General features: G+C 69.4%; 215 protein-coding genes, 1 tRNA gene and 1 riboswitch (2 of these 217 cut by a window edge). Of the genes, 88 read left to right on the top strand and 128 right to left on the bottom strand.

The window, feature by feature from the left end; all coding sequences use genetic code 11:
* A protein-coding gene (locus tag AB0B61_RS03845) for a cellulase family glycosylhydrolase (RefSeq protein ID WP_358427476.1) crosses the window boundary here: on the bottom strand, positions 1–1096 show its 5' portion. 467 nt of this gene lie to the left of the window's left edge; the window shows 1096 of its 1563 coding nt (coding positions 1–1096); it begins with the start codon at positions 1094–1096; its stop codon lies beyond the left edge, outside the window.
* A gap of 219 nt (positions 1097–1315) precedes the next feature.
* Here AB0B61_RS03845 and AB0B61_RS03840 point away from each other — a divergent pair, with 219 nt between their 5' ends.
* A complete protein-coding gene (locus tag AB0B61_RS03840; protein ID WP_358427473.1) occupies positions 1316–1789 on the top strand; it encodes an FAD-dependent monooxygenase in 474 nt (157 codons plus the stop codon).
* Between the two features lie 155 nt (positions 1790–1944).
* Here AB0B61_RS03840 and AB0B61_RS03835 read toward each other — a convergent pair whose 3' ends face one another.
* The 4 genes from AB0B61_RS03835 to AB0B61_RS03820 form a co-directional block, all read right to left on the bottom strand.
* Positions 1945–2154, bottom strand: coding sequence for an acyl-CoA thioester hydrolase/BAAT C-terminal domain-containing protein (locus AB0B61_RS03835; protein ID WP_358427470.1), 210 nt, complete (start codon positions 2152–2154; stop codon positions 1945–1947).
* Between the two features lie 233 nt (positions 2155–2387).
* The gene (gene dprA / locus AB0B61_RS03830; protein WP_358427467.1) at positions 2388–3995 is read right to left on the bottom strand and encodes a DNA-processing protein DprA; all 1608 of its coding nucleotides are present in this window, start codon (positions 3993–3995) and stop codon (positions 2388–2390) included.
* A gap of 142 nt (positions 3996–4137) precedes the next feature.
* On the bottom strand, positions 4138–5673 hold the full coding sequence (locus tag AB0B61_RS03825) for a YifB family Mg chelatase-like AAA ATPase (protein WP_358427464.1): 1536 nt from the start codon (positions 5671–5673) through the stop codon (positions 4138–4140).
* A gap of 1 nt (position 5674) precedes the next feature.
* Entirely contained in the window at positions 5675–6028 is a 354-nt protein-coding gene (locus AB0B61_RS03820; protein WP_358427461.1) for a YraN family protein, read from the bottom strand.
* Positions 6029–6753: 725 nt separating this feature from the next.
* Here AB0B61_RS03820 and AB0B61_RS03815 point away from each other — a divergent pair.
* Entirely contained in the window at positions 6754–7407 is a 654-nt protein-coding gene (locus tag AB0B61_RS03815) for a maleylpyruvate isomerase N-terminal domain-containing protein (protein ID WP_358427690.1), read from the top strand.
* Positions 7408–8240: 833 nt separating this feature from the next.
* Here the strand turns inward: AB0B61_RS03815 and AB0B61_RS03810 are convergent.
* The 14 genes from AB0B61_RS03810 to AB0B61_RS03745 all read right to left on the bottom strand — a co-directional run bounded on the left by AB0B61_RS03810 (position 8241) and on the right by AB0B61_RS03745 (position 19638).
* Positions 8241–8564, bottom strand: coding sequence for a DUF2469 domain-containing protein (locus AB0B61_RS03810; protein WP_026215037.1), 324 nt, complete (start codon positions 8562–8564; stop codon positions 8241–8243).
* A 39-nt stretch (positions 8565–8603) separates the two neighbouring features.
* Positions 8604–9272, bottom strand: a complete 669-nt coding sequence (locus AB0B61_RS03805; protein ID WP_358427458.1) for a ribonuclease HII — start codon at positions 9270–9272, stop codon at positions 8604–8606.
* Between the two features lie 53 nt (positions 9273–9325).
* On the bottom strand, positions 9326–9916 hold the full coding sequence (gene lepB, locus AB0B61_RS03800; RefSeq protein ID WP_358427455.1) for a signal peptidase I: 591 nt from the start codon (positions 9914–9916) through the stop codon (positions 9326–9328).
* Positions 9916–10776, bottom strand: a complete 861-nt coding sequence (lepB, locus tag AB0B61_RS03795; protein ID WP_358427452.1) for a signal peptidase I — start codon at positions 10774–10776, stop codon at positions 9916–9918. Before lepB (AB0B61_RS03795) ends, lepB (AB0B61_RS03800) begins: the two co-directional genes overlap by 1 nt.
* Before the next feature lie 141 nt (positions 10777–10917).
* Positions 10918–11280, bottom strand: coding sequence for a 50S ribosomal protein L19 (gene rplS, locus AB0B61_RS03790; protein WP_214641562.1), 363 nt, complete (start codon positions 11278–11280; stop codon positions 10918–10920).
* A gap of 137 nt (positions 11281–11417) precedes the next feature.
* Positions 11418–12269 carry a tRNA (guanosine(37)-N1)-methyltransferase TrmD gene (gene trmD, locus AB0B61_RS03785; protein ID WP_358427449.1) on the bottom strand — a complete coding sequence of 284 codons (852 nt, stop codon included), beginning with the start codon at positions 12267–12269 and terminating at the stop codon, positions 11418–11420.
* A complete protein-coding gene (gene rimM, locus AB0B61_RS03780) occupies positions 12269–12769 on the bottom strand; it encodes a ribosome maturation factor RimM (protein ID WP_358427446.1) in 501 nt (166 codons plus the stop codon). The genes trmD and rimM overlap by 1 nt, the downstream gene beginning before the upstream one ends.
* A 101-nt stretch (positions 12770–12870) precedes the next feature.
* Positions 12871–13116 carry an RNA-binding protein gene (locus tag AB0B61_RS03775; protein ID WP_020546537.1) on the bottom strand — a complete coding sequence of 82 codons (246 nt, stop codon included), beginning with the start codon at positions 13114–13116 and terminating at the stop codon, positions 12871–12873.
* A 1-nt stretch (position 13117) separates the two neighbouring features.
* Complete coding sequence (rpsP, locus tag AB0B61_RS03770; RefSeq protein WP_358427443.1) at positions 13118–13588, bottom strand: 30S ribosomal protein S16; 471 nt, start codon at positions 13586–13588, stop codon at positions 13118–13120.
* Between the two features lie 220 nt (positions 13589–13808).
* Positions 13809–15359: a signal recognition particle protein gene (gene ffh / locus AB0B61_RS03765; protein WP_358427440.1), complete on the bottom strand. Its 1551-nt coding sequence runs from the start codon at positions 15357–15359 to the stop codon at positions 13809–13811.
* A gap of 149 nt (positions 15360–15508) precedes the next feature.
* On the bottom strand, positions 15509–16099 hold the full coding sequence (locus AB0B61_RS03760; protein WP_214641567.1) for an ATP/GTP-binding protein: 591 nt from the start codon (positions 16097–16099) through the stop codon (positions 15509–15511).
* A complete protein-coding gene (locus tag AB0B61_RS03755) occupies positions 16080–16427 on the bottom strand; it encodes a DUF742 domain-containing protein (protein ID WP_214641717.1) in 348 nt (115 codons plus the stop codon). Before AB0B61_RS03755 ends, AB0B61_RS03760 begins: the two co-directional genes overlap by 20 nt.
* Before the next feature lie 65 nt (positions 16428–16492).
* Positions 16493–16915: a roadblock/LC7 domain-containing protein gene (locus AB0B61_RS03750; RefSeq protein ID WP_214641568.1), complete on the bottom strand. Its 423-nt coding sequence runs from the start codon at positions 16913–16915 to the stop codon at positions 16493–16495.
* On the bottom strand, positions 16912–19638 hold the full coding sequence (locus AB0B61_RS03745; RefSeq protein WP_358427438.1) for a nitrate- and nitrite sensing domain-containing protein: 2727 nt from the start codon (positions 19636–19638) through the stop codon (positions 16912–16914). The genes AB0B61_RS03750 and AB0B61_RS03745 overlap by 4 nt, the downstream gene beginning before the upstream one ends.
* Positions 19639–20239: 601 nt before the next feature.
* On the opposite strand from AB0B61_RS03745, the gene AB0B61_RS03740 reads away from it, so the two are divergent.
* Genes AB0B61_RS03740 through AB0B61_RS03720 form a run of 5 tightly spaced genes read left to right on the top strand, consistent with a single transcriptional unit; the run spans position 20240 to position 25012 of the window.
* Positions 20240–21187, top strand: a complete 948-nt coding sequence (locus tag AB0B61_RS03740) for an ABC transporter substrate-binding protein (protein ID WP_358427435.1) — start codon at positions 20240–20242, stop codon at positions 21185–21187.
* Positions 21184–21993 (top strand): ABC transporter permease subunit, encoded by an 810-nt coding sequence (locus tag AB0B61_RS03735; RefSeq protein ID WP_358427432.1) that lies wholly within the window; start codon positions 21184–21186, stop codon positions 21991–21993. Before AB0B61_RS03740 ends, AB0B61_RS03735 begins: the two co-directional genes overlap by 4 nt.
* On the top strand, positions 21990–22766 hold the full coding sequence (locus AB0B61_RS03730; protein WP_358427428.1) for an ABC transporter permease: 777 nt from the start codon (positions 21990–21992) through the stop codon (positions 22764–22766). Before AB0B61_RS03735 ends, AB0B61_RS03730 begins: the two co-directional genes overlap by 4 nt.
* 9 nt (positions 22767–22775) lie before the next feature.
* Positions 22776–24233: a dihydroorotase family protein gene (locus AB0B61_RS03725; RefSeq protein WP_358427425.1), complete on the top strand. Its 1458-nt coding sequence runs from the start codon at positions 22776–22778 to the stop codon at positions 24231–24233.
* Positions 24234–24244: 11 nt separating this feature from the next.
* On the top strand, positions 24245–25012 hold the full coding sequence (locus AB0B61_RS03720) for an ABC transporter ATP-binding protein (RefSeq protein ID WP_358427422.1): 768 nt from the start codon (positions 24245–24247) through the stop codon (positions 25010–25012).
* A 95-nt stretch (positions 25013–25107) separates the two neighbouring features.
* Here AB0B61_RS03720 and AB0B61_RS03715 read toward each other — a convergent pair whose 3' ends face one another.
* The 6 genes from AB0B61_RS03715 to AB0B61_RS03690 all read right to left on the bottom strand — a co-directional run bounded on the left by AB0B61_RS03715 (position 25108) and on the right by AB0B61_RS03690 (position 32672).
* Positions 25108–25686, bottom strand: coding sequence for an ATP/GTP-binding protein (locus AB0B61_RS03715; protein WP_225290495.1), 579 nt, complete (start codon positions 25684–25686; stop codon positions 25108–25110).
* On the bottom strand, positions 25667–26068 hold the full coding sequence (locus tag AB0B61_RS03710) for a DUF742 domain-containing protein (RefSeq protein WP_225290601.1): 402 nt from the start codon (positions 26066–26068) through the stop codon (positions 25667–25669). The genes AB0B61_RS03715 and AB0B61_RS03710 overlap by 20 nt, the downstream gene beginning before the upstream one ends.
* 26 nt (positions 26069–26094) lie before the next feature.
* Positions 26095–26508 (bottom strand): roadblock/LC7 domain-containing protein, encoded by a 414-nt coding sequence (locus tag AB0B61_RS03705; protein WP_214641718.1) that lies wholly within the window; start codon positions 26506–26508, stop codon positions 26095–26097.
* A 5-nt stretch (positions 26509–26513) separates the two neighbouring features.
* Complete coding sequence (locus tag AB0B61_RS03700) at positions 26514–29798, bottom strand: nitrate- and nitrite sensing domain-containing protein (RefSeq protein ID WP_358427419.1); 3285 nt, start codon at positions 29796–29798, stop codon at positions 26514–26516.
* A 173-nt stretch (positions 29799–29971) separates the two neighbouring features.
* Complete coding sequence (locus tag AB0B61_RS03695; protein ID WP_358427416.1) at positions 29972–31369, bottom strand: aminobutyraldehyde dehydrogenase; 1398 nt, start codon at positions 31367–31369, stop codon at positions 29972–29974.
* A 19-nt stretch (positions 31370–31388) separates the two neighbouring features.
* Entirely contained in the window at positions 31389–32672 is a 1284-nt protein-coding gene (locus AB0B61_RS03690) for a glycosyltransferase (protein ID WP_358427413.1), read from the bottom strand.
* 119 nt (positions 32673–32791) lie between these two features.
* On the opposite strand from AB0B61_RS03690, the gene AB0B61_RS03685 reads away from it, so the two are divergent.
* Positions 32792–33397 carry a helix-turn-helix domain-containing protein gene (locus AB0B61_RS03685; protein ID WP_358427410.1) on the top strand — a complete coding sequence of 202 codons (606 nt, stop codon included), beginning with the start codon at positions 32792–32794 and terminating at the stop codon, positions 33395–33397.
* Here AB0B61_RS03685 and AB0B61_RS03680 read toward each other — a convergent pair.
* From AB0B61_RS03680 to AB0B61_RS03665, 4 genes are read right to left on the bottom strand one after another with little or no spacing between them, the layout of a single operon-like run.
* On the bottom strand, positions 33391–34452 hold the full coding sequence (locus AB0B61_RS03680; protein ID WP_358427407.1) for an ABC transporter ATP-binding protein: 1062 nt from the start codon (positions 34450–34452) through the stop codon (positions 33391–33393). The genes AB0B61_RS03685 and AB0B61_RS03680 overlap by 7 nt on opposite strands.
* Positions 34439–35299, bottom strand: a complete 861-nt coding sequence (locus AB0B61_RS03675) for an ABC transporter permease (protein WP_358427404.1) — start codon at positions 35297–35299, stop codon at positions 34439–34441. The genes AB0B61_RS03680 and AB0B61_RS03675 overlap by 14 nt, the downstream gene beginning before the upstream one ends.
* Positions 35292–36131 carry an ABC transporter permease gene (locus tag AB0B61_RS03670; RefSeq protein WP_358427401.1) on the bottom strand — a complete coding sequence of 280 codons (840 nt, stop codon included), beginning with the start codon at positions 36129–36131 and terminating at the stop codon, positions 35292–35294. The genes AB0B61_RS03675 and AB0B61_RS03670 overlap by 8 nt, the downstream gene beginning before the upstream one ends.
* Positions 36132–36182: 51 nt before the next feature.
* Positions 36183–37301: a spermidine/putrescine ABC transporter substrate-binding protein gene (locus tag AB0B61_RS03665; RefSeq protein WP_358427398.1), complete on the bottom strand. Its 1119-nt coding sequence runs from the start codon at positions 37299–37301 to the stop codon at positions 36183–36185.
* A 256-nt stretch (positions 37302–37557) separates the two neighbouring features.
* Here AB0B61_RS03665 and AB0B61_RS03660 point away from each other — a divergent pair, with 256 nt between their 5' ends.
* Together AB0B61_RS03660 and AB0B61_RS03655 are read left to right on the top strand one after the other, a co-directional pair.
* Complete coding sequence (locus AB0B61_RS03660; protein WP_358427395.1) at positions 37558–38601, top strand: hypothetical protein; 1044 nt, start codon at positions 37558–37560, stop codon at positions 38599–38601.
* Positions 38602–38641: 40 nt separating this feature from the next.
* Complete coding sequence (locus tag AB0B61_RS03655; RefSeq protein WP_358427392.1) at positions 38642–39634, top strand: SIS domain-containing protein; 993 nt, start codon at positions 38642–38644, stop codon at positions 39632–39634.
* 46 nt (positions 39635–39680) lie between these two features.
* On the opposite strand, the gene AB0B61_RS03650 is transcribed toward AB0B61_RS03655, so the two are convergent.
* The 4 genes from AB0B61_RS03650 to AB0B61_RS03635 all read right to left on the bottom strand — a co-directional run bounded on the left by AB0B61_RS03650 (position 39681) and on the right by AB0B61_RS03635 (position 43524).
* Positions 39681–40259, bottom strand: coding sequence for an ATP/GTP-binding protein (locus AB0B61_RS03650; RefSeq protein WP_358427388.1), 579 nt, complete (start codon positions 40257–40259; stop codon positions 39681–39683).
* The gene (locus tag AB0B61_RS03645) at positions 40240–40554 is read right to left on the bottom strand and encodes a DUF742 domain-containing protein (protein WP_358427687.1); all 315 of its coding nucleotides are present in this window, start codon (positions 40552–40554) and stop codon (positions 40240–40242) included. Before AB0B61_RS03645 ends, AB0B61_RS03650 begins: the two co-directional genes overlap by 20 nt.
* Positions 40555–40621: 67 nt before the next feature.
* Entirely contained in the window at positions 40622–41044 is a 423-nt protein-coding gene (locus tag AB0B61_RS03640; RefSeq protein ID WP_225290600.1) for a roadblock/LC7 domain-containing protein, read from the bottom strand.
* A 2-nt stretch (positions 41045–41046) separates the two neighbouring features.
* Complete coding sequence (locus AB0B61_RS03635; RefSeq protein WP_358427385.1) at positions 41047–43524, bottom strand: nitrate- and nitrite sensing domain-containing protein; 2478 nt, start codon at positions 43522–43524, stop codon at positions 41047–41049.
* Positions 43525–43870: 346 nt separating this feature from the next.
* Between AB0B61_RS03635 and AB0B61_RS03630 the strand changes: the two genes are divergently transcribed.
* The 5 genes from AB0B61_RS03630 to betA are packed head-to-tail and all read left to right on the top strand — an operon-like array spanning position 43871 to position 50433.
* Positions 43871–44932: a glycine betaine/L-proline ABC transporter ATP-binding protein gene (locus tag AB0B61_RS03630; protein ID WP_358427382.1), complete on the top strand. Its 1062-nt coding sequence runs from the start codon at positions 43871–43873 to the stop codon at positions 44930–44932.
* Complete coding sequence (locus tag AB0B61_RS03625; protein ID WP_358427379.1) at positions 44929–46842, top strand: ABC transporter permease subunit; 1914 nt, start codon at positions 44929–44931, stop codon at positions 46840–46842. The genes AB0B61_RS03630 and AB0B61_RS03625 overlap by 4 nt, the downstream gene beginning before the upstream one ends.
* On the top strand, positions 46839–47807 hold the full coding sequence (locus tag AB0B61_RS03620) for an ABC transporter substrate-binding protein (protein WP_358427376.1): 969 nt from the start codon (positions 46839–46841) through the stop codon (positions 47805–47807). The genes AB0B61_RS03625 and AB0B61_RS03620 overlap by 4 nt, the downstream gene beginning before the upstream one ends.
* 56 nt (positions 47808–47863) lie before the next feature.
* On the top strand, positions 47864–48808 hold the full coding sequence (locus AB0B61_RS03615; RefSeq protein ID WP_358427373.1) for an ABC transporter substrate-binding protein: 945 nt from the start codon (positions 47864–47866) through the stop codon (positions 48806–48808).
* Positions 48805–50433 (top strand): choline dehydrogenase, encoded by a 1629-nt coding sequence (gene betA / locus AB0B61_RS03610; RefSeq protein WP_358427370.1) that lies wholly within the window; start codon positions 48805–48807, stop codon positions 50431–50433. The genes AB0B61_RS03615 and betA overlap by 4 nt, the downstream gene beginning before the upstream one ends.
* A 9-nt stretch (positions 50434–50442) precedes the next feature.
* Here the strand turns inward: betA and AB0B61_RS03605 are convergent, their stop codons facing one another.
* Together AB0B61_RS03605 and AB0B61_RS03600 are read right to left on the bottom strand one after the other, a co-directional pair.
* The gene (locus AB0B61_RS03605; protein WP_358427367.1) at positions 50443–51258 is read right to left on the bottom strand and encodes an ABC transporter permease; all 816 of its coding nucleotides are present in this window, start codon (positions 51256–51258) and stop codon (positions 50443–50445) included.
* 26 nt (positions 51259–51284) lie between these two features.
* Positions 51285–52208, bottom strand: a complete 924-nt coding sequence (locus tag AB0B61_RS03600; protein WP_358427364.1) for an ATP-binding cassette domain-containing protein — start codon at positions 52206–52208, stop codon at positions 51285–51287.
* Between the two features lie 79 nt (positions 52209–52287).
* Here AB0B61_RS03600 and AB0B61_RS03595 point away from each other — a divergent pair, with 79 nt between their 5' ends.
* Positions 52288–53103 carry a TetR/AcrR family transcriptional regulator gene (locus AB0B61_RS03595; protein ID WP_358427361.1) on the top strand — a complete coding sequence of 272 codons (816 nt, stop codon included), beginning with the start codon at positions 52288–52290 and terminating at the stop codon, positions 53101–53103.
* Between the two features lie 22 nt (positions 53104–53125).
* On the opposite strand, the gene AB0B61_RS03590 is transcribed toward AB0B61_RS03595, so the two are convergent.
* From AB0B61_RS03590 to AB0B61_RS03555, 8 genes are all read right to left on the bottom strand, one after another.
* Complete coding sequence (locus AB0B61_RS03590) at positions 53126–53902, bottom strand: hypothetical protein (protein ID WP_358427358.1); 777 nt, start codon at positions 53900–53902, stop codon at positions 53126–53128.
* Positions 53903–53910: 8 nt separating this feature from the next.
* Complete coding sequence (locus tag AB0B61_RS03585; RefSeq protein ID WP_358427355.1) at positions 53911–54489, bottom strand: ATP/GTP-binding protein; 579 nt, start codon at positions 54487–54489, stop codon at positions 53911–53913.
* Positions 54470–54832, bottom strand: coding sequence for a DUF742 domain-containing protein (locus AB0B61_RS03580; protein WP_357646482.1), 363 nt, complete (start codon positions 54830–54832; stop codon positions 54470–54472). Before AB0B61_RS03580 ends, AB0B61_RS03585 begins: the two co-directional genes overlap by 20 nt.
* Positions 54833–54858: 26 nt before the next feature.
* Entirely contained in the window at positions 54859–55281 is a 423-nt protein-coding gene (locus AB0B61_RS03575) for a roadblock/LC7 domain-containing protein (protein ID WP_214641598.1), read from the bottom strand.
* 25 nt (positions 55282–55306) lie between these two features.
* On the bottom strand, positions 55307–58129 hold the full coding sequence (locus AB0B61_RS03570; RefSeq protein ID WP_358427351.1) for a nitrate- and nitrite sensing domain-containing protein: 2823 nt from the start codon (positions 58127–58129) through the stop codon (positions 55307–55309).
* Between the two features lie 221 nt (positions 58130–58350).
* The gene (locus AB0B61_RS03565) at positions 58351–60576 is read right to left on the bottom strand and encodes a [protein-PII] uridylyltransferase (RefSeq protein WP_358427348.1); all 2226 of its coding nucleotides are present in this window, start codon (positions 60574–60576) and stop codon (positions 58351–58353) included.
* Entirely contained in the window at positions 60573–60911 is a 339-nt protein-coding gene (locus AB0B61_RS03560) for a P-II family nitrogen regulator (RefSeq protein ID WP_184756141.1), read from the bottom strand. The genes AB0B61_RS03565 and AB0B61_RS03560 overlap by 4 nt, the downstream gene beginning before the upstream one ends.
* Positions 60908–62218, bottom strand: coding sequence for an ammonium transporter (locus AB0B61_RS03555; protein ID WP_225290467.1), 1311 nt, complete (start codon positions 62216–62218; stop codon positions 60908–60910). Before AB0B61_RS03555 ends, AB0B61_RS03560 begins: the two co-directional genes overlap by 4 nt.
* 189 nt (positions 62219–62407) lie before the next feature.
* Between AB0B61_RS03555 and AB0B61_RS03550 the strand changes: the two genes are divergently transcribed.
* On the top strand, positions 62408–63322 hold the full coding sequence (locus tag AB0B61_RS03550; RefSeq protein ID WP_358427344.1) for an iron-siderophore ABC transporter substrate-binding protein: 915 nt from the start codon (positions 62408–62410) through the stop codon (positions 63320–63322).
* Here AB0B61_RS03550 and AB0B61_RS03545 read toward each other — a convergent pair whose 3' ends face one another.
* A complete protein-coding gene (locus AB0B61_RS03545) occupies positions 63323–64120 on the bottom strand; it encodes an alpha/beta hydrolase (RefSeq protein WP_358427341.1) in 798 nt (265 codons plus the stop codon).
* Positions 64121–64233: 113 nt separating this feature from the next.
* On the opposite strand from AB0B61_RS03545, the gene AB0B61_RS03540 reads away from it, so the two are divergent.
* A complete protein-coding gene (locus AB0B61_RS03540; protein WP_358427338.1) occupies positions 64234–64803 on the top strand; it encodes a helix-turn-helix domain-containing protein in 570 nt (189 codons plus the stop codon).
* Between the two features lie 186 nt (positions 64804–64989).
* On the opposite strand, the gene AB0B61_RS03535 is transcribed toward AB0B61_RS03540, so the two are convergent.
* From AB0B61_RS03535 to AB0B61_RS03520, 4 genes are all read right to left on the bottom strand, one after another.
* Entirely contained in the window at positions 64990–65931 is a 942-nt protein-coding gene (locus tag AB0B61_RS03535; protein WP_358427335.1) for a sigma-70 family RNA polymerase sigma factor, read from the bottom strand.
* 105 nt (positions 65932–66036) lie between these two features.
* A complete protein-coding gene (gene hutI, locus AB0B61_RS03530) occupies positions 66037–67200 on the bottom strand; it encodes an imidazolonepropionase (RefSeq protein WP_358427332.1) in 1164 nt (387 codons plus the stop codon).
* A complete protein-coding gene (locus AB0B61_RS03525) occupies positions 67197–68588 on the bottom strand; it encodes a formimidoylglutamate deiminase (RefSeq protein WP_358427329.1) in 1392 nt (463 codons plus the stop codon). The genes hutI and AB0B61_RS03525 overlap by 4 nt, the downstream gene beginning before the upstream one ends.
* 26 nt (positions 68589–68614) lie before the next feature.
* Positions 68615–69301 carry an SDR family oxidoreductase gene (locus AB0B61_RS03520; protein WP_358427326.1) on the bottom strand — a complete coding sequence of 229 codons (687 nt, stop codon included), beginning with the start codon at positions 69299–69301 and terminating at the stop codon, positions 68615–68617.
* A gap of 53 nt (positions 69302–69354) precedes the next feature.
* On the opposite strand from AB0B61_RS03520, the gene AB0B61_RS03515 reads away from it, so the two are divergent.
* From AB0B61_RS03515 to AB0B61_RS03505, 3 genes are read left to right on the top strand one after another with little or no spacing between them, the layout of a single operon-like run.
* Positions 69355–69888, top strand: a complete 534-nt coding sequence (locus tag AB0B61_RS03515) for a PadR family transcriptional regulator (protein WP_358427323.1) — start codon at positions 69355–69357, stop codon at positions 69886–69888.
* A 10-nt stretch (positions 69889–69898) separates the two neighbouring features.
* Positions 69899–70852 (top strand): ATP-binding cassette domain-containing protein, encoded by a 954-nt coding sequence (locus AB0B61_RS03510; RefSeq protein WP_358427320.1) that lies wholly within the window; start codon positions 69899–69901, stop codon positions 70850–70852.
* Positions 70849–71595 carry an ABC transporter permease gene (locus tag AB0B61_RS03505; RefSeq protein ID WP_358427317.1) on the top strand — a complete coding sequence of 249 codons (747 nt, stop codon included), beginning with the start codon at positions 70849–70851 and terminating at the stop codon, positions 71593–71595. The genes AB0B61_RS03510 and AB0B61_RS03505 overlap by 4 nt, the downstream gene beginning before the upstream one ends.
* 19 nt (positions 71596–71614) lie before the next feature.
* Here AB0B61_RS03505 and AB0B61_RS03500 read toward each other — a convergent pair whose 3' ends face one another.
* Both AB0B61_RS03500 and AB0B61_RS03495 read right to left on the bottom strand, forming a co-directional pair.
* Positions 71615–72439, bottom strand: a complete 825-nt coding sequence (locus AB0B61_RS03500; RefSeq protein ID WP_358427314.1) for a MurR/RpiR family transcriptional regulator — start codon at positions 72437–72439, stop codon at positions 71615–71617.
* A gap of 100 nt (positions 72440–72539) precedes the next feature.
* Positions 72540–74255 (bottom strand): ABC transporter ATP-binding protein, encoded by a 1716-nt coding sequence (locus AB0B61_RS03495; RefSeq protein ID WP_358427311.1) that lies wholly within the window; start codon positions 74253–74255, stop codon positions 72540–72542.
* 220 nt (positions 74256–74475) lie between these two features.
* Here AB0B61_RS03495 and AB0B61_RS03490 point away from each other — a divergent pair, with 220 nt between their 5' ends.
* The 3 genes from AB0B61_RS03490 to AB0B61_RS03480 all read left to right on the top strand — a co-directional run bounded on the left by AB0B61_RS03490 (position 74476) and on the right by AB0B61_RS03480 (position 78678).
* Positions 74476–75852 (top strand): DUF4331 domain-containing protein, encoded by a 1377-nt coding sequence (locus AB0B61_RS03490; protein WP_358427308.1) that lies wholly within the window; start codon positions 74476–74478, stop codon positions 75850–75852.
* A 163-nt stretch (positions 75853–76015) separates the two neighbouring features.
* On the top strand, positions 76016–77221 hold the full coding sequence (locus AB0B61_RS03485; protein ID WP_358427305.1) for a tetratricopeptide repeat protein: 1206 nt from the start codon (positions 76016–76018) through the stop codon (positions 77219–77221).
* Positions 77218–78678 (top strand): sulfite exporter TauE/SafE family protein, encoded by a 1461-nt coding sequence (locus tag AB0B61_RS03480; RefSeq protein ID WP_358427302.1) that lies wholly within the window; start codon positions 77218–77220, stop codon positions 78676–78678. Before AB0B61_RS03485 ends, AB0B61_RS03480 begins: the two co-directional genes overlap by 4 nt.
* Before the next feature lie 89 nt (positions 78679–78767).
* Here the strand turns inward: AB0B61_RS03480 and AB0B61_RS03475 are convergent, their stop codons facing one another.
* A complete protein-coding gene (locus AB0B61_RS03475; protein WP_358427299.1) occupies positions 78768–79328 on the bottom strand; it encodes a GNAT family N-acetyltransferase in 561 nt (186 codons plus the stop codon).
* Positions 79306–80718: a helix-turn-helix transcriptional regulator gene (locus tag AB0B61_RS03470; protein ID WP_358427296.1), complete on the bottom strand. Its 1413-nt coding sequence runs from the start codon at positions 80716–80718 to the stop codon at positions 79306–79308. The genes AB0B61_RS03475 and AB0B61_RS03470 overlap by 23 nt, the downstream gene beginning before the upstream one ends.
* 173 nt (positions 80719–80891) lie before the next feature.
* On the opposite strand from AB0B61_RS03470, the gene AB0B61_RS03465 reads away from it, so the two are divergent.
* The 9 genes from AB0B61_RS03465 (at position 80892) to AB0B61_RS03425 (ending at position 90199) form a co-directional block, all read left to right on the top strand.
* Positions 80892–81245: a hypothetical protein gene (locus AB0B61_RS03465; protein WP_358427293.1), complete on the top strand. Its 354-nt coding sequence runs from the start codon at positions 80892–80894 to the stop codon at positions 81243–81245.
* A 521-nt stretch (positions 81246–81766) separates the two neighbouring features.
* Entirely contained in the window at positions 81767–82081 is a 315-nt protein-coding gene (locus tag AB0B61_RS03460) for a hypothetical protein (RefSeq protein WP_358427290.1), read from the top strand.
* 71 nt (positions 82082–82152) lie between these two features.
* Positions 82153–83391 (top strand): methyltransferase, FxLD system, encoded by a 1239-nt coding sequence (gene fxlM / locus AB0B61_RS03455; RefSeq protein ID WP_358427287.1) that lies wholly within the window; start codon positions 82153–82155, stop codon positions 83389–83391.
* Positions 83392–83421: 30 nt separating this feature from the next.
* Positions 83422–83556 (top strand): FxLD family lanthipeptide, encoded by a 135-nt coding sequence (fxlA, locus tag AB0B61_RS03450; protein WP_358427284.1) that lies wholly within the window; start codon positions 83422–83424, stop codon positions 83554–83556.
* A gap of 69 nt (positions 83557–83625) precedes the next feature.
* The gene (locus AB0B61_RS03445; RefSeq protein WP_358427281.1) at positions 83626–86526 is read left to right on the top strand and encodes a lantibiotic dehydratase; all 2901 of its coding nucleotides are present in this window, start codon (positions 83626–83628) and stop codon (positions 86524–86526) included.
* Positions 86421–87671 carry a lanthionine synthetase C family protein gene (locus AB0B61_RS03440; RefSeq protein WP_358427684.1) on the top strand — a complete coding sequence of 417 codons (1251 nt, stop codon included), beginning with the start codon at positions 86421–86423 and terminating at the stop codon, positions 87669–87671. The genes AB0B61_RS03445 and AB0B61_RS03440 overlap by 106 nt, the downstream gene beginning before the upstream one ends.
* Positions 87672–87727: 56 nt before the next feature.
* A complete protein-coding gene (locus AB0B61_RS03435; protein ID WP_358427278.1) occupies positions 87728–88720 on the top strand; it encodes a thiopeptide-type bacteriocin biosynthesis protein in 993 nt (330 codons plus the stop codon).
* 263 nt (positions 88721–88983) lie between these two features.
* The gene (locus AB0B61_RS03430; protein WP_358427275.1) at positions 88984–89880 is read left to right on the top strand and encodes a hypothetical protein; all 897 of its coding nucleotides are present in this window, start codon (positions 88984–88986) and stop codon (positions 89878–89880) included.
* Positions 89881–90049: 169 nt separating this feature from the next.
* Complete coding sequence (locus tag AB0B61_RS03425; protein ID WP_358427272.1) at positions 90050–90199, top strand: hypothetical protein; 150 nt, start codon at positions 90050–90052, stop codon at positions 90197–90199.
* Here the strand turns inward: AB0B61_RS03425 and AB0B61_RS03420 are convergent.
* Positions 90196–90936, bottom strand: a complete 741-nt coding sequence (locus AB0B61_RS03420; RefSeq protein ID WP_358427269.1) for a TetR/AcrR family transcriptional regulator — start codon at positions 90934–90936, stop codon at positions 90196–90198. The genes AB0B61_RS03425 and AB0B61_RS03420 overlap by 4 nt on opposite strands.
* 120 nt (positions 90937–91056) lie before the next feature.
* On the opposite strand from AB0B61_RS03420, the gene AB0B61_RS03415 reads away from it, so the two are divergent.
* Positions 91057–92259, top strand: coding sequence for an FAD-dependent monooxygenase (locus tag AB0B61_RS03415; protein ID WP_358427266.1), 1203 nt, complete (start codon positions 91057–91059; stop codon positions 92257–92259).
* On the opposite strand, the gene AB0B61_RS03410 is transcribed toward AB0B61_RS03415, so the two are convergent.
* Positions 92256–93011 carry a hypothetical protein gene (locus AB0B61_RS03410; protein WP_358427263.1) on the bottom strand — a complete coding sequence of 252 codons (756 nt, stop codon included), beginning with the start codon at positions 93009–93011 and terminating at the stop codon, positions 92256–92258. The genes AB0B61_RS03415 and AB0B61_RS03410 overlap by 4 nt on opposite strands.
* A 64-nt stretch (positions 93012–93075) precedes the next feature.
* On the bottom strand, positions 93076–93780 hold the full coding sequence (locus AB0B61_RS03405; protein ID WP_357943110.1) for an FCD domain-containing protein: 705 nt from the start codon (positions 93778–93780) through the stop codon (positions 93076–93078).
* Between the two features lie 108 nt (positions 93781–93888).
* Here AB0B61_RS03405 and AB0B61_RS03400 point away from each other — a divergent pair, with 108 nt between their 5' ends.
* The 9 genes from AB0B61_RS03400 (at position 93889) to AB0B61_RS03360 (ending at position 102831) form a co-directional block, all read left to right on the top strand.
* Positions 93889–95265, top strand: coding sequence for a glutamine synthetase family protein (locus tag AB0B61_RS03400; protein ID WP_358427260.1), 1377 nt, complete (start codon positions 93889–93891; stop codon positions 95263–95265).
* Positions 95266–95270: 5 nt separating this feature from the next.
* Entirely contained in the window at positions 95271–96614 is a 1344-nt protein-coding gene (locus AB0B61_RS03395; RefSeq protein ID WP_358427257.1) for an aldehyde dehydrogenase family protein, read from the top strand.
* A gap of 5 nt (positions 96615–96619) precedes the next feature.
* A complete protein-coding gene (locus AB0B61_RS03390; RefSeq protein ID WP_358427254.1) occupies positions 96620–97384 on the top strand; it encodes a 3-oxoacyl-ACP reductase in 765 nt (254 codons plus the stop codon).
* 53 nt (positions 97385–97437) lie between these two features.
* Positions 97438–98127: a gamma-glutamyl-gamma-aminobutyrate hydrolase family protein gene (locus tag AB0B61_RS03385; RefSeq protein WP_358427251.1), complete on the top strand. Its 690-nt coding sequence runs from the start codon at positions 97438–97440 to the stop codon at positions 98125–98127.
* A gap of 93 nt (positions 98128–98220) precedes the next feature.
* Positions 98221–98318: riboswitch (glycine riboswitch) on the top strand.
* Positions 98319–98448: 130 nt separating this feature from the next.
* Positions 98449–99534: a glycine cleavage system aminomethyltransferase GcvT gene (gene gcvT, locus AB0B61_RS03380; protein WP_358427248.1), complete on the top strand. Its 1086-nt coding sequence runs from the start codon at positions 98449–98451 to the stop codon at positions 99532–99534.
* Positions 99531–99920: a glycine cleavage system protein GcvH gene (gene gcvH / locus AB0B61_RS03375; protein WP_358427245.1), complete on the top strand. Its 390-nt coding sequence runs from the start codon at positions 99531–99533 to the stop codon at positions 99918–99920. Before gcvT ends, gcvH begins: the two co-directional genes overlap by 4 nt.
* Before the next feature lie 52 nt (positions 99921–99972).
* Positions 99973–101349, top strand: a complete 1377-nt coding sequence (locus tag AB0B61_RS03370) for an L-serine ammonia-lyase (protein ID WP_358427242.1) — start codon at positions 99973–99975, stop codon at positions 101347–101349.
* Between the two features lie 68 nt (positions 101350–101417).
* Entirely contained in the window at positions 101418–102284 is an 867-nt protein-coding gene (locus AB0B61_RS03365) for an SDR family NAD(P)-dependent oxidoreductase (RefSeq protein ID WP_358427239.1), read from the top strand.
* Positions 102285–102294: 10 nt separating this feature from the next.
* Positions 102295–102831, top strand: coding sequence for a MerR family transcriptional regulator (locus AB0B61_RS03360; RefSeq protein ID WP_358427236.1), 537 nt, complete (start codon positions 102295–102297; stop codon positions 102829–102831).
* A 73-nt stretch (positions 102832–102904) separates the two neighbouring features.
* Here AB0B61_RS03360 and AB0B61_RS03355 read toward each other — a convergent pair whose 3' ends face one another.
* Positions 102905–103405: a hypothetical protein gene (locus AB0B61_RS03355; protein WP_358427233.1), complete on the bottom strand. Its 501-nt coding sequence runs from the start codon at positions 103403–103405 to the stop codon at positions 102905–102907.
* Between the two features lie 34 nt (positions 103406–103439).
* Positions 103440–104039: a DUF6286 domain-containing protein gene (locus tag AB0B61_RS03350; protein ID WP_358427230.1), complete on the bottom strand. Its 600-nt coding sequence runs from the start codon at positions 104037–104039 to the stop codon at positions 103440–103442.
* Between the two features lie 134 nt (positions 104040–104173).
* Between AB0B61_RS03350 and AB0B61_RS03345 the strand changes: the two genes are divergently transcribed.
* Complete coding sequence (locus tag AB0B61_RS03345; protein ID WP_358427227.1) at positions 104174–105367, top strand: amino acid deaminase/aldolase; 1194 nt, start codon at positions 104174–104176, stop codon at positions 105365–105367.
* Positions 105368–105493: 126 nt separating this feature from the next.
* Here the strand turns inward: AB0B61_RS03345 and AB0B61_RS03340 are convergent, their stop codons facing one another.
* Positions 105494–105826 carry a DUF3618 domain-containing protein gene (locus tag AB0B61_RS03340; RefSeq protein WP_358427224.1) on the bottom strand — a complete coding sequence of 111 codons (333 nt, stop codon included), beginning with the start codon at positions 105824–105826 and terminating at the stop codon, positions 105494–105496.
* Positions 105827–105969: 143 nt separating this feature from the next.
* On the opposite strand from AB0B61_RS03340, the gene bcp reads away from it, so the two are divergent.
* A complete protein-coding gene (bcp, locus tag AB0B61_RS03335; protein WP_358427221.1) occupies positions 105970–106443 on the top strand; it encodes a thioredoxin-dependent thiol peroxidase in 474 nt (157 codons plus the stop codon).
* Between the two features lie 85 nt (positions 106444–106528).
* Positions 106529–106611 (top strand) — tRNA-Leu (locus AB0B61_RS03330).
* Between the two features lie 15 nt (positions 106612–106626).
* Here the strand turns inward: AB0B61_RS03330 and AB0B61_RS03325 are convergent.
* The gene (locus tag AB0B61_RS03325; RefSeq protein WP_358427217.1) at positions 106627–110442 is read right to left on the bottom strand and encodes a S8 family serine peptidase; all 3816 of its coding nucleotides are present in this window, start codon (positions 110440–110442) and stop codon (positions 106627–106629) included.
* Between the two features lie 154 nt (positions 110443–110596).
* Here AB0B61_RS03325 and AB0B61_RS03320 point away from each other — a divergent pair, with 154 nt between their 5' ends.
* On the top strand, positions 110597–111619 hold the full coding sequence (locus AB0B61_RS03320) for a helix-turn-helix domain-containing protein (RefSeq protein WP_358427215.1): 1023 nt from the start codon (positions 110597–110599) through the stop codon (positions 111617–111619).
* Here the strand turns inward: AB0B61_RS03320 and AB0B61_RS03315 are convergent.
* Positions 111616–112173, bottom strand: coding sequence for a hypothetical protein (locus AB0B61_RS03315; RefSeq protein ID WP_358427212.1), 558 nt, complete (start codon positions 112171–112173; stop codon positions 111616–111618). The genes AB0B61_RS03320 and AB0B61_RS03315 overlap by 4 nt on opposite strands.
* Before the next feature lie 146 nt (positions 112174–112319).
* Here AB0B61_RS03315 and AB0B61_RS03310 point away from each other — a divergent pair, with 146 nt between their 5' ends.
* The 4 genes from AB0B61_RS03310 (at position 112320) to AB0B61_RS03295 (ending at position 117539) form a co-directional block, all read left to right on the top strand.
* On the top strand, positions 112320–113501 hold the full coding sequence (locus AB0B61_RS03310; RefSeq protein ID WP_358427209.1) for a sensor histidine kinase: 1182 nt from the start codon (positions 112320–112322) through the stop codon (positions 113499–113501).
* Positions 113501–114151, top strand: a complete 651-nt coding sequence (locus AB0B61_RS03305) for a response regulator transcription factor (RefSeq protein WP_358427206.1) — start codon at positions 113501–113503, stop codon at positions 114149–114151. The genes AB0B61_RS03310 and AB0B61_RS03305 overlap by 1 nt, the downstream gene beginning before the upstream one ends.
* Positions 114152–114256: 105 nt before the next feature.
* Positions 114257–115009, top strand: a complete 753-nt coding sequence (locus AB0B61_RS03300) for an ABC transporter ATP-binding protein (RefSeq protein ID WP_358427203.1) — start codon at positions 114257–114259, stop codon at positions 115007–115009.
* Between the two features lies 1 nt (position 115010).
* Positions 115011–117539: an FtsX-like permease family protein gene (locus AB0B61_RS03295; RefSeq protein ID WP_358427200.1), complete on the top strand. Its 2529-nt coding sequence runs from the start codon at positions 115011–115013 to the stop codon at positions 117537–117539.
* A 141-nt stretch (positions 117540–117680) separates the two neighbouring features.
* On the opposite strand, the gene AB0B61_RS03290 is transcribed toward AB0B61_RS03295, so the two are convergent.
* The 5 genes from AB0B61_RS03290 to rph all read right to left on the bottom strand — a co-directional run bounded on the left by AB0B61_RS03290 (position 117681) and on the right by rph (position 123355).
* Entirely contained in the window at positions 117681–117950 is a 270-nt protein-coding gene (locus AB0B61_RS03290) for a hypothetical protein (RefSeq protein WP_358427197.1), read from the bottom strand.
* Complete coding sequence (locus AB0B61_RS03285; protein WP_358427194.1) at positions 117947–118474, bottom strand: toxin glutamine deamidase domain-containing protein; 528 nt, start codon at positions 118472–118474, stop codon at positions 117947–117949. Before AB0B61_RS03285 ends, AB0B61_RS03290 begins: the two co-directional genes overlap by 4 nt.
* Positions 118475–120177: 1703 nt before the next feature.
* Positions 120178–121941: a molybdopterin-dependent oxidoreductase gene (locus AB0B61_RS03280; protein ID WP_358427191.1), complete on the bottom strand. Its 1764-nt coding sequence runs from the start codon at positions 121939–121941 to the stop codon at positions 120178–120180.
* 107 nt (positions 121942–122048) lie between these two features.
* Positions 122049–122639, bottom strand: a complete 591-nt coding sequence (gene rdgB, locus AB0B61_RS03275) for an RdgB/HAM1 family non-canonical purine NTP pyrophosphatase (RefSeq protein ID WP_358427188.1) — start codon at positions 122637–122639, stop codon at positions 122049–122051.
* Positions 122636–123355 carry a ribonuclease PH gene (gene rph, locus AB0B61_RS03270; protein ID WP_225290424.1) on the bottom strand — a complete coding sequence of 240 codons (720 nt, stop codon included), beginning with the start codon at positions 123353–123355 and terminating at the stop codon, positions 122636–122638. The genes rdgB and rph overlap by 4 nt, the downstream gene beginning before the upstream one ends.
* Before the next feature lie 53 nt (positions 123356–123408).
* Here rph and AB0B61_RS03265 point away from each other — a divergent pair, with 53 nt between their 5' ends.
* Positions 123409–124662: an MFS transporter gene (locus AB0B61_RS03265; RefSeq protein WP_358427185.1), complete on the top strand. Its 1254-nt coding sequence runs from the start codon at positions 123409–123411 to the stop codon at positions 124660–124662.
* 11 nt (positions 124663–124673) lie between these two features.
* Here the strand turns inward: AB0B61_RS03265 and AB0B61_RS03260 are convergent, their stop codons facing one another.
* Genes AB0B61_RS03260 through AB0B61_RS03250 form a run of 3 tightly spaced genes read right to left on the bottom strand, consistent with a single transcriptional unit; the run spans position 124674 to position 127099 of the window.
* Complete coding sequence (locus AB0B61_RS03260; protein ID WP_358427182.1) at positions 124674–125426, bottom strand: MBL fold metallo-hydrolase; 753 nt, start codon at positions 125424–125426, stop codon at positions 124674–124676.
* Entirely contained in the window at positions 125423–126247 is an 825-nt protein-coding gene (gene murI, locus AB0B61_RS03255) for a glutamate racemase (RefSeq protein WP_358427179.1), read from the bottom strand. The genes AB0B61_RS03260 and murI overlap by 4 nt, the downstream gene beginning before the upstream one ends.
* A 60-nt stretch (positions 126248–126307) precedes the next feature.
* Positions 126308–127099, bottom strand: coding sequence for a thioesterase family protein (locus AB0B61_RS03250; RefSeq protein ID WP_358427176.1), 792 nt, complete (start codon positions 127097–127099; stop codon positions 126308–126310).
* 120 nt (positions 127100–127219) lie between these two features.
* On the opposite strand from AB0B61_RS03250, the gene AB0B61_RS03245 reads away from it, so the two are divergent.
* Together AB0B61_RS03245 and AB0B61_RS03240 are read left to right on the top strand one after the other, a co-directional pair.
* Complete coding sequence (locus tag AB0B61_RS03245) at positions 127220–127543, top strand: hypothetical protein (protein WP_357646589.1); 324 nt, start codon at positions 127220–127222, stop codon at positions 127541–127543.
* Between the two features lie 167 nt (positions 127544–127710).
* Positions 127711–129522, top strand: coding sequence for a DUF3352 domain-containing protein (locus AB0B61_RS03240; RefSeq protein WP_358427173.1), 1812 nt, complete (start codon positions 127711–127713; stop codon positions 129520–129522).
* An 82-nt stretch (positions 129523–129604) separates the two neighbouring features.
* Here AB0B61_RS03240 and AB0B61_RS03235 read toward each other — a convergent pair whose 3' ends face one another.
* The 5 genes from AB0B61_RS03235 to clpS all read right to left on the bottom strand — a co-directional run bounded on the left by AB0B61_RS03235 (position 129605) and on the right by clpS (position 132221).
* Entirely contained in the window at positions 129605–130552 is a 948-nt protein-coding gene (locus AB0B61_RS03235; RefSeq protein WP_358427170.1) for a cysteine synthase, read from the bottom strand.
* 1 nt (position 130553) lies between these two features.
* The gene (locus AB0B61_RS03230; RefSeq protein ID WP_225290416.1) at positions 130554–130826 is read right to left on the bottom strand and encodes a MoaD/ThiS family protein; all 273 of its coding nucleotides are present in this window, start codon (positions 130824–130826) and stop codon (positions 130554–130556) included.
* Between the two features lie 140 nt (positions 130827–130966).
* Positions 130967–131368 (bottom strand): M67 family metallopeptidase, encoded by a 402-nt coding sequence (locus tag AB0B61_RS03225; RefSeq protein WP_358427167.1) that lies wholly within the window; start codon positions 131366–131368, stop codon positions 130967–130969.
* Positions 131369–131377: 9 nt separating this feature from the next.
* Positions 131378–131908: a DUF2017 domain-containing protein gene (locus AB0B61_RS03220; RefSeq protein ID WP_358427164.1), complete on the bottom strand. Its 531-nt coding sequence runs from the start codon at positions 131906–131908 to the stop codon at positions 131378–131380.
* 10 nt (positions 131909–131918) lie between these two features.
* Positions 131919–132221: an ATP-dependent Clp protease adapter ClpS gene (clpS, locus tag AB0B61_RS03215; protein WP_219526749.1), complete on the bottom strand. Its 303-nt coding sequence runs from the start codon at positions 132219–132221 to the stop codon at positions 131919–131921.
* A 31-nt stretch (positions 132222–132252) separates the two neighbouring features.
* Between clpS and AB0B61_RS03210 the strand changes: the two genes are divergently transcribed.
* The 3 genes from AB0B61_RS03210 to AB0B61_RS03200 all read left to right on the top strand — a co-directional run bounded on the left by AB0B61_RS03210 (position 132253) and on the right by AB0B61_RS03200 (position 135012).
* The gene (locus AB0B61_RS03210) at positions 132253–133542 is read left to right on the top strand and encodes a nicotinate phosphoribosyltransferase (protein WP_358427159.1); all 1290 of its coding nucleotides are present in this window, start codon (positions 132253–132255) and stop codon (positions 133540–133542) included.
* A 15-nt stretch (positions 133543–133557) separates the two neighbouring features.
* Positions 133558–134127: a nicotinamidase gene (locus tag AB0B61_RS03205; RefSeq protein ID WP_358427155.1), complete on the top strand. Its 570-nt coding sequence runs from the start codon at positions 133558–133560 to the stop codon at positions 134125–134127.
* A 261-nt stretch (positions 134128–134388) separates the two neighbouring features.
* Positions 134389–135012: a hypothetical protein gene (locus AB0B61_RS03200; RefSeq protein ID WP_358427152.1), complete on the top strand. Its 624-nt coding sequence runs from the start codon at positions 134389–134391 to the stop codon at positions 135010–135012.
* 266 nt (positions 135013–135278) lie between these two features.
* Here AB0B61_RS03200 and AB0B61_RS03195 read toward each other — a convergent pair whose 3' ends face one another.
* From AB0B61_RS03195 to AB0B61_RS03170, 6 genes are all read right to left on the bottom strand, one after another.
* On the bottom strand, positions 135279–137027 hold the full coding sequence (locus AB0B61_RS03195) for a DEAD/DEAH box helicase (protein ID WP_358427149.1): 1749 nt from the start codon (positions 137025–137027) through the stop codon (positions 135279–135281).
* Positions 137028–137160: 133 nt separating this feature from the next.
* Entirely contained in the window at positions 137161–138162 is a 1002-nt protein-coding gene (locus tag AB0B61_RS03190) for a hypothetical protein (RefSeq protein ID WP_358427146.1), read from the bottom strand.
* A 433-nt stretch (positions 138163–138595) separates the two neighbouring features.
* The gene (locus AB0B61_RS03185; protein ID WP_358427143.1) at positions 138596–140227 is read right to left on the bottom strand and encodes an MFS transporter; all 1632 of its coding nucleotides are present in this window, start codon (positions 140225–140227) and stop codon (positions 138596–138598) included.
* A gap of 76 nt (positions 140228–140303) precedes the next feature.
* Positions 140304–141368, bottom strand: coding sequence for a zinc metalloprotease (locus AB0B61_RS03180; protein ID WP_358427140.1), 1065 nt, complete (start codon positions 141366–141368; stop codon positions 140304–140306).
* A 77-nt stretch (positions 141369–141445) separates the two neighbouring features.
* The gene (locus AB0B61_RS03175; RefSeq protein ID WP_225290405.1) at positions 141446–141697 is read right to left on the bottom strand and encodes a DUF3039 domain-containing protein; all 252 of its coding nucleotides are present in this window, start codon (positions 141695–141697) and stop codon (positions 141446–141448) included.
* A gap of 119 nt (positions 141698–141816) precedes the next feature.
* A complete protein-coding gene (locus AB0B61_RS03170; RefSeq protein ID WP_358427137.1) occupies positions 141817–143427 on the bottom strand; it encodes an MFS transporter in 1611 nt (536 codons plus the stop codon).
* 153 nt (positions 143428–143580) lie between these two features.
* On the opposite strand from AB0B61_RS03170, the gene AB0B61_RS03165 reads away from it, so the two are divergent.
* Positions 143581–144192 carry a TetR family transcriptional regulator gene (locus AB0B61_RS03165; protein ID WP_358427135.1) on the top strand — a complete coding sequence of 204 codons (612 nt, stop codon included), beginning with the start codon at positions 143581–143583 and terminating at the stop codon, positions 144190–144192.
* Here AB0B61_RS03165 and AB0B61_RS03160 read toward each other — a convergent pair whose 3' ends face one another.
* A complete protein-coding gene (locus AB0B61_RS03160) occupies positions 144193–144771 on the bottom strand; it encodes a YqgE/AlgH family protein (RefSeq protein ID WP_225290402.1) in 579 nt (192 codons plus the stop codon). It abuts the gene before it with no gap.
* 121 nt (positions 144772–144892) lie between these two features.
* Between AB0B61_RS03160 and AB0B61_RS03155 the strand changes: the two genes are divergently transcribed.
* Entirely contained in the window at positions 144893–145468 is a 576-nt protein-coding gene (locus tag AB0B61_RS03155; protein ID WP_358427132.1) for a hypothetical protein, read from the top strand.
* A gap of 30 nt (positions 145469–145498) precedes the next feature.
* Here AB0B61_RS03155 and AB0B61_RS03150 read toward each other — a convergent pair whose 3' ends face one another.
* On the bottom strand, positions 145499–146110 hold the full coding sequence (locus tag AB0B61_RS03150; protein WP_358427129.1) for a TetR/AcrR family transcriptional regulator: 612 nt from the start codon (positions 146108–146110) through the stop codon (positions 145499–145501).
* A gap of 67 nt (positions 146111–146177) precedes the next feature.
* Between AB0B61_RS03150 and AB0B61_RS03145 the strand changes: the two genes are divergently transcribed.
* The gene (locus tag AB0B61_RS03145; protein ID WP_358427126.1) at positions 146178–147557 is read left to right on the top strand and encodes an MFS transporter; all 1380 of its coding nucleotides are present in this window, start codon (positions 146178–146180) and stop codon (positions 147555–147557) included.
* A gap of 340 nt (positions 147558–147897) precedes the next feature.
* Here AB0B61_RS03145 and AB0B61_RS03140 read toward each other — a convergent pair whose 3' ends face one another.
* Genes AB0B61_RS03140 through AB0B61_RS03125 form a run of 4 tightly spaced genes read right to left on the bottom strand, consistent with a single transcriptional unit; the run spans position 147898 to position 151476 of the window.
* On the bottom strand, positions 147898–149307 hold the full coding sequence (locus AB0B61_RS03140) for an NAD-dependent malic enzyme (RefSeq protein ID WP_358427123.1): 1410 nt from the start codon (positions 149305–149307) through the stop codon (positions 147898–147900).
* 56 nt (positions 149308–149363) lie between these two features.
* Positions 149364–149993, bottom strand: a complete 630-nt coding sequence (locus tag AB0B61_RS03135) for a cytidylate kinase-like family protein (RefSeq protein WP_358427120.1) — start codon at positions 149991–149993, stop codon at positions 149364–149366.
* Between the two features lie 9 nt (positions 149994–150002).
* Complete coding sequence (locus AB0B61_RS03130) at positions 150003–150941, bottom strand: tetratricopeptide repeat protein (protein ID WP_358427117.1); 939 nt, start codon at positions 150939–150941, stop codon at positions 150003–150005.
* Entirely contained in the window at positions 150925–151476 is a 552-nt protein-coding gene (locus AB0B61_RS03125; protein ID WP_358427114.1) for a MarR family transcriptional regulator, read from the bottom strand. Before AB0B61_RS03125 ends, AB0B61_RS03130 begins: the two co-directional genes overlap by 17 nt.
* 232 nt (positions 151477–151708) lie before the next feature.
* On the opposite strand from AB0B61_RS03125, the gene AB0B61_RS03120 reads away from it, so the two are divergent.
* The 3 genes from AB0B61_RS03120 to AB0B61_RS03110 all read left to right on the top strand — a co-directional run bounded on the left by AB0B61_RS03120 (position 151709) and on the right by AB0B61_RS03110 (position 154073).
* Positions 151709–153070, top strand: coding sequence for a hypothetical protein (locus AB0B61_RS03120; RefSeq protein ID WP_358427111.1), 1362 nt, complete (start codon positions 151709–151711; stop codon positions 153068–153070).
* 27 nt (positions 153071–153097) lie between these two features.
* Complete coding sequence (locus AB0B61_RS03115) at positions 153098–153769, top strand: DUF4230 domain-containing protein (RefSeq protein ID WP_358427108.1); 672 nt, start codon at positions 153098–153100, stop codon at positions 153767–153769.
* Positions 153770–153920: 151 nt separating this feature from the next.
* On the top strand, positions 153921–154073 hold the full coding sequence (locus tag AB0B61_RS03110; protein ID WP_358427105.1) for a hypothetical protein: 153 nt from the start codon (positions 153921–153923) through the stop codon (positions 154071–154073).
* Positions 154074–154220: 147 nt separating this feature from the next.
* Here AB0B61_RS03110 and AB0B61_RS03105 read toward each other — a convergent pair whose 3' ends face one another.
* Positions 154221–155405 carry an acetyl-CoA C-acetyltransferase gene (locus AB0B61_RS03105; RefSeq protein ID WP_358427102.1) on the bottom strand — a complete coding sequence of 395 codons (1185 nt, stop codon included), beginning with the start codon at positions 155403–155405 and terminating at the stop codon, positions 154221–154223.
* 84 nt (positions 155406–155489) lie between these two features.
* Here AB0B61_RS03105 and mce point away from each other — a divergent pair, with 84 nt between their 5' ends.
* From mce to AB0B61_RS03090, 3 genes are all read left to right on the top strand, one after another.
* Entirely contained in the window at positions 155490–155939 is a 450-nt protein-coding gene (gene mce / locus AB0B61_RS03100) for a methylmalonyl-CoA epimerase (RefSeq protein ID WP_358427099.1), read from the top strand.
* 166 nt (positions 155940–156105) lie between these two features.
* Positions 156106–157398 (top strand): DivIVA domain-containing protein, encoded by a 1293-nt coding sequence (locus AB0B61_RS03095; protein WP_358427096.1) that lies wholly within the window; start codon positions 156106–156108, stop codon positions 157396–157398.
* Between the two features lie 131 nt (positions 157399–157529).
* A complete protein-coding gene (locus AB0B61_RS03090) occupies positions 157530–158615 on the top strand; it encodes an AI-2E family transporter (protein WP_358427093.1) in 1086 nt (361 codons plus the stop codon).
* 65 nt (positions 158616–158680) lie between these two features.
* Here the strand turns inward: AB0B61_RS03090 and AB0B61_RS03085 are convergent, their stop codons facing one another.
* The 6 genes from AB0B61_RS03085 to AB0B61_RS03060 all read right to left on the bottom strand — a co-directional run bounded on the left by AB0B61_RS03085 (position 158681) and on the right by AB0B61_RS03060 (position 171405).
* On the bottom strand, positions 158681–159472 hold the full coding sequence (locus AB0B61_RS03085) for an alpha/beta fold hydrolase (RefSeq protein ID WP_358427090.1): 792 nt from the start codon (positions 159470–159472) through the stop codon (positions 158681–158683).
* Between the two features lie 213 nt (positions 159473–159685).
* Positions 159686–160447 carry an SDR family NAD(P)-dependent oxidoreductase gene (locus AB0B61_RS03080; RefSeq protein WP_358427087.1) on the bottom strand — a complete coding sequence of 254 codons (762 nt, stop codon included), beginning with the start codon at positions 160445–160447 and terminating at the stop codon, positions 159686–159688.
* Between the two features lie 113 nt (positions 160448–160560).
* Entirely contained in the window at positions 160561–166698 is a 6138-nt protein-coding gene (locus tag AB0B61_RS03075) for an RHS repeat-associated core domain-containing protein (protein WP_358427084.1), read from the bottom strand.
* Positions 166699–166837: 139 nt separating this feature from the next.
* Positions 166838–169945 (bottom strand): LamG-like jellyroll fold domain-containing protein, encoded by a 3108-nt coding sequence (locus AB0B61_RS03070; protein WP_358427081.1) that lies wholly within the window; start codon positions 169943–169945, stop codon positions 166838–166840.
* A 369-nt stretch (positions 169946–170314) separates the two neighbouring features.
* Positions 170315–171019, bottom strand: coding sequence for an alpha/beta fold hydrolase (locus AB0B61_RS03065; protein WP_358427078.1), 705 nt, complete (start codon positions 171017–171019; stop codon positions 170315–170317).
* A 95-nt stretch (positions 171020–171114) separates the two neighbouring features.
* Positions 171115–171405, bottom strand: a complete 291-nt coding sequence (locus AB0B61_RS03060; RefSeq protein WP_358427075.1) for an ATP/GTP-binding protein — start codon at positions 171403–171405, stop codon at positions 171115–171117.
* 116 nt (positions 171406–171521) lie between these two features.
* Between AB0B61_RS03060 and nucS the strand changes: the two genes are divergently transcribed.
* From nucS to AB0B61_RS03035, 5 genes are all read left to right on the top strand, one after another.
* Positions 171522–172184 carry an endonuclease NucS gene (gene nucS, locus AB0B61_RS03055; RefSeq protein ID WP_358427072.1) on the top strand — a complete coding sequence of 221 codons (663 nt, stop codon included), beginning with the start codon at positions 171522–171524 and terminating at the stop codon, positions 172182–172184.
* Positions 172185–172258: 74 nt separating this feature from the next.
* The gene (locus AB0B61_RS03050; RefSeq protein ID WP_358427069.1) at positions 172259–173563 is read left to right on the top strand and encodes a carotenoid oxygenase family protein; all 1305 of its coding nucleotides are present in this window, start codon (positions 172259–172261) and stop codon (positions 173561–173563) included.
* Between the two features lie 3 nt (positions 173564–173566).
* Positions 173567–174127, top strand: coding sequence for a GNAT family N-acetyltransferase (locus AB0B61_RS03045; protein WP_358427066.1), 561 nt, complete (start codon positions 173567–173569; stop codon positions 174125–174127).
* A gap of 37 nt (positions 174128–174164) precedes the next feature.
* Positions 174165–175637, top strand: coding sequence for an aldehyde dehydrogenase family protein (locus AB0B61_RS03040; RefSeq protein WP_358427063.1), 1473 nt, complete (start codon positions 174165–174167; stop codon positions 175635–175637).
* Between the two features lie 63 nt (positions 175638–175700).
* Positions 175701–176324, top strand: a complete 624-nt coding sequence (locus AB0B61_RS03035) for a TetR/AcrR family transcriptional regulator (protein WP_358427060.1) — start codon at positions 175701–175703, stop codon at positions 176322–176324.
* A gap of 202 nt (positions 176325–176526) precedes the next feature.
* Here AB0B61_RS03035 and AB0B61_RS03030 read toward each other — a convergent pair whose 3' ends face one another.
* The 4 genes from AB0B61_RS03030 to AB0B61_RS03015 all read right to left on the bottom strand — a co-directional run bounded on the left by AB0B61_RS03030 (position 176527) and on the right by AB0B61_RS03015 (position 180137).
* Positions 176527–176844, bottom strand: a complete 318-nt coding sequence (locus tag AB0B61_RS03030) for an STAS domain-containing protein (RefSeq protein ID WP_357646657.1) — start codon at positions 176842–176844, stop codon at positions 176527–176529.
* 90 nt (positions 176845–176934) lie between these two features.
* Positions 176935–178104: a histidine kinase gene (locus AB0B61_RS03025; protein ID WP_358427057.1), complete on the bottom strand. Its 1170-nt coding sequence runs from the start codon at positions 178102–178104 to the stop codon at positions 176935–176937.
* 30 nt (positions 178105–178134) lie between these two features.
* Positions 178135–179244, bottom strand: a complete 1110-nt coding sequence (locus tag AB0B61_RS03020) for an ABC transporter permease (RefSeq protein ID WP_358427054.1) — start codon at positions 179242–179244, stop codon at positions 178135–178137.
* On the bottom strand, positions 179241–180137 hold the full coding sequence (locus tag AB0B61_RS03015; protein ID WP_358427051.1) for an ATP-binding cassette domain-containing protein: 897 nt from the start codon (positions 180135–180137) through the stop codon (positions 179241–179243). Before AB0B61_RS03015 ends, AB0B61_RS03020 begins: the two co-directional genes overlap by 4 nt.
* Before the next feature lie 127 nt (positions 180138–180264).
* Between AB0B61_RS03015 and AB0B61_RS03010 the strand changes: the two genes are divergently transcribed.
* Positions 180265–180855: a cob(I)yrinic acid a,c-diamide adenosyltransferase gene (locus tag AB0B61_RS03010; RefSeq protein WP_358427048.1), complete on the top strand. Its 591-nt coding sequence runs from the start codon at positions 180265–180267 to the stop codon at positions 180853–180855.
* A 15-nt stretch (positions 180856–180870) separates the two neighbouring features.
* On the opposite strand, the gene AB0B61_RS03005 is transcribed toward AB0B61_RS03010, so the two are convergent.
* From AB0B61_RS03005 to rpmE, 19 genes are all read right to left on the bottom strand, one after another.
* Positions 180871–181251, bottom strand: coding sequence for a DUF2550 domain-containing protein (locus AB0B61_RS03005; RefSeq protein WP_358427046.1), 381 nt, complete (start codon positions 181249–181251; stop codon positions 180871–180873).
* A 33-nt stretch (positions 181252–181284) separates the two neighbouring features.
* Entirely contained in the window at positions 181285–181686 is a 402-nt protein-coding gene (locus tag AB0B61_RS03000; protein WP_225290371.1) for a F0F1 ATP synthase subunit epsilon, read from the bottom strand.
* 61 nt (positions 181687–181747) lie between these two features.
* Positions 181748–183193 (bottom strand): F0F1 ATP synthase subunit beta, encoded by a 1446-nt coding sequence (gene atpD, locus AB0B61_RS02995; protein ID WP_358427044.1) that lies wholly within the window; start codon positions 183191–183193, stop codon positions 181748–181750.
* Between the two features lies 1 nt (position 183194).
* The gene (locus tag AB0B61_RS02990; protein WP_358427041.1) at positions 183195–184097 is read right to left on the bottom strand and encodes a F0F1 ATP synthase subunit gamma; all 903 of its coding nucleotides are present in this window, start codon (positions 184095–184097) and stop codon (positions 183195–183197) included.
* A 3-nt stretch (positions 184098–184100) separates the two neighbouring features.
* Complete coding sequence (atpA, locus tag AB0B61_RS02985) at positions 184101–185750, bottom strand: F0F1 ATP synthase subunit alpha (RefSeq protein WP_358427038.1); 1650 nt, start codon at positions 185748–185750, stop codon at positions 184101–184103.
* Between the two features lie 24 nt (positions 185751–185774).
* Complete coding sequence (locus tag AB0B61_RS02980) at positions 185775–186596, bottom strand: F0F1 ATP synthase subunit delta (RefSeq protein WP_357942668.1); 822 nt, start codon at positions 186594–186596, stop codon at positions 185775–185777.
* Complete coding sequence (locus tag AB0B61_RS02975) at positions 186593–187144, bottom strand: F0F1 ATP synthase subunit B (protein WP_358427035.1); 552 nt, start codon at positions 187142–187144, stop codon at positions 186593–186595. Before AB0B61_RS02975 ends, AB0B61_RS02980 begins: the two co-directional genes overlap by 4 nt.
* 34 nt (positions 187145–187178) lie before the next feature.
* A complete protein-coding gene (gene atpE / locus AB0B61_RS02970) occupies positions 187179–187409 on the bottom strand; it encodes an ATP synthase F0 subunit C (protein ID WP_344876161.1) in 231 nt (76 codons plus the stop codon).
* 73 nt (positions 187410–187482) lie between these two features.
* A complete protein-coding gene (gene atpB, locus AB0B61_RS02965; protein ID WP_358427031.1) occupies positions 187483–188274 on the bottom strand; it encodes a F0F1 ATP synthase subunit A in 792 nt (263 codons plus the stop codon).
* A 67-nt stretch (positions 188275–188341) separates the two neighbouring features.
* Positions 188342–188557, bottom strand: coding sequence for an AtpZ/AtpI family protein (locus AB0B61_RS02960; RefSeq protein ID WP_358427028.1), 216 nt, complete (start codon positions 188555–188557; stop codon positions 188342–188344).
* Positions 188558–188622: 65 nt separating this feature from the next.
* Positions 188623–189045 (bottom strand): hypothetical protein, encoded by a 423-nt coding sequence (locus AB0B61_RS02955; RefSeq protein ID WP_358427025.1) that lies wholly within the window; start codon positions 189043–189045, stop codon positions 188623–188625.
* Positions 189046–189176: 131 nt separating this feature from the next.
* Entirely contained in the window at positions 189177–190475 is a 1299-nt protein-coding gene (locus AB0B61_RS02950) for an MraY family glycosyltransferase (RefSeq protein WP_358427022.1), read from the bottom strand.
* A gap of 70 nt (positions 190476–190545) precedes the next feature.
* Positions 190546–191811: a serine hydroxymethyltransferase gene (gene glyA / locus AB0B61_RS02945; RefSeq protein WP_358427019.1), complete on the bottom strand. Its 1266-nt coding sequence runs from the start codon at positions 191809–191811 to the stop codon at positions 190546–190548.
* Positions 191812–192293: 482 nt separating this feature from the next.
* Positions 192294–192671, bottom strand: a complete 378-nt coding sequence (locus AB0B61_RS02940; RefSeq protein WP_225290361.1) for a hypothetical protein — start codon at positions 192669–192671, stop codon at positions 192294–192296.
* A complete protein-coding gene (locus tag AB0B61_RS02935) occupies positions 192671–194671 on the bottom strand; it encodes a hypothetical protein (RefSeq protein WP_358427016.1) in 2001 nt (666 codons plus the stop codon). Before AB0B61_RS02935 ends, AB0B61_RS02940 begins: the two co-directional genes overlap by 1 nt.
* Before the next feature lie 264 nt (positions 194672–194935).
* Positions 194936–195583 (bottom strand): L-threonylcarbamoyladenylate synthase, encoded by a 648-nt coding sequence (locus AB0B61_RS02930; protein WP_225290359.1) that lies wholly within the window; start codon positions 195581–195583, stop codon positions 194936–194938.
* Between the two features lie 116 nt (positions 195584–195699).
* Positions 195700–196554: a peptide chain release factor N(5)-glutamine methyltransferase gene (prmC, locus tag AB0B61_RS02925; protein ID WP_225290358.1), complete on the bottom strand. Its 855-nt coding sequence runs from the start codon at positions 196552–196554 to the stop codon at positions 195700–195702.
* Positions 196551–197603, bottom strand: coding sequence for a peptide chain release factor 1 (prfA, locus tag AB0B61_RS02920; protein ID WP_358427013.1), 1053 nt, complete (start codon positions 197601–197603; stop codon positions 196551–196553). The genes prmC and prfA overlap by 4 nt, the downstream gene beginning before the upstream one ends.
* An 89-nt stretch (positions 197604–197692) precedes the next feature.
* A complete protein-coding gene (gene rpmE / locus AB0B61_RS02915; RefSeq protein ID WP_358427010.1) occupies positions 197693–197911 on the bottom strand; it encodes a 50S ribosomal protein L31 in 219 nt (72 codons plus the stop codon).
* 277 nt (positions 197912–198188) lie between these two features.
* On the opposite strand from rpmE, the gene AB0B61_RS02910 reads away from it, so the two are divergent.
* Positions 198189–199163 (top strand): hypothetical protein, encoded by a 975-nt coding sequence (locus AB0B61_RS02910; RefSeq protein WP_358427007.1) that lies wholly within the window; start codon positions 198189–198191, stop codon positions 199161–199163.
* A 176-nt stretch (positions 199164–199339) separates the two neighbouring features.
* On the opposite strand, the gene AB0B61_RS02905 is transcribed toward AB0B61_RS02910, so the two are convergent.
* The 5 genes from AB0B61_RS02905 to thrC all read right to left on the bottom strand — a co-directional run bounded on the left by AB0B61_RS02905 (position 199340) and on the right by thrC (position 206483).
* Positions 199340–199975 (bottom strand): response regulator transcription factor, encoded by a 636-nt coding sequence (locus AB0B61_RS02905; protein WP_358427004.1) that lies wholly within the window; start codon positions 199973–199975, stop codon positions 199340–199342.
* A gap of 9 nt (positions 199976–199984) precedes the next feature.
* Entirely contained in the window at positions 199985–201196 is a 1212-nt protein-coding gene (locus tag AB0B61_RS02900; RefSeq protein WP_358427001.1) for a sensor histidine kinase, read from the bottom strand.
* A gap of 586 nt (positions 201197–201782) precedes the next feature.
* On the bottom strand, positions 201783–203891 hold the full coding sequence (rho, locus tag AB0B61_RS02895) for a transcription termination factor Rho (protein ID WP_358426998.1): 2109 nt from the start codon (positions 203889–203891) through the stop codon (positions 201783–201785).
* Between the two features lie 456 nt (positions 203892–204347).
* Positions 204348–205316, bottom strand: coding sequence for a homoserine kinase (locus AB0B61_RS02890; protein WP_358426994.1), 969 nt, complete (start codon positions 205314–205316; stop codon positions 204348–204350).
* Between the two features lie 108 nt (positions 205317–205424).
* On the bottom strand, positions 205425–206483 hold the full coding sequence (gene thrC, locus AB0B61_RS02885) for a threonine synthase (RefSeq protein WP_358426991.1): 1059 nt from the start codon (positions 206481–206483) through the stop codon (positions 205425–205427).
* Positions 206484–206641: 158 nt separating this feature from the next.
* Between thrC and AB0B61_RS02880 the strand changes: the two genes are divergently transcribed.
* Positions 206642–208171, top strand: coding sequence for a glycosyltransferase (locus AB0B61_RS02880; protein ID WP_358426988.1), 1530 nt, complete (start codon positions 206642–206644; stop codon positions 208169–208171).
* A gap of 58 nt (positions 208172–208229) precedes the next feature.
* Here AB0B61_RS02880 and AB0B61_RS02875 read toward each other — a convergent pair whose 3' ends face one another.
* Entirely contained in the window at positions 208230–209849 is a 1620-nt protein-coding gene (locus AB0B61_RS02875) for a glycosyltransferase (RefSeq protein WP_358426985.1), read from the bottom strand.
* 26 nt (positions 209850–209875) lie between these two features.
* Positions 209876–210985, bottom strand: coding sequence for a glycosyltransferase family 2 protein (locus AB0B61_RS02870; protein WP_358426982.1), 1110 nt, complete (start codon positions 210983–210985; stop codon positions 209876–209878).
* Between the two features lie 237 nt (positions 210986–211222).
* Between AB0B61_RS02870 and AB0B61_RS02865 the strand changes: the two genes are divergently transcribed.
* The 4 genes from AB0B61_RS02865 to AB0B61_RS02850 are packed head-to-tail and all read left to right on the top strand — an operon-like array spanning position 211223 to position 216754.
* A complete protein-coding gene (locus tag AB0B61_RS02865; protein ID WP_357942626.1) occupies positions 211223–211660 on the top strand; it encodes a hypothetical protein in 438 nt (145 codons plus the stop codon).
* Positions 211657–213153 (top strand): glycosyltransferase family 2 protein, encoded by a 1497-nt coding sequence (locus AB0B61_RS02860; protein ID WP_358426979.1) that lies wholly within the window; start codon positions 211657–211659, stop codon positions 213151–213153. The genes AB0B61_RS02865 and AB0B61_RS02860 overlap by 4 nt, the downstream gene beginning before the upstream one ends.
* On the top strand, positions 213150–215081 hold the full coding sequence (locus AB0B61_RS02855) for a glycosyltransferase (RefSeq protein WP_358426976.1): 1932 nt from the start codon (positions 213150–213152) through the stop codon (positions 215079–215081). Before AB0B61_RS02860 ends, AB0B61_RS02855 begins: the two co-directional genes overlap by 4 nt.
* Positions 215078–216754 carry a glycosyltransferase gene (locus tag AB0B61_RS02850; protein ID WP_358426973.1) on the top strand — a complete coding sequence of 559 codons (1677 nt, stop codon included), beginning with the start codon at positions 215078–215080 and terminating at the stop codon, positions 216752–216754. The genes AB0B61_RS02855 and AB0B61_RS02850 overlap by 4 nt, the downstream gene beginning before the upstream one ends.
* Positions 216755–217333: 579 nt before the next feature.
* Here AB0B61_RS02850 and AB0B61_RS02845 read toward each other — a convergent pair.
* On the bottom strand, positions 217334–217729 hold the full coding sequence (locus AB0B61_RS02845) for a hypothetical protein (protein WP_358426970.1): 396 nt from the start codon (positions 217727–217729) through the stop codon (positions 217334–217336).
* 35 nt (positions 217730–217764) lie between these two features.
* Positions 217765–218079: a hypothetical protein gene (locus AB0B61_RS02840; RefSeq protein ID WP_358426967.1), complete on the bottom strand. Its 315-nt coding sequence runs from the start codon at positions 218077–218079 to the stop codon at positions 217765–217767.
* A 384-nt stretch (positions 218080–218463) separates the two neighbouring features.
* Here AB0B61_RS02840 and AB0B61_RS02835 point away from each other — a divergent pair, with 384 nt between their 5' ends.
* From AB0B61_RS02835 to AB0B61_RS02820, 4 genes are all read left to right on the top strand, one after another.
* On the top strand, positions 218464–218850 hold the full coding sequence (locus AB0B61_RS02835) for a hypothetical protein (RefSeq protein WP_358426964.1): 387 nt from the start codon (positions 218464–218466) through the stop codon (positions 218848–218850).
* Positions 218814–219377, top strand: a complete 564-nt coding sequence (locus AB0B61_RS02830) for a hypothetical protein (RefSeq protein WP_358426960.1) — start codon at positions 218814–218816, stop codon at positions 219375–219377. The genes AB0B61_RS02835 and AB0B61_RS02830 overlap by 37 nt, the downstream gene beginning before the upstream one ends.
* Before the next feature lie 258 nt (positions 219378–219635).
* Positions 219636–219851 carry a hypothetical protein gene (locus tag AB0B61_RS02825; RefSeq protein WP_358426957.1) on the top strand — a complete coding sequence of 72 codons (216 nt, stop codon included), beginning with the start codon at positions 219636–219638 and terminating at the stop codon, positions 219849–219851.
* 515 nt (positions 219852–220366) lie between these two features.
* Complete coding sequence (locus tag AB0B61_RS02820; RefSeq protein ID WP_358426954.1) at positions 220367–220987, top strand: hypothetical protein; 621 nt, start codon at positions 220367–220369, stop codon at positions 220985–220987.
* Positions 220988–221037: 50 nt separating this feature from the next.
* On the opposite strand, the gene AB0B61_RS02815 is transcribed toward AB0B61_RS02820, so the two are convergent.
* On the bottom strand, positions 221038–221472 hold the full coding sequence (locus tag AB0B61_RS02815; RefSeq protein WP_358426952.1) for a nitroreductase family deazaflavin-dependent oxidoreductase: 435 nt from the start codon (positions 221470–221472) through the stop codon (positions 221038–221040).
* An 80-nt stretch (positions 221473–221552) separates the two neighbouring features.
* On the opposite strand from AB0B61_RS02815, the gene AB0B61_RS02810 reads away from it, so the two are divergent.
* Positions 221553–224921, top strand: a complete 3369-nt coding sequence (locus tag AB0B61_RS02810; protein WP_358426949.1) for a WD40 repeat domain-containing serine/threonine protein kinase — start codon at positions 221553–221555, stop codon at positions 224919–224921.
* Between the two features lie 141 nt (positions 224922–225062).
* The gene (locus tag AB0B61_RS02805) at positions 225063–225659 is read left to right on the top strand and encodes a hypothetical protein (RefSeq protein WP_358426946.1); all 597 of its coding nucleotides are present in this window, start codon (positions 225063–225065) and stop codon (positions 225657–225659) included.
* On the opposite strand, the gene AB0B61_RS02800 is transcribed toward AB0B61_RS02805, so the two are convergent.
* Both AB0B61_RS02800 and AB0B61_RS02795 read right to left on the bottom strand, forming a co-directional pair.
* Entirely contained in the window at positions 225649–226170 is a 522-nt protein-coding gene (locus tag AB0B61_RS02800; RefSeq protein ID WP_358426943.1) for a hypothetical protein, read from the bottom strand. The two genes, AB0B61_RS02805 and AB0B61_RS02800, sit on opposite strands and share 11 nt — an antisense overlap.
* A 100-nt stretch (positions 226171–226270) precedes the next feature.
* Positions 226271–227221, bottom strand: coding sequence for an NADP-dependent oxidoreductase (locus tag AB0B61_RS02795; RefSeq protein ID WP_358426940.1), 951 nt, complete (start codon positions 227219–227221; stop codon positions 226271–226273).
* Positions 227222–227269: 48 nt separating this feature from the next.
* On the opposite strand from AB0B61_RS02795, the gene AB0B61_RS02790 reads away from it, so the two are divergent.
* From AB0B61_RS02790 to AB0B61_RS02780, 3 genes are all read left to right on the top strand, one after another.
* Entirely contained in the window at positions 227270–227893 is a 624-nt protein-coding gene (locus AB0B61_RS02790; protein ID WP_358426937.1) for a helix-turn-helix domain-containing protein, read from the top strand.
* A gap of 93 nt (positions 227894–227986) precedes the next feature.
* Positions 227987–228346 carry a nuclear transport factor 2 family protein gene (locus AB0B61_RS02785; RefSeq protein ID WP_358426934.1) on the top strand — a complete coding sequence of 120 codons (360 nt, stop codon included), beginning with the start codon at positions 227987–227989 and terminating at the stop codon, positions 228344–228346.
* A gap of 173 nt (positions 228347–228519) precedes the next feature.
* A complete protein-coding gene (locus AB0B61_RS02780) occupies positions 228520–228915 on the top strand; it encodes a hypothetical protein (RefSeq protein WP_358426931.1) in 396 nt (131 codons plus the stop codon).
* Here the strand turns inward: AB0B61_RS02780 and AB0B61_RS02775 are convergent.
* Positions 228912–229805 (bottom strand): hypothetical protein, encoded by an 894-nt coding sequence (locus AB0B61_RS02775; protein ID WP_358426928.1) that lies wholly within the window; start codon positions 229803–229805, stop codon positions 228912–228914. The genes AB0B61_RS02780 and AB0B61_RS02775 overlap by 4 nt on opposite strands.
* A 524-nt stretch (positions 229806–230329) precedes the next feature.
* Between AB0B61_RS02775 and AB0B61_RS02770 the strand changes: the two genes are divergently transcribed.
* Positions 230330–230686: the 5' portion of an MFS transporter gene (locus tag AB0B61_RS02770; protein WP_358427681.1), read on the top strand. It continues 219 nt past the right edge of the window; the window shows 357 of its 576 coding nt (coding positions 1–357); the start codon lies at positions 230330–230332; the stop codon falls past the right edge of the window.

Genomic DNA, 230686 nt, shown 5'->3' with positions numbered 1-230686 from the left:
CGTTCACCCCGGTGCCCGTGTACTTCAGGAGCTCCTGCAGCCAGATCTTGTCCACGTTCGCGGCCAGGGTGGTGCCGAACTCACCGATCATGATCGGCGCGATGTTCTGCTTGTACAGGTAGCCCCAGTACTTGTCCCAGATGGCCGGCAGGTTGGCGGGGTAGTCGGGGGCGTCGAACCAGGTCTGGTGGTAGACCGAGGTCGCATAGTCGTGGGGTGAGTAGACCAGGCGGTTGGCCACGTTGAGCCGTACCGGATACTGGCCCGCCTTCGACAGGTTCCCGCCCCACCAGCCGCAGTCCTCGTCGTTGCTGGGATCGCCGTCCCACACGTTGGACAGGCCGCCGCTCGGGCAGCTCACGCCCTCCACGAAGATCAGCCAGTTGGGGTTGACCGACAGGACCGCGTTGCCGGCCCGCTCGGCGGCCAGCCGCCAGTCGCGGGCTTGGTCGCCACAGCCCCAGCAGGAGCCGGTCGCGTTGGGGTTGGTGCCCTCGGCGTGCGGCTCGTTGTGCAGGTCGGCGCCGATGACGGTGGGGTTGTTCGCGTAGTGCTGGGCCAGCGCCTTCCAGTCGTTGATCCAGGTGCTCTCCGGCGTGGCGGAGACGTACCAGAGCGCGGACTGGCCCGCGGCGGTCGGGCGGTGGCGGTCGAGGATGATCCGCATGCCCTTGCCACCCGCGTACGCGATGATCTTGTCCAGGATCTGCAGCGGCGACAGGCCGATCAGGTCGGGGTTGACGTAGTCGTTGATACCGGTGGCCGTGGCGCCGGACTTGAGCGCGTCGTTGGAGTACGGCACGCGGATCGTGTTGTAGCCCAGCGAGGCCATCTTGTCGATGTGGCCCTTCCAGGGAGTGCTCGACCACAGGCCGTGGAAGGTCCGGTTGTCGGTCTCCATGCCGAACCAGTTGAGGCCGGTCAGGCGCACGGTCGCGCCCGCGCTGTCAACGATCTTGTTGCCGCTGGTGTGCAGGTAGCCGGTGCCCGTGCCGGCGACTGCGCCTGCTGGGGCGGCGGTGGTCACCGCGACAGCGACTGCCGCTCCGGCCACCAGCGTGGCCAGGGCTGCCGTCATCGCCTTGGACAAGTGCATGGGGGTGCCTTTCGGAGAGGGAGAACGCGGCGTCATGCTCGGCCGCCGTCTTCACGCTCGTCAACGCACCGTGGGTTCTATGGCTGTGACCAGGCAGAATGCTTGAAAGTTTCACTGGGCAGACTGGCGCTCGTGAGCGCGGAACAATCGGCGTATGCCCCGCGGCCACCCTGATCGTGCCGATCCCGGCGTACGAGCGGCGGCACCCTGGACACTTATGTGGCGCCCACCAAACCGCAGGACTGGTTAGCCGCCATTGACTTCACCGATGCCGCCGCGGCCGGCGCGCGGATCGCGCAGGAGTTCGACGGCTGGGCGCCTGAGCTCACCGCGCTGATCACCGACAGTGACACCGCGCCGGTCCTGCGCCCCTTCCACGCCCCGCCGATCGGGCACCGGTGGGATCGGCTGCCGGGAGTGACACTGCTCGGCGACGCCGCGCACCTCTCGGCCCCGAACGGCGAAGGCGCCAACCTGGCCATGTACGACGGCACCGAACTCGGCCAAGCCATCGCCGCGCACCCCGACGACATCGAGGCCGCCCTCGCCAAGTATGAGCAGACCATGTTCACCCGCAGCACCGAAATCGCCACCGAAGGAGCCGAGGTCTACGAGATGCTCTCCGGCGGCAACACAGCCCACAGCATGATCAACGTGCTCGTCGAAGACGAGCAGACCCCCATAAGTCGCTAGGTCGTGTGGGCAGTACAGCCGCTATCAGCGGAGCCTCTCGGCGGTCGGCAACCGCAACAGGTCCAGCGAGCGCGGCCAAGCCAGCGCCCCGAACGCCGCGTCCGCTTCCAGTGAGCCGCCGTAGACGATCGCCAGGCCAAGCAGCGGCTCCCCCGCTAACGAGACCCAGTGACCTGCGCCCGGCCGATCCGCATTTGGGTCAGCAGACCGGCCCGGCCGGCCACGCCTCGGGCTCCCGGGCGAACCCGCTTGGCCGACCAGACCTGGTCGGCCTCCCCGGCAACCAGCAGCACCGGCCCGTTGATCCGCTCCACCCGAATCGCCGCCGCCGCAACAGCATCGGAACGGAGGCTGCGTTCGTACATAAGGCGAAGCGGCACGAGCCGCCGTGAGTGGCGTGGTCACACGGGGCATAAGACAACGGGTGTCCGTCCATGGGCCAGATCGGTAGGCGTTTCGCCCCTTCGCCCCTTCGCCCCTTCGCCCCTTCGCCCCTTCGCCCCTTCGCCCCTTCGCCCCTTCGCCCCTTCGCCGGGCAGTATCGCTTACGGTCACGGGCGGCTCGTTGGCACACGGGTGTGGGCTGCCTACGGGAAGTTCACGGATCGTCGGGTGAAGGTGGGAGATCGTCGTCATCGGTGAGGTCTGAGGGGTACTGCCTAGGGGGTGCTGTTTCGTCGGCTTTCACGTACGTTCTTGATGGCGTTTTGCGGGTACGCCAGCCCTTGGCCACTCGTTCTATGTAACCCGCGGCGGCCAGGCCGCCCAGTGCGCTCAGGGCCGCGTCCAGAGAGACTCCGGCCGCTACGGCGATGGATGCAGGACCTGCGGCGCCGCGTGTGGGGATGGCGTCGAGGACCCGGCTGGTTGTCTCGCTCAGCGTGTCTCGTGGGACGACCGGGCCACGAGGCTGAGGGGCGAGGTCGTCGCCTATCGCACCGACCAGTTCGATCACTTCCTCGGGCGAAGTGACGCAGACGGCCTTGCGTTCGCGGAGTAGGCGGTGGCAGCCGGCCGACATGGTGGAGGTGATCGGGCCTGGCACGGCCGCCAAGTGGCGTTGCAGTGACAAAGCGTGACCGGCTGTGTTGAGCGCGCCGCTGCGGAGCGCCGCCTCCACTACGACGGTGCCTCGTGACAAGGCGGCGATCAAGCGGTTTCTGATGAGGAAGCGTGCACGGGTGGGGTGTACGCCGGGAGGGCACTCACTGACCACTACGCCCTGGTCGCGGGCGGCGGCGAACAGTTCGTGATGTCCGGTCGGGTAGCTGACATCGACGCCGCAGGCCAGGACGACGACCGTCGGAGAGTCGGCGGCCAGGCTGCCGCGATGGGCCGCGCCGTCGATCCCAAACGCACCGCCCGAGACCACGGTCCAGCCGGAGTCACTGAATCCGACGGCGAACTGAGCCGCGACGTGCACACCGTACGCCGTGGCGGCCCGTGCGCCGACGACGGCGATCGATCGCAGGCAGGAGAAGCGCAGGTCGGCCGAGCCATGGAGCCACAGGCCGAGAGGGCGGCGCGGTCCGAGTTGGTCCAGCTGAGTAGGCCATTCTGGACTGCCGGGGATGATGAATCTGGCGCCGCTTCGTTCGCCATTGGCGAGGTCGGCTGCGGGATCGGCGGATTCCAGCCGGGCGCGCCAGGCGCGTAGTCGCTGGGTGAGCTCCGCTGTGCGGCGCTCTGTGAGGGCCGTGCCGAATTGCTGGCCGGGGGCTGTGACGTGCTGCTCGGTGGAGTCAGTGATTTGTTCCTGGGTCAGGGTCGTTTCGCACCGCTCCCTGGGGTTTGTGGTCTGCCTATGGGCGGGATTGGCTCCGTGCTGCCAGCTTGGGTCATTGAGCTGGCGTTGTTGCCGGCTTGGGTCATTGAGCTGGCGTTGTTGCTGGCCTGGGTCATTGAGCTGGTGTTGGGTGAGGTCTGCTGCGGTGTGCTGCCACGTTGGGTCCGCGATGTGTTGCCGGGCGGGGTCCGCAAATTGGTGCTGAGTGGGGGCCGGGATGCGTTGTCGGGCGAGGTCCGCCGATTGGTGATAGTGGGCGTCCGGGATGTGTTGGCGGGTGGGGGCCGCCAGTTGGAGTTGGGTGGGGTCCGGGATGTGGTGGTCTTGGGTTTCCTGGGCGATGAAATCGGGTGGGAGGGTCTCCGTGCGTACAGCGTCGATCGCTGCCTCGGCGCCGCAGCAGGCGACGAGACGACCCATCGTCGGGTCTCCAGCGTCGGCTACACGCATGAGGGCGGCTCTCGCCTCCACTTCTGCTCTCGTCATCGACGCTCCTGAGGGGTGGGAATGTGGGCTTCAGGTACGCGGGGCCTCGGTGACGGCTGCGCGGCGGGTCGAAAGGTCATGTGTTCACGCCCAGCCAGAGGGCGAGGGCTGTCGATGTTTCCGCTTCTTCGGGGCGGGGTTTGCCTGCCAAGTCCGTAAGCGTCCACGCGACTCGTAGAACGCGATCGAGGCCGCGGGCGCTGAGGGTGCCCGAGTCGAGGGCGGTCGTCATGCACTTCATGGCGGCGTCTGACGGACGGTAGTCGGCGTGGAGGGCGGCGGACGGGATTTCGGCGTTCGTGCGCCAGGCGGTGCCGGCCAAGCGTTTGGCAGCTCGTTGGCGGGCTGCCAGCACGCGCTCGGCCACGGTCTTGCTCGGTTCGACGAACTGGCGGTCGGCCATGAGCTCGCGTCTGGACGTACGGGCGACTGTGACCTTCATGTCCACGCGGTCGAGAAGTGGGCCGGACAGTCTGGCCAGGTAACGGCGTCTCATCGTGGGTGAGCACTGGCAGCTTTCTCCCTGGTCCTGGGGTTGGGCGCAGGGGCAGGGGTTGGCGGCGAGAACGAGCATGAAGCGGGCCGGGAAGGTGACGGAGCCCGCAGATCTGCACACCGTCACGCGACCGGCCTCCAGGGGCTGGCGGAGGGAGTCGAGGATATGGCGGGGAAATTCGGGGGCTTCATCCATGAACAAGACTCCCCGGTGGGCGAGGGAGACCGCGCCGGGGCGTATGACGGTGCTGCCGCCGCCGATGATGGCCGCCGCCGTAGCGGTGTGGTGGGGGCTGACGAACGGCGGTCTGCTCAGCATCGGGCTGCTGGCCGGCAATACGCCTGCCACCGAGTGGATGGCCGTCACCTCGAGCGCATGGTCCAGCTCCAGGTCGGGGAGGAGTGTGGGCAGGCGTTCGGCTAGCAGGGTCTTGCCCGTGCCGGGCGGGCCGAGCATCCAGAGGTTGTGGCCTCCTGCCGCGCATATCTCAAGTGCTCGGCGAGCGACCGGCTGGCCGGCCACGTCGGACAGGTCGACGGCGGGCCGGATGGTCGGCCGCGGCGGCTCTGGGACGTCTTGGATGTGCCACTCGGGCGGGTCGTCTCCCCTTCGTAGCCACTCCACCAGCTGGCGCAGGTCGGTGAACGGCGCCACCTTGACGTCAGGCACCAACGCCGCCTCCGCCGAGTTGGCGGCGGGGACGACCACTGTGACGTCTCCGTGCTCGGCCGCGCCCAGAACCGACGGGAGAACGCCACGCACGGGTCTCAGGCGTCCGTCGAGGCCGAGCTCGCCGAGGAAGAACGGCTCCGCGACCCGGTCGGCGGGGACCACTCCGGCAGCGCCCAGTATCGCGACGGCTATAGCGAGATCGAACTGGCTGCCACGCTTGGGGAGGCTTGCGGGGAAGAGGCTTACTGTGATGCGGGCGTCTGGCCAGGGGAAATGGCTGTTGACCATCGCCGATCTGACTCGCTCTCTGGCCTCGCTGAGTGCCGTGTCCGGCAGGCCGATGAGATGGATCCCCGCCAGGCCGTTGCCCACGTCGGCTTCCACTTCCACGCTGCGGCCTTTGACACCTACCAGGGCCACGCTGCGGGTCCTCGCGACTGCCATCTCAGATCGCCCCCCGTACGTGATGCAGGGAGTAGTCGCCGGCGAAACGCTCCAGGGCGATCACGTCGATTCTGACCGTGTCGAAGGCTCGGGGCTGGGTCGTGAGCCATTTGGCGGCCAGCATGCGGAGCTTGGCCAGTTTGGCCGGTCGTACTGACTCCAAGGCCGTGCCGTGTGATCGGCTGGATCTGGTCTTGACCTCTACCACGACCAGGTTGCGGCCGTCCTCGGCGATGACGTCGATCTCACCGTGGCGGCAGCGCCAGTTGCGTTCGATGATGGTCATTCCCTCGGCTTCCAGGTAGTTGACGGCGAGTTGCTCACCGTGTTTGCCGAGGTCGTTCCTCGCGGCCATGTGGCACCTCCGGGCCCTGACTTTCGCGTATCGGGGATGGGCGGTTCGGGCCGAGCGAGGTTCTGTGGACAGAGTGGGGCGTGGGTCCCGGGGGTTGTGGATAACTCGGGGATGGGCTCGGGCATCCGACATCGCGCTCCGGGCGGGTTGCGCTGCCGCTCCGGGCGGGTTGCGCTGCCGCTGCGGGCCCCGCCGGGTGATCGGCCCGCCCTGAGTGAGCCGACCAGGCGATCCATCCGTTCTGAGTGAATCGGCCCAGGCAGCTCACCCGCCCTGAGTGACCTGTGGCAGAGGTAGGTGGCCTGTGCAGGATGCGGGTGACCGGCCTGTGGCAGGTACAGGTGGCCCGTGGCGGGGCTTGTGGCAGGTGTGGTCGACCGACCTATGGCAGGTGCGGGCAGACCTGCGGCGGGCGCGGGTTCAGGTGCCCGTGGCGGGTGCCGGTGCCCGTGCCCGTGGCAGTGCGGGGTGCGGATGACGCGTGACGGATGGGGATGCCGTGGCCGGTGCGGGTTGCATGGTCGGTGCGAGTGGCGAGTGCGGGTGGCGAGGCGAGTACGCGTAGCGGGTGCCGGTGGCGAGGCGGGTGGTGGTGTGAGTGGCGAGGCGGGTGAGCTTGGCTAGTAAGCGCGAGAGCTCGCCGAGATACGCGACCAACCGTCCGAGTATGTGAAGCAGGCAGAATACGCTTGTCCGCCGATTCAGGTTGGCATTACCGTGCCGCAGTGGATCTCTTCTCACGCTCTTGGACGGCGTTGCGCACGGCGGTCGCCGAAATCTCGGATGAGGACTTCGAGCGGCCGTCCGGCTGTGTGGGCTGGCTCGTTCGAGATCTGGTGTGCCACCTGGTCATCGACGCCCAGGACGTACTGATCACGCTGGTCACGCCCGCCGAGACCGAACCGACCGTGGACGCGGTCACCTACTGGAATCTCGTCGAGCCTCCGACCGGCGAGGATCCGCTCGATGCGCTGATCCCCCGGCTGGCCGCCGCGTACGGGGAGCCGCGGTGGCTCAAGTTCCACCTCGACGACGTCGGTTCCGCCGCTGGCCGGGCTGCCGAACTCGCCGATCCCGCCGTCCGGGTCAGCACTCGCGACGAGGTGCTGACCGTCGGCGACTATCTGTCCGCGTACGTGCTCGAATGGAGCTTGCACCACCTCGACCTGATCGCGCATCTGCCGTCGGCTCCCGAGCCGCCTACCGAGACCCTCATGGCGGCACGTGTGTCGCTGGAGAAGATCGGTGGGGCCTCGTTTCCCGCCTCGTTCTCTGACAAGGACGCGCTGCTGATCGGCACCGGACGTCGTACGCCGACCGATGGGGAGAAGGCTGCGCTGGGTGATTTCGCTGCGAAGCTCCCGCTTATCCTCGGCTGAGGGGTTTCACCGTGGGCTACAGCCCATGGGGGTCTTCGGGCATGGAGGTCTACGGGTTGCGAGGGGCCTACTGGCCCTCGGAATACCGGGCCCTCGGGATAGCGGGCCATGGAGAGGGATGCGGGGGGATGGCTCGGTATGCGGCTGTGGCTTGGCCCATGAAGGGCTGGCGCCGCAACTGGTGGCCCCATGGGGATCCCGCGAGCGGCTATGAGGCAGGGACGCGGGCGGGGTGCCATATGGTGCGATGCCCAGAAGCCGGCTGCGGATTGGCCATGGCGGGTGACTGCGGATTGGCCATGGCGGCCAGGCGGTTGGTCACGGGCGAGGAACCAGGGTGGCCAACCCCCGAGACGATGAGTGGCCTAGCGGGCAGGCGGCCCGACGGGCGGCCGTGTGGCTGCCGTGCTCGACGACTGGCTGCGGGTATGTCCCGGCAGGCGGCTGTGGATTGGCCCGGTGAATGAGCCATGCCAGGCAGGCGGTTGAGTCACAGGCGAGCGCGCCAGAAACTGGGGGACCGACCCCGGAGTGAGTGAGCGGCCCAGCGGGCGGATGGCCCAGCAGGCGGATGGCCCAGCAGGCGGGCGGCCCAACGGGTGGGCGCCCCAGCGGGCGGATGGCCCAGCGGGTGGGCGGCCGAGCAGGCGGATGGCCATGCTGGCCCATGGACGGCCCTTCGGGGCGGGCCTGGAGGGCCCTCAGGGCGGACAGGGCGTCGGCCATGAGCGTCGTCCCCAGCAGGCGCTGCCCTCCCACCGGACAGCCGCCCCCAGCAAACCCCGCCCCGACAAACAGCCGAGCCACCCCGAACGAACACCCTCAAAAAGCGCCTACCCCGAGAACCCCTCCTTCGGCATCTCCAGGTCGGCCTTGGCCAGTTCTTCGACGTTGACGTCCTTGAACGTGACCACCCGCACATTCTTCACAAACCGCGCCGGCCGGTACATATCCCAAACCCAAGCATCCTGCATCTTCACATCGAAGAACACGTCCCCGTTCTCCGCGGTCCGGACGTCGAGGTCTACCGAGTTGGTCAGGTAGAAGCGCCGCTCCGTCTCCACGACATACGTAAACAGCCCGACGACATCGCGGTATTCGCGGTAAAGCTGCAGCTCCATCTCGGTTTCGTACTTTTCGAGATCCTCTGCGCTCATCGCGGTCCTCCTGTCGTACCGGTCTTCCGGTTCGCCTGGTCAGGCAACCCCGGCCCCCATTTCATTTTCCCCCATCTCCCTGGCCACCGTGACGAAGGAGTAACGGTGGTGGGAGCACGGCCCGTTCGTCTCCAGCGCCAGCCGATGCCCTGGAGTGACGTACCCCTTGTGCTCGGCGAAGCCGTAGCCCGGGAACTCGGCGTCCAGTTCGACCATCATGCGGTCCCTGGTCACCTTGGCCACGATCGAGGCCGCCGCCACGCAAGCGGCCACCTGGTCCCCCTTCCACACCGCCAGCGAAGGCGCCGGCAGGCCCGGGACGGGGAAGCCGTCCGTGAGGATGTACCCCGGGTCACAGGTCAACCGCGCGACGGCCCGGCGCATTCCGGCAACGTTGCTCTTGTGCAGCCCCCGCGCGTCGATCTCCGCCGGGGGTATGACGACGATCCCGACGTGGGCCGAGTCCATGATCAGGTCATAGAGCCGTTCTCGTACAGCCGGGACCAGCAGTTTCGAGTCGTTGAGACCGTCGATAGGCCTGCGCAGGATGGCCGCGGCGACCACCAGCGGACCGGCGCAGGCCCCCCGGCCTGCTTCGTCGACCCCGGCGATCGGGGTCAGGCCACGGCGGGCCAGTGCCCGCTCATAGGCATAGAGTCCGGAATCACGCCGGACAACGCTGGGCCGAGGGCGGAACGCAACTGTCATGACAAGAGGCAGCGTACGCCCCAATCGCCGCAAACCGCGACCGGGAGCCGCCTCTATTTGACCTTGGCGAAGGTGTCAGGGTGCATGAAGATGCTGCCTCGCGACAGCGGCCAGTAGCGCATGACGGCCTTGCCGATCACCGCGTCCTCCGAGATGAACCCGCCCCCGGGCTCCTCGACGTGGCTGCGCGAGTCGGCGGAGGCGCTTCGGTGGTCGCCCATCAGCCACAACTTGCCCTGCGGCACGGTGTACTTGAACGTGTCGCCCGACGGGAAGTCACCCGGATAGAGGTAGGACGCCTCGTCCAGCGGCGTGCCGTTGACCGTCACCCGCTTCTTGGCGTCGCAGCAGGCCACCTTGTCGCCGCCGATGCCGATGACCCGCTTGATGGTGTCCTCGCCGTTCCAGCCCTTGAACACGATGATGTCGCCGCGTTCGGGCTTGCCCGAGAGCTTGTTGACGAACACCCGGTCGTTGATCAGCAGGGTGTTCTCCATCGACTCCGACGGGATGTAGAACGATCCGACGACGTACGCCTGCAACAGCAGCGCGATGCCGACGCCGAGGACCAGCAGCAGGATCGTCTCGCGGAAGCCGCCCTTTTTCTTCTTGTCATCCCCCGCCGCCTTCTTGGTGAAGGACATCAGGGCCTCCTGCTTCGCCGGCGCCGACGGATCAGCACCAGGGGTAGGGCTCCCGCGAACCCGGCGACCAGCGGGACGGAGCCGCCCAGCGCCTGCAACGCCGGCTGCGCGAACGTGTCGGGGATGGGCAGCGTGGTCGCCCTGTTGAACGGCCAAACGATGACGAACGCCCGCCCGACCACCTGGCCCACGGGAATCGAGCCGCCGCCCGGGTCACCCTGGTGCGAGCGCGAGTCGAGCGACACCGAGCGATGGTCGCCCATCACCCACAGCCGCCCCTCAGGCACCTTGATGTCGAAGAACTTGTCGGAGGGCACATTGCCCGGATAGAGATAGCTGCCCTCGTCGATCGCCACGCCGTTGACCGTGATGCGCCCCTTGGGATCGCAGCACTTGACGTGGTCGCCGCCGACGCCGATGACCCGCTTGATGTAGTCCTTCTCGCCGGGCACCACGCCGAACGCGGTGCCGACCCAGCGGAAGAACGCCGCCACCGGGTTGGACGGCTCCTCCATTTCGAACTCGCCGTCCCAGGAGTCGACGCCCGAGAACACCACCACGTCCCCGCGCTCGATGTCACGCGTGTGGTAGACCATCTTGTTCACCAGGACCCGGTCGTTCTTCAGGAGAGTGTTCTCCATCGACTCCGACGGGATGTAGAAGGCCTGGATCACGAACGTCTTGATGATCAAGGCCAACACCAGCGCCACGACGACCAGGACGGGGAGTTCTTTCCAGAACGATCCCTTTTTGTCCTTCTTGCCGCCCTTTGCTGGCTTCTCTGTTTCTTCGGCGACCACGTCCACCTCGTCCTTGACAGGGCGGCGCGACGCGCCGTGCTCCTGGCTCTCGCTAGTCATCGCTGACGAGCCTAGATGATGCGTCGGCTCGACAAGTCTCGACCGACGTTACACCCGCGCCCGAGTCGCTCCACATAAAGGAAATGCCCCTGCAAAGCCGAATGGCCCGCGCAGGACGCGGGCCATTCGGAAAGGTCTGTGTCACTTGGCGGGCACGGCCTCGCGCTTCTCGCGGATGCGGGCGGCCTTGCCGCGCAGGTCGCGCATGTAGTAAAGCTTGGCGCGACGCACGTCACCACGGGTCACGAGCACGATCTTCTCGATGATCGGGCTGTGCACGGGGAAGGTCCGCTCGACGCCGACGCTGTAGCTGACCTTGCGGACCGTGAAGGTCTCGCGGGCGCCGCTGCCCTGCCTGCGCAGCACGAAGCCCTTGAAGACCTGGACGCGGGAGCGGTTTCCTTCGACGACGCGGACGTGAACCTCGAGCGTGTCACCGGGGCGGAAGTCCGGCACGTCGCCGCGCAGGGTCGCCTTCTCGAGCTCCTGGATCTTCGTGTGCATGAGAGCTGTCCTCAAGTCCTCGCGAGCACGCGGAGGTCCACCCGGCCTGAGCTCGCGGCGGACGCGCCTGCTGATTCGATGAACCCGGGACTGTCCCCCGGGCATGGCAGACCAACCACATGATGGTCGGTAGCGATTCAGTTTGCCATATCTTCCGGCTGGACGCGAAACGAGAGCTCCTCCAGCAGCCGCCGGTCGTGCTTGTCGAGCGTCTCGGGGTCGAGCGCCGCCGCCAGCTCGGGCCGATTGGCGACGGTACGGCGTAGCGCCTCGTCACGCCGCCACCGCGCGACCTTCCCGTGATGCCCGGACAGGAGTACGGGCGGCACCTCGTGCCCCCGCCAGACCGGCGGCTTGGTGAAGACGGGGCCTTCGACGAGGTTGCGCATGGCCCCCGGCGCGAAGGAGTCGTCGACGGCCGAGTGGGCGTTGCCGAGCACGCCGGGCAGCAGCCTGCCGATGGCCTCCACCATCACCAGCGTCGCGACCTCGCCGCCGGCCAGCACGTAGTCGCCGATGCTGATCTCGTCGACGCGCAGGCGCGTGCCGTACTCGGCCATGACGCGCGAGTCGATGCCCTCGTAGCGCCCGCACGCGAACAGCAGCCAGGACTCGGCCGCGAGCTCCTGGGCGAGTTCCTGGGTGAACGGCCGCCCACTCGGCGTGGGAACGATCAGACGCGGCGGTCCCCCCTCAGCGGCTGCCGTCGCCTCAGTGACCACCGTCGGCGAACCGCCCTCACCGACCACGGTCGGCGAGCCGCCCTCGATCACCGCGTCGATGGCCTCGCCCCACACCTCGGGCTTCATGACCATGCCGGGCCCGCCGCCATAGGGCGTGTCGTCCACGGTCTTGTGCACGTCGTGCGCCCAGTCGCGGAGCTGGTGCACCCGTACGTCGAGGGTGCCGCGCTCGCGGGCCTTGCCGATGAGGGAGACGTCGAGCGGCGCGAAGTATTCGGGGAAGATCGAGACGATGTCGAGCCGCATCACAGCAGCCCTTCGGGCGGGTCCACGACGAGCCGGCCGCCTTCGACATCGACCTCGGGCACCAGCGCCCTGACGAACGGGATGAGCGCGTCGTCCTGGCCGCTCCGCCGTACGACCAGGAGGTCCTGACCGTGATGGAGCACGTCGGTGACCTCGCCGACGGCCTCGTCCGAGACGGTCACGACCGTGAGCCCGATGAGCTGGTGATCGTGGAACTCGTCGGGGTCGTCGGAGGGCGTCACCTCGTCGGAGTCGATGACCAGCATCGTGCCGCGGAGTTCTTCGGCCGTGTCGCGTTGGGTCACCCCGGCGAAGGTGATCAGCAGCGCGCCCTTGTGCCAGCGGCGGCTCTCGATGACCAGCGGCCCCCTGTCGGCGGGATCGGTGGCGATGGCCGCGCCGACGGCGAAGCGGAGCTCGGGATCGTCGGTGCGCACCTCCACGGTCACGTCGCCGCGTACTCCGTGCGGGCGGCCTATCCGGCCGACGACCAACTGCACGTGAACTCCCACCTTTTCCAACGCAAACGCTTCCAACGCAAACGCTTCTAACGCAAGCGCCCCCATCGGCAAGTAACCGATGAGGGCGCAGGAACCTGACGCTAACGGACGGCTTCGTCCAGGTCGAGCAGATCGACCCGGACGTACTTCCCGTCGGCCAGGGCATTCACGACAGTGCGCAGCGCCTTGGCGGTGCGCCCACCGCGACCGATGACCTTGCCCAGGTCCTCGGGGTGCACCCGGACCTCCAGGACGCGCCCGCTGCGAATGCGGCGTGCGCGGACCCGGACATCGTCGGGATGTTCGACGATGCCCTTAACGAGGTGCTCGAGAGCCTCCTCGAGCACTTCAGGCCTCGCCCTCGGTCTTGGTCTCGGCGGGAGCGGCGGCAGGGGCCTCGACGGGGGCGGCCTCGGCCGTCTCGTCCTTCTTGCGAGCCTTCTTCGGCGTGGTGGCGGACGTGCCGGTGTCGCCACCGGACAGCGTCTCCTTGGCCGCGGCCTCGTAGAGGGCGTGACGGTCGGGCGCCGCCTCGGCGACCTTCATCGGCGCAGGGGCGGCCTCGCCCTTGAACTTCTGCCAGTCACCGGTCAGCTTGAGCAGCTTGAGCACCGGCTCGGTCGGCTGCGCGCCGACACCGAGCCAGTAGGCCGCGCGCTCGGCGTTGACCTCGATGCGCGAAGGGTCTTCCTTCGGGTGGTACAGGCCGATCTCTTCGATCGCCCGGCCGTCACGCTTGGTGCGGCTGTCGGCGACGACGATGCGGTACTGAGGGCTACGGATCATGCCGAGCCGCTTGAGCTTGATCTTGACTGCCACTGGTGTGGTCTCTCCTGCATTCGAGCGTGGGTGAACGGCATCACATCGAGTGGGGCACGATGGGAGTCCGCTCCAGGGACAGGCATGACCGGCGGGAGATGAGAGGGCACCCACCTGGCCACGGTGTTCCAACATGTCATTGTGCCAGACGCACAGGACTGCGCACGACCCGCAGGCGCGGGTCGCCGCACTCGTAAACCCGGAATATCCGGAAAAGTTGCTACTTCTGGCCCGGGAGATTGAACTTGCTGGGGTCGAAGCCCGGCGGCAGCTCCATGCCCGGGGGCAGCTTGCCGCCCAGGTTGCCCAGCAGACCGCCCTTGGCCGGCTGCTGCGGCTCGGCGGGAGCCGAGTCGCCCTTGCCCAGCGCGGCCTTGCGCGGGTCGCCGCTCACGCGCCGCCCCTTCTTGGTCTTCTTCTGAGCCTTGGCCGCCTTGCCCCGGCCGCCCGGCATGCCGGGGATGCCCATGCCCCCCGCCATCTTCTTCATCATCTTCTGGGCGTCGAAGAACCGCGTCACCAGGTTGTTGACGGCGCTCACCGTCACACCGGAGCCGGCGGCGATGCGGGCGCGGCGGGAGCCGTTGATGATCTTCGGGTCCTGGCGCTCGCCCGGCGTCATCGAGCGGATGATGGCCGCGATGCGGTCGAGATCGCGGTCGTCGATGGAGTTGAGCTGGTCGCGCATCTGCCCCATGCCGGGCATCATGCCGAGCAGGTTCTTGATCGGGCCCATCTTCTGGACCATCATCATCTGCTCGAGGAAGTCCTCGAGCGTGAAGTTCTCGCCCGAGGTGAGCTTGCCCGCCATCTTGGCGGCCTGCTCCTCGTCGAAGGTCTTCTGGGCCTGCTCGATCAGGGTGAGGATGTCACCCATGTCGAGGATGCGGGAGGCCATCCGGTCGGGGTGGAAGGCGTCGAAGTCCTCGAGCTTCTCACCGGTCGACGCGAACATGATCGGCCGGCCGGTGATGTGCCTGACCGACAGCGCGGCACCGCCGCGCGCGTCGCCGTCGAGCTTGGTGAGCACCACCCCGTCGAAGCCGACGCCCTCCATGAACGCCTGGGCCGTGGTCACGGCGTCCTGGCCGATCATGGCGTCGACCACGAACAGGACCTCGTCGGGCGAGACCGCGTCGCGGATGTCGGCGGCCTGCCGCATCATCTCCTGGTCGATGCCCAGACGGCCGGCGGTGTCGATGATGACGATGTCGTGCTGCGCGCGCTTGGCCTCGTCGATCGACTCGCGGGCGACCCTGATCGGATCGCCGACGCCGCTGCCGGGCTCGGGCGCGTAGACGGCCACCTGCGCGCGCTCGCCCACGACCTGGAGCTGCTGCACGGCGTTGGGGCGCTGGAGGTCCGCGGCGACGAGCATGGGCGCGTGGCCCTGCTCGCGCAGCCACTTGGCGAGCTTGCCCGCCAGGGTGGTCTTACCGGCGCCCTGAAGGCCCGCGAGCATGATGACGGTCGGCGGGGTCTTGGCGTAGCGGAGCCGGCGCGTCTCGCCGCCGAGGATCTCGATCAGCTCGTCGTTGACGATCTTGACGACCTGCTGCGCCGGGTTGAGCGCCTGGGAGACCTCGATGCCGCGGGCGCGCTCCTTGACCTGGGCGACGAACGCCTTGACCACCGGCAGCGCGACATCGGCCTCGAGCAGCGCGATGCGGATCTCGCGGGTGGTGGCGTCGATGTCGGCCTCAGACAGCCGACCCTTGGAGCGGAGGGAGGAGAAGACCGATGTCAGCCGGTCGGAAAGCGTCTCGAACACGTGGTAGGCCAGTCCTCGAAGCGAATGTTGGTCTAATGGTTCAGCCTATCCGCTCCGGCAGCCCTTCCAGCCTGGCTCGGCCATCCGGTCTGTCAGCATGCCCCAGACGGCGACATCCCGGACGGCGGCCTGCCAGGCGGCAGGCGAGGTCAGCTACCGCTCCAGCCCGGCACCGCCATCCGGACCGTCAGCGCGTGTTCGACCAGGTTGATGAGCGCGCTCTTGACCGAGTCCTTCGAGCGGGCGTCCAGCCGCACCAGCGGGATGTGCGGCGCCAGTGTGAGAGCGTCGCGCACCTCCGCGTCACTGTGCGGGTATGACCCATCCCACCCGTTCACGCCCACGACGAACGGCAACTGCGCCTCTTCGAAGTAGTCGATCGCCGGGAAGCTGTCGGCCAGCCGCCGCGTGTCCACCAGCACCACCGCGCCGATCGCACCGCGCACCAGGTCGTCCCACATGAACCAGAACCGGTGCTGTCCAGGCGTGCCGAACAGGTAAAGGATCAGGTCACGGTCGAGCGAGACCCGGCCGAAGTCCATCGCCACGGTCGTGGTGGACTTCAGCGGCGTCATACCGAGGTCGTCGATGCCCGCCGAAGCGTCCGTCATGACGGCCTCGGTCGTCAGCGGCATGATCTCCGACACCGCGCCGACGAACGTCGTCTTGCCCACCCCGAACCCTCCGGCCACCACGATCTTCGTCGAGGTGAGGCCGGGGCTAGAGCCTGCGAAGTCCACTGAGCACCCTTTCGAGCAGGTTTACGTCTGGCCGTCCGGACTCCAGCGCTGGCTGGTGTACGCGTACCAGACCTTCGGCCGCCATGTCGGCGATCAGCACGCGCACCACGCCGAGCGGGATCCGCAACAGGGCCGATACCTCGGCCACCGACCGGACCTGCCGGCAGAGCTGGCTGATCGCCTGATACTCCGGCGTGATGTGGGAGAACTCCCGGTGCTCGGCCGTCGCGGACGAGACCAGGGCCTCCATCGCCAGCTTGACCCGAGGCGCGGTCCGTCCTCCCGTCACGGCGTAAGGACGGACCGGCGACGCGGGATCTGAGCTCAGCTGCGGCTGGGGTTGCGGATGGGGATCCCAGCCACCGCTGTTCCACCTTGGGTCCGTCACCTACATCACCTGGTCTGGCTAGCGCGCAGCTCGGCGCGCACCGCCGGAGTAAGTACCTGACCGGCACGATCGACCATAAGCGTCATTTGATACGCGACCAGGCCCATGTCGCAGTCGGGCGCCGCCAGCACGGCCAGGCAGGAGCCGTCGCTGATCGACATGATCAGCATCAGCCCGCGTTGCATCTCGACGATGGTCTGGTTGACCGCGCCACCCTCGAAGACCCTGGCCGCTCCCTGCGTCAGGCTCACCAGGCCGGACGCGATCGCGGCCAGTTGATCAGCCCGGTCCACGGGGAAGCCCGACGATGCCGCCAGCGGCAGACCGTCGGACGAGACAACGACCGCGTGGGCGACACCTGGAACGGTACTGACGAAGTCGGTTATCAACCAGTCGACTCCGCGTGCCGCGTGGCTCAGGTCGTTCATACGCCCTCCTCCCTGCTATCAACGGGCCTCGAGCCGGCGGGGTACGCCTTGCCCTCGCTGATGTCGTCACGTGCCGCGCGGAAGCCCTGCTGGAAGCTGGACAGGCGGCTGCGTACGCGATCGGGCGAGACAGAGGGCATCGGGGCGACGCCCTTCGGCGCCGAGGCGGTGTCGGCGGAACCCGGCACGAGGTTGGCCTTGGGCACCCGTTTGGGCAGCCCGGCGGCCGTCGCGCCGTCACGTACCGGCTCGACCACGGCCGCCGCGGCGTTCCACCCGGCATCCGCCTTGGAAGAACCCCAGCTCGCGCCGCCTTCACTGCCGTGCTCGAACCAGGCCGACTCCACCGAAGCGAAGATCGGCAGGTACTCGTCACCCGACGAGGGCGGGTTGACCACCGGGATGGGGCCGGTGGCCGCCGACTCCGTCTCCGGGAAGTCGTACCTCGGCCTGGGTGGCAGGCTCTGCTCCACCGGCCGGTTACCGAAGCTCCAGTCCTGTGGCGGCTGGAACGGCGGCTGGTCGCTGGTGGGCCGCTTGGGCAGGCCGTTGTCGCCTGACCAGCCGCCCCCACCGCCACCGCCCTGGCCTCGCGACGGCACCCAGACATCGGCGGTGTCGTAACCACCGCTGCTGGCGCGCGGGTCGGAGGGCCAGCCGTTGACGTCGGACGGCCACTGAGGCATGGACGGCCAGGCGCCCGCGCCCGCACCGGCGGGCTCCGGGTTGGACGGGTAGGACGGGTGTCCCGGGCCCATCTGGTAGCCGCCGCCCTGCCACTGCGGAGGCGCGGGGGGCGCGGCCGTGGGAGCGGGAGCCGCGTAGGTCTCCTCGCGCACGGGCATGCCGCCCTGCGTCCCGGCGTAGGCCGGGGACTGGCTGCCGAGCAGGCTCTCGGGCACCAGCACCATGGCGGTCAGACCGCCGGAGCCGTGCGGGCGCAGCTGTACGCGGATGCCGTGCCGGTGCGCCAGCCGGGCGACCACGAACAGGCCCATGCGGCGCGAGACCGAGACGTCCACGATGGGCGCGTCGGTGAGGCGCTCGTTGGCCTGGGCCAGTTCGTCCTGGGTCATGCCGATGCCGGAGTCGGTGATCGACAGCATCACGCCGCCGCCGTCGATGCGGCTGCCGGAGACCGTCACGCGGGTCTCGCGGGGCGAGAACGACAGCGCGTTCTCCACCAGCTCGGCCAGCAGGTGAATGACGTCGTTGACGGCCTGACCGGCCACGGACACGCCGTCGGGCACCTGCAGGACGACCCGCTCGTAGTTCTCGACCTCCGACAACGAGGCACGGGCCACGTCGACCAGCTTGACCGGCTGGCTCCACCGGCGCGGCGGATCCTGACCCGCCAGGACCAGCAGGTTCTCACTGTTACGGCGCATACGGGTGGCCAGGTGGTCCAGCTTGAACAGGTTCGCCAACCGGCTCTCGTCCTGCTCGCCCTGCTCCAGCCCGTCGATCAGGGTGATCTGCCGCTCGACCAGCGTCTGGCTGCGACGCGACAGGTTGACGAACATCGCGTTGACGTTGCTACGGAGTCGGGACTCCTCACCGGCCAGCCGGACGGCTTCCCGGTGTACCTCGTCGAACGCCCGCGCGACTTCACCGATCTCGTCCTGGGACATGACGCCGATCGGCTCGACCTCCATCGGGCCGCTCGCCTCGGACTCGCGCAGCTGCTGAACCGTCTCCGGCAGGCGGCGGCTGGCGATGAACAGCGCCTCCCTGCGCAGCCGGCGCAGCGGGCCGCTGAGCGAGCGCGCCATGAACGAGGTGATCACCAGTACCAGGATCAACAGGATGGCGATCGCGATCGCGATGATCATCGCGCCCTGCTGCTCCTGGCCCTGCAGGGTGCGGCTGCGCAGCAGGATCGAGTCGGAGACCTGCTGTTCGACCTTGCGCATGCCGTCGATGGCCTTGCCCACGGCCTTGAGCCAGTCCTCGCCGTCGCGCTGGAGGCCGACCTCCGGGTCGACCAGCTGCGCCCCCGAGTCCTGCAGGAACAGGGCGCGGGCCTGGATCAGCTCGGACTTGTCGACGGCCGAGCCACTGACGACGTCGTCGTACGCCTGGCGGATGTTCAGCGGCACCTGGGCCCTGAACGTCGCCAGCTCGCTGTTGCGCTGGGCGCGAGCGGCGATGAAGGAGTCGAGCTCGTCCTTGCTGAATCGCCTGGCGGCCAGCGCGGCCACCAGGAGCGCGCGCTGGGTGGAGAGGAACTGCTTGGCCCTGGACAGAGCGGCGAAGCCGGAGACGCTGTCGGCGAGCTCCTTGTCAGCGGCACCCAGGTCGATGTTGTCGTTGAGCCCGATGAAGTCGGAGATGCTCCGGTCATACAGCTCGATGACGGAGCCGACGTTCAGTTGCGAGTCCACCGCGGTCTTGCGTGACTGGTCGAGCTCGATCAGACGGTTCTTGATGCGGATGGCCTGCGCGCGCTGGGGGCTGTCAGAAGCGGCGAGCACGTCGACCGGGCCACGTACGCTGTCGCGAAGCTTGTTGACCGTGCTGTATTGGGCGTCGACGTCGGCCTTGCCGCTGCTCCTGCGCCCGAGGGCGACGAAGCTGGCGGTGAGGTCACGTTCGAGCTCGACCTCGTGGGCGAGCGCGGTCAGCTGGCTCGCCAAAACGGCGACCTCGTTGACCTTCTCGTACTCGGTGGCGCTGCTGATCGAGGTGGCTACGCGGAAGCCGCCGAGGACCAGGGCCGCCAAGGTGGGAATGACAACCAGAACGAGCAGCTTCGAGCGCACGCGCCAGTTGCGCAGCGCGAGGCCGCCCGTCTTCTTCGCACGCCCGGCCCGTGCTTTGGGCTTTGACTTGGCGTGAAGCGCCGCAGGAGCGGGCGCTTCAGCAGTTAAGCCGGGATCCCCACCTGCTGGGGGGAATGCGTTCCTCACTGGCCTCCGCAACCTCTCCTCTGATGGTCTGGTGCAAGAGGATCACGTCATGCATTGTGTTTGCCGTGTGACGCCGACGCACCCATGGGGCGAGAGCTTATTTGAGCACAACAACAGGAGATCGGCCAATACCGCAAAGGTCGCAGTCAACCCATCTCTTCGCATAACAGGCCAAACCCGGACAAAAGCCACATCCTCCTGGTGGATGCCGGGCTGTCACCTCCTTGATTCGGACATTCATCCCAAACTTACATTGTGATCATCATTTCCGTATATATATTGGTAATTTCCAGAATCGGGGGACCATGCGCAAGAGTTAGCTGCGCTAGGGTGCGACCGTCGTCGATCACCCCCCGTTCGAAGGAGACGCGACATGAGGTTCGGTGCACTAGGGCGCACCGCCCTGATTGGACTTGTGGCCACCCTTGTCATTACGGGGTGTTCCAGCTCAGATAGCAAGACCGGAGGCGCCTCGAATGCCAACGGTCTTGAGAAGACAGACCTCCTGATCGGCGAGTACCCCGGGGCGGACGCCGCCCCGCTGTTCATCGCGATCGAGAAGGGCTTCTTCAAGGAGCAGGGCCTCAATGTCAAGACGGAGGCCATCCAGGCTCCGCAGGCCGTACTGCCCAAGCTCGCCAACGGCAGCATGGACGTGGTGCTGGGCAGCTACGCCACCATCTTGTCCATCCAGTCCCAGGGGCTGGAGAAGTTCAAGTACATCGCGGACTCCTACCAGGGAGCCGCCGGCGCCTTCGGCGTGATGGTGTCGAAGAACTCGCCCATCAAGAGCGTCGGTGACCTCAAGGGCAAGAAGATCGGCGTCAACGCGCTCGTCGGCCTGGGTGTTCTCACCATGAACCCCCACCTCAAGATCGCCGGGCTCGACCCCGCCAAGGACGTCAAGTACGTCGTCGTGCCGAGCACCGACTGGCTCAAGTCCCTGAAGAACGGCAGCGTCGACGCCGTTTGGATGACCGACCCGTACGTCAGCCAGGCCAAGAACCAAGACGGCGCGACGATGCTGCTCGACACGATGTCCGGCCCCACGGACAGCCTGCCGATCACGGGCTGGGCGGCCACGGAGAAGTGGATCGGCAAGAACCCCAAGACGCTGGCCGCCTTCCAGCGGGCGATGGCGAAGGCGCAGAACGTCGCCGCCACCGACCGCAGTGCCGTGACGAAGATCCTGCCGACCTTCACCCAGATCCCGGCCGCGACCGCTGCCACGATCAACCTGGGCAACTACCCGACCTCACTGAACGCCCAGCGCATTCAGCGGGTGGCTGACCTGATGGCCGAGTACGGCTTCATCAAGACCAAGATCGACGTCTCCTCGATGATCGTTACTTCGCAGGGATGACCGCTGCCACAACACTGACGCGGGGCGGGCGTTCCACGCTCGCCCGCGCCAGGGTCGGAAAGCTCATCCGCCACGCCATCGGCGTGGCGGTTTTTCTGCTTGTCTGGGAACTCGCCAGCAGGACCGGCCTGGTCGAGTGGCTGCCTCCGGCCTCGACCTGCCTGGCCAGGGTGATCGGCCTGGCGTTCGATCCCGAGTATCTCGCCGACCTGAGCTCCACGTTGCTCGCCGCCGTCATCGGCCTGCCGCTGGCCATCCTGCTGGCCGTTCCCGTAGGGCTGCTGCTTGGGACCGTTCCCGTCGTGGAGGAGATGACCCGCGCGATCGTCGAGTTCCTGCGCCCCATCCCCTCGGTGGCACTGATCCCGCTGGCGCTGTTCCTGTTCCAGCCCGACATCAACACCAAGGTCGCGCTCATCGTCTACGCCGCGTCCTGGCCGATCCTGATCAACACGCTCTACGGCGTGCGTGACGTCGACCCGCTGGCCGCGGAGACGCTGCGCTCGTTCAGCTTCGGCCCAGCGGCCGTCGTCTGGCGGGTGTCGCTGCCGAGCGCCGCGCCGTTCATCTTCACCGGCATCCGGCTGGCCGCCTCGATCACGCTCATCCTGGCCATCAGCGTGGAGTACGTCGTCGGCGGCGCCGGCGGGATCGGCGCCTTCCTCATCCAGGCGAGCACCGCCCTGGACGATTCGGCGATGGTCGACGTGATCGCCGTGCTGGTGTGGTCGGGCGCCATCGGACTGATCGTCAACACCCTGCTGCTGCGTGCCGAGCGGCGGCTGTTCAAGTGGCGGAACGCATGATCAAAACCCTGGTCAAACGGCTCTGGCTGGTGCCGGTGGCCCTCGTCGCGTGGGAGCTGATCACCAGGGCGGTGGACGACCCCTTCATGCCCCGCCCCACGGTCATCGTGGCGCGCATGTACGAGATGTGGTTCTCCGGGCCCCTCATCCTCACCGACGAGGCGGTGGACAACTTCGTCCCCAGCATCATCAGACTGGTCGGCTCGTGGGGCGTGGCCGTGGCCCTCGGGATAGCACTCGGTGTCGCGATCGGCAGGACCGCCTGGCTGTCCGACTACATCGACCCGCTGGTGGAGTTCGCCCGGGCCGTGCCACCACCTGTGATGTTCCCCGTGTTCCTGGTGCTTTTCACCATGGGCACGCAGGTACAGGTCGCGACCATCGTCTTCGGCGTCATCTGGCCGATCCTGCTGAATTCAATCGATGGCGCGCGTAACGTGGATCGTCTCCAGATTGAGACCGCAACCGTCTTCGGCGTCCCGGCGAGCCTGCGCCTGGTCCGGATCATCCTGCCCGCCGCCTCACCGAAGATCTTCGCTGGTCTGCGGCTGAGCGTCTCGCTGGCGCTGATCCTCATGATCGTCTCCGAGCTCAAAGGCGCCACCGACGGCATCGGTTACCTGCTGGCCAGCGCGAGCGACCGCTCCGACATGCCGGCCCTCTGGGGAGGAGTGGTCGTGCTCGGAGTGCTCGGTTACGTACTCAACACCCTGTTCCTCATGGTCGAGCGCCGGATGCTCACGTGGCACCGTGGCGCTCGCCGTACCGCGTAGGAGGCGGATGTGACTGACCTGTTGCTGAAGAACGTGCGTATCGTTACGCACGACCGGGACGAACCGGTCGTCGCGGACATCGCCGTGACCGGCGGGCGCATCGAGCAGGTGGGGGCCGGCCTGTCCGCCGAGGGCGTCGAGGAGGTCCTCGACGGCGACGGGAAGCTGGCCTTCCCGGGCGTCGTGGACGCCCACCAGCATTGGGGCATCTACAACCCGCTGCCCGAGGACACCGCCTCGGAGAGCATGGCCAGCGCCCAGGGCGGCGTCACCACGGCGCTCAGCTACATGCGGACCGGCCAGTACTACCTCAACAGGGGCGGTTCCTACGCGGAGTTCTTCCCCGAGGTGCGCAGCCAGGCGGAGGGACAGGCCTACATCGACTACGGCTTCCACCTCGCGCCCATGTCGAGCACGCACATCGGCGAGCTGCCCGACCTGGTGGAGAAGTTCGGGGTCTCGTCGTTCAAGATCTTCATGTTCTACGGCGGGCACGGGCTGCACGGGCGCTCGGCCGACCAGAGCAAGTTCCTGATGCTGCCCGAGGGCGAGCGCTACGACTACGGGCACTTCGAATTCGTGATGCGTGGCGTGCAGGAGGCCCGCGAACGCTTCCCGCACCTGGCCGACGAGATCTCACTGTCGCTACATTGTGAGACCGCCGAGATCATGACCGCCTACACCAAGCTGGTGGAGGAGGCCGGCGACCTCAGCGGCCTGGCCGCCTACAGCGCCTCCCGGCCGCCGCACTCCGAGGGGCTGGCGGTCTTCATCGCCTCCTATCTCGCCCACGAGACCGGCCTGGCCAACATCAACCTGCTCCACCTGTCCTCGCGCAAGGCGCTCGACGCGGCCGTGCGGATGGCCAAGACCTTCCCGCACATCGACTTCCGCCGTGAGGTCACGATCGGGCATCTTCTCGCCGACATCGAGACCGCCAACGGGATCGGCGCGAAGGTGAACCCGCCCATCAGGCCGCGCGAGGACGTCGAGGCGCTGTGGGAGTACGTGCTCGACGGCACCGTCGACTGGGTGGTCAGCGACCACGCCTGCTGCCGGGAGGAGCTCAAGTTCGGCGCTCCGGCCGACGACGTGTTCCTGGCCAAGGCCGGGTTCGGCGGCGCCGAATACCTGCTGCCCGGCCTGATCACCGAGGGCCGCCGCCGCGGCCTGTCCTACGGGCGCATCGCCGCCCTCACCTCCTGGAACCCCGCGCGCCGGTACGGCCTGCGGAGCAAGGGCACCATCGCGCCCGGCTTCGACGCCGACTTCTGCCTGGTCGACACCGGCAGCACGTGGACCGTCCGGGCCGCCGAGTCGGAGTCGACGCAGGAGTACACCCCGTTCGAGGGCTTCGAGCTGAGCGCCAAGGTCACCGACACGTTCGTCAGGGGCAACCACGTCCTCGACGCGGGCAAGATCGTGGGTCGTCCAGTAGGCCAGTACATCTCCCGGCCGCTGGGCTGAAAGGAAACCCCTTGCTTGAGATAGACAACCTCACGCATGTCTACGGCGAGGGCCCGGCGCGGCACCACGCCATCGACGGCCTGAACCTGAGCGTCGCCGAGGGCGAGCTGCTGTGCATCGTCGGCCCCTCCGGGTGCGGCAAGTCGACGCTCCTGCGCTCCATCGCGGGCCTGATCAAGCCCACGGGCGGGGCCATCAAGGTCCAGGGCGAGCTGGTCCGCCAGACGCCCGCCAACCTGGCCGTCGTCTTCCAGGACTACAGCCGGTCGCTGTTCCCGTGGATGTCGGTGGCGGACAACGTCGCGCTGCCGCTGCGTCGCAAGGACATGACCAAGCAGCAGCGCCGCGAGGCCGCGCACGAGGCGCTGGAGTCGGTGGGGCTGGCGGAGGCCGGTCGCAAGTACCCGTTCCAGTTGTCGGGCGGCATGCAGCAGCGGGTGTCCATCGCCCGCGCGCTGGCCTACCGGCCGGCGCTGATGCTCATGGACGAGCCCTTCGGCTCGGTCGACGCGCAGACGCGTGAGGACCTCGAGGACCTCGTGCTGAAGGTACGCGGGCACCACCAGATGACGATCGTGCTCATCACGCACGACATCGACGAGAGCGTGTACGTGGGCGACCGCGTCGTCGTGCTGTCCAAGGCGCCCGCGCACGTCGTGGGCGACCTGAAGGTGGAGCTGCCCAGTCCCCGCGACCAGATCACCTCTCGCGAGCACCCGGACTTCGTCCATCTGCGCGCCGAGGTGGGGCGCCTGGTACGCGGCGTGGCCTCTGTCTGAGCACCCCCCATAACCGCGCGTCCCCATAACTGAAGGACAGGCCGAACCACCAGTGCCGCCGGGCGTCTCGCCCGGCGGCACTGGTGCAGAGGAAGTCAGGCCGGAGTGTGGGAGTGGCGGGTCAGGGCGTGTTCGACCAGCGTGATCAGCGTGCCCTTCACCGAGTCCCTGACTCGGGCGTCCAGGCGGACGATCGGGATGTGCGGGTTGAGTGACAGCGCCTCCCGGATCTCCTCCTGCTGGTGCTGGAAGTTCCCGTCCCAGCCGTTGATGCCGATGACGAAGGGGAGTTTGGCCTCTTCGAAGTAGTCGATGGCCGGGAAGCTGTCGGCCAGCCGCCGCGTGTCCACCAGCACCACCGCGCCGATCGCACCGCGCACCAGGTCGTCCCACATGAACCAGAACCGGTGCTGTCCGGGCGTGCCGAACAGGTAAAGGATCAGGTCACGGTCGAGCGAGACCCGGCCGAAGTCCATCGCCACGGTCGTGGTCGTCTTGTTGGGCGTGAGAGAGACGTCGTCGACACCCGCCGACGCGTCCGTCATCACCGCCTCCGTGGTGAGCGGCAGAATCTCCGAGACCGCACCCACGAACGTCGTCTTGCCCACGCCGAAGCCACCGGCCACGACGATCTTCGTCGAGGTGAGGCCGGGGCTAGAGCCTGCGAAGTCCACTGAGCACCCTTTCGAGCAAGTTGAGGTCCGGCTTTCCCGCGTCCAGCGCAGGCTGGTGCACGCGGATCAGGCCCTCCGACGCCATGTCGGCGATCAGCACCCGGACCACCCCAAGAGGCTGCCTTAAAAGGGCGGAGATCTCGGCAACCGACCTGACGTTCCGGGTTAGCTGAATGATCGCCTGATACTCCGGACTTAATAGTGAAATGTCTTTATATTCCGAGGTCACGGAGGACACCAAGGCCTCCATGGCGAACTTCATCCGTGGGGCCGTGCGGCCCCCTGTCACGGCATAGGGCCGGACAAGGGAGCTCGGCTTCTGCGGACGCGGAGCCGACGGATGCGGCGGAGTGCTATCACCAGCCCAACCCTGACCTGACATCATGATCTTCTCCTGTCGCCGTCCGACTAACGCGGGCGGGACGCCTGCAGCTCGGCGCGCACGGCCGGTGTGAGCACCTGGCCGGCCCGCTCCACGAGCAGCGTCATCTGGTACGCGACCAGGCCCATGTCACAATCGGGCGCGGCGAGCACAGCGAGGCAGGAGCCATCGCTGATGGACATGATCATCAGGAGTCCGCGCTGCATCTCGATGACGGTCTGGGTGACCATACCGCCTTCGAACACACGAGCCGCGCCCTGCGTCAGGCTGATCACACCCGAGGCGACCGCGGCCAGCTGGTCGGCCCGATCCTTGGGAAAACCCTCGGAGAAAGCCAGCGGCAAGCCGTCGGACGACACCACCACGGTGTGCGCGACTCCAGGCACGTTATTGACGAAATCAGTGATCAGCCAGCTGATGCCACGCGCTCCCTGGCTCAGTTCTCTCATTGCTCCTCCTCATTGTCTTCTCCGCGGGTGAACGCGCGGCCTTGCCGTACCCCCTGCTGGAAGCTGGACAACCGGCTCCGCAAGCGATCGGGAGAGATCTGCGGTGCCGGTGACGTCGCCTGTGGCTCCGCCAGGCTGGCCGTACCGGGAACCAGGTTGGCCTTCGGCACGCGTCGCGGCAGGCCGGAGGCCGTCGTGCCGCCCATGGCCGGCTCGGCGGCGGCCTGCGCGGCCTGCCAGCCGGTGTCGGCGGGCGAGGACCACGTCGAGCCCGCGCCGGACTGACCCGGCACGCGTTGCGGCAGCGACGGCTTGTCCGGCGTCCCGGCGGGCGCGGCGACCGGCGGGGGCGCGGCCGCGGGAGGCACGGGGAGCTGAGCGTAAGGCTGGGCGTAGGGCTGCCCGGCGGGCTGCTGCGGGAGCGGGCCGACCGGCGGCACGGCCGGTATCCCCCCGATCTGCGTCTCCTCCTGCGCGGAGATCTCGGAGTGGTGCTCCAGATCCGGCTTGAGCGGCTCGGGCTCCGGCTCCGGTCTGCGGAACCAGTCGGAGCCGACCGAGGAGAAGATCGGCAGGAAGTCGTCGCTCTGCTCCAGCGGCGAGTTGTTGCGCACCGCCGGCAGCGGGCCGGTCAGGTCCTTGGAGGAGTACTCGCCGGGACCGAACGGGTTGAACGCGCCGCGGCCGTTGTGCGTGAACGGCTCGACGGGCGGGATGGGCGAGTCGGCGAACGACGGCCAGCGCTGCTCGTCGAACCCGTACGCCGGCCGCGGCTCGGCGTCGTAGGACGGCTTGGGCAGCTCGACGAACGGCGACCTGGGCGGCGGCTCCTCGGCCGAGCCGAAGGACGGCCAGCGCGTCTCCTCCGCGGGCGAGGGCGGGGGTGGCTCCGTGGCGAAGGACGGCCAACGCTGCTCGTCCTGCGCGGGGGGCGGCGGCTCGGTGGCGAAGGAGGGCCAGCGCTGCTCGTCCTGCCGCGGCGCCTCCTCGGCGAAGGACGGCCAGCGCTGCTCGCCCGGGGAGGCGGCCGCGGGCGGCTCCTCCGCGAACGACGGCCAGCGCTGCTCGTCGGGCTGCTGGTGGCGCGGCGGCTGCTCCTCGCCGAACGGCGGCCAGTTGCCGCCACCGCCCGGCACGGGCAGCGTGCCCGGCCACTGCGTGTCGACCGGCGCGTCGTCGCGAATGTCAGGAGTGTCGACCGTGGCCTGCGGCGCGGCGTAGACGCCCGAGCCGTTCGTCGAGGACGGCTCCAGCTGGCTCGGGTCGAAGGTGGTGAAGGCTTCGTACTGGCCGCGCTGCTGGGGCACCGAGCCGGCGCCGCCGAGGAGCATGTCGGGCAGCATGACGAGCGCGGCCAGGCCGCCCGCGTCCCGCATCCCGAGCTGGACCCTGATGCCGTGGCGCAGTGCCAGGCGGCCGACCACGAACAGGCCCATGCGGCGCGAGACGGCCACGTCCACCACCGGCGGGTTGGCCAGCCGCCAGTTGGCCTCGGCCAGCTCGTCGGCCGACATGCCGATGCCCAGGTCGGTGATCGTCACCTGGATGCCGCCCTCGATGGGCGAGCTGGTGACCTGGACCTTGCTCTCGCGCGGGGAGAAGGAGATGGCGTTCTCGATCAGCTCGGCGAGCAGGTGCACGGCGTCGGTGACGGCCGGGCCGGCCACCTCGATGCCGGACGGGATCTGGATCTGGACCCGTTCGTAGTTCTCGACCTCGGACAGCGAGGCGCGGGCGATGTCGACCAGCGGCACCGGCTCGCTCCACTTGCGGGCGGCCTCCTGGCCGGCGAGGACCAGGAGGTTCTCGCTGTTGCGGCGCATGCGGGTGGCGAGGTGGTCCAGCCGGAACAGGTTCGCCAGCCGGTTCTCGTCCTCCTCACCCTGCTCCAGGCCCTCGATGAGCTGCAGCTGCCGCTCGACGAGCGTCTGGCTGCGCCGGGAGAGGTTGACGAACATCGAGTTGACGTTGGCGCGCAGCTTGGCCTCGTCGCCGGCCAGCCGGATCGCCTCGCGGTGGACCTCGTCGAAGGCCCGGGCCACTTCCCCGATCTCGTCACGGGTGTTGACGCCGACGGAGGGCACGTCGGGCACCTCGGCGCTGTCCCCGGACTCGCGCAGCAGGCGGACGGTCTCGGGCAGCCGGGTGGTGGCCACCTGGAGCGCCTCGGCACGCAGCCGGCGCAGCGGGCGGACCAGCGAACCGGCCACCCGGGTGGTGATCACCAGGACGAGGAGCAGCAGGACCAGGATGGTCGCACCGGAGATGATGGCGTTGCGCTGCTCGGTGTCGCTCAGGTCCCGGGTGGTGGCCACGATCCTGGTGGTCAGGCCGTCCTCGACCTTGCGCATGGCGTTGGCGGACAGCGAGGTGCTCTCGTACCAGAGCTGGAGGTCACGGCGAGTCGTGATGTCCAGGTCCCTGATGGTCTTGAACTCGCGCAGCTGGGCCAGGGCCCGCTGGCGCATCGCGTCCGCGCGGTCGATCTGCGGGCCGCGCACGCCCTTCTTGTACGCCTGGAGGTCCTGCGGTTTGGCTTCCTGCTCGAAGGCGGTCAGCTCCAGCTGCTGGCTGTTCCAGGAGCCGAGGAAGTCGGACAGGTCGTCATAGTCCAGCCGCCGCTCGATCAGCGCCACGACGAGGATGCCCTGCTGGCGCAGCACCTGTTCGCGGGTCTCGTCGAGGGCGGTCAGCGCGGCCACGTCGCCCTGGAGGGCGTCGTCGCTGATGCCGTCGCCCAGGTCGCCCTGGAGCCTCTCGAGGACCTCGATCAGGGAGGAATAGGTGCGGATGGCGGCCCGGGGCGGCACGCTCGCCTCACCCGCGATCGACCTGCGCAGGCCGTCGAGGCCGGTCAGCCACCGGCGGATCTCGTCGACCTCCCCGATCACGCGGGTGGTGTGGGTGGCGTCGATGGACGTGGTGGCGGCGAGCACACGCTGCTTGGCCGCGTCGGACGCCTCGCGCTGGGTCTTGAGCTGGCTCAGGCGAATGGGACGCCGGCGGTCGGCCATGTACCAGGCGGTGAGCGTGCGTTCCTTGGCGAGCTCGTGCGACAGCGCCGAGGCGCGCTGGACCAGCTCGGCGACCTGGGTCAGCCGGCGGTACTCGGCGCTGGTGCCGATGGCGTTCGCGAGCTGGACGCCGGCGAGGAGCACACCCACGATCGTGGGGATGAGGATCAGCGCCACCAGCCTGGAGCGCACGCGCCAGTTCGCCAGCCGGAACCGTCCGCCTGTGTACTCCCCGGACCTGGTGTGCCTGGGGTTATCCGTCCTCACTGACTCTCGCAACCTCTCGCCGTTACGTGCTCGAAAATCTGACACGCTTGGGGCGCATGGGATTTCTGCGGGCTGGGTAATTGGAACACAACCCGTACCAGACGGCCAACCGTACATATCCCATCAAATACGACCAAACGTGCCCACAAGGTCGCATTTCGCCGCGCGCGTTTTCAGGCGGGCCGAAAGGAGTCTCGCTCCACCGGCGCCGCGTGCTTGACCATCAGGTGACGGGTCACCGAATACTCCTGCACCGCCTCCTGGCTCATGTCCTTGCCGAACCCACTGCCCTTGACCCCGCCGTGCGGAGCCTCGCTGGCTATCGGAAGGTGGTCATTGATCCAGGTCACACCCACATCGAGGCGGTGTGAGACCCGCATCGCCCTGGCGACGTCCCGTGACCACACGGACGAGGCCAGACCGTAGCGCGTGTCGTTGGCCAGCGTGACCGCCTCGTCCTCGGTGTCGAACGGCAGGACCACGAGGACGGGACCGAATAGCTCTCCCTGGACGATATCGCTGTTCTGTGACACTTCGTTAACAAGTGTCGGAAGGTAATAGAAGCCGGGTCCGTCGACCGGGGCGCCACCGTGCACGACGCGCCCGCCGGAGCCGGAGACGAAGCCGTGCACCCGGTCGCGGTGGGCCGCCGAGATCAGCGGGCCGACGTCGGTGGCGGGGTCCCACGGGTCTCCCACGGTGATGCCGGCGAGGGTCTGCCTGATGGCCTCCACCGCGTCGTCGTACACCGGCCGGGCCACGTAGACGCGGGTGGCGGCGGTGCAGTCCTGACCGGTGTTGTAGGTGGCGCCCATGGCCACGCCGCGGGCCGTCTCTTCCAGGTCGGCGTCCTCGAAGACCAGCGCGGGCGCCTTGCCGCCGAGCTCCAGGTGCACCCGCTTGAGCGTCTTGGCGGCTCCGCTCATGACGGCCCGGCCGGTCTCCGTCGAGCCGGTGACGCTGACCATGTCCACGCCCGGATCGGTGACCAGCGCCTCCCCCACCTCGGCGTCGCCGGTGACCACCCGCACCAGGCCGGCCGGCGCGCCCGCCTGGACGAACAGCTCGGCCAGGCGCAGCGTGGTGCGGGGCGTCTGCGGGGCGGGCTTGATGACCACCGCGTTGCCCGCGGCGACGGCCGGGCCGAGCTTCCACACGGCCATCACGAACGGGAAGTTCCACGGCGCGATCGAGCCCACCACGCCGACCGGGCGGCGCAGCATGACCGAGGTGTAGCCGCGGCTGAACACCCCGGCGCCCGAGCCGTCGAGCGAGCGCGCGGCCCCGGCGAAGAAGCGCAGGTTGTCGGCCGCGAACGGCAGCTCGCCGTCCCTGAAGACCGCCGCGGGCTTGCCCGTCTCCTCGACCTCCAGCCGGGTCAGCTCCTCGGCGTCGGCCTCGACCAGGTCGGCCAGCCGCAGCAGCACCCGGGCCCGCTCGGCCGGGGTGGCCTGCGACCACTCCTCGAAGGCGGCGCGCGCCGCCCCCACGGCCCGCGTCACGTCTTCGACGGGGGTGTCGGGGATCTTGTCGAAGACGAGTCCCGTCGCGGGGTTGATCAGCTCACGCATCGGACCGCTGCCCCCAAGCTCACGCATCGGACCGCTGTCCCAGCTCCTCGATGAGGTCAGCGGCCTTGCGCAGCCCGTCGAGACCGCGGATCCGCTCACCCTCGGCGGCCAGCCGGGCGCGCAGCTGCTCGTCGCCGAGCAGGCGGTCGAGGGCGCCCGTCAGCTCCTCGTCGGTGAAGGCGTAGGTCGACAGCCGCACGCCGTAGCCGAGCTCGTCCACGCGCTGGGCGTTGTCGTACTGGTCCCAGAACAGCGGCAGCAGGATCATCGGCTTGCCGAAGTGCAGCGCCTCGGTGGTGGTGTTGTTGCCGCCGTGCGTGATGACCAGGTCGCAGAGCGGGATGATCTTCGTCTGCGGCAGGAACTCGGCGCCCCACATGTTGTCGGCCAGCTTGATCTCCTCGTGCAGCGGGCCCTTGGAGACGATGAACTGGTGCGGGGTGGTGGCCAGCACGTCGACCACCCGCTGCATCAGCTCCACGTCGGAGGAGCCGAGCGAGCCGAGCGAGAAGTAGACCAGCGCGCCGCCGGTGCGCGCGAAGGGCAGCTGGAAGTCCTCGTCGGTCTCGCGCACCGAGGAGTCGAGGCGGTGCCAGGTGGGGCCGAGCGGGCGGGCGTCGGTGTAGTCGAGGATCTCCGGGAACACGTAGAGGTTCAGGTCGCCCTCGTGGATGAAGTCGAGGTCGGGCAGCGGCTCGGTGCCCTGCTCGACGCACCACTCGTTGAAGGCGCCCCAGATCTCGCGGTGCGTACGGTCGTACTCGGCGCGGAAGGCGTCCCACTCCCCGCGGTGATCGGCGGGCAGACCCGAGAACACCGGGGCGACGTCCTCGCCGCGCACCTCCAGCGGGTTGCACGACACGATGCGGACGAACTTCTTGCCGGCCGTGAGCAGCGCGGGGAAGGTGATGACGTTGTCCTCGACGATGACGTCCGGCTGGACCCGCTCGATGATCGCCTTGAGCTGCGGCTCGCAGTACTTGGCGCCGTCGATGAGCGAGTCCCAGATGGGCTTGGTCACCGTTTCGAGCTGCTCCAGCGTGCTCTTGCGGTATTCCGGGGCGGTCTCGCGGATGAAGTCCTTCCAGAACTGTCCCGCGTCCTGCTCCTCGTCGCCCTCGGCGGGCGGCGCCAGGTCGACGAGGTCCTCCTCGAAGCCGAGCGCTTCGAGCTTGCCCTTCCACGAGGCCTCGGCGGCGAAGACGACGCGGTGACCGCGGCGACGGAGAATGTCGCCGATGCCGATGCTGTTGTTCGTGGGCCCGTAGGCGCTTTCCGGCATGAACAGGATGGTGAGGGACATCACGCGCTCCGAGGTGGCATCAATTTGAAGGGGAATTCAAATACTCATCTAGCGGGCCGGTCAACTTCAAGGCACTATGGTCACGGCTTCCTGAACGGCAGACGAACAAGGCGGTGAGTGTGACCCAGCGAAAGAGCCGTAGCGACCGGCGCATCGACCTGATCGAGGCGGCCCGGCGGGCCATCATCCGTCACGGCATCGACCGCGTCCAGCTCTCCCATGTGGCCGAGGAGGCGGGGCTTACCTCGGGCGCCGTGCTGTATCACTATCCCGACCTCAGCGAGCTGCTGGTCGAGGCGCAGCACGCCGGGATGGAGCGGTTCTACGAGCAGCGGATGCGTCAGCTCTCGGCGCTCACCGACCCGGCGGAGAAGCTGGTCATGACGATCAGGTCGGGGCTGCCGACCGGTCCGCTCGACCCCGACGTCCGGCTGCTCAACGAGCTGGGCGGGGCGGCGGGGCGCAGCCGGGTCTACGGCGTGCTGCTCACCTCGCTCTATGACCGGCAGGTGTCGATGTACCAGTCGATCCTGGACACGGGGGCCGCGCTGGGCGTCTTCACGCTGAGCTCCGACTCGCTGACGATCTCGCGCAACCTGGTGGCCCTGGAGGACGCCTACGGTTACCGGATCACCGCCCGGCACCCGGTGATAGGTCCGCAGGAGGCGGCCGAGCTGATCCTCTCCTACGCTCGCACGGCGACGGGCCACGGCCTGGCTCATTGAGCCGTTCCCTGGCCCGCCGGGATGATGACGGCTTCGTCGTGCCGCCAGTGCAGCTTGACCTTGGCGCCCTGGCGCACGGCGCTGGCTCCCTGCACGGCCACCAGGACCGGCTTGACGCGGCCGGGCAGCTCGACCGAGATGTGGGAGACGCCGCCGTAGAAGCTGACGTCGAGCACGGTGCCCACGAGGCCGTGCGCGGCGGTCTCGTCGCGCAGCTCGATCTTCTCGGGGCGGACGCCCAGGAGCGCCTTGGCGCCCGTTTCCAGCTCCTCCAGCGGGGTGCCGGGCAGCAGGCCGAAGTCGTCGGTCCTGAGGGCCTCGGCGTCGCCGGCCGTACCCTCGAACAGGTTGTTGGCGCCGACGAAGTCGGCGACGAAGGGGGTGCGGGGCCGCTCGTAGAGCTCGACGGGCTGGTCCACCTGGCGCACGCCGCCGCGCTCGAAGACCGCGATGCGGTCGGCGAGTGACATGGCCTCCTCCTGGTCGTGGGTGACGACCACGAAGGTGATGCCGACCTCGTGCTGCAGCCGCTTGAGCTCCAGCTGCATGTCGGCGCGGACCTTCTTGTCCAGCGCGGAGAGCGGCTCGTCGAGCAGGAGCAGGCGCGGGCGCTTGACGATGGAGCGGGCGAGCGCGACGCGCTGGCGCTGGCCGCCGGACAGCTGGGCGGGCTTGCGGCCGCCGAGGTCCGTCAGCCCGACGGTCTCCAGCACCTCGCCGACGCGCTGCTTGATCTCCTGACGCGGCAGCTTCTCGCACTCCAGGCCGTAGGCCACGTTCTTGGCCACGGTCATGTGCGGGAACAGCGCGTACGACTGGAACATCAGGCTGATCGGCCGCCGGTTCGGCTGCTTGCCGAGCAGGTCCTCGCCGTCCAGCGTCACCGTGCCGCCGTCGGGCGTCTCGAACCCGGCCAGGATGCGCAGCAGCGTGGTCTTGCCGCAGCCGGAGGGGCCCAGCAGGGCGAAGAACTCACCCTGGCGGATCTCCAAGGAGACCCCGTCGAGCGCGGTGACGTCACCGAACCGCCGGGTGATCCCGTCAATCTTCAGCACGTGACACACTCCTCATGGTCGAGTCCGCCTCACCTTGCATCCTGAGGTCCGCACGTGGTCCTCCAGGTGTCCGGTTCGGCTCCCTCTCCCCGATCTTGGTCATCCGCTGGCCCACGATCACCGCGGTGAAGCTCACCAGGAGCAGGATCGCGGCCAGCGCGTTGATCTTCGGGGTCACCCCGAAACGGATCATCGAATAGATGACGATCGGCAGCGTCTGCTCGTTGTTGCCGATCGTGAAGAAGGCGATGACGAACTCGTCCAGCGACAGCGTGAAGGCCAGCAGCGCGCCCGCGATGATGCCGGGCGTGAGCTGCGGCAGCGTCACCTTCATGAACGTGACGACCGGGCCCGCCCCGAGGTCGCGCGAGGCCTCCTCCAGCGAGGTGTCGGTGTTCGACAGCCTGGTACGCACCACCGCGGCGACGAACGCCATCGAGAAGACGCCGTGCGCGAGGATCACCGAGTAGAGCCCCAGCGTGAGCTGGATCATCCCGTAGAAGACCAGCAGCCCGATGGCCAGCACCAGGTCCGGGAGCACGGCGGGCATCAGGGCGAGCGCGTCGAGCGTCTTCGACCGGGTGTACCTGGCCAGGCCGACGGCCAGCAGCGTGCCGAGCACGGTCGCGACGACGGTCGAGCCCGCGGCCACGATGAGCGTGTTGACCACGCCGTCCCTGATGCGCTCGTCCTGGGCCAGCTCGCCGTACCACTTGAGGCTGAAGCCCTCATAGGTGTAGGCCGACCGGCCGGAGTTGAACGACATCACGACGAGCACGACGATCGGCGCGTACAGGAAGACGTACGTCGCCCAGAACGGGACGTGCAGCCACTTCGCCCTACGCACGACGGGCCACCCACGACTGCGCGATCAGCAGCACCACCAGGACCGCCACGAGGGCCAGCGTCAGCGCGGAGCCGAAGGGCCAGTCGCGCGCCGACAGGAACTCGGTGCGGATCAGGTTGCCCACCATGACCGACTTGCCGCCGCCGAGCATCTCGGGGATGACGAAGTTGCCGAAGCTGGGCACGAACACGAACAGGCACCCGGTCAGCACGCCCGGCACCGTCAGCGGCAGCGTCACCTTGCGGAACGTGCTGAACGCCGAAGCGCCCAGGTTCGCCGACGCCTCGCGCAACTGCGGGTCGAGCCGCTCGATCGCCGCGTAGAGCGGCAGCACCATCAGCGGCAGGTAGGAGTAGAGCAGCCCGAGGATGATGGCGCCCTGGTTGTAGAGCAGCTCGTACGGCCCCAGGCCGAGCGCCTTCAGCCCCGAGTTCAGCAGGCCGGGACCGTTGAGCAGGATGATCCAGGCGTAGACGCGGATGATGAAGTTCGTCCAGAACGGCAGCACGACGGCGACCAGCGCGATCGTCTTCCACTTGCGTGGCAGCTGCGCGATCAAGTAGGCCGTCGGGTAGCCGAGCAGCAGCGCGAGCAGCGTCGTGAGCCCCGCGATCTTCAGGGAGGTGCCCAGCACGCTGAGGTAGAGCGGGTCGATCAGGCGGCTGAAGTTCTCGCCGGTGACCTCGTAGACGACACCGCCGAACCGGCCGCGCTGGAAGAGCGTGTAGCTCAGCACCAGCACCAGCGGCACCAGCAGGAGCACGACCAGGTACGTCAGGCCGGGTGACAGGAAAACGAACGCGCCCAGCCGGCGTCCTCTGGAAGGGGACACCGGCCGGGATTCAGCTTCAGACTTCATTCGGCTTCTGACTTCATCCTGCGACTACGACTGCGCCCTGATCTCGGTCGCCAGGCGGGTGTACTTCACCGACGCCTGGCCCAGGTCGATGAGCGACTCACCGTTCAGCAGCTCGGCCGGCTTGATGTCCAGCAGCGAGCCCTTGGCGATCTCCACCTTGTCCATGGCGGCCTTGTTGGGCACCTTGTAGTTGATGTTGACGGCGGCCCAGCTGTGGATCTCGGGGTCGAGGATGTAGTTGATCAGGGCGTGCGCCGCCTCCTTGTTCTTGGAGGACTTCATGATCACCATGGTGTCCACCCAGAGGTCGCTGCCCTCCTTCGGCACCACGAACTTGATGTTCTGCTTCTCGCTCGTGGTCGGGCACCAGCCGTCCCACGCCTCGACCATGACCGCCTCGCCGGAGGTGAGCTTGTCGCCGAAGGTCGTGTCGTCGTAGCCGAGCAGGTGCGGCTTGGCCGCGACGAGGAGCTCCTTCGCCTTGGCGATCTCGGCGTCCTTGTCGGTGTTGACCGAGTAGCCGAGCGCCTTGAGGGCGGGCAGGGCCAGCCAGCGCTCGGTGGTCATCATGGTGACCTTCTTGTCGGCCCACGCCGGGGGCTGCAGGAGGTCCTTCCAGCTCGTCGGCGGCGTCTTCACCAGGTCGCTGCGGTAGCAGATGCCGGTCGTACCCCAGGTGTAGGGCACCGAGTACTTGTTGCCCTTGTCGTAGGACAGCTGGGTCGCCTCGGGGTAGAGGTTCGACAGGTTCGGGATCAGCTCGGGGTGGATCGGCTCCAGCAGGCCCTGCTCGTTGAGCGCCTGGGCGTACTGTCCCGACACGAACGCCACGTCGATGCCGCTGTCACCACCGGTGGTCAGCTTGGTCATCGCGGTCTCGTTGGTGTCGTGGATCGCGATCTTCAGCGGGAACTTGAGCTTGTCCTTGACCTTCTGCGGCAGCTCCTTGGGCGTGTATCCGTCCCACACCGTCACGTTGACCGACTGCTTCGACAGGTCGGCGTTCGGGTTGAGCTGGTCGGCTGTCGCCGCCGGCGCCGCGCCTGCGTTGGTCGACTCACCGCCGCACGCCGCGGCGGCGAGCGCGAGGCCGGCCACCGCTATGGCGGCCGGAAGACGACGGGTGAACCGGGTTCGGAACACGGCCGCTACTCCTTCAAGGTTCCGGTGGATGAGGGGTCGCGCGACCAACCGGGCACGGCAGACCAGACGAGGAGTGTTGCAGCAGAAATCAACATGAGCAAGACTTTTGCGGACACTGTTACCTGGATGTTTGGTATTCCTGTTGAACATGAATTCAATTTGGAGGCGGTTGCTCTCTCTCGGTGAGAAGCCCCTCACATCACGAGATCGCGGCGTCTCCGCGGCGCTCGTGACGGCGCTGGGGGAAGGGGATGACGTGCCGCCGCCGTTCGCGGTCCGCCGCTTCTCCGCGCTGCCCAGCCTCTCGTACGAGGCTGGGGATCTCGACACTGGGGTGCCGGTCGAGCGGGATTTCGGCGCGCATGTCGACCAGACGAATTATTCGGTGGTCGTGGCCGATCGGGTGGTCGTCAAGTGGCTGACGCCGCCGGCGGCGCTGCCGCATCCCGCTCCCGAGCTGCTCGCCCACCTGGCCGGGGCCGGGTTCCGTGACACGGCTCCGCCGTACGCCGCTGTGACCCGGCTGGACGAGGCGGGCGAGACGCTGCTCGCGCTGGTCACGGGCTACCTGCCGGAGGCCAGGGACGGCTGGGAGTGGTGCGCCGACGAGGCCGCTTCCGGCCGCACCGCATTCGCGGAAGCCCTCGGCCGCCTGGCCGCCGACCTCCACCTGGCGCTCTCCACTTTCCCACCCCCCTCCATCGTCGCCACTCCCCCAACCGTTACACCGATTTTCGGACCGGCGGAAAGAGCCGAGCAGGCGCTGGCCGAGGCCCTCGCCCTGACGGACGGCGCGGACGGCGCGTGGCTGGCCGGCCGGGCCGACGTCCTCAGAGCCGAGCTGGCCCCGCTGACCAGGCCGATCAGCACGCCGCTGATCCGCATCCACGGCGATCTGCACGTCGGCCAGATCCTGCGGTGGCGCGACGGTTACGCCGTGATCGACTTCGACGGCAACCCCACCGTCGCGCAGGCCGCGCCGTACCAGCCGGCGGCCAGGGACCTCGCCCAGCTCGCCACCAGCCTGGAGCACGTCGCCCAGGTGGCGATCAAGCGCCGCGGCACCCCGCCGCGCCAGGCGCTCGACTGGGCCGGCGCGGCCCGCGAGCTCCTGCTGGCCGCCTACCGGAACCGGCTGGCCGAGTGCGGGCGGCCGAACCTCCTGGACGAGTCGCTGCTGCGCCCGTTCGAGATCGAGCAGGAGTGCCGGGAGCTGGTCTACGCCGCCCGCCACCTGCCCCGCTGGCGCTACGCCCCGATGGGCGTCCTGCGCGCCCGCTATCCCGAGAAGACCCCGTGAACCCCGAGCCGTGCCAGGCAGACACTTCTGAGGAGACCCCGTGAATTCCGAGCTCTACCTGGCCGATCTGGAGGCCAAGCCCGCGGCCCTCGCCACCCTCGCGGACACCCTGGCGGCGGGCGATCCGTTCGAGGGACTGCCGGACGGTGTCCGGCGGGTGCTGTTCCTCGGCATGGGCAGCTCCCGCTACGCCGCCGGCGTGGCCGCGCTCCGCCTGCGCGCGGCGGGCATCGACGCCTACGCCGACTACGCCTCGGCCGCCGCGTCGTACCCCGCCGGCCCGGAGACGCTCGTGGTGCCCATCTCGGCGACGGGTACCAGCCGCGAGACGCTCGACGCGGTGGCCCGCTACGCGGACGGCCCGTCGTTCGTGGCGGCGCTCACCAACCATCCCGGCTCGGCTCTCGCGCAGGCGGCCGACCTGGTCGTCCCCATGCACGCGGGCGAGGAGCGGGGCGGGGTGTCCTGCCGTACGTTCCAGCACACGCTCGCCCTGCTGCTCGCGCTGGAAGCCCGCCTCACGGGCGACGGGCGCGACCTGGCCGGCCTCGTACGACGCAGCGCCGAAGCGTCGGCCGACCTCCTCGACCGCAGGCAGGAGTGGCTGCCCCTGACGCTGGAGCTGCTGGACGGCCCGGACGGCGTCTACACCATCGCGCCCGTGGAGCGCCTGTCGTCGGCGGAGCAGTCGGCGCTGATGTTCCGCGAGGGTCCGCGCCGGCCGGCCGACGCCTGCGAGACGGGCGACTGGGCCCACGTGGACGTCTACCTCACCAAGACCCTCGACTACCGCGCGCTGCTCTTCCGCGGCTCCGGCTACGAGGACCAGGCCATGGACTGGGTGCGGCAGCGTGGCTCGACGGTCGTCACGGTCGGCGGGGATCTCGTCGGCGGCGATCTTCTCGGCGGGGATCTCAAGGACGCCACGGCCGCCATCCGCTACGCGCACGACGGCGACGCGGACGTGGCGCTGCTGACGGAGACGCTGGTGGCGGAGCTGGTGGCCGCCGACTGGTGGTCGGCCGTGTCGTGAAGGGTCAGGGGCGTCCTGAAAGACGGTCAGCGTCCCTAAAAGGCCGTCAGCGGGTGCCGTAGGCGGCGCGGGCGTTCAGCGCGTGCTCGACCAGCGTGATGAGCGAGTCCTTGACCGCCTCGCGGGCCCGCGCGTCGGTGCGCATGATCGGGATGTGCGGCGAGAGCGTGAGTGCCTCCCTGACCTCGCTCTCCACGTGCGCGAACTGCCCGTCCCACCCGTTGAGCCCGACGACGAACGGCAACCCGGCTTCCTCGAAGTAGTCGATCGCGGGGAAGCTGTCGGCCAGCCGCCGGGAGTCCACCAGGACCACGGCCCCGATCGCCCCCCGCACGAGGTCGTCCCACATGAACCAGAACCGGTGCTGTCCCGGCGTACCGAACAGGTAGAGGATCAGATCACGGTCGAGCGACACACGCCCGAAGTCCATCGCCACGGTGGTGGTCGTCTTGCCCGGCGTGTGCGCGAGGTCGTCGATGCCCGCCGAGGCGTCCGTCATCACCGCCTCCGTCGTCAACGGCATGATCTCCGACACCGCGCCGACGAAGGTGGTCTTGCCCACGCCGAACCCACCCGCGACGACGATCTTCGTCGAGGTGAGCCCGCTAGAGCCTGCGAAGTCCACTGAGCACCCTTTCGAGCAGGCCCGCGTCAGGGATGCCCGCCTCGAGCTGCGGCTGGTAGACGCGTACCAGCCCTTCCGACTCCATGTCGGCGATCAGCACCCGCGCCACCCCGAGGGGGATCCGCAGCATGGCCGACACCTCGGCCACCGAGCGGACCTGCCGGCACAGCTCGCTGATCGCCCGGTATTCCCGGGTGTAGGCCATACCGAGCCGCATCGAGGTCGATGAGGAGACCAATGCCTCCATGGCCAGGCCACCGCGTGGGGCGGTCCGGCCGCCCGTGACGGCGTACATCCGGACCAACGAGCTGCGCTCGGGCTCCGGTCCGCGGTCGTCCCACGCTGCCAACAGTCCGCTCCCATCACCAGGTTCGCGCGGCCGAGAGTTCCGCGCGGACGGCGGGCGTGAGCACTTGCCCCGCGCGCTCGACCAGAATCGTCATCTGGTAGGCCACCAGGCCCATGTCGCAATCGGGTGCGGCCAGCACCGCCAGGCACGAACCGTCACTGATGGCCATGGCCAGGAGCAGCCCGCGGTCCATTTCGATGAGGGTCTGGGTGACTCCGCCGCCTTCGAAGACGCGCGCGGCGCCCTGGGTGAGGCTGATCAGCCCCGCCGCGATGGCCGCGAGCTGGTCGGCGCGGTCCTGGGGGAATCCCCGCGAGATGGCCACCGGCAGCCCGTCGGCGGAGACCACCACCGTGTGCGCGACGCCGGGCACCTGCTCCACGAACCCGCTGACCAGCCAGTTCAGGTCCCTGGCCGCCTGGCTCAGGTTCTTCATCATCATTCCTCCTCTAATTCTTCGCGGCCCTTGCGCACGCCCTGCTGGTAGCTGGCGAGCCTGCTGCGCAACCGGTCGGGCGAGACCGGCGGCGCCTGCGCGGGCGTCGGCGGGGGCGCGGCGGAGCCGGGCACGAGGTTGGCCTTCGGCGTCCGCTTGGGCAGTCCGGATGTGGTCGTCCCGCTCTGCGCGGGTTCGCCGATCGCTCCCGCCGCCTGCCATCCGGTGTCGGCCGGGGAGGTCCAGGCGGGGTCGCGCTGGTCCGGCGTCGGCGTCGCCTTGGTGAACCAGCTCGACTCGAAGGTGTCGTAGAACTCGTTGTCGGCCTGTACCGGTGGGAAGGCCAGACCGGGCATCGGCACCTCCACCGAGTGCGTGTGCTGTGAGCTGAACCACGACGCCGAATCGAGCGGCTGGTCGAACGCGGGGTCGTACGACGGGTGGCCGAGGCCGGGCATCGGCGGTGTGGCCTGCATCGGCACCTGGATGAACGGCGGCTCCGGCGGCTCCACCGGCCCGGGGACCGAGGTGAGCAGCATCTCGGGGATCAGCACCATGGCGGTCAGGCCGCCGGTGTCCTGGGGGCGCAGCTGCACCCTGATGCTGTGCCGCAGCGCGAGCCGGCCGACCACGAACAGGCCCATCCGCCGCGAGACCGAGACGTCGACCACCGGCGGGTTGGCCAGCCGCCAGTTGGCCTGGGCCAGCTCCTCCGGTCCCATGCCGATGCCGTGGTCGGTGACCGAGACCATCAGCCCGCCGCCGTCGATGTGGCTGCTGGAGATGATGACCTTGGTGTCGCGCGGGGAGAACGAGACCGCGTTCTCCACCAGCTCGGCGAGCAGATGCACAACGTCGCTGACCGCCTGGCCGGCGATGGCGGCCGCCGACTGCACCTGGACGCTGACCCGGTCGTAGCTCTCGACCTCGCCGAGCGAGGCGCGTACGACGTCCATCAGCTCGACGGCCTCGCTCCACTTGCGTGCCGCCTCCTGACCGGCCAGGACCAGCAGGTTCTCGCTGTTGCGGCGCATGCGGGTGGCCAGGTGGTCGAGCAGGAACAGGTCGCCGAGCCGGGTGTCGTCGCGCTCGCCGCGCTCCAGCCGCTCGATCAGCGTGAGCTGCCGCTCGACCAGGGTCTGGCTGCGCCGCGACAGGTTGACGAACATCGCGTTGACGTTCGAGCGCAGCCGCGCTTCGTCGCCGGCCAGCCGTACGGCCTCGCGGTGCACCTCGTCGAAGGCCCGCGCGACCTCGCCCACCTCGTCCTTGGAGAAGATGCCGATCGGCGGCACCTCGGCGTTGAGCGCGCCGTCGCGCGACTCGCGCAGATGCTGGACGAACTCCGGCAGCCGCCGCCCGGCGATCTCCAGCGCCTCGCCGCGTAGCCGGCGCAGCGGGCGGACCAGCGATCTGGCCACCCCCGTGGTGATCAGCAGGACGGCGATGAGCAGCGCGAGCACGGCGCACGCGATGACGAGGGCGCGCTGCCGCTCGTCGGCGCTCAGCGCCTCGCTGCGGGTCACGATGCCGGCCGCCTGGCGCTGCTCGACCTTGCGGAAGGAGTCGACGACGACGTTGCCCGCGTCGTACCACTCCTTGGCGTCGTCTCCAGGACTGGCCTGGTCGAGCCCGCGCAGCGGCAGCCCGGCCGTGGCCCGGATCAGCACCAGCTCGCGCAGGAACAGCATGCGGTCGGCGGGCCTGCCGTTGACGGTCTCGTCGAAGAAGCGGCGCTCCTCGGCGGTGGCCTCGTCGCCGAAGCTCTTGCGCTCGTTGCGCTCGCGCGACAGCTCGCCGAGGAAACGCTTGAGCTGTTCCTGGTCAAGGCTCCCCTCGACCAGGCCGGTGGTGACCAGCGCCTGCTGGAGCGAGACGCTCTCCTTGGCCTGGGCCAGCGAGTCGAGCATGCGGGTCTGCCGGAACAGCTCGTCGTCCTGGCTGCCCTTGATCAGCTCGTTGTGCACCGACAGCAGCTCATTGATCACCGTGGTGTAGAGCTCGACGCAGGCACCGGGCAGCAGCTCGGCTTCGAGCGCCTGCTCGCGCAGGCCGGCCAGGTCGTTCAGGCGGCTCAGCATGTTCTCGATCTGGTCGGCGGTACGCCCGGTGACGTCGCCCACCAGCTGCTCGGCGCTGGCCCGTACCTCCGTGGTGGACTGGTCCACCTGGTCCATCTGGTTGCGCACGGCGGCCAGCCCCGTCACGGGCCGGCCCCTGGCGATGAACCACGAGGTCCTGGCGCGCTCGCCGGCGACCAGGTGGGTGAGCGCGCCGACCTGCTGGGACAGCTGCGCCAGCCGGTTGGTACGGGTGTAGTCACCGGCGGCGCCTATCGAGGCGAACACCTGGAAGCCGCCGAGCAGGACGGCGGCGGCGGTCGGGATGACGATGAGGGCGACCAGCCGCGCCCGGACGCGCCAGTTGCGCAGACGCCAGTTCGCCTCGTCCGCCTGCCGTTCACCCAACTGAGTACTCACCGAACGCAACCTCTCGCCCGAATCGGCGTATATGAAGGGCGCCTGAGGCCCCTGGGAAAATCAGCAAGTGCCGGTAATTGGAACACATACCTACCAGCTCGGCCAAGCGAACATAAGGCCACAAAAGTTGAGTTGTGTGGCACATGGGGCGAGAACCTGGAGCCCCATTTATGCCGACCATTGGCCGAGAAATATTCCAATAACTGAACAAGTGTCCGCTTGTGGGCGTTTGTACCGTTCCAGGGCTGTAACACCGGAGAAGCACAGATGTCTCCTAAAGGTCACGGCGTTGAGATTTGCGTTATCCAAGACATAGGTTGAGGCCCGTCAAAGCGAGGAGGCGAGTGTGGCGGTTTCTCCCGACAGTGCGGCCATCGAAGTCGACGGGCTGTGGAAGATCTTCGGCCCAAAGGCGGAAAGGGTCCTGGAGTGCGATGACAGGTATCTCGAACCCGCCGCGCTGAGAGAGAAGACCGGTTGCACAGCCGCAGTCAGAGATGTCAGTTTCGAGGTACGGCCCGGCGAGGTGTTCGTCGTCATGGGCCTTTCCGGAAGTGGTAAATCCACCCTGGTCCGCTGCCTCACCAGGCTCATCGAGCCGAGTGCGGGCGAGGTCAGGATCGACGGCGAGGACATCGGCCGCGCCACCCCCGCCCGCTTACGCGAGATCCGCCGCCACCGGGTCAGCATGGTGTTCCAGCACTTCGGTCTGCTCCCCCACCGGCGGGTGATCGACAACGTCGCCTACGGCCTGGAGGTCCAGGGCATCGCCAAGGCCGCCCGGCACGCGCGGGCCGGGGAGATCCTCTCCCTGGTCGGCCTCGACGGGCACGCCGACGCCTACCCCGACCAGCTGTCCGGCGGCATGCAGCAGCGGGTCGGCCTGGCCCGCGCGCTCGCCGTCGACCCTCGGGTGATGCTCTTCGACGAGCCGTTCAGCGCGCTCGACCCGCTGATCCGCCGCGACATGCAGGCCGAGGTGATCCGCCTGCACCGCGAGGTCGGCAAGACGATGGTGTTCATCACCCACGACCTGTCCGAGGCGCTCAAGCTGGGCGAACGCATCGCGATCATGCGGGCCGGGTCGATCGTGCAGTTAGGCACGCCGGAGGAGCTGGTGGGCGCGCCGGCCGACGACTACGTGGCCGACTTCGTCCGCGACATCCCCAGGAGCCACGTGCTCACGCTGCGCTGGATCTGCCGCCCGCCCGAGCCCGGTGAGCCCCTCGACGGGCCGGTCCTGCCCGCGCGCACGGTCATCAAGGACGCGATCGGCGCCATGTCGTCCTCCTCCCGGCCCATCCGGGTCGTCGACGGTGACGAACTGGCCGGAGTCGTGGACCGGGTGGACATGCTCACCTTCCTCGCGGGGCAGGACGCGGCGAGCGCCGTACAGGCGAGCGCATGAGCACCACGGCCGTCACGGCTCCCTCCAGGCTGCGTGTGCCCAGGTGGGCGGTGCCGGCGGGGATCGCGGTGCTGTTCGCCGTCGCCTATCTCCTCTTCCGCGGCACGGGAACGCTCCCGCATGACAAGTCGGCGCCGCAGTTCCTGGCGCTCACCGACCTGCGCGAGTGGATCGACGACCACCGCAACTCCAACCCGCTGTTCCTGTACTTCCTGAACTACATCCGGATCTTCGTCGGCTCGGTCTACACGGCCTTCCAGACCGGGCTGTACGCGCTCGGCTGGCCCGGACTCATCGGCGTGATGGGCGCGCTGGCCTGGCTGGCGGGCGGGTGGCGGATCGCGCTGCTGGCGGTCGCCGGGGTCGGCTCGTTCGGCGTGCTCGGGCTCTGGCAGTCGAGCGTCGACACGCTGGCCCTGGTCGCCGCCTCGGTGCTGCTGTCGCTGGCGATCGGGATCCCGCTGGGCGTCTGGGCGGGGCTCTCGCCACGGGTACGCAGGGCGATCACGCCGGCCCTCGACGTCATGCAGATCATGCCGACATTCGCCTATTTGGCGCCGCTGGTGCTGTTCTTCCACATCGGCGCGCCCGCCGGCGCCATCGCGACGATGATCTACTCGATCCCGCCGGCCATCCGCATCACCGCGCTGGCCATCGAGCAGGTCTCCCCCACCGCCGTCGAGGCGTCGTCGTCGCTGGGCGCCACGGGCCGCCAGACCCTGTTCAAGGTCTACCTGCCGCTGGCCAGGTCGACGATGGCGCTGGCGGTCAACCAGACCATCATGATGGCGCTGTCGATGGTCGTCATCGCGAACCTCATCTCGGCGCCTGGCCTGGGCGGCGACATCATCCGGGGCCTGTCGCGCGCCCAGGTCGGCATCATGCTCCCGGCCGGGATCGCGATCGTCGTCATGGCGGTGGTGCTGGACCGGATGCTGGTCGCGCTCGCCAGAAAAGACCCACACCGCCGAATCGGCCGAGTCCAGCTGATCATTGCCGCCGCGCTGGCCGCCGCAGGGCTGGCCCTGACGCCGCTGCTGCCCGCCGAGTGGCCCGAGGGCTGGACGGTCAACTTCGTCGTCCAGGTCAACGATGCGGTGCACTGGGCCGAGACCAGCTGGTACGGCGTCACGACGTTCGTCAAGGACGTCACCACCGATCTCCTGCTCAACCCGCTGGAAGGCCTGCTCACCTCGGCGCCGTGGTGGCTGATCGCCGCCGCCGCACTGCTCCTGGCCTGGTGGGTGAGCGGGGTACGACCGGCGCTCACGGCGCTCGGCTGCCTGCTGGCGATCGCGCTGCTCGGCATCTGGGAGCACGCCATGCAGACGCTCACCACCGTCGCGGTCGCGGTGCTCGTCACCCTGGTCATCGGCCTGCTGCTGGGCGTGGCGGCCGCGCGGTCATCCCGGTACTCGGCCGTACAGCGCCCGATACTCGACGCCGCGCAGACCATGCCGGCCTTCGTCTACCTGCTGCCCGCGCTCGCCCTGTTCGAGACGACCAGGTTCACCGCGATCTTCGCCTCGGTGATCTACGCGGTGCCCCCGGTCGTCCGCCTGGTCGAGGACGGCATCAGGGCGGTGCCCGCGACCGTGGTGGAGGCGGCCACGGCCGCCGGGTCCACCTCGGGCCAGCTCCTGTGGAAGGTGCAGCTGCCGATGGCCCGCCGGGCGATCCTGCTGGCCGCCAACCAGGGCATCGTGATGACGCTGGCCATGGTCGTCGTGGGCGGCCTGGTCGGGGCCGGCGCCCTCGGCTACGACGTGGTCGTGGGCTTCTCCCAGCGGACCGACTTCGGGATGGGGTTCGTCGCCGGCATCGCGACGGTCCTGCTCGGGGTCATGCTCGACCGCATCACGCAGGGTGCCGACAGGCGCCCTTCCCCCCAAAGAAGGAAAAGCACATGAAGATTCGCCTGCTCGCAGGCCTTCTCGCGCTCGGGCTCGCGGCAGCGGGATGCGGCGGCGCCAAGGTCGAAGAACCTTCCAGCTCCGCCGCGCCCCAGGCCAAGGGCAGCGCCTCGAGCGCCGGAACCGTCAAGATAGCGATCAATCCGTGGGTGGGCTACGAGGCCAGCGCCAACGTGGTGGCGTACCTGCTGAAGAACGAGCTCCACTACGACGTCCAGCTCCCGGAGATCAAGGAGCAGCTCGCCTGGGAGGGCTTCGAGACCGGCGACGTGGACGTCATCATCGAGAACTGGGGTCACCCGGATCTGGCGAAGAAGTTCATCGAGGAGAAGAAAGTCGCCATGTCGGCCGGTTCGACCGGCAACAAGGGCGTCATCGGCTGGTATGTGCCCAAGTGGATGGCCGACAAGTATCCGGACATCACCGACTACAAGAACCTGAACAAGTACGCCGGCCTGTTCAAGACGTCGGAGTCCGGCGGCAAGGGCCAGCTCCTCGACGGCGACCCCAGCTACGTCACCAACGACGAGGCCCTGGTCAAGAACCTCAAACTGGACTTCAAGGTGGTCACAGGCGGCAGCGAGGCGGCCCTGCTCAAGTCGGCGACCCAGGCGCAGGAGCAGAAGAAGGCGCTGCTGTTCTACTTCTGGACGCCGCACTGGCTCTTCGACAAGGTCGACCTCGTCCGCGTCAACCTGCCCGCCTACACCCAGGGCTGCGACAGCGACGCCAAGAAGGTCGCCTGCGACTACGCGGAGCTGGACCTGGACAAGATCGTGAGCAAGAAGTTCGCCGACACGGGCGGCAAGGCCTACGACCTGGTCAAGAACTTCAGCTGGACCAACGAGGACCAGAACGCCGTCGCCAACGACATGACCAACGCGGGCATGACCGGCGAGCAGGCCGCCAAGAAGTGGGTCGAGGCCAACACCGCCAAGTGGCAGGCGTGGATCCCCAAGTAACCGTTTGAACCCCTCTTGACCGCGGCCCCCGGCGGGCCGCGGTCGTGGAGCCTCTCATGCCTCACACGCGTACCAAGACGATCGCCGGGCCGCTGATGGCGGCCCTGTTGCTGACGGCCTGTTCCAGCGGGGCGCCGTCGCCCGCCGCCGCGGCCAAGGGCACGGTGCACATCGACGTGCACGGCTGGGTGGGTTACGAGGCCCAGGCCGCCGTACTGGCCTACCTGCTCGAACACGAGCTGGGATACAAGGTCCAGAAGCGCAAGATGAAAGAGGAGGACTCCTGGAAGGGCTTCGAGACCGGCCAGGTCGACGTGATCGTCGAGAATTGGGGGCACAGCGATCTTAAGAAGGAGTACATCGAGGACAAGAAGGTCGCGCTCTCCGCTGGTCTCACCGGAAACAAAGGCGTGATCGGATGGTACGTCCCCGAGTGGATGGTCAAGAAATATCCGGACATCACCAACTGGCGAAGCTTGAACAAGTATTCGAGCCTATTTCGGACCGCTAAATCTGGAAATTCCGGTCAGGTACTCGACGGCGACCAGTCGTTCGTCACCAATGACGAGGCGCTCGTGAAGAACCTCGGCCTCGATTACCGGGTCGTCTACTCCGGCAGCGAGGACGCTCTGATCAAGGCGGCACAGGTGGCGACCAAGAACCGTACGCCGGTGCTGATGTATTTCTACGAACCCCAGTGGCTGTTCACCAAGGTCAAACTCGTCAAGATCAACCTGCCTGCCTACTCCATAGGCTGCGACGCCGCCGCCACCAAGGTCGCCTGCGACTATCCGCCGTATCTGCTCGACAAGATCGTGAGCAAGAAGTTCGCCGAGACCGGCGGCCCGGCGTACGAGCTGGTCCGCAACTTCACCTGGAGCAACGACAACCAGAACGCGGTCGCCAGTGACATGATCAACGGCAAGATGACCGCCGACGAGGCGGCCAAGAAGTGGGTCGACGAGAACAAGATCGTGTGGAAGGACTGGATCCCCCGTTGAGGTTCGACTACGTCATCGTGGGCGGCGGGTCGGCGGGGTGCGCCCTGGCCAACCGGCTCAGCGCCGATCCCTCCGTGTCGGTGCTGGTGCTGGAGGCGGGCCGGCCCGACTACTCCTGGGACGTGTTCATCCACATGCCGGCGGCGCTGATGTTCCCCATCGGCAGCCGGTTCTACGACTGGAAGTACGAGTCGGAGCCCGAGCCGCACATGAACGACCGGCGCGTCTACCACGCGCGCGGCAAGGTGCTCGGCGGCTCCAGCAGCATCAACGGCATGATCTTCCAGCGCGGCAACCCGCTGGACTACGAGCGCTGGGCCGCCGATCCGGGCATGCAGAGCTGGGACTACGCGCGCTGCCTGCCGTACTTCAAGCGGATGGAGCACTGCCTGGCCGACCCCGGCTCGGCGTTCCGCGGCGACGACGGGCCGCTGATGCTGGAGCGCGGTCCCGCGAAGGGGCCGCTCTTCGATGCGTTCTTCGAGGCCGTCCAGCAGGCCGGGCACCCGCTCACCGACGACGTGAACGGCTTCCGGCAGGAGGGCTTCGCCGCCTTCGACCGCAATGTCTTCCGGGGCCGCCGGTTGAGCGCCGCCCGCGCGTACCTGCATCCCGTACGGCATCGCCGCAACCTCACGGTCAGGACCCGGGCCTTGGTGGAGAAGGTGGTCTTCGAGGGCACCCGGGCGGTCGGCGTGATCTGCGACGGCCGGCGCATCCCGGCGGGCGAGGTCATCCTGTGCGGCGGCGCCATCAACTCCCCGCAGTTGCTGCAGCTGTCGGGCGTCGGCCCGAAGGCGCTGCTCGAACCGCTGGGCATCGACGTGGTCCACGATCTGCCGGGCGTGGGCGAGAACCTACAGGACCACCTGGAGGTGTACGTCCAGCACGCCTGCGCCGAGCCGGTGTCGCAGCAGCCGTCGCTGGCCCTGTGGCGCCGCCCCTTCATCGGCGCGAACTGGCTCTTCCTGCGCGGCGGCCCCGGAGCCACCAACCATTTCGAGGCCGGCGGCTTCATCCGCTCCAACGACCAGGTCCGCTACCCGAACCTGATGTTCCACTTCCTGCCGATCGCGATCCGCTACGACGGCTCGGCCCCGGCGGGTGGCCACGGCTACCAGGTGCACATCGGGCCGATGTACTCCGACGCCCGCGGCTCGGTGCGGATCAGGTCGGCCGATCCCCGGCGGAAGCCCGCGCTGCGCTTCAACTACCTGTCCACGGAGCAGGACCGGCGCGAGTGGGTGGAGGCCGTCAGGCATGCCCGCGCCATCCTGTCCCAGCCCGCCTGGTCCGGTCTGGACGCCGGCGAGCTCTCGCCGGGGCCCACCGTACAGACCGACGAGGAGATCCTGGACTGGGTGGCCAGGGACGGCGAGACCGCGCTGCACCCGTCGTGCACCTGCAAGATGGGCACCGGCGAGCTGGCCGTCGTGGACCCCGAGACCATGCGCGTGCACGGCCTGGACGGGCTGCGGGTGGTGGACGCCTCGGCCATGCCCTACGTCACGAACGGCAACATCTACGCGCCGGTGATGATGCTGGCCGAGAAGGCGGCCGACCTCGTGCTCGGCAACACGCCCCTGCCACCCGAACCCGTCGAGTTCTACCGCCACACTCCATGATTCCTTGGCCTACCGGTCCAGGCGCTGGTAGAGGCGGACCGACAGGACGAAGAAGACGGCGGTGATCGCCAGCGGCCAGACGATCGCCATCGTCACCGCGTGCTGGGCGACCCACGAGTCGCCGCCCCAGCCGGGATTGCCGAACAGCTCCCTGGCCGCCGCGACGGTCGACGACAGAGGGTTCCACTCGGAGACGGCGCCCAGCCAGCCCGGCATGGTGGCCGGGGCGACGAAGGCGTTCGAGAGAAACCCGATCGGAAACTCCAGCGTCTGGATGACCGTCACCGCCCCCGGGTCCTTGGCCACCAAACCCAGGTACATCCCCACCCACAGCAGGGCGAAGCGCAGCAGCAGGAGCAGCCCCACGGCCCCGAGCGCCCCGCCCGGGCTCGCCGGGCGCCAGCCCACCGCGAAGCCGCAGGCCAGCAAGCCCGCCAGGACCAGCACCGAGTTGAACAGGTCGGCGACGGCCCGGCCGATGAGGACGGCCGAGGGGGCCATCGGCATGGACCGGAACCGGTCGGTCACGCCACGGGAGAGGTCGGTGGTGATCGCGACCATGGTGGCACCGAGTCCGAACAGCATCGTCATGCCGTACATGCCGGGCATGAGGAAGGCGAAGTAGTCGGCTCCCTCCGGCACGTCCACCGCACCGCCGAACAGGTAGCCGAACGCGAGGGTGATCACCACGGGGAACGCGATCCCGAACACGATTGTCATGGGCTGGGCGATCCAGTGGACCAGGTCACGCCGCGCGACCGACCACCCGTCGGCCAGCGCCCAGCGCAGCCGGGTGAGCGGCGGGTCCATTGCCAGTTCAGTCATGTGGGAACTCCTGACGTCGAAGGGTTTCAGGCGGCCGTGAGGCTCAGGAAGACCTCGTCGAGTGTCGGCCTGCGCAGCGCGACGTCCTCGGCCTCGATGCCCGCGGCCGAGAACGCCGTCAGGACCGCCGTGAGCGCCTGAACCCGCTCGCTCACCGGGGCGCTCACATGACGGGTGTCCTCGTCGATCTCGGCGGGCCCGGCGGCCACCCGGCCGACGATGCCGGCGGCCTCGGCCAGCCGGGCCGCGTCCCTGACGACCACGTCGAGCCGGTCGCCGCCGAGCTTGGACTTGAGCTCACCCGGCGTGCCCTCGGCCACGACCCTTCCGGTGTCGATGACCGAGACGCGGTCCGCGAGCCGGTCGGCCTCCTCCAGGTATTGGGTGGTGAGCAGCACCGTGGTGCCGGTGGCGACGAGGGCGCGCACCGCCTTCCACACCTCGCCGCGGCTGCGCGGGTCGAGCCCCGTGGTGGGCTCGTCGAGGAAGAGCACAGGCGGGGAGAGGATCATGCCGGCCGCCAGGTCGAGCCGGCGTCGCATGCCGCCTGAATACTCCTTGACGGGGCCCGGATGCTCCAGGCCGAACGCGTCCAGCAGCTCGGTGGCCCGCCTTCTGGCCGCGCTTGCGTCCAGGTGGTAGAGGCGGCCGAACAGCTCCAGGTTCTGCCTGCCGGTCAGCACCTCGTCCACCGCCGCGTGCTGACCGACGAGGCCGATGCTCCGCCGGACGAGACGAGGGCGAGCCACCACGTCGAAACCGGCCACCTCCGCACGGCCGCCGTCCAGGCGCAGGAGCGTGGTGAGGATCCTGACGGCCGTGGTCTTGCCCGCGCCATTAGGGCCGAGCAGCCCGCAGACCGTGCCCTCGGCCACCTCCAGGTCGAAGCCGTCAAGGGCCGTCTTCTTGCCGTACGCCTTGCGCAGGCCCTGTGCGAACACCGCCGCCATAACGCCTCCTTGAATTCCGTACGCCGTACCGTACACCATACGATTCAGGCCTTGCAACCGTACGGTGTACCGTACGAAGGTGACCATCGAGTACTCCGGCAAGGGCGACCCGGCACGCAGCCTGGCCCTGCTCTGGCGCACCAGCGAGCGGACCAGCCGCAAGGGCAAGCCCGACCTGAGCGTCGACCGGATCGTCCGCGCCGCCATCGAGGTGGCCGACGCCGAGGGCCTCCAGGCACTGTCGATGCGCCGCGTCGCCGAGCGGCTGGGCGTCGGCACGATGTCGCTGTACACGTACGTGCCGGGCAAGCCGGAACTGCTCGACGTCATGCTCGACACCGTGTACGGCGAGACGGGTTACGGCGAGACGGGTTACGGCGAGACGGGTTACGGCGAGACGGCCAAGCCGGCGGAATCGCCCGGCGACTGGCGGGCCAGGCTGACGCTCATCGCCAAGGAGAACTGGGCACTCTACCAGCGCCACCCCTGGCTCCTGCAGGTGGCGACCAACCGCCCGGTGCTGGGACCGAACACCACGGCCAAGTACGACTACGAGCTGCGGGCCGTCGACGGCATCGGACTAACGGACGTGGAGATGGACTCGGTGATCACTTTGGTGACCGGGTTCGTCCACGGCACGGCCAGGGGGGCGGTGGAGGCCGCGCAGGCGGAGAGCCAGACCGGGCTGACGGACGAGCAGTGGTGGGCGGCGCACGCCCCGTTCCTCAGCCGGATCTCCGACGCCTCGCGCTGGCCCACGGCCTCGCGCGTCGGACAGGCCGCGGCGGAGACCCTGGGCGGCGCCTACAGCGCGGAGCACGCCTTCGAGTTCGGCCTCGAACGCGTCCTGGACGGCATCGACGCCCTGATCACCCGACGAGCCGCATCGGCCTAGTCGGCCCCGCTACGGACCTCTACTAGTGGTCGGCCGCTTCCTTGACGGCGGGTGTGGCGCGGCGCTCAGGCAGGCCCACGGTGGCGAGCGCGTTGCCGAGTTGCCGCTCCGTAGGCGGAACGGTCCAGGTCAGGCCGGGGCCGCCGTTGGCGATCGCGCTCGTCAGCACGCTGCGGAGCACCACCTCGTCGGGTGCCCCCGGCTGCCGGGCCCGCGACTCGTCGTACTGGTCACGGATTCGGGCCAGGTCGAGCAGCAGCGTGATGCCAGGCCGCCCGTCATCACCCGGTGCGTCCATGCCATCCCCACCCGGCACGGCGACTCCCAGCACGCCCAGGGCGCCCCCACCCGGTACGGCGGCCTCAGAGCGGACGATCGCGCGTACCCTTGCGGTGAAGCCCTCGCCATCCGTCCAGCCTGGGCGCAGGTGCAGCACCCCCGGCTCCTCGGTGGCCAGGAAGCCGGCCAGCAGCGCGCCGACCGTGGTCTGGGGGTCGTGCATGGCCTCCTGCCCCCGGGCGGCGAACCGGTCGGCGAGCAGGTCGAGCGAGATGAGCCGCGGCGGCTCGAACACCGTCAGGACGCCGCACTCCCCGCCGATGTCCATCGCGTTCCCCGCGTCGGCGTAGGCCCTCAGACCTTCCAGCAGCGCGGTCGCGGCCTCTTCGTCCAGCCGCGCCTCCCACCCCGCCCTGTGCCCAGCCGCAACCGAGCCGGATGAGCCAGGTATGTAGACACGACGGGCCCACCAGACGGCCACGCCGAGCACCACGGCAGCGGCGGCGAGCGCGATCCACATGATGGCCGCTAGGAGACGGGCGCCGCACGCAGGCGAACGACGTGCTCCACGAGCGAGATCAGCGTCCCCTTCACCGACTCGCGGTGCCGCGCGTCCGTACGTACGATCGGCACGTTCGACGACAGCGCCAGCGCCTCGCGCACCTCGTCCTCCGAGTGCGGGAACTGGCCCTCCCAGCCGTTGACGCCCACCACGAACGGCAGCTTGGCCTCTTCGAAGTAGTCGATCGCCGGGAAGCTGTCGGCCAGGCGCCGCGTGTCGAGCAGCACCACGGCGCCGATCGCGCCACGCACGAGGTCGTCCCACATGAACCAGAACCGGTGCTGTCCGGGCGTACCGAACAGGTAGAGGATCAGGTCACGGTCGAGCGACACGCGACCGAAGTCCATGGCCACGGTCGTCGTCTGCTTGTTCGGCGTCATGCCGAGGTCGTCGATGCCCGCGGACGCGTCGGTCATCACCGCTTCCGTGGTGAGCGGCAGGATCTCGGACACCGCCCCCACGAACGTCGTCTTGCCGACGCCGAACCCGCCCGCGACGACGATCTTCGTCGACGTGAGGCCGGGGCTAGAGCCTGCGAAGTCCACTGAGCACCCTTTCGAGCATATTGAGGTCTGGCTGTCCATCGCTGAGACGTGGCTGGTGCAGGCGGACAAGTCCTTCGTCGGACATGTCCGCCACGAGCACCCGAGCCACGCCCAGCGGGACGCGGAGCAGGGCCGAGATCTCGGCGACCGACCGGAACGTACGACAGAGCTGCATGATGGCCTCCTGCTCAGGAGTGAGCATGGACATCTCGTCATCCGGTATGGACATCGACGAGATCAGCGTCTCCATCGCCAGGTGGTAACGCGGCTCCGAGCGGCCGCCGGTCACCGCGTACGGACGGAACAGGGGCTCATCGTCCCCGGTTCCGTCAATGCCGTACACGGCCCTCCCCCATCAGTTCCATTGCATCACCGCGTCCTGGCCGCCTGAAGCTCCGCGCGCAGGGCCGGCGTCAGCGCCTGGCCCGCCCTGTCGACGAGCAGCGTCATCTGGTACGCCACCAGTCCCATGTCGCAGTCGATCCCCGCCAACACGGTGAGGACGGAGCCGTCGCTGATCGCCATCACGACGAGCAGCCCGCGCTGCATCTCGACGACGGTCTGCGACACGGAGCCGCCCTCGAACACCCGGGACGCGCCCACGGTCAGGCTCAGCAGGCCCGCGGACACCGCGGCGAGCTGGTCGGCGCGGTCCGGCGGGAAGCCCTCGGAGCTGGCCAGGCAGAGGCCGTCGGCCGAGACGACGACGGCATGCGCGACTCCGGGCGTGTTCCGCACGAAGTCGGTGATCAGCCAGTCGAACCTATGGGCCTCATGGCTAAGGGTGGTCACTCGCCCTCCCCGGCAGGACGCTCAATCACTGTTGTTCCTCCTGTCCACGTACTTCCGCACGACCCCGGCGTACTCCCTGCTGGAAGCTCGCCAACCTGCTGCGCGACCGCTCGGCGGAGACCGGTGGCATCGGAGCCTGCCGCTGCGACTGCTGCGGTTGGCCTGCCGTACCAGGAACCAGGTTCGCCTTGGGAGTGCGCTTGGGCAGCCCCGAGGACGTGGTGCCCCCAAGGCTGGGATCGCTCGCGGCGGCCGCCGCCTGCCAACCGGCGTCAGCGGGGTTTCGCCACGAATCCTCCACAGAGAGTATGGCTTGTGTGGGGGTCGACTCATCCCGGCTCGGTGAATCCGGTGCCCGCTCTTCTGGCGGCCGGCGGAACCAGGCGGATTCCACGGCGGCGAAGATAGGCAGGAACTCCTCCTGACCGGGCTCCATGGGCGAGACGTCCACCGATGGCGGGGCGTCCCGCCTGCGCGGCTCACCGGTGCTGTAGGGCGTCTGGAACGCGCCATCAGAGCCGGGGCCGGGGTAGGAGGGGAAGGAACCGGTGCGTTCCTGGCTGGGGTACGACGGGGGCTGGGCCGGGTACTGCGGCCCGGACGCCGGCGGCTGCACCGGATACGCCCGGCCGGGCGACCGCGACCCCTGGTCCGGCGTGGGATACGACGGCGGCTGGCTCGGGTTGGGGTACGACGGCGACTGACTCGGGTACGACGGGTAGCCGCCCGAGTCGAAGGACGGCCGGTGCGCCCCGCCATCCGTGTCAGCGGTGAAGGGGGGACGCGATGCCCCGGAGCCGGTGTCGAAGGAGTCGAAGCTGGCGAACGACCGGAAGGTGCCGTTGGGCGCGGGCACTCCGTTGGACGGCGTGGCCGGCGGCGCACCATTCGCGGGCATGCCGTTCGCGGGGGTGGCGGCGCCGAACGCGGGCCGCTGGGGCAGCGATGGCCGGGAGCCGTCGGGGATCAGCGACGGCGGCAGCAGCACCATGGCGATCAGCCCGGTGCCCTCGCCCTTGCGCAGCTGGACCCGGATGCCGTGGCGCAACGCCAGCCGGCCGACCACGAACAGGCCCATCCGCCGCGACACCGACACGTCCACGACCGGCGGCTCGGCCAGGCGCCGGTTGGCCTCGGCGAGCTCGTCCTCGGTCATGCTGATGCCGACGTCGTTCACCGACAGCAGCGCGCCGCCGCCTTCGATGAGGCTGCTCGACACCACGACGTTGGAGTTGTTCGGGGAGAACTGGATGGCGTTCTCGACCAGCTCGGCCACCAGGTGGACGAGGTCGTTGGCCGCGCTGCCGAGCACCGAGGTGGCTCGGTGCACCTTGACCTGCACGCGCTCGTAGCCCTCGACCTCCGACAGCGCCGCGCGGACCACGTCGACCAGCTTGGCCGGCTGGCTGCGCCGGCGGGTGGCCTCGTGCCCGGCCAGGACCAGGAGGTTCTCCGAGTTGCGCCGCATGCGGGTGGCCAGGTGGTCGAGCTTGAACAGGTCGGCCAGGCGGGCGCCGTCCTGCTCGCCCTTCTCCAGGCCGTCGATCAGTGAGATCTGCCGCTCGACCAGCGTCTGGGTGCGGCGCGAGAGGTTGACGAACATCGAGCTGATGTTGCTGCGGAGGTCGGCCTCCTCGCCCGCCAGCCGTACGGCCTGGCGGTGCACCTGGTCGAAGGCCCTGGCCACGTCGCCGATCTCGTCGTCGCCCTCGATCTCGATCGGGCGGACGTCGGCGGGGGCGTCACCGGTGACGCGGAGCTTGCGCACCACGTCCGGCAGCCGGAACCCGGCGATCTCCAGGGCCTCGGTGCGCAGGCGGCGCAGCGGCGCGACCATCGAGCGGGCGATCGCGACGGTGAACAGCAGGACGAGCAGCAGCAGCGCCACGATGAGCACACCGGCGATGATCGCGTTACGGGTCTCGGAGTCGCGTAGCTCCTGGCTGCGCAGCGCCACCTTCTGGCTCAGGTCGCCCTCGACGGAGTGCAGGATGTCGATGGCGGTGGCGTTGTCGTCGAACCACTGGTCCGGCGCCGGCTTCTTGCGGTCGGTCTGGGCGAGCAGGTCGTCCCTGATCCTGACGCCCGGCGCCTTGCCGGCGGCGAGCGTGATGGCGCGGGCCTTGGTCAGCTCGGTGTTGTAGTACTCGGGCGCCGTCAGCGCCTTCGACAGCGCGAGGCCGACGACCGGGCCGGCCTCCTGGCCGACGGAGGCGATCTCCGCGCGCTGCCTGGCGTTGGAGGCGATGAACCGCTCGACCTCCTTGGCGTCCACGCTCGCGGAGTTGTAGTAGCCCTTGAGCAGCTGGACACGCTGCTTGGACACCTCCTCCTTCGCGCGCGCCAGCGCGCTCAGCGCGCGGAACTGGCCGATGATCTGCGAGTCGTCGCTGAGCAGGCTCAGCTCGTCGTGCAACTTGAGCAGCGTGTCGAGCAGCGAGTCGTAGCGGGTGGTGTCCTTCTGGCCCTCGCTGCGGGTCCTGTTCAGGACGTTGAAGTCGTAGCGGGCCCGCTTGACCGCGTTGAGCACACGGTCGCCGTAGGACTCGTCCATGACGGCCATGTCGGCCTGCACGGTCTTGACCAGCGCGTCGACCTTCGCCTTGCGCTCTTTGTACGGCTCGGTGAGCTTCTTGCGCACCTTGCTGGAGGCGGCCAGCCAACCGCCGGTGTCACGCTCCAGCCCGAGCGCCTGTACCAGGTCGCGGATGTGACCGGCCTGCTCCGCGGCGAGCGCCGTGCGGTCGTAGTCGCCGATGCTCTGGACCGAGCCCACCACACGCGCTCCCCCGAGCACGACTCCCGCCATGGTGGGAACGAGGACCAGCGCGGTGAGACGCCATCTCACGCGCCAGTTACGCAGCCCCAGCCGGGGCAGCAACCGCTTTCCGCGGGCCTGCCTGGCGGTTTGGCCGCCTTCGGAGTTCCCCGTAGTCACTGGTTCCGCTACCCCTCAATCATCCCGTTCCGTCGGCGGGACCAGCCCGTCCACTAGGTAAAGCACCCGACTTTCCCGGCAAAACGGTCACGTCGCTGCAAAACATACCCGCAACTCATGTGTGCTGTTGGTTATCGAAGTGCCGCAAGCACCTGATCGCGGACTTGGGTCCGCTGGGCGCCGTCGCTGAGGGGCTTTCCGGCACGATCGACCACGTAGAAGACGTCCACCGCCTCCGCGCCGAGAGTCTCCACGCGAGCGGCCCTCACGTCAAGACCACATTCGCCGAAAGCCCGTCCAATGCGCCACAGGAGTCCCGGTCTGTCATGGGCTCTGACTTCGACCACGGTAGCCGTCGCGGAGGCATCGTCCACCAAGGTGACACGGGGTGGAGCGACAGGAACGCGAGGGGGTCTCATAGACCTCGTACGGCGGGCAAGACGCTGCTCGATGTCAAGACGCCCAGCAAGGACGAGACGGAGATCGGCCTCCAGCGTGGCGGGGTCCGGCGGCGAGCCGTATTCGGGGATGACGGAGAACTCGATCACCGCGGTGGAGCCGGCGGCGGCGGACGAGGCGGAGCGGACTATCAAGCGATGCGCGGCCAGCACGCCGGCGGCGCTCCACAGGAGACCGGCCCGGTCGGGGGCGACGACCGTGACGGCTCCCCCATGGACGCGGATGGCGGCGCCGCCGTGCCGGGCCAGCGCGGCCTGCTCGGCCGACAGGCTGGGCGCCTTGGGCGGCGGCGAGCCGGACAGCACGGAGCGGACGCGGCGTACGAGGTCGGCGACGAGCCCGGCCTTCCACGCGTTCCAGGCGGCCGGGCCGGTGGCGTGCCCGTCGGAGACGGCCAGCGCGGCGAGCAGGTCCAGCACCTCGCGCGAGCCGACCGTGCCGGCGACCTTCTCGATCGTGACGGGGTCGTCGAGGTCCCTGCGGGTGGCGGTCTCAGGCAGCAGCAGATGGTGGCGTACGACGGTGGCCAGCGTCTCGACGTCGGCGGGGGGCAGGCCGATGCGCGTCCCGATGTCGCGGACCACGACCTCGCCGGTCACCGAGTGGTCACCGGGCCAGCCCTTGCCGATGTCGTGCAGCAGCGCCGAGATCAGCAGCAGGTCAGGACGGGAGACCTCGCGGGTGTGGCTGGCGGCGTTGGCGGCGGCCTCGATCAGGTGCCGGTCGACGGTGAAACGGTGGATCGGGTGGCGCTGCGGACGGTGTCGTACGCGCTCCCAGTCAGGAAGCAGCCTGACCAAAATGCCCGCTTGGTCAAGTTCCTCCCAGACCGGAACCGCGGCACGGCCCGCGCCCAGGATGGACACCAGCGCGTCACGGGCCTCCTCGGGCCACGGCACGGGCATCGGGGGCGACTGAGCGGCCAGAACGGACATGGTGGCGGGGGCGAGCGGCAGCCCCGAGTCGGCCGCCGCGGCGGCGGCACGCAGCACCAGGACCGGGTCCTTGCGCGGGTCGACGCCACGGGCGAGCACCACTTCACCGCCGTGCTCGACCACGCCGTCAGCCAGCGGTCGGCGTCCGCGTGGAGCCGGTCCCGACACCAGTCTGTCAACCGTGCGCCAGGTGGCGTCGAAGGCGTGGGAGATCGTCCGGCCCGCCTCGGCGAGCCGGCGCATCAGCGCCTCGGCGTCGAGCAGCCCGAGCAGCCCCGCGACGGCTTCCTGCTCCTGGAGCACGAGCCTGTCGGCGCTCCGCGCGGTGACGATGTGCAGGGCGTGGCGTACGTCGAGGATGAACTCATAGGCCTCACGCGCCCGGGGACCGGGCGCGGAGGCGACCCAGGCCGCTGCCACGGCCTGCATGGCTTGGACGTCGCGAAGGCCGCCGCGGCCGTCCTTGAGGTCGGGTTCGAGAAGGAAGGCCAGCTCGCCGCTGACCTGGGCGCGCCGGTCCGCCGCCTCGCGCAGCTCGCCGAGCCGGCGGCGGGAGTCGGCGCGCCATTCGGCGAGCACGGACTCCCTGGCCTTCTTCGTCAGCTCGGGATCGCCCGCTATGTGCCTGGCCTGGATGAGGCCCAGCACGGCTTTGAGATCGTCGCGGGCGACCGCCACGGCCTCGTCCACGGTTCGCACCGAGTGGTCGAGGCCGACGGCGGAGTCCCAGATCGGATACCAGACGCGCTCGGCGATCCGCGCCACGTCGTCCCTGCCGTTGTGCAGGAGGACGAGGTCGAGGTCGCTGCCGGGGGCCAGTTCGCCGCGCCCCAGGCTCCCTACGGCGACCAGTGCGACGTGCTCGCCGTCACTGGCCGTACGGAAGAGGTCTTTGAGCCAGCGGTCAGTGTCCGCGGCCCGCTCCTTGCGGGCCGCGGCGTAGGTACGAGCCTCACCCCTCACAGGGCCTCTGGACCCCGTTCTCCGGTGCGGACCCGGATCACCGTGTCGACCGGGACGGACCAGACCTTGCCGTCACCGATCTTGCCTGTCTGGGCCGCCTTGACGATGACGTCGATCACGTCCTCGGCGTCCTCCTCCTCGGTCAGCACCTCCAGGCGCACCTTGGGGACCAGGTCCACCTGGTATTCGGCGCCGCGGTAGACCTCGGTGTGGCCGCGCTGGCGGCCGTAGCCGCTCGCCTCGCTGACCGTCATGCCCTTGACACCGAACTGTTCGAGGGCGGCCTTCACGTCGTCCAGCTTGAACGGCTTGATGACGGCGGTGATGAGCCTCATGCTTCCACCTTCTTGGTTACCGGGGCCAGAGGGCCGTTCGGGGAGCTCACGCCCGAGGCGTGGACCGTGCCGAGGTCGTATCCCGTCTCGGCGTGGGTGGTGACGTCGATGCCGGTGACCTCGTCCTCGACCGGGATGCGGAAGCCCATCGTCTTGTCGATGATCTTACCGATGACCCAGGTCACGATGAAGGAGTAACCGCCGATCGCGATCGGGCCGAGCACCTGGAGGCCGAGCTGGGTGAAGCCGCCGCCGTAGAAGAGGCCCTTGTTCTGCTGGTCCAGGAAGGGGTACACGGCCAGGAAGCCGAGCGAGACGGCGCCGATCACGCCGCCCACCAGGTGCACGCCGACCACGTCGAGCGAGTCGTCGAAGTTGAAGCGGTACTTCAGGCCGACCGCGTAGGCGCACACCGCGCCGGCGATCAGGCCGAGCAGCATCGCGGCCCAGGGGTCGATGAACCCACAGGCGGGGGTGATGGCGACCAGACCGGCGACCGCGCCGGAGGCGACGCCGAGGCTGGTGGCGTGGCCGTCGCGCAGCTTCTCCACCACGATCCAGGCGCCGGCCGCGACGGCGGTGGCGATCTGGGTGTTCATGAACGCCAGGCCGGCCGTACCGTCGACCGCCAGCTCGGAGCCCGCGTTGAAACCGAACCAGCCGAACCACAGGAGGCCCACACCGAGCAGCACCAGTGTCAGGTTGTGCGGCCGCATCGGCTCCTTGCGCCACCCCTTCCGCTTGCCCAGCACCAGGGCCAGCGCCAGCGCCGCGGCACCGGCGTTGATGTGGACGACCGTGCCGCCGGCGAAGTCCTCGATGCCCAGGGCGTTCAGCCAGCCGGTGCCCCACACCCAGTGGGCCACGGGGAAGTAGACGATGCTCGCCCAGATGAAGCTGAACAGCACCCAGGCGCCGAACTTGGCCCGGTCGGCGATGGCGCCGCTGATCAGTGCGACGGTGATGATGGCGAACGTCAGCTGGAAGGCCGAGAAGACCAGGCTGGGCATGCCGGTGCCGTCGGGCTTGGTGGCCGTCTCGACCAGGCTCTGCAGCCCGAGGGCGTCGAGCCCACCGACGAAGTTGTTCAGCCACGACATGCTGTTGTCGGTGAACGCCAGCGAGTGCCCGTAGAGCACCCAGGCGATGGTGACGGTGATGATGCTGACGAACGACATCATCATCATGTTCAGGACACTCTTGGCCCTGGTCATGCCCCCGTAGAAAAACGCGAGCCCTGGTGTCATGAGCAGCACCAGCGCGGTGGCCGCTAGCATCCAGGCCGTCGTGCCGCTGTCGATCTTCACGACGCGACCCTCCTTACATGTGACGTGTGGCCACAGCGTGTTCGCCCGGCGTTTCGTGGCTCGACCGGGTGTGTTTCACATTCGTGAATCTCGTCCCACTGGTGTTTCGTCCATGTTTCGGACGGCGCGTTCCGAATATTCGGGCATAGACTTAGGCTTGCCTAACCTAATCGATCAAGGGATCCCCCAATGCGTCTGGCGTTCCTGCTGCCCCTTCTCGCGCTCGCCGCCTGCGGCACCTCCACCACTGCCCAGCAGGCGGGGCCGACCAGGACGGTCACCCACGCCATGGGCCAGACGAAGGTGCCGATGCAGCCGAAGCGGGTCGTGGTCCTAGACACCGACAAACTCGACACGATGGTCTCGCTGGGCCTGGCCCCCGTGGGCGCGGCCCAGGCCACCGAGAGCCAGGCGTGGCCGAAGTACCTCGGCTCGGCGCTGTCGGCGACCAAGGCGGTCGGCACCCTCCAGCAGCCGAACATCGAGGCCATCATGGCGCTCAAGCCGGACCTCATCCTCGGCACCAAGTTCCGGCAGGCGGCCTTCTACGACAAGCTCAGCAAGATCGCCCCGACCGTGTTCACGGAGAAGGTCGGCGTCACCTGGAAGCAGAACTTCCTGCTCGACGCCGAGGCCCTGGGCAAGAAGGAGCAGGCGACCGGGCTGCTGTCGGCCTACGAGACGCGGGCCAAGCAGGTCGGCGCCAAGTACGCGAAGCTGAAGGTGAGCATCGTCCGCTTCATGCCGACGGAGATCCGGATGTACGGCCCCGAGTCGTTCAGCGGCATCGTCGTCGGCGACGCCGGCATCCCCCGCCCGGAGACGCAGATGCTGGCCACGCAGCAGGACAAGCGCTTCGGCAAGCTGAGCCAGGAGAACATCGCCCAGGCCGACGCCGACGCCGTCTTCTACACCGCCTACGGCCAGGCGGCGGCCAAGAGCCAGGCGTCGGTGACCGGCGGCCCGCTCTGGAAGAACCTCGGGGCGGTCAAGTCGGGCAACGCCCACAACGTGGACGACGAGGTCTGGATGCTCGGCATCGGCGTCACGGCCGCCGGCGGGATCCTCGACGACCTGGACAAGTATCTGGCCCCGCTCGCCTGATCAGCCCCAGAACCGGCGCAGGTGCGGCACCAGCTCGCCGGCCCGCTCGTCGGGGAAGAACAGCCGCCCGCCCTCGATCTCGACGATCTCCTTGACGCCCGGGATCGTGTCGCGCAGCCAGCGGGCCCAGCTCACGTCGAAGAAGACGTCGCCGTTCCCCCACACCACCAGCGTCGGCACCGCCAGCACGGTGAGCAGCGGCTCGATCGCCACCATGTCCTTGGCGTCGATCGAGGTCAGCAGCCGCTCGAAGGCACGCGGGCCGTCGGGCTTGTCGAGGATCGGCCGCAGGTAGTGGTCGACCAGGTCCGCCGGATCGTCGATCCGCTCGTAGCCGTCGCCGAACGCCGTCTGGGCCAGCAGCTCCGGCTGGTCCAGCAGGGCGGCGGTCAAGGGCGCGAGCTCGCCCCGGGCGGCCAGATCGACCGTGGGCTGGAACGACTCCGGCGGCGTGTTGGTGTGGACGTCGCAGTTGGTGAGCGTGAGTGAGCGCAGCCGCTCCGGGTGCCGTACGGCGAAGACCTGCGCCACCGCGCCGCCCGTGTCGTTGGCGACCAGGTCGACCTGGTCCAGCCCGAGCTCGGCGCAGAGCTCCTCCACCGCCTCGGCCATCGCGGGGATGGACAGGTCGTCTCGCGGGGCGCTGCCGCCGTGCAGGGGCAGGTCGATCGCCACGCACCGGCGCTCGTCGCGCAGCTCGGCGATGACGTTGCGCCACAGGTACGAGCTGGTGGCGACCCCGTGCACGAACAGGGCGACCGGTCCGTGGCCGACGTCCACGTAGCTGATGTCGTTCATGGTCTTGTACTCCTACGCCTCGATTGCAAACCGACTGTCGGTATACGAAATTACAGACCGACTGTCGGTTTGTCTATGGCCGGGCAGCGGAGGTCCGCTCCTACAGTGGTTCCATGAACCTCAAGGCGGAACGCGGCGCGGCCACCCGCGACCAGCTCCTCGCGATCGCCACGCGGCTGTTCGCCGAGCACGGCTACGAGGGCACCTCGATCGAGGCGGTCCTCCAGGAGTCGGGCCTGAGCAGAGGCGCCCTCTACCACCACTACGCGGGCAAGGACGCGCTGTTCGAGGCGGTGCTGGAGGCGACGGAGGCGGGGATCGGCGTCAAGATCGTCGAGGCGGTCGCGGGCATCACCGACTCCGCCGAGGCGCTCCGGGCCGGCGTTCTGACCTGGATCAGGCTCGCGGGCGATCCGGTGATCCAGCGCATCGTGCTGATCGACGCGCCGTCGGTGCTGGGGTGGGAGCGGTGGCGGGCGATGGAGGCGCGCTACTCCTTCGGCATGCTGAAGGCCGCGCTACGCGCCACGGACGCCATCCCCGACGGTTTCCTGGACCTGCACGCCCACATGCTGCTGGCCGCGATCAACGAGAGCGCCCTGCTGGTCGCCAGAGGCGGCGAGCGCGAAACGGCGGAGGCGGCCCTAGAGGAGTTCCTCCGGCGCATCCTGCGCAGCCCCTGAGGAGAGCTCGGGCGACCAAGGGCTCGATCCACGAGCCGGGGTCAGGGGTTTGGTCCACGGACGGGGCCGAGAATGCGCACGTCACGGCGCCCAGCCCGCTCCACCGGAGGAGCGTGCCCCTGGACAGACGGCAACCGAGCACGGTGGGTGGGGCCCACCGTGCTCTGCCGTAAAAGAAGATGGTTGTCAGGCCGCCGCAGTGGCCATCTTCCGCAAGCGAGCAAGGGCGTCGCGCTCGATGCGGCGGGCGCGGTCGCGACCGATGCCGTAGCGCTCGCCCACCTCGGTCAGGGTGTGCTCGCGACCGTCCACCAGCCCGTAGCGCCAGCGCAGCATGTCGCGGGTGTCACCTTCGAGGTCGGTGAGCCACTGGTCGAGCCGCTCGCGCTCCAAGATGTCGATCGCCTGCTGCTCCGGGTCGGCCCAGGTCTCATCGGCGATCATGTCGCCCAGCTCGGTCTCGTCCTCGTCGCCCACGCCGAGCTGCAGCGACACCGGGTCGGACGCCCAGCGGCGCAGCTCCCGGACCCGCTCGATCGGCAGCTCCAGGATCCCGGCGAGGTCGTCGTCGGTCGGCTCCACGTCGAACTCGGCCAGCATGTCCCGGCGCACCCGCATCAGCCTGGTCATCTGCTCACCCGCGTGGGTGGGCAGCCGCACCGGCCGTGCCTGCTCGTGGATGGCCCGGCCCACGGACTGCCTGATCCACCACGTGGCGTACGTCGAGAACTTGTAGCCCCGCTTGTAGTCGAACTTCTCCACCGCGCGGACCAGCCCCAGGTTCCCCTCCTGGACCAGGTCGATCAGCGGCATCCCGCGCCCCGAGTATTTGCGGGCCACCGCCACCACCAGGCGAAGGTTCGCCTGGATGAATTCGTCTTTCGCCCGCCGGCCGGAGATCGCGACGCGCTCCAGCTCCTCATCGGCCGCGTCACCGATGCGCGGCTCCGCACCCCCGCTGTCGAGCAGCTGCTCGGCGAACAGGCCCGCCTCGATGCGCTTGGCGAGCTCCACCTCTTCCTCCGCCGTGAGCAGCGGGACCCGCCCGATCTCCGCCAGGTAGGTCCCCAGCAGATCGCGATCAGCGACGTGCTGCTCCTGCGTGCGACTCCCCGTAGGCCTTGCCATCCCCAGGCACCTCGTTCCGCAGCTACGTTCTTATCCGGCCAACGTCCGGCCAGATGCAAAGATTCCCTAAAGGGCTACGACCAGGGGACGGTTCTGGATGTCCTCCTAAAGGAGGAGACCACCGAGAAACACCTGGTGAACGAGGGGAACACCCGGCCGATAGGCGAGATGGACGTAGGAAGGAGCGTCGAGCACGACGAGGTCCGCGCGGGCTCCCGGTAGCAACCAGCCTACGTCCGTACGCCGTAGCGCGCGGGCCCCGCCACGGGTCGCGGCCCTGATCGCCTCCAGCGGCGTCATCTCCATCTCCCGTACGGCCAGCGCCACGCAGAACGCCATCGACGAGGTGTAGGAGGAGCCGGGATTGCAGTCGGTGGCCAGCGCGACGACCGCCCCCGCGTCGAGCAGCCTCCTGGCGTCGGGGTACGGCGACCGGGTGGAGAACTCGGCGCCGGGCAGCAGCGTCGCCACGGTGCCAGGGGCGTCCTTCGGCGCGCAGGCGGCCAGCGCGTCGACGTCGGCGGCCGTCAGGTGGGTGCAGTGGTCGGCCGAGGCGGCGCCCAGCTCGCAGGCGATCCGCACGCCAGGCCCCTCGCCGAGCTGGTTGGCGTGCACCCTGGCCTGCAGCCCCGCCTTGATCCCGGCCTCCAGCACCGCTCTGGTCTGGTCGCCGTCGAAGGCGCCGCGCTCGCAGAAGGCGTCCACCCACTTGGCGTACGGCGCGCACGCCCGCAGCATCTCGCCGGTGACCAGCCGCACGTAGTCGTCGGCCGCGATGCCCGAGGGCACCACGTGCGCCCCGAGGTAGGTGGTCTCGTCGGTCAGCCCGGTGGCGATCTCCAGCGAGCGCCGTTCGTCCTCGACGGTCAGCCCGTAACCGCTCTTGATCTCCACGGTAGTGGTGCCCTGCGCCCGCATCTCGCCGACCAGGGCGGCGGCCCTCGTCGCCAGCTCCGCGTCGGAGGCCGCGCGCGTGGCGGCGACCGTGGTCCTGATGCCGCCACCGGTGTAGGGCACGCCGGACATGCGCGCCTGGAACTCGTGCGTCCGGTCACCGGCGAACACCAGGTGCGCGTGGCTGTCCACGAACCCCGGGATGACGGCCCGGCCGCCGGCGTCCACCCGCTCGTCGGCCTCCGGCGCCCGCTCCGCCGGGCCCACCCAAGTGACCAGGCCGTCCTCGGCGACCAGCGCCGCGTCCTCGATCTCCTCCCGCTCCGGATCCCCGGTGTAGAGCAGCTTGATCCCGTCGAACAGCACAGAGGTCATCGAACCCATCCCATCGCCTCGGTCAGCATGGCGCCCACGTCGCCCAGCGTGTGCCGCCCGTCCGACACGACGCGCCGGCCACCTGAGATCACCGAGTGCACGTCGGCCGCCGTCGCCGCGAACACCACCGCCTCCAGCCCGCCGGCGCCCGCCGTACGGACCGAGTCGAGACGTACGGAGACCAGATCCGCCCAGGCGCCCGGCACCAGCAGCCCGGCGTCGGGGAAGCCCAGCGAGGTGTGGCCCACGGCCGTGGCGGCGGTCAGGAGCTCCTCGGCGCGCCAGTGGCCGCGCTCGCCGGTGGCCAGCCGTTCGTCCAGCTCGACCGCCCGGGCCTCCTCGAACAGGTCGATGATCGCATGGCTGTCGGAGCCGAGCGTGATGGGCGCGCCGCGGTCGAACAGCGTCCTGGCGGGCCCGATGCCGTCGGCCAGGTCGCGTTCGGTGGTGGGGCACATGCAGATGTGCGTGCCGGACTGGGCGAGCAGCTCGATGTCGACGTCGCTCAGGTGGGTGGCGTGGACGGCGGTGGAGCGCGGCCCGAGCACGCCCCGCTCGTGCAGCACCTGCACCGGGCTGGCCGCGTACATCTCCACGCACGCGGCGTTCTCGGCCCGCTGCTCGGAGACGTGCGCGTGCAGCGGCGCCGCGTGGTGGCGGGAGAACTCGGCGACCACCGGCATCTGCTCCGCCGGCACGGCCCGCACCGAGTGAACGGCCGCGCCGATCTCCACGTCGGGCTGCCCCTTGTAGGCGGCGGCCAGCTCGTCGGCCCGGCTCGCCCACCCGTCGGCGTCCCCGTCCCCGAAGCGCGCCTGCGCCCCCACCAGGCTCGTGCCGCCACCGGCCGCCGCGCCCGTGCCGATGCCGCCCGTCAGGTAGCAGGTGTCGAGCAGCGCGATGCGCAGGCCCGCCTCCCGGGCGGCCTGGATGAGCGCGTGGCCCATCGCGTTCGCGTCGTCGTACGGACGGCCGCCCGGCGCGTGGTGCAGATAGTGGAACTCCCCCACGCAGGTGACCCCCGCCAGCGCCATCTCCGCGTAGGCGGCCCTGGCCAGCGCGAGGTAGCGGTCCGGGTCGAGCGCCGCGGCCACCTCGTACATCCGCTCACGCCACGTCCAGAAGTCGCCCGCGCCCGCCTGCGTGATGCCGCGCAGCGCCCGGTGGAAGGCGTGGGAGTGGGCGTTGGCCAGACCGGGCACCGTCAGGCCCGCCAGGCCCTCGGCGCCGTCAGGGTCGCCCCGCGTCACGTCGGCGATTCGGGTCCCGTCGACCCTGATGAGCACGTTTTCGTGGACGCCGTCGGGCAGCCAGGCGTGCTCGCACCAGTAGGTCACCGACACAGGTCCTCCAGAACGTTCGCGAGAGCGACCACCCCCGCCCCGCATGAGGACACTGTAGTGAATGAATCCATTCAGTTGACCGGGCCCGCGCTGGGCCGCAGCGTGAGCTCGGTCAGGTGCGCGTCGGGCCCGGCGTTGACGGCAGCCAGCACCGCGCGGGCCACGGACTCGGGCTTGAGGTATTTGTCGGGCTGGTAGTCGCCGCCCTCCTGCTCACGGACACCGCGCTGCATGTCGGTGTCCACCCGGCCCGGGAAAATGGTGGTCACCCTGAGCTCGGCCTCCTCCTGGCGCAGCGCGTCGGCGAAGGCCCGCAGCGCGAACTTGCTCGCCGCGTAGGCGCCCCAGCCGGGGTTCGCCCGGAGCCCGGCGCCGGAGTTGACGCAGACCACGTGACCGCCGGCCCCTCTGAGCGCGGGCAGCAGCAGCCGGGTCAGCTCGGCGACGGCGATCACGTTGAGCTCCATCGTCCTGCGCCACACGTCGGTCGTGAGTTCCGCGACCTTCCCTAGCAGGCCGACCCCGGCGCTGTGCACGAGCAGGTCGAGCCGCTCGACGCCCGCCACGTCGGCCTCGGTGACCTCGGTCAGCTCGACCGGCCACGCCCTGGCGTCGGGCAGTTCGGCCACCAGGGCGGCCAGCGCGTCGCGGTCGCGGCCGCCGAGGATGACGTGGTGCGTGGGCCCCAGCGCCCTGGCAATCGCTTCGCCGACACCACGGGAGGCGCCGGTGACCAGCGCGATCGGTCGTTCAGTCATGCGGCTCAGTTTATGACCTTGACATGGGTTCAAATTTGACTACAAACTTGAATATGTCTTCTTCGACCCGTGTGCTCATCCTCGGTTGCCTCCTCGACAAGCCGCTCAACGGATATCAGGTCCGCCGGCATCTGGAGGTGATGGGCGCGGAGCACTGGGCCAACGTGGCGTTCGGCTCGATCTATCACGGGCTGAGCAAGATGGCCGACGAGGGCCTGCTTGAGGTGGTCGAGAGCGGCAAGGGCGGCAAGACGGTCTACGAGATCACCGAGGCGGGCCGCATGGAGTTCCACCGCCAGCTGCTCGAGACCTGGTACGACGTCCGGCCGATCATCGATCCCTTCCAGGTGGCGCTCACGTTCATGGACCGCCTGCCCAAGCAGGAGATCCTCGACGCGCTCGACGGCAGGATCCGGCAGCTCAGGATGTCGATCGAGACGATGGAGAGCATCTACGGCGTCAAGCAGCGCTACGGCGCGCCCCGGCATGTCGACGAGAACTTTCGCCTGACCGTCGCCATGCTCACCGCGCACCTCGACTGGGCGGAGAAGGCGGTCACCAGAGTCGAGAACGACGAACTACCGTAAGGAGCCGCACATGATCATTGACGCGCACGGCTTACGCAAGACATTCACCACGAGGAGCAGAAAGGGCACCCAGACCGTGGAAGCGGTCCGTGGTGTCGACCTCGAAGTGGGCAAGGGCGAGATCTTCGGCGTCCTCGGCCCGAACGGCGCCGGCAAGACGACCACGATCAGAATGCTCGCCACGCTGATCACACCCGACTCCGGCACGGCCACCGTCGCCGGGCATGACCTACTCAAGGCGCCCGGCGCCGTCCGGCGCAACCTGGGCTACGTCAGCCAGGCCGGTGGGGTGGAAGAGGCCACCACGCCACGGGCGCAGATCGTCATGGCCGCGAAGATCCACAGCGTGCCCGACCCGGCCGGCGCCACAGCCGACGTACTCGCCAGGTTCGACCTGACGGAGATCGCCGACCGGCCCGGCCGTACACTCTCCGGCGGCCAGAAACGGCGCGTGGCCATCGCGCTCGGGCTGGTGCACAGCCCGCCGCTGCTCTTCCTCGACGAGCCCACCACCGGGCTCGACCCCCAGAACCGGGCCAACCTCTGGGACCGCATCAGGCAGCTGCGCGAGCTCGGCACCAGCGTGCTGCTCAGCACCCACTACCTCGACGAGGCCGACGCGCTGTGCGACCGGCTGGTGATCGTCGACCACGGCCTGGTGGTGGCCGAGGGCACACCGGGCGAGCTCAAGCGCGAGGTCGCCGACGACGTCGTCACGCTCAGGCTGGACGAGCCGGAGCGGGCCGCCGAGACGCTCAAGCCGTACGCCCGCGAGACGCGCGTCGACGACGACGTGCTGCGCGTGTACGTCGACGACGGCGAGCACACCCTGCCCACACTGCTGCGGGCGCTGCAGGAGCAGCGCCTCGCCCTGTCCTCGATCGCGCTCGACCGCGCCACCCTCGACGACGTCTTCCTGGCCAAGACCGGCCGATCCCTGCGCGACACCGGAGCCGCCGCATGATCCGTCACACCCTGCTTTTCCTGGTGTACGAGCTGCGCAACACGTTCAGGAACCCGATCTGGCCGCTGTTCGGCATCGTCCAGCCGGTGGTGTACCTGCTGCTGTTCGGCCCGCTGGTGGCGGGTGCCGCCGGACAGCCCATCTCCGCGCAGCTCACGAGCTTCGCGCCGGGCATGCTGGTGATCACCGCGCTGTTCGGGGCGATCGGCGTCGGCTACGGCATGATCTACGAGCTGCGCAGCGGCGTCCTGGAGCGCATCGCGGTCAGCCCCGCCTGGCGCCCGTCGATCGTGCTCGGCCGCACGCTCCGCGACGGGGTGGTGCTGATGCTCCAGTCGGTCGTGGTGATCGTGATCGCGCTGGTCATGGGCATGCGCGCCAGCCTGCCCGGACTCGCCGTCATGGTGGTGCTCATCGCGGTGACCGGCCTGTTCTCCTCCGGCATCGCGTACGGCCTGGCGCTGTCGCTGCGCGACGAGAACGGCATGGCGCAGATCATGCAGTTCTTCGCCCTGCCCGTCATGCTGCTGTCGGGGGCGCTGCTGCCGATGACGCTGGCGCCGGAGTGGATGCGGAAGGTGGCCGTGTTCAATCCGATGTACCACCCGGTGGTGGCGGGCCGGGCGCTGTTCGCCGGGAATCTGACCGACGTGTCGATCCCGATCGCGTTCGCGGTCATGCTGGTGCTGGCCGCGCTGACCGTGACCTGGTCGGTGCGCTCACTACGCCGGATCGCCGGTTAGCTTGTGGGACTGGAACCGATCAGGGGGTATCGCCGGTCACGAACGTGCCGGTCTCGTCGGTCATCCGCTCGTACTCCTCCAGCCGGGCCTGAGTACGCAGCGGCGCGGCGTCGGCCATGGCCTCGACCAGGGCCATGGCCAGCGTGAGCGGCGCCGCGTGGGAGTCGAACACCAGCCGGTCCCCCACCGGCGCGTCGAGCACCACCTCGGCGGGGAAGTCGGCCTTGTCGCAGATGACGGCGATCCGCAGCCCCAGCTTCTCGGCGTACTCCAGGGCGTGCATCACCTCGGCCGGATAGCGCGGCAGCACCACGGCGAGCAGCCATTCGGCGCCCGCCCGCCGCGCGGCGTGCAGCCCATCGATCAGCTCGGAGCCGCCGTGGGTCAGCAGCCGCACTTCCGGATGGATCCGCCGCGCGTAGTAGGCGAAGGTGGTGGCCAGCCCGCAGGAGACCCGCAGCCCCAGCACCGGGAGCGGCTCGGTGGCGGCCAGCGACTCTCCCAGTTCCTTCAGGGGCAGGCCCGCCAGCCGCTCCCTGACGGCGGCCAGGTTGCGGATCTCGCTGTCGATGGCGCCCTGGAGCAGGCTCTCCTCCGGCGGCCCGCCCAGCACCAGCGGGCGCAGCGCCTGCCGCAGCTCCGGATAGCCGGCGAAGCCGAGCACCATGGCGAACCTGGTCACGGACGGCTGGCTCACCCCTGACCGCTCGGCCAGCTCGACGCTGGACAGGAAGATCGCCTCGTCGAGGTGCTCGGACAGGTAGTGGGCGATCCGCCGCTGCACCGGAGACAGCCGCCGCCCGTCGAGAAGCCCGCCAAGACCACTGTGGTATCCACCTGTCACAGCAGCTCCAACACCATCTGTCCGACTTCTCATCCCCCCGCGCGGTGCGGCTTATACGACCTCCTGAATGAACACATTCACCTATGTCACTCGCAGAGTGCTAGCTCACCAGGAACTGGGTCGCGGCCAGTTCGCGGTAGAGGTCGTCCTGGCCCACCAGCTCGTCGTGGGTGCCGACCGCGCGTACCCCGCCCGCCTCCATGACCACGATGCGGTCCGCGTTGGTCACCGTGGACAGGCGGTGCGCGATGACGAGGACGGTCGTCTCGGCGGCCACCTCGGCGATGACCTCGCGCAGCCGGAGCTCGTTGACCGCGTCGAGCTGCGAGGTGGCCTCGTCGAGCAGGAGCAGCCTGGGCTTGCGCAGCAGCGCCCTGGCGATGGCCACCCGCTGCCGCTCGCCGCCCGACAGCAGCACGCCCCGATGTCCGACCGCCGTCTCAAGCCCCTCGGGCAGCCTGGCCACCAGGTCGTCCAGGCGGGTGCGGACGATCGCGCGCCGCAGCTCCTCCTCGGTGGCGTCCTGGGCGGCGAAGAGCAGGTTCTCCTTGAGCGTGCCCGCCAGCACGGGAGCGTCCTGCTCGACATAGCCGAGAGTGGCCCGCAGCTCGGCGAGCGGCCAGTCGCGGATGTCCCGGCCGTCGACCGTGATCAAACCGTCCTGGTGCTCGTAGAAGCGCTCCAGCAGGGCGAACACCGTCGACTTGCCCGCGCCCGACGGCCCGACGAGCGCGGTCAGCCCGCCGGGCGGCACGTCGAAGCTGACCCCGTCGTGCACGATCGGCCGGTCGTCCCCGTAGCGGAACACCACGTCCTCGAACCGCACCCCCGCAGGCCGCGCCCCGAGGAGGGCCGCCGGAACCGTGGTGCCGACCGGCTCGGCGGGCAGGTCCTCGATCTCCTTGATCCGCTTCATCGCCGCCAGGCCCTGCTGCAGCTGCACCATGCCCTCGACGATCTGCCCGATGGGCGCGACCAGATAGAACAGGTAGAGCAGGAACGCGATCAGCGACGAGACCTCCAGCACACCCGAGGCGACCCGCGCCCCGCCGACGGCCAGCACGCACAGGAAGGCGATCTGCACCGTCATCCAGGTCGCCACCCCGGCCAGCGAGGTCCACCCGGCCACCTGCAGTCCCCGGTCGCGAGCGCGCGTGGCGGCGCCGCCGACGACCGCGATCTCGCGATCCTCCGCGCCGCTGGCCTTGACCGTCCGGTACGCCTGCAGCGCCCGGTCGAGCACGGCGCCCATCTCGCCGACGGCCTCCTGGGCCTGCTTCTGCGCCCGCTGGATCCTGGGCATCACCAGCCCGGTCAGCCCGCCGATCACCACCACCACGAGCAGCGTGACCAGCAGCAGCACGCCGTCCATGGTCGCCATCAGGATGATCGCGCCGGCCAGCATGAACACCGCGCCGATCGAGTTCACGACCCCGTTGGTCAGTACGGCCCGCAACAGCGTCGTGTCACCGGTCACCCGCGACAACAGATCGCCGGGCTTGAGCCGGTCCACGTCGGCGACCTTCAGCCGGAACATCCGGTCGATGAGCCGGCGCCGCGCGCCCAGCACGATGCCCTCGCCGGTGCGCTCCATCAGGTACGTGCCCAGAGCCGACACCACCGCCCCGACCAGCACCGCCACGGTCAGCCCGACCAACGGCCCGGCCATCGACTGATCCTGGCCGAAGGCGTCCACCACGTACTTGGCCAGCAACGGCATCGCCAGGCCGGCCGCCGAGCCGACCAGGCCGAGTAACCCCCCGAGGACCAAGATCTTCCTGTGTGGGCGCATGTAGGCGAGCAGCTCTCTGATCACCGTGTCTCCTCTCGCGATATATCCCGACATCCCCAACGAACGGCGGGGCGCAATCCGCACCCGTCAACCTAAATTGACGACCTAAGTATGTCAACTTTCATTGACGTCTCATTCTCGAGGAGGAGAAGACACATCCGTTCGCGGAGTTGCGACGAATACGCCGTCGAGGAACCCGGCCGGAACCTCTCGATCACGATCAGCACTCTCGAAAGGACCGAACATGGAGCTCCGGATCAACCGGCGCGCTCTAGTCGGACTGGGCGTCGCGGCGGCGTTGACCGCCTCCTCGTTCGCCCTGCTCCGTACCGACTCCGGCGACGCTTCCTCGCACCGCGAGGCACCGATGATCGCGGGGGACCCGCGCAACGACAACACCGACGTGTACGCGTTCGTCAGCCCCGACAAGGCCGACACGGTGACCCTGCTGGCCAACTGGATCCCGTTCCAGGAGCCGCAGGGCGGCCCGAACTTCTACACGTTCGACACCAAGTCGCGTTACAACATCAAGATCGACAACGATGGCGACGCCAAGCCCGACATCGTCTACCAGTGGACCTTCCGCGATGAGGACCGGCGCGGCAACGCCACGTTCCTGTACAACAACGGGCCCGTCACCTCGCTCCACGACGAGAACCTGCTCTTCCGCCAGCACTACACGCTCAGGCGGATCACCGAGGGCGGCAGCAGGACGCTCATCTCGGACGGCATCGTCGCGCCGAGCAACGTCGGCCCCGCCTCGATGCCCGACTACGGCACGCTGCGCGCCCAGTCACTGAAGAGCCTCCCGAACGGCGGCAAGGCCTACGCCGGCCAGTCCGACGAGGCGTTCTTCCTGGACCTGCGCGTCTTCGACCTGCTCTACGGCGGCAACCTGTCCGAGGTCGGCCAGGACACCACCAAGGGCTACAACGTGAGCACCCTGGCCGTCCAGGTGCCCGCCCACGACCTGGCGCTCCGGGGCGACGCCCGGCGCAACCCGGTGGTCGGCATCTGGTCCACCACGGACAAGTGGCGCCCGAACGGCTACGTCCAGGTCTCGCGCCTGGGCAACCCGCTGGTCAACGAGGTCGTGATGCCGGCCGGTCTGAAGGACGCGTTCAACTCGCTGCCCCCGGTCAAGGACGCCGGCATCCCGGAGGTGGTCAAGCGCGTCACCGACCCCGAGGTGGCCAGGCTGCTGGAGGGCATCTACGGCATCAAGGCGCCGGCGACCCCGCGCGGCGACCTGGTCGAGATCTTCCTGACCGGCATCGCCAAGGGCAACGGGCCGATCAAGGCCGACCTGAACTCGCAGACCCTCAACAAGGACGCCGGCAAGCTGCGTCCCTCCGAGATGCTGCGGCTCAACATGGCGGTCCCGCCGTCCAAGGACCCCAACCGGCTCGGCGTACTGGCCGGTGACCTGGCGGGCTTCCCGAACGGCCGCCGCCTGTCCGACGACGTCGTGGACATCTCGCTGCAGGCCGTGGCGGGCGCCGCGCTGTCCGGCAAGCTCGTCCCCGGCCTGACGGACAAGGTCGACAAGAACGACAAGCCCATCCTGGACTCGTTCCCGTACATCCCGCTGCCCAGCAACGTGGCTGTGAACCAGCGATGAGCCCCGACCGGCCGGCCTCCTCTCCGGGCCGGCCGGTCCCCTCCGCGGCGGGCCCGTCTCCCAAACTCCCGCCGCGAACCCGGCCGGCCGGCCTTGTCCCCCGTCAGGGCCGGCCGGCCCTCGACCCGTCCGCGCCGACCCCTTCCGATCTCCGGAGCCTTGGATGCGATCCCTCGCCCTTGCCGGTGGCCTCGTCGTGGCCGGCGCGCTGGCCCTCACGGCCTACGCCGTCTACGCCCCGCCGGCGACCTCTACTGGAACCACGCAGGCCGCGACCTTCACGGAGACGCTGCAGGCCCGCCTGAAGCGCCTGCCCGGCGACTACCGCGGCTGGGCCCAGCTCGGCCTGGAGTACGTCGACCAGGCCAGGGTCACCGGCGACCCGTCGTACTACACCAAGGCCCAAGGCGCCCTGGCCACCGCCGCCCGGCTGAATCCCGCCGACGACGCGGTCCTGACCGGCCAGGCGGCGCTCGCCGCCGGCCGCCACGAGTTCTCCGAAGCGGTACGGCTGGCGCGGCGGGCCATCGGCGCCAACCCCTACAGCGCGGCGGCGCACGGGGTGCTGGCCGACGCGAAGACGCAGCTCGGCGACCTGAGCGGAGCCTCGAAGGCCGTGGACGCGATGATGGGGCTGCGTCCCGGCGTGGCGTCGTTCGCCCGCGCCTCCTACGCGGCCGAGCTGCGGGGCGACCGGACGGGGGCGCGCAAGTTCCTGGAGTACGCCCAGAACGACGCCTACGCCCCGGCGGACGTCGCCTACACCCGCTACTACCTGGGCGAGCTGGCCCTGCACTCGGGCGACCTGGCCGCAGCCGGCGACTGGTACGCCAAGGCGCTCCAGGCCTACCCCGGCTACACCCCCGCGCTCGCCGGACAGGCCAGGGTCGCGGCGCTCGGCGGAAGGACGACCGAGGCTCTCGACCTCTACCAGCGGGTGGTCGAGCGGCTGCCGCTGTCCCAGTACCTGATCGAGCAGGGCGAGACCCGGATCAAGGCGGGGCTGAAACCGGACTGGACGCTGCTGGAGGCCCAGCGGAAGCTGCTGCGGGCCGCCGGGGTGCGGGACGACCTCACCTGGGCCGAGTTCGAGGCCGATCACGGCGACCCGGCGCTGGCCGTACGGCATGCCAGGACGGAGTACGCGCGCAATCCCAACCTGGTCGCCGCCGACGCGCTCGGCTGGGCCCTGTTCAAGGCGGGCAAGCCGGGCGAGGCCCTCCCGTACGCGAAGAAGGCCACCTCGACCGGCTGGCGCAACCCGCTGCTCGGCTACCACCGCGCCCGGATCGAACGCGCGCTCGGCAAGCCCGCGCGCGTGCCCCCGGGCTTCGATCCGTCCCTGCCCGCACTGGCGAGGTTCTCATGAGGGTGCTCCGGCTCGGCCTGCTGTCCGTCGTCGCGGGCCTGGTGTTGTCGACGTGCGCCTCGGTGCTGTTCGTGGCCGCGGCGCGGGCGGAGACGGTGGCCCGGCATCCGCTCGGGAACTTCACCGTCAACCACTACAACGGGCTGCGCCTGCGGCCCGACCGGGTGGAGAACGAGGCGGTCGTGGACGCGGCGGAGCTGCCGACGCTCCAGGCGAAACCGGGCGTGGACGGCTCGTACGCGGCCAGGACCTGCGCCACGCTGGCCGCCGCCCAGCGGCTCACCGTCCGGGGTACGGCGGTGCCGTGGCGGGTGTCGCGTTCGGCGTTCGCCTACGCGCCGGGGCAGGGCGGCCTGCAGACCAGCCGCCTGACCTGCGGGCTGGTCGCCGAGACCCGGGTGTCGGGCGCGGTGTCCTTCACCGACGCGTTCGAGCAGGACCGGATCGGCTGGCGCGAGATCACCGCCGTCGGTGACGGGGTACGGCTGACCCGGTCGTCCGTGCCGTCGGCCAGCGTGAGCGACGAGCTGCGCAAGTACCCGCAGGACCTGCTGACCGACCCGCTCGACCAGCGCACGGCCGCCATCACCGTCGGCGGCGCCGCCTCCGCCCTGTCCGGCGGCTCCCCCGGCTCCGGCGGCACGCCTTCTGGACTCGGCACGATCAGCGTCGGTGGACCGATCGGGGACGCGCTGGCGGCGCTGGACCGGACGTTCACCGGCCTGATCGGCGCCGACTCGCTCACCGTGCCGCTCGGGCTGCTGGCCGTGGCGCTGGCGATGCTCCTCGGAGCCGGGCACGCGCTGATCCCCGGACACGGCAAGACGATCATGGCCGCGTACCTGGCCGGACGGCGCGGACGACCGCGTGACGCCCTGGTCGTGGGGGCCACGGTGACGGCCACGCACACGGTCGGGGTGCTGGTGGTGGGCCTGCTGCTGAGCGCGTTCACGGCGCTGGCCGGGGAGGCGGTGCTGGGGTGGCTGGGGGTGGCCAGCGGCGTGCTGATCGCCTTCATCGGCCTGCGCCTGCTCCTGTCCACCCGCCGCACCACCGGTCACGGCCACGGACATGGACATGGCCACGGCCACGGTCACGGGCATGAGCACGACCATGAGCATGGGCACGCGGGCTCGACGCGGGCCGGGCTGCTGGGGATGGGAGTGGCGGGCGGGCTGGTGCCGAGCCCATCGGCGCTCATCGTGCTGCTGGGGGCGATCGCGCTGGGTCGTACCTGGTTCGGGGTGGCCCTGGTCACCGCGTACGGCCTCGGCATGGCCGCGACACTCACCGTGACGGGCCTTCTGCTGGTCAAGCTCGTCGACCGCCTCGAACGGCGCGCCTCACGGGGACGGGGCCTCGCCGCCCGGCTGTCCACCCTGGCGCCGCTGGGCACGGCCGGCATGGTGATGCTGCTGGGCGCGGGCCTGGCCCTCCGCTCGGCCATCGCCCTCTAGGTCCTGGCCGACCTCCGGACCAAGATCCTCGACGGCACCTATCCGGCGGGCGAACGGGAACCTCGTTCCTCAGCCGCGCGGCGGTCGTCTCACTCCAAGCGCAAATTTCTTATCATGACCGCAAACACCGGTGCTCCCGGCAACGGGTTCCGTTTCTCGCCTACCTTGTACCATCCCCATTTGCGGTACGCAGCTACGGCAGGCGTAGCGGCTGGCAGCACGGTCAAAGTGGCCCGTTCTTCCGGTCTGCTGGTCAGCAGCATGTCATGGATGGTTTCGGCCACATGCTGGCGTCGCCACGGAGCGCGTACCAGCAGCTCGACCAACGCCCAGGTACGGCCGGGGTGTTCGGCGGTGATCTTCTCGGGGAGCGGAGCCACCAGGTTGCGCCACCACAGCGTTGTCGGCTGTAGCGTCACACCGAAACCAAAAGCAACGAGGTGGCTGTGCTCTCTTGCCGTGATGAGCCGGTATCCCTCTTGCTGACGCTGCACTTCAAAGCGTTCCCGGAATAGCTGGGCGTGCTCCGGGCCCCACGCATACGGCGGCCCAGCGTAGACCTCGCTGTACAGCTCGGTGAGTTCGTCTAGTTGCTGGGCGGCCGGTTCGCTGCTGAGCGACTGGTAATTAATGGCGGGCAACGAGTTCACACTCCCTCGCCGGGGCGGCCCGCCGCAGGTAATCCCGCAACTGCTCGTGGAACGTGGCGACCTCGGAGCAATCGGGGTAGCGGCCCACCAGCGCGCCATCCAAGCGGATGAACCAATCCACCACCAGTGTCGAGCGTGCTTGCTGGGCCATCTGCAAGGAGGTGTGAGCTACGATCGCGGCCTCCACCGGCTCACGCTGAGCCAACCGAACCTTCGCCAGCCGGACTTCATCGAAGATGCGACTGCGCGTGTATCCCTCATCCCGGCTGGCGCGCGCACTCAGGGTGTGGCTTTCGGCCCGCGTCGCGTACTGCTGCCAACGTGTCGGCTGCGTGCTTCGCAGCGCCAGCTCGGTGAAAGCGTTGGCCGCCAGACAATCCACCTCTGCCTGATTCATGTAATGGACCCAGTCCGGGCGGGCGTCACCTTGCGCTTCTTGCCAGATTTCAACACAGGCATCGGCGCTGCGCGCGGCGTTCCCGGCTTCTCGTTCTCCCAGTTGGGCATAAGCGCGGGCTTCCAACCCCAGCAGTTCGGCGCGCACCAGATCATTCGCACCGTGCGGCAGGCTGCATAGCGCGGTGCGTGTCAAGCTCAAACTGTCGCTAAATTTACCCAGCGCGGTAGACAGTTGCGTCATATCGCCGATGATCTTTGCGCCCAGTGCCGGCGCAGCCGCTTCACGGCAGGCGTGCAGTGCCAGCAAGTAATAGCGCTGGGCCATGCCATGCAGCCCTTGATCGTAGGCCATCCATCCGGCCAACTGTGCCAGCTCGGCAGCCACATGGAACAGCCGCCGTGTAACCTCAGGGGAGTTGTGCTCGTTCAGGCTTTCAGTGACAGCGTTCAACTGCCCGACAACGGCCTTCCGGCGCAAACCACCGGCGCCGGAGGCATCCCATCGCCGAAACAGCACTACCGCCTGTTCCAGCTCTGCTAGCGTCTCCGGGCGCGCCTCACTGCTGACAGGCATGACCGGCAAGCCGGCTACCCACTGGCGTATAGGTTGCAGCAGAGCGGAGCCGGCCAGTACCGCCAGTTGCGCGACCACCTGTCGCCGAGACGCGATGTCGTAGCCTGTAAAACTCTCCATGATCTCTACGGTGTGCTGATTTGTGAGTGAGAAATCCAGCGGCACCGACGAGTGCAAGATGTAGTCGCCTGACTTGCCCGGCAGCGTAACGATGTCGGCCAGCAGTTCCTCCAGCTCAGCCGCTGTGACCTTGAGCAGGGCGGCGATCTTGGGATGCAACCATGGCTGCGGTTCCGTCTCGGCCCGCTCCCAGCGACTGGCAGTGGAACGTTCGACACCCAGCGCGTCGGCCAACGCCTCCTGCGTCAGCCCAATGGCCTTGCGCCTCTGGATGAACCGAACCCGCTTCAGTGCCACGCGCTGAGCTCCCTCCGCCACCACCAAGCGTAAAGCGCCAGCCATTCAAGTGCCCTGCTCATCGGGCATGGTGCTTCATTTCTGCCACATCTGATGCCGCGAAACCGCTCTGGAGCTACCTCGGGCGGCTTGGTTTGCTGCTTAAGCGCGGGATGAACGGAAGGAGACGGGCCATGAGCAACGGCGGCGGTAACACAACCCCACGGCACCGCGTCGAGGACTTCCAGCACCGCGCCGGCGAGGTGCTGAGCGACGAGAATGCCCACCTCCTGGCCGCGCAGTTGCAGGAGTCGTGGGACGGCCGCTGGCAGGTGATGTGGGAGCCGTGGGGCCGCAAGTTCAGGGCGTTCCCGGCCTACGACATGGACGTCAACGCTCCAGTCGACGGCAGAAGCCTCCGCGAACTGTGGCGCAACGTCCTCAACGTCGATCCGGAACTGCTGGTGGTGGTGGCCGAGGCCATCCCGGCGCACCCGTCCACGGTCGTCCACATTCCCCCCGGCTTCTTTCAGGAGATGGCCGGGTGAGCAAGCGAGACGTGGCCCAGCACGCTGCCCACCGAAAGGTCCGGCAGCAACTCCCCACGTCCCGGCGCGACCGGCCGGAGGGGCGAACCCCTCCACGGTCGTGCACTCCGGCGCGGGCCGACCATCCGAACTCTCCATTCCCTCGGACCCGCGTCGACTCGTCTCGCGGCCCACGTACGGGGACAAGCCCGGCCGTGGGCCGCGAGATCCACCTCTCGGTCGTCCTCTTCCCCACTGCGCGAGCCTGGCCGCTTCGCCGTAGTTGGGCGACCGGGCCGGGGAAGGCGGACACCTGGATGTGCACTCGTCCGTCTTCCCCTGGCGGCCAGGGGGCGTACAACGCCCCGGCTCCCCACACGAAGGTCATGTCATGGACGCCGGTATCGCACTCGCCTTCCTCATCCACAACATCTGGCAGGAGGGCCGGCGATCACCGATCGCCAGCGACGACGCTGACAACCCTCCTGTTACTGCTCTCCCCACGGCATCAGGCAGTCAGACCCGCGTGGAGAGAGCAGACGATGACCAGAGCCCGACAACCGCAGCACGAGCAAAATGAACCCGCGTTCAAGTGGGAGCCGTACAGGCCGGTCGGCAGCCAGCTACGCGTCTCACACACCTCGTGCTGCGGCCGGTGGGAGTGGGCGTCCGAGGGCGGCCAGTTCTTCGTGCTGCGCCGCACCGGCGACCACTACGAGGAGACCGGCCGCGGCCTCTACCGCCAGGCCCTCGACATCTACATCGCTCTCGCCGAAGCGCACCACGCCGAGCACCTGCGCCGCAGGGAGACGCCGGAGCCCGACACCTTCCTGAAGGGACGGGGACGGCGTGGCTGAGCCCGGAGGATCCCGCCAGCAGCCACGATCGACCAGTTGCCCAGCACCACCGAGAAGAGGGGATCCAACCTGTGACCACCGACAATGACGTCCAGGACGTCACAGCGCTACGCACCGCCATGATCGAGAAGATCGCCCTTCGCCACCAGGCGCTGGGCTTGGTGCTGCCGGCTGAGGTCGAGCGGGCGCTGCGGACGGTGCCTCGTAATCTGTTCACGGGCGACGTCGATCTGCAAGCCGCCTACGAGGACACCGCGGTCGTCACCAAGCGCAACGAGCGCGGCGCCTCCATGAGCTCGGTGTCGGCGCCCTGGCTGCAGGCGGTGATGTTGGGCCAGGCAAAGCTCAAGCCCGGCGACCGGGTTCTGGAAGTGGGATCCGGCGGCTACAACGCGGCCTTGATCCGAGAGGTCGTCGGGCCGACGGGTTCGGTGACCACGATCGACATCGACCCTGAGGTCACCGACCGCGCCCAGCGGTTCCTGGCGGGTGCCGGGTACGGCGACGTGGAGGTGATCTGCGCGGACGCCGAGTTCGAGATCGAACCGGGCCGCACGTTCGACGCGATCATCGTCACGGTCGGCTCGTGGGACGTTCCCCCGGCCTGGCCCTCGCAGCTCGCCAAGGGCGGCAGACTGGTCGTCCCGCTGCGCACCTGGGGCTTGACCAGGTCCTGGGTCCTGGAACATCAGGACGGCGCCCTGGTGAGCCGTGATCGTCAGGTGTGCGGCTTCGTCGCGATGCAGGGCGCGGGAGCCCACAAGGGCACCGCGACTCCGCTGCTCGACGCTGACAGAGATCACACGGTCGGGCTGTGGCGGGACGAGAAAGACACCATTGACGCGGCGGCGCTATCTGGAGTGCTGAACCTGCCGCGCGCGGAGGTGTGGACCGGCATCACGGTGGGTGCCGGGATCCGGTACAGCGACCAGGACCTATGGCTCGCCACGACCCTGCCCGGCTTCAGCTTGATCACCGCGTCACAGAAAGCGATCGACCATGGCATTGTGGCGCTGCCATGGCAGTACGGCACACCGGCGCTCGTGGACGGCCCCAACCTGGCCTACCGCCCCAAGCCCCGCCCCATCGACGGCGACGTCTTTGAATTCGGCGCCTTCGCGCACGGCCCGCAAGGCGAGCAGTCCGCGCGGCGGTTGGCCGACCAGATCGCCGCGTGGAACCTGGCCGGTCGGCCGGAACCCCGCCTGTCGGTCCACCCGGCAGGCACACCGAACGGCCAACTACCAGACGGGCACGTCCTGGACAAGGAACACGCCCGTCTCGTGATCTCCTGGCCGACGGCCAGGTAGCCCCACCCTCCGATCGAAAGGATCCGGTACATGGAGCCGCACGAGTTCACCCTTGACGTCCGCTTCTTGAAGGCCACACCCGCGTTCATCGGACTCGACTCCGACGACTGCACCAGCGACGGCTGCGGCGAGACCCCCGGCAGCGCCGGCATCGCCAACTGCTAACCCCTCCCGGGTGTTCCCGGCCACTCCGCATGGCCGGGAACACCCCCTCGAGAACGGAGGAACGGCCAGATGCATCGCTTCCGAGCCGTGGACGCCGCCGTCGTTCGCGTCGCTGCCTACCCGAAAGACTTGGTTCTGCCACCATGGCCCGACCTCACCAGGAACGATGCTCGCGACGCTGCCAGCTGGATCTGCGAGGTCTGGCCGACGCCAGGGGTAGGCGACGCCGTCACGATCGCCAGCCCTGATCTGGCGCGCGTCCTCACCGGAATATGTGATCACCCGAGCGCCTTCCGGCCGCGTCAGGTCCATCGCGCGGCCGAGGCACTGATGCGCTATCTCCTGCGGTGGACGACCCGGGCCACACCGTTCGGCCTGTTCGCCGGAATCGCCCCCGCCACCATGGCTTCCACTGCCTCGGTCGCGTTCGGTGACCGGCATACCGCCGTACTGCGGCCGGATTCCCTGTGGCTCGCCGAGACGATCAGCGCGCTGGAAGACGATCCGGCTTTGCTGCGAGTGCTGCCGGTCCAGGCGAACAACCTAGGGTTCGCGCGCGGCGCGGACTGGGTTCTGCCCTACCCGCCCAGCGCTGATGGGACGGTGTCGGAGGTTTCCGTGCGCTACACCACGGCGGTCCGCAGCGCTCTGAAGGAGGCGGCCACGCCGGTCGTCTTCGGTGATCTGCTGGCGAAGCTGGCCGCTGAGTCTCCGCAGACAGCGGTCACGGTCATCGAGGGCATGCTCACCGAATTGGTGCGGTTGCGGATCCTGCTCACCAGCGTGCGACCGCCGATGACCGTCACCGACCCCCTCGCCCACATCACCGCCCAATTGCAGGGCCCGGCCGCCACTTCTGCTGCCCTCGATCCGGGCTCCCGGCTGGCGGTCGGTCTGCGGCTGGACTGCTCGATCAGCCTGCCTCCCCGCTTGATCGAGGAGGTCGAGACGGCCGCCGCGATCCTGGTTCGGCTGGCCCCCAGACAGCCCGCGTGGCAGGCGTACCACACCGCGTTCGTCGACCGTTATGGTCCGGGGGCTCAAGTGGGGATCCGGGAACTTCTGGACCCTGATCGCGGGCTCGGCTACCCCGCCGGGTTCCGCGGCTCACTCGCCACCCACGACCCCACACCGACCCGCCGAGACGCCACGCTTGCGGTCCTTGCCCACAAGGCCGCCCTGAGCGGGTACGCCGAGCTGGTCCTCACCGATGACATGGTGGCCGAACTGGAGACGGGCGACGGGGCAGGGCCAGCCCCGCACACCGAGGTGCGGGTCGCCGTCAGCGCCCCGACTCCCGCCGCGTTGGACACCGGGGACTTCACCCTCACTGTGGTGTGCGCGTCGCGGCACGCCGGCACTTCGGTGGGCCGGTTCCTGCATCTTCTGCCCGCCGCGGACCGGGAGCGGATCGCCGGCGCCTACCGTCGCCTCCCGACCAGCACGGCCGGCGCGATGGCCATGCAGTTGTCGGTCCCTCCGCTGCGTGCCCGCACGGACGGCCTGGCCCGCACCCCGGACGTGCTGCCAGTGCTGTCGCTGGGAGAACATCGCCGCCCGAGCGGCTCAGCGGTCGATCTCGACGACCTGGCGGTCACCGCCGACGCCCGCCGCCTGATCCTGGTGTCGCTCACGCGCGGGTGCGCCGTGGAGCCGTTGATGTTGAACGCGACCAACCTGCATCACAGCGCCCACCCATTGGCCCGGTTCCTGTGCGAAGTCAGCACCGCGACCTCGACACCCTGCACCACCTTCAGATGGGGTCGCGTCGCCGACCGGTTCGCCTTCCTTCCTCGCGTCCGGTACGGCCGGACGATCCTCAGCCCGGCTCGGTGGACCCTCATCGCCTCGGACCTGCCCGCAGCGGCCGCCACCACCGGGGAATGGGCCAAGCGGTTCCAGGAGCACCGGCAAGCACGCCACATCCCGGACGTGGTGCGGTTCGGCGACGATGACGTCCTGATCCGGGTGGACCTGACCGAGGGCGCGCACCTGGCGCTGCTGCGCCGCCACCTGGACCGCACCGGCAAAGCGCGGCTGATCGAGGACGTGACCGACGACGCCTGGCTCGGCGGGCGCCCCCACGAGATCGTCGTTCCCCTCGCCTCCACCACCCCGCCCCGCCCCTTGACACGACCGTTGCGGCGTGAGCGGACCCATCATGGTCCCGGCCACCTGCCCGGAGACTCACCGTGGCTGTACGCGAACCTGTTCGGCCACCCCGAACGACAATCTGAACTCCTCACGATCCGTCTGCCGGACCTGCTCATCGACTGGGAGCACGGGCCCTGCGATGACTGGTGGTTCATCCGCTACAACACTCCAATACCGCACGTGCGGATCCGGCTGCCCCTGCATGATGGCGACCGGTATGGACCCGCCACCCGGTCGTTCGGACAGTGGGCACGCGCCGTGCACCGTGCCGGATTGCTGCGCGATCTCTGCCTGGACACCTACCGGCCGGAAATCGGCCGGTTCGGCACCGGCCCCGCCATGGCCGCCGCCGAAGCCGTGTTCGCCGCCGACTCCGCGATCGTGGTCGCGCAGCTACGCACCACGGCTAATCCACAGGCTGCGACTGCGGCAAGCCTGATAGACCTCGCGACGGGCTTCCTGGGCACCGGCGGCATGCCATGGCTCGTGGAACACATCGCCCACGGCGGGCCCAAGGCGCTCGATCGGACGGTTACGGAGCAGGCCCAGCGTCCAGCCAACCTTCCGCCCGACTTGATCGAACGGAGGCGTACGGCGCTGGCCACCTACAGGGCACTTCTCGAACCAGGCGACCTGGACATCATTCTGAGCGACCTGCTGCACCTGCACCACGCCCGCATGATCGGGATCGACGCCGAGTCGGAACGGATCTGTCTGCGGTTGGCCCGGACCCTGTCCCAGGGCCTGATCGCGCGAGGAGAAGGGAGCGGCACATCGACGTCCACCAGCGGGCCCGCTACCATGCCGACGCCATAGCCCGCCAGCTCCAGACACCTGATGCGGCCAGGCGGCCAGTCCAGTCACTCAGCGGCGGAGCCGTCGGGATCGCGCTCTTGCACATCGAGCGGGCCGTCACGGGCAGCGCCGGGTGGCGGGAGGCGCACGACTGGCTGACCTTGGCGACTCGGGACGATCTCACCATCGGTGCGGGGGCCTGCCTCTACCTCGGGGCGCCCGCGCTCGCCTTCGCCCTCCATCCCGCCCCTCACATCGGGTACCGGCCCTCGCAGGCGATCCTGGACGAGGGCGTCGCGGCCCTCACCCGCGACCGGCTCGCCGCCGCCTCCCAGCGCATGGAGCGCGGTGAGCGACCCGCGCTGACCGAGTTCGACCTGATCAGCGGTCTCACCGGTCTCGGCGCACACCTGTGGAGACATGACCCCAGCGGCGACCTGGTCAAGAACGTGCTGGCCTATCTCATCCGGCTCACCGAACCGATAGACGGTCTGCCGGGCTGGTGGACGCTGTCCTCAGCCAAGCGCACCGCGGCCGCCCCGCCCGGCGGGCACAGCAACCACGGGATGGCCCACGGCATCGCCGGACCATTGGCGCTACTGGCGCTCACCGCCAGAGCCGGCCTGATCCTGCCAGGCCAGATGGAGGCCATCGGCCGAATCTGCGCCTGGCTGGACGACTGGCAGCACGACCACCTCGGCGCCCCCTGGTGGCCCGAAGCCATCACCCTCGCCGAACTCCAGCAGGGCCGGACCACCCAACCCGGACCACTGCGCCCCTCCTGGTGCTACGGCACCCCCGGCCTGGCACGCGCCCAGCAACTGGCAGCCCTCGCCACCGACGACACCGCCCGCCAGACCACCACAGAACGCGCCCTGATCGGCTGCCTCAACAACCCGCGCCAACTACGGCGGATCATCGACCAGAGCCTGTGCCACGGCACAGCAGGGCTGTTCATGACCGTGGCTGCCTTCGCGGCCGACTCGATCGCCCCACACCGCCTACCGATCTCCTGCGTCACCGACCTGCTGCTGGACGGCCCCACCGCTCCCAGCGCAGCACCGGGGCTTCTCACCGGACGCACCGGCTACGGGCTCGCCCTCCACACCCTTGCCGACGATGCGCCGCCCACCACCACCTGGGACGCCTGCCTTCTGCTCCGCTGACCAAACCGGGGGGACACACCTCCGCCCACACGACGCCTCCGCACCCTGGAGAACACATGTCTGCTCAACACCCGCCCCCCACACGCCCACCCGTACCACCGAGCAAGGTGGCCGATGCCGTGCTCGCGGTGCTGTCCGGCGCCCCTGCCGAGGTGGCCGCAGCCGCTATCAGCGCCCGCACCGAGACTCTCGCCGACGCAGTCGATGCCTACCAGGCCGCCGGATACCAGGCGTTGGAAGCCCGCACGGCTGATCACGGCTGGTACAGCATCCGCGTCCAGTTCGCCGAGTGGGAGAGCGCCGAGCAGGCCGCCGTGACCCACCTCAGCCCGCGCCTGGATCGCCTGTGCGAGCGCAAGCTGATCAGCGAGTGGTGGTTCATCCGCAAGCATCCATGCTGGCGGCTCCGGCTACGCCCGCTCGGCGGCCTCGTCCCCGAAGTGAAGGCCGCCGTCAACGCCGCGCTGAACGACCTGACCGTGTCCGGGGTGCTCACCCGCTGGTGGCCGACCATCTACGAGCCGGAGACCGCCTCGTTCGGCGGCCCGGTCGGAACCGAGATCGCCCACGCCCTGTTCAGCGCCGACAGCAGCCACATCCTCGCCTACCTGCGGCAGCGCCCGCCGGACGTCGGCCGCAAAGAGGTGTCGATGCTGCTGAGCGCCACCCTGTTGAGCGCGACCGGACTGGATCGGTTCGAGCGCGGAGACGCGTGGAACCGCATCGCGGAACTTCGCCCCCTTCCCGCCGACGCTCCCTCCACCAGCTTGAAGGACCTGGCCGAGCGGATCCGCCCCCTCGTCGCCTCCCCCACCGGCTCGATCGCCCCGGATGGGCCGGGCGCCTTCGCCTCGCCCTGGGCAGCCGTCTTCCGCAATGCGGGGCGGTCCCTCTGTGAAGCCGCGTCCGCCGGCCATCTGGACCGGGGCGTCCGCCACGTCCTCACCCACCTGGTGATCTTCCATTGGAATCGTCTCGGCTTGCCCGCCACCACGCAAGGCATCCTCAGTCGTGCCGCACGTGAAGCCCTCCTCCCTTCAGGGAAGTGATCACACTTTTCGAGGGGCTGAACGTAGCTACCACCCCTCCCGCCGGAGCACAGAGCTTGATGAAGGGCCCGTTTTCGAAGGCGGCCCAAACCGCGTCGGCGCCTCCTTGCCCCTCCGCTTTGCTCCCGCGTCCACCGGTTCCTTAGGGTTGGTGGGTGTCAGAGCCGACATCGCCCCCGCCGCGGATCGGGTCCCCCGAGTGGGATCGGGAACTCGCGAGCATTGGGCTGGATCGGCGAGGGGTCGACGCTGATGTGAATGCCGTGCTGGCGACCACGGACGCCCCTAGCGAGTTCGACCCGCACGGGCTGAACCTCTTCGGGACCGATGCCGAGGTCGCCGCCGACTGGGTCCTGTTGCATCAGAGGTTCCCTTCCTATGGGATTTTGATGTACCTGCGAATGTGCTGGTCGCAAGGTGACCACGCGCTGCAGGACTGGATCGTGCGCCAATTCGCCGCGATGCTGATGTACGGTCCGGGCCCGGTGGCCGATTCGGCCGAGTACGGGCTGTGGGTCGACTACTTCGAATCGCCTGAGGCGTCGCAGGTCTTCACGGCGCTGGCCCTTCAGTTGCCGCGGTCCCACTGGGATCGCCTGATCAGCGGCGCCGGTCCGGTGCCCTGGGACGCCAAGCATCAGGTGTTCCAGGAGGCGGCCGAGGTCCCGGCGCTGCATCCCGCGCTCGCAAGGGGCATCGCGGGTTCGTTCTATGACGTGTACGGCGACGTCGACGCCGTGGACGCGGCCCTGCTGCTCGATCGGCTCACGGTCGCGGACGAATCTTTGCTGGCGGCGCTGACCGAGGCCACCGCACAGCCGCTGCGACTGCGGTCCGGATCGGCCGTGATCGCGGACGAGTCCGATGCGGGGTGGCCGCACCCGGGGAGCTTCCTGCTTCGCGCGGCGGTGCGCAGCTCGCGGAGCCGGTGGGTGCGGCAGTCCGAGCTGGTGGCCGACGGCCGGGTGTACGGTCGCCTGGCGCACTGGGACTTCCCGTTCGACCCGACGAAGATCGCGCACCGCGTTGTGGCCGCGCCGGAGCCGGAGGGGCGGATCGTGCTGTTCCGGGTCGAAGGGCCGCCTGAGCACGCTGAGCTGCTGGTGGACCGGGAACTCGAGGCATGGCCGCCGGGTCTCAGGGAGCATCTCGCACCCTGAGGGCCCCGGGTGTCAAGTGTCCCAATTCCCCCTTACGGGAATCGAAGACACCCTCTGAGGGATGGCACCCGGCGGGACGCTCCGACAGGCTTCAGCACCGTCGTCGCACTAGGCGTCCGCGCTGCTCAGGGCCGGGCACGCGCTGATCCCCGGCCACGGCAAGACCATCATGGCCGCGTACCTGGCCGGGCGGCGCGGCCGACCACGTGACGCCCTGGTCGTGGGGGCCACGGTGACGGCCACGCACACGGTCGGGGTGCTGGTGGTGGGGCTGCTGCCGAGCGCGGGCCTGGCCCTCCGCTCGGCGATCGCTCTCTAGCCTCGCGCTCGTCCCTGGATCAGGGTCTCCACGCCGTCCAGGATCCGGGCGAGGCCGAAGGAGTAGTCGAAGCCCCGCTTCTCCTCGGCGGTGTCCGGTGGATAGTCGTAGGCACCCGCGTCGACCGCCGCACGCAGGGCGGGAAAACGCCGCGCGTCGATGAGATCGCCGAGTAGCGTGCTGTATGCGGCAATCGACTCCCCCGAGGCGGCCGGCCCGATCTCGGCGCCCATCCGCGCGGTGGTGAGCATGTAGCTGGCGACCAGCAGGACCACGCCGACCTTCTCGCCTTCGCTCAGCCCGGTATCGCGCAACGCGGCCAGGGCGCGATCGGTCCACGCCAGCTGGTTGGGGGTGATCGGTGGCCCGGTGATGGGCACGTGCACGATCCAGGTATGGGCGCGCAGCATCACCCACTGCGCCGCGCACCAGCGCTCCAGGCCGGACCGCCAGTCGCCGCAGGGCTCGTCGAGCTCGGCGGGCACGGCCGCGACCGTGTCCAGCATCAGCAGCAGCAGCTCATTCTTGCTCTTGACGTGCCGGTAGAGCGACATCGTGGTGAAGCCCAGCCCCTCGGCGACCCTGGCCATCGACACGGCGTCGAGGCCGCCGGCGTCGGCCAGCTCGACCGCCGCGCGGGCGATGCGCGGCGGGCTGAGCCCCTGCCTGGGTTCAGGCGCCGGCTCGTCGAGTCTTCCCCAGAGCAGGTCGAGCCCCGGCGGCAGCTTGTCGTTCATGGTCCTCACCTTCGCGCATCGCCCTCGCCTTTCGCGACGTCCGTCCGGCGCCGGCGCCGACGCCGACGAGCTGGGCCGCACGCTTGCGCTCCCGCAAAGTGTATGTCATACACTCAGTGTATGACATACACAGCATTGATCATCGGCGGTGGGATAGCGGGCTCGTTATGCGCGGTCGCCCTGCGCAAGGTGGGGATCACGCCGGTCGTCTATGAGGCGTACGACCGGACCGCGGACCACACGGGTGCCTTCCTGACGCTCGCGGTGAACGCGCTCGACGCCTTGCGTGCCCTCGACGTCGACCTCGGCGACGTCGGCTTCGACACGCCGCGCATCGTGTTCACCAACGGCTCCGGCAGGCGACTCGGCGAGCTGCCGTACGGCACCGCCCTGCTGGACGGCATGGTGAGCCGGACCGTCAAGCGGGCCGACCTCTACCGCGCCTTCCGCGAGCGGGCCGTCCGGTCCGGCGTACACATCGAGTACGGCAAGCGGCTCGTCGACGCCGAGAGCGCCGGCGACGGGGTGCTGGCGAGGTTCGCCGACGGCACCTCGGTCCGCGGCGACCTGCTCATCGGCGCGGACGGCCTGCGGTCACGTACCCGCGAGATCATCGACCCGCACGCGCCGGACGCGCGCTACGGCGGGCTGCTCAACACGGGCGGCTACGCCCGCGGCGTCTCCACCGGCGGCGAGACGGGCACGATGAACGCGATCTTCGGCAAGCGCTGCTTCTTCGCCCACACGACGCATCCGAGCGGCGAGGTGTGGTGGGCGGCGAATCCGGCCCGGGCCACCGAGCCCACCCCCGCCGAACTGGCCGCGACCACCCCCGAACAGTGGCGGTCCCGGCTGATCGACCTGTTCCGGCACGACAGCGGGCCCGCTGCGGATATCATCGCGGCGACCGGCGAGATCTTCGCGGGCTGGAGCACCTACGACGTGCCGACCGTGCCGAAGTGGCATGACGACCGGATGGTCATCATCGGCGACGCGGCCCACGCGACCGCCCCCTCGATCGGGCAGGGCGCGGCCATGGCCATCGAGGACACCGTCGTGCTGGCCAAGTGCCTGCGGGACGGCCCGGACATCGCCGCCGCGTTCGCCGCCTACGAACGGCTACGGCGCGAGCGGGTGGAACGCGTCGTCGCGCAGGGCAATCGCACCGGCGGCTGGAAGACGCTCGGTCCCGTCGCCCGGGTGCCCCGCGACCTGATCATGAGCCTCGCCATGAGACGCATGGCCCGCACCGGCGACAACCCGAGCCGGTGGATCTACGAACACCACGTCGGCTGGGACGAACCCGTCTACAGCGCGGGCTAGTTCTGCCGGCGTCCGCGCCGGGTGGAGGGCAGGTCGTGGCGCCCCGAGACGAACTCCTGGACCGCGATCTTGGCCCTGATCACCGGCCGGCGCCACCGTTCCTCCCGGTGCGCGGCCGTGGCCAGCTTCCGCGGCCGCCGCTTCTGGTAGAACAGGTGGGCCCACGGAGACCCGGGCCTGGCCAGCCGCACCGCGCTCACCAGCAGCAGCACGGGCACGAACAGGCCCACTATCCCGGTCCAGATCTTGCCCTTCAACAGGGTGATCACGGCGAGCGCCATGTTCGCCACGAGCAGCGCGCCCGGGTTGACCGGGGTCCCGTAGTCGAACGACAGCGGCCGGAGCCCGGTGAGCAGCAGCCCCGTCATCGCGACCGCGATGAACACCGCGTCGACCGAGGTACGGCCCTCTTCCTCCCAGTACACGTCGTGCAGGTGCAGGATCAGCGCGAACTCGTCCAGCACCAGCGCCGACCCGATCCCGAAGACGGCCGCCGCCGCGGCGTAGGCCACCTGCGACGCCGAGGACACGATCAGCCCGCTGACCCCGCCGACCAGCATGAGCACGACCCCGAACACCACGTGGTGGATGTGCATCTCGCCCACGTTGACGTTGCGGAACCAGCCGACCTTCGCCCTGATCAGCCGCACGTTGACGCGGGTGGCCACGAAGGCCCCGATGAGCGCGACGAAGAAACAGAACAGCGGCAGCCGTCCCGTGTCGACAATGCTCAGCTCGAACCAGTTCCCCATGACCTTGAAAACGATGCTACGAGGCCAATCGTCATCCCTTGACCATTTGGACCGGGAAACGAACTCAAGACAGGAACGCGCGCAGCAGCGCCGCCGTGCCCTCCAGGTGTTCCGCCACCGCTCGGCGGGCCCCTTCCGGGTCGCCCGCCAGGATGGCCGCCACGATCGCCTCGTGCTGGCGGGCGGAGTGGTCGAGGTTCACCTGGAGCATCGGGATGGCGTTGAGCAGGTCGCTGACCCGCAGGCGCGCGTCGGCGCAGGCGGTGGCGAGCAGGGCGGAGCCGGTCAGCTCGGCGATCGAGAGGTGGAAGGCCGTGTCCAGCCGCCGGTAGTCCCCGATGCCCGCCTTGTTGAGTGCCGCTAGCCGGCCACGCAGGAGGGAGCGCTGGTCGTCGGTCAGCGTGGCCGCCGCCAGCACCGCCGCCGCACCGCATTCGACCGCCATGCGGAAGGTCAGCGCGTCGGTGAGGTCCGCCGTGCCCATGTCGGCCACGACCCTGCGCAGGTCGCCGCTCTCCGGCGGCGGCGGGGCGTAGGTGACGAACGCGCCGCCGTAGCGGCCGCGCCGTACGTCGAGGTAACCCGCGTCCTGGAGCGCTCGGATCGCCTCCCGCAGCGTCACCCGGCTGATGCCGAGCTGGACGGCCAGCTCGCGCTCCGGCGGCAGTTTCCGGCCCGGCGCGACCACGCCGAGCTTGATCGCCTGGAGCAGCCGTTCTACCGTCTCCTCAAAGGCGTTTCCTGCCCTGACCGGCCGTAACACCGTCATCAACCGCGCCGAGTCGTCCAACGTGTCCTCAGGTCTTGACAAGCGATCCCCATATGCACATCAATGGTCTAAGAGTAGCCCAATTAGCGGGAAAGCGAGCGAACTTCTGTGAGCGAGCGAGGTCTTCCACAGCCCGGACCACTGTCCGTCGACGAGTTGCGTGACGAGGTGGCCGCCGGGCGGGTCGACACCGTGCTGCTCGCGCTCGCCGACATGCAGGGCAGGTTGCAGGGCAAGCGCCTGTCGGCGCGCTACTTCCTGAACGAGGTGCTGGGGCACGGCTCGGAGGGCTGCAACTACCTGCTCGCCGTGGACGTGGACATGAACACGGTCGACGGCTATGCGATGTCGTCGTGGGAGCGCGGCTACGGCGATTTCGTGATGAAGCCCGATATTTCCACGTTGCGGTGGGTTCCGTGGCAGGAGGGCACCGTCATGCTCATGGCGGACCTGACCTGGGAGAACGGCGACGACGTGACCGCCTCGCCGCGGCAGATCCTGCGCGCGCAGCTCGCCCGGCTCGCCGACCGCGGCCTGGCCGCCTTCGTGGGCACCGAGCTGGAGTTCGTGGTGTACGAGGACAGCTACGAGGACGCGTGGAAGCGCGCGTACCGCGACATGTCCCCCGCGAACCTCTACAACGTCGACTACTCCCTCCTCGGTACGGCCCGCATCGAACCCCTCCTTCGCCGGATAAGGCGGGACATGGAGGGGGCTGGGCTGTACGTCGAGTCCGCCAAGGGCGAGTGCAACCTGGGCCAGCACGAGATCGCCTTCCGCTACGACGAGGCGCTGAAGACCTGCGACAACCATTCCATCTACAAGAACGGCGCCAAGGAGATCGCGGCTCAGGAGGGCAAGTCGATCACCTTCATGGCCAAGCCGAACCAGCGCGAGGGCAACTCCTGCCACATCCACATCTCGTTGCGGAGTCTGGACGGCGACCCGGTCATGGCGGGCGACGGCCCCCACGGGCTGTCCGAGCTCGGCGCCCGCTTCATCGCCGGGCAGCTGGCCCACATGCGCGAGCTCACCCTCTTCTACGCCCCGAACATCAACTCCTACAAGCGCTACGTCCCCGGCAGCTTCGCCCCCACGGCCGTCAAGTGGGGTGTGGACAACCGCACCTGCTCGCTCCGGCTCGTGGGCCACGGGGAGTCGCTGCGCATCGAGAACCGGGTGCCGGGCGGCGACGTGAACCCCTACCTCGCGGTGTCGGCGCTGATCGCGGCCGGGCTGCGCGGCATCGACGAGGAGTTGCCGCTGGAGGACGCGTTCGGGGGCAATGCCTACGACTCCGGCGCCGAGACCGTGCCCCACACGTTGCGGGACGCGCTGGCGCTGTTCGAGGGGTCGAAGCTGGCGCGTGAGACGTTCGGCGACGACGTGGTGGCGCACTATGCGAACAACGCCCGGATCGAGCTGGCCGCCTTCGACGCGGCTGTCACGGACTGGGAGCTGTTCCGGGGTTTCGAGCGGATGTGAGCAGGATGCAGATCGTCAATCCGGCGACGGAGGAAATCCTCGCCGACGTGGAACTGGCCGACGCGGCCGAGGTCGACCGGGCAGTGGAGCGTGCCAGGCGGGCCTATCAGAGCTGGCGTGACGTGGCGCCCGGCGACCGGGCGCGGCTGCTGCGCCGCTTCGCCGGCCTGGTGGACGAGCACCGGGAGGAGCTGGCCCTGCTGGAGCTCACGAACTCCGGCCACCCGATCGGCAACGCCCGCTGGGAGGCGGGCGCGGTACGCGACGTGCTGCACTTCTACGCCGGCGCCCCCGAGCGCAACCACGGCAAGCAGATCCCGGTGCCCGGCGGCGTGGACATCACCTTCCAGGAGCCGCTGGGCGTGGTGGGCGTGATCGTGCCCTGGAACTTCCCGATGCTCATCATGAGCTGGGGCGTCGCCCCGGCTTTGGCCGCGGGCAACACGGTGATCGTCAAGCCCGCCGAATGGACCCCGCTGACCGCGCTGAGGCTGGCCGAGCTGGCCCTCGCCGCGGGCCTCCCCGAGGGGGTGCTCCAGGTGCTGCCTGGGGCAGGGGAGGTCGCGGGGGCCCGCCTGGTCGAGCATCCGCAGGTGGCCAAGATCGTGTTCACCGGCTCGACCGAGGTGGGCAAGGAGATCGCCGCCAAGGCGGCAACCCAGGTCAAACGGATAACCCTCGAACTAGGCGGCAAATCCGCAAATATCGTGTTTGCGGACTCGGATCTGGAAAAAGCGGCGAAAACGGCGCCGTATGCCGTCTTCGATAACTCCGGCCAGGACTGCTGCGCCCGATCCAGGATCCTGGTGCAGGCGGAGGTCTACGACGCGTTCCTGGAGCTGCTGCTGCCGGCCGTACAGAATGTCAGGGTCGGCGACCCGCTCGACGAGAGCACCGAGATGGGCCCCCTGATCAGCGCCGAACATCTGGAGCGGGTGCGCGGCTTCATCGACGGCCCGTCGTACTGGCAGGGCGACTGCCCGCAGGGCAAGGGGTTCTGGTTCCCGCCGACGGTCCTGACGCCGGCGCTCACCGATCGGGCCTTCACCGAGGAGATCTTCGGGCCGGTGGTGTCGGTGGTGCCGTTCGCGGACGAGGCGGAGGCGGTGCGGATCGCCAACGACACGCCGTACGGCCTGAGCGGCTCCATCTGGACCCGCGACGTCGGCCGGGCGCTGCGCGTCGCGCGGGCCGTGGAGGCGGGCGCGCTGTCGGTGAACTCGCACTCCTCGGTCCGCCACTGGACGCCGTTCGGCGGCTTCAAGGAGTCCGGCCTCGGCCGGGAGCTGGGCCCGGACGCCCTCATGGCGTTCACCGAGACCAAGAACGTCTTCATCTCAACGGAGTGACACACATGCAGCGTTTGCACAACCGCGTCGCCGTGATCACCGGGGCGGGCGGCGGCATCGGCCTGGCCACCGCGCGGCGGTTCGCCGAAGAGGGCGCCAAGGTGGTCTGCGCCGACGTCGACGAGGAGGCGGGCACCAAGGCCGCCTCCGAGGTGGGCGGGCTCTTCGTCAAGGTCGACGTGACCAGCGAGGACGACGTCGTCCGGATGTTCCAGACGGCGTTCGACACCTATGGCTCCGTCGACATCGCCTTCAACAACGCGGGCATCTCGCCGCCCGAGGACGACTCGATCCTGGAGACCGGCATCGAGGCGTGGCGGCGGGTGCAGGAGGTGAACCTGACGAGCGTCTACCTGTGCTGCAAGCACGCGATCCCGTACATGCGGCGGCAGGGCAAGGGCTCGATCATCAACACCGCGTCGTTCGTGGCGGTGATGGGCTCGGCGACGTCGCAGATCTCGTACACGGCCTCGAAGGGCGGGGTGCTCGCGATGTCGCGCGAGCTCGGCGTCCAGTTCGCGCGCGAGAGGATCCGGGTGAACGCGCTGTGCCCGGGGCCGGTCAACACGCCGCTGCTCCAGGAACTGTTCGCGAAGGACCCCGAGCGGGCCGCGCGGCGCCTGGTGCACGTGCCGGTGGGGCGCTTCGCCGAGGCGTCGGAGATCGCGGCGGCGGTGGCCTTCCTGGCCAGCGACGACGCCTCCTTCATCACGGGCTCGGAGTTCCTGGTCGACGGGGGCATCTCGAGCGCGTACGTCACGCCTCTGTAGGAAGGGAACTTTAGGAAGGGAACTTTAGGAAGGGAACTTTAGGAAGGGAAGTCGTGGAGCGACCCGTCATCGGGATCACGTCCTATGTCGAGCCTGCCCGCTACACCGTGTGGGACATGCCGGTCGCCCTGCTGCCGTACATGTACGTGGAGCAGGTGGTCCGGGCCGGCGGGCAGCCGGTGATCCTGCCGCCCGCCGGGTCGCCCGCGCGACTGGTAGGGCGGTTGGACGGGTTGATCCTGGCCGGTGGCGGTGACGTCTCGCCCGAGCGGTACGGCCAGGAGCCGCACGACCAGACCGGCTACATCCGGAAATTTCGTGACACGGCGGAGTTCGCGGTGATCGAGGCGGCTCTTGAGGCCGATCTGCCGTATCTCGGGATATGCCGGGGCATGCAGGTGCTCAACATCGCGCTCGGCGGGACCCTGCACCAGCATCTGCCCGATGTGGTGGGACACACCGGGCACTCCCCCGCACCCGGCGAGTTCGGCCACCTGCCCGTCCGGCCCGTCGCGGGGACCCTCGTCGGCAAGGCGCTCGGGGCCGAGCCGGTGGCCGTGCCGCACTACCACCACCAGGCCATCGACCGGCTCGCGCCCGGCCTCACCGTGTCCGCCGTGGCCGACGACGGCACGATCGAGGCGGTGGAGCTGGACTCCCGGCCGTTCGCCATGGCCGTGCAGTGGCATCCGGAGGCGGCGAAGGACTGCGCGCTGTTCGAGGCGCTCGTCGCCGCCTGCTGAGCCGTACCCCGGCACAGTCCTTCTGTCCTCAAGCGGCCGGATCCGCACGCGACAACTCCCCCATAACAGCACTAGGCTTGCGGACATCACCGACGAAACCGTGCGGGAGAGCGTCCTGGCATCCGGCCAGGTCCCCTGAAGGAGCAAGCCCTCCCCGCGAACCTCTCAAGGCAAAGGACCGCACGGACGAGGTGTCCTCTGGAAAGCAGGCCTGGCGGCCTCGCCGAAGGTGAAAGTCCGGCAAATTGCGGGCGAAGCTCTCAGGCACCCATGACAGAGGGGGAGGATGTCTGGCATCCGATCCTGCCCTGAGGTGCGCATATGTCACGTCCTACACCGCTCCGAGAGGTCCACGAGAGCCTCGGCGCGACATTGACCGATTTCGCCGGGTGGCTGATGCCGCTCCGCTACGGCAGCGAGTCCGCCGAGCACAACGCCGTCCGCCAGGCGGCCGGGCTGTTCGACCTCTCCCACATGGGCGAGATCTTCGTGACCGGGCCTCAGGCGGGCGAGGCGCTCGACTACGCGCTGGTGGGACACCTGTCGGCGCTCGCGCCCGGCCGGGCCCGCTACACCATGATCGTGAACGAGCGTGGTGGGGTGCTGGACGACCTGATCGTCTACCGGCTCGGGGACGAGGAGTTCATGGTGGTGGCTAACGCCTCCAACTATGAAAAAGTCGGGGAAGAGCTGAAAAATCGCGCGAAGTCGTACAACGCGGTGGTCGAGGATCGCTCGGAGCAGTACGCGCTGATCGCCGTGCAGGGGCCGCGCGCGCAGGAGATCCTCGCCACGCTCACCGACGCCGACCTCGCCGGGCTCAAGTACTACGCGGGCCTGCCCGGTCTGGTCGACGGCCGGCAGGCGCTCATCGCGCGCACCGGCTACACGGGTGAGGACGGGTTCGAGCTGTTCGTGGCCAACCAGGACGCCGTGCCGCTCTGGCACGCGCTGACCGAGGCCGGCCGGCCGTACGAGCTGCGGGCGGCGGGTCTGTCCAGCCGTGACACGCTCAGGCTCGAAGCGGGTATGCCGTTGTACGGCAACGAGCTCGGCGTCGAGCTGACCCCGTTCGACGCGGGGCTGGGCAGAGTGGTGAAATTCGACAAGCCGGGCGACTTCGTCGGCAGGTCGGCGCTGGAGGCGGTCAAGGACACGCCGCCGCGGCGCCGGCTCGTCGGACTGGTCGCGCGGGGTCGCCGGGTGCCGCGCCACGGATACCCGGTGACCAAGGACGGCGCCGTCGTCGGCGAGGTCACCAGCGGGGCCCCCTCCCAGACCCTGGGTAAGCCCATCGCCATGGCCTACGTCGACAATGGAGCCGACGCAGGTCTGGCCGTGGACATCCGGGGCAGCCATGAACCTATGGACCTCATTGAGCTGCCCTTTTACAGGAGGAACAAGTGAGCAACATCCCAGACGACCTGAGCTACACCAAGGAGCACGAGTGGGTGGCCGGGCTCGACGACGGCATCACCGTGACCATCGGCATCACGGCCTACGCGGCCGAGGCGCTGGGTGATGTCGTCTTCGTGCAGCTTCCGGAGGTCGGCTCGACCGTCGAGGCGGGCGACTCCATCGGTGAGGTCGAGTCGACCAAGTCCGTGAGCGAGATCTACACCCCCGTCGGCGGCGAGATCGTCGAGGTCAACCAGGCCGTCGTGGACGATCCGTCGCTGGCCAACAGCGACTCCTACGGCGACGGCTGGATGTTCCGCGTGCGCGTGGAAGGCGACCCCGAGGACCTGCTCACCGCCGAGGAGTATTCGGCGCTCACCTCAGGCGAGTCCTGACCCACCCGCCGGGGTCCTGACGGGCCCCGGCCCTTCTGAAGGGCGCCCATCAATGGCGATCAGCGTCTTCGACCTGTTCAAGATCGGTATCGGCCCGTCGAGCTCGCACACCGGCGGTCCCATGGCCGCCGCGCACAAATTCGCCCGTGGTCTGCACGACGACGACCTGCTCGCTCGTACGGCCCGCGTCGAGGCGATCCTGTACGGCTCGCTCGGCCTGACCGGCAAGGGCCACGGCAGCGACAAGGCCGTCCTGCTGGGGCTGTCGGGCGAGAAGCCCGAACTGGTCGACGTGGACTCCATCGACGCGCGCCTGGCCGCGATGCGCGAGTCCGGCACGGTCCAGCTCTACGGCACGCAGGAGATCCCCTTCGTCGTGGGCGAGGACCTCGTCTTCGAGCGCAAGATCTCCCTGCCCGAGCACCCGAACGGCATGCGCTTCACCGCCTTCTCCGATTCGGGCGAGAAACTGCGTGAGAAGGTCTACTTCTCGGTCGGCGGCGGCTTCGTGGTGGACGAGCAGGCCACGGGAGCCGACCGCATCAAGCCCGACGACACCGTTCTGCCCTACCCCTTCACGACCGGGGACGAGCTGCTCAAGCACTGCTCCAACACGGGCCTGTCCATCTCCGCGCTGATGCTGGAGAACGAGCAGGCGTTCGGCCGCTCCGCCGCCGAGATCCGCGCGCGGATCCTGCATCTGTGGCAGGTCATGTGCGAGTGCGTCGAGCGCGGCATCGCCAAGGAGGGCGTGCTGCCGGGCGGCCTCAAGGTCAAGCGCCGCGCCAACCGTCTCCACCGCCGCCTGCAGACCGAGTCGCCGAAGACCGACCCGCTGCACGCCATGGACTGGGTGTCGCTTTTCGCGCTGGCGGTCAACGAGGAGAACGCCGCGGGCGGCCGCATCGTCACCGCCCCCACGAACGGCGCGGCGGGCATCATCCCCGCCGTCCTGACCTACTACTCCCGCTTCATCCCGCACGCCGACGACGACGGCATCGTCCGCTTCTTCCTCACCGCGGCGGCGATCGGCGTCCTGTTCAAGGAGAACGCCTCGATCTCGGGCGCCGAGGTCGGCTGCCAGGGCGAGGTCGGCTCGGCCTGCTCCATGGCCGCCGCGGGCCTCACGGAGGTCATGGGCGGCACGCCCGAGCAGGTGGAGAACGCGGCGGAGATCGGCATCGAGCACAACCTGGGCCTGACCTGCGACCCGGTCGGCGGCCTGGTCCAGATCCCGTGCATCGAGCGCAACGCGGTGGCCTCCATCAAGGCCATCGCCGCGGCCCGCATCGCCCTGCGCGGCGACGGCCAGCACTTCGTCGCCCTGGACCGGGCCATCAAGACGATGCGGGACACGGGCCGGGACATGCTGGACAAGTACAAGGAGACCTCCCGCGGCGGCCTCGCGGTCAACGTCATCGAGTGCTGACCCGGAGCGCGCTCGCGTTCAAAGTGAGGTTTGCGTTCGAGCGCGCTCAAAGCCATAGCGTCGCCGACATGACGACACAGACACAGACCTGGATCATCACCGGCGCGTCCCGCGGCCTCGGGCGCGCGCTAGCCGAGGCGGCGCTCGCGGCGGGCGACCACGTGGTGGCGGCGGTACGCCGGCCCGAGAGCGTGGCCGACCTGAAGGCCGCGTACCCGGACGACCTCATGATCGCGACGTTCGACGTCCGGGACACCACCGCCGCCGCGGGCCTCGTACGGGACACCCTCGATCACTTCGGGCAGCTCGACGTGCTCGTCAACAACGCGGGCCGGGGCATGGTCGGCGCGGTCGAGGAGATCGGCGACGCGCAGCTGCGTGAGCTGATGGACCTGCACCTGTTCGGCCCCGCCGCGCTCGTCCGCGCGGCGCTGCCCGCGATGCACACGCGGGGCACCGGCACGATCGTGCAGATGAGCAGCCAGGGCGGGCGGATGTCCTTCCCCGGCGTGTCGGCGTACTCCGCGTCGAAGTTCGCCCTCGAAGGCTGGTCCGAAGCCCTGGCCGGGGAGGTCGCGCCGCTCGGGATCCGGGTGATGATCGTCGAGCCCAGCCGGTTCAGGACCGACTTCCATGCCAACGACGTGCTGGAGTTCGTCGAGGAGTCCGAGACCTACCGTGACCTGCTGGCCAACGTTCGCGCGGACATGGCGGGGGCCGACGGCCTCCAGGAAGGCGACCCGGCACGGGCGGCCGAGATCATCGTGTCCCTCGCGCACAGTGACGAGGTGCCGCTGCGGCTGCCGCTCGGGCGCGAGGCGGTCGAGCGCATCTCGGGCGCCTACCGGCGCGGCCTGGACGAGGTCGAGCGGTGGGCCGAGACCTCGCGCAGCGCCGACTTCGAGGGTGTCCCGGCTTCGGTACGGCCGATTTAAGCTGGTTGTCATGGCCACCGACGAACTGATGACCAGGGCGCTCGAAACGCTCGGGGACGACGGCCCGCTGTCGGTCGAGGCGATCCACCGCCTCACCGACCTGGCCGACGTGCCCGAGTCGATGACGATCGCCGAGCTCGCCGACATGCTCGACATCTCGCCCCACACGCTGCGCTACTACGAGCGGGCCGGGCTGGTCGAGGTGGCCCGCGACGGCTACGGTCATCGCGTCTACGACGCCCACGCGGTGCGGCGGCTGGTGTTCCTCACCCGGATGCGGCTGTCCGGCATGCCGATGCGCGACCTGCAGCACTACATCTCGCTCGTCGACGCCGGGCAGCACACCACACCCGAGCGGCTCGACCTGCTGATCGAGCACCGCGACACCATCCGCCGCCGGATCCGTGAGCTGACCCTCTCCCTCACGGCGGTCGAGTACAAGATCACCACATATGGGGGCTCGACCGGGCCCGATGTTCAGAGTCTCGGCACCGACCGCACCGCGCTGCCGCAGGAGCCGCCGCGACGGGCACTACCGGCGGACTGAGAGGCGCCAGCGGGCTGAGAGACACCGGTGCTCGCCTGCGGCTTCAGGCCGACAGCGCGCACACGCGGCACCGTCAGCGGCGGACGTGGACCCGGACCACCGTGCCGACCTCGTCGTCGCGGACCTCTCGGCGGATCCGGCTGACGATCTCCTTGTCCAGTTTGTGGACCACCGCGCCGACGTCGGCCGAGGAGGGGCAGCAGAGGGAGATGCGCAGGCGGGCGGCGTCCCCGACCACGCGGGCGCTGACCCGGGTGAGACCCTCCACGTCCTTCAGGCCGATGCAGAGCATGGCCGTGCCCGTACCGCTGCGGAGACCGCGGCGGCCCCACCCCAGGCAGAGCAGCAGCCAGCGGAACGTCACCAACGCCAGCACCAGCATGACGAGCGCCACCACCCACAAGGCCCAGGGCTGGTCGGCGATGACCTGGGCGGTGTGGTCCGGCAGCACCTTGGCGCGTGGCGACAGACCCGGCAGCTTGTCCTTGCCGCGCAGCCAGGCGTAGCCGCCCAGGAGCAGCAGCAGCGCCCCGACCACGGCCAGGCCGATCCGGTTTCCCGCGTACTGCCGCATCACAGCCCCCTTCGGTTGCCCGCGTAGTGCCGCATCACAGCCCTCTCCGGCGCAGCCGCACGACGACCTCGCCCGCGGTCAGGGCGCCCACGCCCGCCAGCCTGTCACCGACCGCGGTGCCGACCTGCTTGAGCATGGAGCCGGAGCTCTCCGGGCCGGTGATGACCACGACCTCGATCGTCCGCCTGCGCAGCCGTACCCGCGCTCGTTGCACGCCGTCGACCTCCTGGGCGACGGCCCGCAGCGTACGGCGGAGGCCGGCCCGGGTGATACCGATGACGATCAGCGGGTCGGACGTCTCGACCGGCACGAGCCTGCACCGGCCGGGTACGGCGGCCAGCAGCAACATCATCACCCCCACGGCCACGGTCACCAGGGCGGGCAGCGTCAGCTGCCCCCAGGCGCGACGGGCCGCGAGATCGAGGAGGTCGGACACCGGCAGCCAGCCGAGCGGCCTGCCCAGCAGGGCGGAGACCACCTCGGCGGCGGCCAGCCACAGCCCGGCGGTCAGCGTGAGTGCCACGACGGTCCCGGCGGGCGTGCGCGCCGGTCTGAGCACCCGGCCCGACCTGCGCAGCGGGCTCTCCTGCGCGACGATCCCGGCGCCGGACAGTATCTGCTGGAGGGTGGTCACAACGACACAGGTACACGGCGAGGGCATGGCCCGGACCATGCCCTCGCCGCCGGTTTGCAGGATCATTACGGGGGCCGGCAACAAGATGAACTGCCCTCATATTCATCCGCCCGATATGTCGTTAAGCTGCCTTTATGAACGATCTCCGCCGCTATGACAGTGCTACCAGAGCGCTCGAACCGCCGTTGGCGATCCTCGACCTCGCGGCCATGCGCGCCAACGCGGCCGATCTCGTACGGCGGGCGGCCGGCAAGCCGATCCGGGTGGCGAGCAAGTCGATCCGCTGCCGCTCGGTCATGGAACGCATCCTGGCGATGGACGGTTTCCACGGCATCATGGCCTTCACGCTGCCCGAGGCGCTCTGGCTGGTCGAGCGGGGATTCACCGACGTGCTCGTGGCCTACCCGACGGCCGACAGGCAGGCGCTCGCGGCGCTGGCCGGGGACGCGCGGGCGGCCAGTGAGATCACGCTGACCATCGACGCCGCCGACCATCTCGACTACGTCGACGACGCGGTGGCGGCGGTCCGTTCGCGGGCGGAGATCCGGCTGTCGATGGACCTCGACGCGGGATACGTCGCTCTGGGCGGCAGGTTCCGGGCGGGGACCCTGCGCTCCACGATCCGCGAGCCCGAGCAGGCCGCCGACCTGGCCGCCGAGATCGCCAAGCGGCCCGGCTTCCGCCTGGCGGGTCTGATGGCGTACGAGGGGCAGATCGCGGGGGTCGGCGATGACCAGCCGGGCAACGCCGCGTATGTCCGGGCGATCCGGATCATGCAGAGCCTGTCGGCCCGCGAGCTGGTCCTGCGTCGCGGCCGCCTCGTGAACGCCGTCCGGCAGCTCTGCGACCTGGAGTTCGTCAACGGCGGCGGCACCGGGTCCGTCGAGCGGACCGTGCGGGAGAAGGCGATCACCGAGGTGGCGGCGGGTTCCGGGTTCTTCCATCCCCGGCTCTTCGACTTCTACCGCGCCTTCACCGGCCGGCCGGCCGCGCTGTTCGCGCTCCCGGTCGTGCGCCGGCCGGGGCCGGACGCGGTGACGGTGCTCGGCGGCGGCTACCTGGCCTCCGGGCGACCGGGGACGAGCCTGCTGCCGCAGCCGTACCTGCCGGCGGGGCTGCGCTATACGCGCGACGAGGGCGCGGGTGAGGTGCAGACGCCGCTGCTCGGTCAGGCGGCCCAGGACCTGCGGGTGGGTGACCGGGTCTGGTTCAGGCACGCCAAGGCGGGCGAGATGTGCGAGCGCTTCAGCGAGCTGCACCTCGTCGACGGCGACACTGTCGTGGAGACCGCTCCGACGTACCGGGGCGAGGGGCGGGCGTTCCTCTGACGCCGCGGAGGTCCGTCACACGACCGTCTCGATCCGTGTGACGGTCCCGTTGTGGCTGGTGTCCTTTTGGAGGGATACCCCTCCGGGGGAGCGTCGTGGGTGGCGTCCCCCGGGGGGGTGAACGCGTTAGAAGCGGCGGCGACGGCGGCGCCAGAGGGTGATGGCCGCGCCGACCACCAGCACGACGCCTACGCCGATCAGCACCGGCGCCAGGCTGGGCTGCTCCTCGGCCCACAGCCGGTCGGGGTCGTCGGCGTACTCGACGGGGCGCTGCGTCACGCCGAGCGCGTCGCCGACCGAGGTCACCAGATGGGTCGCCCGCGTCTTCACGTCGGCCACCGTGCGCTCGGCGACCCGCTTGGGGCTCACCCGGTCGGCGATGGCGTCGACCGTGTCCGCCAACTCCGCGCGCGTCCGCGCGATCCGCCGCTCCAGCTCGTCGGGATCGGTGTCAGCCATGGCTCTCCTTTCGGCCGCGCTCCGTGCGAGCTCCGCCCGGTGATCAATGAAGCGCTCTTCGCTGATCAGTCTGTCAGGTCGGCGACCCGCACGGCACTCCGGGCAGGCCGGTAGGTTTTGCACGACGAACTCTGGAGGGCCCCATGACCGAAACCAAGCTCGCGCCCGGCGACGCCGCGCCCGAGTTCACCCTTCCCGCCGCCGACGGCGAGACCGTCTCCCTCGAGACCTACCGCGGCCGGCGGGTGATCCTCTATTTCTACCCCGCCGCGATGACGCCGGGCTGCACCAAGCAGGCGTGCGACTTCCGCGACAACCTCAGCCAGCTGACCGCCGAGGGTTTCGTGGTGCTCGGCGTGTCGAAGGACAAGACGGCCAAGCTGGTCAAGTTCGCCGAGCATGACTCGCTCACCTTCCCGCTCCTGTCGGACCCCGAGCTCGAGGTGCACAAGGCGTACGGGGCTTACGGCACCAAGAAGCTGTACGGCAAGGAGGTCGTCGGCGTGATCCGCTCGACCTTCGTCATCGACGCCGACGGCAAGATCGAGCAGGCCCTCTACAACGTGAAGGCGACCGGTCACGTGGCGAGCCTGAAGAAGAAGCTCGGGCTGGCTTGACGGGAAAGGGGCCCGTCGCGCGACGGGCCCCCAGCGCACTGCCGGGACGCTAAACTCGGCTCAGGCCCGCTCTGGCAGGGGCTGCGCGGGCGTGGCGAAATGGCATACGCGGCAGGTTTAGGTCCTGTTGGTGGCGACACTGTGGGGGTTCGAGTCCCCCCGCCCGCACCTCCACTACTTCGGCTACCTCAGCGCGTACGCCCTGATCACCTCCTGTGACAGGCTCGCCCCGCGCGTGTCGGCGGCCTTGAGACGCAACGAGACGACCGCGGCGGACCGCGGCCGGTCCAGCGTGGCCTCGTAGGCGCCGTTCCCCTTCGAGGTGAGCCGCCGGACCGCGCGCCATGAGGCGCCGTCGTCGTACGACACCTCCAGCGACATGTCCTTGATCGGGGCGGTCGCCGAGCCGTCCTGGTGGCGCAGGGTCAGGCCGAGCCGCGGCGAGGTGGCCTGGTTCTTCAGGTCCGTCGCCACGTCATAGTCGGCGAGCAGCAGCGGGACCGTCGTGCCCGAACCGGCGTCGTGCTGCGACGGGAACGTCCACGCCGTCTTCGTCCTGGTCGACAGCCGGGCCCAGGTGGCACGGTTCTCGACGTCGTACTCCATCCGATACGTGGCGGCGGCGGCCCCCAGGAGCAGCGTCCCCTGGGGGCGCCGCTCGGTCTGCGCCAGCAGCGTGTCCCCCTGGTACAACCGCCAGCCGGTCTTCATGCCGGTCTCGAAGGTGTCGGTCTGGGCGACGCCGGTGTTCCGTCCCGCGTCGATGAGTCCCCACAGGTCGACCTGGAGCAGGTCGCCCACCCTGCGCAGCGGCCGGACCTTGCCGGGGCCGGGCAGCAGCGGCTGCTTGAACCAGGTGCGGCCGATCCGCTCCCCGGCCCGGAAGGGCGCGTCGTCGGGGCCCGTGACGCCGATGCGGGCCTGGTCGTGCTCCCACGTGTAGTTGTACGGCCGCTCCGGCGTCTCCATGCTGCTGCTCCAGCGCACCTCGGAGCCGGCGGTGAGGTAGTCGACCCGGTCGCGCGGCGTACGGGGGACGGGCCGGCCGGTGTCCCAGGAGGTGGTCTCCCATGGCTGCCAGCCGAAGCGGTTCTCGGAGAGCGTCACGTCGTCGGCGAGCTGGCTGAAGAAGTCCGAGTCCACCCGGGCCAGGGACTTCGCCCGCAGGGTGTGGTCGGGCCGGTCCCTGATCCTGCCCTCCTCGCTGAGGTACAGGTCGTACACGTACGGACTGGCCACGATGCCCTTGGCCAGGACGGGCACCGGCAGCCTGCGCAGCCGCTCGACCAGCCGGGCACCCTCCTTGCCGGTGAGCGCGACGGTCGGGACCTTCAGCTTCACCCCGCTCTCGGACACCGGCAGGTCTCCATACACCGCGACCATCCGGGCCCCGGCCGCCGCAGCGGCGTTGGACTGGGCGGCGACCGTCAGGTCGGCGGTGCGGCGGATCAGCGCGAGCCGGCCGCGCAGGTCGCGACCCTTGAGGTCCGCGGGCGTACCGGTCCCGGCGTCCACGGCCAGCAGCAGCGCGGAGCCGTCGAGGCGGGGGAAGTCGGCCGACACGTCGCTGAACCAGACCGGGTCGACGTAGTCGGGGTTCAGCTCCAGCCCGGCGGTCCGCAGGGTGATGGCGGGGGCCTCCAGGTGCCAGCGGGTGGCGACGGCGAACCGGCCCTTGGTGACGCGCTTCGTGGGCTGCAGGTAGTACGTCTCGTCGGCGCTCTCGTCCTGCAAAACCGTCTCGGTGAGCGGCGTGCCCTTGGCGGGCGCGCGGGTCCAGATGAGTTTGGTCGCGGTGCCCCTGTTCCGCTTGGTCACGTGGTCGGGCGTGTCGACCCGCATCTCGACCGCCTTGCGGGCGTCCAGCACGACCTTGGTGTCACCGGCGACCTTCAGCTCGGGCTCCCCCGTGAAGCTCAGGTTGAGCACGGTGCCTCGGTCGGCGTAGGCCATGCTGTCGACCGACGGGCGCAGGGTGTTGATGACGCCGAGCACGGAGTAGGTGCCGGGCGGCACCAGTACGCACGACTCACCTGGGTCGCTCTCACACCGGCGCACCGGGTCCCCGGGCATCTCGCGGCCGTCGCGGGTCCCGTCGTCCACGTTCAGCGCGGCGGCGTACGCCTGCGCGGGGCGGCCGTCCCTGGCGATCCCGCTCACCCGCAGCTGTACCCGCCTGACCTCGACGTTGCCGGTCAGCGAGGTGCGGAGCGGCGGCCCTTCGCGCGGCGTCGCGACGAGCTCCGCGCGCTGCCGCCCCACCTGCGCCTTGGCCGGATCGAGGGTGAGCCGGGCCGTAGCCTGCGCGCCACCGGGCACGGACAGCTCGGCGGGCGAGACACTGAACGGGCCGCCGGTGGCCAGGCCGAGGGTGACCGGGGTCTTGCCGGGATTGCGGTAGGTGACCTCGCGGGCCACCGGCCGCCCGGAGGACACTTCGGACAGGCCGAAGTCGACCGCGCCCTCGGCGGCCAGCACCGGCTCCCCGAGCGCCGTGGCCACGTCCACCCGGCCGGTGCCCCGCTTGTCCACCGGGGTGTCGGGCATGGGCTTGGCCGTACCCATGAGCAGGGACTTCAGCTCCCCGGCCGAGATGCCGGGGCGTGACTGCCGCAGGAGCGCGGCGGCCCCGGCGACGTGCGGGGTGGCCATGGAGGTGCCGGACAGGCGGGTGTAGTGGTCGTCCACCGGCTCGCCGAGCGAGGTGCCCTTCGCCCGCGCCGCGACGATGCCGACGCCCGGAGCGGTGATGTCGGGCTTGACCGCGCGCTCCAGGCCGATGGGTCCGAAGCTGGAGAAGTCGGCCGGCCGGTCCTGGCCGTCGACCGCGCCGACGGTCAGCGCGGCGGGGGCGTCTCCCGGGCTCCCGACGCAGGCTTCGCAGCCCCTGTTGCCCGCGGCCACCACGAACAGCGTTCCGTAGCCCGCGTACAGCTCGCCCAGGGCGTCGGTGAGCGGCCCGCCGGGGCTGGGGTCGCCCAGACTCATGTTCACGATGTCGGCGTGCTTCTCCGCCGCCGCCCATTCCATCCCGTCGATGATCCAGGAGCTGAGCCCCTCGCCGTTGGCGTCCAGGACCCTTCCGTTGAGCAGCTTGACGCCGGGCGCGACACCCTTGCGCGAGCCGCCGGAGGCCGCGCCGCTGCCCGCGATGATGTCGGCGACGTGCGTGCCGTGCCCGAACTCGTCGGTGGCGCTGCCGCTGTCGGTGAAGTCACGCTCGTCGGCGACCTTCCCCGCCAGGTCCGGATGCCCGCTGTCGACGCCGGTGTCCAGGACCGCCACCGTCGTGCCCGCGCCGTCGTAGCCCGCCGACCACGCGGCCGGCGCGCCGATCTGCGGCACGCTGTGGTCCAGCGCCGGCTCCACCTTGCGGTCGAGCCAGATCTTGGTGACGCCGTCGAGCGGGCTCGTCGTACGGCCCGCGGCCAGCGCGGACAGGTCACCGCCGAAGCCCCGCGCCGCGCTCTTGGCCAGCCGGACCCCCGAACCGCCGATGCTCTCCAGCGTGCGCACCGCCTTCAGCGCGGGGACGGCAGGCATCGCGCTCTGTTTCCCGTACGTGACGATGAGCGAGATGGCGTCCGACCGCGCGTCGGTATAGCCCTGCGCGGCGAGGGCCGTCACGTTGAAGAGCTCGGGGTCGAGGCGGCCGGGGACCAACCGCGCCACGTCGCTGGGCAGCACGGTCAGCTGCCCGCCGTCCTCGGTGATCCGGAAACCGGCAGGCGGCCCGTCCCCGCGCGGGGCGGCCGTGACGCTCGCCTTCTGACGGCCGTCGGCGGCGACGGCGACGTGCACCTGGTCGCCGGTGATCAGCGTGATGTCGTAGCCGTTCTTGGCGGGATCCGGCGCCAGGGCCGGAGCACCGTTGGCCGGAGCGCGGTCGGCCCGCGCCAGGGCTGGAGCGTCGTCCGCCCGCGCGCCCGTGCCGGTGATCGTGGTGACCGCGGCCACCGCCAGGGAGGCGGCCACCGCTGTCCAACGCCTGGGCCTCATCGGCCACCTCCAGAAGGCGAGAAATGTACCGACCCAATTCCTAGTGATCTGGGGGCGTTCCGGTCCATAGGTGTCGTCTGGCGAGATCCCGACTTGTCGTAAACCCGCCTGGGCTACGCTCGCGTTTGGGGACGACAGGAGGGTGGGGGCGGGCATGGCGCAACGGCGGCTGCTGGAGGGCCTCGGCGTCAGCGTCACCGAGGAGACGGCCTACCGCGCGCTGCTGCGCCACGGGCCCGCGACGCTGAGCCAGCTGGCCACCGAGACCGGCGCGTCCGCCGCCGCCATCCGCCGGATGCTGCCCAGGCTGGAGGACCTCGGGCTGATCTCCCGGGTGGCCGGCCGACCCTTACGGCTGATCGCCACGCCGCCGAACATCGCGATCGACGTGCTGGTGGCCCGCCGCCAGGAGGAGATCACGCACAGCCGGGCCGCCGCCGCGCTGCTCGCCACCGAGGTGGCCGACCGCACCGGACCGCATCCCGAGGAGGTTCTGGAGGTGGTGACCGGCCGTTACGCCGTCGCCCGCCGCTACCTCCAGCTCGAACGCAGCGTCACGGCCGAGATGCTCGTGCTGGTGCGCCCGCCGTACGCGGTCGACATCCTGGACGATCAGGAGAACGAGCAGCGTGCCGCCCACCAGGGCCCGTCCATCCGGGGCATCTACGGGCCGCTGGCGTTCGAGGAGCCCGGCATGCTGGAGCACACGCGGCAGGCGATCGCCGACGGCGAGCAGGCCCGGCTGGGGCAGGTGCCCGTCAAGCTGGCCATCGCCGACGGCCGTACGGCCATGCTGCCGCTGGTGTCCGATGAGGACCGGGCGGTGGAGAGCGCGCTGGTGGTCCACCCGTCGGCGCTGCTCGACGCGCTGGTCGGGCTGTTCGAGGTGCTGTGGCAGGCGGCCGTGCCGCTGCGGCTGTCAGCGGACCCGGCCGCGCACATCGAGCGGGACGTGTGGCCGCAGCCGGGCGACACCGAGGTGCTGGCCCTGCTGGCGGTGGGGATGAAGGACGACGCGATCGCGCGGCAGCTCGGTCTCAGCCCGCGTACGGTGCAGCGGCGGGTGCAGGAGCTGTGCGAGCGGCTGGGAGCCCGTACACGGTTCCACGCCGGGTTCCTGGCCGCGCGGCACGACCTGCTGGTCCTGGACCGCGGGCCTGGGCTGCGGGCGCCCTAACCGGTCTTGGTGGGCATCGGCGTGGGCGTGACGGTGGGGACCATCGTGGGTAGGCCGCTGGGGACCGCTGTGGGCAACGGATACGGAGTCGCGGGCATCTGATAGGGACCGGGGTACATCGGCAGCCGCCGGCAGAAGCTCCCGCCAGGGCCTGGACGACACTCCTGGAAGTCGGGGTGGCTGAGATGGCCGGGATAGCGTCCCCGGCTCTCCCAGAAGATGCGGGCGGAGTCGCCTCGGAGGGCCATGCCGCTGATCACCGCCACGGCGCTGCCCCCGAGAATGCCGCCGATGATCAGCCCGAGCAGGCCCGCACCGATGATCTGCGTGGGCTTCAGCCGGATGAAGCCACGGAAGCTGTCATAGCGCGGAGGTAGCGGTCTCTGGGGTGGCGGTGGAGCCGCTGTCGCCCAGCCGGCTCCGGGCGGCGGGCCCGAGACCCGGGTGGTCGCCGTTTCCGTGTCGGAGGGAGCGGCGGGCCGGTCTCCAGGGGTCGGGTCGCGTGGCGCTTCCTCTTCGCCACGCGACCCGGCATCACGATCATGATCCGCCATCACGATCTCCCTTTACTCGCCCGTTAAGGCGCTCCCAACGACAAGAGTGCCCTACGCCCCGTAAGGCTGGTGTAAGACCTGAGTCGTACCCGAACCTCCCCCTTCAGGCTGACAAACCCATGCCGAAGCCTCCGTATCGTAATGATGTGTTCGGCAGGGTAATGGGATGGTCGGGACGCCACAGCAGGCTCATGGACGCCCTCCGGGTGGCGCCACTGGCAGTGTTCTGCCTGTTCATGGCCGTCCCGTACGGGAAGAACGGCCCGTTCGACAACGGCAACCTGTACATCGGGGTGGCCGGCTACCTCGGGCTCTGCGGGGTGCTGATCGTCCCGCTGCTGTGGCGGCGGGACCGGCCGCTGACCGTCTTCGCGATCCTCTCACTGGCCTGTTTCGGGCAGTGGCTGGCCACGATCGATCCGATGCCGGCCAACATCGCGGTGCTGGTGGCGCTCTACTCGGTGGCCTTCCGGTGCGGGTTCCGTTGGGCGATCGCCGCGGGCGCGGTGGCCGAGGTCGGCGTGCTGCTGGTCATCGTGCACTGGCAGGCGCCGACGTTCAGCCTCTTCTTCAGCGGCTCGATCCTCGTCGTGACGGTCTGGCTGACCGGCCTGTACGCCAAGACCCGCAGCCGCTATCTGGAGAGCCTGGAGGAGCGGGCGGAACGGGCCGAGCGCGAGCGCGACCAGCAGGCCCGGATGGCGGCCGCGGCCGAGCGCACCAGGATCGCCAGGGAGTTGCACGACGTGGTGGCCCACAATGTCAGCGTGATGGTGGTCCAGGCCGACGGCGCCGGGTACGCGATCGACAGCGATCCCGACCAGGCGCGGCAGGCCGTACGCACCATCTCCAAGACCGGGCGCGAGGCGCTCGCCGAGATGCGCCGGCTGGTCGGCGTGCTGCGGGAAGACGGGTCCGACGGGACGGACTACACGCCGCAGCCAGGCCTCGCGCAGCTGGAGGAGCTGGTGCGCGGCGCGGGCGTGCCCGCGCGGCTGCGGGTCGGCGGCCCGCCGGGCGAGCTGCCCGAGGGGCAGCAGCTCGCGGTCTACCGCATCGTGCAGGAGGCGCTGACGAACGCGCTCAAACACGGCGGCCCCGGCGTCCGCGCGCTGGTCGAGCTGCAGTACGCCGGGCGCGAGCTGGTCGTCCGGGTGACCGACGACGGCAGGGGCGCGGCGGCGCCACGCAGCCCCGACGGGCACGGGCTGGTGGGGATGCGCGAACGGGTCGGCATGTACGGCGGAGAGGTGGCGGCCGGGCCGCGATCGGGCGGCGGATTCGAGGTGCTGGCCACGCTGCCGGTGCCGGGCACCAGGGCGGCCTAGTGATCCGGGTGATGCTGGTCGACGACCAGGAGTTGCTGCGCGCCGGGTTCAGGATGGTGCTGGGCGCCCAGCCCGACATCGAGGTGGTCGCCGAAGCCGGTGACGGGGCGCGGGCGCTGGAGGTGCTGCGCGAGGTCGAGGTGGACGTGGTGCTCATGGACGTACGCATGCCGAGGATGGACGGTGTGGAGGCCACCCGGCGGATCGACGGCCCCAAGGTGCTCATCCTGACCACCTTCGACCTCGACGAGTACGCCTTCGCGGCGGTCAAGGCGGGCGCCTCGGGCTTCCTGCTCAAGGACGTGCCGCCGGCCGACCTGCTGACCGCGATCCGGACGGTGCACGCGGGCGACGCCGTGGTGGCGCCGAGCACGCTCAAGCGGATGCTCACCAAGTTCGCCGCGCAGCTGCCGACGGAGGAGCTCACGGCCGCGTCGGAGCTGACGCCCCGCGAGCGCGAGGTGCTGCTCATGGTGGCCCGCGGCCTGTCCAACCTGGAGATCGCCACCGGGCTGGAGGTGGCGGAGGCCACGGTGAAGACGCACCTGGGCCGGGTGCTGGCCAAGCTGGGGCTGCGGGACCGCGCTCAGGTGGTGGTCTACGCGTACGAGGCGGGCCTGGTGGTCCCGTCACGTCAGCCGAAAGGCTGACCCGGGTCATCTCAGGACCTACACGAAACCCCTCCTCGGGGCCCATATTTCCTGCATTTTCCGCTCCTAGGTTGGTCACGTTCCCGCAGACGACAAGGAGTGAACGTGACCCTCACCGATACCCGCCGACAGGCTCCTGAGGCGGTGGTGGCCAGAGCGCTGACCAAGGTGTACGGCCAAGGCGACGCGCGGGTCCACGCCCTCCGCGGCGTGGACGTCGCCTTCGCGACGGGCGCGTTCACCGCGATCATGGGCCCGTCCGGTTCCGGCAAGTCCACGCTGATGCACTGCCTGGCCGGGCTCGACACCGCGACCTCCGGCACCGTGCACATCGGCGACGTGGAGCTCACCGGGCTCAACGACAAACAACTCACGCTGCTGCGCCGCGAGCGGATCGGCTTCATCTTCCAGGCGTTCAACCTGCTGCCGACGCTGACCGCCGAGCAGAACATCCGCCTGCCTCTGGAGATCTCCGCCCGCCAGCCCGACCAGTTGCTGTTCGACCGCGTCATCGAGACGGTCGGGCTGCGGGACCGGCTCGCCCACAAGCCGACCGAACTGTCCGGCGGCCAGCAGCAGCGCGTCGCCGTGGCCAGGGCGCTGATCAGCAAGCCTCAGGTGATCTTCGCCGACGAGCCGACGGGCAACCTCGACTCGCGTAGCGGCGCCGAGGTGCTGTCGTTCCTGCGCACGTCCGTACGCGAGCTCGGCCAGACCATCGTCATGGTCACGCACGACCCGGTGGCCGCGGCGTACGCCGACCGCGTGGTGTTCCTGCGCGACGGCGAGCTGGTCAGCGAGATCAGCGCGCCCTCACCGCAGTCGGTGCTCGACACGCTGATGAAGCTGGAGGCCTGAGTTGCTGAGGACGACTCTGGCCGGGCTGCGCGCGCACAAACTGCGGCTGCTGCTCACCTCGCTGGCGATCACCCTGGGCGTCGGCTTCATCGCCGGTACGTTCGTGCTGACCGACACCATCAAAGCCGGCCTGTCGCAGCAGGCCACGGCCGAGGCGGACAAGGTCGGCCTGGCCGTACTGCCCGAGGACAGCGAGGCGGTGCTACCGGAACGCCTCCTCGACCAGATGCGCGGCCTGTCCGGCGTGCTGGAGGCGCAAGGGCTGATCCGCGGTAGCGCGCCGTTGCTGGGCAAGGACGGCAAGGTGGTCGGGAACGCGCCGACCACGGCTGTCTCGATCGTGACCGGCCGGCTCGACCGCACCACCATGATCAGCGGCACCGGCCCCGGATCCGACGACCAGGTGGCGGTGCTCGACAAGAACACCGCCAAGGCCCAGGGCCTCAAGCTCGGCGACACGATCACCGTCCTCGACTCCCGGCACCGCGAGCAGCGGTTCAGGCTGGTCGGCATCATGGACACCGGCCTGGACCAGACGCTGGCCTACACCGGCGCGGTCGGCTTCACCCCGGCCACGGCTCAGCGGATGACCAGCGCCAAGGGCTTCGCCGAGATCGACATCGCGGGCGACGGCGCGGAGCTCAAGCAGGCGGTCGCCTCCGCCGCCGGCGCGGGAGCGGTGGTCAAGACGGGCGCGGAGCTCGCCAAGAGCCTGGCGGCCGAGTCCGGCATCCAGATGGAGTCGCTGACCATCGGTCTGCTGCTGTTCGGCCTGGTGGCCATGATGGTGGCCGCGCTGGTCATCTACAACACCTTCAACATCCTCGTCGCGCAGCGGGCCAGGGAGATGGCGTTGCTGCGCTGCATCGGCGCCACGCGCGGGCAGGTGTTCGGCTCGATCGTGCTGGAGTCCACCGCCGTCGGCCTCCTGTCGTCCGTGCTCGGCCTGCTCGTGGGCTACGGCCTGGGCGCGGCCACGCTGGCCGTACTGGGCGCGCTCGACGCCCCGCTGCCCACGAACGCGGCCATCGCGCTGACGCCGGTCACGATGCTCAGCGGGCTGGGCCTCGGCCTGCTGGTCACCGTGGGGGCGGCGCTGCTGCCCGCGCGGGCCGCCACCCGGGTGGCGCCGATCGCGGCACTGCGCACGCAGGTGGAGGAGCAGACGTTCCGTACCGGCGTCGTACGCGTGGTCCTCGCCGCGCTCTTCCTCGTCGCCGGGCTCGGCACGGCCGGCTACGGGGCGCTGGTGATGGAGCCGGGCCAGATGGTGCCGCTCTTCGTCGTCATGGGCGGTGGCGCGCTGACCTTCCTGGCGGTACTCATCCTTGGACCGGTGCTGGTCAAGCCGCTGAGCGCGCTGGTCGGCTGGATCCCGGCCAGGCTGTTCGGCGTGCCGGGGCGGCTGGCGGTGGACAACTCCGGACGCAACCCCCGCCGGGCCGCCACCACGACCGTGGCGCTGACCATCGGCGTGACGCTCATGACGCTGATCTCGGTGATCACGGCCTCGACGCGGGTGACGATGACGGCCAAGCTCGACAACCAGTTCCCCATCGACTACCTGGTGGCCACCCAGGAGCGCGACGCCGCCGTCCCCCGATCGGTGGCCGACGCGCTGCGGCGCAGTCCGGAGCTGTCCTCGGTCGTACAGATCCGCGCGACCAAGGCCAAGGTCTCCGGCTCCGGCTCTGGCTCTGGCTCCGGCTCTGGCTCTGGCTCTGGCGATTCGGTGCGGGTCGGCACCTTCAGCGGACCGCTCAAGCCGGAGGTACGGTCCGGTTCGATGGATCGGTTGGCGCCGGGGCAGGTCGCGGTGGCCGACCCCGCGGCCAAGCAGTTCGGGCTACGGGTCGGCGGCACGGTCGCGGTGCGGACCGCCAAGGCCGGGACCGTCACGTTGCGGGTGGTCGCCATTCTCGCGGGCGATTCGTCGCTGCCGACGTTCACGGTGGCCGAGCGGCCCTTCGAGGAGTACTTCGGCCAGCTACCCGACACACGGGTGATGGTGAACATCAAGGACGGTGTGCCCCCCGCGCAGGCCCGCAAGGTGGTGGACGCGGCGACGGCGGCCTACCCGATGGTCAAGGTGACGAGCGCGACGGAGGTACGCGGGCAGTTCGACGACACGCTGGACATGCTGCTGATGATCATCACCGGGCTGCTGGGCCTGGCGATCCTGATCTCGCTGCTCGGCATCGCCAACACGCTGTCGTTGTCGGTACATGAGCGGACCAGGGAGTCGGCGCTGCTGCGGGCCCTCGGGCTGACCAGGCCGCAGCTGCGGCGGATGCTCTCGGTGGAGGCGCTGGTGCTCGGGCTCATCGGGGCGCTGGTCGGGGTGGTGCTCGGCGGCGTGTTCGGGTGGGCGGCGATGCGGGCGATGATCGACGGCGCCGCGTTCGTGGTGCCGGTGGGGCAGATCGCGCTGTTCGTGGTGCTTTCGGGGCTGGCGGGGGTGCTGGCCGCGGTGTTGCCCGCGCGGCGGGCGGCTCGGGCGTCGATCGTGGGCTCCCTAGCAACCGGATAAACCCCGACAAATCACGATAAAGACGGCAATTTTCGGAAAGAAAGCTGTGCGGGGCGGCGAGCCGCATCCCTCGCCGTCCCGCACACCCACCCCCGCCGCTCGCCGCTCACCGCTCGCCTGGTCAGCGAGGGGCCCGGCCGATCAGCGGGGGGTACGACCGGGCCAGAGCTCGGCAACCGTCTCCGGATCGAGGAGCGGCCGGGTGACCACCTCCCCGGACACTTTGTCGATCACGAGGCAGCCCCCGCCGACCGTACCGGGCAGGGTCGCCGGATCGTCGAGATCAGGCTCTCGCACCCAAGCGACATAGCCCTCATTGAACTCATAAATCCCCACCGAGACGGAATCGTCCGCTCGCCGCGCCCCGTTGAAGTACTCCTCCGCCAACGCCCTGGCCTGGTCGAGATTCATCCCGGTTGCCCCCGCCTGTCAACGATCACGCAGAACACCCCGGTCACGGTTGTATAGGGCGGCTCAACGGCCATGTGGCCCCGCTGGGCATCGATCCAGATCACCTCGCCGCCCGAGTTGACGGCGTTCCACGCATGAGACCCACCGCCGGGCCAGCGCACCACGATCACGGCCGCCGCCCCGTGGCCCGCCTCCAACAGCCGCCGCGCCACCATCGGATAGGCGTGCCGCCCTTGCCCCAGATACTGGAACCGCTGCCCCACCCACCGCTCGATCCGCCCCGTACCCCCGGCCTCACCGGTGACCTGCGGCCGGCCGATCCGGTCGTACTCCGGCACCCTCGGCGCCGCGGCGGCAGGCTCACCGTGCCAGGTGGACAGCACAGCCAGCGCGCAGTCGGCGGCATTGGACGCCCGAAACGGATCATCGGCCGCGCCGCCACCGTTGATCAGCCTGACCCACGTACCGCGCGGATCGGGAAACCGCGTACCGAGCGGAATCGCCAGCGCCAGATCATGCTCCACCTGCGCATCGGGCTTCGCCAGCCCCCCAGGCACCCCGTAGGGCCGGTAACCAACCAACCTCGGCGGCCTGTGCGACCGATCGAACCAGTCCCGCTCAGCGACCGCCTGCCGCCCAGCCGTCCCCACCCCGGCACCCTGCGGCGCAACCGCCCCGACCCCACCTGCCTGCGGCGCAACCGCCGCGATACCCGAGCTCGGCGAAACACTGTCCGGCGACAGCCCCAGAATGGCCGCAGCCGACCCCCCGAATATTCCTGCCCCACCCGTCGCCCCAGCGCCCGGCCCACCCGCACCACCGCTGACCCCGCTACCGCCAACCCCGCCACCGGTAACCCCCGCGCCCTCCACGAACGCCGAGCCACCAGCCGAGTCCGACCCGATCCCGGAGCCCCAGCCGCTCCCAGACGCCGATCCGCTCCGAGACGCCGCCTCAGCCACCGGGTCTCTCCCGGCGACCGAGCCACGCCCGTAGGCCAGGCCGTTCCCGGAGACTGAGCCACCCTCAGACACAGAGGACTCCCGGCCGCCCTCGGACACCGATCCGCCCCAGGATCCCGCACCACCCCAGGGCAGCGAGCCGCCACCGGACACCATTCCGCCCTCAGGCAGCGATCCGCTTCGGAACGCCGAGTCACTGCCGGAGACCGCGCCACCCCCGAACACCCGGCCGCCGCTGGACAACGAGCCGTCCCCGGGCAGCGAGCCACTCGCGGGTGCGGGCCCATGGGCCACCGCTGATTCCCCCGCTTGCGCCATTCCTCCCGGCACACCGCTCGACGCCGAGTGCCGTGAGGTGGCAGGCGCACCGTGGCGTCCGACCGACGAGGCGCCCGACCGTACGGAGGTGGAACTGGCCGGCGGCGTGGGTGGGTGGGCACCAGACGACGCGGCAGGCGGAGCACCAGACGGGTCGGCCCACGGCGCGACCGACTCCCCAGCCGGCGGAACGGCAGCGACCCCCTGCTCAACCGACCTCCCAGCTGCGGCCGACCCGCCAGCCACGGCCGGCTTCCCGGCCACGGTCGACCTTCCAACCCCAGTCGACCCTCCAACCACGGCCGACCGTTCCGGCGGGGCCGGCCATCGTGCCGCCGACCGCTCGGCCGACGGACCCGACAGCGCGGTCAGTGAGGCGCCCCACGGAGTCCCCGGCCATTCGGGTGGCGAGTCGGGCGATGGGTGGGCGGATGAGGGGGAGGCGGGCGACAGACGGCCCGAAGACAGCGACGAGCGACCGGAGGGCGGCGAACTCGGCGATACCCGACCCGAGGAGGGCAAAGCGCGGCCGGAAGGCGACGAGCCGGACGATAGGCCGCCGGAAGACGGCGAGCTCGGCCATGACCAGCCCGAAGAGGGCGATGGGCGGCCGGAAGGCAGCGGGTCAGACGATAGGCGGCCCGGAGACGGCGATAGGTGGGTGGGAGAGGGCGGGGCCGGGGTCGAGAGGGGGGAGGCGAGTAGGTCCGAGTCGGCGGCGCGCTCATAGTCGCGCCACCTGACCCCGTCACCCACCACAGGGTCGTAATGCCCCTCGGGAAGGACCCACCGCACGCTGGACTTGCGGTCGCGGAACACGTCCTGCCTCCTGTCATGGCTCGACGACCGATCGTAGGGTGACGGGCCATCCCGAGGAGGGGAAGTCAGCAAGTTTTGGCGGTCTCAACTACCCGCCTTACCTGCGCAAACAGGGAGAAGGGTCACGCTCAGGCGGCGTTGACCTGGATGGAGTGCCAGCCGCTCGCGCCGTCAGGCGCCGGCGGCGCCTGCTGTTCGGTCTGGGTACGCCCGGCCGCGTCCGTAGCCCGGACCTCGATCGTGTGCTTGCCGGCTGTGAGGTCCCAGTCGAGCGACCACTGACGCCACGTGTCGGGGCCCGGCACCTGGGCCAGTTTCGCCTGCCGCCACTCACCCCGGTCGACGCGTACCTCCACCGCGTCGATCCCGGTGTGCTGCGCCCAGGCCACGCCCGCGATCGTGGTACGGCCCGCCGTCACCGACGCGCCCGGCTTGGGCAGGTCGATGCGGGATTCGGTCTTGATGGGCCCCTTGGCGGACCAGCCGCGCGGCGTCCAGTACGCCTCGTCCCTGTCGAACCGGGTCACCTTGACGTCCACCACCCACTTGGTCGCCGAGACGTACCCGTAGAGGCCCGGGACCACCTGGCGCACCGGGAAGCCGTGCTCCACGGGCAGGGCCTCGCCGTTCATCGCGATGGCGAACAGCGCGTCGCGCCCGTCCATCACCACGTCGACCGGGGTTCCGGCGGTGAAGCCGTCGTCGGAGGTGGACAGCAGCATGTCGGCGCCGGACTGGAGGCCCGCCTCGCGCAGCAGGTCGGCCATCCGGGCGCCGAGCCAGCGGGCGTTGCCGATGTACTCGCCGCCGACCTCGTTGGACACACAGGTCAGCGTGACGTACGACTCGGTGAGGGGGCGCTTCAGCAGGTCGGCGTACGTGATCTCGATCGGCCGGTCCACCATCCCGTGGATGCGCAGCCTCCACTGCCGGGGATCGACATGCGGCACGATGAGCGCGGTGTCGACTCTATAGAAGTCATGATTTTTCGTGACGAACGGGGAAAGGCCGCGTATGCCGAGATCCGTGCCTTGGGGCAGCGGTTTGGCCGTCACCCTGGGTCTGGGCAGCGCGACCGCCACCCGGGCGGTCTCCGCCGTCTGTCTCCCGCCGAGCACCCGCCCAGCCAGCGTGGCGGCCCCCGCGACCACCACACCGCCCGCGACGCCGCCGAGCAGCCGCCGCCGGTCGAACGAGTACGGCTCCGCTCCGGTCCGCATCACGGCAGGCCGCTCAGCCTCATCAGCGGGTACGCCAGGAGAAGGGTGCTCATCAGTGGAGGATTCGCCGCCGCCGCCAGGCTCAACATCCGGAGCCGACGACGCCGACGAAACCGCCGTCGTGCCCGAAGCCGACCGAGCCACCGCCCTCACGCCCGAAGCGCCCGAAGCGCCCGAAGCGCCCGAAGCGGACGAGCCCAAGCCCGTCGCCCCCGTGCCCTCGTACGACTCCCGCACGCCCCGCGCCAGCAGCCACGTGAGCGCCCAAGCCCCGACACCGACCCCCACCACGGTCGGCACCACGTCGAACGCTCCCGCGCCCGGCCTGGTCACCACCGCCGCGATGCCCACGACGCCGAACACCCCGAGCCCCACCAGCCCGTACGCCACCCGCCGCCGCGCCAGCACCCCGATGAGCGCCGCCACCACGGCGAGCACCACCAACACACCGGCGATGAGCACGTTCTTGTCGTTCGAGCCGAAGTTGCTGATGGCGAACTCTTTGAGCCACGCGGGCGTGTTGTCCACGACCACGTTGCCCACGGCCACCACGGGAAAGGCGGCGGGCTTCAGCACCCCGGCGACGAGCTGCGCGACGCCGAGCGCCACGGCTCCGGCCACCACTCCCGCCAGCGCCCCGGCCCAGGCCGGCATCACATTGTTCTTCTGCACAATTCTGACGCTACGCCTCTGGCGGCCGGTGGTTCTTACACGATGGTTACGTCAGCTCGCGAGGAGCGCGCGGGTTACGTCAGCGCGCCATGAGCGCAACGGATACGTCAGCTCGCGATGAGGTCGCGGACGATCGGGGCGAGGGCCCGGAAGGCGCGGCCCCGGTGGCTGATGGCGTCCTTCTCGTCGGCGGAGAGCTCGGCCGCGGTGCGCGTCTCGCCCTCGGGCACCAGGATCGGGTCGTAGCCGAACCCGTTGGTGCCGCGCGGGGTCGTGACCAGATGGCCCGCCAGCGTGCCCTCGACCACGCGCCACTCCCCCGACGGCAGCGCCAGCGCGGCCGCGCACGCGAAGTGGGCGGTCAGCTTGTCGGCGGGCACGTCGGAGATCTGCGCCAGCAGCAGGTCGAGGTTGGCCTTGTCGTCGCCGTGGCGCCCGGACCAGCGGGCCGAGAACACCCCGGGCATGCCGTTGAGCACGTCGACGCAGAGACCGGAGTCGTCGGCCACCGCGGGCAGCCCGGAGCCCTGCGCCACGGCGTGCGCCTTGAGCAGGGCGTTCTCCTCGAACGTGACGCCGGTCTCGGCCACCTCGCCGATCGAGGGGAACTCCTCGAGCCCCACGATGTCGAACCCCGACAGGATCCGGCGCAGCTCAGTGATCTTGCCCGCGTTGCGGGTGGCCAGGACGATCTTCATGCTCCCAGCGCCTCCTGCTGGATCAGGGTGAGCTCCTCGCAGCCGGTGACGGCCAGGTCGAGGAGCTGGTTGAGCGCGGCGCGGTCGAACGGCGCGCCCTCGGCGGTGCCCTGCACCTCGACGAAGCTGCCGGCGCCGGTCATCACCACGTTCATGTCGGTCTCGGCCGCCACGTCCTCGGTGTAGCAGAGGTCGAGCATCGGGACCGAGCCGACCACGCCGACCGAGACGGCGGCCACCGAGTCGACCAGCGGCTCGCCGGGACACATCCGGCGCTCACGCATCCACGCGACGGCGTCGGCCAGCGCCACGTAGGCGCCGGTGATCGCGGCGGTCCGGGTGCCGCCGTCGGCCTGCAGGACGTCGCAGTCGAGCAGGACGGAGTTCTCGCCCAGGGCCTTGTAGTCGACGCAGGCCCGAAGTGAGCGGCCGATCAGCCGGGAGATCTCGTGTGTGCGCCCGCCGATCTTCCCGCGGACCGACTCGCGGTCGTTGCGGGTGTTGGTGGCGCGCGGCAGCATCGCGTACTCGGCCGTGACCCAGCCCTGGCCGCTCCCCCGGCGCCAGCGCGGCACGCTGTCCTGGACCGATGCGGCGCACAGGACCCGGGTGCCGCCGAACTCCACCAGCACCGAACCTTCGGCATGGGTAATCCATTGCCTGGTAATGGTGATGGGGCGGAGCTGGTCGGGGTTTCGGCCATCCTGTCGCGACATGCAGATCACCCTATCTCCGCGCCGCAACGCTCTTGACCGAATGTGTCCGACACATGGATCCTTACGCAATGACAACGGGGGTGTTGCGAAACCCTGACTTTCTCCGGTTCCTCAGTTCGCACGTGGCCAACGAACTCGGAGCCAACATTTCCCGCGTGGCGCTCCCTTTGGTCGCCGTGCTGGCTCTGCACGCCGGACCGCTGGAGGTCGGCGTGCTCTCCGCGCTGCAGACGGCGGCGTTCCTCGCGATCGGCCTGCCCGCGGGGGTCTGGGTCGACCGATTGCGCAGGCGCCGCGTGATGGTGACCTCCGACCTGGTCAGGTGCCTGCTGCTGGCGAGCATTCCGGTCAGCGACGCGCTGGGGCTGCTGTCGGTCGGCATGCTGTACGTGGTCGCGCTGCTGGCCGGCACCGCCCAGGTCTTCAACGACGTGGCCGACCAGACCTACCTGCCGGAGCTGGTGAGCAGAGACCGTCTGAGCGACGGCAACTCCAAGCTGGAGTTCGTCCGGTCGAGCGGCTCGCTCGCCGGTCCCAGCCTGGGCGGCGCGCTCGTGCAGCTGATCGGCGCCTCGCGCACGATGCTGGCCACGGCGCTGGCCGCGCTTGGCTCGCTGGTCTTCCTCAGCGCGATCAAGACGCCCGACCAGGCGCCGGTCGCCGAGGAACGCCCACGGATGCGGCAGGGCATCGCTGAGGGCCTCGGGTTCGTCTGGCGCGACCGGCTGTTGCGGGCGATCGTCGCCACGACCGCGGCGACCAACCTGAGCCTGAGCGCCGTGGTCAGCCTGTCCGTGCTGTTCCTGGCGGACGTGGTCCGGCTGCCGCCCGGCCTGATCGGCGTCATGCTCATGTCGGGCGCGGTCGGCGGACTGCTCGGGGGCCTCACCGGGAGCCGGTTGTTCAGCAGGTACGGCACGGCGAGGATGACCTGGCTGGCCATAGCCGTCACCTCGCCCTTCGGCCTGCTGCTGCCCATGACGCAGGCCGACTGGCGGGTCGCCTTCTTCGCGATCGCCTCGATCGCGCTCTCATGGGGCGCGATCATCTACAACGTCGGCCAGCTCACCTACCGGCAGACCGTCACGCCGGAGCGCATGCTGGGGCGGGTCAACGCGACGGTCAGGTTCATCGTCTGGGGCACGATGCCGCTGGGCGCGTTACTCGGCGGCATCGTGGCTCAGCACATCGGGGTGCGAGAGGCCCTCTGGGTGTTCATGGGCGCGCGGCTGCTGTCGTTCCTGCCGCTGATGTTCTCGCCGCTGCCGCGTCTGCGGGACTTCTCGCAGATTCAGGCCAAGTCGTAGCCAGACGGGGGTCAGGCCAGGTCGTAGACGGCCCCGCTGCGGGCCAGGTCGATCGGGCCGCTGTAGCCACCCCGGCAGGCGTCGTCCATGATGCGCTGCTGGTCGTTCCAGGGTACGAGGTGGGTGAGCACCAACCGGCCCACCCCGGCCTTGGCGGCGTGCTCGGCGGCCTCGCGGCCCGACAGGTGCAGGTCGGTGGGCAGCCCCGGCTGGTCGAGGAACGACGACTCGCACAGCATCAGGTCGGCGCCCGCGGACAGCCGCACCAGTTCGGCGGACTCACCGGTGTCGCCCGAGTAGGCCACGCTCCGGCCGCCGTGCGTGATGCGGAAGCCGTACGCCTCGACCGGGTGGTTGACCTGGCCGGCGACGACCGTGAACGGCCCGACCTCGAAGGGGCCCGGGGTGAGCGGTACGAAGTCGAAGGAGGTCTCCAGGCCCGGCTCCTCCGGCATCCCGTAGGCGGCGGCCAGGCGGCGCGGCGCGTCGGCGGGCGCGTGGACGGGCACTCGGGGGTACGGCGCGGCCGGCCCGTAGGTGCGAACCACGTGGTAGGCGCACATGTCGAGGCAGTGGTCGGCGTGCAGGTGGGTCAGGCAGATGGCGTCCACGTCGTAGAGCCCGATATGGCGTTGCAGCACTCCCAGGGCCCCGTGGCCGAAGTCGAGGAGCAGCCTGAACCCCTCGGCCTCGACGAGATAGCAGGACGATGGGCTGTCGGGGCCGGGAAAGCTCCCCGAGCAGCCGATGATGGTCACCTTCATGCGGGCCTCCCGTTAGAGGTAGTACCCCCCACTGGTGTGACTTCGACCGCATCGATCTCCGGGCCGAGGAAACGTCGCCCGAGCCGGGCGAAGAGCAAGGAGTCGCCTGTGGCGCGGAAGCGATGCCGGGGGGTGGCCTCGCTCCCTGCCGCCATGTCACGGTCGTGCAGGATGCGGTAGACGTCCTTGGCCGTCTCGTCGGCGCTGGAGACGAGCGTCACCCCGTCACCGGCGACATAGGAGATCGCGCCGGTGAGCAGCGGGTAGTGGGTGCAGCCGAGGATCAGCGTGTCGCACCCGGCCGCCCTGATGGGGGCCAGGTAGTCGCGCACGACCTCGATGAGCTCCTCGCTCGCCGTCTCTCCGCGTTCGACGTACTCCACCAGGCGTGGGGCGGCCACGCCGGTGAGCTGTACGTCGGGAGCCGCGGTGAAGGCGTCGTGATAGGCCATGGACTCGATGGTCGCCCTGGTGGCGATCACACCGACCCTGCCGGTGCGGGTGGCGCGCACCGCGCGCCGGGTGGCGGGCTGGATCACCTCGACGACCGGCACGTCGTAACGCTCGCGCGCGTCGCGCAGCACGGCGGCACTGGCGCTGTTGCACGCGATCACGAGCATCTTGACGCCGTTCTCGACGAGGTGGTCCATCACCTCCAGCGCGTAGGCCCGGACCTCGGCCAGGCGTTTCGGCCCGTACGGCTGGCGGGCCGTGTCGGCCACATAGGTGATGGATTCATGGGGCAGCTGGTCGATGATCGCCCTGGCGACCGTCAGCCCGCCTACCCCGCTGTCGAAGATCCCAATGCTCGCGTCCGGCACCTTTAGAGGGTAGGCGACCTGCGACATTCTCACTGCGTAAGAATGCTCACAGTACGCGCGTCACCCGCGGCCCACCCGGGCCAGCTGGCGGCACTGGGCGACCAGCCTGCCCTCGGAGTCCCACGCCTCGACCTCTTCGTCGAACCAGCCGTCCGAAATGAGACGGCCGCTGCCGATCAGCGTGAGCCAGCCGGGGGCGGGCAGCGCTCGCAGGTGCCAGGTGAGGTCCACGGTGGGCGCCCAGCCCCGCGCTCCGGCCGAGAACACCACGGGGGGCAGCGCGTCCACGGCCAGCGCGAGCACGTAGGGGTCGGGGTCCTGGGGCTCGGCCATCCTGAAGTACGCCCTGGACTCGGGCCGGCCGCTGGGCTCGCCGGTCAGCCAGCCGATCGTGGGCGGGTCGAAGAGCAGCTCCATCCGGGCGTTGAGCGTCATGTTGGACTCGGGCTTGGGCTCGGGCAGCTTGGCGCATTCTTCCGGCCGTGGCATGACATAGATGGATTTATCGGCGTACGTGGGCTCAACGTCGTGCAGCGTGGCCGTGGTGATCAGGCTCTCGATCTGCGCCACCCCGTCCTGGATGAGCGTCGCCCGGGTGAAGGCCGCCGTCCTGCCCGCCTTGAGCTGCTCGATCCGCACCCGGGCCGGACCGGGCACGGGCGCCTTGAGGAACTGGGCGGACGTGCTCACCGGGTGCTCGAACGGCGAGGCGTCCACGACCGCGCGCAGGATCACCGCCAGCAGGTAGCCGCCGTTGAGCGGGCCGCCGATCACATAGCCGGGGTCGAGGCAGACGTCGTAGGTGCTCTCGTCGACCCGGATCGCCTGCGTGGCCTCGTCGAACTTGGTCATCGGTCCCGCCCTCGAATCAGAACTATATTCTAGTAAGCACACAGTCTATTGCAGACCCAGAGCATCGGGCCATCAGCGTGCCTACCTGCGAAAACGCCCTCTCGCTGAGACAGTTCGATCATGGCAAGCGTTACCGAACTCATCGGGCAGTCGGTCTGGGACCCCAACGGGGTGTGGGTCGGCCACGTCGTCGACATCCGCGTGATCAAGCACAGGGGCGAGCTGCAGCAGAGCGCCACCGTCTACGGCCTGGTCGTCTCGGCCCACCGCAGACCCCTGCTCTGCCTGACGCGCGACTTGCACGGCCGCTGGGGCTGGTTCTCCCGGGCGCTGGCGCGGGTGCTTTATGTGGGATCCGCGTTCGTCCCATGGTCGAGTGTCACCGATCACGGTGACGGAGAGGTGCATATCAGCACGTCTAGAAAGGAACTCTCACGGGTCTAAGTACATTGCAAGCGTCCGTCTAGCAACATCAGCTACCGTCTCTGTGGTCATAAGTCCACATTGTGAGTTGAGTGATGTCTGCTAATAATCCCCCGAGTGGCCAGGATCCGAATCGGACGACGGCGTACCGCTGGAACCAGGAGCAGCAGCCCGAGAACCCACCGACAATGCCATTGTCATCACAGGGCCAGCCGTATCCTCCGCAGCAGTCCTACCAGCAGCCCCAGTACGGCCAGCAAGCTCCAACAGGGCAGCAGCCGTCCTATGGGCAGCAGGCGTCTTACGGGCAGCAGGGCCCCCAGTATGGGCAACAGCCTTCATACGGCCAGCAGCCATATGGCCAGCAACAGCCCCAGTATGGGCAGCAGCCACCTTCGTACGGCCAGCAGGCGCCCGCGTACGGCCAGCAAGCCCCGACAGGACAGCAGCCGTCCTACGGGCAGCAGTCTCCCCAGTACGGGCAGCAGGCGTTTGGCCAGCAGGACCAGTACGGCCAGGCCGGTTGGCAGCAGCAGGGCCCCGAGGGCTTCGGCCCCGCCGAGCCCGCCAAGAAGAGCCGCAAGGGCTGGATCATCGCCATCGCCTCGGCGCTGGCCGTGGTCCTGCTCGGCGGCGGCGCGGTCTGGGCGGTCGGCGCGATCGGCGGCGGCGGCACGCAGCCGCACGAGGTGCTGCCGGCGAGCTCGATCGCCTATGTACGGCTCGACCTGGACCCGGCGGCCAACCAGAAGGTGGCGCTGTTCCAGATCGCCAGGAAGTTCACCGTCACCAAGGACACCTTCAAGGGTGACGACCCGCGCCAGGCGCTCTTCGACCTGACGCAGGACAGCGGTTTCTCCAAGGTCGACTTCGCCAAGGACGTCGACCCCTGGCTGGGCAGCAGGATCGGCCTGGCCATCGTCCCGTCGGGCGGCAAGGAGCCCGACTACGCGGTGGCCGTCCAGGTCAAGGACGAGGCGCAGGCCAAGGCGGGCATCACCAAGCTGATGGGCAAGGAGAAGTTCGGCCTGGCCTTCCGTGACGACTACGCGCTGGTGACCTCCAGCCAGTCGCTGGCCGACAAGTACGCGGCCGAGACCACCAGCCTCGCCGACAACGCCGACTTCAACGACGACGTGAACGCGCTCGGCGAGCAGGGCGTGCTGTCGTACTGGGCGCACCTCGGCAAGGTCGGCGAGTTGGCCCTGACCGACAAGTCGAGCGAGCAGGCCAAGGCCCTCGAGCAGGTCAAGAACGCCAGGTTCGCCGGAGCGCTCCGCTTCGACAGCTCCTACGCCGAGCTGGCCGGCGTGGTTCGGGGCGCCGAGGGCATGGTCGACGGCGACCTGGAGCCCACCAAGCTGTCGACGCTCCCCGCCTCCACCGCGGGCGCGCTGTCCTACTCGGGCCTCGACCAGATCATCACCAAGAAGTGGGCCGAGATCGAGCAGTCCGTCGCGGCGTCGCCGGCGGGGGCCCAGTTCAAGCAGTTCGTCGACCAGGCCAAGCAGACCTACGGCCTGCAGCTGCCCGACGACCTGGCCACGATCCTCGGTAAGAACCTGACCCTCGCGGTCGACGCCGAGGGCCTGGACAGCGACAAGATCAAGGGCGGCCTCCGCATCACGACGGACCCGGCCAAGGCGCAGGCCGTCTACGACAAGATCCAGAAGGCCATGACGTCCAGCGGCCAGCCCGCTCCCCAGCTCGCCAAGGTCGCGGGTGACGGCACGTTCACCGTGGCGACCACCGACGAGTACGCCAAGGCACTGGGCGGGGACGGCACGCTGGGCGAGAGCCCGACCTTCCAGACCGCGATCCCGGACGGCGACGATGCCACCTTCGCCCTGTTCGTGGACCTCGACAAGGTGGAGAAGTACTACCTGTCGAGCATGGAGGGCGACGACAAGGCCAACGCCCAGGTCCTGAAGGCGGTCGGTATGAGCGGCAAGCAGACCGCCACCGAGGCCACCTTCTCGCTGCGGGTCCTGTTCAACTAGTACGAACACGAGTGGCCGCCCCCTCGGGGGCGGCCACTGTCATGCGGCCACTGTCATGCGGTCACTGTCATGTGGCCACCCGTCAGGCCCAGAGCTGGCCTTCGAGGCGGTGCTCGGCCTCGTCCAGGGTGCCTTCGTAGGCGCCCGTGGACAGGTACTTCCAGCCTCCGTCGGCGACCACGAAGACGACGTCGGCGCTCTCCCCCGCCGTCACCGCCTTGGCGGCCACGCCCAGAGCGGCGTGCAGCGCCGCCCCCGTGGACACTCCGGCGAAGATCCCCTCAGCGGCGAGCAGTTCCCGGGTCCGGCGCAGCGCGTCGGCCGAGCCCACCGAGAACCGCGTGGTGAGCACGGACTCGTCGTAGAGCTCCGGGATGAACCCCTCGTCCACGTTCCGCAGCCCGTACACCAGCTCGCCGTAACGCGGCTCGGCGGCCACGATCCGCACGCCGGGCACCCGCTCGCGCAGGAAGCGCCCCACGCCCATGAGCGTCCCCGTCGTGCCGAGCCCGGCGACGAAGTGGGTCACGGTGGGCAGGTCCTCAAGGATCTCGGGTCCGGTCGACTCGTAGTGGGAGCGCCAGTTGGCCGGATTGCCGTACTGGTAGAGCATCACCCAGTCCGGATGCTCGGCCGCGAGCCCCTTGGCCACCCGCACGGCCTCGTTGGAGCCGCCCGCCGCGGCGGAGGAGATGATCTCCGCCCCCCACATGCGCAGCAGCTGGCGGCGCTCCTCGGAGGTGTTCTCCGGCATGACGCAGATCAGCTTGTAGCCCTTGAGCTTGGCCGACATCGCCAGGGAGATGCCGGTGTTGCCGCTGGTGGGCTCCAGGATCGTGCAGCCGGGGGTGAGCAGCCCGTCCTTCTCGGCCTGCTCGACCATCCAGAGCGCGGGCCGATCCTTGATCGACCCGGTCGGGTTGCGGTCTTCGAGCTTGGCCCACAGGCGTACCTCGGCCGACGGCGAGAGCCGGGGAAGGCCGACGAGCGGCGTGCGACCGACCGAGTCGATCAACGATTCGAAGCGCATGTCACCCGCCGGCGACGGCGGGCAGCACGGTCACCGTGTCACCGTCGGACACCGGCGTGCCGAGGCCGCCGAGGAAGCGCACGTCCTCGTCGTTGAGGTAGACGTTGACGAAGCGGCGCAGGTTGCCCTGGTCGACCAGGCGGTCCTTGATCCCGGGGTGCAGGGACTCAAGGTTGCTGATCAGCTCGTCGAGGGTGGCGCCCTCGGCGTCGACGGCTTTGGCGCCGGCGGTGTACGTACGAAGGATGGTCGGAATGCGAACCTCGATGGCCATCGCGGTCAGTCTCCTCGGGTCAGGTCGTCGTCCCATCGGCAGCAACGCCGACGGCTGAACACGGATTCCTGATCAGCGACAGTCGTAGACGACGACAGCCGGGGTATGCGCGAAGAGGTAGCTCTGCACCGGCCGGACCATCATGGTACGAACCTTACCTCTTCCTCTGTTATCGCCCCATCGAGGATCCGGTACGAGCGGAACTCCGTCTCGTCCTCGTCCCTCGTCGAGACCAGAACGTAGTGGGCGTCGGGCTCTGAGGCGTAGGTCACGTCGGTGCGCGAGGGGTAGGCCTCGGTCGCCGTGTGGGAGTGGTAGATCACGACGGGTTCCTCGTCGCGGTCGTCCATCTCGCGCCAGACGCGCAGCTGCTCCAGCGAGTCGAAGCGGTAGAAGGTGGGCGAGCGTTCGGCGTTCTCCATCGGGACGAACCGCTCGGGCACTCCGCCCCGTCCCGCGATCACGCCGCACGCCTCGTCCGGGTGGTCGGCCCGCGCGTGGGCAATGATCTTGTCCACGAGGTCCTGCGAGATCGTCAGCATGTCGGGAAATTACCAGAGGGCCCGGACCAGGGTGTCCTGCAGGTAGGTCAGCCAGTCGTAGGTGACGTAGGCCGGGTAGCGGGGGTCGTCCTCGGACATCGTGGCGATCTCGTCGTGGATCTCCTCGGTCACCTCGAGCTTGGTGCCGAGGGCCAGCCGTACGTCGTTGAGCGAGCGCAGCCACGCCTGGGCCTGCTCGGGCGTCAGCTCGCTGCGGCCCGGCCGGGCGCTGTCGAGCATGGTCTGCGCGTCGGCGCGCTTGCCGTCGCGCAGCGTCGCCTCGGTGTAGCGGCGGAACTCCGCCGCCTCCTTCTCGTCCTGGTAGGCCGAGGGGAACAGCCGGGCGAGCACCGGATCGGACGGCGCCGCCCCGGCCCCGATGCCGATCCCGAGCGCCCGCTCCAGCGGGTCGTCGCCCGTCTCGCCCGGCGCCACCAGGCCGAGCACCTGGGTGACCAGCGAGCGCAGGATCGACACCTCCGCCGCCTCGAACTCCGCGATGACGCCGCCGCCGTCCCGCGTCGAGAACCCCGAGTTCACGTGTGCCGCCTCACTTGACCGAATCCGGCTGAACCGTCGCCCACAGCCCGTAGGAGTGGAGGATCTGCACGTCGCGCTCCATCTCCTCCCGGGTGCCGCTGGATACGACGGCTTTGCCTTTCTTGTGCACGTCCATCATGAGTTTTTCGGCCTTCTCCTTGGAGTAGCCGAACACCGTCTGGAAGACGTACGTCACGTAGGACATGAGGTTGACCGGGTCGTTCCAGACGATCGTCACCCATGGCAGGTCGGGCCGGACGTCCGTTGACGGACGCTCGACGGCCATTGGAGCAGTGCTACCCACATCCCCCATCCTGCCCTACCCCGGCCGTAGTCTTCGAGTCGTGGCAATGACCATGAGCACTGCGTTGCTCACAGATCACTATGAACTGACGATGCTTCAGGCGGCACTGCGGAGCGGCGCCGCCCACCGGCGGGCGGTTTTCGAGGTGTTCGCCCGGCATCTCCCGGGCGGACGGCGCTACGGGGTTGTCGCCGGGACGGGACGTGTCCTGGACGAGCTGGAGAACTTCCGTTTCGGTGACGAAGAGCTGACCTATCTGCGGGAGAACGAGGTGGTCGACGACGCGACCCTCGATTTCCTCGCCGGCTACCGGTTCTCCGGAGACGTCTACGGCTATCGCGAGGGCGACGTCTACTTCCCCGCCTCTCCGATCATGGTGGTGGAAGGAACGTTCGCCGAGGCCGTACTCCTGGAGACTTTGACCCTCTCCATCCTCAATCATGACTGCGCCATCGCCTCCGCCGCCTCCCGGATGACCAACGCGGCGGGCAGCCGCCCGATCATCGAGATGGGCTCGCGCCGTACGCACGAGTGGGCCGCCGTGGCCGCCGCCCGCGCCGCCTACATCGCGGGGTTCGCCTCCACCTCCAACCTGATGGCCGGGCGGGTCTACGGCGTCCCGACGGCCGGTACGGCGGCGCACGCGTTCACGCTGCTGCACGACTCCGAGCGAGCGGCGTTCGCGGCCCAGATCGCCACTCTCGGCCCGGAGACCACGCTGCTGGTCGACACCTATGAGGTGGCCGAGGCGGTCCGTACGGCGATCGAGCTGGCCGGCGCCAAGCTGGGCGCGGTGCGGATCGACTCGGGCGACCTGGCGGCGGCCGCGCAGGAGGTACGCGAGCAACTCGACGCGCTCGGCGCCTTCAACACGCGCATCGTGGTCACCTCCGACCTGGACGAGTACGCCATCGCCGCCCTGGCCGCCGCCCCCGTCGACGGCTACGGCGTGGGCACCTCGCTGGTGACGGGCTCCGGTGTGCCCACCGCCGCGCTGGTCTACAAGCTGGTGGCGCGCGAGACCGCGGCGGGCGTCATGGAGCCGGTCGCCAAGCGGTCGGTCGGCAAGCCGTCGCGCGGAGGGCGCAAGGAGGCCTACCGCCTGTTCGACGAGACCGGACACGCCGACACCGAGCTGATCACCACGTCGGGGCCGGCGCCGGAGGGCGGGGTGCGGCTGCTGCACCAGCTCGTACGAGACGGCGAGGTCATCGGCAGGGAGCCGCTGATCGAGGCCCGCGAGCGACACGCCGAGACCGTGGCACGCCTGCCCCAGGAGGCGCTGCACCTTGGCAGGGGGTACGCGGCGATCGCTACGGAGTTCTCCTGACGTAGGGTGCTTCGTATGGGGACCGCGCTGATCATCGTGGACGTGCAGAACGACTTCTGCGAGGGCGGCAGTCTGCCCGTGGCGGGCGGTTCCGAGGTGGCCGCCGCGATCACCCGCTACGTGGACGACCACGGCTATAACCACGTGGTGGCCACCCGCGACTACCACGTCGACCCGGCCGGCCACTTCTCCGACGCCCCCGACTACGTGACGACCTGGCCCGCGCACTGCGTCGCGGGCACGCCGGGGGCGGACTTCCATCCGGCGTTCGACGTCTCGGCCGTGGAGGAGGTCTTCTCCAAGGGCGCCCACGCCGCCGCGTACAGCGGGTTCGAGGGCGCCTCCGGTGACGACGTGTCGCTGGCCGCCTGGCTGGACGAGCACGGAGTGAGCGAGGTGGACGTGGTGGGGATCGCCACGGACCACTGCGTCCGCGCCACGGCCCTCGACGCGGTCCAGCACGGCCTGGCCGTGCGCGTGCTGCTCGACCTCACGGCCGGGGTGGCGCGGGAGACCACGGACCGCGCGCTGGCTGAGCTGCGGGCCGCGGGCGCCGTCTTGCAGGGCACGCCGTCCGTCGGCTGACTCTCGTACGCGGCGCGGTGCGCTGACTTTCGCACGCCGTTCTTGCGCCGGCCTTCGCACGCTGTTCTTGAGCTGACTTTCGAACGCTGTTCTTGCGCCCGCCTTCGCGCGCTTTCAGCACGTCGCCTGTGTGCCGATCATCGACCACGAAGAGTACGCGATGCGCGACGCTGCGGTCATGTGATATCCAGAAGGCGAACGCTCTCCGCGCCCACCCAGCCACGGAGAGCGATAAGCCTTCTTCCTGGTGTGAGGTTCCCCATGCTCACCTTCTCCCTCGGCCTCGCCTGGCTGCTGCTCGCCCCGCTCAGCCTCTGGGTGCTCGTCCGCGGGCGCAACGGAGCCAGGGTCGGGGCCGTGGTGACCCTGGCACTGCTGGAGGCGGCCACAGTCGCCATGACCGCCGAGGAGCGGGATGCCGCGGTCGTCGCCCATGACGCGCCGCCGAGCGTGTTCTCGATGGCCTGCGCGGCGCGTACGCCGATGCCTCAGACGGCCAGGCTGAGCGGCGCGCGCGACGATCTGACGCTGTCCTGGCCCGCCTCTCCCGACGAGTGCGCGACGGCGCAGGTCACGCTCCGTCCCAAGGGACGCGGGCTGCGCGTCTGGGTCCGCGAAGGGCCGTCGGTCGGCGAGGGCAAGGGGGCGCGTACGGTGCCCGTACACGTCGTCGGTGGCGCCGCCTCACTGCGAGTGCCGCTCGACCCGCCCGCCCCCGCCCGGCTCAGCCCGGTCGACGGCCACACCGGCCACCGCATCCCAGCCGCGACCGACGACCGCCCTGGCACCTCAACCACGACCGACGGACACCCTGGGACCCCCGCGGCGACCGACGGACACCCTGGCACGCCGGCCGCGACCAAGGGCCGACGTCCTATGAGATGACGTTCCAAGAGATGACGTTCAGGAGATCACGGAGCCCTGCCGCAGCGCCTCGTCCAGGTCGGCGTAGACCTCGAACGCGTGCCGCATCGGCGCCCGGCACGGCCATGAGCAGCCTCTTCGCTGCCGTGTCCTAACCGTGACACTATTCGGGGCCCATGGCCACCGGATCGCGAAGATCCCTATCACGCTGGCCTGGTCGCCCGGCGAGGACGATCACGTTGGCCTGGTCGCCCGGCGAGAAGGGAACCTCTCGCCGGGCGTTGGCGCTAGCGTCGCTGGGTGGCCCACTGGCGGATCTTGGCGATCCGCTCCTGGATCTCGGCGGCGGTGGCCTGGGCGATGGGCGGCCCGCCGCACGCCCGGCGCAGGTCCGAGTGGATGACGCCGTGGGGCTGGCCGGTGCGGTGGTTCCAGGCGCCCACGAGGCCGTTGAGCTCCCGCCGCAGCTCGGCGATCTGCTCATGCGGCGCCAGCGCGGGCGGCGCGCTCTCGGCCTTCTTGGCCTTGGCCGCCTGCTGGTCCGACTGCCGCTTGCGCAGCAGCGTGGCCACCTGGTCGGGCTCCAGCAGGCCGGGCAGCCCGAGGAAGTCCTCCTCCTCCGCCGAGCCGACCTCCGCCCCGGTGCCGAACTCGCCGCCGTCGAAGAGCACCCGGTCGAACGTCGCCGAGGTCTCCATCATCTCGAACGGCAGCTCGTCACCGAGGACGTCTGGATTGTCCTTCTTCCTGTTGGCATCCTCGAGCAGGCTGTCGTCCAGCCCGTCCTCCGGCGGACGGCGGTTGAGCACGTGGTCGCGCTCCACCTCCATCTCGTTGGCCAGGCCCATGAGGGTCGGCACCGAGGGCAGGAACACCGAGGCCATCTCGCCGCGCTTGCGGGCCCGCACGAAGCGGCCGACCGCCTGGGCGAAGAACAGCGGTGTGGAGGTCGAGGTGGCGTAGACCCCCACGCACAGCCGCGGGATGTCGACGCCTTCGGACACCATCCGGACCGCCACCAGCCAGCGGTCACCGGACGCGGCGAACTGCTTGATCTTGTTAGACGCCCCCGGATCGTCGGAGAGCACCACGGTGGCGCCCTCGCCAGAGATGTTGCGCAGGTGGCGGGCGTAGGCGCGGGCCGCCTCGTGGTCGGTCGCGATGACCAGGCCACCGGCGTCGGGGACGCCGCGCCGCACCTCCGTCAGCCGCCGGTCGGCGGCCTCCATGACCTGGCGGATCCAGTCGCCCTTGGGGTCGAGCGCGGCGCGCCAGGCCTGGGAGAGCTGATCCTTGGTGAGCGGCGTGCCCAGCGTGGCGGCGAGCTCGTCGCCCGCGCGAGTGCGCCACTTCATCTCCCCGGAGTAGGCCAGGAAGATGACCGGCCGGACGACCCCGTCGTCGAGGGCCGGGCCGTAGCCGTAGGAGAAGTCGGAGACGCTGCGCTTGAGCCCCTCGGTGTCCTCCTCGTAGCCGACGAACGGGATCGGGTTGTCGTCGGACCTGAACGGCGTGCCGGTCAGCTGGAGCCTGCGGGTGGCCGGCTCGAACGCCTCACGGATGCCGTCGCCCCACGACTTGGCGTCGCCCGCGTGGTGGATCTCGTCGAAGATGACGAGCGTCTTGCGAGCCTCCGTGCGCGCCCTGTGGAGGGCGGGGTGCATGGCGACCTGCGCGTAGGTCACGGCCACGCCGGTGTAGTCGCGGGAGGTGGCGCCCTGGCTGTTCTTGAACTCGGGGTCGATGCCGATGCCGACCTTGCTGGCGGCGTCGGCCCACTGGCGCTTGAGGTGCTCGGTGGGGGTGACGATGGTGATCGCCCGGATCACCCCGTTGGCGAGCAGCTCGCTGGCGATGCGCAGGGCGTAGGTCGTCTTGCCCGCGCCCGGCGTCGCCACGGTGAGGAAGTCACGCGGCTCGCGCCTGAAATACAGGTCGAACGCCTCCTGCTGCCAGGCACGCAACTTGGGGGCGGTGCCCCATGCGGCGCGGTCGGGGTAGGAAGGCGAAAGATGGGATGCGGCGAAGGTGCTCACCGCATCACCTCTGGGGTTCGTGTGCTTCGCTGTCTCACAGTGACCCAAGAGTAATCGGGCCCACCGACAAGACGTGCCGTGCACCGGGGATCCTGGCCAAGCTCATCCTTGCGTGCTAAGGGGCGTACGGGGCTTATCGCACGCTCGACATCACCGCGTCGAGCGCCTGCCTTCGGGTGGTTTCTTCGGGTTGGAGCAGGCCGACGAGCAGCACTGCCTTGCCGTCCCGGGTGAGGAGTGTGACACGTAGGTAGGCGGGTGTGTTCGCCACATCCTGGTATTGCGCTCGTAGCGCACGCGTGTGCCCTTGTGGCAGGACTTTGTCCTCCACGATGTCGACCTTGTCGCCTTTGAGCAGCAGCCTGGAGTACAGCTCCGCCGCGTCCTTGGCGGCCTTCCGCAGGTCGGCCACGGGATCGGGGACCGGCCTGGCCATGACGAGCGCACCATCGCTCCTGGCGGCCGAAGTGAATCCGGTCACAGGCGGCACCCCGGCCTCCTGCCACCCCGCCGGCAGGGTGATCGTCACCCCCGCCCGCGAGTCGCTCAGCCGCACCGTCGCGGGCGCTGGAACGGCCACCCGCAGCACGACCATGACGAGCGCCGCGATCAAACCGGTGGCCAGGAGCAGCACGAGCACCACCCCGGCCGGCCGCCGCCACCGTACCCGCCCCGACAGGCCGGGATCGGCGGGCACCCCGTAGTGGCGAGCGGACGGGGGCAGGGACTCCCACGGCACCTGCGGATCGCCGTCGTCCCGCTCGAGTCCTCGCCCGGCGGTGCGCCGCAACTGCGGATTCCAGAGATCCTCCGGCTCGTCCCCCTCCTCGCTCTCGGGATCGCCCCTCCCGTGCCACGAATACCCCCCGCCGACCTCGTCATCGTCGGTTACCGCCCCCCGCCGCACCCACCCGAGCCCCCGGCCCCCGGGACCTCGCCGCGCGGCCCGGTCCTCCCGTACGGGGTCCTGCGGTGAGGACCCGTCCTCGCGCAGAGGGCTCCGCCGCACGGCCCCGCCACCGCGTAGAGGGTCCTGCGCCACCCCGTCCTCGCGCAGGGCGTCTCGCTGTGAGGACCCCTCATCGCGCGGGGAATCCCGCCGTACGGCCCCATCCCCGCGTAGAGGGTCCCGCACCGCCCTGTCCTCGCGCAGAGGGTCCTGCCGCGAAGACCCGACATCGCGTACAGACTCCCGCCGCCCGATCCGCGGGTACGGATCCCCGCCCCTGCGCCCCGGACTCGGTGCCTCCTCGCGCCGCTGTGGCGCCCTACCAGACGACCGCTGAGGCGCCGCGTCCGATGACCGGTGCGGCGCCGTGTCGAACGACCACTGGGCCTCCGTGCCAGATGGCCCCTCGGGCTGGGGGTCAGTTGGCGTCTGGGGGTCGGTGTCGTCGGGGGGAGGAGCGGGAGGGGTGCGGCGGTGCCTGGCTCCCGAGCTCGGCGGCCAAACGCGGCGATCGTCCTCCATGACACCTCCTGCCCGCTGTCCTATCACTCCTGCCCGCGCGGGTCCGGCGTTCCGTGATCGCTGTGACAGGAGGGAAAAGAATCACCTTTGCACCGGGTCAGTCGGAACGAGTGCGAGAGGCGAGAAGGGTCGCGCCGAGCGCTATGGCCGACATCAGACAGCAGATGACCACGAAGCCTCGCGCGATCATCCCCGGGCTGTGGCCGATGAGATTGATCAACGCGCCCCCGAGGCCCACCGCCAGCGCGGACCCCAGCATGTCCGTCACGGAAAGAGCGGCGGAGTTGGCCCCCTGCTCGTTGACCGGCGACTGCTTGAGCGCCGTGACGCTGACCGTGGTCATTCCGATGCCCATGCCGAACCCCGCCACGATCCACGCAGGCACCGCGACCCAGCCGGTGATCCCGGGCAGGACCGACAGCAGCCCGAGCAGCACCCCCGCCATGACGCAGGCGGCTCCCATCCGGATCCGCCTGTGTGGCTCGACCGAGCGCCTGCTCTGCAGGTACGACCCGGTCGACCAGCCGAGGGCCCCGGTCGTGAGCGCGATGCCCGCCGCCGTGGGGCCGAACGACTTGACCTGCTGGAGGGCGAGGGGAATGAAGGAGTTCACACCGAAGAAGGCCGCCGAGAACAGGCCGCGCATCATGATCGTGGTCGGCAGCCCCCGGCTGAAGCGCAGCGCGCCCGGCGGCAGCAGCTTGGCCAGGCCGTACCCGAGGCAGACCAGCCCGACCAGGACCGCGACGGCGCTCGGCACCGGCGAGACATGAAGCTTGTCCACGCCGTACAGCAGCACGCCCGCCCCACCGGCTGCGGCGGTGGCGGCCACGGTCATCGCGAACGGCCTGGAACGCGCGCCCTCCACCGACCCACCACCCGCTCCAGACGAGGCGGATGAGGAGGATGGCCCGGATGACCCCAATGTGCCCGACGAGTCCGATGAGTCCGACGAGCCGGGCAAGTCTGGCAAGTCGCCCGAGCCCATGTCCCCGGAGGCGTGGGACGCGCCCGCGTGTCCGGAGGCGTGGGACACATCCACGTGCCCAGAGGCGTGGGACACATCGTGCCCGGAGGCGTGGGACACATCCCTGTGCCCGGAAGCGTGGGACTCGTCCGGCTCGTGGGCGGGCTTGTTCAGCGCGGGGACCAGCATGACCAGGGCGGGCACCACGAGCGGGATGATCCCGAAGAACACCCACCGCCACCCCCACGTGTCCGCCACGAACCCGGCCACGGCCGGCCCGACCATGGCGGGCACCACCCACGCCGCCGACAGCCCCGCGAACACCTTGGGCCGCACGTCGGCCGGATAGACCCGGGCGATCATCACGTACACGGCGACGATCGTGCACCCGGCCCCCAGCCCCTGCACGCCCCGCGCGGCCAGGAACAACACCTTGGTCGAGGCCGCCCCCGCCAACCCCATCCCGACCACGAACAGCACCACCCCGACCAGGAACGGGATCGTGTAGCCCCGCCGGTCCGACCAGAGCCCGGACACCACGTTCGCGAACAGGCTGGCGATGAGGAAGGCCGAGAAGCTCAGGCCGTAGAGGTCGAGCGCGTCGAGCTGCTCGGAGATGACCGGCATGACCACGCCCACCGACATCCCCTCGAAGGCGATCAGCGTGATCACCAGCAGGATGCCGATCGTGGCCGTGCGATAAGCCGAACCGAAGATGCGAGGTTGATCGTACGGAGTGTCGAGTGCCTTCGGTGCTGTCACCCAAACATCCTAGTTGTGCCGCTATTTCAGGACGACGCGCCAGTCAGCGCGGCACACATGCCAGCGCGACGCCCCGTCAGAGGGCGGACAGCGAGCCGCGGCCCCGATAGACGGCCCACATCTGGTGCATGCGTTTCGCCTGTTCAGCCGTGAACTCCCACATGCACCGGTCATGCGCGTAGTCCATGTAGTTGTGGATGGGATCCGGGCCCCGCTCCGCGCAGGTCTCCTTGGAGTCGGGGCAGCCCTCCGTGGGTCTGGCCTCAGGTGGGGTGTCGGCGATGCCGTCGCCCGGGTACGCGCAGCCGTTCTCGAAGGTGTGGAAGAGGCCGAGCCAGTGGCCGATCTCGTGTACGCCGGTGTAGCCGCGGTTGTAGTTGACCAGCGTGCCGCCGGGCAGGCTGCGCCAGTCGATGACGACGCCGTCGAGGGTGGGGCTGTCCCTGTACCAATAGGGGTAGGTGGAGAAGCCGAGGACGAGGTCGCCCAGCTGACCGATGTACAGGTTCAGGGTCTCGGGGCCGCCCCGGCGCAGGGCGGACTTCATGGCGCGCTCGTTGCCGATCGGGTCGATGAACCAGGAGGCGTCCTCCTTGACCGAGATGCCGTCGAGGCGGAAGCGCACCCCGGTGGCGGCGCCGCCCAGCGCGCCGCTGTAGGCGGAATTGAGCGCGTCGATCTGCGCCCTGACGTCCGCGTTGGAGGCCCGCCGTACGCCGTCGGTGAGTACATGCACCCAGGTAGGAACGATGACCTCGTCCGGAACCGTCACCCCGGCGAGCCGCTGGGCGAGCTCGGACAGCACCTGCTCCACGTCGCGCGGCCTGGGCTGCCGCGGCCCCAAGGACCGCGGATCATCCCCCAGCCCCCCAGCCGGTCTGCGCGCCCCACCGGACCCACCGTCGCGGCCCGGACCGGACACGCCACCCTGGGCCGCACCGGACGCTCCGTCGCGAGCCGTACCGGACGCGCCGTCGCGGGCCGCAACGCCGTCGTGGGCCGCGCTCAGACCCACCTCGCGTGGCGAGTCCGGGGCGGAGCAGTCAGCTGCGGCTCGGGCCCCAGAGGCGGGACGGAGCGGCGGTGTGAGCCCGGCCGCGAGCAGGCATGCCAACGAGACGGCGGTCGCGCGCCGGGCCATGCAATCCCCCGTTACGGTATGAGTAGGTCCGTATGCAGACCGTAGCTCTACCGTGGGTGATCACACTTGATCAACACTCACTCGTTGTTGTCGTCGCCACCCGACGGCAGCCCCTCGTAGATCTCCTTGCACTCGGGGCACACCGGGTATTTCTTGGGATCGCGGCTGGGCACCCAGACCTTGCCGCACAGGGCCCGGATCGGCGTGCCGGTTACCATGCTCTCGGTGATCTTGTGCTTGTCCGCGTAGTGCGCGAACCGCTCATGATCGCCGTCGCCATGCGACGTCCGCGGGGTGGTCTCCTGCTCAGGGAGGATCTTCGTGCTCACGTCACCGAGTCTATGCCCGGCTCCGAGCGCGTCTTCCCGGCCGAGATCGTTCAGCCCACGCCTTGGACACACGTACGGCCCCCGCCACCAGGCGAAGGCCGTACGAATGGCAAGAAGGGTCAGCCCATGTGCACCGGCGCGCCCTCGGTCTTGCGGCCGCTCTTGACGAACAGCGCCAGAACCGCGGTGAGGACCGCGACGCAGGTGCTGACCAGGAAGGCCAGGTGCATGCCGTCCATGAACGCGTTGTGCACGGCCCCGCCCACCAGCTTCTGGAGCTGCTGCGGGGTGCCGGCCGGGAGCCCGCCGAACGCGGCGGCCTTCTCCAGCAGCGACAGCTGGTCCGCCGGGATCCCCTTGGCCGTCTGGCCGAGGTAGCCGGGCAGCTTGCTGGAGATCTCGGACGCCATGACGGCGCCCAGGATCGCGGTGCCGAGCGCGCCGCCGACCTGCATGGCCGACTGCTGCAGACCGCCCGCGACACCACTGAGCTGGATCGGGGCGTTGCCCACGATGATCTCGGTGGCGCCGACGAAGACCGGCGAGAGGCCGAACGCCAGCAGCACGAACGGGATGCCGCTCTCGATGAACGAGGCGTCGATGCTCAACTGCGACATGAGGAACATCGCGGCCGCGGTGATCAGCAGGCCGGTGGCCATCGTGATCTTCGGGCCGACCCTGCCGATCATCATGCCGGCCAGCGGCGAGGCCACGATCATGCCGGCGCTCATCGGCAGCATGCGCAGGCCCGCGTCCAGCGGGCTCAGACCGTGAACGCCCTGGAAGAAGAAGCCGAGGAAGAACATCGCGCCGAACATGGCGAACGCCACCATCATCATCAGCACGGTGCCGATGGAGATGGACGGGTTCTTGAACAGGGACAACGGGACCAGAGGCTGCTTGGCCTTGCTCTGCCAGAAGACGAAGGCGGCGATGAGCACCACGAACCCGGCGATGAAGGTGAGCGTCGTGCTGTCGCCCCAGCCCCACTCCGGGGCCTTGATGATCGTCCAGACGAGCGAGAACATCGCGCCCGACAGCAGCACCACGCCGAGCCAGTCGATCCTGGCCAGCGACGGGATGCGGTTCTCCCTGATAAGGAAGATGCCCAGGACCAGCGCGATGATCCCCACCGGCGCGTTGATGAAGAAGACGGACTGCCAGCTGACGTTCTCGACCAGGACGCCGCCCACGATCGGGCCGGCCGCGCTGGACAGCCCGATGATGGCGCCCCAGGCGCCCATGGCCGCGTTCAGCTTCTCACCGGGGAAAGCACCGCGCAGCAGCGCCAGGGCGGCGGGCTGAAGCAGGGCGCCGAACAGGCCCTGCAGCACCCGCAGGCCGATCAGCGCGCCGATCGGCGACACGCCGGGGACGATGTCCGCCAGCTCCTGGCTGAGGCCGATACCGATCGAGGACAGCGCGAACCCGGCGACACCGATCAGGAAGACCCGCTTGTGTCCGAACAGGTCCCCGAGCTTGCCCGCCGTGATCAGGAACACCGCCAGCGCCAGCAGGTAACCACTGGTCACCCACTGCAGATCGGACAGCGATGCGCCCAGATCATGCTGGATGGACGGGTTGGCGATGCCGACCACGGTGCCGTCGAGCATCACCATGATGACGCCCAGGCAGACCGCCAGAAGCACCAACCATGGGTTGCCGCCCCCGGTCCCCGTCTCCCCGGGGCCGGGCGACGACGGCGCGTCGACCGTCCTCGCGTGAGCCATGAAATCCCCCTCAATACCGCCCCACACCGGGGCATAAGTCACTTAAGCCTCAGGTAATCTATGGCAGTCCATGACAGATGACAAACGGGTTTTATTTGTCGGACTATGACTTATGGCACACTATGACAGGAAGGTATCTAGGGAGTGACGCAAGTGGGTCTAAGGGAACGCAAGAAGGAGAAGACGCGTCTGGCGATCCTGGACGCCGCGCTCGACCTGTTCCTCGAACAAGGGTACGACTCGACCACCGTGGACCAGATCGCGGGGTCGGTCGAGATCTCCCCGCGGACGTTCTTCCGCTACTTCACCAGCAAGGACGATCTCGTGCTGTGGTTCCACGACCATGGCGAGGAGATCATGCAGGAGACCCTGCGGACCCGCCCGGCCGATGAGCCCCCGTTCACCTCGATGATTCACGCGGTGCGCGCGGTCGCGCACGACATGGAGGACTCAACACCCGAGGACACGGCGAGATTCCTGAAGTTGCGACGGCTTATGGATGAGAATCCGCGCCTGGTGGGCCTGTCCGTCGCCAGAGGCGCGGCGACAGAGCAGCGCCTGGCCGTCGAGATCGCCGCCCGTAGCGGCGTCGATGTGACCACCGATCAGCGTACGCACCTTATCGTGGCGTTCGCGATGTCGACGCTCCGGGTCGGGTTCGACTGCCCGCAGCCCGACGTGCCGGACATGCGGATCATCGTGGACCGCATGGAGAAGACCCTCGAACTCGCCCAGAACGCCTTCCGCCCCGGGTGGGACGTCTAGCTAGTTCAGCGTCGGGTCGTCCGGGCAGGTCGCCACGAAGGCCAGTTCGCCCGGCTGGCGCCGCAGGACGTTGCGCCACAGGGAGCCGGGGTCGGTGTGGAAGGTGTCGCCCACCTCCGAGTCGACGACATACCAGGCTCCTTCGGCGATCTCGCTCGCCAGTTGCCCGGACGTCCAGCCGGCGTAACCGGCGAAGATGCGCATCTGCGCGATCTCGCCCTGCAGGATCTCGGGCGGCGCGTCCAGGTCGACGGTGCCCAGGCGGGAGACTGCGGGCGTGCCCGCGTGCAACCTGCGCCAGCCCAGCGGCTCCTCGCCACTCGGCACCGCGGCCAGCGCCAGCGCGCTGTCGGTCTGTACAGGACCACCCTCGAACAGCACGGGCGGCCCGGTCACCAAGGGGTCCCACACCGGCAGCACCTGCGTCACCGAGATGTCGCTCGGCCTGTTCAGCACTACGCCGAGAGTGCCGCCGTCGAGGTCGTGTTCGAGGATCAGCACGACGCTACGACGGAAGTTGGGGTCGTCGAGAAGCGGCGTCGCCACCAGTAAACCGCCGACGTAGATCGCTTCCGCCATACCTCCATCATGAAGGGTCAACCCCCCATCTCGCTCCCCCACCACCTGCATGTTACTTTCCGTAGCCATGCGGGCACTATAGGTACCAAAGATCGCTATCCTGCGGGCTTGGGAGGAGCTCATGAGCATCGCGAACCGTCGCACGCTCGCCCTCCTGCCGCTCGGCGCGTGGCTGCTCCTCCCCGCGACGATGGGGGCTTGGGCGAGGTCGTCCGATCCCGGCGACCCGTTCACGATGTCCGCCGGGCGGCCCGGCTGCGGGAGCGGGCAGACGCTGGTCACGTTGCGCAACCAGACCCGCCAGCCGGCCCGCTTCGACCTCAAGGCGCACTCGGCCAGCATCGCCACCGGGTCCATCCCCGCCCACGAGTCGGTGACCCGGAACGTCCACGTCCGCCGTGGCCACAGCATGGAGATCAAGGCGTTCTCGGTCACCGCCGACCACCCCGACACGCTGATCGACTCGACACGGGTACGGAACAGCTGCTCCGGACACCAGAGCCGCCACCGCCCCCGCACGGGCCACCACCTCCCCCGCACAGGCCACCATCTCCCCCGCACTGGCCCGCCGAACGACCTGCTCGCCAAATTCGCCACGGCGGGCGGATTGCTCCTCACCGGCGCGGTCTTCTGGTGGTACAGCTCCGTCTGGCCACGCGGGTCCTTCCGATCCGGTACGAGACGATCCCGCCCCTGAGCCTGTACGGCGACGCGACCGGCAAGGTCGTCAACCGATGAACGCCCCGTTGCGGGCCGCCACCAGAGCGCGCGTCGCCGACCGTTCGGCCGTCGCCTTGTCCACCGGCTCCTTGGTGACCAGCAGGCGGTAGTAGAGGGGGGCCGAGATCGCCCGGATGACCTCGTGTCCGTCCGTGCCCTCCGGGAGCTCGCCGCGCTGGATCGCCAGGTCGATGGATTTGCCCCACTCCGCGATCCGGCGCCCGTAGAAGGTGCTCAGAGCGGCCGCCGCCTCCTCGTCGCAGGTAGCCGCCGCGATGACGGCCTGCAGCGTGGCGCCCAGGCGTTCGTCCGTGATGGCGGCCAGGACGCTCAGGGCGTTGGCGCGCAGGTCCTCCTCGATGGTGCCGGTGTTCGCGTGCGCGGCGGACTGGTCGGCCAGCTCCGTCATGAGGTCGGCCACCAAGCCCGCCGCACCGGTCCAGCGGCGGTAGACCGTCGTCTTCCCGACGCCCGCCCGGGCGGCCACCGCGTCCATGCTGAGGCCGTGGAAGCCGTGGAGCACCAGCTCGTCCTGGGTCGCTTCCAGAACCGCCGCCCGGACCCGGGCCGTGCGGCCGCCGGGGCGCACCGTTCCAGCCAAACGGGAATCCTGTTCCATTAAGACTCCTTAGCGTGCTAGCGTCATCCTCATCTTAACGGAACTAAAGACCCATTAGGGGGATGACATGACCATGACCTTGCAAGCCGTCCGGATGACGGGGCGGCAGCGGCTGGTCCTGGTGCTGTTGCTCGGCTCCCAGTTCATGCTCGCCGTCGATTTCTCCATCCTGAACGTCGCCCTGCCGGTGATCGGCGCCGGACTCGGGTTCGAGCTGGCCGACCTGCAGTGGGTGGCGACCGCGTTCGCGCTCGCGGCGGCCGGGTTCACGTTGCTGTTCGGCCGGATCGCGGATCTGTTCGGGCGGCGCCGGTTGTTCCTGGGCGGGATGGCGCTGCTCGGGCTCTCCTCGCTGGCCGGCGGGCTGGCCACCTCGCACGGCATGCTCCTGGTCGCCAGAGTGGCCCAGGGACTGGCCACCGCCGCCGTCACCCCGGCCGCTCTGGCGCTGCTGACCACCTCGTTCCCCGAGGGGCCGCTGCGGGCCCGGGCGCTGGGGCTGAACGGGGCGCTGATGTCGGCCGGTTTCACCTCCGGTGCGATCCTGGGCGGGCTGCTGACCGACCTGCTGAGCTGGCGGTGGGCGTTCTTCGTGAACGTCCCGGTCGCGCTCGCCGTCCTGGCCGCCGCCCCGGCCCTGCCCGCCGAGAGCCGCCTCACGAACCGGCCCAAGATGGACCTGCCGGGCGCGGTGACGGTGACCACGGGCCTGCTGGCCCTGGTGTACGGGCTCACCCGCGCGGGCGAACACGGCTTCGCCGACCCGGCCGGGATCGGCGCGCTGCTGGCGGGGGCGGGGCTGCTGGTCGCGTTCTGGTTCGTCGAACGGCGGGCGCAGGCACCGCTGGTGCCGGTGACGATCCTGGCCAGGGCCTCCGTGAAGTGGGGCAACCTGGCGGGGTTGGTCGCGTTCGCCACGGAGACCTCACTGGTCTTCCTCATGACGCTCTACCTGCAGAAGGTACTCGGCTACTCGCCCCTGGCCACGGGGCTGGCGTTCGGGGTGCTCGGGCTCGGCACGGTGCTCGGCGGGCTCGCGGCCCCGCGAGTGCTCTCCCGCCTCGGCAACCGCAGGACTCTGGCGACCGGCTTCGCGGTGCAGGCCGTGGCGACGGCGGCGTTGGCCCTGCTCGGCCCGGAGGCGGGCTGGATCTGGCTGCTCCTGGTGGCCACCTTCGTCGGCGGCATCGGCAACATGCTGGCGATCGTCGCCTTCATGATGACCGCCACCTCGGGCCTGCCCGGCTCCGAACAGGGCCTGGCCACAGGCCTCGCCACCATGACGCAGCAGGTCGGCATCACCATGGGCATCCCGATCATGAGCGCGATAGCGACGGCCGCCATGGGCACGATCCTGCGAGGGGTGACGACCGCGGTCCTGATCAACGCGGCCCTGGTCCTGGCCATGGCCGCCCACACCGCGATCAGAAGAGAAGACCCTTCGTGACCACCCCCGCCGCACGAGACGTCGTAACGCGGTCAGCCTGCCGCTGAACGTCTTCGACGAGGCGAGCGCCGGCGATCAGCTGACGAGGCGGGCGCCAGGCACCAGTTACCGACTCTGCGAGCGATAGCCACGGCCGACGCCCAACCTCGCCCCCCGGGCGGACTACCGCGTCATCCCGCCGGTCACGAAACTGTCGCCACCGGCCCAGAAGGCGCCGTAACGGCGCCCGGCCACGCGCCGGTCAGCGGCCGTCTTCCTGGAGGCCCTCAAGCACGGTCGGCGGGTGGCGGTGGGTACGGCTTGCCGTAAAAGAAGACGATTGTCTGCTTGTAAAGAGCAATCAGGCCTCTGTGAAGCCCCGCGCACGCCCGCCCGCCGAGTCGCGGACGGCGGCGGCCACGGCCGTCGCCACGTCCGGGTGGAACACGCTGGGCACGATGTAGTTGGGGCCGAGCTCCTCCGGAGACACCACGGCCGCGAGCGCGTGCGCCGCCGCCAGCAGCATTTCCTGGCTCACCTCGGTCGCCTGGGCGTCGAGCAGGCCGCGGAACACGCCCGGGAACGCCAGCACGTTGTTGATCTGGTTGGGATAGTCGGACCGTCCGGTCGCCACCACGGCCGCGTGCTCGCGGGCGTCGTCGGGCGACACCTCCGGCTCCGGGTTGGCCAGGGCGAACACCACCGCGTCGTCGGCCATCGTGGCGATGTCGTCGCCGGTCAGGATGCCCGGCGCGGACACCCCGATGAACACGTCGGCGCCCTTGACCGCCCCGCGCAGGTCGCCCGAGTAGCCCTCGGCGTTGGTGTGGTCGGCGATCCAGTGGAGCGACTCGTCGAGGTCGTCGCGGCCCTTGTGCACGGCACCGAGGTAGTCGCAGACGACGACGTTGCGCGCGCCCGCCGCGAGCAGCAGGCGCAGCACCGCGTTGCCCGCCGCGCCCGCGCCCGCCATGGCGATCTTGACGCCCTCGATGGGCTTGCCCACCACGCGCAGCGCGTTGGTGAGCGCGGCCAGCACGCAGATGGCGGTGCCGTGCTGGTCGTCGTGGAAGACCGGGATGTCGAGCAGCTCACGCAGCCGCCGCTCGACCTCGAAGCAGCGCGGCGCGCCGATGTCCTCGAGGTTGATGCCACCGAAACCCGGCGCGATGACCTGGACCGTGCGGACGATCTCGTCGACGTCCTGCGTGTCGAGACAGATCGGCCAGGCGTCGATGCCGGCGAAGCGTTTGAACAGGGCCGCCTTGCCCTCCATGACCGGCAGCGCCGCCTCCGGGCCGATGTTGCCCAGGCCGAGCACGGCGGAGCCGTCGGTGACGACGGCGACCGTGTTGCGCTTGATGGTCAGCCGCCGCGCGTCCTCCTTGTTGCGCGCGATGGCCATCGACACGCGCGCCACACCGGGGGTGTAGGCCATGGACAGCTCGTCGCGGTTGCGCAGCGGCACCTTCGACACCATCTCGATCTTGCCGCCGAGGTGCATGAGGAAGGTGCGGTCGGAGACCTTGTGGATGACCACGCCGTCGACGGATTCGAGCTGGTCGACGATCGCCTGCGCGTGGTCGGTGTCCCTGGCCGCGCAGGTGACGTCGATGCGCAGCTTCTCGTGGCCCGCGTTGGTGACGTCGAGCGCGGTGACCACACCACCCGCCGACTCTACGGCGTGGGTGAGCTGGCTGACGGCCTTGCCGCCTGCGGGCACCTCGAGCCGCACGGTGATGGAGTACGAGACACTAGGGACGGTCGCCACGTCAATTGCTCCTTCGGGACTGACCAAGAAGTTATCCCATGGTAGGGCGGGTTCGGTCAGTCCAGTGCCTCGGCAGCCGTTGCGATCAAATCTACGCAGGTCGCCACAGGGATGCTCGTACTATCAATAACCAGGTGATATAGGGACGAATCCCCCGGATCCGCCCGGTAGAAGTGGCGTACGTACGCCGTGCGCGCGCGGTCGTTGTCCTCGACCAGCTTGCGCGCCTCGCGTTCGCCGAGCCCGCCCAGCGTGGCGGTCTGCCGCACCCGGCGTTTCAGCGGAGCGTCGAGCCTGACGTGCAGCGCGCCGGGATGGTCGGCGAGCACGAGGGCTCCCGCCCGGCCCAGGAAGACCCCGCCCTGGTCTCGCGCCGTGTCCACCAGCAGGCGTTCGGTACGCCGGACGAACTCCTCCTGCGCGATCGGCATCGCGCCCGGAACGTACATGTCGACCCCGCCGAAGGTGACCGTCGGCAGGCGCATCGCGCCGGAGAGCAGCCGGCCGAGGCCGTGTTCGGCCCGGTCGTCGTGGGCCAGCGCCTCCTCCAGCGTGCAGCCGAGCTCCTCGGCGACGGCACTGGGGATGGCCCGGTCGACGAAGGGCACGCCCAGGCGCTCGGCCACGGCCGGGCCTATGTGGTGACCGGCCGTGCCATATGTCGCCGAGATCGTGACGACCCGCATGTCTCCAGGTTAGAACAACGCGCTGGACAAAGCTCTACGTGCCTTGGCCAAAGAAGGGTCTTCGGCGGGTAGCGCGTCGAACAGGCCGAGCAGGTGGCGCCGGGCCTTGTCCCGGTCGTCACCCGAGGTGCGCTTGACCACGCCGATGATCCGGTCGAACGCCTCGTCGATCGCGCCCGACAGCATCTCCAGGTCGGCGGCGAGCAGCTGGGCGTCGATGTCGGCCGGGTCCTGCAGGCGACGCTGCACCTCGGCCGGGTCGACGTCGGCCGTCCGCTTGATCAGGCCGACCCCCGCCAGCCCCATCTTCGCGTCCTCGTTGGCGGGCGAGCGGGCCAGCAGCCGCTCGTAGGCCGCCTCGGCGGCGTCGAGGTCGCCCTTGTCGACGGCCTCCTCGGCGGCCAGCACGTCGGGGTCGGCGGGCGGGCCCGCGGGCTCGTCCTGCTGCTCCCCCACCTCCGCCGGGCGGGCGTCGGGGTTGGCCTGGTAGAACTGCTCGACGGCGCCCATCAGCTCGTCGAGCCAGCGGCGCACCTCCTGCTCGGGCAGCACCTGCTGGAAGCCGGTGACGGCCTGACCCTGGAAGATGGCCAGCACGGTCGGCACCGCCTGCACCCGCAGCGCCTGCGCGATCTGCGGGCTGCCGTCGACGTTGACCTTGGCCAGGATCGCCCGGCCGCCCATGTCGCCGACCACTTTCTCCAGCACCGGACTGAGCTGGGCACTGCCGGGAGCACGTGGAGACCAGAGGTCGAGGACGACCGGCACGCTCATCGAGCGGTCGATGACCTCGGTAGTGAACGTCTCCTCGGTCACGTCGATGATCGAACCCGACGCGGCCGCCTGGGGACCCCCGGCCTCCCGCCGGGACTGTGCCTCGAGTGCCTGCTTACGCGCGCCCAGATCAACGGCTCCGTAGAGCGACCCAGGCCTAGAGAAGTCCGCCATGCTCATCATCTTGCCGCATGGACGCCGCGGAGAAGTCACCCGCCGCCACCCTCAGCGTGCGCAACCGGTCAAAGAGCTGCCGCAGCTCGTCCTCGCCGTACATGGTGAGACCGAAGTCCGCCGCCATCAGATCGGCCGTCGCCCGTTGTACGACATCACGTCCCGCGTCGGTGATCTCGGCGAGCACCCCGCGGCCGTCCTGCGGATTGGGCATCCGGCAGACGAATCCCGACTTCTCCAGCCGGTCGATGGTGTTGGTCACACTCGTCGGATGCACCATGAGCCGCTCGCCGATCTTCCACAGTGGCAGGGCGCCGGCCCGGCTGAAGGTCAGCAGCACCAGGGCCTCGTACCGGGCGAAGGTCAGCTCGTACGGCTTGAGGAGCGAGTCGAGTTGCGACAGCAGGATCTGGTGGGCTCTCATGATCGAGGTGACGGCGGCCATGGCGGAGGAGGCCCCGAAGTGAGCGCGCCAGGTCTCCGCGGCGCGGTCGATGGGATCGAACGGCAGGTTGAGCGGCTTGGGCTGCGACACAGCGCTACGGTAGCGCGCCGCTCGTCCTGATTAGTATGGTTACGGAGAGCGATCGGACTCACGGCTTGACCAAGAATCCGGACGTCAATCATCACGCTCCGTTATGGTTCTCGCATCGATGGTGACGCGGAAGCCAAGTTCACTCGCCGTGGGGACCGGCCCGAACTGAATCGCTTCCGCCGCGCCGACACGAGGCACGGGGGGTGCTTGGTGATCTTCAATGGAAAAACGGGTGCGTGAGCACGCGGGCGTTTCACGTGAGGAGTTGAAGCAGAGCGCGGCCGTCACGGTTGCCGTGCTCCTTGCGCTCGGCTTGATCGCGGCGTGGAGCGTCCTGATTCCTGGCGTAGACGCGTGGGAAAATATCGTGGCCGCGGTCATCGGTTCGCTCCGGCTGACCGGGCCCGTGGCCGCCGCCTTCGCCGCGTGGGTGGCGATGCGCAAGCGCAGGGCGCTGCGCGGCCGCTCACTGACGACCTGGCGGGCGCTGAAGGCCCCGCTGGCGATCGTCGTGGTGGTGCTGGGCTCGTTCAGCGCGACCGTGCTGGTGCTGGCCATCAAGACGGTGCTCACCGAGCAGTCGGGGCGGCTGAGCCTGGCCGGGCTCGGCGTGGGCATGGCCGGGCTGGCCCTCTACTCGGTGATCGGGTGGATCACGGGCTGGCTGCTGCCCAGGGCCTACACGCCGCCGCTGGCCGGGTTGGCCTGCTACGGCCTGTTCAGCTGGCTGGCCGGCGGCCGGGGCTGGGCCGACAAGCTGGCGCCCGGTACGGGCGAGCCGTACGACCTGTTCCAAGGGCTCGGCGGCACGGCGTTCCTCGACCAGACGGTCTGGTTGCTGGGCATCACGGCGGCGCTGCTGCTCGGCTGGGCGGCGGTGGTGACCAGGCAGGCCCTGGTGCTGGCGTGCGCCCTGCTGGCCGTGCTCGCCGCGGGCACGGGGGTGGCCCGGCTGCTGGGCGCGACCAAGCCGGCCGCCGCCCAGGGGATCGCCTACAGCTGCCAGGACTGGCCGATCACGGTCTGCCTGCATCCGGGCATGCGCGCGGGCCTGACCGAGCTGGGCGCGGCCTTCACCAAGATCGCCTCGCGGCTGGCGGGCACGCCCGCCGGGTTCACCCGGGTCGAGCAGCGGCCGCTGGAAGAGCCACTGCAGCCGTCCGCGGGGCTCGCGCAGATCCACGTGCCCGACCTGTCGGCGGGCTTCGCCGACGAGGCGGTGTACGAGTACGTCGAGTCGCTGGCCGCCAAGTGCCCCGAAACGCCCGCCGGCGGCTACCGCGAGATCGTGGTGGCCTGGCTCCGCGGCGAGCCGCTGCCGGGCGGCCCGCTGCCGGAGCACCAGTACGCGGCCGCCTGGTTCTCCGGGCTGAGCGAGCACCAGCGGCGCGAGTGGCTGCGCATGTTCTTCAGCGACTTCCAGGCGTGCAAGCTGTCGAGCACCCACTTCGGCGGCGGGCCGGCGGGGGCCGCGGCGGCTCCGGTGGCGGCCTCGACGGGCTCGCCACAGGTCTATCCGGTCTATCCGAATCCCAACGACGAAGAGCGCTCTGCCGACTGGGGATCGGAGATGTCACCTAAAAGCTGGCAATGATGATCGATCGTCGGGTAGTCAACCGGCATGACGACTTCCCAAACGGCGCCCCCCGCGGTCACTCCGCAGCGGCGCCGCCGGTGGCGATATCTGGCCGGATTCCTGGTCGTGGTGGTTCTGCTCGTGGTCGGCGGCCGACTGGCCTGGTCCTGGCTCAACCCGTTCGGCGAGCAGAGCATCGACCGCAGCCAGCCGGTGCTCCTGCAGTCCATCAAGGACCTGAGCCGGTTCGAGGCGGCGACCGGCAACTTCCAGGTCGTGGTCGACCTGGAGAAGGACGCCCGCTTCCTGCCCGACGCCATCAAGGGCAGCCGCACGCTGTTCGTGGGGGCGGGCAACGTGGACGCCTACGTCGACTTCTCCGCCATGGCGGCCAACGGTGTGACGGTCTCCAAGGACCGTAAGGAGGCCACGATCCGCCTGCCCCGCGCGCAGCTGGAGAAGCCGAACCTCGACAACCGGCGTTCCTACGTCTTCGCGCAGCAGCGCGGGCTGCTGGACCGCGTACAGGGCTTCCTGTCGTCGTCTCCGAATGACCAGCGGGAGCTGTACGTCCTGGCCGAGACCAAGATCGCCGAAGCCGCGGCCTCCAGCGACCTGCGGGCCCGCGCCGACACCAATACCAAGGCCATGCTCGAAGGGATGCTCAAGTCGCTCGGGTTCAGCAAGGTGACGGTGAAGTTCGCCGACCAGCCCTAAGTGCCTTAGGTCCTCCTACCGGCGCCCTAGGTATCTCCTCATGTCGTCCTACGACCGCAGATAGGTCATACGCCCGATGTGGCAGCAGGGGCCTTAGGAGCAATCTAGAAAGTGCCAGGGAAGAGGACCGAAAGAACACGGGAGCATTCGGATGAACGCCGAACTCGAATACGTCGTCATGAAGAACCACGCGGACGAGCTGCGCGAGGCCGCGGCCGAGCACCGCCGGGTACGCGAGGCGCTGAAGGGACAGAAGGCCGAGCGTCGTCACCGCTCGGTGTTCGCCAAGCTCCTCTCCTCATGACCACCGCCAAAAAGCCCGGCCGCAACCTCCCTCGCGGCCGGGCCTACCTACCTCCGTAGGCCGAAGGGGTGAGAGCCGAGCTCTCACCCCTTCCGCTTATGCGGAGACCGGCTCTATGCGGAGAGCGCCTCTACGCGGGGACCAGCGCTACGCGGGTACGCGGATGATGAGCGCGTCGCCCTGACCGCCGCCGCCGCACAGCCCGGCCGCGCCCAGGCCGCCGCCCCGGCGCTTGAGCTCGTGGGCCAGCGTGAGCACGATGCGGGCGCCCGAGGCGCCGATCGGGTGGCCGAGCGCGATGCCGCCACCGTTGACGTTGACCCGGTCGAGCGGCACGCCCAGCTCCTTGGCCGACTGGAGCACCACACTGGCGAACGCCTCGTTGATCTCCACCAGGTCGAGGTCGCCGACGCCCAGGCCCTGCTTGGCCAGGGCGTGCTTGATGGCGTTGGCCGGCTGCGACTGCAGCGAGGTGTCGGGCCCGGCCACGTTGCCGTGCCTGCCGATCTCCGCCAGCCAGGGCAGCCCCAGCTCCTCGGCCTTGGCCTTGGACATCACGACCACGGCGCAGGCGCCGTCGGAGATCTGCGAGGCCGAACCGGCCGTGATCGTGCCGTCGGCGGCGAACGCCGGCCGCAGCCGGGCCAGCGTCTCCACGGTGGTGTCGCCGCGAACGCCCTCGTCCTCCTTGACCACCACCGGCTCGCCGCGCCGCTGCGGGATCTCCACCGGCACGATCTCGTCCTCGAACACGCCGTTCTTGGTGGCCGCGGCGGCCAGTTGGTGCGAGCGGGCGGACACCTCGTCCTGCTCCTCGCGGCCGATGCCCAGGTGGGCGTTGTAGCGCTCGGTGGACTCGCCCATCGCGCACTGGTCGAACGCGCAGAACAGCCCGTCGTGCGCCATCGAGTCGAGCACCTCGGCGCCGCCGTACTTGACGCCCTTGCGCATGCCCGGCAGCAGGTGCGGCGCGTTCGTCATCGACTCCATGCCGCCCGCCACCACGATGTCGAACTCGCCCGCGCGGATGAGCTGGTCGGCCAGGGCGATGGCGTCGAGCCCCGACAGGCAGACCTTGTTGATGGTGAGCGAGGGGACGGTCATGGGGATGCCCGCCTTGACCGCGGCCTGGCGGGAGGGGATCTGGCCGGCGCCCGCCTGGAGCACCTGGCCCATGATCACATATTCGACGTCCTCCGGCGACACGCCGGCGCGCTCCAGGGCGGCCTTGATGGCGATGCCCCCGAGCTCCACGGCGGGCAGTCCGGAGAGGGCACCGAGCAGTCTGCCGATCGGCGTACGAGCTCCGGCTACGATGACGGACCCAGACATGGCGACGGCCTCCTGTGCACGTGAGGGGTTCTTTGACACCATACCCACGAGTAGGTGCACGCTCGCTATGGAGGCAGGCCACACATGTTCATGCGGATCGACCACATCGGTATCGCCTGTCACGACCTTGACGCCAAGATCGCGCTATTCTCGGACACGTTCGAGCTGACCGTCGTGGCGCGCGAGGTGAACGAGGAGCAAGGGGTCCGGGAGGCCATGCTCCACATCGCCGACGGCGCGGGCGGGAGCTCCTACATTCAGTTGCTGGAGCCGTTGTCCCCCGACACGCCGGTGGGAAAGTTCCTGGCGAGGAGGGGCGAGGGGGTGCATCACGTGGCGTTCGGCGTGCCGGACGTGGCTGAGGCGATGGATCAGTTGGCGGGCAAGGGCGTGCGGCTGCTCGATGAGCGCCCACGACATGGCTCGATGGGGTCGGAGATCGCGTTTGTGCACCCCAAGGACGTGGGAGGAATGCTCACTGAACTCGTACAGGCCACCGAGTCCCCAGCAAACCCCAAAACTGCTCGTATGTAACTAGTCACGCAGATAGTCGGACGGGGCTTCTCAGGCGGCACTGGCGGAGTACGCTGGCTTTCCACCGGACAAGGCGCCTGCCGCGAGGCACAGGCTCCTGGCTCGGCTGTCCCGAACCCCCCGTCCGGCCCGTGTAGCCGTCTCGACAACCCAGGATCGAGCCTCCATGCAGTCCGACATCGACGCCCAGCTCAACAATTTCTTCGAGGATGCCCCAGCACGCGAGTTCGACGTCGTGCTGCGTGGTTATGACCGCCATCAGGTCCACGATCATCTGAAGCAGCTAGACGGCGAGCTTCGCCAGTCCCGCGAGCAGGTGACGTCCCTGCAGCGCGATCTATCCGACTCCCAGCGCCAGTTGCAGGAGCAGGAGCGCCCGACCTATTCCGGTCTCGGCGCCCGCATCGAGCAGCTGCTGCGCCTGGCCGAAGAGCAGGCCACCGAGCTCGTCCAGGCCGCGCGGTCCGAGGCCAACGAGATCAAGGCCGCCGCCAAGGTCGAGGCCGCCGACGTACGGGCCGCCGCCGAAGCCGAGGCCGCCGACAAGCGGGCGCAGGCGACGCGTGAGAGCGACGAGATGCGCACCAGCGCCGAGCGCGACGCGGAGGAGACCCGCTCGACCGCTCGCCGTCTGGCCGACGAGCTGACCAACACCACCGAGCGCGAGGTCGCCAAGCTGCGGGCCACCGCCGACCACGAGGTGGCGGAGAAGCGCGCCGACGCCGAGCGCGAGATCGCCAAGCTGCGCACGACGACCGAGCGCGAAGTGGCGCAGCTGCGGGCCTCGACCAAGCGCGAGCGCGACGAGGTGCTGACCACCGCGAAGCGGCAGGCCGACGAGATGCGGGCGCAGGCTCAGCGGGTGCTGGAGGAGTCCGAGGCCAAGCGGGCCCAGGACGAGGCGGAGTTCGAGATCCAGCTCGCGTCGCGGCGTGAGGAGGCCGAGCGCCAGGAGGCCGAGCGCCACGCCACCGCGCAGGCCAACACGCAGAAGCTGGTCGCCGAGGCCGAGCAGCGCGCGGCCACGGCCGAGTCGCGGGCCACGAAGGCCACCCAGCAGGCCGACCAGACCAGGCGCGAGGCCGACCTGCACGCCAAGCAGCTGGTCGCCAACGCCCGCAAGAGCTCCGAGACGATCGTCGCCGAGGCCAAGTCCAGCGCCGACACGATAGTGACCGAGGCGAAGAACGACGCGGAGCGCACGCGCACCGCGATGCAGCGCCAGGTCGACGAGCTCACCCGCCAGCGCGACAGCATCACCAGCCACCTGGCGCAGCTGCGTCAGCTGCTCGGTGGCGCCGCTCTGCCGGGCATGGAGCCCGAGCCCGCCGTCACGGCGGCTCCGCCGAAGCCGGCGATCGCGGCAGCGGCACCCGCACCGGCCAGCGAAAAGCCCGCACCGGCCCCCGCCAAGGCGGAGTCCAAGGGTGAGGACGACGCGGAGTGGTGGCAGGAGTAGCCGTCACATAACCGACTACACGGGGGTGGGCTGACGGCTGAAGAGAGCCTGGTGACCTTGGGGTCGCTAGGCTCTCTTTGTTGTTCCGAACGGCATGTGTCGTGGTTTGTCGCAATTCCCAGGAGACCCCCGTGTCAGCAGAAGCCGAATCCCCTGCCGTGGCGGACGTCGCCAAGACCCCGCCGTACGCGCTGCCGCTGTCTCGGGGGCCGTTCACGTTCGGGCTGATCGGCGGGCTGGGCGTGCTGACCGCGATCGCGATCGCGCAGATGGTCGTCAGCTCGTTGAGCGTGATCGTCCTGATCGTGGTGGCGATGTTCCTGGCGGTCGGGCTGAACCCGGCCGTCGAGGCGTTGCAACGGCGCGGGCTGGCCAGGCGGGGGGCGATCTCGATCGTGTTCGCCGGAGTGATCGTGGCGTTCGCGCTGTTCGGGCTGGCCGTGGTGCCGCCGGTGAGCAAGCAGCTGGCCGAGTTCATCGCGGCCGTACCCGGCTATGTGACCGAGCTCAGCAACCATCCGACGCTCCGGCAGCTCGACGCCGACTACCAGATCCTGCCGAAGCTGGCCACGTTCGTCACCAGCGAGCTGGGGCCCTCGCTGGCCAGCGGGGTCGTGGGGGCGGGGCTGGTGGTGCTGGACGGCGTGTTCACCACGGTGACGCTGCTGGTGCTCATGCTCTACTTCCTCGGCTCCCTGCACACCATCAAGTCGTACATGCTCAAGCTGGTCCCGGCCTCCCGGCGGGAGCGGACCGGTGAGATCACCGAGCAGATTCTCGACGGCATCGGCGGCTATGTCGCGGGCAACGTCCTCATCTCGGTCATCGCGGGCGTGCTGACCTGGATCTTCCTGTCGATCGTGGGCGTGAAGTACGCGCTGGCGCTGGCGCTGGTGGTCGCGCTCACGGACCTGATCCCGCTCGTCGGCGCCACCATCGGAGCGGTGCTGGTGACGGGGGTCGGGCTGCTCCAGTCGCTGCCCGTGGGGATCGCGTGCGCGGTGTTCTTCGTGATCTACCAGCAGGTCGAGAACTACCTGATCTACCCGCGCGTCATGAAACGCTCCGTGGACGTGGCGCCCGCGGTCACGGTGATCGCCGCCCTGTTCGGCGGCGCGCTGCTCGGCATCGTGGGCGCGCTGGTGGCCATCCCGGTGGCGGCCGCCATCGCGCTGATCATCCGCGAGTTCGTCCTCCCGCGCCAAGCCCGCGCCTGACCGTCCGTCGGCCCGCTACGGGCCGACGGACGCGGTACGGGCCCCGACGGACGCGGTACGGGCCGTCAGCGAGGTCGGGTGGCGCCGCCGAGTTCGGTGTCGAGGAACTTCGCCACGGCCGCGTTGAACGCCTCCGGCTGCTCGACCGCCGACAGGTGCCCGGCCTTCGGGATGATCTCCAGCCGGCCGTCGGGTACGGCCCGCGCCATCGCCTCCGCGTCGGCCACGGTCGCCAGCTCGTCCTCCTCCCCCACCACGACCAGCAGCGGCACCTTGAGCGCGGCCAGCGTGTCGAAGGAGTCGGGCCGCCCGGCCATGGCCCGCTGCGCCCACGCCACCGCACCGGGTGGAGCCGACTGCACGAGCCCCTTGACCCGGCCGAACACCATGGCGCGGCGCTCCTTGGTGGTGGGCCCGATCAGTGCGGGCAGCACCTCGGACACGAGCACCGCGCTGCCGTCGGACAGGACCGCCTGAGCGATGCGCTCCCTGTTCGCGCGCGCGGGCTCGGGATCCGGGCTCGCCTTGGTGTCGGCGAGTATCACGCCCAGCACCCGGTCGGGATGGCGACGGCAAAAGGCCATCGTCACGTACCCGCCCATGGACAGGCCGCCGACGACCGCCCGGTCGATTCCCTCTGCGTCGAGCAACCTGGCGACGTCGTCGGCCATGACCTCGACCGACGGCTCTTCCTCCCCCAGGCGCGACCCCCCGAAGCCGCGCAGGTCAGGCGTGATCACACGGCATGACCTGGCCAATCCTTCGCGCTGCGCCAGCCACATGGCCGACGAGAGCGGAAAGGCGTGAAGCAGTACGACCGGGAGTCCCGTACCGGCTGATCTCGTGTAAAGCTGCACGGACGCTACGGTAGACCTCTTCGCCCCGACAATCACTGCACGGCTTATGCCGATATTCGCCGCTGTGCTGACCGCTTTCTGTCACACCAGTCTTATTTACGGCCGGCAGTGGCCGGCCCCACCCGCCATACGGGGCCCGGGCCCCTCCAGGGAAACGCTCCTCCGCTTCCCCGCCTGAGCACCGTGACGTGCGCGTTCTTGACCATCCCTGCCCTATCCGATGGCCGTCGCGCCCCCATCGATGAACAGCACCTGACCCGTCATATAGGCAGAAGCCCGACTCGCAAGGAAAACAGCTGGATGGGCCATTTCCTCCGCCGTCCCCCAACGGCGCATCGGGACACTGGACACCGTCGCCTCGTTCGTCGCGGCGTCTTCCCACAGATTCCGGTTCAGGCCGGTGGCCGTCCACCCCGGGCACAGGGCGTTGACCCGTACCCCGGCCTGCGCCCACTCCACGGCCAGCGTCTTGGTCAGCGCCACCACCGCCGCCTTCGCCGCCGCGTACGAGGCGAGGAAGGGCGCGCCCAGCGCCGCCGCGGACGCCACGTTGATGACCGACCCCGTACCCCGGCCCAGCAGGTGAGGTGCCACCGCGTGACAGACCGCCATGGTCGAGTCGAGGTTGAGCCGGATGATCTTGTCCCAGCCGGACAGGCGCAGGTCCTTGAACTCGACGAGGAAGTTCGACCCACCGGCGTTGTTGACGACGATGTCGAGGTGGCCGAGCCCGTCGATCGCCCCCGCCACGGCGCCCGCGGCCGCGTCGCGGTCGGTGAGGTCGGCGGGCAGGACGACGGCGCGCCGGCCCACCGCCTCGACCTCCTTGGCGACCTCGGCCAGAGAGTCGGCCGAGCGGGACACGAGCGCCACGTCGGCCCCCGCCTCGGCGTAGGCCAGCGCGATGGCCCGCCCGATCCCCTTCGACGCGCCGGTGACCAGAGCCTGCTTACCGCTGAGATCGAACGCGCCCATGGGGGCCTCCTCGCCTCGGAACCGAACAAGATTCTATGGACCGGGGTCCGGGAACGCCACCGGCGCGGAGCTGCGAGAGCCCCGCGCCGGTCCATCATGTGCGAAACGGAGTGCTAGCCCAAGCCACCCAAGATGGTGTCGATCGTGTCGATGACGTTGTCCACGATCTTCTGGCTTCGGGCACCCAGTTCGGCGATCGCGCCGGACCTCCTGGTCAACTCGATCTCCTCATTCCGCCAGAGCTGCTTCTCGCCCTGCCCGGCGCCGGCGCGCGGCGGGAGGTTCGTCGGCGGCCGGCCTTCGGGGTACATCCTGCCGTTGCCGTAAACGGTGTAGGACTGGGTCGGCTGAGTGGTGCCGTCATTGCGATAGACCTGGCTCGGTCTTGGCTGTGCCGGCTGCCGGCTCGCCCTGGGCGGCGACTGCCGCTGTACCGCCCGTTGGCTGGTCGGCCGGTGCGCCGGACGCTGCCGCGCCTGCTGGATCCCGCGTGGGAGCCGGCCGGCCCGGTGGTTTCGCGCCCTGGCCGCCGCCGCGGCCCGCCTCTTCGCCGCCGCTTCCGCGGCCTCCCTTCTGGCCTGCCGTTTCGCCGCCGCCGCAGCCCGTCGTCTCGCCGCTGCCGCCGCGGCCTTCTTGGCCTTCTCGGCCGCCTTCTTCCTTGCCGCCGCCAGCGCCTTCTTCTTGGCCGCCGCCGCTGCCTTCTTCTTGGCCAGCTCCAGGGCCTTCTTCCTGGCCAGAGCCGCCGCCCGGCGCTTGGCCGCCGCGATGGCCGCGCGTCTGGCCGCCGCCCGTGCCGCCGCGAGCGCCGCTCGCCTGGCCGCGGCCTGGGCCAGCTTCCTGGCGATGATCCGCGCCGCGATCCTGGCCGCGATGCCGACGGCGATCCAGAACAGCTGCCCGTCGGGGTCGCTCATGGTGACGGGGCTGTTGTTGGCGTAGGCGTAGGCGTTGAGCTGCTGCGGGTCCTCCTCGTCGATGATGGGGTCGACCGACAGGAAGCGGCCGTTCTTGGAGTCGTACTCGCGGGCGCCGAGGTGGACCAGCCCGGTCGTCGGGTCGTTGCCGCCGCCGACGAAGCCGCGCTGGCCTGGCCACCACGGTGGCGCCGATCCCCGGTCCTCGCCGAACGGCGTCATCCTCCTGATGGCCAGCTCGCCGGTCCCGGCGTTGACCGCGGCCTGACCGGTGCCCTGGTGGTCGTTGGCCAGGAAGTAGACCTGGTTGTCCGGCGTGCGGACCGCGATGGGCTGGTCGTTGATGGTGTAGTAGCGGGTCTGCTCGACCGCGTCCTTGGCGAAGTCGAAGCGCAGCTCCATGTCGTCGACGTACAGGGTGGCGTCGGTCGTGGTCTTGCGGAGCAGCCGCTCGCCGTCCGCGTCGTACACGAACGAGGTCGTCTTGCCCGCCTCCGTCACCGACTCCAGGTTGCCCTCGGCGTCCCAGACCAGGGATTGGTCGGAGTTGCCGACCTTGCGCCTGGTGGTGTTGCCCGCCTCGTCGTAGGAGAACACGTCCGCCCCGACGCTCTGGAGCGCGTGCGGCTGCTTGCCGCCCGCCGCCGGGTAGGCGGAGGTGCGGACGGATTCGGCCGCGCCGCCCCAGGCGTGCTTGGTCTCCTTGGTCCGGTTGCCGGTGGCGTCGTAGGTGTAGCTGGTCGCGTAGGGGGCCACACCGCCGATCTTGTCCGACTGCGGGGTGCCGCTGGCGCAGTCGTCGGTGGCCGTCCACGCCGAGGTCATCCGGCGCAGGTGGTCATACTTGAAGCACTGCGTGTCCTGGCCGCTCGCCCGATCAGCGATCTTGGTGACGTTGCCCACGGCGTCGTAGGTGTAGTTGAGGTCGAGGTCGGTGGCCGGCGCGCTCTCCCTGTCCAGCCGCATCCTGGTCAGCCTGCGGGTGGCCTCGTCGTGGGTGTAGGTGAGCCAGGTCTTCTTGCCTCCGGCGCCCAGCTCGTACTGCAGGGTCTCGCCCAGCTTGGAATAGCGGGTCGCGGTCACGTACGACGACAGGCCGGTGACCTTGGTCGGCTGGCTGAGCTCGTCGTAGGAGTAGACGACCGACTCCTCCGCCAGGCCGCCCCCGGCGGGGAAGCTGACGGACTGGACCTGGTCGTCGAGCGTGTAGCGGGTGTTGAGCTGGTACGAACCGGCCAGCTTGCCCTCCCGCTCGGGGACGGTGACGGTCTGGCGCAGCGAGCGGTAGCTCGTGTCGATGGCGTTGATCTCCGCCTTGTACGCCTGCCCGCCCGCGTAGCGGATGCTGGCGTTCAGGTGACCCTTGGCCAGCTCGTCGTACTTCCACTCGGCCAGCAGCGGCCCGGTCGCGGAGCCGTCACGCAGCTCCTTCTTGCGGCCCAGCTCGTCGTAGCCGTACCAGAGGGTCTTGCCGCGGGCGTCGGTCGTGGTGACCAGCTCGTCGGCGTCGTTGTAGGTCATCGAGGTGACGCCCTTGTCGGGGTCCTCGGTCTTGATCTCCCGTCCGCGCAGGTCGTAGTGGTGGCGCCACACGTTGCCCGCGGGGTCGGTCACGGTGGACAGCTGTCCCCCGGGGTCGTAGGTGTACTTGGTGGACTCGTACTCGCCGGTCGGGGTCGCGCCCTTGTACTGGCGCAGCTCGATGAGACGGTCGTCGGCGTCGCCGATGCGGGTCGTCGCGGTGCCGCCCGGCGGCGGCGTCACGTGGATCCGGTCGCCTTCCTGCGTGGCGCTGACCCGGTACTTCTCCACGCCCTTCGCCTTGAGGACCTGGGCGTTGACGTCGCCGGCGCCGTCGAAGGACGACACGACCTGCGTGGGCACGTCGGCGTCGGCCACCGCGAGCAGCTCGGTGGACGGCGTTCCGGTGGCGAAGTAGCCGGTGTTGGACTTGGCCGCCTCGCCGAGCGAGTTGTAGACGGTGTCGGTGATCGTGCGCCCGTCACGCAGCGCGGGGTCCTGCGTCTGGTCGTCGCGCGGCGCGGGCTCCTGGGTCTGGCGCTCGCGCATCAGACCGTCGTACAGCTCGTGACTGGCGGTGTAGCCGCCGTCCGCGCGCAGCGTCTTCGTGGTGACGACGCTGGGGCCGTCGTTGCGCATCAGGTAGGAGTACTCGGTGTTCGGCGTCTGCCCGGACGCCTTGCTCCGGTCGGGCTGCCAGACCTTGATCAGGCGGCCGAGCGCGTCGTGCTCCATGTCGACGCGGCGGTTGTTCGCGTCGATCTCGGCGACGGGCTCGCCCCAGGCCGGTTCGAGCAGGGTGCGGTCGACGTGGCCGAGCTGGTTGGTCTCCTTGATCTCCGTCGCGGGGGCGCCCGCGGCCGGAGTGTAGGTGGTCACCGACTTGGTGCCGACCGCGTCGGTTTCGCTGGTCTCGCGGCCGTAGGTGTCGTAGGTGTGGGTGCTGTCGGTGGTCGTCGTGCCGTCCCCGGTGGCGAGCTGGACGGCGGTCACGTCGCCCTTGCTCGGCGCCTGGCCGTACGCCTTGCCGTCGTACTGGACCCGCTGGTCGGAGATCACGTCACCGGCGGCCAGCGCGGACACCCCGGTGCCGCAACCGGCGGCGACCTTCTGGATCCTGCTGGTGTAGTCGATCATCCAGGCCGTGTCGTTGCGAGCGTAGGTGTAGCGGGTGCACTGGTCGTCGTCGGCGCTGGCCAGGTCCCCCTTCTCCTCCACCTGGGTCAGCAGGCCCTTGGCGTCGTACGCGCGCTCCTCGCCGGTGCGCCGCCACTTGCCGCCGCTCAACGCGGTGCGGGTGACCATCGACTTGGGCTCGACCGCGTACGCGGTCTTGGTGACGCCGCCCTGCGTGGACTCGGCGGTCTTGAGGGACCACGGCTCCTCGGCGGTCGCGGTCAGGATGGCCCCGCCGTCACCGTCGTAGAGGATCTCCTCCCGCTCGAACCCGGACAGCTGGTCGAGGTCGTCCAGCTTGCCGCCCTCGGTGTCCACGACCTGCGCGCTGCGCTTGGAGCCGTCGGCCTGACGGTCGCCGTCCATGCCGCGGAAGTACCTGAACTCCGTGAGCGTGCGCTTGGTGTCCTGGCCGTCGCCCTCGCGCACCCGTACCCGGCCGAACCCGCGCCAGTCCGACCACGTGCGGTGCTCGGGCTTGACCAGGATGTTCTCGGCGTAGCGCCAGGCGCCGCCGTCCAGGTACTCGTAGTCGGTGACCACGTTCGGCGAGCCCGCGACCCGGTCGGCCTCCACCGTCTGCGTCACCACGTACTTGTGGAACCAGTCGGTGACCTCGGCCTCGTTCGCCGGGGCCCAGCGCTGCGGGAAGCAGCGCCTGTTGTTCTTGTCGGCGGCCGGCACGTCGCCCGGCTTGCAGTCGGCCGGGGCGTAGTTGACGCGCAGCTCGCCGCCGCTCTCGTTGTTCACGGCCTGGACGCGCCACTTGACCAGCGGGGCGCGGCCCTCGTTGGCGTCCACCCGGTTGGGCAGCTGAACACCGGTGAAGGTGACCTTGGGCAGCGTGATCGTGCCGCCCACGTGGCCACTCTGCTGGATCGACGCCAGCCACAGCGACGGGCTGAGGCCGTCACCCGTGGCGGGGAACTGGTGCGTCAGCGTCCAGGAGTCCACCGGGCAGTACTGCGCGCCCGAACACTTGGCGGTGTCGGTGTTGACCACCTGGGTGGTGACCTTGGACAGCCGCTTGCGGGTGAAGAACGTCGGCGACAGGCGGTCGGTGCACTTCACCCCGGAGTCGCAGATCTGGTCGAACGGGACATCCGGCCAGCTGCTCGCGGTCTCCTTCTTGAGCTGGTCGGCGGCGCAGGTGATCGTCCCGCTGGGCAGGCAGCGCTCGGCCACGTCGAAGAGCACGCGGGCCGCGGGCGCCTTGGTGAACAGCTCGTTCTGCAGGTAGCCGTAGTCGATGCGGGTGAGGTAGCCGCTGCGCGCGTACAGGGTGCCCAGCTCGGGCTTCATGTTGCGGCCGTAGTAGTTGTTCTCCAGGGCGTACCAGTAGGTGGTGGCGTTGCCGTGGGTGTCCACCGCGTAGTCCAGGTTCCACCGGTAGGCCTGCTGGCACCAGGCGTTGGCCGGGGTGCTGTTGTAGCAGGGCTCGCCGCTGTTGTTGCCGAACACCGGCACGGTCTGGACGGACTTCGTCTCCGGCTTGCCGGTGGCCCAGCCGGGCAGGCGGTTCAGGCCGAAGGTGAACTGGGTGCCGTCTTCGGTCGTGACGCGCCAGTACTCACCGTTGTTGTCGCCGTTCACCGCCCCGGTGAGGTATTCGATCCGGGTGCCGTCGTCGCGCTTGGGCCGCCACTGCTTGGTGGTGGCGTCCTTGACCAGCTCGACGGCGGAGTTACCGAGGGAGAGGGTCGCGTTGTCCTGGTCCCAGCACAGGTCGCCGGTCTTCTTGCCGTCGATCATGCAGGACTTGTAGCGGCGTTCGACGTAGCCGCTGGGGTTCAGCTCGAAGCCCTCACCGGCCCAGGAGGGCTGGTTGTTGGTGGAGGCGGTACGGCCGTCCACGCTCTGGGAGGAGTAGTCGATCGACAGGTCCGGCTCGTCGCCGCCCAGCGCGGGCGGCGCGCGCAGCTCGTACCCCCAGCTGAAGTCGCCGGACTGGGCGCCGACGCTCCACTGTGCCGAAGGAGCGAGCGAGGTGGACGCGTGGTCGCCCGACGACCCCGAAGGGGCCGCCGCCAGCGCGTACATCGCCGGCATGTCCACGTCGGCGGTCAACGTGCCCGCCTTGGTGTCGTTGTCGCCCGGCACCGGCTGCGGCTGCGGGCAGCCGGTCGCGGTGGCGGTCAGTACGCACTCCTCCAGCCGGACGAGCCGCAGCCGGGCGCCGTAGTCGCCACCGGAGGCGTAGCGGAAGCCCGAGTAGTCGATCGCCAGGCGGGTCTTCCCGCTCTTGGCCGTCAGTCCCTGCCCCGGTGAGACCCGCAAGGCCAGGCCGAGCAGGCCGGCCTTCTGGGTCTGGGCGGGGTCCAGCAGCTCGACGCGGGCGGGAGTGGGGGTGGCCGCCGCCTTGGCCGTCTTCGTTCCGGTCTTGGGGGCGGCCAGGCGGATCGGGAAGGTGTCGGCGCCGAGCGTTCTGGCCTGCGCGTCGCCGGTCGTGGTCAGCTCGACCGTCTGCGCCTTCGGCCAGGTGATGCCTGGTGGCGCCTTCCACGCCTGTTTCTGCGCCGGATCGGCCAGCGCCGGCAGCACCGGGACCTTCTTCCCGGTTACCGGCGTCTCTTTCTGCACATTCGGCGCGGAACGGGTCGCGGCCTGGGCGGGCATCCCCGACACCAGCGTCGAGACCATGACCACGGTCAGTGTGGCCGCCAGCCGGCGGGGCCACGACGACCGTTTCGCGGGTTGCTGTAAACGATTCCAGTAGGCTTCCGGCAGGTCTAACTCGCTCGGTTGATCCATTTCGACCTCTCCCGGTCTATATGGGGGGTTACTGGGCGGCTAGTTGGGAGATTTGCTCGGCGTTGAGCACACCGTCATAGGTGCGGACGTCGTCAACGGTCCCCGGCCAGTAGCCGGCGAAGACGCCCGCGGTCTTGGCCCGGCCGAGCTGCAGCGGGCCGGTGGCGTTCCACGCGCTTACGTGGTCGGTGATGGTGCTGGTCGACAGGCGGCCGTTGACGTAGACGCGCAGCTCACCCTGGAGCGGGTCATAGACCCCGGCCACATGGGTCCACTCCATCGGCGCGGGTACGGCGTCGGACCGCGTGCGCACCAGCGCGGCGGTGTCGGTGTCGGCGGCGGCCATGCCGAGCACCCACCGGCCCTGCTCCTTGTCGAAGCCCAGCTGGAAGCCGCTGGCCCGGGTGCCGGACTGGGAGACGGCGGCGGCGTCGCGGGTCGGCAGGTAGTCGAGCTGCGTCCAGAGCGCGACGGTGAACCCGGCCTTGGTGTTGACGGCGGGCGCGCCGGCCTGCGCGTGCCCGTTGACCCCGTCGAGCGCCAGCCCGCCGTCCAGCCAGCCTTCACCCCAGGTCGCGGCGCCGGCCAGTGTCGCGGCCGAGCCCTTGCCGGAGGAGTCGGCGGCGGTGGTGCCGGACTCCTCGTCCAGCTTCCAGTGCCCGACCAGCGTCGCGGCGCTGTTCACCAGGTCGGCGACCTCGTCGGCGAACATGGCCCGCCCATAGACGCGGACCTCGTCGAGGTCGCCGGGCCAGAATTCGGCCGCCGCCCCGTTGACCGTCCCCCTGCCGATGGCCAGGGCCCCGGTCGCGTCCCACGGCTGGGTGAACGGGACCGTCGACTCCAGCCGTCCGTTGACGTACAGGGACAGCTCCCTGGCCGCCGCGTCGTACACGCCGGTGAGGTGGGTCCACTCGCCGAGCCTCGGCGCCGCCGCCGACAGCGCGCGCACGCTCTGCGACCCGTCGGCGTCCGCGACGGTACGGCTCAGCGCCCAGCGGTCGTCGGCCTTGGAGTACTGCAGCGCGAAGCCGGCGGCCCGTGCGCCGCCCTGGCTGACCGCTGTCGCGGTGGCGTTCGTGCTGGTCAGCCGCGCCCAGGTGGTGACGGTGAAGTTGCGCTGGGTGGACACGGCGGGGCCGTTGGTCTGGGCCTGGCCGCCGGCTCCGTCGAGCCGCAGGCCCAGTCCGGTCTTGCCGGCCGTCCAGGTGGCCTGGCCGGACAGGGTGGCGTGGTGGGCGCTCGTACTGTCGGCGGCCACGGTGCCCTGGCCCTCGTCGAGTGCCCAGTGGCCGTCGGGGCCCGTGCCCGCGTTGACGTTGAACAGGTAGGTGCGTATCGGGCCCTGCTGTCCGGCACGGTCCTTGCTGCGTACCGACAGCACGTTGGGGCCGTCGTGCCGCGGGGTCAGCTGGATCGTCGCCGTGCCGTCCGCCTGGCCGGCCGCGACCTCCGCCTTCGGCGTGGTGTCGAGCCCGTAGACGTAGGTGGCGACGTCGGAGACGCCGTTGGGGGCGAAGGTGAAGGAGCCGGCCCGGCCGACGCCGTCGTTCCAGCCGCCCTCGGGGTACTGCGGCGACGTCACGACCGGCTCCTTGCCGGGGGCCGAGGCGTCGACCGTGGCCTCGCACCAGGGGCCCCAGGCGCTGTTGGCCTTGCCGTCCTCGGCGCGGACCCGCCAGCGGATCACCGAACCGTCGGCGTAGGCGCCCGCGGGAACCTGCGCGTAGAAGGCGCTGCCCGTGCTCTGCAGCCCGGTGACGAACTCACTGACCTTCACACCGGCCGCGGTCCACCACTCGAACCGGCCCTTGACCGAGTTGTCGACGTCACGCAGCTTGGCCCACAGCTTCGGCGTCGTGCCGCCGATGACCGGCCGCGCGTCGCCGGAGACGCAGACGCCTCCCGGGTCCGACCACATGTCGGCCGCGACGGGCGCGGACGGCAGCGAGTTGTACTCGATCACCAGGCTGGGGTTGTTCTTGAACTTCTTCCAGCCGTAGTTGTCGCCCTCGTCCGTCGCCCTGAGCCCGATGGTGATGTTGGGCCAGCTCTTCGCGGCGGCATCCACGACCTGACTGGTGACGTTGAACTCCACGCCACCGGGCAGGCAGGACGATCCCCAGCCCTTCGCCACGTTCTGGGTGTCGAGGAGCTTGACCCACGTCGGCTGCTTGTTCCAGGTGGTGGCCTTGCTGATGGAGTTCGTGGACCAGGCTTCGACCGGCCGCTTGGTGCACGAGTAGGACCACGTCTCGTACGTCCGCAGCGTGCCCTTGATGATCTGCTTGCCGTGGATCGTCGAGCCGGTGTTCATCTGGAAGAACGACCTGTTGGTCTGCCCGGGGACGTGTCCCGCCCGGGCGACGTCGTTGGCGTTCAGGAAGTTGGAGGTCGGGTTGTTGCTCCAGACGGAGGTCCACGCGCCCCGGGCCGCCGAGAAGAACGGGTCGAGGTAGACGGGATAGCGGGTCGCCGGGTCCTCGATCATGCCGCGATGCGGCTTGAGCAGCAGCTTCTTGCCCACCAGTCGCAGGCCCATCACCTCGTGCCGGGCGTCGGCGGGTGAGCCTTCCCCGGCGGCCGGCGTGCGCGCGGCCGAGGATCCGGAGGAGTCCCACATCATCGGCGGCGAGGCGGTGAAGATCGTGCCGCCGTTCGCGTCGTTGGCCTCGAGGTTGCCGCCCTCGGTGGACTTCATCGACAGGCCGGAGGTCGAGATCGGGAAGCTCAGCTCGGCCAGGGCCTTGTTCTCGGCCGCCGCCCGCGACTTGACGACCAGGAGATGCGAGAAGCCGTCGACGTCCGCCTTCACCTGAAGGTCCACGCCCGGCAGCACTTCGGCGTAGGTCGCGGTGTCACCGCTCAGCGTCGGCTTGGGCAACTGCCCCGGCCAGCCGAGTTCGAGTGCCTTGCCGCCGCGGGCCATCCGGGCGATCGGCGCGTCGCCCCCGCCGGAGAACCGGAGATCCACCGAGGTGGCGACCGGGGCGATCGTCCCGTCCGGCTGAAACCGGAGCGCCGCGTCCGCGGCCACCCAGCCGCCCGCCTTGCGGACTCGTACCGGCCGCGCGTACTGCTCCAGGAGGAGGGTGCCGCCCGGCTGGGCGAAGACCTGGCGCGTCTCGGTGCGCATCGCCTCCACCTCGACCGGCCGGCCATCACGGCGGGCCAGTGCGAGAGCGGACCTCTCCCCGGGGGTCCCGTTGGTGCTCTGTTCTCGAAGGGTGGTGTCCGTGCCCTTGTGTCGCGCACTGGCGACGGCGTCCAGATGATCAAGGGGCCCTGCCACTACCGCCCCTGCCAACATCACCACGACCAGACCACGAACTACGCGCATCCACCCTCGCCGCTGCCGAGCCAGGGACGCCACGCAGGTCAGGCCCGCCCGGCGTCTCTGCGATCTTCAATTGACGATCGGATTGTCACCCGGAATAGACGATTCGTCTAGATCCTTCGGCGGATTTCATCAAGAACTGCACGATGTCCGAAAATTATCGCCAAGTCAGGCGTCGACGGGCAGCGGAGCCGCGGCCGGGTTCACCCGCCTGACGATCTGGTCCAGCACGACGCGTACGTACGGCTCACCCACCCACAGGTGTTTGGCCCCGTCGACCCCGATGACCTCGGCCTGCGGCACCCGCGCGAACCGCCGCCTGGCCTCCTCGGGCCGCAGGTAGTCGTCGAACTCCGGCACCAGCGCCACCAGCGGCCGACCGAATTCGGCCCACGCGTCGAGGTCCTCGTCCGTGGCCCGGTGCAGCGGCGGCGAGAGGAGGATGGCGCCCTCCACAAGCGGGTCGCGGGCCCACTTCAGGGTCAGCTCGGTGCCGAACGACCAGCCGACCGCCCACACATGCGGCAGATCGTGGTATTCGGCGTACTCCAGCGCCGCCGCCACGTCGAACCGCTCCCCCTCCCCTCCGTCGAAGGTGCCGGAGGAGGTGCCGCGCTCGGAGGAGGTGCCGCGGGTGTTGAAGCGGAGGACGGCCAGGTCGGCCAGGGCGGGCAGGCGGTTGGCCCCCTTCTTGAAGACATGGCTGTCCATGAACCCGCCGTGCGTGGGCAGCGGATGGAAGGTGACCAGCGTCGCCACGGGGGGCCGGTCGAGGGGCAGGGCCAGCTCGCCGACCAGGGTCTGGCCGTCGGCCGTGTGCAACTCGATCGGCTCTCGCCGGGCGGGCAGCACCGTCGCCGCGCGAATCTCCAAGGTCGGTCCCTTCAGTGTGATCTTGCCCCTGGGGAGGGGCTTGTCGCGGCCGCTCAGCAGCGGCCGCAGCGGGGGCGCGGAGGAGGCCGGGCCGCTCAGTAGCGGCTGCGGCCGGGGCCGCGGTCCAGTCTCTTTCGCCAGCACGCCGGGTGCCAGTGGCGGCGTTCGTCGTCGCCGCCGCTCCAGCTCGGCCAGGCCACCAGGTGCGGCTGGCCGCCGCGGATCTCCTGGTCGCAGCCGGGGCAACGGTAGTCCTTGGTCGAGGTGGAGCCGGTGAGCATGCGTACTTTCCACTCGCCGTCCGGCCATTCCTCCACCCGCTCCATGCCCCCGGGCAGGCCCAGCGGGCGAGAGGACTCCCTGCGGCGGGCGCGGCGCGGGCTCATGGCTCCGTCCGTACGAACATCTCGCCGGCCCCCGCACCCTTTGGGCCGGGGGCGACCACTGCCACCATCGCGAACGCCATGCGTCCAGTTTTCCAGAGCCGGTAGGGTTGGCCGTCATGCGGCTGGTCATCGCGCGATGCAGCGTGGATTACATCGGACGGCTCACGGCTCACCTGCCGATGGCGCCGAGGCTCATTCTCATCAAGGCGGACGGCAGCGTGTCCATCCACGCCGACGACCGGGCTTTCAAGCCGCTCAACTGGATGAACCCGCCGTGCAAGCTCAAGGAGGACGGCGAGACCTGGACCGTCACCCACGGCAAGTCCGGCGAGAAGCTGGTCCTGACGATGGCCGAGGTCCTCCACGACTCCAGCCACGAGCTCGGCGTCGACCCCGGTCTGATCAAGGACGGCGTCGAGGCGCACCTTCAGGAGTTGCTCGCCGAGCACATCACGACGCTGGGCGCCGGCTACACGCTGGTCCGCCGCGAGTACATGACGGCGATCGGCCCGGTCGACATCCTGTGCCGCGACGCGCTCGGCGCGACGGTGGCGGTCGAGATCAAGCGCCGCGGCGAGATCGACGGCGTCGAGCAGCTGACCCGCTATCTGGAGCTGCTCAACCGTGACCCGCTGCTGACCCCGGTCCGCGGCGTCTTCGCCGCCCAGGAGATCAAGCCCCAGGCCCGCGTGCTGGCCACCGACCGGGGCATTCACTGCGTCACGCTCGACTACGACGCGCTGCGCGGGATCGAACCGGAGAACCCCACGCTCTTCTGATCCAGGCGACGTTCCTGTGTTGACATGTCACGACTAGAAATTCTAGTTTTGACCTATCAAGATTGGAGCGTGATATGACGACGCCCTTCTACCTGAGCGGCAACCTCGCCCCCGTCGCTGACGAGAGCGAGGCCTACGACCTCCCGATCTCCGGCGCCCTGCCCGCCGAGCTCACCGGGCGCTACTTCCGCAACGGACCCAACCCGAAGCCGGGCGACGATCCCGGCCACTGGTTCGGCGGGGCCGGGATGCTGCATGGCGTACGGATCGACCGGGGCCGGGCGGAGTGGTACCGAAACCGGTGGGTCCGCACCAAGAAGTTCACCGACGACGCGCCCTTCGTCGGTGAGCGCGGCGTCGACCTGGCCGCCGTCACGGCCAACACCTCCGTGATCAGGCACGCCGACCGGATCTTCGCGCTCGTCGAGAGCGGCCTGCCGTACGAGATGACGCCGGAGCTGGCCACGGTCGGCCCGTGCGACTTCGGCGGGCGGCTGACCACGGCCATGACCGCGCACCCCAAGGAGGACCCGGCCACCGGGGAGCTGCACTTCTTCGGCTACGGCTACGCCCCGCCGTACCTCACCTACCACCGCCTGTCGGCGGGCGGCGAGCTGGTGGAGAGCCGGGAGATCGAGGTGCCGAAGTCGACGATGATGCACGACTTCGCCGTCACCGAGCACTACCTGATCTGGCTCGACCTGCCCTTCGTGTTCGAGGCCGGGCGCGCGGGCGGCATGCCGTATGCCTGGGAGGACGAATACGGCGCGCGCATCGGCGTGACGCCCAGGCAGGGCGGCCCGACCCAGTGGTTCGAGGTCGACCCGTGCTACGTCTTCCACGTCGGCAACGCGTGGGAGGACGCGGACGGCCGGATCGTGCTCAACGGCGCCCGCTACTCGCGCGAGTCCTTCACCCAGGTCTGGGGGCGCATCGGCAACACCGGGGACCCGGCCAGGCACGCGGCCACGATCGGCGCCGCGACTTTGCACCAGTGGACGCTCGACCCGGCGACCGGGGCGGTCAAGGAGGAGGCGCGGGACGATCGGGGCGTCGAGTTCCCCACGTTCAACGACTCCCTGCTCGGCCGCGCGAACCGCTACCTCTACACGGTGGGCCGCGACTCCATCGTCAAGTACGACCACCGGACCGGGTCGGCGCGGGTCAGGCAGACCGGCGACGACACGGGCGAGGCGGTGTTCGTGGCGGCCGAGGGGGCACGGGCCGAGGACGAGGGCTGGCTGCTGTCCGTGGTCACCACGGGCGGCAGCTCCGAGCTGCTGGTGCTCGACGCGAGCGACCTGTCGGACGTGGCGTCGATCCGGCTGCCCCGGCGCGTCCCGGCCGGCTTCCACGGAAACTGGCTGGCGGAGGGCTGAGCCATGGACCTCGCACTCGTCGCGGACCCGGACGTCACCGAACTGGCCGGCGAGGTGCTGGCCAGGGCGTTCCACGATGACCCGGTGGTCAGGTGGCTGCTGCCGGACGATCCTGGCACGGCGCTGATGTTCACCACGCTCGCCCGCTACAGTCACGCGATCACCGAGGTCGCCTACGACGCCGAGGGCGCGATGGTGGGGGCCGCGCTCTGGGATCCGCCGGGTCACCAGCCGGACGAGGCCGGCCTCCCTGGTTTCGTCGAGGCCATGGGCGAGCGGGTGTCCTACGGCATGGCGCTGGAGGAGACGCTCGCCGCGCACCGGCCCGCCGAGCCGCACTGGTACCTGGCGCAGATCGGCACGCTGCCCGAAGTGCGGGGCAGCGGCGTGGGCGGGGCGCTGCTGCGGGCCGGTCTGGCCAGGTGCGCCGGGCTGCCCGTCTACCTGGAGAGCAGCAAGGAGTCCAACGTGCCCCTCTACGAGAAGTACGGATTCCACGTCACCGAAGAGTTCCGGCTCCCCGACGGGCCGCCCATGTGGGGCATGTGGCGGGCGGCGTTCTGAGCTGGTAAGTGATGGCTTACCGGTCTAGGGTGACGGCATGACCACGCTGACGTTCGACTCGTTGAACCCGGCGACCGGCGAGGTCGTCGGAAGCCACCCCAAGCAGTCCGCCGACGGCGTACGCGATGCCGTCGGCCGGGCCGAGCAGGCCGCGACCTGGTGGGCCGGGCTGGCCCCCGCCGAGCGCAGGCGCCGCCTGCTCGACTACAAGGCCGTGCTCACCCAGCACCTCAAGGAGCTGGCCGGGCTCGTGCACGAGGAGACGGGCAAGCCGGTCGGCGACGCCACGCTGGAGATGGTGCTGGCGATCACGCACCTCGACTGGGCGGCCCGCAACGCGGCCAAGGTCCTCGGGCGGCGCCGCGTCTCGACCGGGATGATCGGCCTCAACCTGGCCGCCACGCTCGAATACCTGCCGCTGGGCGTGGTCGGCGTGATCGGGCCGTGGAACTACCCGGTCTTCACACCGATGGGCTCGATCGCGTACGCGCTCGCGGCCGGCAACGCGGTCGTCTTCAAGCCCAGCGAGCTCACTCCCGGCGTCGGCGTACGGCTGGCGGAGCTGTTCGCCGAGTCGGTGCCGGAGCAGCCGGTGTTCCAGACCGTGACCGGGCTCGGGGAGACGGGCGCGCTGCTGGCGAAGGACCCGCGGGTCAAGAAGGTGGCCTTCACCGGCTCGACCGCCACAGCCAAGCGGGTCATGGCGGCCTGCGCCGAGAACCTGACGCCGATCGTGGCCGAGTGCGGCGGCAAGGACGCGTTCATCGTCGACGCCGACGCCGACCTGACGGCCGCCGCCGACGCCTGCCTATGGGGGGCGATGTCCAACGCCGGGCAGACGTGCGTGGGCGTCGAGCGGGTGTACGTCGTGGACGCGGTCTATGAAACTTTCATGCGCGAGCTCTCGGCCCGGGTCGCCACGGTCAAAGCCGGCGAGGACTACGGGCCGATCACCATGCCGGGCCAGCTGGACATCATCCGGCGCCACATCGACGACGCCACCAAGTCCGGAAAAGTCGTGACAGGCGGCCCCGACTCGGTGCGTGCGCCGTACGTCGACCCGGTGATCGTCGAGGACGTGCCGGAGGACTCCCCCGCGGTGCGCGAGGAGACGTTCGGCCCGACCATCACCGTGCGGCGCACCCGCGACGCGCGGGAGGCGCTGGAGCTGGCCAACGCCTCGGCATACGGGCTGGCCGGCACGGTCTTCTCCGGCAACGCGCGCCGGGCGACGGAGCTGGCCCGGCTGATGCGCACCGGGATGACGGCCGTCAACTCGGTCATCTCGTTCGCCGGAGTGCCCGCGCTGCCGTTCGGCGGAATCGGCGACTCTGGCTTCGGGCGCATCCACGGGGCCGACGGGTTGCGGGAGTTCGCCAGGCCCAAAGCGATCAGCCGTCAACGCTTCGCGATGCCCGGCATGAACCTGACTTCGTTCAGCAGAACCCCCGCTGAGCTTGAGCGGCTGATCAGGCTTGTCACGTTCTTGCACGGCCGACGTAAGAGATAAAGTATATGCTCTTTCCCAAAACGGATCATCCGTCCATAATTGTGTGCTCTGGGGGCCACGATCATGTTGGACGGGTGGAATGTGAACCGGTCTTACCGGGGAATGTCGGCTGAGCAAAGGCTGGCGGACAGACGCGAGCGGCTGATGACAGCCGCCTACACGCTATACGCGAAGCCAGGTTTCGTGGCGACGACCATCGAAAGGCTGTGCTCGGAGGCCCGGATCTCGAACCGCGCCTTCTACGAATGTTTCGGCGGCCGAGAGGAACTGCTTCAGGCGCTGCACGAGCGGTGTGTCGAGGAAAGCCTCGCAGTTGTGGCCAAGGCGTTACAAGAGGCGCCGGCGACCCTGAACGACAGGGTGGAGGCCGGGATTCGCGCGTATATCGAGTTCGCCACGGCCGACTGGCGCCGCGCACGCATCATGCACCTTGAGGTACGCAGGTCGGGCGACGTTCTGACCGCTTCCCGGCAGCGGGCCGTCGAGTCCTTCGCCCGCCTTGTCGAGGAGGCGTCGGCGGAATTCCCCCTGCCCGCGGCACCGAATCGGCGTCTGGTGGCGCTCGGGGTTATTGGAGCGCTACAAGAGCTGCTCATCGAATGGCTGCTGTCGGAGGAGGCGCCGTCCATCGACGAACTGGTCGGTGTGGCCGTACACATCTTCGGCAGATCCCTCGGTTCGCCGTGAGGCGCTGATTACGGTTCGTGTTTATATGGCGATCTGGTAAGGAGATAATCACCGCGCTAAAGGGTGATATCTGAGTTCGGGAAACTACTACCGCGTGTGGGAGTTAGGGCCGGGGAAAAGAGGGCGAGCAGCGGCTGATCGCTGCTCGCCCCTATATATCGCGACATCCCGGCGCACTCCCGAGCACCCGCCGGGCGCCGCTTCAGGCCACCGCGGCTGCCTGAACCTCTACACGCAGGACCCGATTCAGCCGGGTCACCGCCAGGACCCGCATGATCCGCGGCGGCACCCCCCGAAGAACGAGGTGACGTTGCACGCTGAGCGCGCGCCGATGCGTGCCCACGAGCACTCCGAGGCCGGTGGCGTCGATCATCTCCAGCTCGGAGAGGTCGAGGATCAGGTCGCCCTCGCCGGAGTCGACCGCGTCGTGCAGACGTTCCCGCACCCCCGCCGACGTGCCCGCGTCGAGCCGCGCTCCGATCCGCACCACCTGGGCCTTGGGATTGCCCGGGACGCGCATGCCACCTCCTCAGTCACGCCGCACACCTCACGCGGCGTCTTCATACCCTTCCGCAGGGCGTCCGCCGAGCTGAACCCGGCACCGTTCCCCCTACCCACGGAGCGGAAGTGACACAACCGCCCGCAGAAGGAACTCTCCATCGCCTGTGGGACGGGCCGTCACCTTGCCGCCGATGTCCGCCAGCCGCTCCCCCATGCCCGTCAGGCCGCTGCCCAGGTCGGACACCTGATGGCGGACCACCCCGTCGTTGCGGACGCTCAGCTCCGCCTCCTCCTCGGTGAAGCGGATCGTGATCTCGCAGAACGAGGCCGTGCTGTGCTTGAGCACGTTCGTCGCCGCCTCGCGGACCGCGTAGGCGAACACGGGCGCCACGCCGCCGGGCGGCTCGCGGTAGGGCAACCGAAGCTCACAGCGGACACCGGCCGCTTCGAGCACGCCCTTCACGCTATTCAGCTCAGCGCTCAGGTCAAGCTCGCGGTAACCGCGCACCGCCTGGCGCAGCTCCCGCAGCGCCGTCCTGGTCAGGGTGTTCACCGCCACCATCTCCGCCTTCGCGGCGACGGTGTCGGCGGCCGACAGCCGTACGGCCAGCTCGGTCTTGACCGCGATGGCCGAGAGCTGGTGCCCCACGAGATCGTGCAGGTCCCTGGCGAAGCGCAGCCGCTCCTCCGCGACCGCCAGCCGGGTGTGCGCCTCCCTGCCCTCGTGAGCCTGTACGGCCAGTGTGTAGATCCACGCCCAGAACCGGTTGGACGGCGGCAGCAGGGCGCACATGATCGCGTAGACGAGTGCCAGGGCGAAGACCGCCCCATCGTCGTACGGAACGAGGATCGACTGGAGGGGTTGCCCCATGAGGAGGGTGACGACGCACAGCCCGATGCCGACCACGGCCGTACCCACTGCCAGGCCCACAGCCGCCCACACGCGGATATTGATCAGCGCCACGGACACCCAGGCCAGCAGCCCGAAGCCCCATCCGAACGGGTCGGCGCCCCCCAACGCCGCGGCGAGGACGGCGAGAGCGCCGGCCGCCACCACCTCTCTCGTGAGGTAGCGGCGCTCCAGGACGGCGCGGGTGATGCGCAGGAAGAGCCAGGTGAAGACGATCAAGGCGATCATCGCGGGCACGATGCGCGGCCAGGAGACCGTGCCGGTGGCGAGGCCGCCGAGGGTCGCCAGGGCGATGCCGACCCACGTCATCACGATCATGGAGTTCAGCACGCACAGGGAGATGCGCCGCGCCCGCCTGATCGCATCCATCTATTTCGCGTCCACCTGTTTCGGGTCCATCTATTTCGCGCGCAGCACGTCGCCGAGCTTGATCCTGGCCCCGGTCCGCAGCACCGCCCGCTCGTACACCTTCGCGCCGAACGACAGCACTCCCGCCACGGCGAGCAGCATCAGCACCGTGGACAGCCCGATCTCCCAGAGCGGCACGTCGGCGGCGGCCATCCGCACCGGCATGACCATCGAGGAGAACGGCGGGACGAGCGAGGCGACCTTGGCCAGTGTCCCGGTGGGGTCGGTGGTGGCGTAGAAGGCCCCGAAGTAGGTCACCATGATCAGCATGGTCAGGGGCGACATCACGTTGCTCACCTCCTCCTGCCGGGAGACCAGCGAGCTGAGCGCGGCCGCGAGCGTGGCGAAGAAGGCGTAGCCGAGCACGAACCAGAGCAGCACTCCCGCCACGATCCCCGGCAGGCCCGGCGGGAAGTCCACCGCGATGCCCGAGACGAGCGAGGCCGACACTCCGACCACCAGGATCGTGACGAGGTTGATCATGCCGAGCGCGCCCAGGCCGATGATCTTGCCGGCGAGCAGCTGCCACGGCCGGACCGAGGTGAGCAGGATCTCCACGATCCGGCTACCCTTCTCCTCCACCACTCCCATGGCGACCATCATGACCTGTCCGATGATCAGCATGAAGAGCACGAGGACGAGCACCACGGCGATCCCGGTCCTGGCGGCCTGGTAGCGGGTGTCGGCGCCCACGGACACCATCTGGAGCGGTGGGATCGACACGCCCGCGGCGCCCAGCTTGAACTCCCGGTTGGTGCTCTGCAGCAGCACGCCGAGCTCGGACTCGATCTCGCCGTCGGACAGCACCTTGGCGTTGTTCACCAGCGCCGCGTCCACGTCGCCGTCGAGCACCGCCTTCTTGGCCGCCGCCTCGTCGGGGAACGTGCGCCATTCGAAGTCCGCTTCCGGCAGGGCCGCCTTGAGCGGCAGCTGCTGGGAGTTCACGGCGCCGATCTTGTACGAGTCGGGGCGGTCGAAGATCTTCGGCGCGAACGCCACCGCGCCCACCAGCACAGCGGTGATGAGCAGTCCGATGACGAAGGCCTTCGTCCGGATATGGGTGGCGATCTCGCGTCGCGCCACCAGGATCACGCTGTTCACGCCACGGCCTCCTTGAAGATCTCGGTCAGGGTCGGCCGCTCGGCACCGAAGTGCTCGACCTGCCCGGCCTTCATGGCGCGGCGCAGGATCTCCTGGCCGTCGCCGTCGGTGGTGAGCAGCACGTGCCGGTCGCCGGTCACCGTGACAGTGCCGGGCAGGCCGTCGGCCCACCCGGGCGCCGGGTCGCGCACCACGACGCGGAGCGTACGGCTCTCCGCCGCCCGCAGGTCGCCGACCGTGCCGCTGGCCACCATCCGGCCCGCCGACACGATGCCGACCGAGTCGCACAGCCGCTCCACCAACTCCAGCTGATGGCTGGAGAAGATGACCGGCACGCCCCCGCGACACCGCTCCTGCAACACCGTGGCCAGCGCGTCCACCGCGATCGGGTCGAGCCCGGAGAACGGCTCGTCGAGCACCAGCACCTCGGGATCGTGCACCAGCGCCACCGCGAGCTGCACGCGCTGCTGGTTGCCCAGCGACAGCGCCTCGACCGCGTCACCCCGGCGCTCGGTCAGGCCCAGCCGCTCCAGCAGATCACCGGCCGCCGTCCTGGCCGCCGCGGCGTCCATGCCGTGCAGCCGGCCGAAGTACTCGACCTGCTCGGCGACCCGCATCTTCTGGTACAGCCCCCGCTCCTCGGGCATGTAGCCGAACCGCCGCCGGTCGGTGTACTCCAGCGGCCGGCCCTGCCAGCCGACCGAGCCTTGGTCGGGCTGCAGCACGCCCATGACGATCCGCATGGTGGTCGTCTTGCCGGCGCCGTTCGCGCCGACGAATCCGAACATCTCGCCCGGCCGTACGGCGAAGCTGATCCCGTCGAGGGCCACCTTGCCCTCCGGCGCGTCCGGCCCACCGGCGAAGCGCTTACGCAGCTCGCTGATCTCGAGCATCAGATCCTCTCCTTCGTCATGCAAGCCATCGTCGCGGGTGGCGATGCGCGCTGGTAGTCGTGGAAATCACCGACGCGGTATGCGCCCCGCGTCCGTTCCGCGTGACTTTTGTCATTACGCTGATCTCATGACGCGCGCCGACAAGGACAAGCCGGTCGTTCTCTCCCGGATCTACACCCGCACCGGAGACGACGGCACGACCGCTCTGAGCGACATGAGCCGCGCCGCCAAGACCGACCTCCGCCTGGCGGCCTACGCGGACGTGGAGGAGGCGAACGCTCATCTGGGCCTGGCCATATCGCACGGCACGCTGCCGATGGAGCTGACGGCGGTGCTGATCCGCGTCCAGAACGAGCTCTTCGACGTGGGCGCCGACCTGGCGACCCCGGTCACGGACGATCCGGAGTTCCCGCCGCTGAGGGTCGAGCAGTCCTACATCGACTGGCTGGAGGCGCGGTGTGATGAGTTCAACGAGCAGCTCAAGCCGCTGCGCAGCTTCATCCTCCCCGGCGGCGACCCGGCGATAGCCGGTCTCCACGTGGCGAGGGTCACCGTCCGGCGCGCCGAACGTACGACGTGGGCGGCGCTGGAAGCGCACGAGGACATGAACCCACTGACGGCCAGATACCTCAACCGCCTGTCAGACCTGCTGTTCATTCTGTGCAGGGTCGCCCACGCGGGCGGCGAGATCCTCTGGAAGCCAGGCGGCACCCGCTAGCCCGGTGCCGGGGATCTAGGCGACGTCCAGATAAGCGCTCGGCGGCGCCGATTCGAGCCAGGCCAGAAACCCGGTCAGCGCGTCCGCACTCATCGCCAGCGAGAGGTCCCGCGTGGTGCCCGAACAGTCCACCGCGTAGAAACCACTGTCCAGCTCCCGCCGGGAGGAAACGACGAGGCCCCGCCTCGCGATAGCGTGGCGGGGCCTGAGTCGCAGACCTATGAGCGGGATCCAATGGAGCTCCCCGTCGGCGTAGCGGGCTACCCCGCGCTGCCAGCCGTGGTCGCCCACGCGCAGGCGGCAGGGCACACTTCCCCGGGTGCGCACCACCAGGAGCCCGCGCAACACCACCAGGACGGCGACCAGCAGCACACAGATGAGAACCGTCGCTACCAAGCCGCCCCCTTGCATCAAACCCGCATCAAAAAACTAGACCTCTTCGCCGGCCGCGCGCAGCCGGGCCTTGGCACGCTTGGCCTCGACGGCCGCGTCGGCGTCCGCCTGGTCGGCCTCGATCGAGGCCTGCGCCCGTTCGAGAGCGTCACGGGCCGCCGCGATGTCGACCTCCGAGCCGAGCTCGGCGACCTCGGCGAGCACGGACACCTCGTCGTCGGCCACGGAGATGAATCCGCCGTGGACCGCCGCGACCAGGTCGCCCTTGCCCTCCCGCTTCACGCGCAGCACGCCGCCCTCGACGAGGACGCCGAGCACAGGTGCGTGTTGCGGCATAATACCGATCTCGCCGTCCACGGTCTTGGCAATCACCATGTCGGCCTCGCCCGACCAGATCTCACGCTCGGGCGAGACAACGCCTACTCGTAGCTTCGCCACGTAGGCTCCTTTCCGGACAGGAGTGGGGGTACGGCTCGCGCCATACCCCCACCACGGGCGATCAGCGCTCGAGTTCCTTGGCCTTGGCGATGGCCTGGTCGATGCCGCCCACCATGAAGAACGCCTGCTCGGGCAGGTGGTCGTACTCGCCGGCGCACAGGCCCTTGAAGGAGCGGATGGTCTCCTCCAGCGGCACGTTCTCGCCGGGCTGGCCGGTGAACGCCTCGGCGGCGTACATCGGGTGCGACAGGAACCGCTCGATACGGCGGGCCCGCTGGACGGTGACCTTGTCCTCTTCCGACAGTTCGTCGATACCGAGGATGGCGATGATGTCCTGGAGCTCGCGGTACTTCTGCAGGATCCGCTTGGTCTCCTGGGCCACCGCGTAGTGCTCCTCGCCCACGATCTGCGGGTCGAGGATGCGGGAGTTGGAGTCGAGCGGGTCCACCGCGGGGTAGATGCCCTTCTCCGAGATCGGCCGGGAGAGCACGGTCTGCGCGTCGAGGTGGGCGAACGCGTTGTGCGGGGCCGGGTCGGTGATGTCGTCGGCGGGCACGTAGATCGCCTGCATGGAGGTGATCGAGTGACCACGCGTCGAGGTGATGCGCTCCTGGAGCACACCCATCTCGTCGGCCAGCGTGGGCTGGTAACCCACGGCCGACGGCATACGGCCGAGGAGCGTGGACACCTCGGAGCCGGCCTGCGTGAAGCGGAAGATGTTGTCGATGAAGAGCAGCACGTCCTGCTTCTGCACGTCGCGGAAGTACTCCGCCATCGTCAGCGCCGACAGGGCGACCCGCAGACGGGTGCCCGGCGGCTCGTCCATCTGGCCGAAGACGAGCGCGGTGTCCTTGAGGACGTCCGCCTCCTCCATCTCCAGCCAGAGGTCGTTGCCCTCACGGGTGCGCTCGCCGACGCCGGCGAACACCGAGGTGCCACCGAAGTTGCGGGCGACCCGGCGGATCATCTCCTGGATGAGGACGGTCTTGCCCACACCCGCGCCACCGAACAGGCCGATCTTGCCACCCTGTACGTACGGCGTGAGCAGGTCGATGACCTTGATGCCCGTGACGAGCAGCTCGGTGCGCGACTCGAGCTGGTCGAACGGCGGCGACGGCCGGTGGATGCCCCACTTCTCGTCGATCTTGAGAGAAGCGGTCGGCACGTCCAGCGACTCGCCGAGCGTGTTCCATACGTGACCCTTGACGACGTCGCCGACGGGCACCGAGATCGGCAGGCCGGTGTCCGTGACGGCCGCACCCCGGACCACACCGTCGGTGGGCTGCATGGAGATGGCCCGGACGATGTTGTCACCGAGGTGCTGGGCGACCTCGAGGGTCAGCAGCTTGGTGTCCTCACCGAGGGTTACGTCGATGGTCAGCGCATTGTAGATGTCGGGCATCGCCTCGACGGGGAACTCCACGTCGACGACGGGCCCTGTGACCCGAGCCACGCGGCCGACACCGGCCGCGGGGGTCTCAACGGTCTCAACAGCCTCTGCAGTCATTTCACTCTTTCCCCGCTGCGGCGTCAGCGAGCGCGTTGGCGCCACCGACGATCTCGCTGATTTCCTGGGTGATCTCCGCCTGACGAGCCTGGTTCATCTGCATGGTGAACACGCGGATCAGCTCGTTGGCGTTGTCCGTGGCGGACTTCATCGCGCGGCGACGCGCGGCCTCCTCTGAAGCCGCCGACTCCAGCAGCGCCGTGAAGATGCGGGACTCCACGTAACGCGGCAGCAGCGACTCGAGCACGTCGGCCGCGGTGGGCTCGAACTCGAAGTAGGGCGGGATCGCGTCGCTCTCGCTCGCCTCGGTCTCCTCGACCTCCAGCGGCAGGATGCGCTTGACCACGACGTTCTGCGTGAGCATCGAGACGAACTCGGTCGAGACGATGTGGATCTCGTCGATCCCGTTCTCGTCCTTGAACGACTCGATCAGCAGCTCGGCGATCTCCTTGGCGTCGCTGTAGGCGGGCTTCCTGGAGAAGCCGACCCACTGCCCGCCCATCGTCCGGTTACGGAAGGAGTGCCAGGTGACACCCTTACGGCCGGTGACGAACGGGACGACCTCAAGCCCGCGGCTCTTCAGCAGTCCGCGCAGGGCCTCGGCCTCGCGCAGGACGTTGGCGTTGAAGCCGCCGCAGAACCCGCTGTCGCTGGTGACGACGAGCACGCCCGCCTTGGTGGGATTGTCCTTCGCCACGGTCAGCGGATGATCGACGCTCGCCGCGTTGCTGACGACGCCGGTGACGGCGCGAGTGATCTCACGCTCGTACGGCAGCGCCGCCTGCATCCGCATCTGCGCCTTCACGATCCGCGAAGAGGCGATGAGCTCCTGAGCGCGGGTGATCTTGGCGGTCGACTTGACCGACTTGATCCGCCGCCGCAGCAGCCTTAGCTGGGCACCCATGGGCTACTTCTTCTCCGCCGAGCGGACGACCTTGCGAATCTTCTCCTGGCCGACCTCGCCCTCTTCGAGCGGTGCGACCGGCTCGTCCTTGACCAGGAGCTCGCCGGAGAAGGTGGTGAAGGACTTCTTGAACTCCGTGATGGCGTCCTTGAGGACGGTCACCGTGTCGTCCAGCAGATCGTTGGTCTCGCGGATGCTGTCGAAGACGCCCTTGTGCTTGCTCTGCAGGTAGTCCAGGAACTCCGACTCGAAGCGGCGGATGTCCTCGACCGGCACCTCGTCGAGCTCACCGGTGGTGCCGGCCCAGACCGACACGACCTCGCGCTCGACCGAGAACGGCGAGTATTGCGCCTGCTTGAGCAGCTCCGTCAGGCGCTGACCGCGCTCCAGCTGAGCCTTGGACGCCGCGTCGAGGTCGGACGCGAAGGCCGCGAAGGCCTCCAGGTCGCGATACTGCGACAGCGACAGACGCAGCGTGCCCGCGACCTTCCGCATCGCCTTGATCTGCGCCGAGCCACCGACTCGCGAGACCGAGATACCGACGTTGATGGCGGGGCGGATACCGGCGTTGAAGTAGTCGGTCTCCAGGAAGCACTGCCCGTCGGTGATGGAGATGACGTTGGTCGGGATGAACGCCGAGACGTCGTTGCCCTTCGTCTCGATGATCGGCAGACCGGTCATCGACCCCGCGCCCATGTCGTTGGAGAGCTTGGCGCAGCGCTCCAGCAGGCGAGAGTGCAAGTAGAAGACGTCGCCCGGGAAGGCCTCACGGCCCGGCGGACGGCGCAGCAGCAGCGAGACCGCGCGGTAGGCGTCGGCCTGCTTGGTCAGGTCGTCGAACACGATGAGAACGTGCTTGCCCTGGTACATCCAGTGCTGCCCGATGGCGGAACCGGTGTAGGGCGAAATGTACTTGTAGCCCGCGGGGTCGGACGCCGGGGCGGCGACGATCGTGGTGTACTCGAGCGCGCCCGCCTCCTCGAGGCGAGCCCGCACCTGGGCGATCGTCGAGCCCTTCTGGCCGACCGCGACGTAGACGCAGCGCACCTGCTTGTCCGGGTCACCGGACGCCCAGTTGTCGCGCTGGTTGATGATGGTGTCCACGGCGATCGCGGTCTTGCCGGTGCCACGGTCACCGATGATCAGCTGACGCTGGCCACGGCCGATCGGCGTCATGGCGTCGATCGCCTTGATGCCGGTCTGCAGCGGCTGCTTCACCGGCTGCCGCTGGACGACCGAGGGGGCCTGGAGTTCGAGGGCGCGCAGGCCCTCGGACTCGATGGCGCCCTTGCCGTCGAGCGGGTTGCCGAGGGGGTCGACCACGCGGCCGAGGAAGCCATCGCCGACGGGCACGGACAGGACCTCGCCCGTCCGGCGGACCGTCTGGCCCTCCTCGATGCTGCTGAAGTCGCCCAGGACCACGACACCGATCTCGCGGGTGTCGAGGTTGAGTGCCAGGCCGCGCGTGCCGTCCTCGAACTCGAGCAGCTCGTTCGCCATCGCCGAGGGAAGGCCGGAGACATGGGCGATGCCGTCGCCACAGTCGACGACGGTCCCGATCTCCTCGCGCGCGGCGCCTTCCGGTTCGTACGCCTGGACGAAGCGCTCAAGCGCGTCCCGGATCTCGTCCGGCCGGATCGTAAGCTCCGCCATCTCTTCTCTGTCTCCTCTATCGCCCTAGCCGGCCAACCGGCGGCGGACTTCTTCGATTCGTCCCACAATGGTGGTGTCGATGATCTCGTCGCCGATGCGGACCGAGAAACCACCGAGCACTCGGGGATCCACTTCGACGTTGACGTGCACGTCGCGACCGTAAGAGGTGCGCAGCCACGCCGTGAGGCGCTGCTTCTGCTCCCCGGTCAGCTCGACCGCGGTGCGCACCGTCGCGACGAGGCGCTGGCGCTGCTGCGCCACCAGCCGGCTGAACTCCTCCAGGCCTGCCTCCAGGCTACGCCCACGAGGATGCACGACCACCTGAGTAATCAGACGCAGGCTGGTGGGGGCGGCACGGCCACCGAGCAGGTCCTGCAGCAGCTGCCGCTTGCCCTCCTCGGGAGCGGCCGCGTCGGTGAGGGCCAGGCGGAGCTCGAGGTTGGCGGCGACGATCCGGCCGAAGCGGAAGAGCTCGTCCTCCACGTCGTCCAGCTTGCCCTGCGCCTCGGCCTCCGCGGCCGCGGCGACGACGCCGAGCCGTTCGAGCACGTCGGCCAGGTCCCCGGCGCGCGACCACTTGACCTCGACCGCGGCCTCGGCCGTGGCGAGCGCGGCCGCGCTGACCTTGCCATCGAGCAGATTCCGGATGACCTGCGCCTTCTGAGCGCCGGGCCGGGCCGGGTCCGACAGGGCCCGGCGCAGTCCGTGCTCACGGTCCAGCAGGTCCGCGATCGCGTTGAGGTCCTCGGCCAGCCGGCCCAGGTCCGCCGAGCCCGCCACAGCGTTGAACCGCTCCTCGACCACGGCGAGCGAGTCCTTGCTGAGGCCCCTCATCTGGTCGCTCACCGCACCGCCTGCGCGTCCGAGCGCTCCAGCTCGTCGAGGAAGCGGTCGATGACGCGGCTCTGCCGAGCCTCGTCCTCCAGGGACTCACCGACGATGCGGCCGGCCAGGTCGGTCGACAGACGGCCAATCTCGGTACGGAGCTGGGCGAACGCCGCCTGCCGGTCCGCCTCGATCTGGGCGTGCGCCGCCTCGACGAGACGACGGGCCTCGGCCTGCGCCTCCTCGCGAAGCTCGGCCCGGATCTCCGCGGCCTGCTCGCGAGCCTCCTCACGGAGACGAGCCGCTTCCTGCCTGGCCTCGGCCAGCTGTTCGCGGTACTGCTTCTGCAGGTTCAGGGCCTCGGCCTGAGCGTCTTCCGCTCTCTTTATGCCGCCTTCGATAGCTTCGGTCCGCTCTGCCAGCGTCTTCTGGATACGCGGGACGAGCAGCTTACCGACTACGAAGAGGACGACAAGGAACGAGAAGATACCGACGACAAGCTCGAATGTGTGCGGGATGAGGGGATTGGAGCCCTCCTCCGCGGCGAGGAGCGTAGCTGCCTTAATCATGGATGCAGCCTTTCGTCAGGGATTCGTCTGGCCGTCAGATGTTCGCGAAGATGAACGGCGCGACCAGACCGAGCAGGGCGAGGGCCTCGGTGAGGACGAAGCCGAGGAGCATGTTCTGGCGGATCAGGCCGTAGGCCTCGGGCTGACGCGCGATGGCCTGCACGCCCTGACCGAAGATGATGCCGACGCCGATGCCGGGGCCGATGGCGGCGAGACCGTAACCGATGGCGGTGACGTTGCCGGAGACCTCAGCGAGAACGCTCATTGCTGTATTCCTTTACTGGACGGCCGGTGAAGCGTGTCTCCACCGGTCATGGATATTCCGGTATGGATGGTTCTCAGTGCTCTGCGTGAAGTGCTCCGCCGATGTACATCGACGCCAGCATGGCGAACAGGAACGCCTGCAGGAACTGGATGAAGATCTCGAACGCGGTGAAGATGATGGTCATGATGACGCCGATGACACCGACACCCGCGCCCAGCGGGGTCAGCTTCTCGAACAGGAACCAGAAGCCCACCATGCTGAAGAACGCGAGGAGCATGTGGCCGGCGAACATGTTCGCGAACAGTCGGACCGCGTGCGTGAACGGCGCGATGATCATGTTCGACAGGAACTCGATCGGCGACAGCAGCACGTAGATCGGCTTGGGCAGTCCCGGCGGGAACATCATGTTCTTGAAGTAGCCGATCGCACCCTGATGCTTGACGCCCAGGTAGACCTTCAGCACGTAGATCGAGATCGCGAGCACGGCGGGGAAGGCGATGTGCGAGGCCACGGGGAACTGGAGCAGCGGGATGACGCCCATGATGTTCCACAGGAAGACCAGGAAGAACAGCGTCAGCAGCAGGCCCATCCACCGGTCGGCGTCCTTGCCCAGGAAGGGCCGGGCGACCTGGTCGCGGACGAACATGTAGCCGTATTCGGCGACATTCTGGACGCCCCGTGGCACGATCTTCGGGCTGGCGAAGGCGGCCCAGCAGAAGCCGATCACGATGATCGAGCTGAGGAGCGCGAGAAGAACCGGCTTGGTGAACCAGTCCACCCCGGGAATGATGGGGACGAAAGTGAACAGTTCATCAGGCGTCGGCGCCTTGAACTGATCGTCGGCGAGGACCGTCAGCGCACTCACGCGGCGTTCCCTTCAACGTCGTAGCGGATCACAAGGGTTTCCTCAGCGAAGTGGTCGCGCCGTGCGGCTAGCGACCGAACTTGCGGTAGACCAGGTACACGGACAGTACGATCCCCAGGACGACGCCTATAGGGAAGAACGCGGACGTGTCGAGCCAACGGTCCAGCAACCAGCCGCCGCCGCCGTAGATCGCCATCCCGGCGAGCAGGTAGCTGGGGATCGACCATGCGGCGTTGGCGAAGTCCTGACCGTCGTCTTCCGGTCGGCGTTCCTGTTCGCTCATCGCGGGGCCGACGATAGCAGGCAAGTAGAGGACTAGTCATATCGGACCCCATCCCTTTACCAGCCTCATGGGCCACCGTTCCCCGGGACCTTGGCTTCGGGGTCGACATAAAGCATTTTTGTCTTCATGAACGCCCGGACCTCGAAGGCCGTCCAGACGAGCGTGCACACCACGACGGACCAGGCGAAAGCCCTGTTGTTCCACGCCGTGGTGTCGCGGAAGGTCGCCAGCATCGCCATGATGGCGATGACTTTGATGAGGTAGCTCACCATCGCGACGATGGCCATGATTTGCGGGGACACTCGGGCCGCGTAGGAGACGGCCACCACGCTGATGCTGAAGAAGACACCGACGAGCGCCGCGCCGATGGCCGCGCCCAGCGCTCCCTTCGCTCCCGCCAGGAGCAGGGCCACGACCACGGCGACCACCCCAACCGCGAGGGTGGGGATCGCGGCACTTTTGAGTACGCGCACGTCGTTGGCCTGCATCGGTGCTCCAGTAAGCATGTTATCAAGCGAGCGTTTGCTACCCCCAAAGCCGGTGCATTGGGGGCCCCTGCTCGTGAAAGATATCACAAGCTCACTGAAGACCGCTTTTACCTGCCGTTTCTAGTTCGCGATCATGAACGGCCTGGAACGGCAGGAATGACCGGTTTCGCCGCGGCGTTCGCGCGCTCCTGCGACGGGCCGATGGACGGCGGGCCCATCGAGGGTGGCGCCTGCAGCCTGACCTCGGCTTCCGGCACGATCGGCGGCATGGGGCCGGTGGGCGGGCCGTCGTCGTCGGACCTGCCGCGGGAGTGGAGGCCGCCCCTGCCCCGGCCCCGCCAGCGCGGCGCGGCCATCAGGACCAGCACGCCGAGCGCGAGCAGGATGACCACCGGGAACAGCAGGACTGGCACGCCGATCGTGGACAGCGCGACGATGCCGAACGCGAACAGGAACGTCCACGCGTACATGATCAGCACGGTGCGGCGGTGGGAGTGGCCGATGTCGAGCAGGCGATGGTGCAGGTGACCGCGGTCGGGCGCGAACGGCGACATGCCGTGCGAGGTGCGCCGCACGACCGCGGTGACCAGGTCGATGAGCGGGAGCACCAGCACCGCGGCGGGCACGAGCAGCGGCAGCAGCACCGGGACCTTGTTCATGTCCTCGATGATCGACGGGTCGACCGGCGTCACGGTGACGATCGAGGAGGCCAGCACGAGGCCGATGAGCATCGCCCCGGTGTCGCCCATGAAGATCTTCGCGGGATGGAAGTTGTGCGGCAGGAATCCCAGGCAGCAGCCGATGAGGATGGCGGCGATGGCCGCCGTGGTGGCGATGCGGTCGCCGCTGATGCTCTGTTTGAGGAAGATCGAGTAGGCCCATGTGGCCATGCCCGCGATGCAGACGATCCCCGCCGCCAGGCCGTCGAGGCCGTCGACGAAGTTGACCGCGTTGATCGCCACCACCACGACCATGATCGTGATGACGGTGCTCAGCGTGTAGTCGAGGCTGGTGGAGCCGCCCCAGTCCTTCGGCAGCGGGATGTAGGTGAGCCGCAGGCCGAAGGAGACGAGCACACCGGCGGCCGCGATCTGGCCGGCCAGCTTGATGAAGGCGTCCATGCCCCACCAGTCGTCGAGGAACCCCGTCAACGTGATGAGGCCGCCCGAGAGGATCAACGCCATCACCGGCTTGCCTTCGGCCTCGGCCAGCACCTTGCCGGTGTTGGTCAGCTCGCTGGCCACCAACAGCCCGACGACCAGCCCGCCGTACATGGCCAGACCGCCCAGTCTCGGCGTCGGCGTGGTGTGCACGTCGCGTTCGCGGACCTCGGGCATGGCGCCGATGCGGATGGCGAAGCGGCGCACCAGCGGGACGAGCAGATACGTCACCGCTGCCGCAATGAGCGCCATGAACAGGTATTCGCGCACGGACCTAGTTTCCTGGATGCTCCGACCGGCTGTGACCGGAAATCGACACACACCAGCTTAATTTTGGCTCTTAATATTGGCTGTCATATGGCTGGAAGGCCCCCACCAGGGCCGCAACCCGGCCCCTGACCTCGGCCGCAGTGCCCGGATGACGCACCGCCTGCACGAGCAGGGCCCCCACTTCCTTCAACTCCTGGGGCCCCATCCCCTGAGTGGTGAGACACGGCGTGCCGACACGTATCCCGGACGTCACGGCCGGAGGCTCCGGATCATACGGGATCACATTCCGGTTCAGCGTGATCCCCGCCGCGGCGCACCGCCGCTCGGCCTCGGCACCCGACACGCCCAGTTCGCGCAGGTCGATGAGCATCAGATGCGTCTCCGTGCCACCCGACACCGGCCGCATCCCCTCGGCCGCCAACGAGTCGCACAGGGCCTGGGCGTTGGCGACCACCTGCTTGGCGTACTCGCCGAACTCGGGCCGCAGCGCCTCGCCGAACGCCACCGCCTTGGCCGCCACGGCGTGCATGAGGGGGCCGCTCTGGATGAACGGATACACCGCCCGGTCGATCCGCGCGGCCAGCTCCGCCGTACAGAGGATGCCGCCCCCGCGCGGTCCGCGCAGCGCCTTGTGCGTGGTGTACGTGACCACGTCCGCGTACGGCACGGCGGACGGGATGGCGCCACCGGCCATCAGCCCGATCGGATGTGCCACGTCGGCGAGCAGCCAGGCGCCCACCTCGTCCGCGATGCCGCGGAAGACGGCGAAGTCGATCAGCCGGGCGTAGGAGGTGGCCCCACAGACGATCACCTTCGGCTGATGCCGCAGCGCCAGGTCCCGCACTTCGTCGTAGTCGATGAGTTCGGTGTCACGCCGTACCCCGTATGACACGACGTCGAACCATCTTCCCGAGAAGTTCACCTTCGAGCCATGGGTGAGATGACCGCCGTGCAGCAGATCCATGGCCAGCATGGTGTCGCCGGGCTGCAGCAGAGCCGCGTACGCCGCGAGGTTCGCGGAGGCCCCCGAATGGGGTTGCACGTTGGCATGCTCGGCACCGAACAACCTCAAGGCCCGCTCGATCGCCAGCCGCTCCGCCCGATCGACGACCTCGCAGCCGCCGTAGTAGCGATGACCCGGGTAGCCTTCGGCGTACTTGTTGGTGAGGGTGGATCCCAGGGCGGCCAGGACCGCCGGGGAGGTGAGATTCTCGCTCGCGATCAGCTGGAGACCGCCGCGGACCCGTTCCAGCTCGTCGAGCAGCACCTGAGCCAGCTCGGGGTCCTGCCGCTGGAGCCGTCCGAAGTCGGGACCGTAGTAGGGCGGTACACCCATCCTCCCACTGTACGGCCATTTGTCCGTTTTTCCCATGCCCTACGGCCGGTCCGGCATTCAGACGGGCAGGCGATGCGCTACCCACGAACGTTCGCCGCACATCCGTTCTTGCCGCCCTCGAGGGGGACCGCAGCCACGACAGACCGCCACCTTCTACACCTCCGCCGACGCCATCCCACCAAGCGACCCCAACCACCGCAGACCGTCGCCTTCCCCCATGGACGCCCCTGCCACGACAGACCGTCATCCCCCGCACCCCCGTAGGGGGCACCCCTTCCAGGGACCCCAGGCACGACGGCACGTCACAGGGATTGAGACGGTCGTGTGACGAAACACCCAGGGACCCGTTGGGGCCACCACACCAGGTGAGACGGTCAGCCGAGCGGCCGGTGGGCCGGCCAGTCGGGTGATAGGCCCCGCGGCCCAGCCGCGCGGTCAGTAGGACGGCCAGTGGGACGGCCGCCGGGCGGGCAGTCGGACGGTCAGGAGAACGCGTGGGGCGCGCCGATCGCGCTCGGCACCCAGCGAGGCGTGTCGGCGGCCTCCTCGCTGATCGACGTCAGCACGGCCTGGCGGTAGAGGGCGAGCCTGGAGCGCCACGCGCCGATGTCCTCGACGTAGCGGGTGCCAACGGGGGCATCCCACGTCTGAGGGCTCTTGGCGAGCTGGTACGCCTTGTCAAGGGCCGTTGTGAGGCTCTCCAGCAGGGGTAGGACGGTCTGCCAGGCGGTGACCAGGCGCTGGTACTCGGGATTGAACTCCCAGGCCCTTGGGTGGGCTTCCAGGGGGTTGCCGTTGCCGTTGACGGGCGGGTTCTCCCCCGGCTGGCGGGGTTGAGGGGCGGGCGGGTCCAGGTACATCACACGCTCCTCTCGTGGGTCCCCGGCTCGATCGTGCCGGGCGGCCCATCTGGCTGAATGTCTCTGAGCGCCCACTCGCCCTTGCCGTACTCGCCCTGCGGGACCTGCACGCCCGGCATGTCCATGGGCTGAACGTCACGGGCGTGTTCGACCAGGGTCCTGAGCGCGTCGGGGTCCAGCGGCTTCACGTCGATGGAGACGACGTCACTGCCATCGCCGACCCACTTCCCCGCATCGGCCCTTTGCGCCGCGTAGACGGTCGTAGCGTTGGTATCGCGGGTTGAGGTGTCGGCAGGCGAGGGCGTCGCGCCGTCGCTGGCGGGCGGCGCGGTGGAGCCACCCTGATCCGCCGACGGCTCAGTGGGCGGCACCACGACCGGTTCACCGACGGTGGGCATCGAGACATCCGTGGCCCGCTGCCCCGAGGGGTTGGTCGGCGCCACGTCACCGGCCCTGTGGTCCGGCACCTGCTGACCCGGTGGGTTGGTCGGCGCCACGTCACCGGCCCTGTGGTCCGGCACCTGCTGACCCGGTGGGTTGGTCGGCGCCACGTCACCCGCTCTGTGGTCCGGCACCTGCTGACCCGGCGGATCCGTCGGTGTTACCACCGACCCGTCGCCGGTGGAGCGCGTTCCTGTGTCCGTCGCTTGGCACTCGCCGGTGTCGGTAGAAGTCGTGGGCGCGTCCGCCGTCGCGGTGGAATCCGTGGTCGGAGTGGAATCCGTAGTCGGGGCTGTTGGGGCGGAGTCGGCCGTCTGGGCTGTGGCGGCCGTGTCCGCCGACGAGCCTGATATGTCGTCTACGGACGGCGTGCCGGTTGCGGAGGCTATATCCCCCGTTGATGGGGTGTGGCCGGTGGATGCGGCTATGTTGCCGGCGTCGATCGTCCCCGTCTGGCCGTCGGGGCTGATGTGCCTGGGTGCCCACTCGCCCGTGCCGTACTCGCCCGGTGGGACCTCCACTCTCGGCATCTCGGCCGGCTGGATGTCGCGCGCGTGGTCCACCACCGTCGGCAGCGCGCCGGGGTCCAGCGGCTTGGCATCGATGGACACCACGTCGCTGCCGTCGTTGGCCCAGGCGTTGGCGTCCGTACCGTGCGTGGACGCGTCGCCGGAGACCGAGGGCATCTCGGCGGGCTGCACCTTGTCGATGTTGTCGAGCAACGCCCGCAACTCTTCGGCCGTAGGCGGATCGATGGGCACCTGGAGCACCTTGACGCCGTCGACCACGATGACCCGCGGTTTGTGCGGGTCGGAGTCGTCGGGATGGTCTTTGGCCGGGGTGTCGATGATCCCGCTCTCGGAGTCGGCGCCGCGATCACGCCGGCTGGCGATGTCGTCGTCCTTGGGCTCGTCACCAGTGTCGGGCGTGGTGACGTCGGCATCCGGTTTGTCGTCACCCGTCTTGGCGTCGGGCTTGTCCTCACCCGTCTTGGCATCCGGCTTGTCATCATCACAAGCCTTGGCGTCGGGCTTGTCCTCGCCCGTCTTGGCGTCCGGCTTGTCGTCGGTCTTCGCGTCCGGCTTGTCATCCGCCTTGGCGTCGGGCTTGTCCTCACCCGTCTTCGCATCAGGCTTATCGTCCGCCTTGGCGTCGGGCTTGTCCTCGCCCGTCTTCGCGTCCGGCTTGTCGGCAGGGGTGCCATCGTCGGCTCGCGGGTTTTCGTACTTGGACCGCTCGTCGCCTCGGTCCTTCTTGGGCTCGTCACCGTCCTCGGCGTCGCTGCCCACCGTCGGCGCGGCCTCTTTGGGCTGATCCCCCACCCGCGGATGATCGGCCTTCTTCTCCAGCAGCCCAAGCCGGGCCGTCACGTCGCGGACCATCACCTCGGCGGCATCGGCCACCTGGACCGGGCGATGCGTGGTCTGGGTGGCCAGACCCGCCCCGCTCATGACCTGCCCGACACGGCCCTCGACCGACCGCATCTGCGTGACCGCGTGCTTAACCTCGGCCAGCAAATCACGAACCAGCTTGGGATCCATGCCGTCGAACTTGCCCATGGGTCACTCCCGGACGTCTCGCCGCTCCGGACTTCACCGTAAGGGCCTGCTGGCATCGCCGCAGCCGGGATAATCAGACGGTATACGTCACGCGTCCCTCCAAGCCGTACACGCCGATCGCCGACCGTACGAACAAACGCACCAATCGGCGGGACGAGCAGACCAGACAGGCCGGACGGACCAGGCGGACAGGCCAGGCGGCGCGGACAGACCAAGCCGACAGGCCCCGTGGTCAGTCGTCGGTGGTGGCCTAGCCGGTGATGGTCAGTCGTCGGTGGCGACGTAGCCGATGATGCCGCGCAGTTTCTCCACCGGTATCGCCCCCCGCCTGAGCATCCGCGGCACCGCCGTGGTCAGGTCGAGGATCGTGGAGGGCGTGTTGTCCGTGGTCTTGCCGCCGTCCAGGTAGACCGCGACCGACTCACCCAGTTGCTCCTCGGCCTCCGCCGCCGTGACGGCCGCCGGAGCGCCCGAGCGGTTGGCGCTGGAGACGGCCATCGGGCCGGTCTCCTTCAGCAGGTCGAGCGCGACCGGGTGGAGCGGCATGCGCAGCGCGACCGTGCCCTTGGTCTCGCCCAGGTCCCAGGACAGCGCCCGGTTGGCCTTGCAGACGAGCGTGAGGGGGCCGGGCCAGAAGGCGTCGATGAGGTCCTGACCGTACGGTCCGAGGTCGTCGACCAGGGCGTTGGCCGCCCTGACGGTGCCGACGAGGACCGGTGGCGGCATGTCGCGGCCGCGTCCCTTCGCCTCGAGCAGGGCGGTGATCGCCGCGGGCGTGAAGGCGTCGGCGCCTATCCCGTAGACCGTGTCGGTCGGCAGCACCACCAGCTCACCGCGGCGTACGGCGGAGGCGGCCTCCGTCAGGCCCTCGGCCCGCTGCTCCATGTCCGTGCAGTCAAAGCGTCTTCCCACGGTCTTATCGCCTCGCTCCGCTCGGCGGGGAGCGGTGCTCTCGAGGCTCCCCCCTCCTCATTCGGTCGCTTCGCGGCCTCTCGCCTCAGGAGAAGGCCGCGCCGCTCGCGTGCATCCTAGTCCTGGCCGAGTCTGGCCGTGACGAAGCGGTCCCTGCGGGTCAGATCCTGCCGCAGTCGTACGTCCCGCCAGCCGTTGTCCTCGGGGAACGTCAGGTAGACGGCCCTGCCCTGCTCGTCGGCGTGTTCGACGGAAACCCAGCCACCGGGGCGCAGCAGGCGGCGCGCGGTCCGTTCGACGGCGCGTACCTCGCCCAGACCGTCGTCTCCGGTGCCGTACAAGGCCCTCGACGGGTCGTAGTCGCGCACCTCGGGGTCACGCGGGATCGCGCCGGGAGGGATGTAGGGCGGGTTGGAGATGACCAGGTCGACCTTGCCGTTGAGCTCGGGCAGGGCTTCGGCCAGGTCGTCCGGGTGCAGGTGGGTGCGGCCCTGACCGTGTTCGGAGATGTTGCGCTTGGCCCAGCCGTAGGCGCCGGGATCGACCTCGACGGCGTGTACCTCGGAGAGCGCGACCTCCTGGGCGATCGACAGCGCGATCGCGCCCGAGCCGGTGCCGAGGTCGACGACCAGGGGCGCGGCGACGTCCATCGCGCGCAGCGTCTCGATGGCCCAGCCCGCCATGACCTCGGTCTCGGGCCGTGGTACGAACACGCCGGGCCCGACCGCGAGCTCCAGGTAGCGGAAATAGGCGTGGCCGGTGATGTGCTGCAGCGGCTCGCGGGCCTCGCGCCTGGCGACGCCCTCCCAGAAGAGCGCGTCGAAGTCGGCGTCCTTGACCGTGTGCAGCTCGCTCCTGCGCACGGAATGGACGAATGCCGCGATCTCCTCCGCGTCCGTACGCGGTGAGGGCACACCTGCCTCGGCCAGCCGTGCGGTGGCGAGGGCGATTTCGTCCAGCAGAAATGTCATGAGTGTTGTGCGAGCTTCTCCGCCATTTCGGCGTCGATGAGGGCCTGGGTGACGGCGGTGAGCTCGCCGTCGAGAACTTGGTCGAGGTTATACGCCTTGAAGCCGACTCGGTGGTCGGAGATGCGGTTTTCCGGGAAGTTGTACGTGCGAACCCGCTCGGAACGGTCGACCGTCCGCACCTGCGACTTGCGTTCGGCCTGCGCGGCGGCCTCGGCCTGCTCCTGGGCGATGGCCAGCAGCCGGGCGCGCAGGATGCGCAGCGCCGACTCCTTGTTCTGGAGCTGGCTCTTCTCGTTCTGGCAGGAGACCACGGTGCCCGTCGGCAGGTGGGTGATCCGGACCGCGGAGTCGGTGGTGTTGACGCTCTGGCCGCCGGGGCCGCTGGAGCGGTAGACGTCGATGCGCAGCTCGTTGGGGTCGATCTGGACCTCGACGTCCTCGGCCTCGGGGTAGATGAGCACGCCCGCGGCGCTGGTGTGGATGCGGCCCTGCGACTCGGTTACGGGCACCCGCTGCACACGGTGTACGCCGCCCTCGAACTTGAGCCTGGACCACACGCCCTCGTCGCCCTTGGCCTTGATCGCGACCGTGACGTCCTTGTAGCCGCCCAGGTCGGAGTGCTGGGTGTCGATGATCTCGGTCTTCCAGCCGAGCCGCTCCGCGTAACGCAGATACATCCGGAGCAGGTCGCCGGCGAACAGCGCGGACTCCTCGCCGCCCTCGCCCGCCTTGATCTCCATGATGATGTCTTTGTCATCGTTGGGGTCACGCGGGATGAGCAGGTGTTTGAGCCGCTCTTCGAGGCGCGGGATGCGCTCCTCGATCTCGGCCGCCTCCGCGGCGAAGCCCTCGTCCTCACCCGCCAGCTCCTTGGCCGCGACCAGGTCCTCGCGGGCCGACGCCAGCTCACGGTAGGTGCCCACGATCGGGGTCAGCTGCCGGTAACGCCTGCCGAGAGTGCGGGCCTTGTTCTGGTCGGCGTGCACGGCGGGATCGGCGAGCTGCAGCTCCAGCTCGGAATACTCCTTGAGCAACTCGTCGAGATTCACCGTGCGTCCTTCGTCTGGGGTGTAACGGTCTCTTCACCAAGAACGCCGACCCGGCGCACGTGAGTGCGTCCGGGTCGGCGTCGGTGAAGCTAGTTGCCCGAGGACTTCTTGCCGAAGCGCTTCTCGAAGCGCGCGACCCGGCCGCCGGTGTCGAGGATCTTCTGCTTGCCCGTGTAGAACGGGTGGCAGGCCGAGCACACGTCGGCGTGGATGACGCCGTTCTTGGCGGTGCTGCGGGTGGTGAACGTGCTGCCACAGGTGCAGGAGACCTGGGTCACGTTGTAGGCGGGGTGGATGTCGGGCTTCATTGCTGTCCTTTCGAGGTGCGGTCGCCGGGTCGCCAGAAGTCGCGATCAAACGCGGGCGGGAGCCGGAACCGCTGCGGGTCAGCTACCAGTGTGCCAGATGCTGTAACCGTCCCAGGCCACCGGGCATTCCCGGAACCTTATAGCGGACTCACTGTCGTCACATTAGGCTCCCGCGCACAAACCATTACTTTTATCCCATAAGGACTGCGATCAGATGAAGAAGGGGCTGCGGTCGCTACTCGCGACCGCTACGGGGGCCGCGCTTCTCCTCGGATGCGTGAACCTCTCGGCCGCGCAGGCGGCCAGTGCTGGAAGCGACTTCAACGGGGCTGCCACGTCGGACGCGTTCATCCCGGTCGACCGGGACATCGAAGTCAGCGTCACTCTCAGGCTGAAGGACCCGGCGACCGTCACGGCGGCCGTCACCGGCAGCGTCACTCCGCCCGGCAAGTCGGCACGGGACGTGTCCTTCGACTTCCGGCCGTCTCCGGCGAGCAAGGCCACGGAGACGACGATCACCGGCAGGTTCGGCATCGGCAAGGACGACCCCGCCGGTGACTGGAAGCTGAACGTCAGTGTCCCGCGCGACTCGGGCACGGGGAACAACGCCTTCGTCCTCAATGTCTCCGGCAAGCAGGGCATCACCAGCGGCGGCGTCACGCCCAACCCGGTGCGCCTGGTCAAGGGCAAGGACGTCAAGGTCTCGGTGAAGGCTTCGGTGACCGATGCGGGGTCGGTCTCCGCCAAGCTCATCAGCGAGGAGTCCAACGAGTCCTACGACCTGGGCGACCTGGAGCGCGGCTCCGACGGCTATTACCGCGGCAGCACCTTCTTCAGCGACGACACGCCTCCGGGCGACTGGACGCTGGAGGTGTACGCCAACCGCGGCGGCCAGTCGCTCAAGGGCATCAGCTCCTTCACCGTCGTCGCCCCGGTGGGCGGCGCCTCGAAGAAGGCCAAGGTCAGAATCACGATCAAGGCCCCGGCCAAAGTACGGAAGGGCGCCTCCGTCACGGTCTCCGGCAAGGTCTATCGCGGCTCCAAGGGGTTTCCGAAGAAGAACCTGGAGGTCTACTTCAAGACCAAGGGCACCAAGACGTACAAGCTCCTGCGCTTCGTGAAGACGAACTCGACCGGCAAGTACGCCAGGTCCTTCACCATGAAGAACGACGGCTACTTCCGCGTCAAGGCGCCCGGCACGAGCAAGACCCGCAGCGCGCTGTCGCCACAGGAGTTCGTGGACGTCAGATAGTCGACGCCCCGGATGTCCGCCGTGGACGTCAGGTAGTCGACATCGCAGATGTCCGCCGTGGACGTCAGGTAGTCGACATCGCAGATGTACGTGGATGTCAGATGCTCGACGTCCCAGGCATGCATCCCTGGGACGTCAGGTAATGAACGTCACAGATTTTCGTGGGCGTCAGGTGGTCAACGGCCCAGATAGGTGAGTACGGCGAGCACTCGCCGATGGTCCTCGGGCGCCGGCCCGAGGGCCAGTTTGGCGAAGATCCCAGAGATGTGCTTCTCCACGGCCCCTTCGGTGACCACCAGCCGGGCGGCGATGGCCGTGTTGGAGCGGCCCTCGGCCATCAGCGCCAGCACCTCGCGCTCGCGCCGGGAGAGCGTGTCGAGCGGGGCGCCACGCCGCTGCCTGCTGAGGAGCTGCATCACCACCTCGGGGTCGATGACCGTGCCGCCCGCCGCCACCTGCCGCACGGCCTCCAGGAACTCGGCCACGTCCGCCACCCGCTCCTTCAGCAGATAGCCGACCGCCGGGCCGATGAGCTCGCCCGCGTAGCGTTCCTCGACGTATTGCGACAGCACCAGGATCGGGAAGTCCGGCCTGGCCGCCCGTACCTTCAACGCGGCGCGCAGGCCCTCGTCGGTGTGGCTCGGCGGCATCCGGACGTCGACGATCGCCAGGTCGGGCGCATGCTCCTTGACCGCGGTGATCAGGGACGGCCCATCGGAGACCGCCGCGACGGTCTCGATGCCTCCGTCGGCGAGCAGCCGGGCCAGCCCCTCGCGGAGCAGTACGGAATCCTCGGCGATGACCACGCGCATGTGCAATGCCTACCACTCGCAGGGCAACTCCGCGCGCACGAGGGTGGGACCACCGACGGGGCTGTGCAGGATGAGCATCCCGTCAATGGTGGCCGCCCGGTCGGCTAACCCCGACAGGCCGCCGCCCGCGCTGACCAGGGCGCCGCCGATGCCGTTGTCCCACACATCGACGAGCACCTGCCGGTTTTCCCTGGTCACCCGCACGGACGCCTCGGTGGCGGCCGAGTGTTTGGCCATGTTGGCCAGGGCCTCGGCCACGATGAAGTAGGCGATGCTCTCCACGGCCGGGGGCGGCCGCTCGTCGGTCGTGCCGAGCTCGACCACCACGTCCACGTGCACCGGCGCCCGCGCGGCCAGCCCGGACAGCGCCGCGTCGAGCCCCCGGTCGCTCAGGATGGCCGGATGGATGCCCCTGGCCAGGTCGCGTAGCTCGGCGATCGCGGCCTTCGTGCCGCTGTGCGCCTGGGCGATCAGCAGCCTGGCCTCTTCGGGGGCGTGGTCGAGCTTTGCCTGCGCCCGTCCGAGGTCCACCGCGACGGACAGCAGCCGCTGCTGGGCGCCGTCGTGCAGGTCGCGTTCGATCCTGCGGCGCTCGGCCTCGGCCGCGTCGATGCCCCTGGCTCTGCTGGCCCGCAGCCGCTCCTCCTCGCTCCCGCTGAGCAGCACCACGGCCAGCGTGCCGTGCAGCCAGGCCATCCCGCGTACGGCGTAGGCGGTCACGGCCAGCATGCAGAAGCCCAGGATCGTGCTGAGCACCGCCCCCGGCCAGCTGTCGATGGCCAGGACGTCGTTGAACAGCAGCGCCTCACCCTGCGCGTGACAGAAGGGCGCGATGATCAGCGTGATGGTCCCTACCCAGGACAGAGCGGACACCACGAACTCCACCAGGCTCAGCGGGAACAGCAGCAGGAGATAACCGAGGTCCTTCCAGGTGGCCGGATCCTTGAACAACCACCCCACATGGGCGCCGATCCCCCGCTCGGGCCGGGTGCGGTAAGGGTCGGCGATCCGTACGCCCAGCGCGGCCCACAGCACCCGGCGCTCCAGCATCGCCGCTCCGCGCCACGTGAACATGGTCAGCAGCACCAGCGGAATGCCCACCCACAGGACCACCAGCGCGACGGAGAACGGCACCGCCACGGCCAGCACGGCGAACCAGCCGACCCCGAAGGCCAGACTGACCAGCATGTAGGGCACGGCCCGCCACGTGGCCGGATCCACCACAACGCCAATGGGCCCCCGGGGCCCCAACGGCACGCGCTCCCTCAACGGCACAGCAACCATGCCATCAAGGGTGCCCGTCCAACCGGCCGCAGAGAATGTGGCGGACTTCCGTCCTCAGGTGGGGTTAACCCCAGTGACCGGTCTCATCGCCTCGTCACAACGGCTCGCCGGCGGCCCCAGCGCCGTCCCCCTGGTGCAGCAACCACAAGGATTCCCCGGTGGTCCGTCACACGACCGCCTAGATCCCTGTGACGGTCCGTAAGTGGCTGGGGTCCTTTGCAGGGATACCCCTCTGGGGGGAGAAAGAAGACGGTCCGTCGTGGCTGGGGTCCCTAACGAGAGATACCCCCTCCGGGGGAGGGGAAGAACGGCCCGTCGTGGCAGACGACCCTACAGAGACACCCCTCCGGCCGAGCGGAAGCCCGTCGTGGCATGCCGCCCCCGTGGGATCAGTGGCCGCGTCCCCAGAGGCCCTTGACCCCATGTGGGGCCCGTGGCGCATGCCGTACAAGACAAAAACATGCCGTACAAGAGAAAAAAGGGGGCGGCAGAGAAGAAACTCTGCCGCCCCCTCAAACCAGCGTCAGTCGCGGTCGTTGCTCACCGTGGTCTTCTGGACCTGCAGGAGGAACTCGGCGTTGGACTTGGTCTCCTTCATCTTCTCCAGGAGCAGCTCCAGCGCCTGCTGCATGTCGAGCGCGTGGAGCACCCGGCGCAGCTTCCAGACGATCTGGAGTTCGTCCTTGGCCATGAGGATCTCTTCCTTACGGGTGCTGGACGCGTCGACGTCCACCGCGGGGAAGATGCGCTTGTCGGCCAGGGAGCGGCTGAGCTTGAGCTCCATGTTGCCGGTGCCCTTGAACTCCTCGAAGATGACCTCGTCCATCTTGGACCCGGTCTCGACCAGGGCCGTGGCGAGGATCGTCAGCGAGCCGCCGTTCTCGATGTTGCGGGCGGCGCCGAAGAAGCGCTTGGGCGGGTAGAGCGCGGTCGAGTCGACACCACCCGACAGGATGCGCCCGCTCGCGGGAGCCGCGAGGTTGTAGGCGCGCCCGAGACGGGTGATCGAGTCGAGCAGGACGACCACGTCGTGGCCCAGCTCCACCAGGCGCTTGGCCCGCTCGATGGCGAGCTCGGCGACCGTGGTGTGGTCCTCGGCGGGACGGTCGAAGGTCGAGTGGATGACCTCGCCCTTGACCGACCGCTGCATGTCGGTGACCTCTTCAGGCCGCTCGTCCACCAGCACGACCATCAGGTGGCACTCGGTGTTGTTGCGGGTGATCGCGTTGGCGATCGCCTGGAGGACCATCGTCTTACCGGCCTTGGGCGGCGAGACGATGAGGCCACGCTGGCCCTTGCCGATCGGCGAGACGAGGTCGATGATCCGCGTGGTGAGGATGTTCGGCTCGGTCTCGAGGCGCAGGCGGTCCTGCGGGTAGAGCGGCGTGAGCTTGTTGAAGTCGGGCCGGTTGCGGGCCTGCTCCGGGTCCATGCCGTTGACGGTGTCGAGGCGGACCAGGGCGTTGAACTTCTCGCGGCGCTCGCCGTCACGCGGCTGCCGGACGGCGCCGGTGATGACGTCGCCCTTGCGCAGGCCGTTGCGGCGGATCTGGGCGAGCGAGACGTAGACGTCGTTGCTACCGGGCAGGTAGCCGCTCGTCCTGACGAACGCGTAGTTGTCGAGGATGTCGAGGATGCCGGCGATCGGGATGAGTACGTCGTCGTCGCCGATCACGGGCTCGTTGCTCTCGAAGCGCTCACGGCCACGGCCGCGGTTGCGCTCCCTGAACCGGCCCCGCCGGCCACGACCGCCGCGGTCGTCGTCGTCGCCGCCACCGCGCGGGTCGTTGCGCGAGTCGCCCCGCTGATCGTTGCGGGGGTCGCTGCGCTGGTCACCGCGCTGGTCGTTGCCGCCACGCGGGTCACCGCCGCGGCCGCCGTCGGCGACCCGCTCACGCTGGTCCACGCGACCGCCGTCACGGCCACCATCACGACCGTTGTCACGGTTGTCACGGCCATCCCGGCCGTCGCGGACATCACGGCTGTCGCGAACGTCACGACCGTCGCGGCTGTCACGACTGTCACGGACATCGCGGCCGCCCTCACCGCGGTCGTTGCCGGAACGGTCGCTGCCGGAACGGTCGCTGCCGCCACGGTCGCCACGGTCACGGCGCTCGCCTCTGGTGCGCCGCTCACGGCGGCTCTCACCACGGTCGCCACGCGGGTCGAGCTGGGCGTCGGCGGGCTGGGCCTGCTCCACGACCGGCTCGGCCGGGGCGGCGGCGGCCACGGGCTCGGGGGCCGCGGCCACCGGCTCGGGAGCCTGCGCGACGGGCTCTTCAACGGTCTTGGGGCGGGAACGTTCCCGGCGTGCCCTCGTGGGCCGCTCCGCGGCGGGCGCCGCGTCGGCGGCGGCCGGGGCCTCGGCTACGGCAGCGGGCGCGCCTTCTCCGGTGCCGCCACCCTGCTTCTCCTGGATGGCCGCGATGAGCTGGCTCTTCCGCATGCGCCCGGTGCCGCTGATGCCCAGCTCAGCGGCCATTTTCTGCAGCTCGGGCAGCACCTTGGCGGACAGGCCGGTGCCGGAGCGACGCGCGCGCGGCTTAGCCGCGGCGCGGGTGGGGGTGTCGCCGGACGCGGGCTGCGCAGGTGAGCCTGGTGCGTCGGAGAGGAGTTCGGTGGTGTCGCTCAACTAAAGGTCCTTCCCAGGGGTCGGGCGCCGGTTTTGTTCTGCCGGGCGTCCCGGAGGTGCTTGCGATCCGGCGGGACAGACCGGGTCGGGGTGCACGTTGCGATCTTCGGCCGCCGCTGGGGACGACCGCCACTCTTGGGGAGAGGCACGTCCAAGCGGCCACAGGACAGTGACGCGTGGATGACACCCCTCAGATTGCTGTCGCCAGCCAGATGTCGAGGTGATTCGAACGCGCAGACCCCCGTCGTCGCCGCCTCACGTTGGGCCAACCGGGTGTGGGCCAACCGGAGGCAACGGATTCCGGGGAGACAGCCGCGCTGCACACGCCTCGCGACGTGCAGCATGATGCAGCGATGTGTGGCTGACAAGCACGCACCCAACAAGGGGGCATCTGGTGCGGCTATCAGCCTAACATCACCAGCGCACACGGCTATTCCCTGAAGGTCTAAAGAGGCATCAGCGTGTCTCGGGGAACTGAACGTTCGCACCAACTGGGTCGACGTCCATAAGCTGGATGTGCCAGTCATTACCCACTTCTGGCGCGATCAAATCCTGCGAATCCGGTGTCGAAAACGCAAGAACTGTGGGACCTGCTCCCGAAACGACCGCAGGCACGCCCACTGCACGGAGACGTTCTACCAGATCCGCACTGGCCCGCATCGCAGGCGCACGGTATTTCTGGTGAAGTCGGTCTTCGGTGGCGGCGAGCAGCAGCCCGCGCTCCGGCCGCTGAGTCAGCGCCGCGATCAGCAGCGCAGCCCTGCCGGCGTTGAAAGAGGCGTCCTTGTGGGGCACGTCCTTCGGCAACAACCCCCGTGCGGTCTCCGTGGCCAGGCGCGTCGCCGGAACGAACACGACTGGCTGGATGCGCACATCCGGGAGCAGTTTCACCATACGCGGTGATCCGGAGTGGTCGGTCCACGCAATCGTCAAGCCTCCGGCCAGGCATGGCGCGACATTGTCCGGATGCCCTTCCATCTCGGTGGCCAGCGCGAACACCTCGTCGTCGGAAAGGCCGTATCCATCGGAGAATCCGGCCGCGCGCGGCCCTCCGTCACCGGCTTCCGTACGCGATTCGGCGGGCCGCGCCAGCGCGCGGGCGGCCAGAATGCCCGCGCAGATCGCGGCCGAGGACGAGCCCAGGCCGCGGGCGTGCGGGATGCGGTTGAGGCAGTGCAGCCGGATGCCGTCGGGCTGGGCGGCCCCCATGCGGTCGAACGTCCTGCGCATGGCCTTGATGACCAGGTGTCCTTCGCCGAGGTCGAGCTCGCCTTCGCCCTGTCCTTCGACGGTGACGTGGACGCCCCGCTCGCCGGTCAGCGTGGCCCGGACCTCGTCGTACAGGCCCAAGGCCAGGCCCAGGGTGTCGAAGCCGGGGCCCAGGTTCGCGGACGTGGCAGGCACACGGATGTCAACGGTGCTCATTCGCCTGATCTTTCCCCCGCCGCCTTCAGTGGTGACGGGCCTGTTTTCCGTACGGCAAAGCATCCGTACGGCGAAGCAGGGCTCTCGTACGGAGCAGCGGACGCGTTCTTAGCCCAGGTTGAGGGCGGCCGCGGCGGCGTGGACGTCGATGGGGATGGTGACCGGGGCCGGCGCGCCGGCGATCGCCCAGTCCGGGTCCTTGAGGCCGTTGCCCGTGACTGTGCAGACGATGCGCTGTCCGGGCGCGATGAGCCCGTGCGCGTGCGCCTGAAGGAGACCGGCGACGCTGGCCGCCGAGGCGAGCTCGACGAAGACGCCCTCCTCCTGGGCCAGCAGTTTGTACGCGGCCGCGATCTGCCGGTCCGTGACCGACTCGATGGCGCCACCGGACTCGTCGCGCGCCGCCGTGGCGAGTTGCCAGGAGGCGGGGTTGCCGATGCGGATGGCGGTGGCGATCGTGTGCGGATGGGCGACGGGCGCGCCGTCGACGATGGGTGCCGCGCCGCTGGCCTGGAAGCCGAACATGCGCGGCGCCTTGGTGGAGATCCCGTCGGCGGCGTATTCGCGGTAGCCCATCCAGTAGGCCGAGATGTTGCCCGCGTTGCCCACCGGGATGCAGTGGATGTCGGGCGCGTCGCCGAGCGTGTCGACGATCTCGAACGCGGCCGTCTTCTGGCCCTGCAGCCGGAACGGGTTGACCGAGTTGACCAGCGCGATCGGATAGCTGGACGACAGCTTGCGGGTCATCTCCAGGCAGTCGTCGAACGAGCCCTCGACCTGGAGCAGCGTGGCCCCGTGGACGAGCGCCTGGGCCAGCTTGCCCATCGCGATCTTGCCGCGCGGCACCAGCACGGCGCAGGTGAGCCCGGCGCGTACGGCGTAGGCGGCGGCCGAGGCCGAGGTATTGCCGGTGGAGGCGCAGATGACCGCCTTGGCACCCTCTTCGACGGCCTTGCTGATGGCCATGGTCATGCCACGGTCCTTGAAGCTGCCCGTCGGGTTGGCGCCCTCCACCTTGAGGTAGACGTCACACCCGGTCAGCGCGGAGACGCGGTGCGCCGGCACCAGCGGCGTGCCGCCCTCCAGCAGCGTGATGACGGGCGTCTTCGTGGTGACCGGAAGGCGCTCTCGGTACTCCTCGATGAGGCCACGCCACGACCTGCTCATATTGACTCCCTACCTGCGGTCTTGGGCACCGAGTGTACGGGGTCCCGGCGGTGTTCACGGAGTCGAGTCCCGGGCCGCCGAGCAGTGGCTGCAACAACCCATAATTCAGGAAATTCTCAGCATCTCCCGGTAAGGTCCCCGGCAGGGGGGTCACCACCATGAACGCGCGTCCTGCCATGACGCAGAACGACTATTCTCCGCTGTCGCCGCCAGAGCTCGGCACCTGGTCACCGGCCCTGTCCGTGAGCGTGGTGATACCCGCGCACGGCGGGCCCCATCTGGAGCTGACGCTGGCCGCGCTGGCCGCTCAGACGTACCCGGACCACCTCATGGAGGTCCTGGTCGTGGACGACGGCAGCGAGCCGCCGATCCAGTTGCCGGAGCTCCGGCCGGTCAACACCCGGGTCGTCCCGGTGACGACCGGCTGGGGCATCTCGAACGCCGTCAACACCGGCGCCAAGGCCGCCGACGGCGAGATCATCCAGCGCCTCGACGCCGACATGGTGGCCTGCCGCGAGCACATCGAGGCCCTGGCCCGCTGGCACCACGTGACCGACTATCTGGTCACGATCGGGATGAAGCGCTTCATCGAGGTGCCGGACCTCACCGCCGAGCAGGTCTTCCGGGCGGGACACCTGGGAGACGTGTTCGACCTGGCGTCGGGCGTGTCGAGCTCCACCGAGGCGACGATCGCCAAGACCGACGGGCTTCGCAAGAGCCGCAATCCCTACCACGTGTGCACGGGACCGACCTTCGCCCTTCCCCGGGAGGTCTTCCACGCCGTGGGCGGTCTCGACCCGAACGTCGTGCGCGGTGAGGACACCGAGTTCGCCTACCGGCTGGCCATGCACGGTGTGGTGTTCATCCCGGACATGGAAGCGCAGGCCGTGCATCTCGGGCTGCCCGCTCAGCACCGTGACAGGGATCGCGCCGTGCGGGCCGTCGAGCCGTACCTGGCGCACCGGGTTCCGCTCCGCCGCGACCTGCGCAAGGACCAGGGCCGCCGCTGGCTCGTCCCGTACGTCGAGATCGTCCTGGACGTCACGGACACCTCGGAAGCGGTGGTGCGGCAGGCGGTGGCGGCGGCGCTCGACGGCAAGCTGCAGGACGTCGTGGTGACGCTGGTGGGACCGTGGGCGCGACTGCACGACGGGCGGCGGGCCGTGCTCAGCGACCCGCTCTTCGAGATGCGGCTGATGCGCGACCTGTTCGCCCACGACGACCGGATCCGGCTGATCGACGAGGCGGCCCCGACGCCGGCGCCCGCGCCGTTCCGCTACCGGGGGCCGGTCGACGTGCCGCTGCACAAGGCGACGCTGGAGCGGATGATCGAGACGGTGCAGAAGGACCTGACGGGCGTGCTCGTCGTGGACCTGCCCGACGGCCGCGCGGCCCGCCTCGAACGCACCTCCGCCCTGGGCCGCGCCCTGCTGCTCGCCGCGCCGGGCGACGATCTCGACGAGATCATCCAGACCACGCACGGCGTACGGCACGAGGACCCGGACCGCTATTGGCCCCCGGCCCCGCAGCCGAAACCCCCGGCCGAGAAGGCCCCAAGCGAGAAGAGCACGGCCCCGAAGGCGGCGCCCCAGAAGCCCGCCGCGCCGCTACCGCCGATCGTCACGGTTCCCGCCACCGAGGAACGGACCCTCCTGGGCCGCCTCAAGTCCGTGATCCGGCCCAGCTGACCACGCGGCCTCAGGGCGCGCTCGAACCGGTTGAGCACCGCGGCGTCCGCCCGGGACGCTAGCCGCGCAGCCTCTTGCCCAGGGCGCGCTTGACCGTGGTGGCCAGCAGGACGCGCATGCTCTGCTGGGCGCGGTTGGCGGCGGCCAGCTGACGGCGCAGCGTGCTGACGTCGCGCCGCAGCTCCACCGCGCTCTTGCGCCAGCGCCCCGCCTCGTCGCGCCACTTGGTCACCTGCGCGCGCAGCCGTTCGGCCTCCTTGGCCAGCCGCGCCGCGTCGGCCTCCGCCTTGAGCCTGGCCCGGTAGGCGCTGCGGCGGCCGAGCAGCTCGGCCGCCTCCTCGGCGAACCCGTACGTCTCGCCCTCCACCCACGCGACGCCCGCCACGTCGTCCACCGCGTCGTCGAGCTCCTCGCCGGGGCGTACGACGATCCGCGCCCGGGCGAAGGAGGAGGCGCGCTCCAGCCGGGCGGCCACGACGCCGTCCTTCGACTCGTGGAGCAGCACGTTCACCAGCCCCAGCCCTTCGCCGCGGGCCAGGTCGAGCAGCCTGGCCAGGCTGTCCTCCCCCGGCACCCAGCCGGCGGGCAGCCGCAGCACGTACGGCACGCCAGGGTCGACCTCGCCGGAGACCGCGAGCCGTACCCGGCCCTCGTGCAGGTAATGGCCGTGGACCAGCACCAGGTCGAGGTCGGGGTCCTTCAGCGGGGCCCGGCGCTCGCGCTCAAGGGAGTCCCAGGGACCGACCACGACGATGGACAGGTCCAGCATGGTGCCCGCCAGCAGGGCGTCGACCGTGGCGCGGACCTGCTCGTAGCCGGCGGTGCCGTCGACGACGACCGCGACGTACGGGACCTTCCACTGGCGGGAGGGGTGCGAGCGGAGCCACCGGTAGGCGGGGATGCGGTCGGCGACGAACGCGTAGCTCACACGGTCGATGGGCCGCTGGTCGCGCATGCGCATGGTCGGCCCGAGATGGTAGGCGCGGGCCCTGGGTTCCGGTACGAACACCGCCCCGGCCTGGTAGAGCCGGTAGCCCATCTCCGTGTCCTGACCGAGGATCAGCTCGTCGTCCATCGTCCCCGCGACGGCGATCAACTGGGCGTTGACCGAGGTCGCGCCGCCGACGTGCAGGCTGAAGGGGCGCTGGGTGTTGTCGGTGAGGCCGTTCGTCCGCTCGATGAGGTCGACGATCCAGGCGTGCGGCTCGGCGGGCTCGAACGCCTTCTCCAGGTCGTCGGGCAGTTCGGCGGGCAGCGGCGCGTCGGTGAACCTGATGTAGCTGGTCACGGCCAGGTAGGGCGCGGCGTGGTGCCAGCGCATGTGCGCCTCGATCGAGCCGGGAGTGAGCACGACGTCGGAGTCGAGCCAGTGGATCACGTCGCCGGTGGCCTCGGCGAGCCCGGCGTTGCGCGCGCCGGCCCGGCCCGGGTCGTGGCAGACGATCAGCCGGGTGCCTTCGGGGCGTTCGGCCGGCAGCCGCAGGGGCGGGGAGCTGCCGTTGTCGACGACGATGACCTCGATCAGCCCGGCGGGGTAGGTCTGGCGCGCGAGTCCGGCCAGCGCCAGGTCGAGTTTGTCCTGGCCGCCGTACGCGGGCACGACCACGCTGACCCGCAGCGTCGGCGTGTAGGTCTCCGGCGGTTCGAGCATCCGGTAGTCATTGCCGCGAACCCTCATGCCGCTTCCAGGAGCAGGCTCGGCGCTCATGCCGCTTCCAGCAGCAGGCTCGGGCGGAAGCCGCGCCACTGGTTCGTGGCGACCTTCAGGAAGTGGGCGAGCGGGAGTTGCCAGGTGTGCTGGTCGCTCAGCGTGCGCCGGAGCACGTAGCCGAGGCCGTGGGTGCGGTAGATGCTCGCCCCCGCCGCCTGGGCGGCCTTGAGGAAGTCCCGGTCCACCGCCCGCGGCTGAGCCGGAAATCCGCCTAAGTCCTGAAATATCGTTCTTGAGGCGAGAATCGTGCCACCCGCGACATGATCGCTGGAGACCTCGCTCGGATAAGCGGCTCCGCTGGCGAACGTGGTGCGCCTGATCGTGGCGTGCAACGGCTCCAGGTAAAAGAATTCGGCCGTCGTGCCCACGATGTCGGCCCCCGAATAGGACGCCGCCATGATCAGGTCGGCGAGGTGGTCGGGGCCGTACCAGTCGTCGTCGTCCCACTTGGCCACGTAATCGCCGGCCGCCAGGGCCGCGGCCTCGTTCAGCACCTCGCCGAAGGACGTCGTGGCCGGAGCCTCGACCCAGCTCACGGACAGGGGGCAGCTCTCGACCGCCCGCCGTACCTGCTCGAAGGGGACACCGTGCAGGCCCAGCAGCACCTCTATGTCGGTGTCGCGCTGCCGGGCCATCTGCGCGAGCGCCCCGGCGACCAGCGCCGGGCGCCTGGTGGACATGACCACGCTGATCCGCGGCGTACGCGAGGGCGGCAGCCGGTGGGTCAGGCGGCGCAGCCGGACGCTGTGCTCCTCGCGGCGTAAGTCGGCCAGTGACCTGGGGCCGGTCCCGGTGTGGGCGAGCCAGTCGCGGTCGGTGAGCAGCGCCGCCAGCTCCGGGGGGACCCACGCGGGGGCGTCGTCGGCGGTCAGCGGTACGCCCGCCGCCGCCAGCCGGACCAGCCCGGCGAGTGGCACCTCACGATCGGGCCACTCGATCTCCAGGCCGCGCAGCGGACGCAGTGACGGCACATCGGGCTCATGACCGTCGACGGCCCACCCGGTGAAGGCCCCGGGCAACTCGGCGGGGCGACCCTCACTCCAGTGCAGGCGGGCAAGCCCCTTCTCCGGCGTACGCGCGAAGCCGCAGGGGGTGACGGACATGGTGCTCCTCGACCGACGGGGACTCAGTCCGCGCCTACCTTACGCCGGTCTGACACCATCTGAGATGTTGAGTTCACCTTAGGGGTTGATGGCCGTGCGGACGGCGATGTGAGCTGAACTACCAGGATCCTCCCAGTTTTTGTCCAGGAAGCTATGGCACGGTAGTGGCGAATGTTTATTAAGGTGTCAATATCCCATTGCCGCCAGATACGACATGACTACGAAAGGTATGCGCGGATGTTCTCGCCCCGCCGACTGGCAGCGACCGCCGCAATCCTCGGAGTTCTGGCCGTCGCCGTGCTCGTGCTGCTCGTCCTCACCGATCTGCTCACGCTCGGCGCCGCCGCCGCCTCGGGGGCGTTCGCCGTCACGCTGGCCGGGCTCGCCGTGCTCGTGCTGACCGTACGACGCCTCGACGGCAAGGCCCAGCGCATCGACCTGCGAGCCAAGAAGCACGAGGCCGAGCTGGCCAAGACCGCCACCGCGCTCAAGCGCATCGAGGGGCGGCTGGACCGCCTGACCGAGGCCATCGAGCAGTCGGCGACGCGGCGCGAGGAGGACCTCGGCGCGATCCTGGCCTCGCTGGGCGAGGACCGGGTCAACGCCATGACGCGGGCGCGAGAGGTGGAGGAGCTGCGCGAGGAGGTCCGCGCGCTGGCCAAGGACCCGGTATGACGCGGATCAGGCACAACGACTGGGGAACGCTGGAGCCGCCGGCCATCGGCGCCTGGCGGCCCGCGCTGACCGTCTCCGTGGTGATCCCCGCCTACAACTGCGCGCCGGCACTCGCCCGGACCGTGGCCGCGCTGGCGGAGCAGACCTATCCCGCCAGGCTGGTCGAGGTCGTCGTCGCCGACGACGGCAGCCAGCCGCCCATCGACCTGCCCGGCGTCCGGGTCGTCCGGGTGAGCGAGGGCTGGGGACGCGGCGCGGCCAGGGAGACCGGCCGGCTCGCCGCCACCGGCGACGTGATCCACTGGCTCGACGCGGACATGGTCCTGGCCCCGGACCACCTGGAAGCGCACATGCGCTGGCACCACCTCATCGACCACGCCGTCGTGATCGGCGACACCCGGTTCGTGGCGGCTTTGGGCGAGGAGGGCACCCGGACCGAGTACACCCGCGCGACCCTGGAGTCCACCAGGATGCTCAAGGGCGCGGGTTCGAGCGCGTACCTGCTGCACACCGGCGCCTCCTCCTCGGTCCGCGCCGACCTGCTGCGCGAGGCGGGCGGCGTCGACCAGACCCTGAACATGGCCGAGGACACCGAACTGGGCTACCGGCTGGCCCAGGCCGGAGCGGTGTTCATCCCCGACGAGCAGGCGCGTGCCTGGCACGTCGGGCAGTCGACCGTGATGCGCCGCGAGAAGGACGTACACCGGCACAACTGGTCGTTCCTCGGCGATCTGATCCCCGATCTGCGCTGGCTGCGCGGCCATCCGCGACGCCGCTGGCTCGTGCCGTACGTCCAGGTCGTCATGGCGGCGACCGGCTACGAGGAGACGCGCGCCGGAGTCGACTCCGCGCTGGCGGGCACGATCACCGACACGGCCGTGGCGATCGTCGGCCCCTGGGACAAACTGACGGACGAGCGCCGCGACAGCCTCGACGACCCGCTGCTCGACCTGCGCCTCATCCACAACCTCTACCGGAACGAGCCGCGCGTCACGTTCGTGCCGGCCGCCCCCGACTCGGCCGCCCCCGCCCCCTTCCTGCTCACGCTCCCGTCCGGCTGGGTGCTGGGCGCCGACACGCTGTCCCGGCTCGTACGGCTGGCGGAACAGGACACGCTGGGACTCGTCTGCGCCGCGCTCGCCGAGGCCGAGACCGGGGTCGTGACCGCCAGGCTGGAGCGCACCGCGGCCTTCTCCCGCGCGGCCCTGTTCCACGGGGGGACCGACGACCTGGTGGATGAGATGTTCGGGTCGATCTGGGTGAGCGGGGACGAGTACGGCTTCACCACGGAGGACCAGGCCGAGCCGCTGGCCGGAGACCCCGCCAAGTGGCGGGCGCTGGCCGGCAAGCGGCAGAACGAGGTGAAGGAGCTGCGGGCGGAGATCGACCGGCTGTCGGCCGAGGTGGACCGCCTCTCGGCCGATCCCGCCCCCGACCCCGCCGCCACCGGACCGCTGACCTCGCTCATCAGGCATCTGCGGAGCGCCGGATGATCCGCGAGCTGCTGGCCGAGATGCCCAAGGCGCGCATCTTCCTGGCCGGGGTCGAGCACGAGGTCACCGCCGTGGACCTGGACCGGGACCTGCTGGAGCCGTCGGCGGACACGGAACGGGTGCACGAGGTGCTCATACTCGCCCGTACCCCCGCCGACCTGCGCCGGGCCGCCACGCTGCACAAGCTGCTGCCGGAGGCCCGGCGGGTGGTCGTGGCCGTGCTCGACACGCCCGCCTCCCATCCGGCCCCCGTGCCCACTCCGACGCCCGCGCACCGCTGGCGCTCGCTCACGGATCTGCGGGTCTACCAGCCGAAGGACCGGGTGTGGGTGGTGGACGCGCGATTCTCGGCGCCCACGCCCGCCGGCCGTACGGTGACCGCGACGGCTCGGGCGTTCGCCGGGCACCGGCTCGACGTCATCACGGCGCCCGCGGCGGCGATCGCGGGCGTCGGCGCGGCGGCCTGGCGTCCCGGGGACCCGAACGCGACGCCCGCCGAGGTGACCGGGCCGGTGCCGGAACGGGTCGGCGCCCCGGGCAGCGACGTCGTGCTCCGCACAGTCGACGCTTCCGGAACAGTTTCTGGAATGGCTTCCGGATCAGCCTCCAGATCCGAAGAGGGCGCGGACGACACGGTCGTGGCCGGCTGGTCCGGGTCGCAGACGCCGATCGAGCGGCCGACCGCGCGGTCCGCGAGCTGGGAGCGGCTCGGCCGTCCCGGCGGCGCCGGGCTGTCCCTGGCCGACCCCGACGTGCTCGGTCAGCCGTCCATGATCCCGCCGGTCGACGAGCGGCTGGTGAACCCGCAGGGCTTCGTCACCACGCCGTCACGCGGCCTGGCGTCCCTGGTGGAGCGCGACGGCCGCTGGTCGGTCGTGCTCGACGGGAAGGTGGTGACGGCGTTCGCCGAGTCGGGCGGCGTCACGGACGCCGACGTGGGCCGGCTCAGGCAGCTGCGCGGCGTACGGATCGACTGGCACCACGCCCACAGCGGCCCCCTCGCCGCCGTCCGCGTGCTCACCGGCCTGGCCGCGGCCGGCGTGCCGCTGGTCGCGGACACGGTGCCGCGCTGGGCGGGCGCACTCGGCGACGAGCTCGCCCGGCTGCTGATGTCCGATCCCGACCTCACCGACGAGCTCCGCCGCGAGGAGCACAGCATCCGGCTACGCCGCGAGGCGCTGCGTACCCACGGCGTCGCGGCCCGCTGGGAGCAGCTCGGCGCCCCCGCCCCCGCTCCCCCACTGACCTCGGTACTGCTGGCCACCCGGCGCACCGACATGGTCGGGTTCGCGCTCGACCAGGTGGCCCGGCAGCGCGACGCCCAGCTCGAAGTGATCCTCGCCCTGCACGGCGTACCCCAGGGCCATCCGGACGTGGCCACGGCCATCGCCGCCTTCGACGGCCCGCTGACCGTCCTGGAGGCCGGCCACCAGGCGGTGTTCGGCCAGGTGCTCAACGACGCGGCGGCGCGGGCCTCGGGCTCGTTCCTGCTGAAGATGGACGACGACGACTGGTACGGCCCCGACTTCCTGGCCGACCTGCTGCTCGCGCACTCCTACTCGGGGGCCCAGGTGGTGGGCACCGTGCCGGAGTTCGTCTACCTGTCGTCGATCGACGTCACCGTGCACCGCAGGCAGATCACCGAGCAGATCACCAGCTTCGTCGCGGGTGGCACGATCCTGGTGGAGCGCTCGGCGTTCCAGGCGGTGGGCGGTTTCCGGCCGCTGCGCCGCTCGGTCGACACCCAGTTCCAGGAGGCGCTGCAGGCGGCGGGCGGGCAGATCTACCGTACGCACGGGCTCGGCTACATCCTGCGCCGCGGCCCCGCCGCCAACCACACCTGGCAGGAGCCGATCGGCACGTTCCTGCAGCGCAACAGGAACCAGTGGCGCGGCTTCCACCCCAGCCTTCTCATGGAACTACCGTGACTCCTCGCATCCGGCGCAACGACTACGGGGTGCTCACTCCGCCCCTCCTCGGCCGGTGGACACCCGAGCTGACCGTCACCGTCGTCATCCCGGCCCACGACCGCCAGGAGACCCTCGACCTCACCCTGGCCGCGCTGTCGGCGCAGAGCTATCCGGCCGAGCTCATGGACGTCATCGTCGTGGACGACGGCAGCGCGGTGCCGGTTCGCCTGCCCGACCTCGTCCCGGCGCGTACCCGCCTCATCACCAGCTCGCCCGGCGGCTGGGGCCGGGCCTGGGCCGTCCAGACCGGCGTCGACGCCGCCACCGGCGAGATCGTCTTCGTGCTGGACGCCGACATGGTGCCCCATCGCCACCACGTCGAGGCCCAGCTCCGCTGGCACCACCTGGCCTCGTACCTGGTCGTACTGGGCTGGATCGACTTCACCGCCGGCGACGTGCTGCCCACCCCCGGCGAGGTACGCCAGGCGCTGGAGGACGGGCACGAGGACAAGCTGTTCCCCCTCTCCCCGCACCGCCACGACTGGGCCGAGAAGATCATCCTCGACCACGACGGCCTGCGCACCGCCCCGAACTCCCTGGCCACCCGCATCCACGTCGGCGCCACCGCCTCCTACCCCGCCGCGCTGCTGCGCTCGATCGGCGGCCTGGACACCTCTCTGGTGCTGGCGGAGGACACGGAGCTCGGCTACCGGCTCACGCAGGCGGGGGCCGTGTACGTACCGGACCCGGACTCGCGGGTGTGGCACATCGGGCTGCCGACGGCCATGCGTGATTTCCTGTCGTTGAAGCGGTACAACGACCCTTACGTGGCGGACCGCGTACCGTACCGGCGCTATCTGCGTACGGACCCGGGCCGGCAGTGGCTGGTCCCGTACGTGGACGCGGTCGTCCCTGCGGCGGGCTATGAGGACGTCCGCGCGACGGTCGACGCCCTGCTGGCCGGCTCGGTGCCGGACGTGGCGATCACCATCACGGGCCCTTGGTCCGCGCTGGGCGACGGCCGCCGCTCCCCGCTCCGCGACCCCGACCTGGACCTCCGCCTCATCCACGCCACCTTCGAACACGACCCCCGGGTACGGCTGGCCGACACCGCGGAGCCCTCCGGCGTCGTGTCACCGTTCCGCCTCCTCATGCCGCCCGGCTGGGTCCCGGCTCGCGACACCCTTGAACGCCTGGTCGACCACCTGGAAGAGCACGACGGCGGTGCCCTCTGCGTCGCCCTCGACGAAACCGACCAGGGCGTCACCGTGGCCAGACTCGAACGCACCGCCGCCCTCTCCCGCGCCGCCCTGGTAGTCCGCCCCGGCGAGCACCTGGACACCGTCCTGGACGAGGTCTTCGGCCTGGAATGGGTGGACGGCGACACCTGGGGCTTCGCCCGCCGCCCCCCGATCTACCCACCGCGCCGCCGCCCCGTCCCCGAACTGGACCGCGTCACGACCCAGTACGAGAAGGAACTCACCCGCCTGCGCAAACGCACCACCCTCATGCAGGCCGAACTCGCCCAACTCCGCAGGGAGGCGGGCAAAGGCCGCAGGGACGCGGAACGGTGGCGCGAGAAGGCCGAGTCGTGGCGCCGCGAGGCGGTCCGCCTGTCCCGCGCCCAGGACCGCACGGTACTCAAACGCGCCGTCCAACGAGTCCGCAACCTGGCCTTTCCCGACAGCTGACCCGCAAACGGGGCGCTTCACGCCTCGGGAACTCAGACTGTGCCCAGTGGGGGCGCGGCCCCCACACCCCGCCCCACTGCATGGCCTTCGCCAATGGGAGGCGCTTCGCGCCTTTGGAGCTCAGACTGTGTCTATTGGGGCTGCGCCCCAAACCCCATCGAGGGGCTGCCGCCCCTCGAGCTCCCCGCCCCGTGGGCCGGAGCGGATGGGCAGCGAAGTGACCGTAGGCCGAGGCCTGGCAAGCCACGTTGGGGAGCACACGCGAGTTGTCGACGATCAAGGGAGTGCGTCATGAGCGTGGTCCTGCTGCCAGGCGACGTCTTGCGCGTTCCTACCGTCGACACATTGCCTCACGGGGCCACAGCGCACGGCACTCCTTGCCGGATGCCGATGTGCCCACGCAGTGCTTAGGGCCAGGTCATGACCAGCTGGGTATGACGTTTGCGGAAGATGCGGCCTACGGCAAGCGCAGGCGGGGCGGCCTCGGCGGGGTAGAGGGTGAACGTCGGGATGGGGTGGTCTCGCCAGTGGCGGTCCCAGGTCAGGACGTGATCGTGAAGTTGCCGGGCGAGCGGGCTGCTATTTCCCAGCCTCGATCTTCTTCTTGCGCTTGTGACGAAGCCCCTTCAGGACCAGCGATTGGTCACGGTGACCTCGTGCCGCATCCAGTCGGACACCGCTACGTTCTAGCAGCTCCACGATGTTGATAACTGACTCTTGGAGCTGTCGTGTCTGCTCTCCCGAGAGCACTGCCGCAGGCGGGGCAGCAGGCGCCAATGCCGCTGCTTCCAATCCAACCTTGCGCAACCACGCGCTCAGTTTCATTCCTGCTGCCGATGCGGCTTCAGTCAGCAAACCAAGATCGCCGGGGCTGACCCGCACTGATACGACACGATCGAGGACGGCAGGTGCGGATTCTTCAGCTACCTGCTCGCGGTTGTCATAGAACCATTGGGCACGCTCGGCCTCATCCATCTCAGCGATCTTCCGCGCAGCTGGATCATTCTTCCTCAAGACGAGCCCTTCTTTGGCGTGTCGTATGCGGTAATTGGTCGCGCGATCTCCAGTTCGTATTTACCCCAGTCACGCCTCCTAGCGACGGGATAGACAACCACCACGGTGACACGTCGCCCAGCATCGGTGACGCCCACCACCAGGTAGTGATCAACGATGGGCATCCCATCCCTGCGTGACTGCCGCACCTCGGGCATGTTGCGAACAACCTGTTCGATCTCGTCGCGTGAGACGCCATGCCCTTGTGCATGGCTCAGGTTCCCCTCATCCCATTCCAGTGGCAGCTCGATGATCGGGAGCGGCTTGCTCATCAACGACCTTTCATGTCATACATACTACCCCATCGTCGTCATACGAACCATGCTAGCGGCAGCCCTGCCAGAGGGTCTTGCGAACAATCCCAAAGCGCTTCGTGACTGGTAAAGGACGATGGGGCGGCGAAAACCCAAGCAACGAAGGCAGCAATCGCCGCAACAGACGCGTCGTCCGTTTGGACCGCCTTTCGTAACCCCAAGCCGTATCTTCCGGTTCCCCCGCGAGTTGCGCCATGAACGGGTTCGGCGTCACGCTTCCCGTGCTCTGCGGATTCATGCGGGAGCCGCAGGCCCACGCGGCTGCGAGGGACCTGACCGCATGGGACGTGAGCCTGGAGTCCAAGATCGCTCGCGCCCATCGGCAGTGGTATGCACGGGTGGATGAACGAGCCGGACGCTGAAGTGGTTCAGCCTGCCATGCTCAAACGTCCAGTGGATTCAGCCCGTTACGGGGGCGTGGTCCGGCCGGACAAGACCGTGCGGTGGGCGGCGGACGCGCTCAAACAGGTCAGGCAGCTGCGTGGACGATCCCCGGATACGTGGCCCACACCGACCGCCTTACCCGAGTCGCTGGACGAACTCGCCAAGTTGCTGACCGAGCTGGGATGGGACGATCTCGCCTGCCTGGCTCGCCGGGAAGAACTGGCGGTCTATCGGACATTGTCCGACGTCCAGCCGGGCCTGTTCGCTGACCAGATCGTCCACGCCTTGGCCGCGTTACGACGCGCCTCATGGAGTGCAAGCGGTATGAGGAAGCACTCGAGGTAGTCGAAGAGCTCCTGCGGCTATCGGAAACCAGCCGATCCGCACAGGCGGAGGCACCTGACGCGCGCTACTGGCGAACGCTGCTCCTCACCACGCTCGGGCGCGAGCAGGAGGCGGTGGCGTCCGCGGCCGAGGCGGTGAGCGAGATTCGCGGACGGCTTCAGCACGCGGGGGCCACATCGGCCGGCTTCGAGCTCATCCACGCGCCGGCGACCTATGCGGATCGCCTGGACAAGGTCGGCCGCGTCGCCGAAGCCGCCGAGGTGAGCGCCGAGGTCATGGCGGCTTGGTGGCAACAGGCCGACTCGACGGTTCAGTTCCTCCAGACGCTGGACGTGTACAGCGAACGGCTCGTCCAAAGTGGGCAGACCGAACAGGCGCACGCGTGCATCGCCTTCGCCAATGGGGCGCTTCGCGCCTTTCGAAGCTCAGACTGTGTCTATTGGGGCTGCGCCCCAAACCCCATCGAGGGGCTGCCGCCCCTCCCAGAGCGAGTTCTGGCTGGTCCTGCATGCGCTGCGCGGTCATGACCTGGCGCCGCCTTACCTTGAGGACGTCGCCGAGTTGTTCGCCGAGGCCTTCGCCGCTGTCCTGACTCGGCGCGCCACCCGACTGATCCGCCTACTGGGAGACGAACACGCTGCCGGGCAGGTCTATCGGTGGCTGAGCGGACGATACGGTATCGGCTGATCGTTTGGCCGGAGACACCGCTGGCAACCATTGTCCGAGGATGGCCTGGCTGCGAGACAGCAAGCTATGCTGGATTGTCGACGATGAAGGGAGTAGCCATGAGCGTGGTCCTGCTGCCAGGCGACGTCTTGCGCGTTCCTACCGTTGACACATTGCCCAACGGAGCCAAAGTGCACGGCACCCGCGATCTGCAGCCGGGCGACCCAGGCTACGAGATGTGGCTGCCGTGGGCGGAGCCCGAAGAGGCGCAGTGGGGAGAAGACCCCGACGACGCGGCGATTCTCGCGCGTTGGCGCGACGCGGCCAGCGCCTAACCAGCCGCGTGCAGCCTCGCTAGCGCAGCGGCGTCCTGGCTCCGCAGTGGTTGCGCACCTCTATGGCCTCATCGCAGTCATCCGATGCGTACACCCTGACCAACGGGCAAGTCGACCACTACGCGGACCGCGAGAGCCTCGATTCTCACCACGCCATACCTGTCCTGACGCATTTCCTTGCCACCTACGATCGGTGGCCTGGCGTTGCGTGGCAGAACGACGGTGAAGAATCAGAGACCGACCACTCGGACTGAGACAGGCATGCTTGATGAGGCAACCTCATTCCGGGCTTGTGCGACCGGTCAGGTCTTTCGCGCGCAGGACGGCGAGGAGTTCGTCGTCATAGACGCCGAGCTACGGGCCGTACAGGCCGACCGGACGCGGGTCGGCGGAACCATCCGGTGCAGCGGAACACGGCCAGGCGGCGGTCCGCATCACTGGGTCAGTCACGGGCGGCCAGGGGCTTGGAGAATTTCTGGTGCGCCAGGAGCGCAGTCCGGTGTTTCATGAATCAGATGACCGACGAACCGCTGGAACGACTCCGCGTCGCCGTCCGACGCACCCGTGAACTGGCCCTGAACCGGGGGGCAACTGGCCTGGGCCACGAGGAGGCCGACGACAATGTCGGCACGTTCGGCACCGACAATGCCCTCGAGTTCGATCCGTTCCCCCTGCTCGAAGCCCTCCACCGTAGCGGCGTCCGGGTCGTAGTGATCGGGCAAGTCGCTGGCATCATGCATGGATCCGCCGAACTGACCGGCGATCTGGACCTGCTTTGGGACGGTTCCCCGGCCCATGCCCCGGCCCTGGCGGCCGCCTTCACCTCCGTCAACGCCCAACTTACCGGCGAGACGGGCAGACCCTTGGCAATTCACCCCAGGTCCTTTCTCTGCCCCAAAGTTCAGTTCACATCACCCGGAGCCAGCGGTGACTGCTGCACCCCCGCGCTTCCTTGGGGAAACCTTCAGGTCCGGGAGTGCCTCGACCGCGCGGGCACCACGGTCGGCCCCGGCGGCCTGGAAGTTCACTACGTCTCCCGAGAAGACCTGATCCAGATGCGTCGCGCCCTAGGCCGGCCCAAGGACCTCCGTCGGGCAGACGAACTGGACTCATCCGCCTCGGAGCACAGAGGTTGACGGCTGAGGTTGACGGCTGAGGTTGACGGCTGAGGATTCGTCGTGCTCGTTCAGCGCTCCAGGATCACCAAAGGGATCTCTCGCTCGGCTTTGCTCTGGTAATCGTCATAGAGCGGGAAGACCGACGCCATGATCCGCCACAACGACGACCTCTCGGCACCGGTGACAGTACGGGCTCGCGCGCTGAACACGTCCGCGAGCACCTGCACCGTCACCTCGGGGTCGGCGACCAGGTTGAGATACCACGCCGGATGGCTGTCGGACCCGCCGTTGGACGCCACCAGCAGGTAGCGGTCGCCGTCCTGGCCGTAGATCAGGGCCGTGCGGCGCAGCTTGCCGGACTTTCGGCCGCGCGTGCTGAGCAGCAGGGTCGGCCACTCCTGGTACAGGTGGCCGTCCCGGCCGTCTGTCTCCACGTATCGGCGGATGTGGTCGGCCACCCAGTCGGTCGGGCTGTCGAGCACTTCTTCGTTGTTTTCCGTCATGACGAACAGGCTCCTCCCTGAACTGGGGTTTAAGTCAAGCGTGGCGCAACCATCCGGTCGGACCGGTAGTCCAACCGGACATGGGAAGCACGTTGCTCGACGGGGATCCGCAGCGCCTCGGCGAATACTGGCTGGCCGCCCGGATCGGGGCGGGCGGGCAGGGCGTCGTCTATGAGGCCTACGATCCGGCGGGCGCCAGGGTCGCGGTCAAGGTGCTGCACGGCGACCCGGCCAACCAGGCCGAGCTGCGCGGTCGCATGGCCAAGGAGGCGGTCGCGACGCAGCGGGTGGCCTCGTTCTGTACGGCCAGAGTGCTCGGTGTCCACCTCGATGGGTCCAGGCCGTACATCGTCAGCGAGTACGTCGAAGGCCCGAGCCTGCGGAAGGCCGGGCGCGTCTTCCGGGGCGACGACCTGCACCGGCTGGCCACGGCGATCGCCACCGCGCTGACCGCCATCCATGACGCGGGCGTCGTCCACCGTGACCTCAAGCCCGACAACGTGCTGCTCGGCCCCGACGGGCCCCGGGTGATCGACTTTGGTGTGGCCCGCACGCTGGAGATGTCGCTCACCGCCTCGGGAGTGGTGGCGGGCACGCCCAATTACATGGCGCCGGAGGTGTTCTCGGGCCAGCGGGCGGGGGCGGCCGCGGACGTGTTCGCCTGGGGCGCGGTCATCCTGTACGCCGCCACCGGCGAGGACCCGTTCACCGCGGAGGCCCTGGGCGCGGTCATGCACCGGGTGCTCTCCCACGAACCCGACCTGGCCATGCTGCCCGACTCGCTGCGCCACCTGGTGCGCGCGGCGCTGGCCAAGGAACCGGCCGGCCGCCCAACGGCCCGCGAACTGCTGCTCGGCCTGGTCAACGGCGACGGCATCCTCGACACCTCACGGCTGCTCGCCTTGGGCGCCGGCGACGGCCGGCGGGTCGGGATCACCGCCGACGGCGAGCAGGTCGGGGCCGCCGCCGATGACCGCGCGCTCGGCGTCATCGCCGAGGACGCCTACGCCGCGCTCTCCCCGGCCGACAAGGAGCTGGTCCCCGAACTGTTCCTGCGGCTGGTCACGGTGACGGCCAAGGACGAGCTGGCGCTGCGCGAATTACGCAGATCCGAGCTCCCCGACGACATCGAGCGGGTGCTCGACGCGTTCACGTACCTGGTCTCGAAAGGGGATCCGGTACGGCTGCTGCGTCCGGCCCTCCCCCTCGCCTGGCCCCGGCTGCGCACCTGGATCGCCACGAACCGGGACGGCCTGGTCATGCACCGCCAGATCTGGACGGCCGCCGAACGCTGGCAGGAGCACGGACGCCGGGACGCCGACCTGTTCCACGGCAGTTCGCTGGACGACGCGCTGCGCTGGGCCGCGGCCGAGCGCCGGAACATCACTCTCACCCCCGGCGAGCGGGACTTCCTCGCGGCGGCCGCCGCGCTCACCAGGCGACGGTCCCGCAGGACCAGGCTCCTGTCCATCGGCCTGGCCGTACTCCTGGTGCTGGCCCTGGTGGCGGGCGGTCTGGCCGTACGGCAGAGCGTCATGCTCGCCGAGCAGCGCGACACGGCCGAGTCCGCGCGGCTGGCCGGAGTGGCCGACACCGTGAGAGGCGCGGACCCCGTGCTGGGCATGCTGCTCAGCGCCGCGGCCGGGCGCCTGTCCCCCACTGCCGAGGCCCGGTCGAGCCTGTTCACCTCGGTCGCCGACCAGGGCCGCGCCGCCTTTCGCGACCCGGACACCGGCCCCGACGTGCTACGCGCCCTCAGCGCCGACGGCCGGTCACTGATCAGCGTCAGCTCTGACGAGGTCAAGGTGTGGGACGTGGCGTCCGGCAAGCGGACAGGCGGCTTCACCGGGCTCGGCACCACCAGCAGACCCCTGCGCGAGGCCGCGGTCAGCGAGGACGGGCGGCTGCTGGCCGTCGGCGACAGCAAGAGCGTCAGGCTCTGGGACCTGGCCAGCGGCAAGCGCACGGGCCCGCGCGTGCTCGCCTCCGAGATGGGCGACCTGGAGCTCAGCTTCAGCGGCGGCCTCCTCATCATCGACTGGGGGCAGGGGAAGACCGTCTACAACCCGCGTACCGGAAAGACGACCATGCTGCCCGCGCTCGCCAGGGCCGCGATCCACCCGGGCGGCGACTACGCGGTGGCCGGCGGCCGGCGCTGGGCGCTCCCGTCGGGCAAGGAACAGCCCGGATTTCCCGGCATCTGCTCCGGCTGTCTCCCCTTCTCGGCGTTCAGCCGCGACGGACGGCTACTCGCCGTCGGTGGCAACAACGGCCTCACCGTCTTCGACACCCGTTCTCGCAAGGAGATCACCTCGATCTCCGACTGGGAGAGCATGGCGGTGCCGGTGTTCAGCCCGGACGGCAAGGTGCTCGCGGGGATCGGCTCGACGATCAGGCTCTACCGGCTGAACGCCGACGAGCCGCTGATGCTCGAACGCGCCATAGTGGACCCGGTGTCCACGGTTGCCTTCGGTTCGACCGGGCTGCGCTACCTGAGCGAGGACACGGTCGTCACGCTCCAGCCGTACTTCGCCGGGGAAGAGACCCTGGACGCGATCCAGTTCAGCGCCGACGGCAAGCTCCTCGCCACCCACACACTGGACTCCACCAAGATCAGGCTGAACGGCGAAGACTTCGAGGCAGGGGCGTTCCAGAGCTACGACGCCGACCTCTCCTTCAGCCGGGACGGCGGGCGGCTGGCGATCAGACGCGGCGACGACGTCACCGTCTGGGACACCGCCACCCGGCGCGAGCTGGCGAAGGTCCCGGCAGTCACCGGTTCGGACGCCGTATCGCTGGCCCCGGCCGGACTCTGGACGCCCGATGAGAAGACCTTCACGCTCTGGCAGGTCCCCGGCGGCCGGCGCCTCAAGCAGGTGGCCAGACCACGCCTGCTCGGCTGGACGGTCGCCCCCGACGGACGTCTCATCGGCCTGGACGCGAACCTGCTGCGCCTGGTCGACCTCGAGTCCGGCCGACCGTTCGGGCCGAAACTCCTGTTCTCCGGTACGGCGGAGGAGGTCTGGTTCAGTGCCGACCTGAAACTGGTCGCGGCGAACTTCGCCGGCAAGGTGGGCATCTGGGACACGAGCACGGGCGCGCAGGTCGGCGATTGGCTGCGGGCAGGCCAGGCATCGTGGACCGCCGTGTTCTCCGCCGACCACCGGCTGCTCGCCTTCGCGTCCCAGGAAAAGTCGCTGACCGTCTGGGACGTGCGGCTGGGCCGGCGGATCGGGCCCGAGATCCAGCTTCCGGACGACGCGCGATCGCTCGCCTTCTCCCCCGACTCCACCGAACTGCTGGCCATGGGCAGAGCGGGCCGTCTGACCCGGCTGCCCATGGCGATGGAACCCCTGACGAAGGCGGTGTGCGCACGGGCCGGACGAGCCCTGACCGAGGCCGAATGGACCCACTACCTGCCCGATCAGCCGTTTAGGAGAGTCTGCTAAAGGCGAATTCGTGGTGGGTCGACCTGAGGTGCTAGTCCCGTGAGGGGAAGGCCGGACCGGAATTCGGACCGCCGGTGGATGGCGGCGGCGGCGCGTTCTTGAACACTGGGCCGGGCCAACTCCCCGAAGGAAGGTCTGTCCGTGTACGAACGGCTCTCCGATCGCGCCGCGTCGATCGTTTTCATCGTCCTGGCGCTCACGATCTCGCTGGGCACCGCCGACATCGCCGATGGGCTCGTCCTCGCCTTATCGCCCTTGCTCGTCGTGATAGCGATGATGCTCGTCATCACGCGGGAGGGATACTCCAGAGACGGATGGCGGCGGCTCGGCATGGGGCGGCTCGGCCTGCGAACCTGGCCGCTCACGATCGCCACCACCGGCGGCGTCTGCCTCCTCGCCACCGCGGGCGCCGTCGCGCTCGGCTTCGGCCGGTTCTCCGGGCCGCACGGCGAGTGGCCGCAGTCAGTGGTCGCCGTGTCCATCACCGGGCCGATCCTGGCGAGGGAGTGGGCAAGGATGTCGTGGATCTCCCGCGCCGCGACAACCCGTTTCCGCTGCGCGACGAACCGCTCGCGCTGCACCCGGCGCGTGACCACTGGTCGATGCGGGCGGCGAGGAAAGTCCGCTGTTTCAAGGGTCCCTCGACCTTCCGTGACCGTTCAGCCGAAACGGAGTCCCAGGATGGAGCGGACGATCATCTCCCATTGCTCGGCGAACGACGCGGAGGCTAGTACCTGACGCAGTCCTGCGTGGCCAGAACCAGGCTCATGCCGGATACCTTGTTGTCCGACACATAGAACGTGTAGAACGCCTTCTTGTTGCCCGGCACGGTGACGGTCGGATACCCACCCGGACCACGCCGCAGACCGGGGTAGGCGGCCTTCAGTTGCGCGTTGCTGGAGCCGAGTCTGATGCCCTGAGGCGTCTTCAGGCCGGGCGGTGCGACGATCATGGCGACACCGCGCTTCTTGGAGATGTACATCCCCACCCGGTACTCGCCGTACGGGTTCTCCTTGAGGTCCCACCCCGTGCACCTGGCGGAGTCCCCGACCGCTTTGTGGACGATCCGCCCGGTCGCCCTGGCCTTGGAGGCGGTCATACCAAGCTTCAGGTTGCCGTACCCGTACGGCCCCAGCGTCGCCTTCCGCGCGGCGAGCGCCGGGGACGCGACGGCAACCGGCACGACGCCTCCCACCAGCGCCACCACCAGCATGGAACGGCCCATCCGCCGCGCGATCGTCTGCTTCACCAGGTGCCTCCTTGATCTTTGACTTGATCACCTTAGTGAGAGTTCGGATCGGTTGTTGACTATTTGCCGGATTCCGGCAAGAACGGCGATGGGCGTCCGATCAGTTCACCAGCACGATCTTTCCGCGGGCATGGCGACTTTCGCTTAGTTCGTGCGCGGCCGCCGCCTCGGCGAGCGGGAACGCCGCCGCGACCGGCACCCGCAACCGGCCCTCGGCGGCGAGCGTGACCGCGATCGCGAGGCCATGCACCGCCTGCGGGTCGGCGGGGGCTCCCACGGCCGTGCCCGTCTCCTCGGCCGGCGCTCCGTGCGACATGTGTACGCCGTGGGCCGCCGCATCGAAGTCGGCGATCGTCACCACGCGCGCCGTGTCACCGGCGATGGCGATGAGGTCTGGCAGCGCCCCTCCGGCGCAGTCGAACACCGCATCCACCCCGGCCGGTGCCAGCGCGCGGACCCGTTCGACGAGCCCCGGCCCGTACGTCGTCGGCTCCGCGCCGAGGGAACGCAGGAAGTCGTGGTTGTGCTCACTCGCCGTACCGATGACGGTGGCGCCGCGGGCGACCGCGAGCTGGACGGCCACGGTGCCCACCGCACCAGCCGCGCCTTGAATGAGCACGGTGTGCCCGGCACCGACCGCGAGCCGGTCGAGGACCCGGGTGGCCGTCTCGACGCTGCCCGCGGCGCCGCCCGCTTCCTCCCAGCTCCACGCGGCCGGTTTGGGCGCCCAGGCGGCCAGGACCGCGAAGTCGGCATTGACGCCGCGCACGTGCGTGTCGGCCATGCCGAACACCTCGTCGCCGACGCTCACGCCCGTGACGCCGTCGCCGACCTCGTCGACCACGCCAGCGGCGTCGAATCCGGTCCGATACGGGAACGTCGTGGGCATCATGTCACGCAGCGCCCCGGAGCGGATGTACGTCTCCCCCGGCGAGACTCCGGAGGCCCGTACGGCGATGCGGATCTCGCCCGGTCCGGCGTGCGGCGCCTCCACCTCGGCGACGTGCACAACGCTGGGCGGGCCGTACTCAGTGAATTGAATCGCTCTCATGCGCCGAACGTAACGGAGTACCCTCTCCGTTTAGCTAAAGTGAGAGCGATGACGGCCCAAGTGATAGCCCACCTCCGCTCGGATGCCCGCGACAACCGCGAGCGCATCCTCGCGGTCGCGCGCGCGGCCTTCGCCGCCGAGGGCATCGACGTGCCGATCCGGGAGATCGCCCGGCGCGCCGAGGTCGGCGTCGCGACCGTCTACCGGCACTTCCAGACCAAGGAAGCGCTGCTGGCCGAGGCCTTCGCCGAGCAGATGGCTTCTTGCTCGGCGATCGTGGAGGAGGGCCTGGCGGCGGGCGACCCGTGGCGCGGGTTCAGCCTGGTGATCGAGAGGCTCATGGAGGCGAACGCCCTCGACCGAGGCTTCGCCCGCGCGTTCACCTCGCGGCCTCCCCAGGCGGCCGACTTCGCCGCGGACCACGCTCGCGCGCTACGTCAACTGCTCGAACTGGTGCGGCGCGCGAAGGAAGCAGGCCCCTTGCGAAAGGATTTCGTCCTGGAGGACATCAGCCTGGCGCTGATGGCGAACGACGGCATCCGCGCCGAGTCCCCCGAGATGAGAGTGGCGGCGTCACGCCGCTTCGCGGCCCTGATACTCCAGTCGTTCCACGCGAACCCGGTCCCGACGCCACTCCCGCCGCCCGTCCGGCTGCCTCTCTCCAGGCACTAGAGGTACGGGTGTGCCTACCTGTCGGGAGGTGTCAGGTATGGCTGGCAGCCTGAGCCATGCAATCAGCCCCCCCACCACCGAGGAACAGGCAAGATGAGTGACATCGAAAAGGCGCTGCTGGAAATCGAGCAGCGGATGCTGAACGCCGACGCTGCCTACGACGAGAAGTTCTTCGAGGAACACTGTGCCGACGACTTCGTGGCCATGGGAAATTATGGCATCGTGTCCAGGCAGCAGGTGCTCCAGATGTACACCCAAGGGAGCGGGAACCCGGACCGGCGCAACCAGGCAAACGATGCCACCGTCAAGTTGCTCGGTGATTCCGGCGCCGTTGTCGCCTACACACTGACCAGCACCACAGGCGAAGAGACAACCTCGTGGTACGCGACGACCGCTTATCGCCACACCCCCGAAGGCTGGCGCGTCGTCCTGATTCATCAGACACCGAGGTAACCGACGTAACGGATGGCGGGCCCAAGCGAGGTCGGTGATGAGATCATGAGCCGTCCGCCAATGGTCCGGTTCTTGAGGAGATCCCCCTGTCCACCGATATGTACGGCGTCCGCGTGCTCGATTGCGATCCCGACGCGCTACGTGCGCGGTTACGAATATTCGTGGTGTACTACTTGACCCACGACAAGGATCACGCGGGATTGCCCGACGGCGACCCGGGCTTCTTCTTCAAAATGCTGTGGGACGCGGCATACAACCACCGAGAGATGGAGCCCTACGACGTACTGATGGTCACCATGGACGAATTCCTCGATGAGAATTGGGTCGCCGCCAACAGTAAACGCTACATCCGACAGGTCGAACGGGTCGCCACCCGAAACTATCCGGTGACTGACGATGGCTGGGCAGATCTGAACGATTTCTATTACGAGCGCGACGGTCAATGGCAGGACGAGAACCTCCTCGTCCAGGCGGACTATGACATCGAGGTCACCGATCCGCGCTGGCTGGCGGCGCTGGTCCCCGGCCACAGCTGGGGAACCCCGGTGTATTCCATCGCGGCCGACTAGCAGCCTGGAAAAGGCCAGAGACGCTCGTGAAGTCCCGTGGGATCACCGGACTTCACGAGCGCACACGCCGCTGGTTCGTTCAGATTGAGCAATCCGGTCTCTCGCACATCGCTGCCCCAGTACGACCTGCCGGCCCAAGTGGCTTTGAAGTCGCCGGGATCCGCTCCCTTGGCCGGGATGAGCTTTTCGCAGGTGTTCACGCTGACACCGACCGAGACAGGCCCCGCCACGACGTTGAGGTTGACACTGCCGCAGGAGCTCAGATTGGCGGTGGATTTCGGGCTCCATTCATTCCAGACCAGCGGCGCCGAATTGTCGACGCGCCAGGTCCGCACCGAGCAGTCGTAGACCTGCCAGAAGTCGGGGCCACCCTCCAAGGCGCCGCACGTGGCATAGGCGCGGGCCGCATAGTTCCAACGCGTCTGCCCCGGGTAGTTCATATCGCCCCAGGCAAAGCAGGTGTCCATATAACCGACTCCACCCGCGTCCCCGAGCCTTCCGTAGCATGTGGGCTGAAACCACTTGGTCTCCTGCTGAACGGTCGCGCCCCCTGGTTTCGCCGGGATGGGAGCGGGGGGAGCCGTCGTGTTCGCCACGAGCGTCGAACGACCGGCAGCGTCCTTGACCAGCTGGGTGGTGACGGGAGCGCTGCCGCGAGGCTTGATGGTGCATCCCGTAGTGTCCGCCTGTACCTCGTAGTCCTGAGCCTTGAGGTCGATCTTCCATTTGGTGTTCGTACGCTCGACGAAAGCACGCACCATCGCATCCTGACCGCTGGTGCCCTTACATGCCGGCGACGGTGAGCCTTTGACGGTCGCCGATCCGGCGGCAGGCGGTAATGCGACCAGAGCGATCGTGATCATTGCGATCACGGAGAGTAACTTCTTCATGAAACCCCTCCTCATCGGTGCCGGGCTCTGCGGATCGAGCCGCTTGGCGGCGCATTTGACCTAGCGCGATGGCGTGGTGGGAGTTCCGCCCGCGGCGCCCCCGTGCACCAGGCCTGTATTGCCTCATAGCATTACAAGCGGGGATTTCCCGATGCTGTCGCGCGGCTGGCGCGAGGCTGGCGCCCGATGAGAAAACCGGCCATGGATTCCATGGCTCGTACGGCATTCTGCCCACCTATTCAGCGGGCGTGCACTGCCAAGCCCACCGTACATATCCGCAAACCCATGACTACCTGAGCCGGCGCGACAAACCCCTTCATGCTCTGGAAACGGCCGTGCGTTTCACGGTGACCCAGACGATTCCTTGTCCGGAAGTGGGCAGTTGGCCGGCGACGTGTTCGCGGAGCTGTTTGAGTATGGCCAGCAGGGCGCCCCGTTCGGCTTCGCTGAGAATGGCGAAGGTGCGTTCGGCGTGCGTGTCGTGCAGGGCTTTGATCTCGCCGAGGTGTTCGCGGCCCTTGGCGGTGATCTCGAGGCGGATGGACCTGCGGTCGGCTGGATCGGCCCGCCGCCGCAAGGTCGCCGGCGCCGCGCTCGGCGGCGTGCTGGCCGCCGCCTTCGGTCCTGGCTGGGTGCTCGCGCTCGACGCGGCCACCTTTCTCATCGTCGGCGTACTGAGCGCGACGATGCGGGTCGACGGGCGGCTGCGCAAACGGGTCGGCCTGGTCACCGAGCTGCGAGAAGGCTGGAGCGAGTTCGCCGGACGACGCTGGCTGTGGAGCGTGGTGGCGCAGTCCGCGGTCGTCAACGCACTCGGCGTGGGCGCGTTCGCGGTGCTCGGCGCGTTGGCGTCCAGCCGTCAGCTCGGCGGGGCGCGCGAC

The sequence above is a fragment of the Nonomuraea sp. NPDC049158 genome, assembly GCF_040648335.1.
Taxonomy (GTDB): Bacteria; Actinomycetota; Actinomycetes; order Streptosporangiales; family Streptosporangiaceae; genus Nonomuraea.
Note: the sequence above shows the minus strand (reverse complement) of the source record. Positions and strands in the feature narration are given on the sequence as shown.

Bases quoted from the DNA above. Each gene is read 5' to 3' on its own strand.
- AB0B61_RS02825 (WP_358426957.1), top strand. From the start codon at position 219,636: ATGAGCGTGGTCCTGCTGCCAGGCGACGTCTTGCGCGTTCCTACCGTT.
- AB0B61_RS03075 (WP_358427084.1), bottom strand. From the start codon at position 166,698: ATGGTCTCGACGCTGGTGTCGGGGATGCCCGCCCAGGCCGCGACCCGT.
- AB0B61_RS03180 (WP_358427140.1), bottom strand. From the start codon at position 141,368: ATGGCCCGGCGCGCGACCGCCGTCTCGTTGGCATGCCTGCTCGCGGCC.
- AB0B61_RS03420 (WP_358427269.1), bottom strand. From the start codon at position 90,936: ATGAACGACAAGCTGCCGCCGGGGCTCGACCTGCTCTGGGGAAGACTC.
- AB0B61_RS02815 (WP_358426952.1), bottom strand. From the start codon at position 221,472: ATGACGGAAAACAACGAAGAAGTGCTCGACAGCCCGACCGACTGGGTG.
- AB0B61_RS03390 (WP_358427254.1), top strand. From the start codon at position 96,620: ATGCAGCGTTTGCACAACCGCGTCGCCGTGATCACCGGGGCGGGCGGC.
- AB0B61_RS03750 (WP_214641568.1), bottom strand. From the start codon at position 16,915: ATGAACGACCTGAGCCACGCGGCACGCGGAGTCGACTGGTTGATAACC.
- AB0B61_RS02820 (WP_358426954.1), top strand. From the start codon at position 220,367: ATGACCGACGAACCGCTGGAACGACTCCGCGTCGCCGTCCGACGCACC.
- AB0B61_RS03315 (WP_358427212.1), bottom strand. From the start codon at position 112,173: ATGGCGGATCATGATCGTGATGCCGGGTCGCGTGGCGAAGAGGAAGCG.
- AB0B61_RS03360 (WP_358427236.1), top strand. From the start codon at position 102,295: ATGGCCACCGACGAACTGATGACCAGGGCGCTCGAAACGCTCGGGGAC.
- AB0B61_RS02905 (WP_358427004.1), bottom strand. From the start codon at position 199,975: ATGCGCGTGGTCATCGCCGAGGATTCCGTACTGCTCCGCGAGGGGCTG.
- AB0B61_RS03620 (WP_358427376.1), top strand. From the start codon at position 46,839: ATGAAGATTCGCCTGCTCGCAGGCCTTCTCGCGCTCGGGCTCGCGGCA.
- lepB (WP_358427455.1), bottom strand. From the start codon at position 9,916: ATGTCCTTCACCAAGAAGGCGGCGGGGGATGACAAGAAGAAAAAGGGC.
- mce (WP_358427099.1), top strand. From the start codon at position 155,490: ATGTTCATGCGGATCGACCACATCGGTATCGCCTGTCACGACCTTGAC.
- AB0B61_RS02830 (WP_358426960.1), top strand. From the start codon at position 218,814: ATGGAGTGCAAGCGGTATGAGGAAGCACTCGAGGTAGTCGAAGAGCTC.
- AB0B61_RS02810 (WP_358426949.1), top strand. From the start codon at position 221,553: ATGGGAAGCACGTTGCTCGACGGGGATCCGCAGCGCCTCGGCGAATAC.
- atpA (WP_358427038.1), bottom strand. From the start codon at position 185,750: ATGGCGGAGCTTACGATCCGGCCGGACGAGATCCGGGACGCGCTTGAG.
- gcvT (WP_358427248.1), top strand. From the start codon at position 98,449: ATGTCACGTCCTACACCGCTCCGAGAGGTCCACGAGAGCCTCGGCGCG.
- AB0B61_RS03045 (WP_358427066.1), top strand. From the start codon at position 173,567: ATGGACCTCGCACTCGTCGCGGACCCGGACGTCACCGAACTGGCCGGC.
- AB0B61_RS03410 (WP_358427263.1), bottom strand. From the start codon at position 93,011: ATGGGGAACTGGTTCGAGCTGAGCATTGTCGACACGGGACGGCTGCCG.
- bcp (WP_358427221.1), top strand. From the start codon at position 105,970: ATGACCGAAACCAAGCTCGCGCCCGGCGACGCCGCGCCCGAGTTCACC.
- AB0B61_RS02955 (WP_358427025.1), bottom strand. From the start codon at position 189,045: ATGCAGGCCAACGACGTGCGCGTACTCAAAAGTGCCGCGATCCCCACC.
- AB0B61_RS02990 (WP_358427041.1), bottom strand. From the start codon at position 184,097: ATGGGTGCCCAGCTAAGGCTGCTGCGGCGGCGGATCAAGTCGGTCAAG.
- rdgB (WP_358427188.1), bottom strand. From the start codon at position 122,639: ATGAAGATCGTCCTGGCCACCCGCAACGCGGGCAAGATCACTGAGCTG.
- AB0B61_RS03145 (WP_358427126.1), top strand. From the start codon at position 146,178: ATGACCATGACCTTGCAAGCCGTCCGGATGACGGGGCGGCAGCGGCTG.
- AB0B61_RS02860 (WP_358426979.1), top strand. From the start codon at position 211,657: ATGACGCGGATCAGGCACAACGACTGGGGAACGCTGGAGCCGCCGGCC.
- thrC (WP_358426991.1), bottom strand. From the start codon at position 206,483: ATGAGCAGGTCGTGGCGTGGCCTCATCGAGGAGTACCGAGAGCGCCTT.
- AB0B61_RS03245 (WP_357646589.1), top strand. From the start codon at position 127,220: ATGGCAAGCGTTACCGAACTCATCGGGCAGTCGGTCTGGGACCCCAAC.
- AB0B61_RS03735 (WP_358427432.1), top strand. From the start codon at position 21,184: ATGACCGCTGCCACAACACTGACGCGGGGCGGGCGTTCCACGCTCGCC.
- AB0B61_RS03370 (WP_358427242.1), top strand. From the start codon at position 99,973: ATGGCGATCAGCGTCTTCGACCTGTTCAAGATCGGTATCGGCCCGTCG.
- AB0B61_RS02890 (WP_358426994.1), bottom strand. From the start codon at position 205,316: ATGAGCACCGTTGACATCCGTGTGCCTGCCACGTCCGCGAACCTGGGC.
- AB0B61_RS03695 (WP_358427416.1), bottom strand. From the start codon at position 31,369: ATGCGTGAGCTGATCAACCCCGCGACGGGACTCGTCTTCGACAAGATC.
- AB0B61_RS03405 (WP_357943110.1), bottom strand. From the start codon at position 93,780: ATGACGGTGTTACGGCCGGTCAGGGCAGGAAACGCCTTTGAGGAGACG.
- AB0B61_RS03395 (WP_358427257.1), top strand. From the start codon at position 95,271: ATGCAGATCGTCAATCCGGCGACGGAGGAAATCCTCGCCGACGTGGAA.
- AB0B61_RS03200 (WP_358427152.1), top strand. From the start codon at position 134,389: ATGCTCACCTTCTCCCTCGGCCTCGCCTGGCTGCTGCTCGCCCCGCTC.
- AB0B61_RS03560 (WP_184756141.1), bottom strand. From the start codon at position 60,911: ATGAGGCTCATCACCGCCGTCATCAAGCCGTTCAAGCTGGACGACGTG.
- AB0B61_RS03460 (WP_358427290.1), top strand. From the start codon at position 81,767: ATGACCAGAGCCCGACAACCGCAGCACGAGCAAAATGAACCCGCGTTC.
- nucS (WP_358427072.1), top strand. From the start codon at position 171,522: ATGCGGCTGGTCATCGCGCGATGCAGCGTGGATTACATCGGACGGCTC.
- atpD (WP_358427044.1), bottom strand. From the start codon at position 183,193: ATGACTGCAGAGGCTGTTGAGACCGTTGAGACCCCCGCGGCCGGTGTC.
- AB0B61_RS03015 (WP_358427051.1), bottom strand. From the start codon at position 180,137: ATGCTCGAGATCAGCGAGCTGCGTAAGCGCTTCGCCGGTGGGCCGGAC.
- AB0B61_RS03035 (WP_358427060.1), top strand. From the start codon at position 175,701: ATGTTGGACGGGTGGAATGTGAACCGGTCTTACCGGGGAATGTCGGCT.
- AB0B61_RS03095 (WP_358427096.1), top strand. From the start codon at position 156,106: ATGCAGTCCGACATCGACGCCCAGCTCAACAATTTCTTCGAGGATGCC.
- AB0B61_RS03435 (WP_358427278.1), top strand. From the start codon at position 87,728: ATGTCTGCTCAACACCCGCCCCCCACACGCCCACCCGTACCACCGAGC.
- AB0B61_RS03320 (WP_358427215.1), top strand. From the start codon at position 110,597: ATGGCGCAACGGCGGCTGCTGGAGGGCCTCGGCGTCAGCGTCACCGAG.
- AB0B61_RS03510 (WP_358427320.1), top strand. From the start codon at position 69,899: ATGATCATTGACGCGCACGGCTTACGCAAGACATTCACCACGAGGAGC.
- AB0B61_RS03550 (WP_358427344.1), top strand. From the start codon at position 62,408: ATGCGTCTGGCGTTCCTGCTGCCCCTTCTCGCGCTCGCCGCCTGCGGC.
- AB0B61_RS03820 (WP_358427461.1), bottom strand. From the start codon at position 6,028: ATGGCCGCGAGGAACGACCTCGGCAAACACGGTGAGCAACTCGCCGTC.
- clpS (WP_219526749.1), bottom strand. From the start codon at position 132,221: ATGGGGGATGTGGGTAGCACTGCTCCAATGGCCGTCGAGCGTCCGTCA.
- AB0B61_RS03080 (WP_358427087.1), bottom strand. From the start codon at position 160,447: ATGGGCGCGTTCGATCTCAGCGGTAAGCAGGCTCTGGTCACCGGCGCG.
- AB0B61_RS02795 (WP_358426940.1), bottom strand. From the start codon at position 227,221: ATGAGAGCGATTCAATTCACTGAGTACGGCCCGCCCAGCGTTGTGCAC.
- AB0B61_RS03520 (WP_358427326.1), bottom strand. From the start codon at position 69,301: ATGACTGAACGACCGATCGCGCTGGTCACCGGCGCCTCCCGTGGTGTC.
- AB0B61_RS03625 (WP_358427379.1), top strand. From the start codon at position 44,929: ATGAGCACCACGGCCGTCACGGCTCCCTCCAGGCTGCGTGTGCCCAGG.
- AB0B61_RS03235 (WP_358427170.1), bottom strand. From the start codon at position 130,552: ATGCGCTTCGAATCGTTGATCGACTCGGTCGGTCGCACGCCGCTCGTC.
- AB0B61_RS03805 (WP_358427458.1), bottom strand. From the start codon at position 9,272: ATGACAGTTGCGTTCCGCCCTCGGCCCAGCGTTGTCCGGCGTGATTCC.
- AB0B61_RS03730 (WP_358427428.1), top strand. From the start codon at position 21,990: ATGATCAAAACCCTGGTCAAACGGCTCTGGCTGGTGCCGGTGGCCCTC.
- rpmE (WP_358427010.1), bottom strand. From the start codon at position 197,911: ATGAAGCCCGACATCCACCCCGCCTACAACGTGACCCAGGTCTCCTGC.
- AB0B61_RS03590 (WP_358427358.1), bottom strand. From the start codon at position 53,902: ATGTGGATCGCGCTCGCCGCCGCTGCCGTGGTGCTCGGCGTGGCCGTC.
- rph (WP_225290424.1), bottom strand. From the start codon at position 123,355: ATGTCGCGACAGGATGGCCGAAACCCCGACCAGCTCCGCCCCATCACC.
- AB0B61_RS03640 (WP_225290600.1), bottom strand. From the start codon at position 41,044: ATGAAGAACCTGAGCCAGGCGGCCAGGGACCTGAACTGGCTGGTCAGC.
- AB0B61_RS02785 (WP_358426934.1), top strand. From the start codon at position 227,987: ATGAGTGACATCGAAAAGGCGCTGCTGGAAATCGAGCAGCGGATGCTG.
- AB0B61_RS02775 (WP_358426928.1), bottom strand. From the start codon at position 229,805: ATGAAGAAGTTACTCTCCGTGATCGCAATGATCACGATCGCTCTGGTC.
- AB0B61_RS02790 (WP_358426937.1), top strand. From the start codon at position 227,270: ATGACGGCCCAAGTGATAGCCCACCTCCGCTCGGATGCCCGCGACAAC.
- AB0B61_RS03240 (WP_358427173.1), top strand. From the start codon at position 127,711: ATGCCATTGTCATCACAGGGCCAGCCGTATCCTCCGCAGCAGTCCTAC.
- AB0B61_RS03205 (WP_358427155.1), top strand. From the start codon at position 133,558: ATGGGGACCGCGCTGATCATCGTGGACGTGCAGAACGACTTCTGCGAG.
- AB0B61_RS02845 (WP_358426970.1), bottom strand. From the start codon at position 217,729: ATGGATGAGGCCGAGCGTGCCCAATGGTTCTATGACAACCGCGAGCAG.
- AB0B61_RS03345 (WP_358427227.1), top strand. From the start codon at position 104,174: ATGAACGATCTCCGCCGCTATGACAGTGCTACCAGAGCGCTCGAACCG.
- AB0B61_RS02960 (WP_358427028.1), bottom strand. From the start codon at position 188,557: ATGAGCGAACAGGAACGCCGACCGGAAGACGACGGTCAGGACTTCGCC.
- AB0B61_RS03290 (WP_358427197.1), bottom strand. From the start codon at position 117,950: ATGAATCTCGACCAGGCCAGGGCGTTGGCGGAGGAGTACTTCAACGGG.
- hutI (WP_358427332.1), bottom strand. From the start codon at position 67,200: ATGACCTCTGTGCTGTTCGACGGGATCAAGCTGCTCTACACCGGGGAT.
- AB0B61_RS02865 (WP_357942626.1), top strand. From the start codon at position 211,223: ATGTTCTCGCCCCGCCGACTGGCAGCGACCGCCGCAATCCTCGGAGTT.
- glyA (WP_358427019.1), bottom strand. From the start codon at position 191,811: ATGGGTGTACCGCCCTACTACGGTCCCGACTTCGGACGGCTCCAGCGG.
- AB0B61_RS03110 (WP_358427105.1), top strand. From the start codon at position 153,921: ATGAACGCCGAACTCGAATACGTCGTCATGAAGAACCACGCGGACGAG.
- AB0B61_RS03480 (WP_358427302.1), top strand. From the start codon at position 77,218: ATGAGGGTGCTCCGGCTCGGCCTGCTGTCCGTCGTCGCGGGCCTGGTG.
- AB0B61_RS03230 (WP_225290416.1), bottom strand. From the start codon at position 130,826: ATGGCCATCGAGGTTCGCATTCCGACCATCCTTCGTACGTACACCGCC.
- AB0B61_RS03415 (WP_358427266.1), top strand. From the start codon at position 91,057: ATGACATACACAGCATTGATCATCGGCGGTGGGATAGCGGGCTCGTTA.
- AB0B61_RS03540 (WP_358427338.1), top strand. From the start codon at position 64,234: ATGAACCTCAAGGCGGAACGCGGCGCGGCCACCCGCGACCAGCTCCTC.
- AB0B61_RS03150 (WP_358427129.1), bottom strand. From the start codon at position 146,110: ATGGAACAGGATTCCCGTTTGGCTGGAACGGTGCGCCCCGGCGGCCGC.
- AB0B61_RS03605 (WP_358427367.1), bottom strand. From the start codon at position 51,258: ATGACTGAACTGGCAATGGACCCGCCGCTCACCCGGCTGCGCTGGGCG.
- AB0B61_RS03105 (WP_358427102.1), bottom strand. From the start codon at position 155,405: ATGTCTGGGTCCGTCATCGTAGCCGGAGCTCGTACGCCGATCGGCAGA.
- AB0B61_RS03135 (WP_358427120.1), bottom strand. From the start codon at position 149,993: ATGCGGGTCGTCACGATCTCGGCGACATATGGCACGGCCGGTCACCAC.
- AB0B61_RS03490 (WP_358427308.1), top strand. From the start codon at position 74,476: ATGGAGCTCCGGATCAACCGGCGCGCTCTAGTCGGACTGGGCGTCGCG.
- AB0B61_RS02880 (WP_358426988.1), top strand. From the start codon at position 206,642: ATGAACGCGCGTCCTGCCATGACGCAGAACGACTATTCTCCGCTGTCG.
- AB0B61_RS03010 (WP_358427048.1), top strand. From the start codon at position 180,265: ATGACGCGCGCCGACAAGGACAAGCCGGTCGTTCTCTCCCGGATCTAC.
- AB0B61_RS03365 (WP_358427239.1), top strand. From the start codon at position 101,418: ATGACGACACAGACACAGACCTGGATCATCACCGGCGCGTCCCGCGGC.
- AB0B61_RS03265 (WP_358427185.1), top strand. From the start codon at position 123,409: ATGGATCCTTACGCAATGACAACGGGGGTGTTGCGAAACCCTGACTTT.
- dprA (WP_358427467.1), bottom strand. From the start codon at position 3,995: ATGGGTCGTCTCGTCGCCTGCTGCGGCGCCGAGGCAGCGATCGACGCT.
- AB0B61_RS02855 (WP_358426976.1), top strand. From the start codon at position 213,150: ATGATCCGCGAGCTGCTGGCCGAGATGCCCAAGGCGCGCATCTTCCTG.
- AB0B61_RS03445 (WP_358427281.1), top strand. From the start codon at position 83,626: ATGCATCGCTTCCGAGCCGTGGACGCCGCCGTCGTTCGCGTCGCTGCC.
- AB0B61_RS03645 (WP_358427687.1), bottom strand. From the start codon at position 40,554: ATGTACGCCGTCACGGGCGGCCGGACCGCCCCACGCGGTGGCCTGGCC.
- AB0B61_RS03070 (WP_358427081.1), bottom strand. From the start codon at position 169,945: ATGCGCACCGAGACGCGCCAGGTCTTCGCCCAGCCGGGCGGCACCCTC.
- AB0B61_RS03525 (WP_358427329.1), bottom strand. From the start codon at position 68,588: ATGCGGGGCGGGGGTGGTCGCTCTCGCGAACGTTCTGGAGGACCTGTG.
- AB0B61_RS03050 (WP_358427069.1), top strand. From the start codon at position 172,259: ATGACGACGCCCTTCTACCTGAGCGGCAACCTCGCCCCCGTCGCTGAC.
- prmC (WP_225290358.1), bottom strand. From the start codon at position 196,554: ATGACATTTCTGCTGGACGAAATCGCCCTCGCCACCGCACGGCTGGCC.
- AB0B61_RS03040 (WP_358427063.1), top strand. From the start codon at position 174,165: ATGACCACGCTGACGTTCGACTCGTTGAACCCGGCGACCGGCGAGGTC.
- trmD (WP_358427449.1), bottom strand. From the start codon at position 12,269: ATGCGGCTCGACATCGTCTCGATCTTCCCCGAATACTTCGCGCCGCTC.
- AB0B61_RS03825 (WP_358427464.1), bottom strand. From the start codon at position 5,673: ATGGCAGTCGCGAGGACCCGCAGCGTGGCCCTGGTAGGTGTCAAAGGC.
- AB0B61_RS03425 (WP_358427272.1), top strand. From the start codon at position 90,050: ATGGCCGCGTACCTGGCCGGGCGGCGCGGCCGACCACGTGACGCCCTG.
- AB0B61_RS03835 (WP_358427470.1), bottom strand. From the start codon at position 2,154: ATGTACGAACGCAGCCTCCGTTCCGATGCTGTTGCGGCGGCGGCGATT.
- AB0B61_RS03170 (WP_358427137.1), bottom strand. From the start codon at position 143,427: ATGGCTCACGCGAGGACGGTCGACGCGCCGTCGTCGCCCGGCCCCGGG.
- AB0B61_RS02940 (WP_225290361.1), bottom strand. From the start codon at position 192,671: ATGTACCTGGACCCGCCCGCCCCTCAACCCCGCCAGCCGGGGGAGAAC.
- AB0B61_RS03060 (WP_358427075.1), bottom strand. From the start codon at position 171,405: ATGAGCCCGCGCCGCGCCCGCCGCAGGGAGTCCTCTCGCCCGCTGGGC.
- AB0B61_RS02875 (WP_358426985.1), bottom strand. From the start codon at position 209,849: ATGAGGGTTCGCGGCAATGACTACCGGATGCTCGAACCGCCGGAGACC.
- AB0B61_RS02870 (WP_358426982.1), bottom strand. From the start codon at position 210,985: ATGTCCGTCACCCCCTGCGGCTTCGCGCGTACGCCGGAGAAGGGGCTT.
- AB0B61_RS03130 (WP_358427117.1), bottom strand. From the start codon at position 150,941: ATGGCGGACTTCTCTAGGCCTGGGTCGCTCTACGGAGCCGTTGATCTG.
- AB0B61_RS03155 (WP_358427132.1), top strand. From the start codon at position 144,893: ATGAGCATCGCGAACCGTCGCACGCTCGCCCTCCTGCCGCTCGGCGCG.
- rplS (WP_214641562.1), bottom strand. From the start codon at position 11,280: ATGCACACGAAGATCCAGGAGCTCGAGAAGGCGACCCTGCGCGGCGAC.
- AB0B61_RS03615 (WP_358427373.1), top strand. From the start codon at position 47,864: ATGCCTCACACGCGTACCAAGACGATCGCCGGGCCGCTGATGGCGGCC.
- AB0B61_RS03325 (WP_358427217.1), bottom strand. From the start codon at position 110,442: ATGAGGCCCAGGCGTTGGACAGCGGTGGCCGCCTCCCTGGCGGTGGCC.
- AB0B61_RS03600 (WP_358427364.1), bottom strand. From the start codon at position 52,208: ATGGCGGCGGTGTTCGCACAGGGCCTGCGCAAGGCGTACGGCAAGAAG.
- AB0B61_RS03690 (WP_358427413.1), bottom strand. From the start codon at position 32,672: ATGTCCCTCACCATCCTGTTCATGCCGGAAAGCGCCTACGGGCCCACG.
- AB0B61_RS03225 (WP_358427167.1), bottom strand. From the start codon at position 131,368: ATGCTGACGATCTCGCAGGACCTCGTGGACAAGATCATTGCCCACGCG.
- atpE (WP_344876161.1), bottom strand. From the start codon at position 187,409: ATGAGCGTTCTCGCTGAGGTCTCCGGCAACGTCACCGCCATCGGTTAC.
- fxlA (WP_358427284.1), top strand. From the start codon at position 83,422: ATGGAGCCGCACGAGTTCACCCTTGACGTCCGCTTCTTGAAGGCCACA.
- AB0B61_RS03030 (WP_357646657.1), bottom strand. From the start codon at position 176,844: ATGCGCGTCCCGGGCAATCCCAAGGCCCAGGTGGTGCGGATCGGAGCG.
- AB0B61_RS03545 (WP_358427341.1), bottom strand. From the start codon at position 64,120: ATGAACGACATCAGCTACGTGGACGTCGGCCACGGACCGGTCGCCCTG.
- AB0B61_RS03260 (WP_358427182.1), bottom strand. From the start codon at position 125,426: ATGAAGGTGACCATCATCGGCTGCTCGGGGAGCTTTCCCGGCCCCGAC.
- AB0B61_RS02840 (WP_358426967.1), bottom strand. From the start codon at position 218,079: ATGAGCAAGCCGCTCCCGATCATCGAGCTGCCACTGGAATGGGATGAG.
- AB0B61_RS03505 (WP_358427317.1), top strand. From the start codon at position 70,849: ATGATCCGTCACACCCTGCTTTTCCTGGTGTACGAGCTGCGCAACACG.
- AB0B61_RS02975 (WP_358427035.1), bottom strand. From the start codon at position 187,144: ATGATTAAGGCAGCTACGCTCCTCGCCGCGGAGGAGGGCTCCAATCCC.
- AB0B61_RS03485 (WP_358427305.1), top strand. From the start codon at position 76,016: ATGCGATCCCTCGCCCTTGCCGGTGGCCTCGTCGTGGCCGGCGCGCTG.
- AB0B61_RS03515 (WP_358427323.1), top strand. From the start codon at position 69,355: ATGTCTTCTTCGACCCGTGTGCTCATCCTCGGTTGCCTCCTCGACAAG.
- AB0B61_RS03340 (WP_358427224.1), bottom strand. From the start codon at position 105,826: ATGGCTGACACCGATCCCGACGAGCTGGAGCGGCGGATCGCGCGGACG.
- AB0B61_RS03025 (WP_358427057.1), bottom strand. From the start codon at position 178,104: ATGGATGCGATCAGGCGGGCGCGGCGCATCTCCCTGTGCGTGCTGAAC.
- AB0B61_RS03535 (WP_358427335.1), bottom strand. From the start codon at position 65,931: ATGGCAAGGCCTACGGGGAGTCGCACGCAGGAGCAGCACGTCGCTGAT.
- AB0B61_RS02935 (WP_358427016.1), bottom strand. From the start codon at position 194,671: ATGGGCAAGTTCGACGGCATGGATCCCAAGCTGGTTCGTGATTTGCTG.
- lepB (WP_358427452.1), bottom strand. From the start codon at position 10,776: ATGACTAGCGAGAGCCAGGAGCACGGCGCGTCGCGCCGCCCTGTCAAG.
- AB0B61_RS03115 (WP_358427108.1), top strand. From the start codon at position 153,098: ATGACGACTTCCCAAACGGCGCCCCCCGCGGTCACTCCGCAGCGGCGC.
- AB0B61_RS03465 (WP_358427293.1), top strand. From the start codon at position 80,892: ATGAGCAACGGCGGCGGTAACACAACCCCACGGCACCGCGTCGAGGAC.
- AB0B61_RS03710 (WP_225290601.1), bottom strand. From the start codon at position 26,068: ATGTCAGGTCAGGGTTGGGCTGGTGATAGCACTCCGCCGCATCCGTCG.
- AB0B61_RS03250 (WP_358427176.1), bottom strand. From the start codon at position 127,099: ATGACCAAGTTCGACGAGGCCACGCAGGCGATCCGGGTCGACGAGAGC.
- AB0B61_RS03355 (WP_358427233.1), bottom strand. From the start codon at position 103,405: ATGCGGCAGTACGCGGGAAACCGGATCGGCCTGGCCGTGGTCGGGGCG.
- AB0B61_RS02835 (WP_358426964.1), top strand. From the start codon at position 218,464: ATGAACGAGCCGGACGCTGAAGTGGTTCAGCCTGCCATGCTCAAACGT.
- AB0B61_RS03160 (WP_225290402.1), bottom strand. From the start codon at position 144,771: ATGGCGGAAGCGATCTACGTCGGCGGTTTACTGGTGGCGACGCCGCTT.
- AB0B61_RS03810 (WP_026215037.1), bottom strand. From the start codon at position 8,564: ATGAGCGCAGAGGATCTCGAAAAGTACGAAACCGAGATGGAGCTGCAG.